We start from the raw sequence: 230,686 nt of genomic DNA, 5'->3' as shown, positions 1-230,686 counted from the left end.
ATATTTATTCACGGCGGTTATTGGCAATTTTGTAATAAAGACGACTTCGCTTTTATTGCCGAGGTGCCGTTGGCCCTGGGCTTTGATGTGGTGTTGCTGGAATATGCGTTGGCGCCGGTGGCGACACTGGACGATATTTGCCGGCAAATCGGCGCGGCGCTGGATGCCATTGAACTGCGGCTGGCCCCGCAAAAAAACGCGCCGATCTATTTGTGCGGCCATTCCGCTGGCGGGCATCTGGCCAGTTATTGGCAGCAGCATGCGGTTGTTGACGCGGTATTGCCCATCAGCGGTATTTTTGAGCTGGAACCGCTGTTAAGCACTTACGTAAACCGGCAATTGCAACTGACCCGGCGGCAAATCACACAGCTGAGCCCGGCGCGCCATATCCCTGAACAGCTAAAACCCACGACGCTGTTTTACGGCGCCGCCGAGCTGCCGGAACTGATGGGGCAGTCGCTTCATTATTACGCCGCATTGCGGGAGAAAAACCTGCCGGCTGAGCTGGTTGCCGTAGCGGGAGCCAATCATTACAACGTACTGGATGCGCTGTTCGCCGCTGACGGGGCGCTGATCCGCCAGTTAATCACCACGGGGACATAAGCCATGCGCAGCATCATTGATACCGGCCTGCCGGAGATTGGGCAACCCTTTTCCTGGGCCACCAAAGGCGGGGGTATGTTGTTCACCGCCCAGGGTCCGGTCAGGCCAGACGGCAGTATCGAAACCGGCGCGCCGGAAAGCCAGATTACCCTGACGTTCGATAATCTGGCGCAAACGCTGAAGGCGGCCAATAGCCACAGCGATAACGTATTGCAGGTGATTGTTTATCTCACCGATGTGAACGACGTTAAATTACTCGATGAGATTTATAAAGAATACTTTAATTATCCTTACCCCAATCGTTCAACCGTTATTGTCGATAAATTGGTGGTGCCGGGAATGAAAATAGAAATAACCGTCAGCGCCACGGCCTGAGTCGTATTTTATTATCGTCTTCACCTGCAAGTTCATTAAGTAATGAATTAAGGAATCGCTATGTTTAATCATATCGGCGCGTCTGCGCCCGATCCTGTTTGGCCTGCACCAAAATAATGTCGATTAGGTTACTGCCGCCATTCTGAACGTCACCCGCGCTGTGTAAACGAGGTAGGGCATTGCCATGAAAGAGATGAAAGGTTTTGACCAAATAGCCCGGCGGCAGGGCGGGTTGAAGCAGCAGCTCACCGCCGGGCAGATGTTGATGCTGGCGATAGGCGGTGCGATCGGCACCGGTCTGTTTCTCGGCAGCGCCTACGCCATACAAATGGCCGGCCCCAGCGTATTGCTGAGCTATTTTATCGGTGGCGTGGTGGCTTTATTGCTGATGGGATGCCTGGCGGAGATGACCTCCGAACACCCGACGCCCGGTTCTTTTGGCGACTACGCTGAGTTCTATATCAGCCCGCTGTTCGGTTTTTTGGTGCGCTATTCCTATTGGTCTTGCGTGGTGCTGGCGGTAGGCACCGAAGTCACCGCCATCGGCATGTACATGCAGTTCTGGTTCCCCGGCACGCCGATCTGGCCCTGGGTGCTGCTGTTTTCTGCGGCGGTGATCGCCATCAATGTGATTGGCGTCAAGTCGTTCGGCCAGGTGGAATACGCGCTGTCGACCATCAAGGTGGTGGCGATTGCGGCCTTTATCGCTATCGGCATCGGCATCCTGGCGTTTTCCGCCAACCCGGCCTTTGGGGTTAAAAACTTTACCGACAACGGCGGCTTCTTCCCCTTTGGCGTCAAAGGCATGTGGTTCGCGGTGATCGTCTCCATTTTCAGTTACCTGAGCATCGAGATGATCGCGGTGGCCGCCGGCGAGGCCAGGAACCCGGTGATTGCGGTCAAAACCGCCTTCAAGGGCACCATTTTGCGGCTGTTTATCTTTTACATGCTGTCGATTGCGCTGATGCTGGCGATCGTACCCTGGCGGCAGTCCGGTACCGGCGAAAGCCCGTTCCTGGTGGCGATGAACGTGATCCATCTGCCCGCCGCTGCCGGTATCTTCAACTTCATCGTGCTGGTGGCCGCGCTGTCGGCGATGAACAGCCAGCTGTACATCACCACCCGCATGATGTTTTCACTTTCCCGCGCCGGGCAGGCTCCCGCTGCGTTGGGCCACGTCAGCCAACGCGGCATACCGGTGAGCGCGCTGGCAATGTCGTGCATCGGCATTGTGGTGTCGATCGTGCTGAGCCTGGTTTATCCGGAGAAATCGTTCGCCGCCATGATGTCGATCTCGGTGTATGGCGCCTGCTTTACCTGGTTGATGATCTTTGTCACTCATCTGTTTTTCCGCCGCCAGCACCGCAAAACCCACCTGAAATTCCGCATGTGGGGCTTCCCGTACACCACGCTGGCGGGGGCCGGGTTGATGGCCGCGTTGCTGATCTCCACCGCGTTCACCGAGTTTTTCAAAATGACGCTGTGGTTTGGCATTCCGTTCACCTTGCTGCTGGTGGCGGTCTATTTTCTTTATAGCCGTCGCCAGCCCACGCCGGTCCGGGAGGAAACGACGGGTGCGGAGTAAACCGGTCTGCTGAAAATGTGTCTATGTGGCTCTGGCGACAAACCACTTTATCCGGAAAATCAATCCTCTTTGAAGCGTGTGGAGCCTTATTGGAATGGCGAGTCAGACAGCAAAAAACGGGGTTAACCTTGGCGTGGGGCAGGTGGGCGCCACGCGTTCGGCGCAGGGCTGGATCAACGGCTTTTTGGGCATGTTGATTTTCAGCGGTTCTTTGCCCGCCACCCGGGTGGCGGTACAGGCGTTTGATCCGATATTCCTGACGGCGATGAGGGCGACGATTGCAGCGTTGCTGGCCCTGAGCGCGCTGCTGTTGATGCGCCAGCGTTGGCCTCGGCGTGCTGATATCATCCCGCTGATTTTTGTCGCCGTCGGGGTGGTGATCGGTTTTCCGCTGCTGACGGCGTTAGCCTTGCAACACACCAGCTCGGCGCATTCGCTGGTTTACATCGGCCTGCTGCCGCTGGCGACGGCCTGTTTCGGCGTTTTGCGCGGCGGGGAGCGCCCGAGGGCGGCCTTCTGGGGCTTTTCGCTGGCAGGCGGTCTGTTGGTTGGCGCTTTCGCACTGAGCCAGGGTTCTGGCGGTTCCTGGGGCGGTGATGCGCTGATGGTGGTCGCGGTGCTGCTTTGCGGATTGGGCTATGCGGAAGGGGCGGTGCTGTCCCGCCGGCTTGGCGGCTGGCAGGTGATCTCCTGGGCGCTGGTGATCGCGTTGCCGTTGGCGGCGGCGGTCGCGGCCTGGAGGGCGCCCGCAACCTGGACAGGGGTGAGTGCCGGGGCCTGGTTCTCGCTGGGCTATATTTCGTTGTTCAGCATGTGGATAGGTTTTATTTTCTGGTATCGCGGCCTGGCGCAGGGCGGTATTGCCGCGGTGGGGCAACTGCAATTGCTGCAGCCGTTCTTTGGCCTGGCGTTGGCGGGGCTGGTGCTGCATGAAACCGTCCAGCCGGCGATGATTGCGGTGATGGCCGGCGTCGTGGTTTGCGTGTTCGGCGCCAAACGTTTTTCGCGCTAAAGCCGGCCAGGTCATGACCCATACCAAACGAGCGGGTTGACCCGATGTCAGCGTTATTTGGCCTTCGGGCTACTCACCTTCTTTTCAGGTGCTCCCTATACTGGCTCTCTACACAGCAGAATGCTTGATTACCGAGCAACCTGCATTCGACCTGTCGAGACGACCCCATTCGGAGCCGAAAGCATGAAACTGACCCAAATTCGCAACGCCACGCTGTTGCTTGAATACGCAGGTACCAAATTTCTGATTGACCCTATGCTGTCTGACAAACAGGCCTGGGACGGTTTTGCCGGTACGGCGCGTTCCCATCTGCGTAATCCTCTGGTGGCGCTGCCGCTATCGATTGATGCATTGCTGGATGTCGATGCCATCATAGTGACCCATACTCATCAGGATCACTGGGATGAAGCCGCACAGGAGAAAGTGGCAAAGGACAGCCTCATCCTGACTCAAAACGACAGCGATGCCGAATTGATCCGCTCTCAAGGCTTCAGTAATGTGCGCGTACTTGCAGACAGCAACGAGTTTGCCGGCATGACCATCATCAAAACCGGCGGTCAGCACGGAAGCGATGAGGCTTATGCCAATCCCGATATCGCTGCTCGGCTGGGTGATGCCTGTGGTCTGGTATTCAAACACGCCGATGAAAAAACGTTATATATTGCAGGCGATACCGTCTGGGTTAAGCCTTACGTGGACAGCCTGAGTGCCTGGAAGCCTGATGTGGTGGTGTTAAATGCCGGTTTTGCTCAGGTTGACGGTTTCGGCGCGATTATTATGGGTAAGGAAGATGTGCTGCGTACGCATGAACTTATGCCGCAGGCTATGATCCTGGCCTCCCACATGGAAGCCATTAACCACTGTATCCTCAGCCGTGATGAACTGCGCGAGTATACGATTGAAAAAGGTATTCAGGACAGCGTGCTGATCCCGGCAGACGGTGAAACCTGTACGTTCTGATAACATTCTCGGCCCGGTAACCGCGCAACGCCCTTTGGTGCTGAAAAAGGGGGTGGTGTGCCGGTAAACAAAATAGGCCGACGAGAAACGAGAACCTAATCTATGTCTGCACTTTCCGTCGCTGTCATTGCCACCCATGGCTTTAGCCCGTTCCATTTTTCGGTACCCTGCATTATTTTCGGTCAGGCAATGCCGGAAGCGGGGCTGTTTGATCTGCATATTTGTGCGGAGCATCCTGGCGTAGTGCATTCTGATATTGGGGTATCAATCAACGTCGGTGAAGGGCTGGAGGCGCTCGATTCGGCGGATATTGTCGTTGTTCCGTTCTGGAACCACCCGGAAAGCAAACCTTCCGAAGCCTTGCTTGCCTCTCTGGTAGCCGCGTGGCAGCGCGGTGCAGACGTTGTGGGGCTCTGTCTGGGAACCTACGTACTGGCCTACGCCGGGTTGCTGGATCATCGTCGTGCGGCAACCCACTGGGAATTTGAACGCGACTTTACCCGCCGTTTTCCCGCAGTACATCTGGATAGCAATGCGCTTTATACCCATGACGATCGTCTTATTACCTCGGCCGGCACCGCGGCGGGAATAGACTGTTGCCTGTACATAGTTCGTAAACATTACGGCAGCACGCTGGCTAACCGGGTGGCCAGACGCATGGTCACGCCTCCTTATCGCGAAGGGGGGCAGGCGCAGTATATTGAACGTTCGGTACCGGAAACCACGCGCGACAACAAAATCAACGAACTGCTGGACTATTTGCGTCGCAATCTCGATAAATCCCACGACCTCGATTCGCTGGCGGGGCTTGTCAGTATGAGCCGGCGTACCTTTACCCGCCATTTTATCAAAGCCACCGGTGTCTCCGTCGGTGAGTGGCTAAATGCCGAACGGTTGCATCGCAGTCAGGAACTGCTTGAAAGTACCGATCACAGCGTAGAGACCGTGGCGGAATTGTCGGGTTTTCAGTCCCCGGTTTCTTTCCGCCAGCGCTTCCGGTCGCGGTTCGATATTAGCCCCAGCGAATGGCGCCGGGCGTTTCGCGGTACACGAACAGAGAGATGAGTCAGTGGCAGGGTTGCATTAGCTTTCAATGCAGCCCTTTTAAGCCTGGTGCTCAGGAGGCCGCTATCGATACCAGTACCCGATTCAACTTTTGGGCGGCGCGGTGAATAGCCTCGTCGTCGTAACCCCCCAGCCCCAGGATCAAGCCGCTTTTTCCGCTGCCGGGGGCGTACATCGGCGACAGCGCGCTGACCGCCACCCCGGCCTCGGCGGCGCCGGCGGCCACCCGCAGGTCATCCAGCCCCGCTTTCAACCACAATACCCGATGCATCCCCTGGTCACTGGGGAGCAAGGCAGCCAGATGCGGCGAAATATGCGCGTTGACGGCGTCGGTCAGTACGCGCCGCTTTTCCGCATAGACGCCGCGCATTCTGCGGATATGGCGATCCAGATGCCCCTGCGCCATAAAGCTGGCCAGTACGTGCTGGTCGGCGGTGGGCGGGTGGCGGTCCATCAGTACTCGCGCACCGCAGAAGGCATCCCGCAGCGGTTCGGGGACAATGGCGTAACCCAGCCGTAATGACGGGAACAGGATTTTGCTGAAGGTGCCGAGGTAAATGACCCTGGCGGGATCCAACCCTTGCAGAGAGGGAAAAGGGTGACCGGCGTAGCGCATTTCACTGTCGTAATCGTCTTCGACAACCCAGGCTTTTTGCTCTTTCGCCCACGCCAGCAGCTCGAGCCTGCGCGACATGCTCATCGGCATGCACAGCGGGTACTGATGCGACGGGGTGACAAAAGCGGCCCTGGCCTGCGGCGCGATCTCCCTGCCTGCCGCCACGTCGATGCCTTGGTCATCGACAGGGACCCGCGCCATCTGCCGGTCCCGGAGCAGGTTGTCAAAGATAGCGGTAATACCGCGATAGGCGGGGTTCTCCACCCAGGCGGCATCGCCGGCGTCCAGCACTATTTGCGTGGCGAGATACAGCCCCTGCTGGGTGCCGGAGGTAATGATCACCTGTTCCGGCGTACAGAGCACCGAACGCGATTTTCGCACATATTCGCAGATCGCTTTGCGCAGCGGCAACGCGCCAAGAGGATCGCCATAGCCTGATGGCGCGCCAGGCCCCCGGGCGCGGATGCGGTTGCCGAGCCGTCGCCAGACGTCATCGGGGGCGGTATCATTGATCGGTACCGAGACGGTGAAAGGAACTGGCGGCAGGGGTGCGCGTTGGGTGGCAAATTGCGCCAGCGCCTGCGCCTGGGCGGTCAGGGGAATGTCGCAGGCCTGCGGGTTTTTGGCCGCCGGCGGGGTTTTGCGGTCGAGCGCCATAGCCACGCGGGTACCCGAGCCGGGCTGCGCTTCCAGAAACCCTTCGGCGGTGAGCTGCTCAAAGGCGGCCAGCACCGTTCCTCTGGCAAGTTGCAATGCGCCCGACAGGACCCGCGTTGAAGGCAACAGATCGCCCGCTTTCAGCTCGCCTTTATGAATGGCGGCCCGCAGCGCTTGGGCAAGCTGGACACTGAGCTGCCCCGCATGTCGGTCAAGTTCGCCGATGGCGGGGATATCAACGGTTTTGGCGGTTCTTGGCATGGATTCCGGTCCAGGAGCAAGTGGCGATACAGGGCATTAACTGTAAACCACTTTTGAGCGGAATGCGGTAGCGGGTCTCGTTTAAAGCCGGCTTTTCGGGATCAGGTGATCGCCAAAGCTCAGGCGCTGGCGGCCTGGCTCCACTTCGGTCAGCGGTTCGACCTCGTTCAGCGTGGATTTGCAGCGCAGCACCAGGTCATGATATTCACGCGTGCCGGTCACTTTCCACGCCAGTTCCTGTTCGGTCAGGTCACGCAGCACTCGCGCCGGGCTGCCGACCACCAGTTTATTGGCCTCAATCACCGCCGCCGCCTTCACGAAAGCCATTGCGCCGACGATGCTGTTCTCGCCAATCTCTGCGCCGTCCATGATTACCGCGTTCATGCCGACCATGGCGTTACGGCGGATGCGGCAACCGTGCAGGATTGCGCCGTGGCCGATGTGGCCGTCTTCCTCCACCACAGTGTCCTGCTGCGGAAAGCCGTGCATCACGCAGTTATCCTGAATGTTGGCGCCGTCGCAGATAACCAGCCGACCAAAATCGCCGCGCAGGCTGGCGTTCGGGCCGATGTAAACCTGCTTGCCGATAATCACGTCGCCAATCAGCACCGCCGTCGGGTGCACATAGCTGCTCGGGTCTATCACCGGCGTCAGGCCGTCAATCTGATACACGGGCATAGTTAAATCTCCTTGAGAGTATCGCGTGGCAGGCCGCCGAAGCGCCGGTAATAACCTGCAGCCGGGGTGGGCAGGGCTCCAATGGTGGTTTCTGCCAGCGCGCTGACATAGTCGGTTGCGGCGTGGTCTACCCGCTGATAAATATTGATGCACAAATTGCGGGCGATTTGCCCCTCCCACTGCGCCGGCAGCAGGGCGTCCGGCAACAGCGGATCTTTCAGCGCCACGCGTCGGAAGAAGTGGATCAATAATAGCTTAATCTGGAAGCAACGCTGGGGCGTCAACAGGGCGTCGTCGGCTTCGCGCAGCAGTTGCATCAGCGGGCGGAAAGAGACGATAAACTCGTGATAACCCGCAGCCACGTCAGCCAGCGACCAGCAGGTGGCTACCAGCCGTTGCAGGGTAGGTTCGGAACGGTTGTACGGGTAGTCGGCGCGGAAGTAGATAACCTGCTCGCCGGCATCAAGCTCGCCGAGCAGCGCCGTCACGTCGGTTTGCGCATGAGTGGGCGCCGCCATCAGGTTGTTGGCGATCTGGCCGAAACCCAGCCAGCCCAGCTCTTTTTTCAGCCGCGCTCGCTCGCTTTTGTCCGCGCTTTCCAGCAGCAGTAGATCCCACTTGCCGTCCCAGGCCGGCGGTTCGCTGAGATAGATTTTCGACTCGGCATGGCGGAACTGGCGCATGCCCTGGTCGGTCACCCGATAGAAGCTGCGGCGGCCGATTTTTTCCACCGCCAGCCAGCCCTCTTTTTGCAGACGAAATACCGAGGTGCGCACGAAGCGATCGCCGAAACCGAGCGCCTCCAGCAGCGCGCTCAGACTGCCGAGCCACACTTCGCCACCGCGATGGCTGAGCGCATCGCCATACAGGGAGATAATCAGTGAAGTGCCGCTGATCGGCTGGGCGTCTACAGCATGGCGGATAAACTCATCCAGTTTATGTTCCATATTTTTCCATGGGTTAGCCGTCGATGAGACACAACATTAACACAGATTATTGAGGCGTCATCCGTGACGCCGGCCGAATTAGCGGGGCCGCAGATCGACCACGCGCTGGGCCTTGCCTTCCGAACGCGGAATGTCGCCGCAGTTGGCGATGCTGACGTCGGTGCTGACGCCGATAATCGATTTGATGTGGTGGCGCAACTGGTGGCAGATATCGCAGCGCTGCTGGTGGCTGAGGCCAAGCGCCGATTCTTTCAGCTCAACGCGCACCGCCAGGGTATCCAGATGCCCGCTGCGGCTGACCTGCAGCTGGTAGTGCGGCGACAGCTGTTCGAACTGCATAATCTGCTCTTCGACCTGCGACGGGAACACGTTGACGCCGCGAATGATCAGCATGTCGTCCGAACGGCCGGTGATTTTCCCCATGCGCCGCATCCGGCGCGCATCGCCCGGCAGCAGGCGGGTGAGATCGCGGGTGCGGTAGCGGATCACCGGCAGCGCCTCTTTGGTCAGGGTGGTGAACACCAGTTCGCCGTGCTGGCCGTCCGGCAGGACTTCGCCGCTCTCCGGGCAGATGATCTCCGGCAGGAAGTGGTCCTCCCAGATGGTCGAACCGCCGCCGCTTTCGGCGCACTCCATCGCAACGCCCGGCCCCATCACTTCGGACAGGCCATAAATATCCAGCGCCTTGATGCCCAGCCGGGACTCAATCTCGTGGCGCAATGCCTCGGTCCAGGGTTCGGCACCGAATACCCCGAGGCGCAGCGAACAGCTGCGGGCATCGCCGCCCATTTTACGTTCCAGCTCGTCGATCAGCGTCAGGCAATAAGAAGGCGTCACCATGATGACATCGGGTTTGAAGTCGAGGATCAGCTGTGCCTGTCTTTCGGTTTGCCCGCCGGACACCGGGATCACCGTCGCCCCGAGCCGCTCCGCGCCGTAATGGGCGCCCAGACCGCCGGTGAACAGGCCGTAGCCGTAGGCCACATGCACCTTGTCTTTGGCGGTGGCACCGGCGGCACGCAGGCTGCGGGCGACGATATCGGCCCAGTTATCGATATCCCGTTGGGTATAACCGACCACCGTTGGCCTGCCGGTGGTGCCCGACGAGGCGTGAATGCGTACCACCTGTTCCATCGGAACGGCGAAGGTGTCGAACGGGTAGTTGTCGCGCAGATCCTGCTTGGTGGTGTAGGGGAAGCGCGCCAAATCGCTCAGCTGTTTGAGATCGTCGGGGTGCACACCGGCCCGATCGAACTTGCGTTTATACATAGGCACGTTGTCGTAGGCGTGATGCAGCGTCCATTTCAGGCGTTCCAGCTGCAGCACTTCTATCTCATCGCGCGAGGCGAACTCAATGGTGTCGAGTGGCCGTGTAAGGGTTGTCATAGTTAGCCTCGGAGAGTCATACCCGTTCAATGATCATGGCAATACCCTGGCCGACGCCGATGCACAGGGTGCAAAGCGCGTAGCGGCCGGAGCGCCGTTCCAGTTCAAACAGGGCGGCCAGCGCCAGACGCGCGCCGCTCATGCCCAGCGGATGCCCAAGGGCAATCGCGCCGCCGTTGGGGTTCACCTGTGGGGCGTCGTCAGGCAGGCCAAGCTGGCGCAGCACCGCCAGCGCCTGTGCGGCAAACGCTTCGTTCAGTTCGATAACATCCATTTGCGCCAGGCTCAGCCCGGCGATTTCCAGCACCTTGCGGGTGGCCGGCAGGGGGCCAATGCCCATCAGGCGCGGCTCAACGCCGCAGGTGGCGGTGGCGACAATGCGTGCGCGCGGCGTTAACCCCTGGCGAACGGCCATGGCTTCGGAGGCGACAATCAGTGCCGCTGCGCCATCATTCAAGCCGGAGGCGTTACCGGCAGTCACGGTACCGGGCTGGCGGAACGGGGTTTTCAGCGCCTGCAACTGTTCCAGCCGGGTATCGGCACGCGGGTGCTCGTCCTGGCTGAACAGCGTCATCGCGCCTTTTTTGCCGGGGAGGCTGACCGGTACGATCTCCTGTGCCAATATGCCCAATGCCTGCGCTCGGGCGGCGCGCTGCTGGCTGCGCCATGCAAAGGCGTCCTGATCGGCGCGGCTGATATCGAACTGCGCCGCGACGTTTTCGGCGGTTTCCGGCATGGAGTCAGTGCCGAACCCAGCCTGCATCTGCGGGTTGATAAAGCGCCAGCCCAGGGTGGTGTCATACAGCTGCGCCTGGCGGCTGAAGGCGCTGTCGGCCTTGCCCATCACCAGCGGTGCGCGGGTCATGGATTCCGCTCCGCCGGCCAGCACCAACCCGGCTTCGCCTGCCTTGATGCTGCGCGCCGCCATCGCCAGCGCGTCCAACCCCGAGCCGCACAGGCGGTTGACGGTGGTGCCGGAAACCGTGACCGGCACGCCCGCCAGCAGCGCCGCCATGCGCGCCAGATTGCGGTTGTCTTCCCCGGCCTGATTGGCGCAACCGAGGATCACGTCGTCCAGCAGTGACCAGTCCACCTGGGGATGGCGCTCCAGCAGGGCACGCAGCGGCAACGCGGCCAGATCGTCGGCACGTACCTGAGCCAATGCGCCGCCATAGCGGCCAATCGGCGTGCGGACGCCGTCGCAAATAAATGCCTGACTCATGGTTGCTCCTCTAAAATGCGGTGGCCGAGGCGGTGCGCGCGGCCGCGGAACCAGGCGACGGTTTTGCCCCCTTGGTTGACTATCTCTACGTCATACAGCCCGGTGGTTTTGCCCTGATGGCGCACCTCGGCGCTGGCGGTGAGACGATCGCCCGCCAGCGCCGGGCGGATAAAATCTATGCTGCAGCCGGACGCCACCGCCGCCAGCCCCTGGCTGTTGCAGGCATAGGCGAAGGCGGTATCGGCCAGGCTGAACAGCTGGCCGCCGTGGCAGGTTTGGTGGCCGTTAAGCATCTGCGGGCCGACGGTCATGCTGACCCTGGCGAAACCGGCGTCGACTTCATCTACCTGCATACCCATCGCCTGCGCGCAGGCATCTTGTTGAAACATCCGTTCGGCGCAGCGTTGCGCCAGCGCATGGGGCGTATCGGCGTTCATCATTCGGCTCCTGAAGAGAGGGATGCGTAGTGGCGCAGCAACGGCATTGGCCGGTAGCGTGGCTCGCCGTAGTAGCGATGCAGGTTTTCCAGCGTGGCGAGGATTTGCCGCCAGCCGAGCGCAGCACCCCATTCCAGCGGGCCGCGCGGGTAGTTGACGCCGCAGCGCAGGGCGCTATCGGTATCTTCGGCGCTGGCAACGCCTTTGTTCACCACGTCGAGTGCTTCGTTGGTCAGCATGGCGAGGGTCCGCATCACCAACAGGCCAGGGTAGTCCGGCAGTAAAATCACCTGCTTGCCGAGGGATTGCAGCAGGTGCACCACTTTATCGTTGTGTCGTGCGTCGTTTTGCGGAGCGCAACTGATGGCGACGCAGGGGGCTTGCGAATAGTTGGCGGACAGATCAAACAGCACCACGGGGGTTCCGGTTTCTTTGGCAACCTGGCTGGCTGTTTTACCATTGGTTAACATGAATGTAACTTCGTCGATCCGGGCAAAGGCGCTGGTCTGGCCAGGTTGTATGATCGCCTCCGCATTTTCCGTCAGCAATCCGGCCAAAAATGCCACGCCCGCTGGGTCGCCGTGCAGTTGGATGCTGCGTGGCGGCTCCACCTGTGAGAGGGGCAGGCAGACGGCGGTCGGCGACGCTGATTCGCCGTTATAACGATAAAAACCGCAGCCGCTTTTGCGGCCCAGTCGCCCGGCGGCCACCAGCTCTTGCTGTACCAGCGACGGCGTAAAGCGCGAATCCTGGAAAAATGCCTGGAACACCGACTCGGTGACGGCGTAATTGATATCCTGGCCAATCAGGTCGGTCAGTTGCAGCGGCCCCATGGCGAAACCGCCGGCATCGCGCATCACCGCATCCAGAGTGGCGACGTCGGCCACCTGTTCTTCCAGCGCACGCAGGGTTTCGGCGTAAAAAGGCCGCGCCACGCGGTTAACGATAAACCCTGGCGTGGAGCGGCACAGCACGCTCCGTTTGCCCCATTGCCGGGCCAGCGTTTGCAGGGTGGTGACGGTGTCGGCGCTGGTGTCCAGTCCGCTGACGATCTCCACCAGCTTCATCAGCGGTGCCGGGTTAAAGAAGTGCAGCCCGGCCAGGCGTTGCGGGTGCTGCAGTGCGCCGCCGATGGCGGTAATCGACAGCGACGAGGTATTGCTGGCGAACAGCGCGGCGGATGAGCACAGGGTTTCCAGCTCGCGAAACAGGCTTTGTTTGATCGCCAGTTTTTCTGCTACCGCTTCTATCACCAGTGCACTGTCGGCCAGTTGATTAAGCGTATCCACCGGCTGGATGCGGGCCAGCAATGCCTCGGTGGCATCGGCGTCGGCCTTGCCGGCCGCAACGCGCCGGCGCAACCGCATGCCCAGGGCGCTCAGTGCGTTTTGGGCAGCGGTTGCGGCGATATCAAACAGCTTTACCTGATGCCCGGCATGGGCCGCCACCTGAGCAATACCGATGCCCATGGTGCCCGCGCCAATCACCGCTACGGTTCCGTTGAAGTTCGGCAGGCTCATGATTATTTCCCGCTGAAATTAGGCGTGCGTTTGGCGAAGAAGGCGCTGACGCCTTCACGATAATCGTCGCTGCGGCCGCCGAGACGCTGAAGATCGCGCTCCAGATCGAGCTGTTGATCGAGGCTGTTGGTCGCCGAACTGTAGAGGGCTTTTTTAATCAGCCCCAGTCCGTAGGTTGGCTGGGTGGCCAGATGCCGCGCCAGCGTTTGGGTATGGTCGGCTAATTCGCCTGCGGCCACCACCTGCCAGATCATGCCCCATTCCAGCGCCTGCTGTGCGCTGACCTTGTCGCCCAGCAGCGCCATGCCCATGGCGCGGGCATGGCCCGCCAGACGCGGCAGGAACCAGCTGCCGCCGGAGTCCGGCACCAGCCCCAGGCGGCAGAATGACTGGATAAAGCTGGCGTTGTCGGCGGCGATCACGATATCGCAGGCCAGCGCCAGCGCGGCCCCGGCGCCCGCCGCCACGCCGTTGACGGCACAGACTATCGGTTTGGGCAATGCGGTCAGACGGCGGATCAACGGGTTATAAAAACGTTCGACCGACAGGCCGAGGTCCGGTGCCTGCTGTTCAACGCTGACGTTACGATCGTTGAGGTCTTGCCCGGCGCAAAAACCGCGTCCGGCCCCGGTGATCAGCAGGCAGCGCACCTCGTCGTCACGTTCGGCGCGGGTCAGCGCCTCGCTGAGCTGGTGGTGCATCTCGTCGTTAAAGCTGTTCAGCCGGTCCGGCCGGTTGAGGGTCAGGGTCAGCACCCCGGCATCGAGGTGGGTGAGAATCAATGCGTTATCCATAAATCAGCGCCCCTGATAGTTTGGCGTACGTTTTTCGAAGAAGGCGGCGATGCCTTCGCGACGATCGTCGGTGGCGGCCAGTGCGACAAACTGCTGGCGCTCAAAGGTCAGCCCCTGGCTGAGGCCGATTTCTTCCGCCTGTTTCAGCGCCTGCCTGGCGGCACGCAGCGCCAACGGGGCCTGTAAGCTGATGCGTTCGGCGATCTGTTGAGCGCGTTCCAGCGTCAGCGCGTCGACGCACACTTCACTGACCAGCCCGGCTTGCAGTGCGCGGGCGGCGTTGATGGCTTCACCGGTCAACACCATCTGGCAGGCCAGGGATTTCCCGACGCAGCGAATCAAGCGTTGAGTGCCGCCCGCTCCCGGCATCAGGCCGAGGGTGATTTCCGGCAAGCCAAAGCGGGCGCTTTCGCCGCAGATAATGATGTCGCAAGCCAGCGCCAGCTCGCAGCCGGCACCGAGCGCGTAGCCGTTCACCGCCGCCAGCAGCGGTTTACTGAACTGTGCCAACCGTTGCCACAGCAACGGGCGGCGATCCGTCAGTGCTGCGGGCAGGTCCTGCTGTTGCAGTTCCCGCAGATCGGCACCCGCAGCGAAGAAGCGCGCTGCACCGGCAATCACCACCGCGCCCACGCCTGGGTCGGCATCGGCCTGTTCCAGCCGATGCACCAGCTGTTCCAGGCAAGGAGTGCTCAGGGCGTTACGCGCTTCCGGGCGATGCAGCGTCAGGGTTACCACGCGCAGCCGCTGTTGCTGCAAGATCAAAGGGGTTTCCATTACCGGCTCCTATACGTCAAAGTCCAACACCACGCCGTCACCGCGCGGCCACGACTGGCAGCTCAATACGTAGCCCGCCGCCAACTGATCCGGCTCCAGGCTGTAGTTGACGCCCATTTCCACCTGGCCGGCTTTCAGCCGGCACTTGCAGGTGGCGCACACCCCGCCTTTGCAGGCGTAGGGCAGGTCAGCGCCCTGACGCAGCGCCGCGTCCAGAATGCTGTCGTCCTGTGCGCCAACCTCGATATTCAAACGGCGGCCATCGAGCAGGATCTCCACCCGGGTGGCGTTGCGGCTGCCGTCGTTGGGTGGGCGGGCGGCAATGCCGCTGGTGTTAAAGCGTTCGCTGTGAATATGCGCGGCCGGTACGCCGGCCTGTTCCAGCACGGTTTGCGCGTCGTCCATCATCGCCTCCGGTCCGCAGATAAAGGCGTGGTCGTAGTCGCGATAATCCAGCAGTGCGCCGCCGATAGCCGTCAGGCGTTCGCGATCGATACGGCCGCTGAGCAGCGGGCTGTCGAGGCTCTCCTGGCTGAACAGGTACAGCGGCTGGAAGCGCTGCGGATAGCGGTTTTTCAGGTCGCTCAACGCCTCTTTGAACATCACCGAGCGGCTGCTGCGGTTGCCGTAGATCAGCGTGAAGCGGCTGTTGGCTTCCAGTTGCAGCGTGGCCTTGATGATCGACAGCATCGGCGTGATGCCGGAACCGGCGGCAATCGCCAGATAGTTGCCGCAGTTTTCCGCCTGCGGCTGATAGCCGAAACGTCCCTGCGGCACCATGACCTCCAGCGCGTCGCCGACTTTCAGCATTTGGTTGACGAACGAGGAGAAACGGCCCCGATGTATCGCTTTGACGCCGATCTGCAGCAAGCCTTCCTGCGGGGCGCTGCAAATGGAATAACAACGGCGCAGTTCTTCGCCGTTGACCTGCGCCTTTAACGTCAGGTGCTGGCCGGGGGTATAGCGGTAATGGTTTTTCAAATCGTCGGGTACGCGTAGCGTAATGGCCACGGCGTCCGGCGTTTCGCGCTCGATGGCGGCGACGTTAAGGCGATGGAAGACCGTCATGGTGTTCTCCAATGGCAGGACGCAGCCTATATGCATTTGAAATAGTCGAACGGTTCCCGGCACTCGCAGCAGCGGTACAGTGCCTTGCAGGCGGTGGAGCCGAACTCGCTGATTTTTTCGCTGTGGGTGCTGCCGCAACGCGGGCAGGGCACCGGGCCGTGGATCTCGGGTTTATCGCAGGTGTGGCCCTGCGGCGGCGCGACACCGTACTCCCGCAACCGCGCACGCGCAGCCGCATTCATCCAGTCGGTGGTCCAGGCCGGGCTGAGGCGAATGGTCACCTTTACCGGGCTGAAACCGGCTTCGGTCAGCCGCTGCTTGATGGCGTCGAGCAGGAATTCGGTAGCGGGGCAGCCGGAGTAGGTCGGCGTAAAGGTAATGCGCCAGCCCGCGCCGTCCGGCTCGACATCGCGCACCATGCCCAGATCGGTGATCGACAGCACCGGCAGTTCCGGATCGCTGATCTGTTGCAGGCAGTGCCAGATTTGCGGGATCTCGGCGGCCTGCAGCCGGGTGATGTTCATGGCGTCCTCTTTACCAGTTGCTGTTGGGGTAGGCGCGCTGCAGAAACTGCATTTCTGCCAGCAGCGGGCCGAGATGTTCGCTGTGCCGCCCCTGTTTGCCGCCGTGGCGAAACGCCTGTTCCGCCGGCAACGTCAGGGTGGCCCGGTGCAGCGTGTCGTTCACCAGCGCCCGCCAGGGTGCCTCAAGTTGACGCGGATCGGCGGCGATACCCTGTTCCGCCAATTCGAGCTCGAGGTCATCGGCATGGAACAGTTCGGCGGTAAAGCGCCACAGGTTATCCAGCGCCTGCTGAATTTTTTGATGGCTGACTGCGTTGCCGTCGCCCAGGCGAATCACCCAGCCGCGGCTGAAGCGCAGGTGATAATCCGCCTCTTTCAGCGATTTGGCGGCGATGGCGGCCAGCTGTGGGTCACGGCTGCTGCTTAGCGCCTGATGCAACTGTACGTGGTAGGCGTCGAGCAAAAACTGCCGCACCAGGGTGTCGTTGAAACCGCCGTTCGGCTGTTCCGCCAGCAGCAGGTTATGGAATTCGCGCTCGTCGCGGCCAAAGGCCAGGCGATCTTCGCCGTATTGCGGCCCGGCCAGTTCGGCGGCATAGCCGAGAAAATGGCGCGCCTGCCCGAGCAGATCCAGGCCGATATTCGCCAGCGCCAGATCGATCTCCAGCTCCGGCGCGTGGCCACACCAGGCACACAGCCGCTGGGCGAGGATCAGCGGCGTATCGCTCTGACGCAGTACATAGGTGATTCGCGGATCGTTAAAGGTCATGGCCGCCTCTACATGTTCTTGATGCCGTCGGGAATGGTGTAGAACGTCGGGTGACGGTAGATCTTGTCATCGGACGGATCGAAGAACGCCCCGCGATCTTCCGGCTGCGAAGCGATCAGATGGCTGGATTGCACCACCCAGATTGAGCAGCCTTCGCTGCGCCGGGTATAGGCATCGCGAGCATTTTCCAGCGCCATTTGGTCATCGGCGGCGTGCAGGCTGCCGACATGGCGGTGTGCCAACCCTTGCTTGCTGCGAATAAACACTTCATACAGCGGCCATTCAGCGTGAGTCATTTTCGATTCCTTAATCTATGCGGCGGTGGCGGCGTTTTTCTTCGCGTGGGCCAACGCGCCTTCACGCACCCAGGCGCCGTCGTCCCAGGCGCGGCGTTTGGCTTGCAGGCGTTCGTGGTTGCATTGCCCGCGCCCTTTGATCACCTCGTACAACTCGCTCCAGTCGATAGCGCCGAAGCGGTAGTGACCGGCGGCTTCGTCCCAGGCCAAATCGGCATCGGGTGCGGTCATGCCCAGCGCTTCCAACTGCGGCACGGTATTGTCGACAAACTTCTGCCGCAGCTCGTCATTGCTGTGGCGTTTGATCTTCCACGCCATGCTCTGCGCACTGTGTGGCGAGTCGGTATCGCTCGGGCCGAACATCATCAGCACCGGCCACCAGAACCGGTTAATGGCGTCCTGCAGCATCGCTTTCTGCTGCTCGCTGCCGTTAGCCATCGCCATCGCCGCTTCGTAACCCTGGCGCTGGTGGAAGCTCTCTTCTTTGCAAATTTTCACCATTGCCCGCGCATAGGGGCCGTAAGAGGCGCGGCATAATGCCACCTGATTGACGATGGCTGCGCCGTCGACCAACCAGCCGATCACCCCGATATCGGCCCAGTTGAGCGTCGGGTAGTTGAAGATGGAGGAATACTTCATTTTGCCGTCGAGCATCTTTTGGTAGATCTCCTGACGCGAGCAGCCCAGAGTTTCGGCGGCGCTGTACAGGTACAGACCGTGTCCGGCTTCGTCCTGCACCTTGGCCAGCAACACCGCCTTGCGGCGCAGGGTCGGCGCCCGCGTCAGCCAGTTGGCTTCCGGCAGCATGCCGACCACTTCGGAATGGGCGTGTTGGCCAATCTGGCGGATCAGGTTTTGGCGATAGGCGTCAGGCATCCAGTCTTTGGCTTCGATGGCGGTATCCGCCGCAATCTTGTCGTCGAAGTGCTGCTGATGTTGCGCGTCAGTTATCATGCTTGCCTCTTGGTGATTCGTATTTTTCACATTAAACATAAAAATGTGAATCACGTTATTTCACCTTAAGGCTACAAACTGATAACAAAAAGATCAAACGGCCTTTGTATGGTTTTGCGATGCCACTCCCAAGTGATATTTATAATTTATTGTTTTTAATCATTTTATAAAAATAACCAAAGCCTGTTTTTCAACGTATTTGGCTTGTGCTTCCGTAATTCTGTTTGGTTTTTGTTAAATGTCGACCCGACAGAGACTGGACAATATGTGATACGCAATTAAGCTATCTAGTGTAAATTTATGAATTCCGGAGATGCACATGCAGCAGTTACACAGTTACCTTTCTGGCGGCTGGGTGTTCGGCCAGGGGCAAGCCCGCGAAATCCATCACGCCATTACCGGCGAACCGCTGTATCAGGTTTGTTCCGACGGCTTGCCGCTGGCCGCCAGCCTGGACTATGCGCGCAATAAAGGCGGCAGGGCGCTGGCGCAGATGACATTCCAGCAACGCGCTCAAATGATGAAGGCAGTGGCTAAACACCTGCTGGCGCACAAAGAGGCGTTGTATGAGATTTCATACCAGACCGGCGCCACGCGCAGCGACGGCTGGGTGGACATCGAGGGCGGTATCGCGACGCTGTTCGCCTATGCCGGCATGGCGGGACGTGAACTGCCGGACGATACCCTGTGGCCGGAGGACGAGCCGATTCCGTTATCCAAACAGGCGCAGTTCGCTGCTCGCCATGTACTGACCTCGCGACCGGGCGTGGCGCTGCATATCAATGCCTTTAACTTCCCCTGCTGGGGGATGCTGGAAAAACTGGCGCCGACCTGGCTGGCGGGTATGCCGGCCATCATTAAACCGGCTACCGCCACCGCGCAACTGACGCAGGCGACGGTCAGGCTGATTATCGACAGCGGGCTGGTGCCGGAGGGGGCTTTGCAGTTGGTGTGCGGCGGTATCGGCGACATGTTCGAACACCTGGATTATCAGGATGCGGTGACCTTCACCGGCTCGGCGCAGACCGGCCAACACCTGCGTGCACACCCGCGCCTGCTGGCAAAATCTATCGCTTTCACTATGGAGGCCGATTCGCTTAACTGCTGCGTGCTGGGGGAGGACGTCACGCCGCAAATGCCGGAGTTCGCGCTGTTTATCAAGGAGGTGTGCCGTGAAATGACCGCCAAGGCCGGGCAGAAATGCACCGCCATCCGGCGGATTATCGTGCCGGCGAAGCGGGTGGCTGAGGTGCAACAGGCGCTACTGCAGCGGCTGGCCGGGGTGACGGTGGGCGATCCCAAACTGGAGCAGGTGCGCATGGGGGCGCTGGTCAGCCGCGAGCAGCGCGATGATGTGCAGCAAAAGGTGGAATTCTTGTTGCACCACGGCTGCGAACCGCTGTGCGGCGCGGCGCTCGATAAGCTGGAGTTGGCCGGTGAAGGGGTGCAGAAAGGCGCGTTTTATCCGGCCACGCTGCTGTATTGCGCCGATCCGTTTTCGCATCAGGCGGTACATGGCACCGAGGCTTTCGGGCCGGTGGCGACGCTGATGCCGTATCAACAGACCGAACAGGCGATTGAGCTGGCGCTGCTGGGCCAGGGCAGCCTGGTGGGGTCGCTGGTCACCGCCGATGAGGCGCTGGCGACGCGCTTTATCCGCGCCACCGCCTGTGCTCATGGCCGCATGCTGATCCTGGATCGCCACGCAGCAACGGAATCTACCGGTCACGGTTCACCGCTGCCGGTGCTGATGCACGGCGGGCCGGGGCGCGCCGGCGGAGGCGAAGAGTTGGGGGGATTGCGTGCGGTGAAACACTATATGCAACGCACCGCCATCCAGGGTAGCCCGGCGATGTTGGCGGCTATTGGCCGTGAGTGGATGCGCGGGGCGACGGTGATTGAGGACCCGGTTCATCCGTTCCGCAAATACTTTGAACAGCTGCAATTGGGCGAAAGCCTGCTGACCGCCCGTCGTACCGTGACCGAAGCCGATATCGTTAACTTTGCCTGCCTGAGCGGCGATCATTTCTATGCCCATATGGACAAGATTGGCGCCGCCGAATCGCTGTTTGGCGAGCGGGTGGCGCACGGCTACTTTGTGGTTTCCGCCGCCGCCGGGTTGTTTGTCGACCCCGGTGTGGGTCCGGTGATCGCCAACTATGGCATGGAAAACCTGCGGTTTATCGAACCGGTGAAGATCGGCGATACGCTCCAGGTGCGCCTGACCTGCAAAAAGAAAATCCGCAAGCCGCAAAAAACCGCGGAGGATCGTCCGCATGGGGTGGTGGTGTGGGATGTTCAGGTGTTGAATCAGCATCAGCAGGCCGTTGCGTTGTACAGCATTTTGACTCTGGTGGCACGACAGGAGGGCGATATGGGGCCGGCAAGGTAGCCGCCGGCCCGTCATGGTTGCTAAAAACGGGTTAAACCGCCGCGCTGTTGCAGACGATGCGGTTTTTACCCTCTTTTTTGGCCTGATACAGCGCGCTGTCCGCCAGATTGATAAAACCAATTGGCGTGTCGTTGTACATATGCGGCACTTTGGCGCAGATGCCAATGCTGAGGGTAATCACGCCTTGCGGATTCCCCTGATGTGGAATCTTCAGTTCATGCACCGCCTGCATCACGCGTTCGGCGAAAATCAGTGCCCCCTGGGCGTCGGTGTCCGGCAGTATGATGCTCATTTCTTCGCCGCCGTAGCGGGCCATGATGTCATTGCTGCGGCTGGCCAGCCCTTTGAGCATTTGCCCGATCTGCTGCAAGCATTGGTCGCCGGCGACGTGGCCGTAGATATCGTTGTACTGCTTGAAATAGTCGATATCCAGCATCAGCAGCGCCACGCTGCGGTAGTTGCGCGCCGCGCGCGCCAGTTCGTTCTTTAAGGCGATATCAAACTGGCGGCGGTTGGCCAGCCCGGTCAGGCCGTCCAGCAGCGCCAGCTCTTCAAGCCGCAGGTTGATGCTGGTGAGTTGATCGCGGGTGCGCATCAGCTCGGCCTCGGTGCGCATGCTGTGGTTTATCTGCCGCATCAACACCAGCCCCAATGCCAGCAGAATGGCCAGCAGGATAGCCCCGCCGGCCACAAACAGCCCGGAATCGTTGCGCCAGTCGGCCAGCGCGTCTTCTTTCGACAGCCCGGCGGTGATCACCAGCGGATAGCGGTTGACCCTTGAATAGCCATAAATCCTTTCCACCTTGTCGTATAACGAGGTGATGGTGGCGTTACCGAATTCGGAATGCGGCAGAATTTCGCGGAACAAGACACCCTGAGAGATATTTTTACCGATCGAAGCGGCGGAATAAGGGCGGCGGTAGAGAATGGTGCCGTCTGCCAGCAGCAGGCTGAGCGCGGCGTCGCTGTTAAGCGCGAAGGTGTCGTAAAACTGGCGGAAATAATCGATGTACAGCGTCGCCAGCACCACGCCGGCAAAACTGCCGTCCGGGTTATTTAAACGGCGCGACACCGGAATGATCAAATCGCCGGTCGAACGGCTGCGCACCACTTTGCCGATGTAGATCGCATCGCTGTTGTGCTCAAGGTGGTATTTAAAATACTCGCGGTCAGCGTTGTTGGCGTTCTGTACGAACCTTCCGGAGGAGGTGACTATCCAGCTGCCGTGCGAATCATAAATAAACAGACCGTGCAACTGAGGCAGATTGCCGACCTGTCCTTGCATCAACTTTTGCAGCCGCAACTGTTGCGCCTGGCCCAACCCGTCGGTTTGAATGCGTTCGGCCAGATCGGACAGCGTACTGTCGACTTGCAAGAAAGTGTCATCGGCATGTTGCGCCAACGAGCGCGCCAGATTGGCGGACTCATATTCGGCGCTTTTCAGATCGCGCTGATGCGCATTCCAGATTTGCCAGACGTTAAACAGAATCAGCGTGGCGGCAACGATGATGACAAACACGCCAGCCTGAAATAATAACGGGGAATTTTTACCCTTGTGCGGCAGATCGGCATCCTGCGGTTGCTGCTGTGTCATGTCACCCTTTTATTATGCGATTTTTAAATAAAGTTAAGAACTATCTTACATCTTATTCGTTAATTCTGCTGACCACTACTCCCTTAAACAAGTTACCCTCGGCAGAGGTGACAATTTGCCAAAAAATGCCCGAAAATTAGAGGATCGCGAGTGTGTCTGACATCATCATCATTACTTTACTGACGTTGGCGGTGTATTACCCGGTGACGCTGGGCGTGTTGGCATTGATGATATTTTTTGCCTGGCGGCGGCGTAAATCGCCTTACTGGCGTTTGGGTGTGGTGCTGCTGACGGTGCTGTTTGCGTTGTTCGCCATGGCGGCCTACGACTGGCATCACTATAGCTGATTGCCGGAGGCGCGGTGTCCGCCAGAGGCCGTGGGCACCGCGACGGGGTGGGATTATTCAACGTTAATCATCCAATTGACGCCAAACTGGTCGGTGAGCATGCCAAACCCCTTGGCCCAAAAAGTGGGCCCATAAGGCAGGGTTACCTGTCCGCCCTGCGACAGCTTTTCAAACAGTTCACGTCCTTGTTCCACGTCGTTCGGATTGAGCGACAGGGAAAATCCTTTATGTGACGCGTCAGCGCCATCCTGCGGGCAGCCGTCGGAGGCCATCAGCGCGCTTTCGCCAATCAGCAACCGTGCATGCATGATGGATTCCGGATCGGCATCCTGAGGGCTACCCTGTTTTGCTTCCTCGGGCATCTCCTTGTAACGCATGATCATTTCAATTTTACCGCCCAGTTGCTGCGCGTAGAAATTCACCGCTTGTTCGCAATTACCGTTAAAAAATAAATAGGGTTGAATCAACATGACATTGACCTCGGTTATGGCCCGTCAGGCTATAAACCGGCCTGAGGGCGGGGGAAATAATTTCGCCTGGCAACTATTGCCACAGGTGACTTACAAGTGTAGTGCGAATCGTGGTGAATGCCCGGTGGGCGATCACGCTCTGGCGCTTTGGGGGGCGACCAAACGGATTGAGCGAAAAAGCGGGATGAGTCATCCCGAGTCGAACAGCTTATCTGAGCGGTCAGGCTTTCTATACTCAGGGCAGCTTTCACAAACGGAGCCATTGTCATGAGTAAGCAATCTTTGAATGGAAAAGTCGTATTGATCGCCGGCGGTGCGAAGAACCTGGGGGGAGGGGGACGCGCAACCCAATCTGGCGGCCACCGGCGATGAGCATTGCGCTGCTTTATCCCCATCGTCGACAGCGTTCGGCGCGTTTCACGGCGTTTGCCGAGTGGTTCAGCCGTTTAATCAAGCCGTTTTGCGAAAGCTGAGCGGGGCGCGACATTACATCAACAGCTGCGCGGCAGAGCCGTCCAAGAGGGCGGCAAAGGCATAGATGACGGCGAGTATCAGCACAAATGGCGTATTGTTCATTGCCTATCTCCAGCGGAAATATTCACTTCAAGTATAGCCCGCTGAAATGACAGCCAGATGAATTCGAACGTTTTTTGTACACGCAAATTCAGACAGACGGAAATGTGTAAACTGCTGATATTTGTCTATAGTAACAGTGTGAAGCTGCGTGTTTGTCGCGAATCACCCTGTATCGCGCTGCCGGTAACGGCAAGCATAGGGAAACATAGGTGTGAAAGTATCGGTCAGGGTTGGAGCAAGTGCGAAACTCGGTGTGAACTTTTCGGCTATGTTAACTTAAGGATATGAAATGTCAGTAGAAAATGACGTTAAAAACAATGTTGAACAGCTGTGTGACGGTGCAAAATCTGCCGCATGTGAAGTGCGGGCCGGTTTGAAAGACGTGGCCGGGCACTCCTGTTCTTACATTAAGGACAACCCCTGGGCTGGGGTTGGCGCCGGTGCCGTCGTGGGCCTGGTGATAGGATTTCTTTTAGGCAAAAAGTAAATAGGGAGAGTAAAAATGGGCATCATTTCCTGGATCATTTTTGGTTTAATCGCCGGTATCCTGGCTAAATGGATCATGCCGGGCAAGGACGGCGGTGGCTTTATCGTAACTGTTATCCTCGGGATCATCGGTGCGGTGATCGGCGGCTATATCAGTACCTTCTTCGGTATGGGTCGCGTAGATGGCTTTAATCTGGGCAGCTTCGTTGTCGCAGTAATCGGTGCCCTGGTGGTGCTTTTTGTCTACAGAAAGATCAGAAGCTAATCAGGTGCTGATCAACAGGGTCGCCGCGGCGACCCTTTTTCGTTAAATCATAGCGGTCGTGCGGCTTGAGCCGGCGGCGAGAAGGGGATGACCATGGGTCTGTTTGATAACGTATTGGGCAGTATTCTGGGTGGCGGCGCTAACGGCGGCAAAGGCATTGACTATGTCGCCATCATGCAATGGGTCCAGCAACAAGGTGGCCTGCAGGCGATTTTGGACAAGTTCCGCCAGGGGCAATTCGGCGATGTGGTCGGTTCGTGGCTGGGCAACGGCGAAAACCAGCAGATCAGCGGCGATCACGTTCAGCAGGTGCTGGGCAGCGATGCCATTAACCAATTGGCCGAAAAGCTGGGGATTGATCCGGCTCAGGCTTCCAGCACTATCGCGCAGTTCCTGCCGACGGTGACTGACGCTGCATCGCCAAATGGCGAAGTGCAGCAGGACAGCAACGAACTGGGCGACATGGTCGGTAAGCTGTTCAAATAATACTTATGCCCCCGGCATCGGGTCGGGGGCATTGTTTAACGTAATGCCTTCAATCTCCGTCAACGCCTCCAGCAAATAATCTACCCATGCCCGCACCTTGCCGGGAATAAACCGCGCCGCGGGATAGACGGCATGCAGCGCCATCGGTGGGTAGCGCCAGGCCGGCAGTACCTGCACCAGCGTGCCGGCGGCCAGTTGCCGGCCAATCAATGGCCGCTGCGCGCCGCCAATGCCCAATCCTGACTCGATGGCTGCCAGCAGTGAGAAAGTGTTGTTGGCACGAAATACCGGCCGCAGATTCACCATCTCGGCACCCTGAGGGCCGATGAGCGTCAGTGCATCGCCGTCGCGAAGGCCGCTGTAGCGAATGTGCGCATGGGTCGCCAGCGCTGCCGGTGTTTGCGGTGCGCCATGCGCCGCCAGATAAGCCGGCGAGGCCACGAGAATGCGCTGTAACTCCCCCAGCCGCCGCGCCACCGTGCCTGGTGCGCTCAGTTCGCCAAAACGAATCGCTACGTCAATGCCTTCGCCAATGACATCCGCCCGGCGATCGTCCAGCAAAAGCTCAATATTCAGCTCGGGATGACGCTGTTGAAAGGCGATCGCCAACGGCGTCAGGTGCTGCTGGCCGAACCCCGTTGGCGCGTGAATGCGTAAATTCCCTTGCAGCCGTTGGTTCAGACCATGCAGCGCTTCTTCCGCTTCGTTTACCGCCGCTAAAATCGGCTTGATTTGCCGGTAATAGCCACCGCCGGCATCGGTCAGGGAGACGGCGCGGGTGCTGCGAAACAGCAATTGTGTACCCAGTTGCTGTTCCAGCCCGGCGATTTGCTGGCTGACCGCCGGCTGCGTCAGCCCCAGATCGCGGGCGGCCGCCGAGAGGCTGCCCAGCTCCGCTACGCGGACGAAAGTCTTCATGGCGCTCAGTTTGTCCATCGATCCTCCATTTATAGAATTTACTTATAAGTGTTAGTTAAAAGTGGCGTCTACCGCAAGCTTTGCTAATCGATCACAGTAACTGCATCCATGATGAACGGGAGACACAACATGCAAAGCAGCAAACTGGCGCTGGTCGTCGGCGCTAACGGCGTTATCGGCCGTAAACTGATTGAGGAACTGGTCGCGCAGGGGTGGCAAGTGGTTGGCTTGTCGCGCCGCGGGGGCGTGGACCGGCCACAAGTGCGCTATCTGGCGGTTGATCTGCTGGATGCGCAGATGACGCGCGACGCACTGCAACCTCTGACGCAGGTCAGCCACATTTTCTATGCCGCCTATCAGGACGCGCCAGATTGGGCGGGGCTGGTGGCACCGAACCTGACGATGCTGGCGAACGTGGTGGAAGCGGTAGAGCCGGTGGCGCAAGGGCTGGAGCACATCAGCCTGATGCAGGGGTACAAGGTATACGGCGCGCATTTGGGGCCATTTAAAACCCCGGCGCGGGAAAGTGACGCCGGGCATATGCCGCCGGAGTTTAACGTGGATCAGCAAAACTACCTTGAGCGGTGCCAGCAGGGCAAACGCTGGCGCTGGAGCGCGATTCGGCCCAGCGTGGTCGGCGGGTTTTCGCTCGGCAATCCAATGAATCTGGCGCTGACCATTGCCGTTTATGCCTCAATCAGCAAAGCGTTGGGGCTGCCGCTGCGTTTTCCCGGCAAACCGGGCGCTTACCACAGTCTGTTGGAAATGACCGATGCCGGCCTGCTGGCGCGCGCTACGCTGTGGGCGGCGACGGAACCTGCAGCGGCCAATCAGGCCTTTAACATCAATAATGGCGATGTATTCCGCTGGAGCGAGATGTGGCCGAAAATTGCCGATTATTTTGGTCTGGAGACGGCGCCGCCGCTGCCTATGCCGCTGGAACAGATGATGGCGGACAAAGCCGCGTTGTGGCAGACCCTCGCGCAGCGGCATGACCTGGCGGTGACAGATTATCAGGCGGTGACCGGCTGGCGCTTTGCCGATTTTGTCTTCTCGTGGGACTACGACATGTTTGCCGATGGCAGCAAGGCGAGGCGTTTTGGCTTTACCCAATTTGTCGAGACCGAAGCGATGTTCTTTGCGCTGTTTGATGAATTCCGCCAGAGAAAGATTATTCCCTAGCGTCTGCCGCCCACTCGGACGTACCTACGCCGGGTGTTTGAAATATCACCCCGCAGTACCGACTGCGGGGTGTTGCACCTCAGAGGGTCAGCATAATCTTGCCGATATGCATGCTGGACTCCATCAAGGCATGCGCTTCGGCGGCCTGTTCCAACGGGAAAGTTTTGAAGATCTGCGGTTTTAACGCGCCGCGCTCCAGCAGCGGCCACACCTTCTGCTGCAAATCTGCGGCAATTCTCGCCTTGTCTTCCACGCTGCGCGAGCGCAGGGTAGAGCCGGTGTGGGTCAGACGCTTGAGCAGCAGCGGCATCAGGTTCAATTCCTTGACCACGCCATTCTGGGTGCCGATTTGCACAATGCGGCCATCCATCGCAGCTGCCTGATAGTTCTTCGCCACGTAATCTCCGGCGATCAGATCGACAATCACGTCTGCGCCCTTGCCGTTGGTAGCGCGTTTGGTTTGCTCGACGAAGTCTTCGTTGCGGTAGTTAATCGCCACATCGGCACCCAGCGCCAGGCTGGCCTGACGTTTTTCCTCGGAACCGACGGTGGTGATCACATGGGCGCAAAACGCTTTCGCCAGCAGGGTGGCGACAGTGCCAATGCCTGAAGTTCCGCCGTGGATCAGCACGGTTTCACCGGCCTTTAGATGCCCGCGCTGGAACACATTGACCCAGACGGTAAAGAAAGTTTCAGGGATATCTGCCGCCTCCGTCAGGCTCATGTTCTGGGGCACCGGCAGCGCATTGCTCTCATGCACTTTGCAGTATTCGGCATAGCCGCCGCCGGCAATCAGGGCGCACACGCGATCGCCTGGGGCATAATTTTGTACCCCAACGCCGGTAGCAACCACTTCGCCGGCTATTTCCAGACCGGGGATATCCGATGCGCCGGGTGGCGGCGCGTATTGGCCACGGCGTTGCATCACGTCAGGCCGGTTAACCCCGGCGGCGGCGACCTTCACCAAAATCTCACCCTGTTGCAGCGTCGGCAGTGGCCGTTCGGCGACAATCAGCACTTCCGGTTCGCCTGGCTGGCTGATTTCGATCGCTTTCATGGTATTGGGCAGTGGTGGGTATGCTGACATGGTCATTCTCCTCCGGTTGGAGTTCAGGTGCTGTGAACAGTGTAGATAAACGCCTGCTGTAATTCGTATTTTATCTTACAGAAATGCCGAAGGGAGAATGTGGATCATAGGGCGGTTTTCAGGGCGGGGAAGGGGGAGCCGCCGCAGGGCGGCGTGGTATCAGTCGTTTGGCGGGATGCGGAAACCTTTGAGTGAGACGATAAAGTGCTCTTTCCCTTTAGAGATCTTGGCGCCTTTATCGCACCACAAGCTGGCGAGCTGGAAAAAGTCGTCGCTGTCGATGTCGTAAGCCAGTTCTATTTTCTTGGCTGTGCCGTAACGGATCAGCTTTTCTGCTTCCTGATGGTTTGTTGCTTTAATGGTGGTCATAACGAAATCCTTGGTGTAAGCCAGTGCGGATAATCGTCGACCATGATATGGCTGTATTGTGACAATTTTGTGATGAAAAAATGACAGTGAAGGGTTATGCGGCCTGGAGCATAACCCGGGGGCTATGCTCCCACTGTTCTGTCAACGATCGTGAGGACGTATCAGCGTGCTTTTTTTCTGTGACTTAAAGTGTTTGTACAATGCATATCCTGCAATGCCGGCCAAAATCGCCAGTAAAGACATATATTCTGTCGCCATGAGATTAATCTCCGAGAAAGAGTGGCTAAGGAGCCGCTATTTGTGACAGTTATCACGTTATAGCGCAATAAGACCATTCTGTAACGCTGCAAATTATTGATATTTAGGCATAAAAAAAGCGCCTATAGGAAGGCGCATAAAAATTTACAACACAGCTTGTTATGTTCAGCACCAGGAGGAGTGGTGAACAGGGAGCCATTGTATGAACTCCGCACGGCGACAGATATAGGGATAACTCTTAAAGCGCAACTACCACTGATAGCCCATATTCAGGCTGTAATCGTCATCCTGATTGGTGGAGTAAGGATCAGACTGGCGGCGGCGGTCGGTTTTTTTCACCGGGCCGTTAAGCGCCGAATAGGGTTTGGCACGCGGACGGCTGCAACCGGGGTGATCGCATTCCATTTCAACGCGAAAACCGGTTTTGTCTTCTGACTCAGCCCAGACAACCGGCGGCTTGACCGTTTTGGCTGCCGGGCCAAGGGCGGTTTGCGGTACCGGCGCAGGGGCAAGGCTTGGCTCCGGCGCGGTATAAGATAAATCTAGCGCCTGGGCTGAGTGAGTGATCAGCATCAACAGGGCGGTGCAGCAGGATACTGCCAGCGTACGCTTTCTCGGCATGGTCGATCTCCCTTCATAATTACGCGTCGCAACTATAAAACAGCGCAACGAGAATGACTATCATTTATGGGGATGGGCGTCTTCTTTCGGGGCTGGTCTATAAAAAAACTCTCTTTATCAGACATCGGACCAGGGGCATTGATACTGTAAAAGACGAAATTGTGTTCAATCTCAACAAGGTGGCTACCTGGCTGCGGGAGAATTTTAAAGAAATTCAGGCTGCTTCAGGCTCCTGTTATCGGGTAAATACAGCCAATAACGCTGATAAATTAAACGGATGGGGTTAAATTCTGTGCGTTTAACCCCGTTTACACCAAGGGGCCGACAAAAAGAGTTGCTATTAAAGCGCTGTCATGAGTTAATGCTTCTCGGCCTGTGGTACAGACCTATTTATGCACGACATTTTGAGTAAAGTAGTTCAAATTTAAAGCGTTATCCTAGATAGCTCTTCTCTGACGAATTTCCTTTCTAGTGCCTCCATAAGTAACTGATGACCGGCTATATCATATGCCCATGGTGGCTTACATTTAATATTGAAGGAATTAGACATGTCTAACATGATCAAAGGTCAAGTGAAGTGGTTCAACGAGTCTAAAGGTTTTGGTTTCATCACTCCAGCAGACGGCAGCAAAGATGTGTTCGTACACTTCTCTGCTATCCAGGATCAAGGCTTCAAGACCCTGGCTGAAGGCCAGAACGTACAGTTCTCTATCGAGAACGGTGCTAAAGGTCCGTCAGCGGCTAACGTTACCGCTATCTAATCGGCTCCTGCTGATTAATAAAAACCCGCCAAGGCGGGTTTTTTTGTGCCTGTAATTTGCCTAAGACGAAAAAAAGCCCGCAAGTCTGCGGGCAAAAGTTCCTTGTTACTTCTTCATTTGCAGGCACCTCTCTGGGGGGAAGCACCTGTGAACAGACTATCCTTTGTGCCCTTAAGATTCTGCGGCCAAAACGTTAAGAAAGTGAAAAAATGGGGGCGCATTGGCCTGCTACGCTTTAGGAAAACGCTAAAATGGGTATGTCGCGGGTCGACCCGCTACGGCACAGTGTTTTTCACACCTCATTTTGTAATACACTGACTTCAATGATAAATGATGGGGGAAATATGAAAGTTAACGATCTGGTAACGGTAAAAACTGACGGTGAACTGCGACGTGAAGGGGTGATACTGGCGGTAGAAGAATTTAATGAAGGGATCATGTACCTGGTCGCTCTGGACGACTACCCTGCCGGCGTCTGGTTCTTCAACGAGATTGACAGCCGTGACGGCACCTTCGTTGAACTGCGACAGGTCAGATAAGCTATCGACAAACGGCCGATAACTTTCCAACGCATTAAGTTAATTCGCAAATTTTCGCAAAGTTATTATTTCGTAGGGGTAGGAATTTTCTATCTTTTACTACGGGAATACCCGCCGCGGCCGAGGATGTCGTCGCGAGCAGGTATTGGGGTTATATAAATGTTTTATATCCAGGATGCACGGAGAACAAAACATTTAAAACCAAATCTGAGCTGAATGTACGGTAAAGCTCTTTACCTAGCGGCTATTGACAAATATCCCACTGGTTAAGGTGTCGGTTAAACGGACAACATGGTAAATAATTTGCTTGTTGTGCGTTTTAATTTTTCTTTTGATATTTCCCTTGTGGGAAGAGACGGTCTTGGCTTTAATTTGCATCTGGTCGGATATCTGGATGGTTCCCTGACCCGACATCCACATGCGCAACATGTTCGATTCTGTTTGACTTAGCGTAACGGGCGTCTGGTCAAATGAGGTCTTTTCCGTGCGAGTGGCTTTTTTCTCAAGATAGTGACTAAGTAGCTGATTCATAGTCTCTGGCTTGATGGATTTTGACGAGATGATGACATTTTTACGAACATATAAATAATCGTCAAAATGTACGTTGGTGATAGCCATAAAGATGAAGAATAAGGTGTCCGGATGCAGTGAAATCACCCCTTTTATACGTTCTGTCGCATTGGCTTCGTGTATAAAGCAATCTTCGTTAATAAACACCAGGCTAGGTTTCAACTTGCTGCATTTTTCATGCAGATCGTCGATGTCGTTGATGGCATTAATTTGGCGTTTTTTTACTCCGTGTGCTGTCAGGTAGTCTGTTAAACCCAATCTTGTATAGCTGCATGAATCCATAATGATCGTTGGCATATCGCACCCCCACTTAAATCCGTTTTACCGCGGTAACAAAGAGAAAAAGCCTGAAGCCTAAAGGCAAAAAAAAGGAACAAAATTTCACATATAGCGAGTGTTCTATCAATAAATACGACGGCACTCAATGATATTTTCTTTCTAAACTAATTAATCATGTGAATCTATAAGTTTAGCTTAAGTCAGAACAATCTGCTAATCGATAATTTGGCTGGCAACAACGCTAACTTATGCTTGAACCGCGTGCCTACAGGCATCGTTATGATCGAATCTATGCATCATGTCACGAAATGAAATTTTTGATTGCTAGGAAAATTCTTAAAAAAAATTCATGTGTTGTTTTTTTAACATTTTTTAGCCTAATTATTCAGCGTGATGAATGTTGTAAAATCGTGATTTTTCAATAATTACTGTTATATATCAGTATGTTGGTCTTTTGTTTTTCATTTTTGGTAATGAGAATTCTTTCTTTTTTTATCAGTCATGATATCCAATAATCACATAGAGTTAACATGGAACCGGTTCTTTGTTAAGGAAACTGAAGATATAACAAAGAGTTGATGTGGCTATATGTGCTATTTCACAAAATGTGAGAAATGTCAGAGAGTGATTAATTGGTTTTTCTGAACTGTTTTCGTTCGTCATGGCCAATATGGCTTTGATGGAGGTGGGAGTTCTACACTATTCCAGGCCTGCGACCGGCCGCAATCAATCATGAAACGGGCGCCGCAAGGGCGCCCTTAAACACTGTGATTAAAACGCTTCAGGCAGGCAGTGCCGCAACGATTCCAGCGCCAGGCGGATATCTTCTTCTTCTGTCATCCAATTAACCAATGCGGCGCGGATCCCGGGTTGCCCGTTAAAGCGAGTGGGGGTACAACGTACGACGCCATGCCGATCGAGCCGGGCGATAAAGCGATCCCGCGCGGTTTCGGCATCCCCTTTAACGTTACTGAGAGCAAAGCACACCACGTTCAAATTGACCGGTGCCAGCAGATGAAAACCTTCGCTGGCATCCAACTCTGCGCCCAGTCGGCGTGCCAACCGGATATTACGATCGACCATGTCCTGCATGCCGCTGCGGCCATAGGCTTTCAGCGCCATCCATAGCGGCAGGGCGCGGAAACGCCGCGAGTTTTCCGGCGTCAGGTGCAGGTAGTCGTCCGGGCGCAACGTTGGCGCTTCCATATAGACCGAATGGTTCTGAAAAACCTGCATCTGCAGCGCCAAATGACGGGTGAATTGAATGGCGCTGTCGTAGGGCACATTCAACCATTTATGCGCATCAACGGTGATTGAATCCGCTTGTTCCCAGCCGGTTAACAATGGGGCATAGTCCGGTGAACAGGCGGCGACACCGCCAAAAGCGGCATCAACGTGCAACCAGAACGGGTAACGTTCGCGCAGTGCCAGCAGACGCGGCAGATCGTCGAAAGTCACGGTGTTGACCGTGCCGGCGCTGGCCAGCACGATGACAGGCGCGCCATTGCTGGCGGCCAGGTGCCGCTCCAGCGCGGCGGTGTCTATGGCTTCGGAATCCGGCAGGCTGTCGATGATTTTCAGCGCATCGCGGCCGATCCCAAGCATGCTGAGCGCCTTCACGCTGCTGGCATGGGCACTCGCCGACAGCACCTGAATGGGTCCTAATGCCGCGAGTCCTTGTTCGGCGACATCGATCCCACGCTGTTGCCCCAGCCACTGGCGGCCAATAGCGATGCCGACAAAGTTGGCCATGGTCGCCCCGCTGACAAAGCTGCCGCTAAATGCTTTCGGTAAACCCAGTAACGACTTCAATTGCTCAATAGTCGCCAGCTCAATCGCTGCGGCAACGGTGTCGTGGCTCAGCAGGCAGTTTTGGTCTATGGCACTAACCAGCCAATCCGCCGCCAGCGCAGCCGGGGTCGCACCGCCGGTGACAAAGCCAAAATAGCGTGGCCCGGCGCTGCCTGAAAGACCCTCGGCATAGCGCAACCAGAAATCTTCCAGCGTCGCCAAGGCGCCGTTGCCACTGTCCGCCAGTTGGTCGTCGCCCAATTGCAGCTGCTGGGCCTCAAGAGGAGGGTAAACCGGGCGCTGCTTCAACCCGGCCAGAAATTCGTCTGCCAACTGACGGGTCCGGTCGAGTATCTGTGGAAATTGGTCAAGATCCTGCTGTAAACGAGGGTGCATCTGTGGCTCCGGAGAGAAGAGGTTAAGGGTGACACCATAGACCATTTGCTTTAGTGCGAAAATCGATGAAAAATGACCCTTTTGGATAGCTGGACTAACCAATGTTCAATGAGCGTGTTCCCTTGCATACCCTGCCGACTTTTGTGATTGCCGCCAAACTGGAGAATTTGCGCGCCACCGCGCAGCAGGTGCATCTTACCCACGGCGCGGTCAGCCAACAGATCCAGCAGCTCGAACAGGCGATCGGCTGCGCGCTGTTTGAACGGCATGGGCGCGGGGTTCGTCTGAATGCCGCCGGCCACGAACTGCTGGCGGTGGCGGAACCGGCGCTGCAGGCGCTGCAACAGGGGATTGGCCGCGTCAGGCGCGTTGCGCAAAGCCACAGGTTGCGCATCAGCGTGCTGCCTTCCTTCGCACACTATTGGTTAATGCCGCGCCTGCCGGCTTTCCGCGAGGCCTGCGCCGGCATTGCGCTGGAAATTGACGCTTCGCTGGCGGTGCAAGATCTGGCGCGTAAAGGATTTGATGCGGCTATTCGGATTGGCGAGGGGCAATGGCCGAACTTGCAGGCACGGCGCATCGCTGCCGGGGATGTGGTGCCGGTGGCTACCCCAGAGTTGGCTCAGCAGTGGCAGGCGGCATTCGACAAGGGTTCACCGAACACGCCACTGTTGGAGCATGATGTTGCTCCCTGGCGCAGTTGGTTTGCGGCGCACCAAAGAGGGGAGTGCGGCCGGCAACTGGCGCTGTTCAATGACGCCGGTTTGCTGATCCGCGCCGCCGAGCAGGGGTTCGGCATTGCGCTGGTGAAAAGGCTGCTGGTGAGCGATGCCCTGGCGGAGGGCCGTTTGGTGGCGCTGGCCGAGGCAAAGCATCTGGATAAGGGCGATTTTTACCTGGTTTGGCCACAGACCGCCGGATTGACGCCGGCGGTCGAAGAGTTATTGCACTGGTTGCAGCGCCAGTTGGCCTGAGGTCATCGGCGAAGCCATTCCGGCTGGGAAGTGCCAAGAGCGGTGGCGGGCAGCGCCCAGAGCAGCGCGGTACCCTTCAAATGCAACGGGGCACCAAGACGTTGCGCTGCACCCCAGTGGGTCAACTCGGTTTCCGGGTTTTCATCGGCGGCGGTTACCGGCGCCAGCGGTTTTGACAGATGCCCCTGCGGATAAGGATTATCGAACAGCAACTGCGCGGTGCAGGCCAGGGAAAGCCGTGCACTGTAACCGGTGCCGCGCGCCAGCCGCTCGCGCATGCCATGCAGCACCGCCGTCGCCATCAGGTAACCGGTAGCGTGATCCAGCGCCTGTACCGGCAATGGCAGCGGCATGGCGGCGTTTTTCCACGTCATGCCCGAGGACGCCAGCCCGCAACTCATTTGCACCAGGCTATCGAAGCCGCGCCGCCCGCGCCACGGGCCGCTCCAGCCGTAAGCGTTCAGACAGACGTCGATCAACCCCGGCGACAGCGCGCGCCGTTGTTCCGCGCCATAGCCCAATTTTTCCAGCGCGCCGGCGCGGTAGCCATGAACGATGACATCGGCATTTTTCAGCAGATGCTCAAAGGTGTGGCGATCGTGAGCGTTATGCAGGTTCAGGCGTGCACAGCGTTTACCGAGGATCACTTCATGCTCGACGCCCGGCTCATCCCAACCGTAGGGATCGATACGCAATACGTCCGCGCCCAACCCGGCCAGAAAGCGGGTGGCGATCGGCCCGGCGATAATCCGCGTCAGATCCAGCACTCGCACGCCGTGCAGCGGTCTGGCGGCCGGCAGCACCCAGTCAGGCGGCGGGGCTTCCGGTTGCAGTGTTTGGTGGATTAACGGTTCCAGCGCGACGCTTTTGCCTTGAATATGCCGCCGCCATGCCTCGACCGGGCGCATTTCCGCCGCGCAGCCGCCGGCCTCGATCACCGCCTGTTCCAATTCGCTTTTTTGCCACTCCAGCACCTTTTGCGCCAGCGTGCCTTTATCCTGATGCGGCCCCAGTATCTGCTCCACCGCTGTACGGTGATGTGGCGCATTGGTATGCAGGCGGATCCAGCCGTCGCGCGTGGCATAGTCGCCGGCCAGCGCGTCCCAGGCGGCAGGCAGTTGCCACCCCAGCGGCCGCAAGGTCCAGCCGAACCACAGCGAAGCCAGCCGACGATCGACAAATACCGTCGGCATACCGCCTTTGCTTTGTTGCAACAGCCCGGCGCAGGCCAGGCCGGCAGCTCCCCAGCAAGCCGTAGCCAGTTCGGTCACCGGGAATGCGCTGGCCAGTTCGCCTTCACCGCTGACCGTCAATGGTGCCACTGGCGTGGCGCTGTGACCCAGGCTTTGCCAGATCTCTTCGAGTAGCTTTTGAGTAAGGGTAGGCATCAGTAAACTCCATCGTTGCCGATCGGGGGACTGAGCCTAGCGTAGTTCACCCCGGCCGGAGTTGCTATTGCATGGCGTTCAGGGGGGCGACCATCCGCCAGCTTGGCGTGCTTTGCAGGTCGGACAAGGCGGCAAAGCAGGGCGAGGCTGATGGCAAGGAGAAGCATGTTTATCGTTCGGGGATTATTGTCCTGTTGAGGCGCCAGTCTATAGATAATAGAGGTATTACCCAAAACCAATTCGGCAGATTGCGTTGCAGGTCAAATAAATGGCGTTATTCAGTTTAATTTCCGTTTAATAAATTCGCCTTTACATCATTACCCTGCGTCACTATACTCAGCCAAAATTTCAGTGAGGAAACAAAATTGGACAGTTTTAGTTGTAGCGATATAAATAAGGCAAGCTGACCAATCCTCTTCTGATTTGTTGCTTGCCGAAAACGGCGGGCAGCACCCCTCTCTTGTTATTCCGAGCTGTGCAAACCCGAATCTCATTGTTGTACCTGAGGCCCAATGGCATCAGGCGAATTGATTTGGACGTTATTATGGTAATTTGCAACCACAGTCTTTTCCCTCCAGGCACTGACGCGCTCGTTCGCTAATATATTATTGGCGCAATTTCGCGTGTGCTAAAAAGCACATGATTTTATCTCCTGCAGTTTATTAAGGGGACAGTCATGGCTATGACTCCTTTCGTTTTAAATTTATTACTGGCGATGAGCCTGGGCGCGGTTATTGGCGCCGAGCGGCAGTGGCGTCAGCGTATGGCCGGCCTGCGTACCAATGCGCTGGTGGCCACCGGTGCGGCGGTGTTTATTCTCAGTTCCATGTCCACCGATCCTTCCAGCGCCGGGCGGGTTGCCGCGCAAATTGTTTCCGGCATCGGCTTTCTGGGCGCCGGGGTGATCATGCGGGAAGGGCTGAACATCCGTGGCCTGAATACCGCCGCCACGCTGTGGTGCTCGGCGGCGATTGGTGTGCTGTGCGGCCTGGGGCAGTACTGGAATGCGGTACTGGCGACGCTGGTGATCCTGTGCGCGAATATTCTGTTGCGCGAAGCGGCCCAGCGCATCAATCTGCAACCGCAACAGCAGGCGATCGATCTGGAATTGTGTTATCGCATTCAGGTTACCTGCGGCGAACAAGATGAAATACTGGTACGCACCCTGATATTGCAGGCGCTGAATGGCGTGGCATTAAGATTGCAATCCTTGCGCAGCGCCGATATATCCCTCCCAGGTCAGCTTGAGGTTTGTGCGGAGATAACGGCCAATCCCGCAGCGCAAAAAGAAATTGAAGGTATTGTCTGCCGCGTCAGTCTGGAAAAAAGCGTTAGCGCCGTACGCTGGCGCGTGGTTTCTGAATTGCCGGTTTAATTTTTAATTCATATTCACTTTGTTTTGGTGATAAGGAGGTGGTATGGACGGTGACCCCATAATGTCAATTATTCGGCGTAATTGCCTGCAATTATAAACAGCGGTAATTACGCTAATTAAATAAATCCCATTCTGCGCCTATTCACCTGTTAATCAGGCGGGGTAACCCTGTGCGCAGAATAAGATAAGAGAATAGCGTTATGACCTATATCAATGACAACCTGCGCCGCCGCGATAAAAAAAAGGCACCTTACGCCATCGCGCAAGAGGCGAAAAATAGCCTCGACCAGACGCTGGCAAATTTAAAATGCAACCGCACCGGCCTGACCCAGGAGGATGCCGATGAACGCCTGGAGCAATTTGGCGTTAACCAGGTCGCCCATGAGAAAGCGCCGCACGCGCTGGTGCAACTGATTGGCGCGTTTAATAACCCGTTTATCTTTGTTCTGATGGTGCTGGCTGCGATCAGTTTCTTTACCGACTACTGGTTGCCTCTCCGGCGCGGTGAAGAAACCGATCTCATTGGCGTGATCATCATACTGGTGATGGTTGCACTCAGTGGGCTGCTGCGTTTCTGGCAGGAATACCGCACCAACAAGGCGGCGGAAACGCTGAAATCGATGGTGCGTACCACCGCAACGGTCTTGCGTCGCAGCAGCTTCAGCGCACAACCCTTGACGTTGGAAGTCCCCATCCGCGAACTGGTGCCGGGCGATATCATCCAGCTTTCCGCCGGGGACATGGTGCCGGCGGACGTGCGCCTGCTTGCCTCACGCGATCTGTTCATCAGCCAGGCGATCCTGACCGGGGAGGCGATCCCGATCGAGAAATACGATGCGATGGGCAACGTCAGCCAAAAATCGAGCGAGGAAGAAGTCTCCAGCGAGCATGCGCTGTTGGAGCTGCCGAACATCTGCCTGATGGGTACCAATGTTGCCAGCGGCACCGCCACGGCGGTTGTGGTGGCGACCGGAGGGCGCACCTATTTTGGTTCGCTGGCCAAGTCGATCGTCGGTTCCCGTTCGCAAACCGCCTTCGACCGTGGGGTGAACAGCGTCAGCTGGCTGCTGATCCGCTTTATGCTGGTGATGGTGCCGATTGTGTTGCTGATCAACGGCTTTACCAAAGGCGACTGGAGCGAAGCGGCGCTGTTTGCTTTGGCGGTGGCGGTGGGTTTGACGCCGGAGATGCTGCCGATGATCGTCAGCTCCAACCTGGCGAAGGGCGCAATCGCCATGTCGCGGCGCAAAGTGGTGGTCAAGCGCCTGAACGCCATTCAGAACTTCGGTGCGATGGACGTGCTCTGTACGGATAAAACCGGCACCCTGACCCAGGATCGCATTATCCTCGAACATCATCTGGACGCCGGCGGCACCAAAGACAATCAGGTGTTGCATCTGGCGTGGTTGAACAGCGCCCACCAAAGCGGCATGAAAAACCTGATGGATCAGGCGGTGATCCGCTTCGGGCGCGGCAAGCCGGGCATTGAGGCGCTGGGGCGTTTTAGCAAGGTGGATGAGCTGCCGTTCGATTTTGTGCGCCGCCGTTTGTCGATCGTGGTGGCGGATGAAAATGGTCAACAGCGGCTGATCTGCAAAGGGGCGGTGGAGGAGATGCTGGACATCGCCACCCACGTGCGTGAGGGGCAGCAGACGCTGGTGCTGGATGAGGCGCGGCGTGTAGCGCTGCAGGCGCTTGCCGCTCAGTATAATGAGGACGGGTTCCGCGTGCTGGTGCTGGCGACGCGGGAGCTGGGCGAGCGGAAAGCATCCTTGCCGCTGAGCGTGGCCGATGAGCGCGACATGGTGATTCAGGGCGTCCTGACCTTCCTCGACCCGCCAAAAGAGAGCGCGCAGGAAGCGATAGCCGCATTGCAGGAAAACGGCGTGACGGTGAAGGTGCTGACCGGCGATAACCCGGTGATCACCTGCAAGATTTGCCGCGATGTGGGGCTGGAGCCGGGCGAGCCGCTCTCCGGCCCGCAAATCGAACAGATGGACGATGAAACGCTGGCGCGCGAAGTGGAACAACGCACGGTCTTTACCAAACTGACGCCGCTGCAGAAATCGCGGGTGTTGAAGATGTTGCAGGCGAATGGCCATACCGTCGGGTTCCTCGGCGACGGCATTAACGATGCCCCGGCGCTGCGCGATGCGGACGTCGGTATCTCGGTGGATACCGGTACCGATATTGCCAAGGAGTCGGCGGATATCATTCTGCTGGAAAAAAACCTGATGGTGCTGGAAGAGGGAGTAATCAAAGGCCGGGAAACCTTCGGCAATATCATCAAATACCTGAACATGACTGCCAGCTCCAACTTCGGCAACGTGTTTTCGGTGCTGGTGGCCAGCGCGTTTATCCCGTTCTTGCCGATGCTGGCGATCCATCTGTTGATTCAGAACCTGATGTACGATATTTCCCAGTTGTCGCTGCCGTGGGACAAGATGGACAAAGAGTTCCTGCGCAAGCCGCGCAAGTGGGATGCGAAGAACATCGGCCGCTTTATGCTGTGGATTGGGCCAACCTCATCCATTTTTGATATCACCACTTATGCGCTGATGTGGTTCGTCTTCGCCGCCAACAGTGTCGAACATCAGGCATTGTTCCAGTCTGGCTGGTTTATTGAAGGGTTGCTGTCGCAAACGCTGGTGGTGCACATGCTGCGCACCCAGAAGATCCCGTTCATCCAAAGCACCGCCGCATTGCCGGTTCTGCTGACCACGGCGCTGGTCATGGCGTTGGGCATTTATCTGCCGTTCTCGCCGCTCGGTGCCTGGGTTGGGTTGCAGCCCTTGCCGTGGGAATACTTCCCGTGGCTGGCCGGCACGCTGGTCAGCTATTGCGTCGTGGCGCAGATGATGAAGCGTTTCTATATTCGCCGCTTTGGTGAGTGGCTGTAATTACCCTGACCGCCGGGCGCAATACCCGGCGGTTATAACAATTTTTTCACCAGCAGACCGAGCAAGATGGTCAGCGTAAAGGAAAACAGCGTACCGAGCAGTACATACTCGGTACGCATTTTGTCATCGCTCTGCCGCAGATCGCCAAAGCGAAAAATAGACTTTGCGGCCAGCAAAAAGCCGATCGCCGGAATTTGGCCGATCAACACAAACGTCAGGATCAGCGTTCTTTCCAGATAGCCAATCTGCTTGCCCGCGCGCAACAGCGAGTCGTTGTCGGCTTTGGCCGAGAGCGGCATTTGCGGTGTCCAGTGCGCCAGCAGTTGCCCAATCAGTACGCCCATCGGCATGTAAATCACTAAATACGCCAGCAACAGCAGCCCAAACTGCGCCCCGGTAACGGCGGTGCCAAGCGTGGCCAGCAGGCTGCGGGGTTCCGGCATCAGGCACAACCACAGCAAAACAATCACCGCCAGATGCAGGCATTGATCGAGCAGAAAACCGCCGGCCCGGCTGAGGCGAGCCAGGAGCGTGACTTTCAGCAGGTCGATAATATAGTGGCTGATGGCGATAACCGGCAAAGTAGCCAGCGCCCCGGCTGTGGAGAGCCCGCCATGCTGCAGACTGAAACCCGCCACTGCGCAGGCGGCCAGTACAGCGTGCAGCAAGGCGTGCAACAGCAGCAAAGGCGAGCGTGCGCGCCGGCGGGTTTTATCCTCCACCCAACTGAGTGGTTGCAGCGGGAAATCAGCCAGTAAATGGGCAATCAGCAACCAGGTCAGTAACGGCGCGTAGGTCAAATCCATATTCAGGTGATCCTGTTAATCGCGTGAATAAATCGCATGATCTCCTCATAGGCCGCTCGTTTTAGCGTTGCGGAGACCGTGGACGCGGCTTTATGCAGTTTCTCGGCCACCTCCAGGTTGGTGGCGGCAAACATCCTCGCCTGTACTATCTGCGCCTCGGCTTGCGACAGGCGACCAATCACATGATCTAACATCGGCAGCAGATCGCTGACAATGGTATTCGTCTCGGCATGGTCATTTTTCAGAGCCAGCCTGCAATTTTTCTCCAGGCTGTCCAGTGCGTGGCCGGAATTGACAAAGGCGCTGGCATAACCGGCTGCTTGCGCCTGGCCGTCACCCAGGCCCACAGCGATACGGGCATCCCACTGGCCGGCGTCCATCGCTTTGAGCGCGATGCGGATATACGCCGCCAGCAGCAGGCCGGATTGCGGTTCGGCCACCGCCTGGAAGCTGTCGCCGCGGAAAATCTCGAACCGCTGTATAAGCTTGGCCTGTTGCAGTCGGTTGAGCAGGGCATTTAGCCCGGTAATGTAATTTGCGGTGTCGAGCTGCCGCGAGTTGACCAGATCGCCGGTGATCACGCTGAGTTGTGTTTGCATGTTTTTCTCTGCTTTGAAGCGATAACTCACCGTTAAAATTCGCATCTAAATACGAATATGTCAATTATTCGCATCTGAATGCGAATTTTTGGTTTATTCGCTTCTACAGGCGAATTATTCGCGCAATTTAAGGGCGTTGGAGCAGCGTAATAAGGGGTTTTTCCCTCCGCGCCAGATAGACGCCGAGCAGGATCAGCCCAACCCCCAGGATCTGCGCGCCGGCGGAACCGCCGCTGTCGCGCAGGCGATCGATGACGACGCCCGCCAACATCTGGCCGCTGATAATCAGCAGTGCGGCGCGCAGCGTGCCAAGGCGCGGTAGCACATAACTGTTCAGCGCCACGAACAGCGCACCGATGACCCCGCCCAAATAGGCTCCCCACGGGGCATGACCAAGGGCGAGGCCATTGAACCCACCGCCCATCGCCAGCAGCAGGCTGAGGAACAAAAAACCGAGGATGTGATTGCACAGCGAGGCGTGGAAAGCGCCGCGGCTCAACGCCAGGCGGCCATTGACCGCACGGCTGATGCTGATGAGGACGCCATTGAACAGTGCGAGGAGTATCAGGGTTAGCATGGGGCTATCTCACAAAAATAAGCAGGGCGCAGCCGAAGAGGATCAGCAACGTGGCGATAATGTCGTTGGCGCGCAGGCGGCGTTTAATGACGCCAAACCAACCGCGGCTGTCGGAAAGCATGCCGAACAACACCTGGCCGGTAAGCATGAGCGCCAGGCTGCCGGAAAGCGCCAGCGGGCTATTGACGGTGATGGCGGCCACTACCACCGTCAGGGCGCCGGGAATGCCGCCCAAATAGGCCCAACGGGGGGCTGCCACAGCCGCCGCAGAGGAGAGGGGCGTACGGCGGAACGGCAGCAACTGCAACAACAACCAGGCGGCGATCGCGCCAACGCCATGAGCCACCCACGAAGCGAATAGCGGGCTGTTATAGCTCGCCAGCCCGCTGTTGACACTGATCATCAGGGCGAGCAAAGCACCGGCGGTTAACGCCAGCAAAGGATCGGAAAAACGTCCGCGTATCATCATCTCAGGTTCCATTTTTACTGTGGCGAGTAGCGTACATTGTTTTCGTTATCGCCATAATCCACTACACTGGAAACTCATTGTTGAGTAAAAGTTGACGATAAATGACCGATAACTTTGCGGCGATCCCGCTGTTTGTGGCGGTAGTGGAATGCGGCAGCTTTTCAGCGGCCGGCCAGCGGCTGGGTATTACCAAGTCTGCGGTAAGTAAACGCATTGCCCAGTTGGAAGGCTCGCTGGGCGTGCAGTTGCTGCATCGCACCACCCGCAGTCTGAGCCTGACCGAGGCGGGCGAGCAGTATTTCGGTTATGCCCGGAACGCCTGCGCGGTGGCGCAAGAAGGGGAAGACGCCATCACGCGTTTGCAGGGGCAGCCGCAGGGCATTTTGCGGCTCAGCGTGCCGATGGTGTTCGGCCGTTTGCATATTGCGCCGTTGATTCCGGTTTTTTTGACCGCCAGCCCGGAGGTGGAAATCAATATGATGATGGACGATAAGCTGGTCGATCTGGTGGAAGGGGGCTATGACCTGGCGATCCGCATTGGTCGGCTTGCCGATTCGAGCCTGATCGCCCGGCGCATCGCGCCCTGCTACAGCGTATTGTGCGCCGCACCGGCTTATCTGGCGCGCAGCGGCACGCCAAAGGATCTGGCGCAGTTGGCGCAGCATAACTGCCTGTTTTACAGCTACTATCGTGCGGGCAGCGAATGGCAGTTTCAGGGGCCGGAAGGGGGAGTGCGTTTTCAACCGCGAGGGAATTACCAGGTGAATAACAGTGAGGCGCTGCGCGAAGCCTTGCTCGCCGGCCTGGGGATTTGTCAGATGCCGACCTTTATCGTCGGTGAGGATCTTGCGCAGGGGCGATTGGTCGAACTGTTGCCGGATTACCGGCTGCCGGAACACGCGATTTATGCCGTGTACCCGGAACGCAAACACGTGCCGGCGAAGGTCACGGCCTTTGTCGATTTTCTGCTGGCGCAATTGGGTGGGGAACGGCCTTATTGGGACGTTCTGCGTGACTCATGAAAGCGCATTGCCATTCGGCCGGGAAGACGCACGCCTGTTTGGCATGCCACCGGCGAAGGCGGCGGTAGGGGTTAAAAGCTTTTGACCAACATTTCGCGCGGCTGCTCGGCGCCGTGCTTCAGCAAGTATTCAAAAGATCTTTCGCTGCTTTTCAACTGCTGCAGAAATTCTTGCGGCGACAGATCGTGTTTTTTGCCGCTCATATAAGCCAGCGCCAGCTCTTTTGCCTGATAGCGTGAGAAATTGTACATCGTGCCCCCGGTGAGAATAAGTGATGTTTTGTTAAGGCTGATTGTAGGGGAATAGCACGTAATGAACAGTCGCTTTGGCGTATGGAATCGATAGCTGAAACCTGTGTGGCCTCTTCGCCGTGGTGAGCCGTTTTAATGTTGCGGCTGCAACAGTTCGTGGCAGAGTTGTTTGATCACTTCCTCTTGCTGCAGGCCGTTATGTCGCAGGCGGCGTATGTGGTCCGCATCGTTCACCGCGATTTTGACGTAATGCTCAACATCGTCGAGCAGCGCGTTTTCTTCGCTATTTTGCACGCCGGGCCGCAGTGCGGCGAAGGTGGCCAGCATATGAGACGTCAGGCTGTAACGGCGCAGCGTGGCGGGATCCACATAGTCGGCGCCAAAGCCGTGGCGACAGGCGTTGATCTTGTTGTAGTTGGTAAAGGCGGCATATTCCGCAACCACCTTTTGCCTGTTATCCAACAGGTATCTGGCCAGCAGACGACAATAGCCGGCCAATGTCACCGCATGATGAATATGCAACGGCGTATCGCAGACCCTGATTTCCACCGTACCCAACTCCGGCTTTGGCCGCGCGTCCCAATAAATGTCCTTGATGCTTTCAATCACCCCTGCGCTGGTAAGCCTTTCATAATACAGGGTGAATTCGTCCCAATTATAGATTTGCTCAAGGCAGCCGTAGTTGGGGAAAGAATTTTGCGCGCTGAAGCGGGAACTGGCAAACAGGGTATCGACCCCCTGGTAGATCGGCGAAGAGGCGCTCAGGGCAATCAGATGGGGCAAATAGGGCGTCATGGCATGACACAGATACATAGCCTCATCACCGTCGTTGACGCCGATATGAATATGCTGGCCGAACACGCAGGCCAGTTTGGAAAGATAGCCAAAGCGGCTGGCCAGCAATTTGTAGCGTTCGGAGTCGGTAATGACCTGTTGACGCCAGTCGTTGCTCAGATGGCGGCCTCCACCGCAGACGTCGCAATCAATGCGCTGCGCTCCGGCGCGTATCTTCCCGGTCAGTTCGTTCAGCTCGGCCAGCAGTTCGCCAAGATTGGTATGCACCGAGCTGTTTAACTCCACCATCGATTTGGTCAGCTCGTGCTTGACGCGTTTTGGGTCGCCGATGTCTTCAACCAACCGATCGGCCTTGTGTGACAGATCGTAGTTTTCGTTATCCACCAGTTGCAGTTCTATCTCTGTGCCCAGGGTAAGCCTTTTCGAACGTTTGAAGGGTAGCGGCATTACACACCTCCAGATCTACGGCGGTGCATTCAGTATAGTGCGCCAGTGGGGTTTTAGCGTTTGCGGATACCGGGTGAAGCGGTCATTACATTTGATTATCCATATGTGTTGTTGACATCGCCCGGCTGCGGATTATGATGGCGGTGATCATTCGGAGAGAAATTTATGCCATCACTGACGCCGCTGAAACTGTTTAAAAATCTGTCGGACGACACCCGGCTGAACCTGGTGTTGTTGTTGCGCCAGGCGGGGGAACTGTGCGTGTGCGAACTGTCCGGCGCGTTAGGCGAATCGCAGCCAAAAATCTCCCGGCATCTCGCTATGCTGCGTGAAAGCGGCCTGTTGCTCGATCGTCGTGAAGGTAAGTGGATCTATTACCGGTTGTCGCCGCATATGCCGGCCTGGGCCGCGGCGATTATCGAGCAAGCCTGGCTCAGCCAGCAACAACGGTTCAGCGAACTGGCGCAGCAAACCGCAGCGGGTGGCCGGGCGCTCTGCCGGTAACGTTAAAAAATTTGTTTTTATATATTCGAAAAATCATATGTATTTATGGCGTAATGCGCCAGGGAGCGATGATGGTACTGGCTGGAGCAATTTTTATTCTGACGCTCATTTTGGTGATCTGGCAGCCAAAAGGGTTGGGTATTGGCTGGAGCGCTTCGCTCGGGGCGGTGCTGGCACTGCTGACCGGTGTAGTGCACCTCGGTGATATTCCCCTGGTTTGGCACATTGTCTGGAACGCCACGGCGACCTTTATCGCGGTGATCGTCATCAGTCTGCTGCTGGATGAATCCGGCTTCTTTGAGTGGGCGGCGTTGCACGTGGCGCGCTGGGGCAAGGGTAAAGGGCGCTGGTTGTTCACTTATATCGTGCTGTTGGGGGCGACCGTGGCGGCGCTGTTCGCCAACGATGGTGCGGCGCTGATCCTGACGCCGATTGTGATTGCGATGCTGCTGGCCCTGGGGTTCAGCTCTGGTGCCACGCTGGCGTTCGTCATGGCCGCGGGCTTTATTGCCGACACTGCCAGCCTGCCGCTGGTGGTTTCTAATCTGGTGAACATTGTCTCGGCAGATTTTTTCAAGCTGGGCTTTACTCAATATGCTGCGGTGATGGTGCCGGTGGACATTGCCGCCATCGTCGCGACGTTGGTGATGCTGCACCTGTATTTTCGCAAGGACATTCCGGTGAGCTATGACCTGACGCTGCTGCGGTCGCCGCGTGAGGCTATCCGCGATTTGCCGACCTTTAAAGCCGGTTGGGGCGTGCTGGCCTTGCTGCTGGTAGGGTTCTTTGGCCTGGAGCCGCTCGGCGTTCCGGTCAGCCTGGTCGCCGCCGTGGGTGCGCTGATCCTGCTGGCTGTGGCGAAAAGAGGCCATGCGATTGATACCGGTAAAGTATTGCGCGGCGCGCCCTGGCAGATCGTGGTGTTCTCGTTGGGCATGTACCTGGTGGTTTATGGGCTGCGCAACGCGGGGCTGACCGACTTGCTGTCCGGTATGCTGGATGGCCTGGCCGAACGGGGGTTGTGGGTGGCCACGTTCGGCACCGGATTCCTGACGGCGTTCCTGTCTTCGATCATGAACAACATGCCGACCGTGCTGGTGGGCGCGCTGTCGATCGACGGCAGCAACGCAGACGGCGTGATCAAGCAGGCGATGATTTACGCCAACGTAATAGGCAGCGATCTGGGGCCGAAAATTACGCCAATCGGCAGCCTGGCTACGTTGCTGTGGCTGCATGTGCTGTCGCAGAAAAATATCGTCATCACCTGGGGATATTACTTCCGGGTGGGGATAGTGATGACACTTCCGGTGTTGTTCGTTGCGTTGGCGGCTCTGGCCCTGCGCCTGTCGCTTTAGTGTTTACAAGAGAGAACCCCATGAGCCAGATAACCATTTACCATAACCCGGCCTGCGGCACTTCGCGCAATACGCTGGCACTGATCCGCAACAGCGGTGTGGAGCCTGCGGTGATTCTGTATCTGGAGACGCCGCCCAGCCGTGAGCAACTGGTCAAACTGATTGCCGATATGGGCATTGCCGCGCGTGAGTTGCTGCGCAAAAATGTCGAACCTTATCAACAATTGGGGCTGGCGGACGCGCAGTGGAGCGACGATAAACTGATCGACTTTATGCTGCAGCAGCCGATTTTGATTAACCGGCCGATCGTGGTGACGCCGTTGGGCACGCGGCTGTGCCGTCCGTCGGAAGCGGTGCTGGATATCCTGCCGGATCCCCAGCAAGGCGCGTTCAGCAAAGAAGACGGCGAGCCGGTGATTGATGCGCAGGGGCAACGAATCACGGGATAATGAACAAATCAGGCCCGCAGCGCGGGCCTGATTTGTCAAATGCTGCGTTGATTGACCCGCGCAGACAGTTCAGCCGCGCTTTCCTTCCTCTCGCTGTAGCGGTCGACCAGGTAATCGGCATTGCCCCGCGTCAGCAGGGTGAACTTCATCAGTTCCTCCATGACATCGACAATACGATCGTAGTAAGCGGAGGGTTTCATGCGGCCATCCTCTTCAAATTCCTGCCAGGCCTTGGCGACCGAAGACTGATTGGGGATAGTGAGCATCCGCATCCAGCGCCCTAAAATGCGCATTTGATTGACCGCGTTGAATGACTGCGAACCCCCGCTGACCTGCATCACCGCCAGGGTTTTTCCCTGTGATGGGCGTACCGCGCCGACGCTCAACGGGATCCAGTCGATTTGGCTCTTCATGATGCCGGTCATGGCACCGTGGCGTTCCGGAGAACACCACACCATGCCTTCCGACCACAACACCAGCTCACGCAGTTCCTGAACTTTGGGATGTGATTCCGGCGCGTCATCCGGCAGGGGCAAACCGGACGGGTTGAAAATACGCACTTCCGCGCCCATGGCAGCCAATAGGCGTGCGGCTTCTTCCGTTGCCAGGCGGCTGTAGGAGCGTTCACGTACCGAACCGTAAAGCATCAAAATACGCGGTGGGTGTGCCGGCGGCACCGACTGTAGCCTTTCATGGCTAATGGCGCGGTCAAACAGTAGCGGGTCAATCTGCGGCAGATCGGATAATTTATCGGTCATGATTCATTCTCTTGGTCAGGGGTCAGCAGCGCTGTGGTTGATCGGCGCAGCACTCTTCAATCAGGAAAGCGACGATACCCTTGAGTACGTCATATTGCGGCAGGCAAAACAGCGTGCGGCCTTCACGTTGCTGATGCACCAGACCGACGGAAACCAACGCGGCGATATGGTGGCTGAGCGTTGAGTTGGGGATATCCAGTCTTTTTTGCAGTTCGCCTACCGGCAGGCCACCATGACCCGCGCGAACCAGCTGTTTATAGATGCTCAATCGGGTGGGGTGACCCAGTTCTTTCAGGGCATCTGCGACGTCATTCAATTCCATTGGCGCACCTCTTTAAACTATATTTCCAGAATAATGGAAATATAATGCGTTCGTCGAGGTTTTTGTGCACTGAAAACGTTAGGGCCGACGTTATCGTCGGCCCTAATAATCCACAGTCATTCCTTATCAGTGAGGAAATCAACAACGCTTTGGCCGAACATCTCCGCGCAGGCCACGTTGGAGATATGCGAGGCCGGCAACACTTTTAATTTGGCGCACGGCGCATTGGCGACCAAAAATTCGGCGTCCGCCACGGTGGTGACCGGATCATGCTCCCCGGCGATGACCAGCATTGGCCGCGTCATCTGGCGGGTTTGGTCACGAAGGTCGGCCTGCGCCAGCGCGTCGCAGCAGGCGGCGTAACCGGCGGCATTGCCGGCTGCCAGCCCGTCGACCAGCGCCGCAACCCGCTGCGGCGATCGCTGCAAAAAGTCTTCGGTAAACCAACGGGAAGGGGAGGCGGCGGCGATGGCTGCCAACCCTTGGTTGCGCACTTGCTGCGCACGCTGCTGCCAGCCCTCGCTGCTGCCGATGCGTGCGGCGGTATTCGCTACCACCAGGCGATCGATGCGTTGCGGGTGGTAGCGGTTGAGCCACAACCCGGTCAGCCCACCCATCGAGATGCCGCAAAAGTGGGCGCTTGGCGCATCCAGCCTGTCGAGCAGGGCGATAACGTCGTTGCCGAGCGTTTCCAGCTGCAGCGGGGTTCTCGGCAGCGGCGTAGCACCGTGGCCGCGTTGGTTGTAATGCAACACGTGAAAGTGTTCATACCAGGTCGGCAACTGCGCCTGCCACATGTCGAAGGTGGTGCCGAGCGAGTTGGACAGGACCAACAGCGGCGCACCGGCACGGCCATCAAGACGATATTCAATGTCCATATTCATACCCGTTCGATGATCAGCGCAATACCTTGACCAACGCCGATACACATGGTGCACAACCCGTAACGGCCCCGGGTTTTCTGCAATTGCCAGGCGGCATTCATCACCAGCCTGCCGCCGGAAGCACCCAATGGATGGCCCAGCGCAATGGCGCCGCCGTTCGGATTCACCTGCGCGGCATCGTCCTTCAGCCCCAGTTCACGCGTCACGGCCAGCGCCTGTGCCGCAAAGGCTTCGTTAAGTTCGATAACGTCCATTTGATCGAGCGTCAGACCGGCAATCTTCAGCACCTTGCGCACCGCCTCCGCCGGGGCAAACCCCATAATTGCAGGCTCAATGCCGGTCACCGCGCTGGCGACGATACGAGCCATCGGTTGCAAGCCGTGGCGGGCCACCCCGCGTTCACCGGCCAGCAACAGTGCGCAGGCACCGTCGTTCAGCCCGGAGGCATTACCGGCAGTGACGGTACCTTGCGGATTAACTACCGGTTTCAACTTCGCCAGCGCGTCGAGCGTCGTGGCGCGCGGGTGTTCATCCTGGCGAAACAGCAGTGGGTCGCCTTTTTTCTGCGCCAGGCTGACTTCAATCAGTTGCCCGGCGAAAAAACCGCTTTCCTGGGCGCTAGCGGTACGCTGCTGGCTGCGCAGAGCGAAGGCATCCTGATCCTGGCGGCTGATGCCAAACTTCAGGGCCACGTTTTCGGCGGTTTGCGGCATAGAGTCCACGCCGTATTGCGCTTGCATCTGCGGGTTGATAAACCGCCAACCCATGGTGGTGTCTTCTATTTTCATCGCCCGGCTGAAGGCGCTTTCCGCTTTGCCCATCACAAACGGCGCCCGGGACATGCTTTCCACGCCGCCGGCAATCATCAACTCGCTTTCACCGGTTTTGATGGTGCGGGCCACCATCGCCACCGCATCCAGGCTGGATCCGCACAGACGGTTGAGGGTGCAACCGGGGATCTGCACCGGCAGGCCGGCCAGCAGCAACGCCATCCGCGCCACGTTGCGGTTATCTTCCCCGGCCTGATTGGCGCAACCGAACAGCACGTCGTCTACCGCGCCCCAGTCAAGCTGCGGGTGGCGCGCCTGCAACGCTTTCAGCGGCAGGGCGGCCAGATCGTCGGCGCGGACGGTGGCGAGACTGCCGTTCAGGCGGCCAAAAGGCGTACGGACGGCGTCACACAGATAAGCTGGATTCATGCGTTGGTTCTCCGTGCTGAAGGGCAAAGGTCAACTCGACCGGGGTGATTTCCTGTAATTGTTGCGGGGTCAGCCCGCCGAATATTTCGCGTACCACCAGGCCCTGAGGCGTGACGTCCATGACCGCCAGATCGCTGTAGATGCGATCAATGCAGCCGACGCCGGTCAGCGGATAGGTGCAATGGCGGACAATCTTGCATTCGCCTTTTTTAGTCAGGTGTTCGGTCATCACAAATACCTGACGTGCGCCAATCGCCAAATCCATCGCACCGCCGACCGCCGGTATCGCCCCTGGCGCACCGGTACTCCAGTTGGCCAAATCGCCCCGTTCGGAGACCTGATAGGCACCCAGTACGCAAATATCCAGGTGGCCGCCGCGCATCATGGCGAAGGAGTCGCCGTGATGGAAAAAGCAACCGCCTTTCAGCAGGGTGACCGGCTGTTTGCCGGCGTTGATCAGATCAGGATCTTCCTCTCCTTCGGCCGGTGCCGGCCCCATGCCGAGAATGCCGTTTTCGCTGTGCAGGAAGATTTCTTTGTCCGCCGGCAGGTAGTTGGCGATTTGCGTCGGGATGCCGATGCCCAGATTCACATAGGCGCCTTCCGGGATGTCGCGCGCAATGCGCTCGGCCAACTGCTGATGAGTGAGTTTTGACATAAATCCGTTCCTTAAGCCGACAGTTGCACGGCGCTTGCCGGGGTGGTCACCAGGCGTTGCACGAAGATCCCCGGCGTGATGACGGTTTCGGGATCCAGCTCGCCCAGCGGCACTAACTGATTGATTTCAGCAATGGTGCAATGAGCCGCCATCGCCATGATCGGCCCGAAGTTGCGCCCGGTTTTGTAATACAGCAGGTTGCCCCAGCGGTCGCCTTTTTCAGCCTTGATCAGGGCAAAATCGGCCTTCAGCGGCAGTTCAAACACATACTGGCGGCCGTCTATTTCACGGGTTTCCTTGCCTTCCGCCAGTTTGGTGCCGTAACCGGTCGGCGTGTAGAAGCCGCCGAGGCCGGCACCACCGGCCTGAATGCGGGCAGCCAGATTGCCCTGCGGGATCAGCTCCAACTCCAGTTCGCCGCGGCGATACAGATCGTCAAATACCCAGGAGTCGGACTGGCGCGGAAAAGAGCACACCACTTTGCGCACACAGCCGGCCTTCAGTAACGCCGCCAGGCCGAAATCCCCGTTGCCGGCGTTATTGCTGATCAGCGTCAGTTCGCGCGGGCGGTGGCGGATCAGCGCATCCAACAGGGCGCAGGGTTGGCCGGCAGGGCCAAAACCACCGACCATAATGGTGGCGCCATCCGGTATATCTGCGACGGCGGCGTCTGCGGACGCCACGTTTTTATCGATCATCTGCTACTCCTGAGTAGGCTGCGGTTATTCCAGCGTCATACGAGTGGTTCTAATCTACGTTAAATGATGAAAAATACAGCGACAAGTGCGAATATCAGCGTGTTGTGCGATTATCGAAGCATTGATGGTTTGGCTATTCGTTTTGTGATGCAGGTAACTAAATCGCTATTGGCGTTGTTCCGGTACTGCGGACGTATAAATTCAGATGTTATCGAAAGAAGGGGAGATCAGAATGGATGATGTTTCAGAGTTTGGCGGCGGGGAGCTGCGTCGGCTGCAGGAGATCGGCGATTTAAGCAACGATAGGTACAAGGGCGATCCCAACTTTATGGCGTCGCTGGCCAGAGGGTTAGAGGTGCTGCAGGCCTTCCAACCGCAGTATTCGCAGATGTCGGTTTCCGAGATCAGCCAGATTACCGGCATTCCGCGCGCTGCGGTGCGTCGTTGCCTCTACACTTTGCGGGCGCTGGGTTTCGTGCATTGCCCCGATGGCCGACATTACCGGCTGCTGCCGCGGGTGCTCACCATCGGCCATGCTTATCTTTCCTCTTCCGAGCTGGCGAAGGCGGCGCAGAACTCGCTGGATTACCTCAGCAAGCTGCTCAATGAATCCTGCTCGGTGGCGACGCTGGACGGCGACAACATATTGTATATCGCCCGCGCCTCGGTGAAGCGCATCATGACGATCGATCTGGGGCGCGGCAGCCGCTTGCCGGCCTACGCCACGTCAATGGGGCTGGTTTTGCTCAGTGCGCTGGACGAGGAACAACTGGAGGATTATCTGTCGCGGGTGCGGTTCGAACCGCTGACCGAGCACACCGTGACCAGCGCGGAACAGTTGCGTGAACAGTTGGCTAAAGTGCGCAGGCAGGGGTATGCCATCAACGATCAGCAGTTGGAGATTGGCCTGCGTTCGATCGCGGTGCCGATGCATTCGCGCAAGGGCGGCGGCGTGGTGGCGGCAATGAACGTGGGGGTCAATGCTTCGCAAATTTCCTCGGCGGAGCTGCGTGAACGGGTGCTGCCACAGCTGCAACGCGCGGCGATGGAGTTGGCGTTGCTGCTGTAGCCGCTAACGCGGTGGCCCACCTCAGTCGGGGCAATCTGGCTGAGGCAAGCCGCCGGGATTTCACCCGACGATCACGCAAATACCTGCACTCATTGCGGCTTGATGGCACCTTCATTGCCGGCAATTGGCACCACAAAACTGAAGCAACTGCCGTAGGTTTCCGCCATCTGCGCTTTCAGCGTGCCCCGATGGCGTTCAATAATGGTGTGGCTGATGGTCAACCCCATTCCCATTCCCTGCGCTTTTGTGGTGTAGAAAGAATCGAAAACCCGCTCCATTACGTCAGGATCCAGCCCGATTCCGTTGTCCGCGATACGCAACTCGACCGTTTTTTCATCGGAATTTAGCGTGGTTATCCTCAGCGTTCGCGTACGATCGCTCACTTCAGACAGAGCCTCGATCGCGTTCATCACCAGGTTAATCAATACCTGTTGAATCTGAACGCTATCGCCAAAGATGAAGCTGTCGACGGCCTTCAGTTCATAATCCACCGCCACGCGGCGCTGCTCGATTTCGCTGCGTGACAGGGTCATGATATGGCGGACAAGATAGTGCAGATCGATACGGGAAAAGACCGGTTCCTGCTTGCGCGTCAGGGTTTGCAGGCTGCGAATGATTTCGCCTGCGCGCTGGCCTTCCGCAATGATCTCCTCCAGCCCGGTACGAATATTGTCATGCCGGACAGGGTCGTGGTTCAGCCAGCGCAGGCTTGCTCCGGCGTTCGAGACAATCGACATCAAGGGTTGATTGATTTCGTGCGCAATGGATGAGGTCAACTGGCCGACGGTGGTCGCGCGGGAAACGCGGGCCAGCTCGGCCTGGGCGACCCTGACGGCGTCCTCCGTCTGCCGCTGGGCGGTGATGTCGGTGATGGTGCCGTAGTATTCATAGACCTCGGTGCCTACGCCGACCGGGTTACCGATGCCCAATATGTAGCGGCAAACGCCATCCGCGCTCATGATGCGAAACTCGGCCCGCAGGGGCAGCCCGTCTCTCACCCCGTCGGTGACGACGGTGCTGACTCGCGCATAGTCGTCCGGATGAACGAAGGTAAGAAACTCGGCCATGGAAATCATTTTCTGCTTCTCGGGCAGGCCGAGAATACGGGCATATTCTTCGGACATGAACATCAGGTCCTGCTCCAGCTCCCAACGCCAACTGCCGGTATGACTGATCTGTTCGCCCAGCATCAGCGAGGTCTGGCTTGCTCTTAGCTCTTTTTCCACCCGTCTGCGCTGGATGTTCTCCTCAAGCAATTCGGCATACAGCCTTGCGGTTTCGAGCGACACGGCGGCATGTGCGCCGAGCAGGTTAACCACTTTCGAATGCTCGGCGGTGAAGATTTCAGGCATTAAACGATTTTCGAGATACAACACGCCGACCAGCCGCGCCTGCTTGAACATCGGCACGCACAATACGGCAGCGCCGGAAGTCACGAGGTAAGGATCCTGCGAGAAGGGGCTGAACTCTTCCGGTTTTCCGGTGCGTATCTCTTGCCCGGTACGGATCACGGCCGACAGTACCGACAGCGGCATGTCGGTAGCCATCGGCACATCTTTTATAATCCGTACCCTGACGCCGTCGCTGCCGGTATAGGCACTTGCCTCGATTTCAGGAATGTTGTTATCCAATACGCGGATCAACAGGCCGCGTTGGGCGCCGGCACGTTCCAGCAGCATAGTCATCAGTATCTGAATAAGCCGTTCCAGATTGATCTCTTCAGACAGGGCACGCGAGGCTTTGATGACACTTTGCAGATCGCGGATTTCTTCATTCTGGGCAAAGGCGATGGTGTCGTAAGGCGTTGCCTGGCCGGGGGACACCAGATGGGGGTAAGCCTGTTTCAGCTGATTCACCTTGGCCTGCGCCCCTGTGCGCCCCCATGCCGCCATTGCGCCCCTAAAGTGGGCATCTGCGGCCGTATGATAGCCGCAACTGAGCGCGAAGCGCCCCGCGAGTTCATGAGCCAGCCCATTGCTGGGATTGAACCCCGAGTCCCGCGAGAGCCTCACCGCTTTTTCATACTGCTCGAGCGCAATGCTGTTCATGCCGTCAAGGCGGACAATCTCCGCATACACCAGGGCCTCTTTGTCGGCGAATGTACCTGGATTAATGCGCGCCCAAAGCGCGATTTTGTCGTAGTGTTTTTGCAGCCTGCGCCGGTGCTCGACGGAGAAGGTATCCGGCGTCAGTTGAGCGGTTAACGTCAGCGCGCTGTACAGATGCAAATCCAGCAGGTGGATATGCCCCGGCGCAGACCAGGCAAAGAATTCGGCCTGCGCCAGCGACTCTTCCGCCTGCGGGTATTCGCCGGCGACAAAATGCGTCATGCCCCGATATAGCCAGAACCAGAACATCATGGTGGACATTTGCTGCGGCGCCTGTTCCGGCGCGGTTGGCAGCAGTGAGTCGGGCAGCGCATCCATGCCGCCCCAATATCCGGGAGATACGGTGCGTAAATGCTCAACATAATGCTTTTGGATCAACATAATGCGTTCAACGTCCGGAAAATGGGATTTCCGCACGAAGGCCAGCCCCCGTTCGATGCTGATCAGCACGTTATCGAGATGATCGCCGCGGCTTAAAAAGTTAATGATCTGATGACAGGCGGCAAAAGAGGCGACGGTCAGATCGCCGTGCGTCACCGCCGCCGTGAAGCAGGCTTTGGCGCATTCGGTGGTGTAGGAGAGCGGCTGGGTCCAGACGCTCAACTGATCGAGCGGCAGCAGCGTCTTCGCTTCGTAAACGCTGTAACCGTGGCGCGTCACGAGTTCACGGGCCAGTACCGCGTATTTGAAGCCCAACCGATATTCGGCATAGCGGTGGCCAATCAGCACGCCAAACCAGCCCATCGCCGACGTTGATGCACCGGTAATGCCGTGTTCCAGCGTCAGATGCAGCATCTGGCACAGCAGCATGAAGTGCAGGCGTGGGCTGATGAAACTGGCGGACAGGCCGGCACGGGCCAGTAAACTCATCGCGGCTTCCGTTTCAGGATTGGCCATGAGCGGCAATTGGTTGAAAATCGCGGCCGGGCTCTCACCGATGCGGGCATGGAGCATTTTCCAGGCCGTCTCGCATTCCGCATCGTCGGGGTGCCGGTTAAGCGTAATGCCGGATACCGTCAGCCAGCTTAATGCGGTCTCCAGCGCCAGCGGGTTATCCGACTGGCGCATATGCACTTCCGCCAGCAAATTGGCTGCGGAGATTTTTTCCGCCAACCCGCCAGGCGAAGCCAGCAACCGGTCGCTCAAATGCCGCGCCGCGACCAGGTTACCCAGTAAAAACGCGCATTCGGCTTCTTCCAGCTCCAGCGCGAAATCGGGCGCATCATCAGACGCAGGGCCGCCGAGTGCACGGGCGGTCTGCAGATATCGCTGTGCGGAGAGGTAGTCGCCGGAACGCTTCGCACGGCGGGCTGCCAGCATGCTCAATTCGCGGAACATTTTGCGCTGTGGCGGCGGCTGTACGCAGTCAATGGCGGCGGATACATGGTGAATGGCGCGGAACAGCATCTCATTGCCCGCCGCCTGGCGTGAAGCTTCGGCCAGCAGGCTGGCCGTCGTGAGGTGCAGATGCCCCCGCTCGCCGGCATCCAGCAGGGCGAAGGCCGCTTCCTGCACGCGATCATGGGGGAACATATAGGTGTCGGCGGACAGGGTAATCAATTGGGCGGTAACCGCAGGGTGCAATTGATAGCGGATATCCGTATCTGAGAGATTCAGGACGCGGCTGATGGTGCCAAGCTCACCGCTGCTGCCCAGACAGGCCAGGCTGCCCAACAGCTTGCGGGTTTCTTCGGGCATTTTCTCCAGTTGCTGCAATACCAGCCCGACGACGTTTTCGGTGTAATGGCGTGCCTGAATGGTCGGCACGTCGTAATACCACTTGCCTTGATACTTGTTGTGCGTCACCAGGCCGTCATCGACGATACGTTTGAAAAACTCATGCACGAACAGCGGATTGCCGCCGGTTTTTTCATGTATCAGACGAGCCAGGTCGAGGGTGTCGGTCGAGCGCCGCTGGAAGACGTCGGCCAGCCAGCGAGCGACGGCTTTAACCGAGAGCGGCGCCGGTATGATGTCGATTTTACGTTGAGCCGCATCACGAAGCCGGCCCAGCGCCTCAGATACCGAAAGGTTGTCGGTTGAGGAGGGATCGCGCAGGGCAACCACCAACAGCAACGGCAGGGCATCGCTGTTTTTAAGCAGATATTCCAACACCTGCAAGCTGGCGGCATCGATCCAGTGAATATCGTCAATCAGCAACACCAGCGGACAACCGGGGGTGGCAAAGGTATTGACCAGGCTGACTATCATAAGATTAAAGCGGGCCCGGGCATCGGTCGACAGCGAGTCGGGGGCCTGCCGGGATTTTCTCTCCAGCAACAGGCCCAGTTCCGGCACCAGGTTAATGGCCAATCCCTCGTAACCGTCCAGCGTGCGCGCCAGGCGGGTTTTCCAGAGCGCGACATCTTCTGCCGGCAACCCCAGCAGCTTCAGGGTCAGCGCCCGGAAAGCGGAGGTCAGCACGCCATAAGGCAGCGACGACGAGAACTGGTCGACTTTACCCACGGCAAGCAGCGTACGCCGGTTCTTCAGCTCTTTTAACGCTGAGGCGATCAACGAGGATTTACCGATGCCCGAAGGCCCGCTGATGATCGCAAGCGTGTGGGTTCCGCTCTGATTAACCTTGTCGAACGCGGCGATAAGCTCGCGGCCCTGTGGATGGGGGGTGTACAACGTATCGGCGAGATGAAACTCAGGTGCGCGATCCTGCAACCCGGGAGGAAAGGGCAAGATGTCATTGTCACTGGTCAAGGTGGCCTGACAGCGGCGCAGGTCAGCGACCAGCCCGTCGACCGTCTGGTAACGGTTATCGGGCGATTTTGCCAACAGCCTCAGGACCAGGGTTGAAAGCATGGCCGGTACCTGTTCGCGCAGCAGATGAGGCGGACGTGGCTCTGAAGCGATATGGTGATGCGTCCATTCTTCCAGGCCGCCTTCGCTGAGGTCGAAGGGCAAAGAGCCGGTCAGCAGTTCATAAAAGACGATGCCAAGGCTATAGAGATCGCTGCGGCTGTCCACCGATCTTCGCGTGCGCGAGGTATGTTCGGGTGACATATAGGCGAGCGTGCCGCCAAAAAACGGCAGGCGGGTCTGTTTTAGCTCTTCCGCAGTGCCCGTCGTCAGACCAAACCCGGCAAGGCGGCATGAGGTATCGTTCTGGATAAAGATATTACCCGGCTTGATATCGCCGTGGATCAGGTTGTGCCTGTGCATTTGACGCAACGGAGCACATATCCGGATGGCAAGCTCCAGAAAGCTGGCAATGCAGGCCATCGGCTGCCCCGTGATGCGGGCCAGGGAGTCAAAGGCAAAAGACGGATAGACCAGAGCGTACCGGCCACGGTACTGCGTGCAGGCGGCGGGTTTCACCGCCCAGGCGTCAGACAGGTAGGGCCGCAGGATGAATTCATTTTTCAGCAGCCGGGTCGCGTCCGCTTCCGCCTCATCGCTGACCGCCGTGGCGAGGATGAAAGCCCCGCTCGAAAAAGGGTGCCGCCCGTTCATCCAGACGATGCAGCCCTCATGAACCAAGGGGGTAAAAATGACATCATCTTTAAATGCAAAAAACTGCCCATCCTGAAAATCAGGAAGGGCAGCCCGGTCTGGCGGTATCAGCGGGTCATTCATTCGGGTCTCTCGCAGGCAGCGGTCTTGTCATCAGGCGTTTTTATCGCCTTTCAATGCGTGTTGGATCAGGCCCAGGAGCGTATCGATGTCGATAGGCTTACGCAAAAAAGCAACGGCGCCGAGTTTAAGGGCAAACCGTTGCATATTCTCATCACCGTGGCCGGATATAAATATCACCGGTGGCGGCGTTGCGTAAGCCTTTATTTTTTCATAAAGCTCGAATCCACCCATTCCTTTTAGCTTGATGTCGATAATGACCAACGAAGCGTCTGACAGCGCGGTTTTTTCGTTTAAAAACGCCTCTGCGGATTCAAAGGCGCATGTCGTGTAACCGTCCGACTGCAGCAGGTTGATTAACCCGCTGCGGACAGAACGTTCATCATCGACAATGGCAATGCGCTGCGGCAGCATCATGCTGATATTCCTCTGACAAATCATTACTAAAGCGGAGGGTCCTCTGTTGTTGTCTGAGCCTTGACCGGTGGAGTTCCGCATATTTTGGGGACGCATTCATGGCGAAACCACGCCAGCGTCAGCGGCTGTCGGTTTATCAACCGCCGGGTGACCGGGATAATCTGTTCGCCGATCAGCATTCCCAACAGGCCCAGCAGGGCAATAACCGGCGGAGCCGGTGAATGAATATCCAACGCAGCATAGATAATACCGGCCAGAAGGCCGATTGCCAGCGAAACAAGCCATGCTTTCATATCATCAGTCCCCTTTCGCCGGGCAGGCTACAGTGGAAGAGGCCGCCATGCCGGGCTGTGCCTGACAACGCTGTGCGTTGGCGGTCTGTTCAGGTTGCAGCACCTGTCCCATCAAACTTTCTCCGGCCAGCATTCCCAGTAGCCCCACCAGCGCCAGTGCCGGGGGCGCGGGCGAGCGGGCCTTAAGCAGCCCATAGATCAGGCCAATAAGGACGCCGGCGGAAAGGGAAATCAATCCTGCGCTCATCATTATCTCCAGTGAAGAAGCCGGCCGGGCTTTGCGCCGGCCGGCTTCCCGCAGTTAGCGGGCGGCGACCGGTGCCAGAGTGCGGTGCTCGCTCTTCTGACGTGAAGGCGCTTTGTGCACCATGGTATAGGCATAATCCACGCCCATGCCGTAAGCGCCCGAATGCTCTTTCACGATATCCATCACCGCGTTGTAGGTCTCTTTGTGCGCCCAGTCACGTTGCCATTCCAGCATCACCTGCTGCCAGGTTACCGGGATCACGCCTGCCTGAATCATGCGCTGCATGGCATAATCGTGCGCTTCTTTAGAGGTGCCGCCTGACGCGTCGGCCACCATATAGATTTCATAGTCGCCTTCCAGCATGGCGCACAGGGCAAAGCTGTTGTTGCAGACTTCGGTCCACAGGCCGGCAACCACCACTTTTTTCTTGCCGTTGGCGGCCAGCGCGTCACGCACTTTCTGATCGTCCCACGAGTTCATCGAGGTCCGCTCGAGGATGTCCTTGCCTGGGAACACGTCCAGCAGTTCCGGGTAGGTATTACCTGAGAAGCTCTCGGTTTCAACGGTTGTGATGAGGGTTGGAATGTTGAATACCTTCGCGGCTTTCGCCAGGGCAACGGTGTTGTTTTTCAGCACCTGGCGGTCGATCGACTGCACGCCGAAAGCCATCTGAGGTTGGTGGTCGATAAAAATCATCTGACAGTTGGCAGGCGTAAGGACTTCGAGCTTAGAGGTTGTCATAAAAATACCCTTGGGATGAGGTTAAAAGTAACAAGGTCGTCACACCGTTGGCGCAGCGACAGAGCCGAAAGCTACCGGGTGGTAAACGCTATCAACGGATTGAATGTTAGGCTGGGGGCGGGGGCAAAACTATTATCTGTTGGTATAACTAACCTTTCGTATACCTATACTTTGGTATATCTATCCCTTTGTATAACTGGTCTTTTCCCATTCATATTCCATAATCCTTTCAATTCGCGCCGCTCTGAAGGGCCGCGCACCTTGTGTCCGGCGGCTTTCTGCCTGAACCGGACGTCTCAGAAAGGAGGATCTATGGTTTCGCTGGGCAAAGCTGATTTGATACTGGTTAACGGGCAGTTTCATACTGTCGATCGCGAAAATCCACTGGCGGAAGCCGTGGCGATCCGCGAGGGTAAATTCCTCCAGGTCGGTACCGTCGCCGAAGTGATGCAGCACCATTGCGAAGGTACGAAAGTGGTGGATCTTAAGGGACACACCGCGGTGCCGGGGCTTAATGACTCGCACCTCCACCTGATCCGCGGTGGCCTGAACTACAACCTCGAATTGCGCTGGGAAGGCGTGCCGTCACTGGCGGATGCCTTGCGGATGTTGAAAGATCAGGCGCTGCGCACGCCATCGCCACAATGGGTGCGCGTGGTGGGCGGCTGGACGGAGTTCCAGTTTGCCGAACGCCGCATGCCAACGCTGGATGAGATTAACGAAGCCGCGCCGGACACGCCGGTGTTTATTCTTCATCTTTACGATCGCGCGCTGCTCAATCGCGCCGCACTGAGAGTGGTGGGCTACACCAAAGATACGCCCAACCCCCCAGGCGGCGAAATTCAGCGCGACAGTAACGGCAACCCGACCGGCATGCTGATTGCGCGCCCTAACGCCATGATCCTCTATGCCACACTGGCCAAAGGGCCGAAGTTGCCGCTGGAACAGCAGGTGAACTCGACCCGTCAGTTCATGCGCGAACTGAACCGTCTGGGCCTGACCAGCGCCATCGATGCGGGCGGCGGCTTCCAAAACTATCCGGAAGACTATCAAGTGATCGCCGAGCTGCATGAGAAAAAGCAGATGACGTTGCGCATCGCTTACAACCTGTTTACCCAGCGGCCGGGGCATGAACTGGAAGATTTCGAAAAATGGACCGACATGCTGACGCCGGGCCAGGGCAGTGACTTCTTCCGCCATAATGGCGCAGGTGAAATGCTGGTGTTTTCCGCCGCGGACTTCGAAGACTTCCTGGAGCCGCGCCCGGATCTGGCGCCAGGCATGGAAGACGAGCTGGAGCGTGTCGTACGCCACCTGGTCGAGCATCGCTGGCCGTTCCGCCTGCATGCGACCTACAACGAATCCATCAGCCGCATGCTGGACGTGTTTGAAAAGGTCAACCGCGAGATCCCGTTCAATGGCCTGCACTGGTTCTTTGACCATGCAGAAACCGTGACCCAGAAAAACATCGATCGCATCAAGGAGCTTGGCGGCGGTATCGCGGTACAGCACCGCATGGCCTTCCAGGGCGAATACTTTGCCGAGCGTTACGGCATTGAGGCTACCCGCCACACGCCACCGGTGGCCCGCATGTTGGAAACCGGCGTGCCGGTGGGGCTGGGGACGGACGCGACCCGCGTGGCCAGCTACAACCCGTGGACAGCGCTTTACTGGCTGGTTTCCGGCCGCACCGTGGGCGGCATGCAGATGTATGACGCCAATGCGCGTCTGGATCGCGATACCGCGTTGATGCTGTGGACGCAGGGCAGCGCCTGGTTCTCCAGCGAACAGGGCAAAAAAGGGCAGATCAAAGCGGGCCAACTGGCGGACATGGCCGTGCTCAGCAAGGACTACTTCTGCGTGCCTGAAGAGGAGATCAAGGGCATCGAATCCGTGCTGACGGTGGTCGGTGGCGACATCGTTTATGCCGCAGGCGCGTTCGGGCCGCTGGCACCGCCGTCCATTCCGGTGCTGCCGGATTGGTCGCCAGTGGTGAAGGTGCCGGGTCACTATCGCAGCGCACCGCCGGTAGCGAACGCACGCGTCGGCATGATGTCACAGGCGCATCACTGCAGCGGCCCTTGTGGGGTGCACACCCACAATCATGATATTGCCCGCGGCTCCAGCGTACCCGTTGCAGATGACAATGCATTCTGGGGCACGCTCGGCTGCAGCTGCTTTGCGTTTTAATCCCATGAAAACGTCATCTGCATTTTTCATCGCGCCCCGGATCGATCTGGGGCTGTTCTTCCTGCGCCTGACCGGCAGCCTGCTCTTGCTGCATGTGCACGGTTTGCCGAAGGTGTTTAATTTCAGCGAAGAACTGACACGCATCGAAGATCCTTTTGGCCTCGGGCCTTACATGAGCCTGTTGCCCGCCATTTTGGCGGAAGTTGTCTGCCCGGTGTTCATTATTCTGGGGGTCGGTACGCGTATCGCCTGTCTGCCCATTATCGGCGTGCTGCTGGTGGCGATGCTGTTCGTGCATCCAGGTTGGTCCATCGCTGAAGGGCAGTTCGGCTGGCTGCTGCTGATCATCTTTACCACGCTGGCGATAACCGGGCCGGGTAAATGGCGTATCGGCGCAGGCAGGCTGCTGGAGAAGGCGTTATGACGCAGATTAATGATATCCACAGCGTCACAGCTGAAGCGCTGAAAGAAGTGCCGGCGGTGAATGCATCGCCGTGGCAACCGCTGCGCCAACGCGTGTTCCGCATGCTGTGGATAGCCACCGTCGTCTCCAATATCGGTTCATGGATGAACGATATTGGGGTGAACTGGACCATGCTGACGCTCAGTGCCGATCCGCTGTCCGTCGCCATGGTCCAGGTGGCCAGCAGCTTGCCGATGTTTCTGTTTGCGCTGCCTTCCGGGGTGATGGCGGATATTGTCGATCGCCGTAAATACCTGCTGTTTTCGCAGGTCTGGGTGTTTATCGCCGCGGCCGGGTTGACCCTCTTGTCGGTGACGGGCCACGTCACCCCAGGGGTGTTGCTGGTTGCGGCATTCCTGCTGAGCACCGGTGCGGCCATGAGTTCGCCGCCGTTCCAGGCCATCGTGCCTGATTTGGTCAGCAAAAATGAGATGGGGCCGGCCATTGCGCTCAATTCATTGGGTATCAATATCAGCCGCGCCATCGGCCCGGCATTGGGCGGGCTGATTCTTTCCTTCGCCGGCCCCTGGATGGTGTTTTTGCTCAACGCCATCTCGGTGCTGGGCGTGGCCTGGGTGCTCTACCGCTGGAAGGCGGAACCGAGCGTTCAGCGCCTGCCGCCCGAGCACTTTTTCTCCGCCGTACGCGCCGGGTTTCGCTATGTGCATGCCGCACCGGTTTTGCGCAATGTGCTGGTCCGCACGGTGGCCTTTTTCACGTTCGGCAGTGCGGGCTGGGCTTTGCTGCCGCTGGTCGCGCGGCGTGAACTTGGGCTTGGCCCGGGCGGTTACGGGATCATGCTGGCCTTTATCGGCGTAGGGGCGATCTTCGGTGCCGTGTTGCTGCCTCGCTTGCGTAAGTCCTTCAACCCGGATCGGCTGATGGTGCTGGCAAGCCTGATGTTTGCCGTCACGATGCTGGCGCTGGCGTTTGTCCGTAACGTCTGGTTGCTCAACGCGTTTGAATTTTTTACCGGCTTTTCCTGGATAGCGGTGCTGTCTACGCTGAATCTCGGCGCACAGCGCAGCGCGGCGAAATGGGTGAAAGCGCGCGCGTTGGCGGTGTATCTGACCGTCTTCTTTGGCTCCATGACCGCCGGCAGCGCCATTTGGGGGCAGTTGGCCTCGCATTATGGAATTCCTGTCTCGCTGTGCGTGGCCGCGTTGGGCATGATTTTGGCCAGCAGCACGGTTTACCGCTGGCGTCTGGACCAGGATCCCGACCTGAACCTGGACATCAGTACGGAACATGGCGCCACGCCAGAGCTGGATGTGCGTCATGACCGCGGGCCGGTGATGGTGAGCTATGAATATTTGGTTACCGCAGAGGATGCGCGCGCCTTCACGGTATGCATGCAGGACATGCGGCGCGTCAGGCGGCGCGGCGGTGCCATCAACTGGTCCGTGTATGAGGACATTCTTCAGCCCGGCGTTTTCGTCGAGACGTTTGTGGTCGGTTCCTGGATGGAGTACCTGCGCCAGCAGGAGCGTTACACCATCAATGACCAGAAAATACAAAACCGTATTTGCGCATTTCATCAGGGCGAAACACTGCCGCTGATCCGTTACCTGGTGGCGCCGGTTTAACCGGGTCCGTCAGTCTCTGAGTTTATTAAACACTGCCAAGGGGTCTGTTATGAGCACGATTAAAACGAACGACGGTACGCAGATTTACTACAAAGACTGGGGAAAGGGGAAGCCGGTGCTGTTCAGCCACGGCTGGCCGCTGGACGCGGATATGTGGGACAGCCAGCTGAACTTTCTGGCTGAACGCGGCTACCGTGCCATTGCGTTCGACCGCCGCGGTTTTGGCCGTTCAGATCAGCCCTGGACCGGCTATGACTACGACACTTTCGCATCGGACATCAATGAACTGATCACGCAGCTTGATCTGCAGGACGTCACGCTGGTGGGTTTCTCCATGGGCGGTGGCGACGTGGCCCGCTACATCGGCCGCTACGGCAGCGCGCGTGTGGCTGGCCTGGTGCTGTTAGGCGCGGTTACGCCGATGTTTGGCAAAAGCGAAACGCATCCGCAAGGCGTGGACTTGTCCGTTTTCGAAGGGATCCGCAGTGGGTTACGTAAAGATCGCGCCCAGTTCATCAGCGATTTCAACGTGCCCTTTTACGGCATCAATGCCGGCCAGACGATCTCTGAAGGCGTATTGACCCAGACACTGAACATTGCTCTGCTGGCATCATTGAAGGGGACCATTGAGTGCGTGACTGCGTTCTCGGAAACCGACTTCCGTGACGATATGCTGAAGATTGATGTGCCTACGCTGGTGATCCACGGTAGCAACGATCAAATCGTTCCGATTGATGTCACCGGTAAAGTGGCCGCCGAAACGATCCCTGGCGCTGAACTGAAGGTGTATGACAATGCGCCTCACGGCTTTGCCGTAACGCATCAGGACCGGTTAAACGACGACCTCCTGGCGTTCTTGCAGGCTCGCTAAGCAAAATGGCTCATGTGCAGGGAGCTCTGTATGCCTGCACATGAGCCGATTTGTCAGGATGCTTTGGACTTACTGAGATTCAACCGCTCGGCATCACGCACCAAATCCGCGAGAGAACGCACCTGCATTTTATCCATCACCCTGCGCCGATGTACCTTGACCGTAATTTCACTGACGCCCAGTTCTGCGGCAATCTGTTTATTCATCAAGCCTTTAATCGTCAGCTCCAGCACTTCCTGTTCGCGCGGTGTCAGCGTGAGGTGTCGCTGTTTCAGTTCGTAATGCTCGCGCAGCTGATCTGAATTCTCCGTTGCCAGATTGAGGGCTTCCTGAACCGCCTTCAGCAGATCCTCGGAAGCGACGGGTTTGGTCAAAAACTCATGCGCCCCGGCTTTCATCGCCTGCACCGACAGCGGGATGGTGCCGTAACCGGTAAGGAAGATTACCGGCATTTCCCGGCCGCTCGCTTTCAGCGCATCGGTTACCTCGAAACCGTCTCCGCTCGGCATGCGCATATCCAGAATGATACAGCCGGGAATGGCGGGAAAGGAGTGTGAAAGAAAGGCCTCTGCGCAGTCAAAATCAACGGCACTGTAGCCGGCAGAGCTTAACAGCCTGACAATAGATTGCCTGACCGAATGGTCATCATCGACGACATAAACGACATGTTCCATAGTTTGCCTCTGCAATTACGCCCTGAAACCGGGCATGTACCCAAGGGAACCCCACGCATCCCGCCGGTTCTTTGGCCGGCAAATGCTCTCATGCTACCCCCCTAATTAACCCGAATCGGATGTCAAAATGAAGACATCACGGAGGATAATCAGGCTGCTCTGCGCCCGCAGGCCATTCAGGCTGGTTACACCCCAATGTAAAAGATAAAGACTTGTAGTTTAGACGATGAACACAGAGCGATCATCCCGGCGCAGAAGCTCTGCTCATCGGTCAGCAGACCAGCTGAAATGATAGGCAAATCGAGAATAAATTGATCATTTCCTGTGAAAAATCATGTCATTATAGCTATAGCATATTCTTGCCGTAAAGGTGTTTGCTTATACCTGGAGCGAAAATGCAGATAAGCTGTCGGCCAGCCAGAACCGCTAAATTTCCCGCGGCATCAATCGGTTCCCGGAACCCTCAGGGAAACCACTTGAACGCTATAAACCTCATGGGTTACTGTATAAAAACACAGTTAAATAGAGTTGTTCATTATGCTGCTCATTTCCCCTTGCGAAGAAAATAAAACCACGCCGGCACTGCCGCTGTTTGCCGATCCCGTGGCTTGCGGTTTCCCTTCTCCGGCGCAGGATTATGTGGAGGCCCGGCTGGATATCGGCAAACTGCTGGTGCGGCACCCCAATGCCACTTACTTTGTGCGCGCCAGCGGCGATTCGATGGTCGACGGCAACATCAAGGATGGCGATCTGCTGATCGTCGACAGTTCACTGCGGGCGGAGCACGGGAACATTGTCATTGCCGCCATCGACGGCGAGTTCACGGTGAAGAAGCTGCAGCGCCATCCCGATCTGCGGCTGTTGCCGATGAACCCGGCCTATGCGCCGATCGTCTTCGGTGACGAAGATGCGCTGGAGATCTTCGGCGTGGTTACCTTTATTGTCTATGCTGCGCTGTGAGGGGGTGAACCCGCCAGGGGGTTGCGCGGGTAAGATTGGCGGTAGGGGGGACATCTTTGGTTACCCAGGCATCAAAGCCATATAACGCCTAACTCCGGGAGGCGTTTTTTGGCTGCTGAGCTGCCTCCCGGATGTGACTGCCGGCATCCTTGCCGGTTCAGGGAAAAACCGTCAGAAATGCCATACCACGCCGGCATTCATACCGTTATCCTGATAGTTCTGAGATAACAAACCGGTGTAGTTGAGGGAAACGGCAACCGATTTTGTGACGTTGATTTCTGCCCCCGCCTTCATCACCATACCGTCGCGTGAGGCTGCGACCGTGGCGGTATTGAAGGTGGCGTCAGTGCCGGCAAAGCGCAAGCCGACTTCGCGTTCGGTAGCGTTGTACTGATGCTGCCAACCCAGTTCACCACGCAGGGTGACGGCGCTGTCTTTACCGGTACTCCAGCGTTTGTCCGCGCGCATACCCAGGGTGGATAATGTTGCGCTGGTGCTCTGGCTGTCCGCTTTCAATGCGGCGGCACCGCCATTTTCCGTCATATCATCACTGCGGTAATTTACCCACGCCAGGTTGGCGAACGGCTCCAGATTGAACCAGGTATTGTCCAGACGGTAACCCGCCTCCGCGAAGATCTGGCCCGTTCCCGCGTTATAGCGCGCCTTGGCGTTATCGGACTGGCCGTAGTACCCGATACCCCGGGAGGTTTCAATCCGGTGCCAGGTATAGGCGGTACCTGCGCGCAGATTCAGGTTGTCATAGGTTTTGCCGGCATAGACGGCCAGATGATAGTTATCACTGTCGGCAGATGCGCCGTCTCCGTGCAACGAGGTGCGGGTGTAACCGGTGGCCAATCCCAGACGCCAACGATCGGCCAGTTCATTATCCGCACCGAGCAATACCCCAAAGGTGGAGTCGTGGAAACCCGTGGCATTATCATTGCCGCTGGCGTGCTCCCAGTTGCCCAGCAAACTGACCCATGCGCCGTCCTCGTCTTGTTTGATGTCGCTGCTGTCCGCTGCGCCCTGAGTCTGGCGCAAACGGCCGTTAAGCGTATCCCGAACATAACGGCTGTTATTCACCAGCGCGGAGGCGATATCCGCGTGTATCTGCCCGGACAATTGACGATAGGCTTGACGCGCCAGTTCGGCAGAAGGGGCTATCAACAAGCTTTGATACACGGGGTTATCAGCCGGTAAGCGTTCAATTGCCGTCGCGAGGTTACGTTGATTGGCCGTGACGGCGACATCCGCAAAACGGGTGGCGCTACGTTGTAAACCCAATGAGAGGCTAGTGGGCTGATAGGCCAGATCGGGGCTTAAAAACAGCCCGGCGTCGGCAGAGCCAAATTGCCCGGTAATACCTTGCGCGGCAGTGAGCAGGGTATAACGCTGTGCCAGGATATTGCCGGCGGAGGATGTCGAAGCCAGCAGGTTTTGCCCCGCTTGCGGCACCACCGCAATCTCGCCGCCGTTCAGTGTCGCCTGACCATTGACCTGCAGCAAATCGCTGTAGCCAGCCTCAATTTCAGCCAGATAACGGGAGCCATTCCCCAGTGTCAGATCGTTATCAATCGTCAAGGTACCGATAGAATTGCCGGGTGCCACCGAGCCCCCTTTATTGGCCGTCAGCGTGCCGATATGCCCACTGCCGCCTACCAGCCCACCGTCGCGCACCACAGTAGCGCCGGCGGCTTTACCGTTGGCGATAAAGAGCCCGTCAGTCGCGACATCGCTGGCTAACGTGCCGGTGTTGGCCAGTTGCAACACAGCGCCTTTGGCAATCCGCGTCTGGCCGGCATAGTCATTATTCCCGCTGAGCGTTTGGCTACCGCCCGCTATTGTCAGGCCGCCTTTATAGTGCGTTCCGTCAGGATTGCCGAGGTCAACGTCCGTGATACGGCCCGAGAAATTATCCTTGGCCTGGCTCAATACCAGCGTTCTGTCTCCCAGCGTGACCACGCCATTGCCGCTTAAGCTGCGGAGGGTGACGTTGTTCATGCTGTCTGGGACGCCCCACAGCGGATTGAAATTACCGTGTTCGGTGATGTCAAACCAACCGTTATTTTCCAGCGATGCGGAGCGGGCGAGGCTGCCGGGGCCGGTGAGGTATAACACCGCGCCTTTATTCACCCGGGTCACGCCGGTATAGGTGTTCATGCCGGTCATGTTGACCACCACATCCGGCATCAGCGTTAAGTCGCCGGCGCCGGAGATGGCGCCCGCCAACCCCAGATAACCTTTTCCTCCGTTAGGATCACCCGAGGGATCGCCGGCAGGGGCACTCATCAGATTTCCCATTTGCCTGGTCACGCGGTTAAGGTGCAATCCGCTGCCGTTGGCATCGGTAGAGAAATTATCGGCATTGACGACGAAAGGAGTAAACGCCGTAAGCTGATTTTGCAAATCATACATCACTGAATATTGAGCGAAAAAACCTAAACCCAACGTAATGTTCCAGGTCTCGGTATCACTGCTGTCGCGATCGATAACCAGGCGATCATCGCTGCCTCCCTGCAGAGTGATCCCGCTGCCGACTTTCTGTCCATTGGCGTCGACAGGCTGAAGCGTCAGGGCGGTCACCGATGTGTTGTTCTCTCCATCCTTGTCAAATTTCACGCCATGCTGTTCGAGGATGTCGCCGAATTTTTTGCTGTCTATCGTCGCGTGAGTGGGATTGCCGGTATCGAATAAAATTGCGCCGCTCAGCGCCTCTGCGGGAAGCTCAACGGTGCTCGACTGGCCATTGATATTGAGTGTGAAAGCGTATTTGAAGCGGCCTTCATGTTGCGATGACGCCGGTGCGCCAGAGTTGGGGAAATGGGTGATATCTCCCTCTTCGCGTTTAGGTGCCCAGGGGACCAGGGTATCAAACTGCGCCCGCAGGCTGGGCGTCAAATTGAGGATGGTACAAGGCGCGCAACCCGGTGAAAGCGTTGTTCCATTTTCATTGGCATTGTCATTACCGGCGACGATAAAACCGGTTTTCGTGATGGTGCTAAAGGGGCTGCCGCCATTGGGATTGCCTTTTGCATCCGTAAAAAGAAAATCCCCTACGCCAAAGGTGCCGTAGAAGTGTTTTTCTTCGGTCGGTTTTCCGGTGGTAATGTTTTTTTCCGCAGCTAAATCAATATAGTAAGTTTTGTCCCCTATGACCTTAAAAGGTTTTTGATTTGTTTGCTGGGGGTGGTCGAGCAACAGATGTTCAATCTGGCCAATGACGTAGCCTTTATTGTTGCTGTCGGGAGTCGCTACCGGTATCGGGGTGGCATCATCGGTGTAATAGGTCAGGTCCGTTATTTGCTTGCGTTGTAACCAATATCCACCCCAGCCATCGTTGCCATAGAGATATTCGTATGCCTGATTCACATTCGGCAAGCGAGAGGTATCTTGTTGCCCGAGAACGGTGTTGAACTGATCCGAACCCGTATCAAAGATATATTTTTGCGCGGGGCCGCCGTTGACGCCGACATTAATGGTTAGGCGGTCCTCTAAATGTCCAAGGGGAATGTTGATGGGCGCCGGTGCCGCCAGAGCATAAGGTACCGGATGTAAAAGCAATAGCGAACTGATCGCGAGTCTCAATGGTTTGATTTTTTTTATCATATCCATACCCCATATTTGCAATTGATTGAAAGTAAAAGGTAAGTGGGAAAGTTATTTCAAGGTTTATTGTGGAAATGCAGCCAGTCATTCTGAAAATGAAAATTGGCTTGATTTTATTATTTTGGCGGTGGTGTTGTAGGCTTGTGTTCATCGAATAACAATGGAATCGAAAAAACATTGCGCTAATTTATCGGGAACATGAATGCCACGCGTCCATTTTAATACATGGTTTTTTTCTTCTGGCGATGCATCACCGCCCCAAACATCGATAAATTCATTGTTTTTAAAGAATAGTACGCCAGGATCGGAGATGTCTGTTGCGGCAGAAATGGCAAGCCATTCGCTTTCGGCCAAAACCTGAGAGACTTCTATGGTGTTTAGCTTTATTTTTTGGGTAAGAGATTTTTGCACCAACGCTTGGTAGAAGCCCATGTTGTCAGTATTGATGTCTTTCTTTAAAGACCCGCAATCTTGAGCGGATATTGCCATTTTCGCCATGAAAAATAATGACAGGGTTAATGTTAATGCGCTTTTATTCATCTGAATGTCTCTGGCTTAATGCAGGGTGAATATGATTATAGATTATGATGATTAATTGAGTTTATTGGTTTTTAATTTGTTGATAATTATGATTAACGCATTGTTTTTGTGGTGGTTGCACCCGTTTTTCTTGCGACTCGGTGGGCAGTGTTCGGATAAATCCATTAGGGCTTAAAGGGCGAAATGGGTGGCGGCAGCGTATTCCGGACTGGGTTGCAGGGCTGGAGGCCGGTGTTACCTGAGGACGCTTTAAAAAGGCGTGTCGCCTATGGATGCTCAATCCTTAATTGCGCTTGTAATTAATTTTCAATGGGTTATGCAATCCAATCCTCGGTTTTATCTGAAGTGAACGCCTGCGACAGCGCATTCATAAATCATCTGCTAGGTTTAATGGAATTAAAAACTTCCATTTATCTCTGGATCTCAAGAGGGCAGTTTAGGGGGGGACTCCAAGACTCGTCTGGTGGGTTGCTAGCTATCTTATAATTAAAAACTATGGGTAGAGGTGATAGGCATGGTGCAGTTGGTAATGATTTTACTGGGGGTGGATTATTTGCGTAACCGCTGGCGAGGGTTGATGATTGCCGGTTGGTTAGGTGTGTTGGCTGGCTTAATCGTCTTCATCGATGCGTTGGATAACGCGATTTATTTCCCCTTGCATCCCTTTGCTTTCCTGCTGTTGGTCGAGGGCCTGGCAACCTTGACGGTCGCGCATACCGGCATCGGCGGGCAACGTACCTTGCGTTACGTAAAAGGAGGGGCATTTTCACTGGCCGCGTTATTGATCTTGAGCGGGCATCACCATGGTCATTTTATTCTATCGATGATTTTTGGCATTCTGTTTTTGACCGACGGGTTATTGCAAATCGCCTCGGCCAGCGTTGTGCGCTATAAAAACTGGAAGTTTGTGGTGGCCGGCGGCGTAATAGAAGTCATGTTGGCCATTTTCTTCTTTCAACCCTATCCGACCCATTATGTCGGCACCGTACCTTATTGTTTAGGTCTGGGGTTGATATTCGGCGGGTGGAATATGGTTATGCTGGCGATGCGCGTCAAAAAGCTGGAGGTCAACCCCGCGGTGTTGGGCAATACGGCCGCCGAGGAAGCCAGCAGTGCAGAAACGGCGCCGTTGGTCACTGAATGGGACGGCCCTCCTGCTGCCGATGAACCTGCACTGACCATACATGTCTGGACACCGGTGGGATCCTCGAAGAGTGCAGTAGTGCCTCATCCTGTCATTGATCGTTATATTGCTGCGGTGGATAAAAATGGGGTGATTTCCACCGGCCATGCTGCGCTGGAATCTCCGGAGGGCGTCTATATCAGCCTGTATCCGGCAGTCGATATCGACAGGTCGCCCGATCAATTTACCCGCTTGCTGCGGGCAACGGCAGATAATAATGTCGAAGGGCAATTTCAACCGGATTATGTGACTGAATCCGAAAAATGGTGTCCTTCAACCATGCAGGTGCGGATCAGGAACTACGATGCCGAACGTTTGAAACGCTTCTGGGAAATCTATCGGGAAGACAATACCTATAACCTTACGCATCGTAACTGCTCAAGCAGTGTGGCGCGGGGCCTTGAAGCGGCATTGGAAGGCGTGGTGGGCAAGATATGGGGGCAGCGTGGCCACTGGTGGGTGTTGAGTAAAATTCTCACGACGCCGGAGTTATGGGTGGCGGTACAAATACGTAAACGCGCAAAAACGATGGCCTGGACGCCAGGGCTGACGCTCGACTATGCACGTGCATTAAGCATGTTGGCGGATCCCCGGCCGGCCGGCTGGATAGCCACCATACGCCGTGCCCTAAAGAAAATGTTTTCTTTGCGCAAGCAATGGCGCGATGAAAAAGCGCAGGGCACGACAGCGCCAACCGCCAGCCACGAACCCTCAAATGACAAAGGCAAGTAGCTATTATGGCCATGTTTTCGTGGTTGACCTCACCAGCGGCAAGCAACGAACAAGACTGGGTGTTGGAATACGCCAGGCTACCGCAGGTGGAATGGGGAGAGCAGGGTAAAATTGTACTGCGCAATATTCGCAATTTCAGATATCAACCTACCCGCGACGATTATGTGCCCGATTGGTACGATGCTGATATCGATATCAGCCAGTTAAAAACGGTTGATGTGGTCTCCTCCTATTGGTCTGGCAAGGCTATTGCGCATCTGTTTTTGAGCTTCGGTTTCGAAGACGGTCGCCATTTGGCTGTCTCGATAGAAACGCGGCGTAGCCGCGACCAGCGATATTCGACCTGGCGCGGCTTTTTTAAACATTACATGTTGACCTATGTGCTTGCCGATGAACGGGACTTGATTGGCGTCAGAACCGATGTCCGCAAAGAGCGGGTTTATCTTTATCCCCTTCAGATTTCGCCAGACACGGCCCAGGCTCTTTTCCTGAGCTATTTGCAACGTATCGATCAACTGAGCCACCAACCCGAGTTTTATCACACGTTATTTAATAACTGCACGAGCAATATATTGCATCATGCTACTGCGGTTTCTGCCGACATTCGCTATAGCTGGAAAGTCTTGGTCAGCGGCTATGCCGATAAATATATCTATGAGCTTGGCTTATTGGATAATAGCCTGTCTTTTGAACGGTTGAAAAAACGATGCCTCATCAAAAGACCGGACAATGCCGTGATCAATGAGGATTTTTCGCGTTTGATTCGAGAGGGTATTGAGAGGGACAGTTGAATGGTTAATCCTCTCTGCCAGCTTCTTTTGCTCATTCGCATCTTCAGGTTCGCCTTAACTCATCACGTTGTCGTTCCAGTAAAGCGATAAAACGCAGAATTAGCGCATTCATACGCAGCAGAGCCACCGTCGGTTCAGCCGAAGCAGGGGGATGTTGTTCCAACTGTTGGCAAAGATTGACCCCGCTTTGGTAGCCCGCCAGCGCAAAGCTGCCTTTCTGCCGATGCAGCACCGCGGCGAATACGTCCGGCTGTGCGGTGGCTGCGAGCAGCCGTTGGCGGTCAGCGTCGCTGCTGCGTTGCAATTCGTCAATCAAGGTAGTTATGACCTGCGGCTGCCCGGCGGCCATCAATTGGATTTCCCGCATGTCCACACGAATGGCTTGTTGCTCCGACACTAAGGTGCGCAAATCCTGCTGGGTCAGCGGTTTGATCAGCACGGCGTCCATACCCGCCGCCAGACAGCGGTATTGCTCATCGTTAAACGCATTGGCGGTACAGCCGACGATCGGCAGATATCGACGGTAGCCTTGTTCTCGCTCTCTTTGCCATTGCGCCAGTTGATAACCGGTGAAAATCGGCATCTGACAATCGGTCAGCACCAAATCGAAGGGGGATTGCTCCAGCCATTGCAGCGCCTGGCGACCACTGTCACAGGTGGTGACCTGATGTCCGAGCTTTTCCAGTTGCAGTTTCATCACCGTCAGGTTTGCGGGCAAATCATCCACAACCAGCACCCGCAGCGAGTGTTCAACGAGGGGGGCGGTGAGCGTCTCTTGCGCCTCATCGTTTGCGGTGGTGCGAGGTAGCGTTAGCGTGAAAGAGAACCGTGAACCCTGCTGCGGCGTAGAGTCAATCCGCAACTCGCTGCCCATCAGTTGTACCAGCTGGGTACAAATCGCCAACCCGAGCCCCGTACTGGCCGGCGCGTTGGCATCAACCTGAGCATAGGGCTGCAAAATCTTCTGTTGCAGGGGCGGTGCGATACCGATGCCGCTGTCGCTGATACTGAACGTAAGATTGTCGTGATGGGGATCCTGTGGCTGTACATCGACCTGCAATGCCACAAAACCCCGTTCGGTATACTTGATGGCGTTGCTGAGCAAATTATTGAGAATTTGCGTCAGCTTGGCGCCATCCAGCAGATACTGATGCTGCCAGACGGCTTCGATATCGCTGTCCAGCCGCAGCGCTTTTTGCGCCGCCAGCGCGGCGTAGGTATCCAGCGCCTGCGTCAGCAAGGGATGCAGCTCTGTGGGGTGAGCCTGCAAGTGCATTTCACCGGCCTCAATCTTGGAAATATCCAACACGTCCCCGACAATTTGCAGCAACTGGCGTGAGGCTGCATAGGCTATCGGTAGCGACGTCCCGGCGGTTTCAGGGCGCTGGGTTTCCAACTCGAGGATACCGAGGATAGCGTTCATCGGTGAGCGAATTTCATGACTCATGCGTGCCAGGAAATGACTTTTTTCGCGACTGGCGTTGGTGGCCTGTTGCAAGGCATCGGCGAGATCGCGCTCCAGGCGTTTGCGCTCGCTGATGTCATACCAACCGAGCAGCAGCCCTTGCGGCGTCATACGGCTGTCACTGTAAGCCGCCAGCCATTGGGCTATTTCCCGTTGCGCTCCCTGTATCACCATTGCACGGTCGGAAAACTGCGGTTGCATATTGCCGATGGCCGCTATGCGCTCTTGTTGGCTGATGGCGGGGATAATCGGATTTCGCGCGGTAAATTGCTCCAGGGAATGCCCAATCACTTGCTGCTGCGTTAGCGTCAGTGACTTTAGCAAGGCCTGATTGCAATGGGTGATGTTACCGAGCGGATCACACACCAGCAGTGGCGTTGGGATACTGTTGAGCAGCGTTTGCCAGTATTTCAACGCATCGCGCAAACCGCGTTCGGCACGGCGGCGGCGGAAAATTTCAGTCGACAGGAAACCGATCAGGAACAGCGATAGCGCGGCGCTGACCGCCGTCAGCGGTTTGAACCAACGATCGCCGGCGGTACCGCTCGGTTGCATCGCACTTAGCGTTGAGTTCAACAGCCAGCGTTCATTGATCGATTGTGCAACGCCTGCGGGCAGGGCGTCGATGGCGTGATTAATACGCTGCAACAGCGCGTCCTGACCCGGTGCCAGCCACAGTGGCTGGTTGCTGACGATCGCCGGCAGTGGGCGTACGCTCAGCCTGCCGGGGTAAAGATTGCTGGCTAACAACGCCGCCTGTGTGGCATCGCAGACGATGCCTTGCGCGGCACCGGCATTCAGCAGCCGGATCGCTTCATGCAATGACGCCGCCTCAACGAGTTCCACGCCGGAGTAAGCCGCCAGTAATCCCGCCTGCGCCGGGCTGTGACGTAATATCAGCACCCGCTGATGACGCAGATCCAGCGACGCATCGTGCTGTAACGGCAACCGATCCTGGCGAACCACCAGCGCCCAGCGCTGTTGCAACAGCGGATGCGAAACCAGTATTCCCGGCGGTGGCGCTGAACTTTGCGGCGGCGGCAAGGCTACCTGGATACTTTGCGTATTCAACATCTGCGCCAATTGACTGTGGCTGGATGCGGCCTGTGGGGTGAAGTGCAACCCATTTTGAGCCGCAAGGGCGCTCAGCAAATCTGTCGCCGCACCCTGCAGTTGATGGTTCGCGTCAAAATCGCTGTAGGGCGGACGATCGTCGAGCAGACCGACGTGAATGTCCCCGGTTGCCCAGGCCCACGCAGGCAGCAGGGTGAGCAGCACCAGCCAAGGCCGTCTCATCTTCACAGCCCGGCTTCGCGCAAATAGGCGAACAAATCGACATCGGAGCTGACGCCGATTTTTAACATGGCGCTTTTCTTTTGTGCGCTGATGGTTTGTTTGGTTCGACTGAGCATGGCGGCGATATGGTTAACGCTGTGGCCCTGGGCCAACAGGCGCACGACCTCCAACTCGCGTGGGCTCATCGCCACTGTGGAGGGCGATGATACGGCGTTGCCCGGCGGTCGACGCCCCTGTTGTAACGCTTTCAAACAAGCGGTCAGCTCAGTGGTCAGGCTCTGCTTATTGATCACCGCTAACACGCCGGTAGCCAGAATGGAGTTGATCAGCCCGGGGTTGGTCATCACGGTAATGACTACAATCGGCAACTGCGGGTATTTGCGGCGTAGCGTGCTAATCAGCCGCAGACCGTCGGACTGCTGTTCACCCGGCATATTGAAATCAGTGAGCAGCACATCCGGCAATTTTTCCGCCAGTAAGGCCAACAGTTGATCCACCGTTTGCGCTTCACCGGTGATCGTAAAATTATCGCCAAAGGCCGTGGTCACCACGGTTCGCAGCCCAATCAGGAATACGGGGTGATCATCGGCTATTACCACGGTTTTTTGCACAAATGACTCCTCGGAGCAGGCAATGCAATCAGTATAGTGAATCCGCTTTCGCCAGTGCCAATACGCCGGCCACCCCTTGTTGCGGATGGTGCAACAAACGGCATTCGACATGATGATAATGTGCATCGGGCAGCAGCAGGCGTAATGAGCAATGTTGTGGTGTATTGCGTGATTCGCTTGCGGTGCGCAGCAATGTTTTCAGCACCTCGCGATCGTCGGGGTGAACATGCGCCAGCAGCAGAGTCAGATTGGCTAACTGACGTGGCGGCATGCCGAAAACGGCTTCGTGTGGCTGCCAATCCAACAGTTCAGCTTCCGCCGACAGGCGAAAAAAGGCTGGGTGGCGTGTTTGCAGCAACGCGTTCAGCAATAACTGCTGTTGTTGCGTTTGTTGGCGCCGGGAGCGATGTCGTTGTTCCCGCGTTGCCACTAACAAACCCAGTGAGATGATCATCAGCAAGTACAGTTGTGAAGCTTCGACCGCCTGCATGCCGGCCAACGCTGGGCGAAATGGGCCATAGCCGTAGAGAGTGGCCAGGCTAACCAGCAGCGTGAGCAGAATAAAGTACAGCGCCAGCGGCAACAGGGACAACAAAGCGGACAGCAACAGCGATAGCGCCAACACGGAATACAATAAAGCGTTATTCAACAGGTCGTTGCTTAACAGACTGGAAGGCAGAAAAAAAACGGCTATAACTAACGGAAAAACCCACGCTGCAATATAGGCTTGTTGACGGGAGGGCCATTGCCACTGGCCGGGATTCAAACGATAAATAATAAATAGCGGCGCGATCGCCAGGCAGCCGGTAGCATTGGAAATTCCCCAGCTGATGAAATGCGAAACCCGCGTCGGATAGCCGAGAGCTTTAAGAATTAAATCACTAAACAGACCGCCCACGGCGCTGGCAAGGTATACGCCGGCCAGCAAAAGCAACGTTTCTCCAGGATGCGACAAACCGTTTGAATAGCGGTGCAGCCCATTCCAGATTAACGCCAGCGGGCAAATGATCGCTAAATCGAGCAGGGCGAACGCCAGTGCAATATCCCAGGGACGATCGTGCAGCAGGCTGACCGAAAAATGCAGTACGCCTGCGCTGATCGCCCACATCGGCCACTGTGCCGGGGAGCGGGTGCACAACAGGCCCAGCAACAGGCCGGCCGGCAACCAAATGGTGCTGGACAGGCTCCAGGGATCGCGTGTTTCGAGACTGATGGTGGCGAGCAAGAAGTAAACCGCGACAAATATCAGCCAACGCAACAAGCCGTAACGACGTGAGATACGCCCGGCGTTCATATTTATCTCCCTTGTCGTCTTTGCGTAAAATGTTAACAACCTCCTCTAGGTTTAGCTACGAATCGCTTTTCTGACTAGTCAGATATTCGCTGTTCCAACGCTTCTTTATACTTCACTCCAGGTTACGGCATTGCGCCGAATCGTCAATTTCCATCACTTAATTACTGAGGTTTGTCAGCTATGAAAAACATTCAATTGTTCGGTGGCATCGTATTGGTATTTGCAGCAGCTATGGTGCTGTTTTTTTCTTTAAGTTCTGTTGGCCATAGCGCACGTATCGCCGAGCCGGTATTTGTGATGAAAGAAGGTACGGTGTTATTTTCCATGAATGATGGCATGCAGTAAAACCGCCAATTTGATGGCCAATATCAACATGCTCGTGGTTTATTGCAGCAGGTCGTGGGAGGAATTGCGTAATAGTATGCAGCCTATTAGCGGCGGCGATTATTTTCCTGAATGGCAGATAAGTTTGTTGCAGAGATTCTATTTCTTAAAGCCGCAGAATATAAAATTTAAACTTTGCACTTTTGCACGCCCACACCGGGCATACGATGTTGCCACCCGCGGGTGCCAGGTTGCCAGACAAATGATGACTTTAGCTGCCCTATCTGCTGTGCGCGGTCGATTATCTTCGTCGGGAATACGAAGCTCCTTCATTGCTGATTGGTCACAGCCTTGGCGGTTCGGCAATCCTCTTTATTGCAGGCAAAGTGCCTGAGGCCAGAGCGGTCGTAACCGAAGCGGATCATCTTCTGACGCATCCTCAGGATGCGGAATATGTTGCCGGGATTATCCTTGCCTGGAGTTCTGCTTACATTTAGAGGGCGCATAAGTCATTGCTCAACTTTCAGGATTTTTACCTGAAAGTTGAGACGCATTAATTAATTTAACTTTATCGATCGCTTATTTTTCTGGAAAAATTGAAGTCACTTCACGGGCGGTATCGGCCAAAAGCTCACCGTTTTTGTAACTCTCGCTCACTTCTCCGTTCTTGCCGATAGCTGTTTTAGGCCGTTCAATAAATTGCCCCAGCGGCGTAGCGTTCTCATCCAGAACCACCGCAAACGGAATTTTGACTTTATCGACACCAAAGTGTGCTTTAAAGATGGCTTCAGCCTTATCGCGCGTGACTATGCCCAGACGAATAGCCGGCGCTGACGCGGCAACGGCATGGATAACCGGCAGGTTTTTATGGCAGTCGGGGCACCACATTTCGGCCGCAACCAGAATGCTGTACGAACCCGGAAGCCGGGACAGCTTACTGATGACATCGTCAGGTAATGCCGCGTTGGCAAGCGCCTCAAAATGACGCAATGCCTTGCTGTCTTCTTCTGTTCCGCCGGCAACAAATTCGCTGTAATCCGATGCGGCATCAAGCAGTGTTTTGAAATCTTGCATGTGTTCTCCTTTGATAGTAACGGGCATTCGGCTTCACATAACTCTGGCAATGATAAAGGCCAATGGGATCTGTTTTGCAATTACTGTCGTCTTGACTGGGAGCGCCGTACCCTTTTGGTACCTGCTTCCCCCGTAGCGTTAGATATTGCCATTCTACCTCAGCCAAACGGGGCAGGAGAATTTGTTACTATGAGATAGAGGCGAGTGTTGCCCTTTAGCGAGTGACGGGAGGGGCGGTGGTTTGTGATATAAAGGCCCATAACGAGTACCTATTATAGGGAGATAAGAATGAACAAATGCATCCTCGCATTATCTGCGGTGCTTATCGGCTCGCAGGTTCAGGCTGCAACGCCTGCGGCGCTTCCCGCACCGGTCAAACAATTGGAAAAACAAGGTATTGAAATCATCAAACCCTTCACTGCGCCAGGTGGCGTTCAGGGATGGCTGGGCAAATATCAGGGAACGGGGGTGACAATTTATCTGACCCCGGATAAAAAACATGCCATATCAGGCTATATGTACGATGAGAATGGAAATAACCTGAGCGAAAAAGTCATAAAAGAGGAGATATACCTGCCGGCTGGCCGGGAGATGTGGAAAACGCTCTTAAAAGCGCCAGGCATCATGGAAGGCAGCGATAAGGCAAATTGCCAGGTTGTCGTGTTTGCCGATCCGTTTTGCCCTTACTGTAAAAAGTTCAGGCAGGAAGTGCAGCCCTATATCAAAGACAATAAAATCGCCATGAAAACGCAGTTGGTCGCTGTCATGCAGCCCGACAGCGGCCGTTATGCGGCGGCGATATTGTCTGCCGATAACCCCGCGCAGGTCTGGCAGGATTTCGAGCTGTCTGGCGGCAAAAACAAGCCGACACTTTTGGAAAAAACGCCACAGCCGATTTTTTCCCAGATCCAGTACAACCAGAAATTGATGGACGATCTGGGCGCCAACGGCACGCCGGCAATTTATTATCTGAACCACGCCAATATGCTGCAACAGATCGTCGGTCTGCCGGATAAAGATCAGATGGCCAATCTTGTGGCTTGTAAATAGTTCGCATGCCGTTTGCCGGGTGACCGCGGCTCAGGTCACCCGGTTTATTATCAGCCGTGTTGGCGCATAAAGCGTGAACGCCAGGGTTTCAACACCCAAAGGGCCAGTGCGGCGGTGATAAAATCAAAGGAAATCGCCATGCCAAAAACAACGTGCCATCCTTGCGTGTGCTGATAAAGCAATGCCGCCAACGGGCCGCCAAAAATAGAGCCGATCCCTTGCGACATGTACAGCCAGCCATAGTTGGCGGTGGCGTTTTGGCTGCCGAAGGTATCGGTTAATGTGGCAGGGAACAAAGAAAATATCTCCCCCCAACCAAAAAACACCACCCCAGAAAGCAAAACGAATAACAGTGGATCCTCACGGCACATCAGCCACAGCGTCATTGCGACACCTTCGAGCGCAAAGGCGATAAACATGGTTTTTTCCCGGCCATAGCGATCGGAAATGAAACCGAACAATGGGCGAGTCAGCCCATTGGTGAAGCGATCTAGGGTTAACGCCAGGGGCAGCGCCGCCAGGCCAAAGACCACCGCCTGGCTGATGCCAAAATCTTCCGCGAAAATAGCCATCTGTGACGTCACCATCAATCCGGAGGTGGACATCATTGCCATCATGACAAACATCAGCCAGAACAGAGGCTGACGCAGCATTTCTTTTGACGTGAACTGGCGTTTATTCTGCTCCAGCTTGGTATTGGCGGGTTGCGCAGTAATATTGACCGGCACTTTCAACCCTTGGCTGGCCAGGAAACCCACCAGGGCAAAGAGGCCGCCGAAGACCATCATGGTCTGCTCAAGGCCGTAGGTCCCCAGGGAGATACTGATGGGGAAGGTGGTTAAAATCGCCCCCATGCCATATCCGGCAGCCACGGCTCCGGCGGCAAAACCGCGCTGTTGCGGAAACCACTTAACCATCAGCCCAACTACGCCGATATACACAATGCCGGTACCCAGCCCGCCGAGGCAGCCATAAACCAGATAAAGCTCAGTCAGGTCGCTGACCTGGGATGAAATAATCCAGCTAAATCCCGAAAGCAGCGTACCTATGGAGATTAATATCCGTGGCCCAAAGCGATCGATAAGCTTGCCCTGAAAGGGCGAGAAGAACGTTTGCAATATGATGAGCAGCGAAAAGGTGACCTGTAACGCAGGCAGATCAACCCCCAGTTTGGCCGACAGCGATTTGGTCAATAATGTCCAGACATATTGCGGGCTGGAAATCGCCGCCATACAGATCAATCCCAAAAGGAGTTGTGTCCACCGTTGATTGCTTTTTTCTATTACTGACTCGCTGACCAGGGTCATTTAAATCTCCCAAGATATAAGTGTTGTGTCTGTCGGTATGTCAGTGTGAGCATTAAGCGTGCCAGAATAAAAAACAAATAATAAAGTTGTTATTTAACAATCTGATATGTTTTATTTTTTTAGATTAAAGATACGTTTAAATTAAATTTTGGTGGGATTGATGAATGATATTTCGCACGGGTATAGTGCAGATGAGCAACCTTAGTGCGGCATTAATTAATATAATCGATAGGTTAAGTATAAATATTCCTAAATAGGGGAAGGGAATAGCTAATGATGACGCTGTGATGTTATGCATGCCTTTATGATGAACTGCATGTTTAGGGGGAGTCTGTAGCGAAGCCTGCATACCAACCGGGCATTCATGTAGGGCGGAATGCGCTTTCGGCTCAGGGGGGGCCAGCCAGTCAAATTTCACAGAAAATGATTGCCTTAGCGATTAACACCGCATTCTGCCGGCAAAGTTGCTTGCAGGGCGGTGATTTTTGTTTATCATTAGCTGTATATATATACAGTTAAGTTATGCATTATGAAGACACATCAACCCTGTTGCCCAGAACCCGATGCGATCATGCCAAGCCTTTACTATGGAGCGGTCTGACGATGTTTGCCCTGGTCGATGTGAACAGCTTTTATGCTTCCTGCGAGACGGTTTTTCGGCCGGATCTGAAGGGGCGGCCGGTGATAGTGCTGTCCAATAACGATGGTTGCGTGATTGCCCGCAGTGCCGAGGCCAAGATGCTGGGCGTGCCGATGGGGGCGCCGTATTTCAAGATCAAGGAGGAGATGCGCCGCCGCAATGTGGCGGTGTTCTCTTCCAACTACGCACTGTATGCCGATATGTCCCACCGGGTGATGAGCATTCTGGACGAGATGGCGCCGGCGGTAGAAATCTATTCGCTGGACGAAGCCTTTCTGTGGCTGGATGGCGTTAACCGCTGTGCCGATCTGGCGCAGTTTGGTCGCCAGGTGCAACAAAGGATTTTACAGGAGACGCATTTGGCCGTCGGCGTGGGCATCGCGCCCAGCAAGACGCTGGCCAAGTTGGCCAATTACGCAGCCAAGCGTTGGCCAGGCACCCGGGGTGTGGTGGATCTTTCGGATCCTGTCCGCCAACGCAAGCTGCTGGCGTTGATACCGGTAGAGGAAGTGTGGGGCGTCGGCCGCCGACTGACCCGGCAACTGCGTGCGATGGGGATTGAAAACGCATTGCAACTGGCGGACTGCGACACCCGGCTGGTACGCAAAACCTTCAGCGTGGTGCTGGAACGCACGGTGCGTGAGTTGCGCGGGGAATCCTGCCTGCAATGGGAGGATGAGGCCGCAGCCAGAGAGCAGATCATCTGTTCACGCTCGTTCGGCCAGCGGTTGACCCATTATCCGCATATGCGGGAGGCGATTTGCAGCTATGCGGAGCGCGCGGCGGAAAAACTGCGGCAAGACGAACGCTACTGCCGCAGCGTGTCGGTCTTTATCAAGACCAGCCCGCATTCCGCAGGCGAGGGTTACTACAGCAATCTGGGTACCGCCCGGTTGCAAACGCCGAGCAACGACAGCCGCGATATTATCGCCATGGCGGTGCGTGCGCTGGAAAGCATCTGGCGGGAGGGGCACCGTTACCTGAAAGGCGGCGTAATACTGGGGGATTTCAGCGCAGGCGCCATGGCGCAAATTGACTTGTTCGACGACTGCCCGCCACGGCGCAACAGCGGCCAACTGATGGCGACGCTGGACAAGCTCAACCGGGAAGGGCGCGGCCGCATCTGGTTTGCCGGGCAGGGCATCGCCAAACCCTGGCAGATGAAACGCGAAATGCTATCGCCGGCCTATACCACTAAATTTAGCGATATTCTCAGGGTCAGGATGGGCTGAGTCCGGCCCAATACCGAGCAGGGGATTGAGTCTTAAACCAGATTTTAGTGGTTTTCTGCTATATGAATTTACTTTTTTCTTAAGAACTCATAGATCCTTAAGGATAAAGAAACAAAAAAGTAGCCGGTGGCGAGGGTAACCATAAATTTGGATAGGCCCGCGGGTGCGGAGAACCCCAGGCCAGAGGCCATCACTCCGGCACCACTAAGGAAAGGGGAGATGGAAAGTATAGCGAAAAATATAATTATGGGCCTGATGATTTTGTCCATATATAACTCTTTGTTAATTTATAAGGCGACAGGTGTTAACTGCCGCCTTTAATTAATGAATTCCCAGGTGCTTGCGTTGTTTCAATTAAAGATTGGCAGTTTAACTCTCTATAGGAGACTTGCCGAAAGTGAACCTGGCAAAAAATATAAAAATAATTTTTTAGAGGTAACCCTTACCAGGAACAACTGCCGCCAGCGCTTGACCCGCACTTGTTGCCGCCTTTGCCCATTCCTACGTTGCCGCCGCCTTTACTGGTGTCCTGGAAACATTTTCCGGTAATCGCACCGCCAATCAATCCAGCGGCCACACCGGGTAATCCACCAAATACGCCCAATGCCGCACCAACGCCCATCCCATTGATACAGTCTGCCGAGGTATTGTTGGCGTAGTAATTACCTGAACCACTCTTGTTGTTGGAACTACTTCTACCCTTATTTCTTCCGCCATTGTCGGTACGATCGCCGCCATTATTACCGCGGCCGCCGGCGATAGAGTCTAACCAAATCGCATCAACTGTTTCCATAACCAACTCCTTTTGAATATATGATTTATTTTAAAACAGGCCTCTGTAAGGTGATTAATTATTATCTCATCGTAATCGTCATATCAAGTGTTATTTTATTAAATTAAGTTGGCAGGCTATTTATATTATTGGTTAGGGTAAGTCTAAACGTTAATTAATACTCGTAAGGTTAATCGGTATAGTTAATCTGTAATGTTCGTGCTCGACTTGTTATTTATTTGCGTTGTTCGCGGCTCTCGCGCCCGCGTTCTGTGTCAGGCGTGATATCTCTCCCGTACCTTTAGCGATACGGGATTACCCCAGCCACGCCAAGACCGAGATCTGCGAGGCAACTCTCGTTTATAGTCCTTCGGGTGTGAGGGTTCTGTACTATTGTTTTCTCTTTGCAGCACGTTCCACGCCGCTTCCGGCCGTGGTACCGCGGAGAATACAGATGAACAAACGAGAATTAGAAAGCGCGATTGTCACCGATTTTTCCAAACGCATGAGCTACGGCGATTACCTGTGCCTGGACCAGTTGCTGGATTGCCAGCATCCGCTGTCCAACCCGCAGCATCATGATGAAATGTTGTTCGTGGTGCAGCACCAAACCTCTGAACTGTGGATGAAACTGATGCTGCACGAACTGCAGGCGGCGCGGGCGCTGGTGCAGCAGGACAAGCTCAGCCACTGTTTCAAGATCCTGGCCAGGGTCAAACAGATCCAGCGGCTGCTGTTTGAACAGTGGGCGGTGCTGGAAACCCTGACGCCGTCGGAGTATGTAGAGTTTCGCGACGTGCTGGGCAACTCGTCGGGTTTTCAATCCCATCAGTACCGTTCCATCGAGTTTTTGCTGGGCAACAAGAATGCGGCCATGCTGGCGGTGTTCAGTAATGATGCGGAAAAACATGCGGCGCTGAAGGCGATCCTCGAAGCCCCAAGCCTGTACGACGAATACCTGCTTTACCTGTCACGCCACGGCCTGCCGATCCCGCAGGAGTGTATCGACCGCGACTGGACGCAGCCGTACCAGCGCAACCCAAATCTGTTGCCGGCGTTCAAAGAGATCTACGACCATCCGCAAAAATACTGGGAAGCCTATGAAATGGCCGAGAAACTGGTGGATATAGAAGAAAGCTTCCACCTGTGGCGTTTCCGTCATATGAAGACGGTGGAGCGGATTATCGGCTTCAAATCGGGTACCGGCGGCTCCAGCGGCGTCAGCTTCCTGAAAAAGGCGCTGGATCTGACTTTCTTCCCCGAACTGCTGGATGTGCGCACCGAAATTGGTGCTTAGCGAATCGGTGCAGAAGATATAACCGCAGGCCCGACGCATTGACATATGCGGATAACATATTTCCATAATCATATTGTCGCGTTTAGGCTGATACCCTACGAATTTAAACACAGCATAAGGTGTGACGATGGAGAGAGTATTGGTGACCGGCATCGAGCCGTTTGACGGGGACGACGTAAACCCTTCATGGCAGGTTGCACAGGCTCTGGCGGGGGAACGCATCGCCGGCGCGGAGGTGGTGGTGCGCGAGCTTGCCTGTGTGTTGGGGCGGTCCAACCAACAGCTGATTGCGGCGATCGAAGAGCTGCATCCCGTGGCGGTGATCTGCCTGGGGTTGGCCGGCGGGCGCGGGGAGATCTCCGTTGAGCGGGTGGCCGTCAACCTGATCGACGCCCGCATTCCCGATAACGCCGGTAAACAGCCGATAGACGTGCCGGTGGTAGAGGGCGGGCCGGTCGGTTACTTCGCTACGCTGCCGGTGAAGGCGATTGTGCATCACCTGCGCCGGCAGGGTATTCCGGCGGCAGTGTCTCATACTGCCGGTACCTATAACTGCAACCAGCTTTTTTACGGGCTGAGCCACCATATTGCCAGTCATCATCTGGCGATAAAAGGTGGGTTTATTCACATTCCGTACAGCCATGAACTGGCGGTCAATCATCCGGGCAAGCCGAGCATGGCGTTGGCGACCATGATCGAAGCGGTGCGCAGCATCGTGCATACCACGTTGACGAATGAAGAGGATTTGGCGATCGGTGGCGGCGCGCTGCACTGAGGCCGTTGGATTGAAGTCATACCAGGGCGTAGCGGACCGCTGCGCCCTGGCTTTCGGTTACTCGTCGGCGACGCGGATCACCAGCTTGCCGAAGTTTTTGCCCTGCAACAGGCCGATAAGCGCCTGCGGCGCATTTTCCAGCCCGTCGACCATATCCTCGCGGAATTTGATTTTTCCCTGCCCGACCCATTCGCCCATTTGCTGCAGGAAGTCGCCATATTCTGAACCATAGTCATCGAAAATAATAAAGCCCTGCATGCGGATGCGCTTGCGCAAAATCAGCCCCTGCAGCATCGGCAGGCGATCCGGGCCGTCGGGCAAACCGGTAGCGTTATAGTGGGCGATAATGCCGCAGACCGGAATACGTGCTCTGGCGTTCAGCAGCGGCATCACCGCATCGAATACCGCACCGCCGACGTTCTCGTAATAAATGTCGATCCCCTGTGGGCAGGCTGCGGCCAGCTGTTCGGCAAAATCGGCAGCCCGGTGATCGACACAGGCGTCGAAGCCCAGTTCTTCCACCACATAGCGGCATTTTTCCGCACCGCCCGCCACGCCGACCACGCGGCAACCCTTCAGCCTGGCTACCTGGCCAACGACCGAGCCGACGGCACCGCTGGCTGCGGCAACCACCAGGGTTTCACCGGGTTGCGGCCGGCCGATATCCAGCAGGCCCATATAAGCGGTAAAGCCCGGCATGCCCAGGACCCCGAGCAGGCGGGAAGGCTGTGTTTGCTGCGCGCCGAGGTTATGCAAGCCGTTGCCGTCAGACAGCGCATAGTCCTGCCAGCCATCGTAGCCCAGCACCCAGTCACCGGGTTTAAAATCCGGGTGTTGCGATGTAACAACGCGCGACACCGTGCCGCCGACCATGACCTGGCCGATCTCCACCGGTGGGGCGTAAGAAGGGGCATCGCTCATACGGCCGCGCATATAGGGATCAAGCGACAGATAAACGGTGCGTAAAAGCACCTGGCCGGTGGCGGGTTGAGGTATATCCGTCGTTTCCAGGCGGAAATTGTCTGCGGTAGGTTCACCGTGCGGACGTGAGGCCAGCAGGATGCGGCGATTTTGCTGTTCAGATTGAGACATCAGGAACTCCTTATGCGGACAGAATCCTAAGTCTAGTCAATCATCGGTAAGGGGAAATGGCCTAATGTGCTTCGGCGTCCCTTAAATCGGCAGGGCCATCACAGAACCAAAAGCGAGTCATGAAGAATAAGGGCGGCGTAGCGGCGGTCTTGCCATCAAGCCGCCGGGTATCAGAGCGGGACGATCAGCACGTCGATATGGCTGGTATTGATAAAGCGCGCCGCAGAACAGGAGATCTTGTTCATCATGCTGTCGCTGTGGTTGCCGCAGATCACCAGATCAAACGGCTGGCGCTGGCGGGCATAGCTCAGACTGTCGCTCAGTTCACCATGAACGATCAGCGTCTCGGTGATGGGATAATCGGCTCGCAGCCGCAACTCCTCCATAAACAGCAGCGTCTCTTCTTCCATCAGTGCTCGCAGATCGCCCAACATCGGCCCGGCGAAGTTGTTGTACATTTCCGGATTGGCAATCGTGCTCAGCAGGGTGATTTTGCCGTTGGAGGGGCGCACGATGGAGACGGCTTTTTCAACCAGGCGGTGGCTGTCAGCCGCCACGGCAACAGTAACCAGAACGTTTTGATATCCCATCTTCCACCCCCGTTTCCCATACTTAGGGTAAAGAGTAGAGCCTGATGCATTTGATAAATGTGGTTTGTATCACGCGCGACAATAAATCGGAGATTATTGCCGTTATTTAGCAATAAAAGATAAAGGGGCGTTCGCGCGCAATGAAGGAAAATTAAAACACCTGCGCCCACAGCGTTTTTGGCACCTTGCCAAGATCGAACAATTTACCGGCAACCAACTCGGCGCGACGATGATCGGCTGCGCGGTACATGTTACTGATTTCAATATCATTATCAATGGAGTAGTTCAGCTTGTCGTACACTTTTTCCACGCTGTCCAGACTGGAGCACTTGCGGAACGTCATCAGGTAATCGAAGGTATCAGTCATGATTAAAATATAGCCTGTTAATAGTTGTAGCCGGACGAAGAAACATCACGCGGTCATGCAGGGGTGAGCCAAAAGCGTGATGTGCGACCTGAAAATTAATTTCAAATAAATAAATTGCAATAGGGTAATAATCGGCTGCGTTACCAGCGCCTTTACGCCAAGAATAATAATATGCCCACGCGGTATCGGCAATGCCATCCTGCCGCTAAAGACGTGAATTAAGGAAAGTCTCAGATTGCAGGGGGAGGGCGTAAAGGGGACAGGGAGCAACGCGCCCTGAGCAAACCGGGGGCAAATGCTGGGTTACCCCCCTATGGCGGGGATGTTTTGCGTCACGCTGCAATCTTTCGGCGGGTGGCTGTATCCATCTGAAACTTCCGCTGGGAATCTTCAATCCTCTCACCGCTGGCGATGGCGATATGACCGGCACTATATGCATGAGCTCTCCGACGGTAGTGAATGACGAAACGGATCAACCCGGTGAGCAAAAATAAAAACAAACTTGCGCTTTATTTTATAGGGTTGCCAAAAATACGTTGGGAATTTTTATTGACCAAGAGGCGTCTGTTGAGATTTAAGCTTTTCGCCAATGAAGAAAAAATGATTAAAGTTTTAATTATCGCTGCCGATAAAACGTATCGGGGGATTTTTTAATAAAAATAAACCCAGGCTTGTCGCTTTAACTCTGCTTATCGAGAAACATATCGTTACCTCTGTTTTCTTGTTCACAACCTAAGCGAGTCCTCGTTAACCTAATATCCCCATTCGCTGAAAATTAAAACAGGCAATCTGCCGTTTTTTAAGTCAAATCCGAAACCCAACACCCTTATAGTTTTCATGGGTTACTTTGTTGTTGTTGATAGTTTATTGTTAATTAAACGGTTATTTATACTGTGTTTATTGCCTGTAAGCAGATTTTTGTTCTGTTATTTTGGTTTGGTAATGCTTTTGTTCGAATTGATCTAAAAATGATATGTTTTTGGCTTATATACATTGTTTTTAAGACGTTTTTTTACTTATGGCGGCTTTTTGAGCAAAAACACGGGTGAAAAATGGCCGAATAAGCGGGGGTTTGGCTTAATTATTTTTTATTTTTGTGATCCGCATCACATTGTATTTAAAATTGCCTCTTACTTACATTGTGTGTGCTAATGGTTCGGGGGTAGAGTTGCGCTGCTTTAGGAATAATCTTATTAATTTTGTAAAAATAGTTTCATGGTGACTACACACTATCGAAGCAAAATGCTGTACATCCATACACGTTGGTTTACGCACGTATCAAATACTGAATGATGGTCCGAATTTAGAGATGTTGAAAAATTTATAACGGCCGTTATTCAGGGATTCATTTGCCAACTTCGGGAACAAACCCAGGTCACGGGCGATAAAAATTATCACCCAGCGTATGTTTTTAAACATAGTCTGTCGGGATGGGGAATATGGGTACGTCTGAATTACTTAAGCATATTTATGACATAAATTTGTCATATTTACTTTTAGCACAGCGTCTGATTAATGATGAAAAAGCATCGGCAATGTTCCGTCTGGGTATCGACGAAGCCATGGCCGACGCGCTCGCTCAACTCACGTTACCGCAAATGGTCAAACTGGCTGAGACTAACCAGTTGGTCTGTCACTTCCGTTTTAACGAAAGCCATACCATCGAGCGCCTGACGAAAGAGTCACGCGTGGACGATCTGCAGCAAATCCATACGGGCATTTTGCTATCAAGCCATTTACTGCAAGAACTATCGGATAAAAACGGTAGTGCGACGAAGAAAAGAGCCTGATGATGGTAGAGAAAAGTATTGTTCAGGAAGCCAAGGACATTCAGCTGGCTATGGAATTGATTACGCTGGGTGCGCGTTTGCAGATGCTGGAAAGCGAAACCCAGCTCAGCCGCGGGCGGTTGATCAAACTCTATAAGGAATTGCGCGGCAGCCCGCCGCCGAAGGGGATGTTGCCGTTCTCTACCGACTGGTTTATGACCTGGGAACAGAACATCCATTCGTCCATGTTTTACAACGCCTACAGTTTCTTGATGAAGAGCGGGCATTGCACCGGCGTTGAGGCGGTGATCAAAGCCTATCGTCTGTATCTGGAGCAGTGTCCGCACCAGCCGGGGGAGACGCCGCTGTTGGCGCTGACCCGCGCCTGGACGCTGGTGCGCTTCGTCGATAGCGGCATGTTGCAGCTCTCCGCCTGCAACTGCTGCGGCGGCACTTTCATCACCCACGCACACCAACCCTTGAACAGTTTTGTTTGCAGTTTATGCCAGCCTCCTTCCCGCGCAGTAAAAAGACGTAAACTTTCGCCGCAACTGGCCGATATTATTCCTCAACTGCTGGACGAGCAGGTTAAACGCGCAATTTGAGCCGGCGGCAGCGCCGGTTCAGCCAGATCTGAACAGACTTGTGAAACGCAGGGTTCGGCATACCGAACCCGCAGGCGCAGCCTGGCCTGCTGCGGCCTTGCGGCTCAAAAGCGCGCTTATCCCACCTTCCATCCACATTGTTAATTTAAGGAATGCGTGTGTTAGTTATTTTGGGTTATCTCGTGGTATTGGGTGCGGTCTTTGGCGGGTACCTGATTGTGGGGGGACATCTCGGTGCGCTTTATCAACCGGCGGAGTTTTTGATTATCGGCGGTGCAGGCATCGGCGCCTTTATCGTAGGTAACAACGGTAAGGCGATAAAATCCACCCTGCGCGCCATTCCCAAGCTGATGCGTCGTTCAAAGTACAGCAAGGATCTGTATATGGATCTGATGGCGCTGCTGTATCGGCTGCTGGCCAAATCCCGTCAGCAGGGCATGCTGTCCCTCGAGTTCGATATCGATAACCCGCAGGAAAGTGAAATTTTCTCTAATTATCCCCGCATCCTTGCCGATAACACCCTGGTGGAATTTATAACCGATTACTTACGGCTGATGGTGAGCGGCAACATGAATGCGTTTGAGATTGAAGCGCTGATGGATGAAGAGATCGAAACCTTCGAACAGGAAAGCGAGGTACCGGCAGGCAGCCTGGCGATGGTCGGCGACTCGTTGCCGGCGTTCGGCATTGTGGCGGCGGTAATGGGCGTGGTGCATGCGCTGGCCTCGGCCGATCGCCCGGCGGCCGAGTTGGGGGCGCTTATCGCCAACGCGATGGTCGGTACTTTCCTCGGCATTTTGCTGGCCTACGGTTTCATCTCGCCGCTGGCGACCCTGCTGCGGCAGAAAAGCGCGGAAAACGTCAAAATGATGCAGTGCATCAAGGTAACGCTGCTGTCGAGCCTGAACGGTTATGCACCGCAGATTGCGGTCGAATTCGGCCGTAAAACGCTGTACACCACCGAGCGACCGTCCTTCGTTGAGCTGGAAGAGCACGTGCGCCGGGTGAAAGCGCCGGTGCAGCAGGCGACGGAAGAAGAACAGGTATGAAGCAGAATCACCCGGTTGTGCTGGTCAGGAAACGCAAATCGCATCATGCGGCGCACCACGGTGGCTCCTGGAAGATTGCTTATGCTGACTTTATGACCGCCATGATGGCGTTCTTCCTGGTGATGTGGTTGTTGGCGATCGCCAGCCCGCAGGAGCTGACGCAAATCGCCGAATATTTTCGCACGCCGTTGAAGGTGGCGCTGACCACCGGCGACAAGAGCAGTTCGGAGAGCAGCCCGATCCCGGGGGGCGGGGATGATCCCACCCAGCAGGAGGGGCTGGTGAAAAAACAGATCGAGACGCTGGAGAAGCGCGACGAGGAACTGCGCCTCAACAAGCTGCGGGAAAAACTCGATGAGCTGATTGAGTCCGACCCGCGCCTGAAAGCGCTGCGCCCGCATCTGCTGATCAACATGATGGATGAAGGCTTGCGCATTCAGATCATCGATAGCCAGAACCGGCCCATGTTCAAAACCGGCAGCGCGCAGGTGGAAAGCTACATGCGCGACATCCTGCGGGCGATTGCGCCGATCCTGAATGACCTGCCGAATAAAATCAGCCTGTCTGGCCATACCGATGACATTCCCTATGCCACCGGCGAGCGCGGCTACAGCAACTGGGAGTTGTCAGCCGATCGTGCCAACGCCTCACGGCGCGAGCTGATCGCCGGTGGGCTGTCGGAGGGCAAAGTGCTGCGGGTGGTGGGCATGGCCGCGACCATGAGCCTGAAACAGCACGGCGCCGATGATGCCATCAACCGCCGCATCACCGTGCTGGTACTGAACAAGCAAACCCAGCAGGGCATTGAACACGAAAATGCCGAAAGCAACGCGATGGGCGTCGCCCGGCCGGTAGACCTGAAGCCTTTGGCACCGTCGGCGACGGCCCCGGCCACCCTTATCACTCCGGAGCAGCCGGTGGCTGTCCCTTCACCGACTAACAGCGACTCACAGCAGAGGTGACCCCGTGAGCATGGATATTAGCGCTTTTTATCAGACCTTTTTTGATGAAGCAGATGAGCTGCTGGCCGACATGGAGCAACACCTGCTGGAGCTGGATCCGCTGGCCCCGGACATTGAACCGCTGAACGCCATTTTCCGCGCAGCGCACTCGATCAAGGGCGGCGCGGCGACCTTCGGCTTTTCGGTGCTGCAGGAAACCACCCATCTGCTGGAGAACTTGCTGGACGGTGCGCGGCGTCAGGAGATGAGCCTGAGCACTGAAATTATCAACCTGTTTCTGGAAACCAAAGACATTATGCAGGAGCAACTGGACGCCTATAAAACGTCGCAAAAACCAGACGCCGACAGCTTTGAATATATCTGTCAGGCGTTGCGGCAGCTTGCGCTGGACGCACAGCAGCAGGATGCTCCCGCTGCGCTTGCGTTGACGGAAACTGCTGTCGCCGCGCCTTCGGCGATAGAAGGCGGGATGCGGGTTTGCCTTAGTGGCCTGAAGCCGAATGAAATCCCGCTGATGCTGGAAGAGTTGGGCAACCTGGGCGAGGTGAAAAATCCGCAGCAGACCGAAAGCAGCCTGGAAGCGACGCTGCTGACTTCCGCCAGCGAAGAGGATATCAGCGCGGTGTTGTGTTTCGTGCTGGAGCCGGAGCAAATCAGCTTCGCCACGCCGCCGCCGGCCGAGTTGCCGCCGGCAGCGCCGCAGCCCCTTGCCGTTCAGGCCGCAGAGCCGCCGGTAGCCAAACCGGTACCTGCGGCTGCCGAAGCGCCGAAGGTTCGCGCCAAGGCCGGCGAATCTACCAGCATCCGCGTGGCGGTGGAGAAAGTTGACCAATTGATCAACCTGGTGGGGGAACTGGTGATCACCCAGTCGATGCTGGCGCAGCGTTCCGGCAGCCTGGACCCGGTCAACCACGGCGATCTGCTCAACAGCATGAGCCAGCTGGAGCGTAACGCGCGCGATCTGCAAGAGTCGGTGATGTCGATCCGCATGATGCCGATGGAATACGTGTTCAGCCGTTTTCCGCGCCTGGTGCGCGATCTGGCCGGCAAGCTGAACAAGCAGGTGGAGCTGCAGTTGCAGGGCAGTTCTACCGAGCTGGACAAGAGCCTGATCGAACGCATTATCGATCCCCTGACGCACCTGGTGCGCAACAGCCTGGATCACGGCATTGAAGACCCGGCCACGCGCGTTGCTGCCGGTAAATCGGCAGTGGGTAATCTGGTTCTGTCGGCGGAGCATCAGGGCGGCAATATCTGCATTGAGGTGACCGACGACGGCGCCGGGCTGAACCGGGCAAAAATTCTCGCCAAGGCGGCGTCGCAGGGGTTGGCGGTCAGCGACAGCATGAGTGATGAAGAGGTCGGCATGCTGATCTTCGCACCGGGTTTTTCCACCGCAGAGCAGGTGACCGACGTGTCCGGCCGCGGTGTCGGCATGGACGTGGTGAAGCGAAATATTCAGGAAATGGGTGGGCATGTAGAAATCCATTCGCAGGCAGGCAAGGGCACCGCCATTCGCATTTTGCTGCCGTTGACGCTGGCGATCCTCGACGGTATGTCGGTCAAGGTGAACGATGAAGTGTTTATCCTGCCGCTCAACGCGGTAATGGAATCGTTGCAGCCGCAGGCCGAAGACCTGCATCCGTTGGCCGGTGGCGAACGGGTGTTGCAGGTGCGCGGCGAATATCTGCCGCTGGTGGAGCTGTTCCGGGTGTTCGAGGTGGCAGGCGCCAAAACCGACGCCACGCAGGGCATTGTGGTGATCCTGCAAAGCGCCGGCCGCCGCTATGCGTTGCTGGTGGATCAACTGATCGGCCAGCATCAGGTGGTGGTGAAGAACCTGGAAAGCAACTATCGCAAAGTGCCGGGGATCTCCGCCGCGACCATTCTGGGCGACGGCAGCGTGGCGCTGATTGTCGATGTGTCGGCGCTGCAAACGCTGAACCGCGAACAACGACTGACGGACGCGGCTGCATAATAATTAATCGATTGGTGTAGAGGTGAATGATATGGCAGGACTGGCAACCGTCAGCAAATTGGCTGGCGAAACGGTAGGGCAGGAATTCCTGATTTTTACCTTGGGCAATGAGGAATATGGCATCGATATCCTCAAGGTGCAGGAGATCCGCGGATACGATCAGGTTACGCGCATTGCCAATACGCCGGCCTTTATCAAGGGCGTTACCAACCTGCGTGGCGTGATTGTGCCGATTATCGATCTGCGGGTGAAATTTGCCCAGCAGGACGTGTCCTACGATGAAAACACCGTAGTGATCGTGCTGAACTTTGGCCTGCGGGTGGTGGGGATTGTGGTTGACGGCGTATCCGACGTGCTGTCGTTGACCACCGAACAGATCCGCCCGGCACCGGAATTCGCCGTAACGCTGGCCACCGAATACCTGACCGGCCTGGGATCGCTGGGCGATCGCATGCTGATTCTGGTGGATATCGAAAAGTTGCTGAGCAGCGAAGAGATGTCGCTGGTCGACAGCGTGGCGAAAAGCGCCTGATTCACTGTGAGACGGGTTCAGCATGCGGCAATTGCTCTGCGCCGCATGCTGCGCTCAAAAACGGGCAGCGCCTGGTGATGCACGTGGGCAGGGCTGCCAGACTAATCGATATCCTTCAATCGCAGCACGTATTTTTTCCAGACACGGCAGGTCACCAGCAAGTAGCCGGCAGCGAACAGCGCCGCAACCGTGGCACTACGCAACAGGCTGATCTGCGTCGTTGAGCTCAACAGGCTGCTCAGCAGATTGATGATCAAGAATCCTGCAAAGACCCACGCCGCCCGTTTGATTCGTCGACTCTCCATCTCGTTCTCACAAAGGCTTTCCGATGATGACAGGATGTTACGCCTGGCAGGCGCACGAACCAAGCCCTCGTTAGGGAGGCGTATGCTGCCCCCAACCAAAAATAGTTACCTCCTCGCATAAAGTTCTGCCCCCTCGCGCCGATAACTCTGTCAATCAACAGACTCCGGGCCTGTCCGCGCGGGCTTTCAACAAGGGAAAACATGTTTAATCGTATGAAGGTGGTCACCAGCCTGTTGCTGGTGCTGGTGTTATTTGGCGCCTTGCAGCTGGTTTCGGGCGGGCTCTTTTTCTCCTCACTGAAGAATGACAAGGAAAACTTCACCGTATTGCAGACCATTCGCCAGCAGCAGTCCGAGCTGAACGAAAGCTGGGTTAACCTGCTGCAAACCCGCAACACGCTGAATCGTGCGGGTATCCGCTACATGATGGACGCCAATAAAATTGGCAGCGGCGCCAGCGTTACCGAACTGCTGGCTGCGGCCAAGAACAACCTGGTGGTGGCGGAACAACATTATGCCGCCTATGACAAAATCCCTTTAAATCCTCGCCAGGATGCGCAGTCTGCCGAAAAACTCAAACAGCAATACGGCATTTTGCACGGCGCGTTGTCCGAGTTGGTCCAACTGCTGGGCGAAGGCAAGATCAACGCTTTCTTTGACCAGCCGACGCAAAGCTATCAGAACGGCTTTGAAGAGATCTACAACACCTACCTGGCGCAAAACGACAAGCTCTACCAAACCGCGGTGGAAGACAGCAACAATTCCTTCAGCTTCGCTGTCTGGACGCTGGTCGTGGTGTTGGTCGTGGTGCTGGCGGTGATCGTATTGGTATGGAGCGGCATTCACCACATTTTGGTGCGCCCGCTGAACCGCATGATCGAGCACATCAAAATGATTGCCGCCGGCGATCTGACCCAACCGATCGCCGTGACCAGCCGCAATGAAATGGGTGTGTTGGCTGCCAGCCTCAAACACATGCAGAGCGAACTGATCGAGACCGTCAGCGGCGTGCGTCAGGGGGCCGATGCCATCTACAGCGGTGCCTCCGAAATTGCCGCCGGCAATAACGATCTCTCTTCCCGTACCGAACAGCAAGCTGCCTCGCTGGAAGAAACTGCCGCCAGCATGGAACAGTTGACCGCCACGGTGAAACAGAACGCCGAAAACGCCCGTCAGGCCAGCCAACTGGCGCTGAGCGCCTCCGAAACCGCGCAGAAGGGCGGCAAAGTGGTGGCCAACGTGGTGCAGACCATGCACGACATTGCCGGCAGTTCGCAGAAAATTGCCGACATTACCGGCGTTATCGACGGCATTGCTTTCCAGACCAACATTCTGGCACTGAATGCGGCGGTAGAAGCGGCGCGCGCCGGCGAACAGGGCCGTGGTTTTGCCGTCGTAGCGGGCGAAGTGCGTAACCTGGCCCAGCGCAGCGCGCAGGCAGCGAAGGAAATCAAAGGCCTGATCGAAGACTCCGTCAGTCGCGTCGATATGGGCTCGGTACTGGTGGAAAGCGCCGGTGAAACCATGGGCGACATCGTCAACGCGGTCACCCGCGTCACCGACATCATGGGTGAAATCGCCTCGGCGTCCGACGAACAGAGCCGCGGTATCGATCAGGTCGGCCAGGCGGTGGCGGAAATGGACCGCGTCACCCAGCAAAACGCCTCGCTGGTCGAAGAATCCGCTTCTGCGGCGGCGGCATTGGAAGAGCAAGCCAGCATGCTGACCCAGTCGGTGGCGGTGTTCCGACTGAAAGCGGAAGGCAAGGACGAATTCAAAATGCCCGCCGGCAAAACGGTCGTTACCCCGGTAATCAATCATAAAAAAACGAACGCCAGCGATCTGCAGGATAACTGGGAAACGTTCTAACCGGCATTGGGCCTCCTCGCCCGTTCCGGAGGAGGCTTATTCCCCGTCGTAAGCTGGCCGTCGGCCGGCTGCAAGGAGGTTCACAGTGTTTAACCGAATCCGCGTCTCTACCAGCCTGTTTCTGTTGTTGATGACTTTTTGTGTTATGCAGTTGGCCACCAGCGGCTTGTCGTACACCGCTTTCCGTTCCGATCACTACAATCTCAACCTGATCACGCTCGGCAGCCAGCAGCGCGATGCCCTCAGCCTGAGCTGGGTCTCATTGTTGCAGGCCCGCAATACGCTGAACCGCGCCGGTACCCGCTCGGCGCTCAAGTTGCCGCAAGAGCAGGTGAATGCGCTGATGGGCAATGCGCGCAGTTCACTGCAGAAAGCCGATCTCTATTTCAACCAGTTCCTGGCGGTACCGCGCCACAGCGAGCAGGAACAGCAACTGACCGAAACCACCCAGGCCAGCTATGACCAGCTGCGCAGCGCGCTGCGTGAGCTGATTGGCTTCCTGGAGAACAACAATCTGCAGGCGTTTATGGACCAGCCGACGCAGAAAACCCAGGACCTGTTTGAGGCCGACTTTGTCCAGTATCTGCAACTGGTGAATGCCAACGTCGATGCGGCCAATGCCGCCAATCAGCAATCCTTCACTTTATCGGGGTGGCTGGTGGGCGGTGCGGTGCTGATGCTTATCCTGGTGACCGGCAGCGCCCTGTGGTGGCTGCGCAATATGCTGGTGCAACCGCTGAATATCATGCGCAGCCATTTTGACCGCATCGCCGGCGGCGATCTGGCTACGCCGATCCAGGTTTATGGCCGCAATGAGATCAGCCAGCTTTTCGCCAGCCTGCAGCGCATGCAGCAGTCGCTGATTGGCACCGTCGGCGCAGTGCGTGATGGCGCAGAATCCATTCTGATTGGCCTGCAGGAAATCTCCGAGGGTAACAACGATCTCTCTTCGCGCACCGAACAGCAGGCCGCCTCGCTGGAGGAAACCGCCGCCAGCATGGAGCAGTTGACCGCCACGGTGAAGCAGAATGCCGACAACGCACGCCAGGCCTCGCAACTGGCGCGTGATGCCTCCGCCACGGCAGCCAAGGGCGGCGAAATGGCCGGCGACGTGGTGACCACCATGCAGGATATCGCCAACAGTTCGCAGAAAATCGGCGCCATTACTAGCGTGATCGACGGCATTGCTTTCCAAACCAACATTCTGGCGCTGAACGCGGCGGTGGAAGCGGCGCGTGCCGGCGAACAAGGACGCGGTTTTGCGGTGGTGGCCGGCGAGGTACGCAATCTGGCCAGCCGCAGCGCGCAGGCGGCAAAAGAAATCAAAGGGTTGATCGACGAATCGGTCAGCCGCGTGAAACAGGGTTCGGTGCTGGTGGAAAGCTCCGGCGCCACCATGCAGGACATCGTGCGTTCGGTCACCCGGGTTACCGACATTATGGGCGAAATCGCCTCGGCGTCCGATGAACAGAGCCGCGGCATCGAGCAGGTCACGCAGGCGGTGACCCAAATGGATCAGGTGACCCAGCAGAACGCCGCGCTGGTGGAGGAAGCCGCTTCGGCGGCGGCCGCACTGGAAGATCAGGCGATAACCATGGCCGACGCAGTATCGGTATTCCGCCTGGCGGACGATAACTTCGCTGCGCCGGGCAACAATCAAGACGCAGTTTCACCCGTGGTAAAGGAAGCCTCAGATTGTCAAACCGCATAAGCAGCACGTTTTTTATGAGTAATAGGGCATGAAACAGGCGCCGTCGACCCCTAACCGGGATCCTGGATCCATGCTGACGCAGATGGCCCAGCGCCTGCCGCTGTTGGACGTGCATTTTCGGCGTATCAGCCAACTGATTTACCAGCGCGCCGGCATTGTGCTGGCGGAGCACAAGCGCGAGATGGTCTACAACCGCCTGGTGCGCCGTCTGCGGTTGCTGGGGCTGAACGACTTTGGCGATTACCTGGCGCTGCTGGAAAGCGATCCGAACAGCGCCGAATGGCAGGCGTTTATCAATGCGCTGACCACCAATCTGACGGCATTTTTCCGCGAAGCGCACCACTTCCCGATCCTGGCGGAGCATGCGCGCCAGCGGCCCAACGGCTATTGCGTGTGGAGCACGGCGGCATCGACCGGGGAAGAGCCGTATTCGATTGCCATCACCCTGAACGAAGTACTGGGGCAACGTGCCGGTGGTTGCCAGGTATGGGCCAGCGATATCGATACCCAGGTGCTGGAAAAGGCCGAAGCCGGCGTTTACCGCCACGAAGATCTGCGTACCCTGACGCCGGCGCAGATGCAGCGTTATTTTCTGCGTGGTACCGGGCCGCATCAGGGGTTGGTGCGGGTACGGCCGGAACTGGCGGCGCGGGTGAATTTCCAGTCGCTCAACCTGCTGGCGCCGGAATGGGCGCTGCCGGGGCAGTTTGACGCCATTTTTTGCCGCAATGTGATGATCTATTTCGATAAGGCGACGCAGGAGCGCATCCTGCGCCGCTTCGTGCCCTTGCTTAAACCGGGGGGCCTGATGTTTGCCGGTCACTCCGAGAATTTCAGCCAGATCAGCCGGGATTTCTACTTGCGTGGGCAGACCGTGTATGGCCTGACCAAGGAGAGGTAATGAGTAAAATCAGAGTATTGAGCGTAGACGATTCGGCCCTGATGCGGCAGTTGATGACCGAAATTGTGAACAGCCATCCCGATATGGAGATGGTAGCGGCCGCGCCGGATCCGCTGGTGGCGCGCGACATGATCAAAAAGTTTAATCCGCAGGTGCTGACGCTGGACGTCGAAATGCCGCGCATGGACGGCCTGGATTTCCTGGAAAAACTGATGCGCTTGCGGCCGATGCCGGTGGTGATGGTGTCGTCGCTGACAGGCCTTGGATCGGAAATCACCCTGCGCGCGCTGGAGCTGGGGGCGGTGGATTTCGTCACCAAACCGCAGTTGGGTATCCGCGAAGGCATGCTGGCTTACAGCGAACTGATTGCCGAGAAAATCCGTACGGCGGCCAAGGCGCGGCTGCCGCAACGTTCTAACGGCCCGGCACCGGCGATCCTTAGCCATACGCCGTTGCTGAGCAGCGAAAAGCTGATCGCCATCGGCGCCTCCACCGGCGGTACCGAAGCGATCCGTCAGGTGTTGCAACCGCTGCCTGCCACCAGCCCGGCTCTGTTGATCACCCAGCATATGCCGCCGGGTTTTACCCGTTCGTTTGCCGAACGGTTGAACAAGCTGTGCCAGATCACGGTGAAAGAAGCCGAGGACGGTGAGCGCGTGCTGCCGGGTCATGCCTATATCGCGCCGGGCGATCGCCATCTGGAACTGTCGCGCAGCGGCGCCAACTATCAGGTGAAGCTGAATGACGGCCCGCCGGTCAATCGCCATCGGCCTTCGGTGGATGTGCTGTTCCGCTCTGTCGCGCAGCACGCCGGGCGTAATGCGGTGGGCGTGATCCTGACCGGCATGGGCAATGACGGGGCGGCGGGCATGCTGGAAATGCACCGCGCCGGCGCTTATACCCTGGCGCAGAACGAGGCCAGCTGCGTGGTGTTCGGCATGCCGCGCGAGGCTATCGCCACCGGTGGGGTGAACGAAGTGGTGGAGCTGGATCGCATGAGCCAACGCATGCTGGCGCAGATTGCCGGTGGGCAGGCGCTACGCATTTGATTTTATATTGTCGCCTTACGGCGGCGGTTTTGCACAATTGAACGGTTAACACCTTGGGAGTGAACATGGCAGATAAGAACCTCAGATTTCTGGTGGTGGACGATTTCTCCACTATGCGTCGCATCGTCAGAAATTTGCTGAAAGAGTTGGGTTTCAACAATGTTGAAGAGGCTGAGGACGGCGCGGACGCGCTGAACAAGCTGCGTGCCGGCGGTTTCGATTTCGTGGTGTCTGACTGGAACATGCCGAATATGGACGGCCTCGAACTGCTGCAGACCATTCGCGCCGATGGCGCATTGGCGGCGATGCCGGTGCTGATGGTGACGGCGGAAGCCAAGAAAGAAAACATTATCGCGGCGGCGCAGGCCGGGGCCAGCGGTTACGTGGTGAAACCTTTCACGGCGGCGACGCTGGAAGAAAAGCTCAATAAGATCTTTGAAAAACTGGGCATGTAAGGAGAGGGTGATGAGAGACATTCCAATGCCTGCCAGCGATGCGGCGACTGCGGGAGAGATAATCTCCCGCATTGGTCAACTGACGCGCATGTTGCGCGACAGCATGCGTGAACTGGGGCTCGATCAGGCGATCGCCCAGGCGGCAGAGGCAATCCCGGATGCACGCGATCGGCTTGATTACGTGGTCACCATGACGGCGCAGGCGGCGGAACGGGCGTTGAACTGCGTGGAGGCGGCGCAGCCGCGCCAGGCGGAACTGGAGTCAGAGGCCAAAGCCCTCAAAGGGCGCTGGGACGACTGGTTTGCCGATCCGATCGAACTGGCCGATGCGCGCGCGCTGGTCACCGACACCCGCCAGTATCTGGACCAGGTGCCGGAGCATACGGCATTCACCAACGCCCAGTTGCTGGAAATCATGATGGCGCAGGACTTCCAGGATCTGACCGGCCAGGTGATTAAACGCATGATGGATGTGGTGCAGGAGATCGAAAAGCAGCTGCTGATGGTGCTGATGGAAAATATTCCTGAACAGCCGACGAAGGAGAAAAAACCGAACGACAGCCTGCTCAACGGCCCGCAGCTCGATCACAACGGCGCCGGCGTGATCGCCAACCAGGCGCAGGTAGATGACCTACTCGATAGCCTCGGTTTCTGATAAGGGTTGGGGCACGGCGCAGGTCGTGCCCAACTGACGGATCCTCTGCGCAATGGCTCGCAACGTCAAAAGTATATGGCATTGCTATATACACCAGGGCGGTTATAATTTAAGCCAATTCAGCGGGAGGAAATGATATGACTTTAGGATCAGTGTTTACCAATAATCGCACTCAGGCAGTGCGTTTACCGGCAGAGGTGCGTTTCCCTGACTCGGTATCCAGGGTCACCGTGCGTGTGGTTGGCAAAGAGCGCATTCTTTCTCCGGTGGAAAATACCTGGGACAGCTTCTTCTGTGCGGAAAACGACGCTAGCGAGGATTTTCTCACCGAAAGGGCCGAACAGCATCAGCCTGAGCGGGAAAGTTTCTGATGTTTAGCCATATGCTGGATACCAATATGGTTATCTATGTCATCAAGCGCCGGCCGTTTGAAGTGCTGGAGATGTTCAATCAGCACGCCGGCAACATGGTAATCTCATCGATCACTTACGCGGAGTTGATCCACGGGGTAGAAAAAAGTGCCCGGCCGGCCGCGAACTCGCGGGTGATTGACGACTTCGTTTCACGATTGGATATCCTCGATTACGGCCCCAAGGCCGCTGCGCATTACGGTAATATCCGCAGTGCACTTGAACGGCAGGGCACGCCTATTGGTGTCAACGACCTGCATATTGCCGGACACGCGCGCAGCGAAGGTTTGATTCTTGTTAGCAATAACATGCGTGAATTTGAACGTGTCGAAGGCCTGCGCCTCGAGAATTGGTTGTAAATCTTACCCTCCGGGTACTGCCCATCCCCCAAATAACCCGCCTTTTCCCCCGTTGTTCCATCAATGAAATCAGCATTTTTTTGGCATGCTGGCCGCAATTTTATTCCCCCCCGGCACAGGAAGCGCGCCCGTGGCTGAAGACAGCGATCTGGAAAAAAGCGAGGCCCCCACTGCCCACCGGATGGAAAAGGCGCGCGAGGAGGGCCAGATCCCGCGTTCGCGCGAGCTGACGTCGGTGTTGATGCTGGTCGCGGGGCTGTCGATCATCTGGGTTGCCGGCGGCAACATGGCGCAGCAACTGGCGGCGATGCTGACCCAAGGGCTGAATTTCGATCACGCGATGGTCAGCAACGACAAACAGATGCTGCGCCAACTGGGCATGCTGTTGCGGCAGGCGGTGTGGGCGTTGCTGCCGATCATGGCAGGGCTGGTGTTGGTGGCGCTCACCGCGCCGATGCTGCTGGGCGGCCTGTTGTTAAGCGGCAAATCGCTCAAGTTTGATGTAAAACGCATGAACCCGCTGTCGGGGCTGAAGAGAATATTTTCCAGCCAGGTGTTGGCGGAACTGCTTAAGGGCATTTTGAAGGCGACGCTGGTGGGGTGGATCACCGGGTTGTACCTGTGGCACAACTGGGCGGAGATGCTGCATCTGGTGACGCAACAGCCGCTCGATGCGCTTGGCAATGCGCTGCGCATGATCATTTTCTGCGGCTTGCTGGTGGTGCTCGGGCTAACACCAATGGTGGCGTTCGATGTGTTTTATCAACTGTGGAGCCATTTTAAAAAGCTGAAAATGACCAAACAGGACATCCGCGACGAGTTCAAGGATCAGGAAGGCGATCCGCACGTTAAAGGCCGCATCCGCCAGCAGCAGCGCGCTATTGCCCGACGGCGCATGATGGCCGACGTGCCGAAAGCCGACGTGATAGTCACCAACCCTACGCATTACGCCGTGGCGTTGCAGTATAACGACCAAAAAATGAGTGCGCCGAAAGTGCTGGCCAAAGGCGCCGGCGAAGTTGCGCTGCGGATTCGCGAACTGGGCGCGGAACACCGTATTCCGATGCTGGAAGCGCCGCCGCTGGCGCGTGCACTGTATCGGCACAGTGAGATTGGACAACACATCCCGGCCACCCTGTATGCCGTCGTGGCCGAAGTGCTGGCCTGGGTTTACCAACTGCGACGCTGGCGGCGCGAAGGCGGCCTGATCCCGAAAAAACCTGAACGTTTACCGGTGCCGGAAGCACTGGATTTTGCTGGAGAGAGTAACTCTAATGGCTAATTTAGCCGCCTTGCTTCGCTTGCCGGGCAGTTTTAAAGATACGCAGTGGCAGGTGCTGGCCGGCCCGATCCTGATCCTGATGATCCTGTCGATGATGGTGCTGCCGTTGCCGGCATTTATCCTCGATCTGTTATTCACCTTCAATATTGCCTTATCGATCATGGTATTGCTGGTAGCGATGTTTACCCAGCGCACGCTGGAATTCGCCGCCTTTCCTACCATATTGCTGTTCTCGACCCTGTTGCGCCTGTCGCTCAACGTGGCGTCGACGCGCATCATCCTGATGGAAGGACATACCGGCTCCGCCGCCGCCGGCCGCGTGGTGGAGGCTTTCGGCCACTTCCTGGTGGGCGGCAACTTCGCCATCGGCATCGTGGTGTTCATTATTTTGGTGTTGATCAACTTTATGGTCATCACCAAGGGTGCCGGGCGTATCGCCGAAGTGGGCGCGCGCTTTGTGCTGGACGGCATGCCCGGCAAGCAGATGGCGATCGACGCCGATCTCAACGCCGGTCTGATCGGTGAAGAAGAGGCGAAAAAACGCCGCTCCGAGGTAACGCAAGAGGCCGACTTCTACGGCTCGATGGACGGCGCCAGCAAGTTCGTACGCGGCGATGCGGTCGCCGGGCTGATGATCATGATACTGAACGTGGTCGGCGGCCTGCTGGTTGGGGTGATCCAGCACGGCATGGAACTGGGTACGGCGGCGGAAACTTACACCCTGCTGACTATCGGTGACGGCCTGGTGGCGCAGATCCCGGCGTTGGTGATTTCGACTGCCGCCGGCGTTATCGTGACCCGCGTGGCGACCGATCAGGACGTGGGCGAGCAGATGGTCGGCCAACTGTTCAACAACCCACGCGTGATGTTGCTCAGTGCCGCCGTGCTCGGCCTGCTGGGCCTGGTACCGGGGATGCCGAACCTGGTGTTCCTGCTGTTTACCGCTGCCCTGTTGGGGCTGGCCTGGTGGCTGCGCGGGCGCGATCAACAAGCGCCGAAGGTGCAGGAGGCACCCTTGGCGCAGGATAATCCGCAGGCGGTGGAGGCCAGTTGGTCAGACGTACAACTGGAAGATCCGCTGGGTATGGAGGTGGGTTACCGGCTGATCCCGATGGTGGATTTCCAGCAGAACGGCGAACTGCTCGGGCGCATTCGCAGCATCCGTAAAAAATTCGCCCAGGAGATGGGCTACCTGCCGCCGGTAGTGCACATTCGCGATAACCTCGAATTGCCGCCGGCCGGCTACCGCATCCTGATGAAGGGGGTAGAAATCGGCAGCGGTGAAGCGCAACCGGGGCGCTGGTTGGCGATTAACCCCGGCAATGCGGTGGGCGAATTGCCGGGGGATAAAACCGTCGATCCGGCCTTTGGGCTGGAAGCGGTATGGATTGACAGCGCGCTGCGTGAACAGGCGCAGATCCAGGGCTTTACCGTGGTGGAAGCCAGCACCGTGGTGGCGACCCATCTCAATCATTTGATTGGCCAGTTCGCCAGCGAGCTGTTTGGCCGGCAGGAAACCCAGCAGTTGCTGGATCGCGTAGCGCAGGATATACCGAAATTGACCGAAGATTTCGTACCGGGCGTGGTGTCGCTAACTACCTTGCATAAGGTATTGCAGAACCTGCTGGCGGAAAGGGTCTCGATCCGTGACATGCGCACCATTATCGAAACGCTGGCGGAGCATGCGCCGTCACAAACCGACCCCTACGAGCTGACCACCGTGGTGCGGGTTGCGTTGGGGCGGGCGATCACCCAGCAATGGTTCCCGGGCAACGGCGAAATTCAGGTCATTGGTCTGGACACCCAGCTCGAGCGCTTATTGTTACAGGCGTTGCAGGGCGGTGGCGGATTGGAACCGGGGCTGGCGGATCGCCTGCTGGATCAGGCCAAACAGGCGTTGCAGCGGCAAGAAATGCTCAGCGCGCCACCGGTGTTGTTGGTGAACCACGCGCTGCGGGCGTTGTTGGCGCGCTTCCTGCGCCGCAGCCTGCCGCAGATGGTGGTGCTGTCTAATCTGGAAATCAACGACGATCGCCAAATCCGCATGACGTCGACCATCGGAGCCGCATAGTGAAACACTGTTTGCCGTTGCTCTGCCTGTTGGTGCCGCTTGGCGCGCAGGCGGTGTCGGGATCCTGGGTGGCCGACGGCGTCGGTGCCACGCTGGAATATGGCGGCGTACGCGGCCAATCGACTGGCTTGCGCAGCCCTTACGCATTGCCGGACCCGAATGCGCGCATCACCAGCGTCAGTTGGCGCTACCGCTTGCTGGCCGCCGAACCGGCCGGGTTGCAAGTACAGCTCTGTACGCTGACTCGCTGTATTGCATTGGGCGGCGGCAGCGGCAGCAGCAATGGGCTGAACGGGGAACTGGCCAATGCCGAATTGCGCTTTGTTTATTACGTGCAGGCGCGCGGCGGGTTGAATCCACCGCTGCGGGTGATTGGCAATCAGGTGATTGTGAATTACCAGTGATGTATAAGCTGCGACGGCATCAGGGAACAGAGTGGGTACAGCCTAAGTAGCTGCGCCGAATAGTGTTACAGGTGGGGCCATGCAGAACGCCGACACGCCGTGAATCCATCATGGAGGCTCGTATCGCGCGTATATGCGCTCAACGGTCGGCTAATCTGCCATGACTCCCACCAACCTCAAGCTTAGGGTGTTGCGGTATTAAATGCAGCCTAGGCCAGAATCGCCAACCCGTTGCGATCGACCAGCGAGAGCAGTTTCATCGCGGCGGAGTTGGGAACGGCTTCGCCACGCTCCCATTTTTGCACCGCTTTTTTGCTGACGTTCAGATGCAAGGCAAATACCGGCTGGCTGACGTTTTCGCGCTCGCGCAGGGCGCGGATGTCCGCAGGGGTATATTGTTTGACCGGGCGTAAGCACAGCATGTCGAAGGTGCGCATAGTGCCAGCGTCGACAAATCCAGCCTGATACAGCTCCTGCACTTCTTGGTGGATTTCAGCAAGGATCTTGCTCATAGGTTAGTCTCCTCAACCTCTTGTCATTAACCAACTGATAAAGCCTGAAAGGGGAATAGTCCAGATAGAGCGCGGCAAGGCGTTTTAACCCCCGCAATTCATCACTGGAAATGTTGTCCATTTCATTTTTGGCAAAACCGCGCATGAAAAAAAGTCGATCCTCATCTCGAAAGGCAATCAGCACCCGGTAACCGCCGCGTTTACCACCACCCGCTCGTGCGACCCGTTTCTTATAAACGCAACTGCCCAAATTGGCATCGTACAATTGGCTTTGTATTTCTTGCGCCGCCTTGATCACCGTGGCGTCGCTAATGCGCTCACGAGTGGCAAATGCCTGAAACGTTTTGGTGAGGTAAATATCCGTCATCCACTCTCCCTGTGGAATCTATCCCCTTAACGGGTATAGATCAAGCGATTTTAAAACCAGCACAGGGTGGGGGAAGACACGGGAGAATGAAACGAGGCATGAAACAATATGCGCAGTATTACGCAAATAAAAACAGATAATCAGAAGAGAGGGAGATAGAAGCGCGAGCAGCCTCGCAGTTTGAAAACCTGCGCCCGGCCAAGCCGACGGGACGGGCGCATTGCCATTAATTAGACGCCGATTTTTCGCCCCAGCAGGCTACCGCTGCGCGACTGGCCATCCGGGCCATAAAGGGATTTGTTGTTCTTGCCGAGGATCGCCAGCGCCTGGGCATTATGGTCAAGCTGTTGATTGAGCAACAGGCCGTTATGCTGATTTTTCTCGCGCAACTTTTGGCTGAGCAACTGTACTTGTTGCCAGGCGTCGGCCAGACGCGGGTGAGCGGAATAGGGCGCCTGTTGCTTTTGCGCGCGCTCTCGTTCCAACCGTTGCTGTTCCAGGTAGTTGACCGTGGCCAGTAACTGGCTTTTGACGTCGGTAACGCGCTGCAACGCCACACCCGGCAATTGGCCGGAACAGAGCAAATGATGTTCTTCCGTCAGCACCCTATCCAGGGCATTCAGGGTTTCCAGCAAACTATCAAGCAGCTGCGCCAGGTTTTCCATTACGATTCATCACCTTCAGAGTGTCCCTAGATTTTCCACGTCGCAGCCGTAGGGGCAATGCAGCCCAGGTTGCATTGCCTGATTACGCCTTCGGCGGCCGGCTGCCGTTTGACAGCCATTGAGCATCGCTTTGCGCGTCTTGCAGCAGCGCATCGGCAATTTTGCCGGCATCCATTTTCAAGTCGCCGTTGCGGATTGCCTGCTTGATAGCGTCCACCCGGCTCATATCAATATCCTGAGTGCCCGGTTGCATCAGGCGCGCCTGCGCGTCGCTCAATTTTACCTGGGTGCCGCTGACGGCGCTTTCCGCCTGTGCGGCCTTGCGCGGCTGAAGCTGATTTTCTGCCGGTGTTTCACGCGGTTGCACCGTTGTCACGGGCTGCAGCCGCTGGGTGCGATCGATACTCATGGTCAATCTCCATCAATGCCGCGGCCCGACGGGCAGTGGCTGATATTTTTTGCGGCCCTGGCGGCCAGGTAATTACTGCTTATGTTTTTATTATCGGCAGGTTTTTATAAACCTTTATACCCGTCATTCTTGAAGCTGCATCTTTGTTGGCTGCATCCTCTCACCCCAGTCACATAGTTTGCTATGTTCCTGGGGACTCAAGGATTTGCCGCCGCGATGCAACTCCAATTATTTTGGGTATCCTTTTTATAAACTGATGCGGATCGTACCGTCATCATCGGCAATACCGCTGACGATTTGCCCGGAAGCCATGCGTACGCGGACGCTGTCCTGGGCGGCGGCGTTGTTCATGGCTTTGCCTGCGCCGCTGATGTTAAACCCGGTGCCCTGCGCCGTCACCTGTACCGGCTGGCCGGCCTTGATCACCCAGGCGCGGCGCAGCATGGCGAAGGTCAGGGGTTGGCCGGGGCTGATATTGCGCAGGCTTACCGCACCGATCGCCTTGCCCGCTTCGGTAAGCGTGCGCGGTGCCAGGGTATCGAGCCGGCCGCTTTTCAGCTTCACGTCAGCTGCCGTCAGCCGGGTGCCGGCGCCGATGCCGCGCGCCGACACCAGATAGTTGCCGATCACCTGAACCTGCGTTTGTATAAAACGCCGCTCCTGCCCACAACGCGCCGAAATGCTGATATTGCCCCAGCGGCGGGCATTCGGCGCGAGCGACAGCTGCGGAAATTCGCACTGTGGCCATTGGGCCGCCGGCGTACGCACCAACACCTTGACCTGCACCGGGCTGCCGCTGAACTGGCTGCTGACGAAGCTGTCGATCTGCGCCGCCAGATCGTCGGCACGTGCGTTCAGACTGCACAGCAGAGCGGCGAACAGCAGTATTTTACCTTTCATCTTCGCTTCCTCAAACGCCATCGGGTGCGGGTAAGTTTACCCGGACCGTGCGCAGGCTAAGCAGACAAATAGCGACGCATTTTGCCCCTATTCCCGCGATAGGCTGGCAGAAGGGGCGTTTATGCTGTCGGCTCCAAATTTTAACCTCGCGGAGGGAGCATGATCGACAAACTGGACGCTGCTCTGCGCTTTGGTCAGGAGGCGCTGAATCTGCGCGCCCAGCGGCAAGAAATTTTGGCCGCTAACATCGCCAACGCAGACACACCGGGTTATCAGGCGCGGGATATCGATTTCGCCGGCCAGTTGAACAAGGTGCTGGCACAGGGCCGCGCCAGCGGCAGCGGCATCGCGCTGAATATGACGTCTGCGCGCCACATTCCTGCGCAAAACATGCAGCCGCCGCAGCTCGATTTGCTGTTCCGCGTGCCGGACCAGCCAGCAATGGACGGCAATACGGTAGACATGGATCGCGAGCGTACCCATTTCGCCGATAACAGCCTGAAGTATCAGACCGACCTGACGCTGATCAACGGTCAGATCAAAGGGATGATGTCAGTGTTACAACAAGGATAAGGCGCATGTCGCTACTGAATATTTTCGATATCTCCGGCTCGGCGCTGTCCGCCCAGTCGCAGCGCATGAACGTCAGCGCCAGCAACATGGCTAACGCCGACAGCGTCACCGGCCCGGACGGCGAACCCTACCGCGCCAAACAGGTGGTGTTTGAGGTGGCTGCAGCCGCCGGGCAACCCACCGGCGGGGTGCGCGTATCGCAGGTGGTCGAGGATCCGGCGCCGGAACGTCTGGTGTATCAACCGGGTAATCCGCTGGCGGACGGCAAAGGCTATGTACGCATGCCGAACGTGGATGTGGTGAGCGAAATGGTCAATACCATTTCCGCCTCCCGCAGCTATCAGGCCAACGTCGAGGTGCTCAACACCACCAAGTCGATGATGATGAAAACCCTGACGCTGGGTCAATAACCGGAGCTTTGCATGGCCATTGCCGCAACCACCAATGAATCGCTGGATAACACCGTCACCGGCGTCAACGCCAAAAACAATACCAGCCAGGATCTGCAGAACAACTTCCTGACGCTGTTGGTGGCGCAGTTGAAAAACCAGGATCCGACCAACCCGATGCAGAACAATGAACTGACCACCCAGTTGGCGCAGATCAACACCGTTCAGGGCATCGAAAAACTCAATACCACGCTGGGGTCGATCTCCGGCCAGATCAACAGCAATCAGTCGTTGCAGGCGACCGCGCTGATCGGTCACGGCGTAATGGTGCCCGGCAGCAACATTCTGGTCGGCAGCAAAGACGGCAAGGTCAGCACCACGCCGTTTGGCCTGGAGCTGGAGCGTGCCGCCGATACGGTAACCGCCACCATCACCGACGCCACCGGCAAAGCGGTGCGCACCATCGATATCGGCGGGCTGACCGCCGGCGTGCACTCATTTACCTGGGACGGCTCCCTGTCTGACGGCACCACCGCACCCGACGGAGCCTACACCGTGGCGATCAACGCCAAGGGCAATGGCGAACAGCTGGTGGCGCGCAGCCTGCACTTTGGCATGGTCAACGGCGTTATCCGCGGTTCAGACGGCGCGAAGCTGGATCTGGGTCTGGCGGGCAGTGCGACGCTGGAAGACGTTCGGCAGATCCTTTAATTCGATTTTTTATTTCACTCATTGGGCGTTATCGGACGATAGCCTGCACATTATTCGGAGAATGACATGGCCTTTTCTCAGGCAGTAAGCGGCTTGAACGCAGCAGCAACCAACCTGGACGTGATCGGCAACAATATCGCGAACTCCGCCACGTCCGGCTTTAAGTCAGGCACCGTTTCCTTTGCCGATATGTTCGCCGGCTCGCAGGTCGGGTTAGGCGTCAAGGTGGCGGGGATCACTCAGAACTTCAAGGGCGGCACCACGACCGGCACCAGCCGTGCGCTGGACGTTGCCATTTCCGACAACGGTTTCTTCCGCATGCAGGACAAGGACGGCGGCATTTTCTACAGCCGCAACGGCCAGTTCAAGTTGGATGAAAACCGCAATCTGACCAACATGCAGGGCCTGCAATTGACCGGTTTCCCGGCGGCCGGCTCACCGCCGACCATTCAGCAGGGCGCCAACCCGGTGCCGTTGAGCATTCCCGAAGGAATGATGAACGCCAAGGCCACCACCTCGGGCACCATGGTCGCCAACCTGAAGTCCACCCATAAGGTACCGGATAACAAGACCTTCGCTCCCGCCAAGCAGGATTCCTACAACTACGTCAACTCGATCACCGCCTATGACTCGCTGGGTAATGTGCACAACATCAATGCCTACTTTGTGAAGACCTCCGACAACAACTGGCAGGTGTACACCCAGGAAGGCAACATTCCCGGTTCCCCGGTGACTGACGCAGGCACCATGGCGTTCGATACCAGCGGCAACCTGGTCAGCACCACCAGCAAACAGGGCACCGCCGGCGAATTCAGCATGCTGATCCCGATGTCCGCCACCAACGGCGCACCGGCGCAAAACTTTAGCCTGAGCTTTGCCAAGAGCATGCAACAGAGCGTCAGCAGCGACTCGGTCAGCAAGGTGTCGCAGGACGGTTATACCGCCGGCGAGTACACCAACTTCCAGATCAACAATGACGGTACCGTCGTGGGGATCTATTCCAACCAGCAAACCCAGTTGCTGGGTCAAATCGTACTGACCAACTTCTCCAACCCGGAAGGCTTGTCCTCGCAGGGCGATAACGTATGGCAGGAAACCGGCGCATCCGGCCAACCGCGCGTCGGGCTGGCGGGCAGCGGCGGTTTCGGCAAGCTGACCAGCGGTGCGCTGGAAGCCTCCAACGTCGATCTGAGCCAGGAGTTGGTGAACATGATCGTCGCACAGCGTAACTACCAGTCGAACGCCCAGACCATCAAAACGCAGGACTCCATCCTGCAGACGCTGGTCAGCCTGCGCTAATAGGATTGATTTATGGATCACGCGATTTATACCGCGATGGGCGCGGCGCGACAGACGCTGGAGCAGCAATCCGTCACCGCCAACAATCTGGCCAATGCGTCGACGCCGGGCTTTCGTGCTCAACTTTCGGCGTTGCGTGCCGTGCCGGTGGACGGGCCCAGCCTGCCGACGCGTACGCTGGTCACCGCCTCGACGCCGGGTGCCGACATGAGCCAGGGGGCGCTGAACTACACCGCTCGCCCGCTGGACGTAGCACTGCAACAGGACGGTTTTCTGGCGGTAAGCCTGCCGGACGGCGGCGAAGCCTACACCCGCAACGGCAATATCCAGATCTCGTCCGCCGGGCAGTTGACGGTGCAGGGCATGCCGCTGATGGGCGATGGCGGGCCGATTGAGGTGCCGCCGTCGGCAGAGATCACCATCGCCGCCGACGGCACTATCTCGGCGCTGAACGCCGGCGATCCGCCGAACACCATCGCCCAAATCGGCCGGCTGAAGCTGGTGAAGGCCGACGCGCGTGAGGTCATGCGCGGCGACGACGGGCTGTTCCGTCTGACGCCGGAAACCCAACAGCAACGCGGCAATCAATTGCAAAACGATCCGCTGGTGCGGGTGATGCCGGGCGTACTGGAGGGCAGCAATGTCAAACCGATGGAAACCATGGTCGACATGATCGCCAACGCCCGTCGCTTTGAAATGCAGATGAAGGTCATCCACAGTGTGGATGAAAATGAACAGCGCGCCAACTCGTTGTTATCACTGAGTTAAGCAGCAAGGAAATAACCCATGATCCCATCTTTATGGATTGCCAAAACCGGTCTGGACGCGCAGCAGACCAATATGGACGTGATCGCCAACAACCTGGCGAACGTCAGCACCAACGGCTTCAAACGCCAGCGAGCGGTATTTGAAGATCTGCTGTACCAGACCATGCGCCAGCCTGGCGCGCAGTCTTCCGAGCAGACTACGCTACCGTCCGGGTTGCAGATCGGCACCGGCGTGCGTCCGGTGGCGACCGAGCGCCTGCACAGCCAGGGCAACCTGTCGCAAACCAACAACAGCAAAGACGTGGCGATTAAAGGCCAGGGTTTCTTCCAGGTGATGTTGCCGGACGGCAGCCAGGCTTACACCCGCGACGGGTCGTTCCAGATCGACCAGAACGGCCAACTGGTGACCGCCAGCGGTTTCCAGGTGCAACCGGCGATCACCATTCCGGCCAACGCCCTGAGCATTACCGTCGGCCGTGACGGCATCGTCAGCGTTACCCAACAGGGCCAGACCGCCGCCCAGCAGGTAGGCCAGTTGACCCTGACCACCTTTATCAACGACAGCGGCCTGGAAAGCGTGGGCGAGAACCTGTACCAGGAAACCGAGAGTTCCGGCGCGCCGAACGAGAGCACGCCAGGGCTGAACGGCGCGGGCCTGCTTTATCAGGGTTACGTGGAAACCTCTAACGTCAACGTGGCGGAAGAGCTGGTCAACATGATCCAGACCCAGCGCGCCTACGAGATCAACAGCAAAGCGGTATCAACCTCCGATCAGATGCTGCAAAAACTGACGCAACTGTAATTGATGGGCGCCGTCGGTGCGCCCGTCACCCTATTTCGTGAAACAAAGGCGATACCCGTGGTAACCACATATCTGATGGCAAACGCGCCGCAGCAAGGAAAGCGCTGGCTGGCGGCAATGGCGATGCTGACGCTGAGCGGCTGCGCCTATATTCCGCATAAACCCTTGGTTGATGGCGCTACCACGGCGCAGCCCGCACCGGCGGGCGCTCCGGTGCCGAACGGATCGATTTTCCAGACGGTGCAGCCGATGAATTACGGCTATCAGCCGCTGTTTGAAGACCGCCGTCCGCGCAATATCGGCGATACCCTGACCATAGTGTTGCAGGAAAACGTCAGCGCCAGCAAAAGCTCCTCCGCCAACGCCAGTCGCAATGGCGCGAGCAAGTTCGGCGTCGCCACGTCACCGCGTTATCTCGACGGCCTGCTGGGCAACGCGCGCGCCGACATGGATATCTCCGGTGACAGCACCTTCGGCGGCAAGGGCGGGGCCAACGCCAACAATACCTTCAGCGGCACCATTACCGTCACGGTCAATCAGGTACTGGTCAACGGCAACCTGCACGTGGTGGGGGAAAAACAGATCGCCATCAATCAGGGTACCGAATTTATCCGTTTTTCCGGGGTGGTTAACCCGCGCACCATCAGCGGCAATAACTCGGTCACCTCCACCCAGGTGGCGGACGCGCGCATTGAATATGTCGGCAACGGCTATATCAACGAAGCGCAGACCATGGGGTGGTTGCAACGCTTCTTCTTAAATGTCTCACCGTTTTGAGTACAGGCTATTTTACTTGCCATTTTGAGGTTGGGCAGTGCTCGGGGTCGTCACGTACTGCGTGTACGCTCCGCCACCTGTGCGCTGTCCGCCCCCAAACTGCCTGCGACAATAACGCCTTGTGGGTAAGGCGAATGAGGTTCCAATGTTAAAGAAATTTCTAATGGCGCTGGTGATTTGTGCGCTGAGCCTGCCGGCGACGGCGGAACGCATCCGCGATCTGGTGACGGTACAGGGCGTGCGTGACAACGCCCTGATCGGTTACGGGTTGGTGGTGGGTCTGGACGGTTCCGGCGATCAGACCATGCAAACGCCGTTCACCACTCAGAGCCTGAGCAACATGCTGTCGCAACTGGGCATTACCGTACCGCCGGGCACCAATATGCAGCTGAAAAACGTGGCGGCGGTCATGGTCACCGCCAAGCTGCCGCCGTTCTCGCGCACCGGACAGAACATCGACGTGGTGGTCTCCTCGATGGGTAACGCCAAAAGCCTGCGCGGCGGTACCTTGCTGATGACGCCGCTGAAAGGCGTGGATAATCAGGTTTACGCGCTGGCGCAGGGCAACGTGCTGGTGGGCGGTGCAGGTGCGGCGGCGGGAGGCAGTAGCGTGCAGGTCAATCAGCTGGCGGGCGGGCGCATCAGCAACGGCGCCACCATTGAGCGCGAGTTGCCGACCACCTTCGGCAACGGCGGGGTGATTAACCTGCAACTGAATGACGAAGACTTTACGCTGGCGCAGCAGATCAGCGACGCCATCAACCGCCAACGCGGCGGCGGCACCGCCTCACCGCTGGATGCCCGCACCATTCAGGTGCTGGTGCCGCAGGGCAACAGCTCGCAGGTGCGTTTCCTGGCGGAGATTCAGAACATCAACGTCAGCGTCGGGGCGATTGACGCCAAGGTGATCATCAATTCACGCACCGGTTCGGTGGTGATGAACCGCGACGTGATCCTGGATTCCTGTGCGGTGGCGCAGGGCAACCTGTCGGTGGTGGTCGATCGGCAAAATACCGTCAGCCAGCCGAATACGCCGTTTGGCGGCGGGCAGACCGTGGTGACGCCCAATACCCAGATTTCGGTGCAGCAGCAGGGTGGTTCGCTGCAGAAGGTGAACGCCAGCGCCAATCTGAACAACGTGATCCGTGCGCTCAACGCGCTGGGCGCTACGCCGATCGATCTGATGTCGATCCTGCAGGCGATGCAAAGCGCCGGCTGTCTGCGTGCCAAACTGGAAATCATCTGATGGCCGGCGATCTGATGGCGATGTCGGGCGCCGCCTATGACGCCCAGGCGCTGAACGGCCTGAAACGCGACGCAGCGGCCGATCCTCAGGGTAACCTGAAACAGGTGGCACAGCAGGTCGAAGGCATGTTCGTGCAGATGATGCTGAAAAGCATGCGCGCCGCGCTACCGCAGGATGGTGTGCTGAGCAGCGATCAGTCGCGGCTTTACACTTCGATGTATGACCAGCAGATCGCCCAGCAGATGTCGCAGAAGGGGCTGGGGCTGGCCGATATGATGGTGAAACAGATGGCCAATGCCAACGCCGTTCCGAGCGAAACGGCGGGGATGTCGCCGATGGCGTTGGACAATGAAGTGTTGCAAACGCTGCCGAATCAGGCGCTGGAGCAGATGATCCGCCGTGCGGTGCCGAAGGCGCCGGCGGCCTCGCCGCTGTCGCTCAACAACGGCAATTTTGTCGCCCGTTTGTCGATCCCGGCGCGTGTCGCCAGCGAACAGAGCGGCATTCCGCATCAGCTGATTGTGGCGCAGGCGGCACTGGAATCCGGTTGGGGCCAGCGCGAGATCCCGACCGCCGACGGCTCGCCGAGCTACAACCTGTTCGGCATCAAGGCCGGCGGCAGTTGGGACGGCCCGGTGACCGAGATCACCACCACCGAGTTTGAGCAGGGGGCGGCGAAGAAGATCAAGGCGCGGTTCCGGGTTTATGGCTCTTACGTTGAGGCGATTGCCGACTACGTCAAGCTGCTGACCAATAACCCGCGCTACGCCGACGTGGCTGCCGCCCGCAGCCCGGAGCAGGCGGCGCATGCGCTGCAACAGGCCGGATATGCCACCGATCCGCAATACGCCAACAAGCTGGTCAGCGTGATCCAGCAGATGAAAAACGCCGGTGAACAGGTGGTGAAAGCCTATACCCACGACCTGAAGGAGCTGTTCTAAATCCCCTTCATTCTTGACGCCGTAGCTGCGTTGGCTGTGCAAGCGTGCCTGGCTACAACGCCAATTATTTTGGGGATTTCAGTAAATGAAAAACAAAAGAGCCAGGTCGGCTATTTCACACCTTAAGTTTCCCCCGTTTTTGCCGATAACAGAGACAGGCTGGGCGAACGGCCCGGCAGATTAATTGATTCCTGTGGGCCACCGGCACCGCAGCAAAAGGAACTTCTATGTCCAACAGCTTAATCAATACCGCCATGAGCGGGCTGAATGCGGCGCAGGTGGCGCTCAGCACCGTCAGTAACAACATTTCCAACTACAACGTGGCGGGCTATAACCGGCAGACCGCGATCCTGGCGCAAAACGGCGGCATGAGCACCATGAGCGGTTTTATCGGCAACGGCGTCACCGTCACCAGCGTTAACCGCGAATATAACCAGTTCATCACCAACCAACTGCGCGGCGCACAGAGCCAGGCGGGGGCGCAGAACGCCTATTTCGAAAAAATATCGCAGATTGACAATCTGCTGGCCAGCAAGACCAACACCTTGTCGACCAACATGCAGGATTTTTTCAGCAACCTGCAAAACCTGGTCAGCAATGCCGGCGATGACGCCGCGCGGCAAACGGTATTGGGCAAAGCCAATGGCCTGGTCAATCAGTTCAACAATACCGACAAATACCTGCGCGACATGGACAGCGGCGTGAATCAGCAGCTCAGCGACAGCGCGCAGCAGATCAACAGCTACAGCCAGCAGATTGCCAAACTGAACGAAGAGATCACCCGTTTGCGCGGCAGCGGCGGTGAGCCCAATGCGCTGCTGGACCAGCGTGATCAACTGGTTACCGACCTGAACAAAGTGGTGGGCGTGCAGGTGACCCAGCAGGACGGCGATGCCTACACTGTCTCCTTTGCCAACGGCCTGACGCTGGTGCAGGGCAACAATGCTTACCAGGTCGCGGCGGTGCCTACCAGCGGCGACCCATCCCGCCTGACTATGGGCTATGACCGCGGCAACGGCGCCAGCGAAATACCGGAAGGCCAAATCACCAGCGGCAGCGTCAGCGGCGTGTTGAAATTCCGCAGCGAATCGCTGGACAGCGCCCGCAACCAACTGGGGCAGCTCGCGTTGGCGATGGCAGACAGCTTTAACCAGCAACACCGTGCAGGGTTCGATCTCAACGGCGATGCCGGCACGGATTTCTTCAGCTTTGGCGGTCCCCGCGCAGTGGACAACAGCCGCAATACCGGCGATGCCGCGCTGTCGGTGTCCTACACCGATACCGGCAAGGTGAAGGCCAATGATTACCGGGTGGAGTTTGACGGCAGTAACTGGCAGGTGAGCCGCCTGCCGGACAACGTTAAAGTTAACGCCACGGCGGGTACTGACGCTGCCGGTAATCCGACGTTGAGTTTTGACGGCCTGAAAGTCGGTATTGACGGCACTGCGCAAAAGAATGACAGCTTTACCGTCAAGCCGGTCAGCGACGTGGCGGGCAGCCTGAAAGTCGCCATCACCGATTCCGCCAACATCGCTGCTGCCGGTAAAGATGACAGCGGCCGTGGCGACAATGAAAACGCCAAGAAGCTGCTTGATCTGCAAACCCAAAAATTGGTCGATGGCAAGGCTACCCTGAGCGGTGCTTACGCCAGCCTGGTCAGCAGCGTCGGCAATCAGACCGCGTCCGCCAAGGTGAGCGCCACCTCGCAGGGCAACATCGTCAAGCAGTTGGAAAACCAGCAGCAGTCGATTTCAGGCGTCAACCTTGACGAAGAATACGGCGAATTGCTGCGTTTCCAGCAATATTATCTGGCTAACGCGCAGGTCATTCAGACCGCCAGCTCGCTGTTCGATGCGCTGCTGAATATCCGTTGATTTTCACTTTAACCGGGGCCCTGGCGGCTCCGGTCGCTGATTTTGAGGAACCTGCACCATGCGCATGAGCACCAGCATGATGTACCAGCAAAACATGACCGGCATCACCGGTAACCAGTCGTTGTTTATGAAAGCGGCAGAACAGCTTTCCACCGGCAAAAAGGTCAGCAACCCGTCCGACGATCCGCTGGCGGCGTCGCAGGCGGTGATGCTGGCCCAGTCCCAGTCGGAAAATACCCAGTATGCGCTGGCGCGTACCTTTGCCCGCCAGAGCGTGTCGATGGAAGAGACGGTGCTGGCCGGCGCGACCAGTACCATCTCGGACATAAAAGCGCTGATCGTCAATGCCGGCGGCACCGAAAGCGACAACGATCGCGACTCGCTGGCTACCCAGTTGCAGGGGTTGAAAGACCAATTGCTTAACCAGGCCAACAGCACCGACGGCAATGGCCGCTTTATGTTTGGCGGTTTTGAGAATGATAAACCGCCGTTTGCGGACAACGGCGGTTCGGTCAGCTATGTGGGTGGCAACAAGGCGGTCGAGCAGAAAGTGGATGCCAACCGCACCATGACTGTCGGCCATACCGGCGATACGGTATTTATGTCGTTGACCAGCAACCCCAAGCCGGAGCCGGACGGCAGTGCACCGGTGTCCAACGTGTTTGAAAGCATCGATATCGCGCTGAAAGCCTTGAAAACCCCGCTCGACGGTGCGGACGACGCCACCAAACAGCAGGTCAACGATGCGCTGGCCAAAGCCAATCGGGGGCTGGACAACTCCTATAACAAGGTGCTCAGCGTGCGCGCCGAATTGGGTAACCAACTGCAGGAAATGGATACGTTGGACAACATCGGCAAGGATCGCGACATGATCAACCAAACGCAAATGAGTGCATTGGTGGATGCCGATCTGACCGAGTCGATTTCGAGCTACTTCATGCAGCAGGCGGCCTTGCAGGCATCGTACAAAACCTTCGGTGATATGCAGGGTATGTCGCTGTTCCAGATGAACCGCTAATTCCCGTCGTCTTTCAAGCCGCAGCGTTGTTGCCTGCACTAACCCACCCCAGTCACTTACTTAAGTAAGCTCCTGGGGATGAGTTAGCTGGGCGCCTAGCTGCAACTCGAAATCCATAGGGTATGACAATCACAAGTTCCGACTCATTTAACGCCCCTAGAATGCTGAAGATGAGTTCGCTGGGTGCCTGGCTGTGCTGTACAGGGATGTACGAATGCCGCGAGCGCATGGATGCGCCAGAGCGGCCAATTCGAAATTCATCGGGTAGGGTAATAACAAACACTCGTCGTGGATATATGGCGGGTACTTGGTTGGGTGTGCTTAGAGGACGTTATCGCTGTAACACTGCGGTGGGGAACTCTTGAAACCGGGCGCACCGTTTGGCATGTCACGCTTGCCCCCATTCACGTTGGCGTGACGTGCCTTTTTTTTCTCAGTTCACCATCCCACCTATTACTCTGGCCAACTGGTCGAAGAATTCACCGAACAGGTGCTCACAGAACGGCGCCAGCATCGGCATCATCATGCCGAGGGTCATAATGCCGATGGTCATGGTGACCGGGAAACCGATGACGAATACCGACAGCTGCGGCGTCATGCGGTTGAGCAGGCCGAGCGCCATGTTCAGCGTCAGCAGCAGGCAAATCAGCGGCAACGCCAGCATCATGCCGTTGATAAAAATCAGCGAACCCACCTGGGTCAATGCCAAAAAACCGTTGCCGTTCAGGGGGGCGGGCTGGATCGGCAGAGTATGAAAACTGTCCGCCAGCAAGGAGATCAGCCACAGGTGGCCGTCGAAGCTCAAGAACAGCAGCATGGCCAGCAAGTTGAGCAACCGTGCCAGCACCGGCGTATTCGGCCCGCCGCTGGGATCGAAGAAGGTGGCGAACGACAGGCCCATCTGCATGCCGATCACTTCGCCGGCCAGACGTATCGCCGCAAAGGCAAACTGCATGGTCAGCCCGAGCGCCACGCCAATCAGGATCTGCTGGGCCGCCAGCCACAAGCCGGCGGCGGAGAAAATGGGGACAGTGCTGGTGGGCAGTCCGGGGGCGATCAGGATGACGATCAGGCCGCCGAGGCCGATTTTCACTTTTTTGCCGATTTGTTTTTCGCTGAACACCGGAGCCGTGCTGATCAGCGCCAGAATGCGCAGCAGCGGCCAGAAGTATTGGCTGAGCCAAACGCCGAACTGTACGCTGTCAAAGGTGAGCATGGCTAACCAATCAGATTAGGCAGGTTGCTGAACAGCGTGCGCATATAGTCCAGCAGCAGGTTCAGCATCCAGGGGCCGGCGATCACGATGGTGGCGACCACCGCCAGAATTTTGGGAATGAACGACAGCGTCATTTCGTTGATCTGGGTGGCGGCCTGCAACAGGCTGACCACCAGGCCGCTGATAAGCGCGGCGAGCAGCAGCGGGGCGGCCAGGGCCAGCGCCACTTTCATCGCCTCGGTGCCCAGCGCCATGACCGATTCAGGTGTCATCATGTTTCCTTTGAGGCGGGTTACGAATAGAAACTCTGCGCCAGCGAGCCGAGCAGCAATTGCCAGCCGTCCACCAACACAAACAGCATCAGTTTGAACGGCAGCGAGATGGTGGCAGGCGGCACCATCATCATCCCCAGTGCCATCAGCACGCTGGCGACCACCAGATCGATAATCAGAAACGGAATAAACACCGTGAAGCCGATTTGGAACGCGGTTTTCAGCTCGCTGGTGACGTAAGCCGGCAGCAGAATGCGCATCGGCACCGCTTCCGGCCCGGCCAGCGGCGGTTGGTTGGCGAGCCTGGCGTACAGCGCCAGATCGGTTTCACGCGTCTGGCGCAGCATAAACTCGCGCAACGGCTGGGAACCTTTATCCAGCGCCGCGTCGAGGCTGATTTTGTCCTGGCTGAACGGCAGATAGGCGTCTTGGTAGACCTTGTCGAATACCGGCGACATGATGAAAAAGGTCAGGAATAGCGCCAGGCCGAGCATCACCTGATTCGGCGGTGCCGAGGGGGTGCCGAGCGCGTTGCGCAGCAGCCCGAGCACGATGATGATACGGGTGAAACTGGTCATCATCAGCAGCATGGCAGGCAGGAAGCTGAGTGACGTCAGCAGCACCAGCGTCTGCACCGGCAGCGACCAGCTTTGGCCGCCGTTGGCCAGCGGCTGGCTGATCAGGCCGGGTAACTGCGCCAACGCCGTCGGGCTGACGAGCAACAGGGTGGCAGCCGGCCAGAAAAGGGCCTTTCCGCCCCGGTAAAGCGAGGCGACGCAATGAACTATGGGTTTCATGCCGATTTTTCCGGACGTTTCAGAACTTTTTGCATCAACTGGCGAAAATCAGCCGGCGGCGCGGCGTCGGCTGCGTTGCTGTCCTGTGCGGGAACCGGCAGCTGGTGCAGCGGGGTGATTTGCTGTGCGGTCACGCCCAGCACCAGCAGGGTATTATCCACTTCAATCACCACCACCCGCTCGCGCTGCCCGACCTGGCAACTGGCGCGCAGGTTGAGCAGTTTGCTGTTGCGCGCCTGAGGGGCAAACCCCAGGCGGCGGAACAGCCAGCCGGCCAAGAGGATCAGCAGCAGGATACCGCCAAGCGCAGCGCTGACCTGCGTCAGCACCGAGCCGGCCGGCAGCGCCGGTGTGGCGGGTTGCAGTGTGCCCTGGCCGGGCACGGCGGAGCCTGGGTTCATCAACGGCTCAGGCGACGCATGCGTTCGGACGGGGTGATGATGTCGGTGATGCGTACACCGAACTTGTCGGCCACCACCACCACTTCGCCCTGGGCGATCAGATAGCCGTTGATCAGAATGTCCAGCGGTTCACCCGCCAGCCCGTCCAATGCGACTACCGATCCCTGCGACAGACGCAGCAGCTCTTTGATGGTCATTTTGGTGCGGCCCAACTCCACGGTCAGCTTGACCGGGATATCCAGGATCAGATCGATATCCTGCAGGCTACCGACGGCATCCTGCGCCTCCAGCGATTTGAACACCGCCTCGGTTGTTGACGTGTTGTCGGTCGCTTGCTGCTCGTTAAACGCATCAGCCCACAGATCGTCCACGGATTCCTTTCCTTCGCCAGACGGTTGCTTAGGATCACTCATTTGGGCTGTTCCTCACTCAGAGCATTCAAAATAGGGTTAATCAAATGTTCAACACGCAGGGCGTACTGCCCGTTTAACGTGCCGTATTGGCTGGTCAGAACCGGTACGCCATCCACGTGGGCGATCAGGCGTTCCGGTTTATCAATCGGTAATACGTCACCCGGCTGCAGCTTCAGGATTTTTGACAGCCGCATCGGGATATCGACGAAGTTGGCAATCAGCTCCAGCTCGGAATGTTGTACCTGTTTCACCAGCGTTTCACGCCAGTGGCTGTCTTCCTGCCGCGAATTTTCCAGCGGCGGGTTGGTCAGCAGTTCGCGCAGCGGTTCGATCATCGCGAACGGAATGCAGATGTTGAATTCACCGCTCAGCGCACCGATTTCCACCTGGAACGGGGTGGTGACCACGATGTCGTTCGGCGAGGTGGTGATATTGGTGAATTTCACCTGCATTTCGGCGCGCACGTATTCCACATTGATCTTGTAAATCGCGCTCCAGGCGTCGCCATAGGCATCCAGCGCCAGGCGCAGCATGCGTTTGATCACCCGCTGTTCGGTTGGCGTGAACTCGCGGCCTTCCACTTTGGTAGGAAAGCGGCCGTCGCCGCCGAACAGGTTATCGACGGCGATAAACACCAGGCTCGGCGCGAACACGAACAGCGCGGTGCCGCGCAGCGGGTTCAGGTGCACCAGATTGAGGTTGGTGGGCACCGGCAGGTTGCGGGCAAATTCGTGATACGGTTGGATCCGGATCGGGCCGACGGTAATGTCCGGGCTGCGGCGCAGCAGGTTGAACAACCCCATGCGGAACTGACGGGCAAAACGTTCATTGATGATTTCCAGCGCGTGCAGCCGTTCGCGCACCACTCGGCGCTGGGTGGTCGGATCGTACGGCTTGACCTCGCTCTCGTTGCTGACCACCGCTTCGGGTTCATCACCCGCGCTGTCGCCGTTGAGCAAGGCGTCGATCTCTGCCTGTGAAAGAATGCTGTCGCCCATAGTGATTACCGCAATATGAAGGCGGTGAACAGCACGTCGCTGATCACCTGCTTCGGTTGTCCCTTAACCAGCGGCGGGCTAAGCACGTCCTTAATCTGCGCCACCAGTTGCTGTTTCCCTTGTTCACTGCTCAATTGGCCCGCTTCCTGACGGGAAAGCAGCATCAGCAGGCGGCTGCGCACTTCCGGCAGAAAATCGTTCAACTGGCGGCGGGTGTTTTCATCCGGCAAGCGCAACGTCAGGCCGATATACAACACGCGATCGGGGTTGTTGTCCGGCGTAACCAGATTGACGGTAAACGTGTCCAACGGCATAAACACCGGCGCAGCCGGCGGCTGTGCTTTGGCGGCGGGCTGAGCGCCGTCTTGGTGGTGTTTCAGTTGCCACCAGCTGTAGCCTGCCGCGCCGCAGGCGGCGACGGTAATCAACACCAGCAGGATGACCAGAAGGGAGCGTTTCGGTGCTGCCGGTAGGGTGTTTTGAGACATAGCTAAATCAAATTCCTGTAGTGACATACCCTTCGTCTTTCAGGCCGCAGCGTTGTTGGCTGCTCGCACTCACCCCAGTCACTTACTTGAGTAAGCTCCTGGGGACTCATGCGCTGGCCGCCTAGCTGCGACTTGAAATCCATAGGGTATATATCCTTTATTTTTCAAGCTGCAACCTAAGGTCTCGTGGGTATGTAGCGCGTGTAAAAGCCGCACGCACGACATATTTACCCAAAATAATTGGAGTTGCATCGCGACGGCAAGTTTGTAAGTCCCCAGGAGCATAGGTAACTATGTGACTGGGGCGCGCAAACGCAGCCAACACAGATGCAGCTTCAAGTATGACGGGTAAAGGTATTATCGCGCCTATTCCAGTGTGCAATAGCCAGAATAGGCGGGGAAAAGCGTGTCAGCTTGGGCATTTGCCGCCGCTCAGGCGAAAATATCGACGCCGCTGACGGCGCGGGCCATCGCCTGCAATTGCGCTGGGGCGATGAGGGTTTCGGCGGCCGGATCGCGCTCACCGTGGCTATCGCGGTAAGTCGGCCGGCCCTGCTCATCGCCAGTTTGCTGCTGCGCCTGTTGCCACTGTGGCATGGAGTCGCCGCCAACGCTGCTTTGCCCCAGACTGATGCCGCTTTCCGCCAGGGCATGGCGCAGTTGCGGCATGGCGGCTTCCACGGCGGCACGTACCTGGCCGTGCGCGGAAGCGATGTGCAGCTGCGCCTGGTTATCGTCCATTTTGAGGGTGATTTGCAGTGCGCCCAACTCCTGCGGGTGCAGGCGCAGTTCGGCGCTTTGCTGGCCGTTGCGATGGAACATCAGCACCTGTTGGTTCAACGCCTGCTGCCACTCCGGGCTGCCAAGCTGGGCGTTTAATTGCGGTGTCGGCGGGGCGGTGACCAGGGAAACGTTCGGCGTTGTCGCCACGGTCGGGCTGGCGACCGGCGGCACCATCAGCTGATTGACCGGTGCCTGATGCTGGGTATCGGCGCTGAATTTCAGCGCTGTTGCATCCGGCTGGTCATGGGGGGCCGCGGTTGGCTGCGGGCCGTCGGCGCGTGCGTCAGGGGTCAGCGGTTTTTCGGTCACTGACGACGTGGCTTTTGGGGGCGGCGTCATCGGGATGCCTGCAGGATTGGACTGTGGGCCCAGCGCGGCGCTCAGCAGGGCGGCAGGGTGCGCCGGGTCCTGTTCGCCTTCAAGGTTTAGCCCCGTTGCGGCCGTGATCGGCGTGGCCGAGGTAACGGCCAGCGGCAGCATGGCGAACAGCGCCTGCAATGTAGCGGCATCGATTTCCCCGGCGGGGCGAAGGGCGGCCTCCGGTTTTTCATCCTGCGGTTTGTCATCGCCGACCGACACCGCCGGTGGCTGAATACCCTTCAACAAGGCAGGCGACAACAACCCATCGCGTTCGCCGAAGGCGGCCAGCAGTGGATTTTGCAGAGGGCGGCTCAGTGCCGTTGTGCTGTCATCTTCTGCTTCTGCGTTCAGTAATGTCGGCGGCAACTTGCCCTCATCTTTGTCGGCCGACAGTGTGCGTGCACCGAGCAGCAGGGCAAAGGCCGAGGACAGCGACGAGTCATCCAGCGACAACTGCGCTTCAGGCAGCACGCCGACGTCGCCAGGCGCTACGCCGCCCGGCACGGCATTCAGGTTCATGGGTGTAGATTCCTTTGTGAACTGCGTTGAGCGAACTCATCCATCAGTTTTTGATCCCGTTTGTTCTCCCTCTGCCGTTCCGCGCTTTGGGCGCGGGTATGCAGAGTGTCGAAGGCGTTCAGCCGTTGTTGTTTGTCCTGCCAGTGCTTCATCGCGTGGTCCACCTTCTGGCCCCACTGCATCAGTTGGTTGCGATGTTGTTCGATGGCCTGCTCCAGCGTGCCGATAAATTGCTGGTAGTTTTGCCAGTGCGAAGAGTCCATGCCGTCGCTCAACTGGTGATTCAGCTTCTGACGGTACTCGTCTTGATAATTGAGCAGCATGGAAAGCTGCTGCTCAGCCGCCTGTTGCGCTTTGCGCACCTGGCCCAACTGTTGCGTAGCCTGTTCCACCGCATCCTGCGCCAGATCGCGCAGGGTAATCAGAGGTGACTGTGGTTTCATCGGGTTCAGCCTTTTGTGACGTTAAGCGATCATCTGCTGTAGCTGTTGGCAGGCGTCGTCGTAACCGCTGCGTTCAAAAATGCCCTGTTGCAGATAGGCCTCCATCTGCGGATACAGCGTCATGGCCTTATCCAGCAGCGGATCGCTGCCCGCTACGTAAGCGCCGACGCTGATCAGATCGCGGTTACGCTGATAGCTGGCCAGCATCTGCTTGAAATTGCGTACCCGGCGATAGTGTTCGTCGTCGATAAGCGACGTCATGGCGCGGCTGATCGAGGCTTCGATGTCGATTGCCGGGTAATGGCCCGCTTCCGCCAGCCTGCGCGACAGCACCACGTGGCCATCGAGAATGGCGCGCGCCGAGTCGGCTATCGGGTCTTGCTGGTCATCGCCTTCGGTCAGTACCGTATAAAACGCGGTGATCGAACCCCCGCCGCTGATGCCGTTACCTGCACGCTCCACCAGCGCCGGCAATTTGGCGAACACGGAGGGCGGATAGCCTTTGGTAGCCGGCGGCTCGCCGATAGCCAGCGCGATCTCACGTTGCGCCATGGCGTAACGGGTGAGGGAATCCATAATCAGCAGCACGTGTTGGCCGCGATCGCGGAAGTCCTCGGCGATGCGTGTGGCGTAGGCTGCACCCTGCATGCGCAACAGCGGCGAGACGTCCGCCGGGGCGGCGATCACCACCGAGCGCGCTCGCCCTTCGGCACCGAGGATGTTCTCGATAAAGTCTTTGACCTCGCGGCCACGTTCGCCGATCAGACCGACGACAATCACGTCGGCCTGGGTATAACGCGCCATCATGCCTAACAAGACGCTTTTACCGACGCCGGATCCGGCAAACAGCCCCATGCGCTGGCCGCGCCCGACGGTCAGCAGGCCATTGATGGTGCGCACGCCGACGTCCAGTACCTGTTCGATCGGCGTACGTTGCAACGGGTTGAATGGGGCGGTAATCAGCGGTGCGCGATAGCCGGTTTCCGGTGCGGGCAGGCCGTCGAGCGGTTTGGCGCTACCGTCCAGCACCCGGCCCAGCAGCGCAGGGCCGAGCGGCAGTTGCTTGCCGGCGCTTTGCCCTTCCGGAGCAATGCGGGCGTAAACCCGGGCGCCGGGCACGATGCCTTCCACTTCTTCCAGCGGCATCAGGAACAACCGCTGGCCGTTAAAACCGACCACTTCGCTTTCCACTTCCTGCACGTCACCGCCGTTGTGACGTTCGATCAGGCAGGTGGCACCGATCGGCAATTGCAAACCGGTGGCTTCCAGCACCAGCCCGGTGGCGCGCGTCAGGCGGCCGTAGCGGCGGATCGCAGGCGTGCGAGCGATGCGTTTTTCCAGCGTATCCAACGAGGACAGCCAGCGGCCGAGGCGAGCGGTCATTACAGGTCTCCCGGTGCAGCCAGGCGGCAGAGTTCGTGCCAGCGCGTGGCCAGGCTGGCATCGAGATCGCCTTCTTCGGCGCTGACCTTGCAGCCGCCGGGGTGCAGTTGAGCGTCCGCCAACAGCCGCCAGCCGTGCAGGCTGAGCGTGGCGCCCAGCTGCTGTTCGATACGTTGATAGTCGTCCGGGTGCACGCGCAGCTGCGGTTTGCCGCTGAACATCGGCTCTTGTTGGATCAACTGCTGGATCTGCGTCAGCAGGGCGGTGCCGTCGCATACCGGCGGCTGGCCGAGCACTTGTTTGGCGGCGGTCAGCGCCAACTGCATCAGGCGCGAGGCGATCACGCTGTCGAGCGCATCCAGCGTGTGCTGAAACTCGGTTATCAACTGTTGCCAGTGCGCGGTCAGTGGCTGCTGCTGTTGCTGCGCTTCCAGCAGCCCTTGCTGGCGGCCCTCTTCCATACCGGCCTGGAGACCCGCTTCGTAACCTTTTTGCCGGCCGTCGGCATAGCCCAGCTGTTGGCCTTGCTGTTCCGCTTGCAGGCGCAGCTGGAGCAACTGCTGTTGCCGCTCGGCACTTTCGTCCAGCGGCAGGGCGTCGGTTTCAACCGGCGGCAAAGGCTCGATTGCCGGTTTGGGCTCCAGCAGATCGCTGAGTGACCAGGGTTGCCAGGGCAGGGTGTTAATGCGATCAGACATAGGTGTCCTCGCCACCGCCGATAATCATTTCGCCGCTCTCCGCCAAACGACGGACAATCAGCAGGATGGCTTTCTGTTCGTTCTCCACCTGCGACATGCGCATCGGCCCGCGGTTGGCCAAATCGTCGCGCAGAATGTCGGCGGCGCGTTGCGACATGTTTCTGAGGAACTTCTCGCGCAGCGGCTGTTCCGCGCCTTTGAGCGCGACCAGCAGCGATTCGCCTTCCACTTCCTGCAACAGGCGCTGGATACTGCGATCGTCGACTTCCACCAGATTTTCGAACAGGAACATCTCGTCGATGATCTTCTGCGCCAGCTCGCCGTCGTATTCGCGCATGGCGTCGATAACGGCTTCTTCCTGCTGAGTTTTCATCAGGTTGATAATCTCGGCTGCGGTACGTACGCCGCCCATTTTGCTGCGCTTGAGGTTCTGCCCGTCGAGCAGGTTGTTCAGCACCTCGGTCAGCTCCGCCAACGCCGCAGGCTGCACGCCGCCGAAGGTGGCGATGCGCAGCATCACGTCGTTGCGCAGGCGCTCGTCGAACAGTGCCAGAATGTCTGCCGCCTGGCCGCGCTTCAGGTGGACCAGGATGGTGGCGATGATCTGCGGATGTTCGTCGCGGATCAGATCGGCGGCGCTCATCGGCTCCATAAAGTTGAGGGTTTCCATGCCGGTGGTGGTCTCGCGCGATTCGAGAATGTCCTCCAGCAGGCTGGAGGCACGCTCTTCACCCAGGGCTTTGACCAGCACCGAACGCAGGTAGTCGCTGGCGTTGACGCTCAGCGCCGCGTATTGTTCGGCGTCGTCTTCGAACTCGCGCAGGACTTCGCTCAGCTGTTTGTGCGAGACCTGGCTCATGCTGGCCATGGTGCCGCTTAACTGCTGCACTTCACGCGAGGAGAGATGTTTGAACACCTCGGCGGCGCGATCTTCGCCCAACGTCATCAGCAGGATGGCGCTTTTTTCGGTTCCGGTCAGACTCATAATTCGTTACTCATCCATTGGCGGATTACCAGAGCGACCACGCGCGGGTCTTTATCAGCCAGATCGCGGATCCGCTGGCTCTGGACTTCTGCACTGACGCGCTGCTGCGATTTCCTGTGCTGCGCCAGCTCCTCATTGCTCGGTTTATTGCCGTCAACCGGCTTGGCCATCGGCGCGTTGGCGGCGGCAAGCGCGGCCTGTTGCACCGCCTGGCGATTTTGCAATTGCGGGCGTACCAGCTTGCGCCACAACAGCCAGGCCACCAGCAACACCAGCAGATAGCGGCCGGCGTCGAACAGGCGATCGATAAAGTTCTGGGTTTGCCAGAACGGCAGTTCGCCACCGGTGGCTTCGGTATCGGTAAACGGCGTGTTGACCACGTTCAGGGTATCGCCACGGCTGCTGGAGAAGCCCATCGATTCACGTACCAGCGATTCGATCTGCGTCAGTTGCTCTTTGCTCATCGGTAGCGGTTTGCCGTCTTTATCGACGCCGCGATAGTTGACCACCACCGCTACCGACAGCCGCTGTACCGTTCCGGCTTTCTGCTGGGTATGGCGGATGGTGCGATCGACCTCATAGTTGGTGGTTTCATCGCGACGGGTATTCTGCGGCCCGCTGCCGTTGGCCGCGGTACTGCGGGTGGTGGTGGCATTCGGTTTGGCACCGTTGGCGTTATTGCCGGCGGCGTTGGGCTTGGCGGTTTCGATCGGCGCGGTAGCCGGCGCGCTGGGTTGATTGGATAGCGCGCCCGGCACGCCGCCGACCTGCGGCCCGCCAAGCTGCTCGCTTTGGCTCATTTGCTGAGAGCGCACGGCGGCCTGATTCGGCAGTTGGTTTGGCTGGTATTCTTCGTCGGTTTGTTCGCGGGTGGCGAAATCGATCTGCGCGGTGACCTGGGCACGTACGTTATTGCTGCCGACCATCGGCGCCAGAATCGCTTCGATGCGGCGCTGGTAGCGGTTTTCCACTTCGTTGGCGTATTTCAGCTGCGCCGCATTCAGATCGCGGCCGGCGCCGTCAGACTGGGTCAGCAGGCGACCGGCCTGATCGACCACTGTGACGTTGCCCGGCGGCAAGCCGGCCACGCTGCTCGAGACCATATAAACGATAGCGTTGATCTGGCCGTCATCCAGCGCACGGCCGGGTTGCAGCGTCAGGGTGACGGAGGCGGAAGGGGATTTCTGCTCGCGGACAAACAGCGAAGGCTTTGGCAGCGCCAGATGTACGCGCGCGTTCTGTACCGGCCCCAGAGACTCGATGGTGCGCGATAGTTCGCCTTCCAGCGCCCGCTGATAGTTGATCTGCTCGCTAAACTGGCTGATGCCGAATTTTTCCTGATCCAGCAATTCGAATCCCACCGCACCGCCTTTCGGCAATCCCTGCTGCGCCAGGCGCAGGCGGGTTTCATGGACCTTATCGGCCGGTATCATCAACGCCGCGCCGTTCTCGGCAAAACGGTAGGGGATATTCATCTGCGTCAATTGGGTCACTATCGCACCGCCATCGCGATCGTTAAGATTGCTGTACAACACGCGGTAATCCGGGCTTTTCGCCCATAACAGCAACGCGACCACGATGGCGATTGCAGCGGAAGCGGCCACCAGCAGCGGAATTTTCGGGTTGGCGCGCAGGCGGTTCCACAAAGCTTGCAGGCCATTTTCGTGGTTTTCGGTGGCGGTTATTGAAGCACTCATTTTATGCCGTGTCCTTCAATGTCGCTCAGGATCCGGTGCAAGCCACGGCGTAGCTCCCTGCCAGGCTGATGGACGGTGTGGTTAGCGTTGTGTGGTGACAAAACAGACTCCCTGATACACGTATCTTCTAAATAGCGGCGCTCCCATTTCTGGGCGTGCCATTATTTGCCCTTAAGGGCGATTTCGATGGCCCGATAAGCCGGGTTTTTTGCAGTTAATTAGCCGCTTTAGGATAAAAAGGCTGTGGTAGGCTCCTCAGCATCAAAGTAGCGCCCGATGAAAACAGGTCCGGCAGCAGGGTCTTTATTGAGGTCACAATGGCAATTCAGGGGATTGAAGGGGTATTGCAGCAGTTGCAGGCCACGGCGATTCAAGCGGGGCAGATTAGCCAGGGTTCAGCGACGCAGGGCGTCAGCTTTGCCGGCGAGTTGAAAGCGGCTATCGGCAAGATCAGCGATACCCAGCAGGCGGCGCGCAAACAGGCGCAAGGCTTCGAGCTGGGGGCGCCGGGCGTCAGCCTGAACGACGTGATGGTCGATCTGCAAAAATCGTCCATCTCACTGCAAATGGGCGTGCAAGTGCGTAACAAGCTGGTTTCCGCCTATCAGGAAGTGATGAACATGGCGGTGTGATGGGTTGAGTTCTTTGAATTCGTGAACAAATTTCATGCCTGCCGAGAGTCTCGGGGCAAGACTGGGGCAAATGCCAATGCGGAAACATTTTAAATAGTGATTTAATTTTACTAATTAATTGATTTTAATGATTTTATTCCCCAGGGTTACCGTGCTAATTTTTCCCATTATGAATGGAATCTTATTGGTTTTGGCAGGTGAAAATGGAAAAAGGGAAGACGATGAAATCGCTTGAAAATGATATTGCCGTTGAACTGCTGGAAAGGAGCAAATTGTACTTTGAGTATCAAGAGACTCAATATGCAGCGGCTTTGGACAGGATACGAAAGCTGGAGGAAAAGGGACTTAAGGTTTTTGCATCTTTGAGCGTGATAGTTACTGCGTTTATCTTGATCGTCAGATTTACCGCGGCATTGCTGCTGAATCAGAAGTTTGCCGCACTTAACATGCTCACATGTATAGCTGGTTTTTTTTACCTTTCTTTGCCTTTGTAGCGCATGGAGCTTTGTTTTCAGAGCTGTCTTGCTAAAAGATATCCCCAAGTTGCCAACCAACCATCAGAAAATGGAAAGCGTTTTTCTGGATAACCCAAGAGATTCAACGTACGTAGGATTGGCAAAACAATACTCTAAGGCAACATTGAAGATCGAAGAAACGCATGGTGATAAGGCTAAACTGATCGGCTTATCATTCAGGGAGATGGCGTTTACGGCATGGAGCTTTTTGGTATTTGTTATACTTGTAGTAGCATTAGCTTTCTGTAACTCTGGAGGTTGAGATGACCGTGCGACATAAAAGCGTGCCCGTGGAGCATCCTGGGGAGGTGAGCATTGATAGTCAGGGTAAAGGATTCGCTCATACTTCTGCCGCCTCAATGGGATATATCGGCCGGCCGAGAGAAGCCGAAATCCCGGAGCTGGAAGTTAGCCTGGAAAGCCTTGATTCCCTCTTGAAGAGAGAACGGCAGGTTAAGGCCTGATTTGAAAACCCACCATCGGTGGGTTTTTTGCTTTTTAACGACAAAACCGAAAACCGAGCTGGGCAATCGCCTGAGTAAACGCATAAAAAACATGCTTTGTCTCAAATTGCTGAACTTATTGCTGGATTATAATCGTGCGAGTTTAAGGCATTTAAATTATCAGGTAATAAAAATGAGCAGCAAAAGTGAGAGCAGATGGCGATTGTTCAGTGTGTTAATAGTGATCGTTTTAGTTGGATTGATCACTGTATTAATTAAACAAAGTTAAAGCGTCGTTGGCCACTGTGCGTGGCCTTGCCGATTTATTTTCCCGAGAGCATCCGCATAGCGTCTTCTTCATACAGCAGACCCAGCAGCCATAGGCCGATCAGCAACACGGCAAGGGAAAACAGCCATTTTTCGTTGAGCATCGTTGATTCGCCTCTGGCGGTATTAAGGTTCGACGATGCTATCTTACCGGGCTGTTTTCCGCTAACGCCGGGTGCATAAACGGCGAGTTCATTGTGCAACGATTTAATTTGCAGGCGCGGGTATCACTCCGGCGCCTCCATAAGACTGAGGCGATAGGGTTGGATCGCGCCGGGCTCCATGATCCGCTGATGCCCGCGAATGGCGGTTGGCGCAAAGCCGAAACGTTTGCGGAAACGTTCGGCAAACCGCGAGGAACTTTCATATCCGACGTGTTGAGAGATGGCGGATATGGGCCAATCGGTAGATTGCAGCAGCGTCAGCGCGCTGCTCATACGCACGTCGATCATCAAATTGCGCAATGCGGTGTTTTCTAACGAAAGCTTGCGCCGCAGCACGACTTCGCTCATCGACAGACTTTCCGCCACCTTGGCCGCCGTCCAGATGTTATGCGGGTCGGTCGCCAGGCAGCGGCGTACTCGCTGCGTCAAATCCCGCGCCTCGTTATGAATAAAGCTGATGTTGAACTGCTTCAGCCAGAGCAGGATTTCCAGCATCTTGTGGCGGATGATGATAGGAGGGAAACGCTGTTTAAGCGCCAGCGCCAGGCTGGTGGTCTCAAAGCTGTGCATCAGCGCGCAGGGCAGGTTGCGTAAGGCCAACACCGCGTCGAACCGGGCCGGTGGGGCGGTTTCATCGGGAGTTTGCTGCAGGTGGAACAATAGCGGATCGCAGATAAGCAATTGACAACTGAATACGCCTTCATCGGAGAGGCCATTAATAATATCCACGGTTTGTCCTCCGTCGATAATCAACAGTTCTCCCGCATGGGCCACCACTTCATGCTGTTGCCAGCGCACGCGTTTGTGGCCTTGCTGTACCAGATACAGATGAGGTTGCTCAAAATAAACTGAAGGGAATAATAATTCAGTATGCTGAATGATGTGCGCAGAGGCACCAATCCCGGGACAAAGATTAATTGTACGTTCCATCGATATTCATTTCGCAGCCATTATCTGGGAATATCTTTACGCTTTGATGGGCGTTGGAGCAACATTTTTCCATCCGTTGTGAAGCACAACGACGTGTTTTATCTATCAAAAATCAATTTCCTGCTGAACAGAAAACGTCCGTGTCGGAGTGATATTTATCCGTATTCCAGGGGCGCTGCATGCTGCGCCCGCGTTAGCCGGGGCGAATATATTCACCCCAGCGGACCTGGTGAGAAATATAATGGTCGTGAATAATTCAAGTTTCATGGATTAATATCCTGACTTAATTAGGGAAAAATAGCGTATGGTGCTATTCATCCATAAGATGTCGTTATTATAGCCGGGTCACCTGATCTGCGGTTCTCCTAATAGCAGGGCGCGATCGTGAAACTGACCATAGGTGCTGTTGACCACGCTTTGGCGCGTCGATTGGCCAATCAATTCTTTCAACTGATCCATGCGGCGCTGCAACAGACGCTTCAGCTCATTTTCGTTGTCCAAGATTTGCTGCAACTTATTGCGCAACAATTCCTGCAGCGCCATTGATGGCCCCGCGTTGCCGGTAAAGTCGGCGGTTTTCTCAACCGCCTGAACGTAGGCCAGCTCCAGCTCGACCAGATCTTCCCATCTTTCCGTTTGCGCCAGTGCGATCATTTGGCTGCTCAGGGTATAAATTTGCTGATACGCGGCTAGCAGTTGCTGTTGACGTTCCATTAGACGGCGTCCTGCGAAGGGTGATAATTGGGACCAATCTGGCGCCAGGCGTCAGCAATGTTTTCCAGCAGCTTGACCACTTCGGCTATCGCCGCTTCGTCGTTATGCAAATTAGCCTGCAGCAGGCGACGCTTCATGTAGTCATACAGCGCGGCAAGATTATCGGCCATCTCACCGCCTTGCTGGTGGTCGAGGCCGCTTTTCAAACCGTTATCAATAATATTGATGGCTTTTGATATAGCCAGCCCTTTGCCGGCGATATCACCCTGATTCATCAGAATGCGTGCGCGTAACAGGGCGCTGAGCGCCCCGTCGAAAAGCATCACGATTAACTGGTGCGGGCTGGCACTCATTACGCCACTTTCCAAACTGACCTGGGCGTAGGCCTTAGTTCCGCTACGGTTATACATGCGATTTATTACCTGGTTAAAAAGTTCTTATTTGCTTGAGAACTGTTGGTTTAAATAATTACTGGTGCCATTAAGTTTGGACATCATGGTATCGAGTTGAACAAACTGTTGTTTATAGCGGTCGATGGTGCTCTGAATACTTTCCGTCACGCGGGTAATTTGCGTATTCAGGCGATCGAGATTGGTGTTGATGCTCTTGGTCGCATTCTCGAGCACGCCGCCGGCTTTAATATAATTTTGAATTTCATTGTGGATTTCGGTCGCCATGCCGGTATCCGTGCCATTGCCGGCAAAGAAATTCGCCACCTGGGCGGGTTTCTCATCGATGGCTTTTTTCAGTTTCTCGCTATCGAGCTCGAGCTTGCCGGTTTTCACATTGGTGGTGATCCCCAGATTGCCCAACCCCTTCAGCTCCGGGTTGTCCTGCGCCGAGCTGAGCGCGTTTTTGATTGAAGATTGAATACCGCGCAAGGTGTTATCGCCCAGCAGTGCGCCGTTTTTCGCCGACTGCTCTTCGCCGCTTTTCACCGGGGTAAATTTGGACAGCGAATTAAAGGTGTCCAGCAGCGAGTTATAGCTGTCGACCCAGCTTTTGATTTTATCGGCGGAGCCGGTTTTATCGTTGGTGATCACCAGATTTTGCGGTTCACCGGTCTTGGTCTTGGTTTTCAGATCGAGCGTCACCCCCTGCAGGGCATCGGCAATGGTGTTGGTGCTGCGTTGGATCTCCGTGCCGTTAACCTTGATTTTGGCATCCTGCGCGGGGACAGTCTGCTTCATTGCGCCGCTGGGGATGCTGGAGTCGTAGCTTAGAATGTCGTTCAGCGCAGCGTCATTATTGACCTTGACCGACAGTTTGTTGCTTTCGCCGGTGGCCGAGGAGCTTAACGCCAGCTGATATTGGTTATCGCCAACGCGCATGATGCTGGCGCTGACGCCCGCTTTTGCGCCGTTGATGGCATCGCGCATTTCCAGCAGCGAGGTTTGATCGTCACTCAAAGGGATATCAACGGTCTTGGGCGGATTGCCCTGGGTGATGCTGATGGTACGGCCGCTGGCGCCGGAGGTGCCGAGTTCGGTGGTCTGATCGCTGATATTTGCCTGAGTCGTCAGCGTTTGGGACTGCGCCAGCTGTTCAACTTCGACCACATAGTTGCCCGGTACCGCTTTGGCATTGGTGGTGATGGCGAACTGATCGTGGGTGCTGGCGGTGGTGTTATTAAAGAAATCCGGTTTGGCCAGGTCTTTGCTCAGCGTATCGAATTTCTCCAGCGAGCCTTTCAGGGTGCCGTAAGCGGTCAGCTTGGCGTTGTAGCTGGTCTGCTGGGTAGTGTAGGGCGTCAGACGTTGCTGCTCCGCTTTGGTCAACTTGTCCAGCAAGCCGTTGAGGTCGAGCCCTGAGCCGATGCCTAAGGAACTGATCGATGCCATTCGTAATTCTCCTTGATAATGACTTTATTCGCTTTACGCGTTTATCGGCCCAGTGGAGAAAAAGTTTACCGAAAAAATAAAAAACCGATGGCGCAATAGAAGAAGGAAAAACAGCGTTATTTATGCCATTGCCGGAAAGCGAAAAAAAAAGAAAAAATTTCTAAAGGTTGCAGGGGGAGGGCCGATACCTGATGGGACGGTGGTTGACGCCGTGGGCAACGAAGCCCGAACCTTTTAACCGTGATGCGAATATCGCAACTGATTCGTAAGGAAAGCATACAATGGCACAAGTAATTAACACCAACAGCCTGTCGCTGATGGCGCAGAACAACCTGAACAAATCTCAGTCTTCTCTGGGCACTGCGATCGAGCGTTTGTCTTCCGGCCTGCGTATCAACAGCGCGAAGGATGATGCCGCGGGTCAGGCGATCTCTAACCGCTTCACCGCTAACATCAAGGGCCTGACTCAGGCTTCCCGTAACGCTAACGACGGTATCTCTCTGGCACAGACCACCGAAGGCGCACTGAACGAAGTTAACGACAACCTGCAAAACATCCGTCGTCTGACCGTACAGTCCCAGAACGGTTCCAACTCTTCCAGCGACCTGCAGTCCATCCAGGACGAAATCACCCAACGTCTGTCGGAGATCAACCGTATCTCTGAACAAACTGATTTCAACGGCGTGAAAGTGCTGAGCGGCGACCAGAAACTGACCATCCAGGTGGGTGCCAACGATAACGAAACTATCGATATCGACCTGAAAAACATCAACTCTTCTACTCTGGGTCTGGACAAGTTCAGCGTTGCGACCTCCATCGATCCTACCAAAGTGGGTGGCGCGGCAACGACTGTACCAAACGGCAAAGATATCGCCATCACCAACACCACCAACAAGCAGGCTAACGGTGCTGCACCAGCCAGCTTTATCAAAGATGACGCGACCGGCGACGTTTACGCGGTAGGTACCGACGGCAAGAACTACCTGGCTACCGTCGACAAAACTTCCGGTGACATCACGGCGATCGCTGCGGCTGAAACCACCGGTTTGACCGGCACCAGCGCGACCACCACCGTTAAGCAGGAAGTGACTGCAACCGGCGCCGATGCGGCTAACCTGAAGTCTTATGACAGCGGCAAATCTTACGTTATCCAGGAAGGCACTGGCGCAACTGCCAAATACTTCAAAGCCAACGTAGACACTGCGGGTAAAGTCAGCAAAGGCGCAGAAATGAGCACCACGCCAACAACTGAAGATCCGCTGGCGGTGCTGGACAAAGCGCTGTCTCAGGTTGACTCGCTGCGTTCTTCCCTGGGTGCGGTACAGAACCGTTTCGATTCTGTTATCAACAACCTGAACAGCACCGTGAACAACCTGTCCGCTTCCCAGTCCCGTATTCAGGATGCCGACTACGCGACCGAAGTGTCCAACATGAGCCGTGCCAACATCCTGCAACAGGCCGGCACCTCTGTTCTGGCACAGGCTAACCAGTCTACCCAGAACGTGTTGACCCTGCTGCGTTAATCGACTCTCCGCGATTAACCTGTCGTAAAGAACCCCGCCTCGGCGGGGTTTTTTTATGGTCGCGCGCCCGGAAGTTAATGCATGGCGCAAATAAAGCCTGTTTTGTGCGACTGTTCAGCCGATTGGCATTTTGCCCCCTACGGATAATAGCGCTGACTCTCTTATCCGCAGGTTTTAGACATAGTGAGCGATCTGTATACCGCCGAAGGCGTGATGGACAAAAATTCTCTCTGGCTGCGCTATGTCCCGTTAGTGCGCCACGAGGCGTTGCGCCTGCAAGTCAGGTTGCCCGCCAGCGTGGAGCTTGACGATCTGCTGCAGGCGGGGGGAATCGGGTTGTTGAATGCCGTTGAGCGTTATGACGCCCTGCAGGGAACCGCCTTCACCACTTACGCGGTGCAGCGTATCCGTGGCGCAATGCTCGATGAGCTGCGCAGCCGCGACTGGGTGCCGCGCAGCGTGCGTCGCCATGCGCGAGAAGTTGCGCAGGTAATGCGGCAACTGGAACAACGGCTTGGCCGCCCGGCCAGTGAAGTGGAGGTCGCGCAGACGCTGAATATCCCACTGGATGAGTACCGTCAAATTCTGTTGGACACCAATAACAGCCAGCTTTTCTCCTACGACGAATGGCGCGAAGAGCATGGCGAAAGCGCAGAACCGCTGCTGGAAGGGCACGAAGAGACCAACCCGTTACATCATCTGCTGGAGGGCAACCTCCGCCAGCGGGTGATCGACGCTATCGAAGCGTTGCCGGAGCGCGAGAAAATGGTGCTGACGCTGTATTACCAGGAAGAGTTGAACCTCAAAGAGATCGGTGCCGTGCTGGACGTGGGGGAATCGCGCGTCAGTCAGCTGCACAGCCAGGCGATCAAGCGGCTACGCGCCCGTCTGGCGGCCGAAAACTGAGGCGAATCAACCCTTATTCTTCAACCTGATTACCGTTGCGATAACCGGACAGCTCTTATGCCAGGAATATTATTGAAAAAGCGGCCGCTGAGCCGTTATTTGAAAGATTACAAACACAGCCAAACCCATTGTTCTCAGTGCGGTAAGTTATTGGATCGCATGGCATTGGTGTTCCGAGGCAAGATCATCAACAAAGACGCCATTGCGCGCATGGACCAGCCGATTGACGATAATGTCTGGCTGAATGTGCAAAATGAGCTGGCCGCGTTATGCCGTTTTTGCAGTCAGATTTCCTGCAACAGCCACCCGAGCTATTTCGATATTATGGCCTTCAAACAGTATTTGTTTGAGCAAACCGAGATGAGCCACAGCACGATCCGCGAATACGTGGTGCGTCTGCGCAGGTTGGACGAAATGCTGGTGGCGCGCAACTATCCGGCGGACAAGTTTGCCAGCAGCCATAACCATCAGCGTATTATCGAAGATTTGCCCAGCGCCGCGCACAATAATTACCGCATTGCCCTGCGTAAATACGACCAATATATCGCCTGGCAGAAGAGTTACTGATCCCGTCTCCCCGGCGTGCCTGCCGGGGATTCACCCTGTCCCGCCTCATCAAAAAGAGTGATTAATCAGCTTGCATCTGATTAAATCTATGCTTTGGATGTTGATACCTGTTTCCTGGGGGGACGTTGTGAATCTGCAACAGCAACTGGCGCAATTCCCGCGCCTCGATTTAGTCGGCGCTGCTACACCGCTCGAAAAACTGTCTCGCCTTTCAGACTACCTTGGCCGTGAAATTTACATCAAACGTGACGACGTCACGCCGATGGCGATGGGTGGTAACAAGCTGAGAAAACTGGAATATCTTGCTGCCGAAGCTCTGCGGCAGGGGGCGGACACGCTGGTGACGGCCGGTGCTATCCAATCCAACCACGTACGCCAAACTGCGGCGGTAGCGGCCAAACTCGGCCTGCACTGCGTCGCATTGCTGGAAAATCCGATCGACACCCAGGCGGAAAATTACCTCACCAACGGCAACCGTCTGCTGCTCGGGCTGTTCAACGCCGAGGTAGTGATGTGCGAAGCGTTGCACGATCCGCAGCAGCAATTGGCCGAACTGGCGACGCGTCTCGAAGCGCAGGGTTTCCGGCCTTATGTGGTGCCGGTGGGCGGTTCCAATGCGTTGGGCGCGCTGGGTTATGTGCAGTGCGCACTGGAAATTGCCGAACAGAGCCGGCGTAGCGGCGTCGCTTTCAGCTCGGTGCTGGTGGCTTCCGGCAGTGCCGGCACGCACGCCGGGTTGGCGGTCGGCCTGCAGCAACTGTTGCCGGAGACGGAGCTGATTGGCGTTACGGTTTCGCGTAAAGTGATCGACCAATTACCCAAGGTTGAGCTGATTCAAAAAGCGCTGGCCTGCTCGTTAGGCATTGACGCTCTGGCACCGATCCAACTGTGGGACGAGTATTTTGCGCCGCAGTATGGCATGCCGAACGAAGAGGGCACGGCGGCGGTACAGCTGCTGGCGCAGCAGGAAGGGGTATTGCTGGATCCGGTCTATACCGGCAAAGCGATGGCCGGCCTGATCGATGGCATCGCCCAACAGCGTTTTTGCGATGATGGCCCGATATTGTTTATACACACCGGCGGTGCACCGGCGCTGTTTGCCTACCATCCGCAGGTGTGACGGCAGCTTGTTATTCCATTTTGAACTATATTTATAATGTTATATTCCTTTGTGCGACCAAACGCACTGGTAAAGTGCTGATATCAAAAAAGATAAACAACAGATGGGGTGTTTATGATCTTTTCCAAAGTTCGTCGTCAATTGCTGCTGGGCGTGATGAGCGTGGCGTTGACCGCCGGTTTAAGCGCACAAACCTATGCCGCCGACAACCTGCTCCAGCAGGTCAAGCAGCGCGGTACGCTGATTGTCGGGCTGGAAGGTACCTATCCGCCATTCAGCTTCCAGGGCGAAGACGGTAACCTGACCGGTTTCGAAGTGGAGTTCGCCAACGCGCTGGCGCAGCACCTCGGCGTAAAGGCCAAGCTGAACCCGACCAAATGGGACGGTATGTTGGCATCGCTGGAATCGAAACGCATCGATGTGGTGATCAACCAGGTGACGATCTCCGACGAGCGCAAGAAAAAGTATGATTTCTCAACGCCTTATACCGTGTCCGGTATTCAGGCGCTGGTGAAGAAGGGCAACGAAGGCACCATTGCCAAGCCGGAAGATCTGAAGGGCAAGAAGGTCGGCGTAGGCCTGGGCACCAACTACGAGCAATGGCTGCGTGAAAACGTGCAGGGCGTTGACGTGCGCACCTATGATGATGACCCTACCAAGTACCAGGATCTGCGCATTGGCCGTATCAACGCCATTCTGGTTGACCGTTTGGCGGCGTTGGATCTGGTGAAGAAAACCGGCGATACGCTGGCGGTAGCCGGCCCGGCGTTCTCTCGTCAGGCGTCCGGGGTTGCGGTGCGTAAAAACAACCCGGAACTGTTGGCAGCGATTGACCAGGCGATTGCCGAGATGCAAAAAGACGGCACGCTGGCGAAAATCTCCGAGAAATGGTTTGGCGCGGACGTAACTAAATAATGCACGAAAGTATTCAACTGGCGCTGGATTCAGCGCCATTTTTATTGAAGGGCGCGATACTTACCCTCCAGCTTAGTCTGGGGGGTATGGCGCTCGGTTTACTGCTGGGTTTTCTGTTGGCGCTGATGCGCCTTTCGCCATTATGGCCGCTGTCGTGGCTGTCGCGCATTTATGTGTCGCTGTTTCGCGGCACGCCATTGATCGCCCAGCTGTTCATGATTTATTACGGCCTGCCGCAGTTCGGCATCGAATTCGATCCCTTCCCGGCGGCGTTGATTGGCCTGTCGCTCAACACTGCGGCCTATACCTCGGAAACGCTGCGTGCGGCGATTTCGTCGATTGAAAAAGGGCAGTGGGAAGCCGCAGCCAGCATTGGCATGACGCGCTGGCAAACCTTGCGCCGGGTGATCCTGCCGCAGGCGGCGCGTACCGCTTTGCCGCCGCTCGGCAACAGTTTCATCGGCCTGGTGAAAGACACCTCGCTGGCGGCGACCATTCAGGTGCCGGAGCTGTTCCGTCAGGCGCAGCTGATCACCTCGCGTACGCTGGAAGTGTTTACCCTGTATCTGGCGGCATCGTTGATTTACTGGGTGATGGCGACCCTGCTTTCGGCACTGCAAAATCGCCTGGAAGCCCATGTTAACCGCCAGGATCAGGAGTAACGCATGAGTGCCATCGAAGTGAAACAACTGATCAAGCAGTTCAACGGCCAAAGGGTACTGCACGGGATCGATCTGGAGGTTAGCGCCGGTGAAGTAGTGGCGATTATCGGGCCAAGCGGCTCGGGGAAAACCACCTTGCTGCGCAGCATTAATCTGCTGGAGGTTCCGGATTCCGGCACCATTCGCGTCGGCGATATTCAGATCGACGGTTCAAAGTCGTTGAGCAAACAGAAGAAACAGGTGCGGGCGTTGCGCCAGCAGGTGGGCTTCGTGTTCCAAAACTTCAACTTGTTCCCGCACCGCTCGGTGCTGGAGAACATTATTGAAGGCCCGGTCATCGTTAAGGGGGAGAGCAAAGCCAGCGCCGAACAGCGTGCCCGCGCTCTGCTGGCCAAAGTCGGGCTGAGCGGTAAAGAATCCGCTTATCCACGCCGGCTTTCCGGCGGGCAGCAGCAACGTGTGGCCATTGCCCGCGCGCTGGCGATGCAGCCGGAAGTGATCCTGTTTGATGAACCCACCTCGGCGCTCGATCCCGAGCTGGTGGGCGAGGTGCTCAACACCATTCGCTCGTTGGCGGAAGAGAAGCGCACCATGGTGATCGTGACGCATGAAATGAGTTTTGCCCGCGACGTTGCCGACCGTGCCATTTTTATGGACCACGGGCGCATCGTTGAACAGGGGTCGGCCAAAGAGCTGTTTACCAACCCACAACACCAGCGTACTCAGCAATTCCTCGACAAGTTTTTGAATCAATGAGAAAGGGGGGCGTTTCGCCCCCTGACTCTCGACTAACCGGCTTTCAATAATTCGTTACGGGCGGCTGCGGCCAAAAAGGCGCTGCGGCTCCCATAGCCGGGATGCTGTTGCACCATTGAATCGATGCGGTTCAGCAAGCGGTGCGGCAGGGTGATATTTATACGTTCCGCCCGGCCATCGAACTTATCCATATTGATATCGACCAGCAGCCACTGCCCACCGTTCAGGGTGTCGCTTGCCTGTGCCAGATGCAAGGAAACGGCCTGTGGGCGCGGGATGGCCTGGTTGTCTTCGCTCAGCAGTTCGAAATGCGCATCCAGTGCGCTTTTGGCGTCTGCAAAGGCGAGATCGAGGGTATCGCCGGCAAAATAGCAGCCCGGCACATCGGGGAAGAAACCGCTGGCGCTGCCGTCGTGGTCTGAATGTACATAAGCAGGGTAGAACATAATTTCTCCTGTTAACTCATGGCACCGGGTCAGCACAACCCGGCATCTCTCATGATTTGGCGCAGCGTTCCCGGCTTCAGATCTTTACGCGGGTGTGGAACGGTGATCACCAGACGTGATCTCGGGTGTTTAAACTGATGGTGACTTCCCTTTATCCGCTCTAAAACCCAACCTTCCCGTTCTAACAGTCTGATCAGTTCTGCACTTTTCACGCGCTTATCATCCCTTTATGATACACACCATACACACTTCATGGCAACGAGATTAATACGCTAGCGTGCCGCTTTTGTGCAGACAATAAAAAACCCTGCACGGGTGCAGGGTTTGCGAGGGCGATAGCAGAGTGGATTACAAACGGCTGCAATCCCTCTTTAAAGGTTAACCGATGGTCATCAGGCTGGCGTTACCGCCGGCGGCGGCGGTGTTGACGCTGAGCGAACGTTCGATCAGCAGGCGTTCCAGCAGGATATTGGTTTCACCGTGGGCAAAGCCCTGCACCGAGACGATCGCGCCGCTGCGTTGGGCTATCTGCTCACACAGGGTACGCAACTGATCGGCATCACCGTGGTAAATGGCGGCATCGAACTCCACCTTATCCTGCTGCCAGTCCTTGCTGAAGCTGATTCGTGCCTGAACCGCGGCCGGCAGGCGGCGGTATAGCGTGCGCTGCAATTCGGCTTCCGGCCACAGTACGCTGCTGCCAACCGCCAGTACGGCTGCCAGTTGAGTCAACGCATCGGCCTCATTGTCCGCCAGGCACAGCACGCGCTCGCGCGGCAGCAGGGCGTAGGTGTTGCGTTCACCGGTCGGGCCCGGCAACGGTCGAACGGTGCCGCCCTGGCCCAGCTCGGCGTAACGCTGCGCCAACTGCACCAGATCGTTTTGTTTCTCGGCAACCGCCCACTGTTCGAGTGCCTGGTGGGCATTGAGCAGCAGCGGCCGCGCGGTGGCCTCCAGCGGGCGTTCATCGTCCTGGCGGTTCAGCGTGCGCTGGACCGCATCGTCCGGCCGGTTGGCCAGCAGGCGGTACAGATACAGCGGACCGCCGGCTTTCGGGCCGGTGCCGGACAGGCCTTCGCCACCGAAGGGTTGCACGCCGACGACCGCGCCAACCATGTTGCGGTTAACGTACAGGTTGCCCACTTTGGCGCGATCGGTGACGCGGGCGATGGTTTCATCGATGCGGGTGTGAATGCCCAGCGTCAGGCCATAGCCAGCGGCGTTGATCTGATCGACCAGCGACTCCAGATTGGCGCGCTGGAAGCGGACCACGTGCAGTACCGGGCCGAAGATCTCTTTTTGCAGCTCGTCGAAGCTGTCCAGTTCGATCAGCGTCGGCTTGATAAAGGTACCGCGGGACCACTCTTTCTCATCCTGCGCATTGCCTTTCGCCGCCTGATAGACCTTGCGGCCCTTGGCGCGCATCGCCTGGATATGGCGTTCGATGCCGGTTTTGGCTTCGGCGTCGATCACCGGGCCGATGTCGGTAGACAGGCGTTCCGGGTTACCCATACGGCATTCGGCCATCGCGCCGCGCAGCATTTGCAGCGTATGTTCCGCCACGTCTTCCTGGATGCACAGGATGCGCAGTGCGGAACAGCGCTGGCCGGCGCTGTCGAAGGCTGAAGCGACTACGTCCGTCACCACCTGTTCGGTCAGGGCGGAAGAGTCGACAATCATGGCGTTCAGGCCGCCGGTTTCGGCGATCAATGGCGTTGGGCGGCCCTGCGGATCCAGGCGGCCGGCGATGCTGCGTTGCAGGATACCGGCAACGTCGGTGGAACCGGTAAACATCACGCCGCGTACGCGGGCATCGTTGACCAGCACTGAGCCGACGCTCTCACCCTGGCCCGGCAGCAGTTGCAACACGCCCTGAGGAATACCGGCTTCCAGCAGAATGCGCACCGCTTGTGCGGCGATCAGCGGGGTTTGCTCTGCCGGTTTCGCCAGCACGCTGTTACCTGCCGCCAATGCCGCGGCAATCTGGCCGGTAAAGATCGCCAGCGGGAAGTTCCACGGGCTGATACAGACCACCGGCCCCAGCGGGCGATGGCTGTCGTTGGCGAAGTCATCGCGCACCTGGCCGGCGTAGTAATGCAGGAAATCGACCGCTTCGCGCACTTCGGCGATGGCGTTGTTAAAGGTTTTGCCCGCTTCGCGCACCAGAATGCCCAGCAGGCTTTGCAGTTGGCCTTCCATCAGTTCCGCGGCGCGCTCAAGAATGGCGGCACGTTCGGAAGGCGGGGTGGCAAACCAGATTGGGCCGGCGGCGGCGGCGGCATCGAGCGCCCGGCTGACTTCCGCTTCGGTGGCTTCACGCACGTAACCGACGATATCGCCCGGCTCGGCCGGGTTAATCACCGGCAGCTCCACGCCCTGATCCAGCTCGGCGTCGATAATCGGCTCTGCACGCCATGGCTGGGTGGCGCTGGTGAGCAGCGCGCTGGACAGCGAGGCCAGACGTTGTTCGTTGGACAGATCCAGGCCGCTGGAGTTGGTGCGCTTCTCGCCATACAGCTCACGCGGCAGCGGAATGCGCGGGTGCGGCAGGCCAATCTGGCCTTCGCTGGCGGCCAGGGCCTCGACTGCGGTGACCGGATCGGCAACCAGTTCGTCGAGCGGCAGCGTGGCGTCGGCAATACGGTTAACGAACGAGGTGTTGGCGCCGTTTTCCAGCAGGCGACGCACCAGATATGCCAGCAGCGTTTCATGGGTACCGACTGGCGCATAGATGCGGCAAGGGCGGTTCAGTTTGCCGTCGGCCACTTTGCCCACCACTTGCTCATACAGCGGTTCGCCCATGCCGTGCAGGCATTGGAACTCATACTGACCCGGATAATAGTTGTTGCCCGCCAGATGATAGATCGCGCTCAATGTGTGGGCGTTATGGGTGGCGAACTGCGGATAAATCAGATTCGGCACCGCCAGCAGTTTGCGGGCGCAGGCCAGGTAAGACACGTCGGTGTAGACCTTGCGGGTGTAAACCGGATAGCCTTCCAACCCGTCCATTTGGGCGCGTTTGATCTCGCTGTCCCAATAGGCACCTTTCACCAGGCGGATCATCAGGCGGCGGCGGCTGCGTTGTGCCATGTCGATAACCGCGTCGATGGCGAACGGGCAGCGTTTTTGATAAGCCTGGATCACGAAACCAATGCCATTCCAACCCGCCAACTGCGGCTCAAAGCACAGCTTCTCCAGCAGATCGAGCGAGATCTCCAGACGGTCGGCTTCTTCTGCGTCGATGTTAATGCCGATGTCATACTGCCGTGCCTGCAAGGTCAACGACAGCAGGCGCGGGTAAAGCTCTTCCATCACGCGCTCGTACTGCGCGCGGCTGTAACGCGGGTGCAGGGCGGATAGTTTGATCGAAATGCCCGGGCCTTCATAGATACCGCGGCCGTTAGAGGCTTTGCCGATGGCGTGGATCGCCTGCTGGTAGGACACCAGATAAGCCTGGGCGTCGGCTTCGGTCAGCGCGGCTTCACCCAACATGTCGTAGGAGTAGCGGAAGCCTTTGTCTTCAAGCTTGCGCGCGTTGGCCAGCGCTTCGGCGATGGTTTCGCCGGTAACGAACTGCTCGCCCATCAGGCGCATCGCCATATCCACGCCTTTGCGGATCAAGGGTTCGCCGCTTTTGCCGATGATGCGGTTCAGCGACAGGGACAGATTGGCTTCGTTATGGGTCGACACCAGCTTGCCGGTGAACAGCAGGCCCCAGGTTGCGGCGTTAACGAACAGCGACGGGCTGCGACCGAGGTGGGAATGCCAGTTGCCGTTGCTGATTTTGTCGCGGATCAGCGCATCGCGAGTTGGCTTGTCTGGAATGCGCAGCAGGGCTTCCGCCAGGCACATCAGCGCCACGCCTTCTTGTGAGGAGAGCGAGAACTCCTGCAGCAGACCTTGCACCATGCCGGCGCGGCCATTTGCACTCTTTTGGTTACGCAGCTTCTCGGCGATGTCATAAGCCATCTTATGGGTGGCTTTGGCAAGATCGGCAGGTAATCGCGCCTGTTCGAGCAACATCGGTACAGCTTCAGTCTCCGGGCGGCGATAAGCGGCGGTAATGGCGGCTCGGTTGACCGACTGCGGTAAAATTTGTTCTGCAAATTCAAGGAATGGCTGGTGGGACTCTTCCGGCGCTTGCGGCATAATGTCGTCCGCTTCGGCCTGGGCCGCAGCGGCAAGTGCTGGAATTTCAGGAATATCGGAACCGCTCTCGAGACGCTCGAGGTAATTGAAAATGGCCTGCTTGATGAGCCAGTGCGGCGTGCGATCGATACGCTGTGCCGCGTCTTTAATCCGGTCGCGTGTTGCCTCGTCGAGTTTCACGCCCATTGTGGTAGTGCCCATGCCAATCCAACTCCTGTGTTAAAGAACCTATCCCATCAGGCTATACAAACTACGGGCCACATAGGCTGTTGGGATAGGTTCGTGCGTTATGTGGTGTGAAGAATGCAGACAATATCCAGCATGTTGCAACTTTGTGCAACCTTGTTAAATCAGGCCGATGAGCGAAGTGTGAGTTCCATCGATTTTTTAACATCGGTAACCGGCACGATTCTTGCTGGTTCTCTGCCAAAGAGTACAGAGGTTGGCTGTATGAGTTCGTTATCCCCAGAAATATAAGGGGTAAATGCAGGGTTGCTGGAGGTGCAACTTGATTTGGGAGTGAGCGGTGCAACCGTAAAAGTGGTTAAATGTGACGCAGGGTAAACTTTGTGTAACTTTGTTGTTAAATGTCTTGTTGGATAACGAACAGGTCATCTAGGATAGCCGGCGGTCAGACAATTGCGGGAGGAAACTATTTTCACTCGCGGCCTGTTCGCCATTTCGCCTCGTTCCGGCGGATCGGCAAGTAGCAAATATCGCAATACAGCGCGAAATAATAATGAGAGTGGAGAATTTCATGACAATGAGCACACCTATGCTGGTGACCTTCCTGGTGTATATCTTCGGGATGGTGTTAATCGGCTTGCTTGCCTACCGGGCAACCAATAACTTCGACGACTATATTCTGGGCGGCCGCAGCCTGGGCAGCGTAGTGACTGCGCTCTCCGCAGGTGCATCGGATATGAGTGGCTGGTTGTTGATGGGCCTGCCGGGCGCCATTTTCCTGTCCGGCATCTCGGAAAGCTGGATTGCCATTGGCCTGACGATCGGCGCTTACCTCAACTGGAAGCTGGTAGCGGGGCGGCTGCGTGTGCATACCGAAGCCAATAATAACGCCCTGACGTTGCCGGACTATTTCACCAGCCGCTTTGAAGACAAGAGCAAGTTGCTGCGGGTGATCTCTGCCATTGTCATCCTGGTATTCTTCACCATTTACTGTGCATCCGGCATCGTGGCCGGTGCGCGCTTGTTTGAAAGCACCTTTGGCATGAGTTACGAAACGGCGCTGTGGGCCGGTGCGGCAGCCACCATTCTCTATACCTTTATCGGTGGATTCCTGGCGGTAAGCTGGACCGATACCGTGCAGGCCAGCCTGATGATTTTCGCGCTGATCCTGACGCCGGTGTTCGTGATCCTGGCGGTAGGCGGTATCGATACTTCAATGCTGGTGATTGAAGCGAAGAACCCGGCCAACATCGACATGCTGAAAGGCCTGAATTTTGTGGCTATCCTTTCGCTGCTGGGTTGGGGATTGGGTTACTTCGGCCAGCCGCACATCCTGGCGCGTTTCATGGCGGCAGATTCCCACCGCACCATACGCAGCGCACGCCGCATCAGTATGACCTGGATGATCCTGTGCCTGGCGGGCACCATTGCCGTAGGTTTCTTCGGTATTGCCTACTTCGCCAACAACCCGGATCAGGCGGGTAACGTGTCGCAAAACGGCGAGCGCGTGTTTATCGAGCTGGCGATGATTTTGTTCAACCCATGGGTGGCGGGCATTCTGCTGTCGGCGATCCTGGCGGCGGTGATGAGTACCCTGAGCTGCCAATTGCTGGTGTGTTCAAGCGCGATTACCGAAGACCTGTACAAGGCTTTCCTGCGTAAGGGCGCCAGCCAACGCGAGTTGGTGTGGGTCGGCCGCATCATGGTGCTGGTCGTGGCGCTGGTGGCGATCGCGTTGGCCGCCAACCCGGAAAACCGCGTACTGGGCCTGGTAAGCTATGCCTGGGCCGGCTTCGGCGCCGCCTTTGGCCCGGTAGTGCTGATCTCGGTGATGTGGTCACGCATGACCCGCAACGGCGCGTTGGCCGGCATGCTGGTAGGTGCTGCGACGGTGATTGTCTGGAAACACTTCGCCTGGTTGGATCTGTATGAAATCATCCCGGGCTTCCTGTTTGGCTGTATCGCCATTGTGGTGGTGAGCCTGATGGGCCGCCAACCTTCAGCCACCATGACCGAACGTTTCGACAAGGCCGAAGCTGAGTTCAAAACGGTTTAACCCGCTCGTACCACGAGTCTTAAAGGGCGCTTAATGCGCCCTTTGTCATTTTTCACTTTCTCGATTTTTGTCACCTGCCGGAAACACCTCGCGACATTTGATTAGAAAAAATCACCCTTGCTCCCCTTGTATTTCTTTTTGGCAGAATGATAATCACTATCGTTGTGTTTTACTTTTCTTTACATTGGCGCTGCGGCCATTCCCGGCGTGCGGACGCTTCGCGGCAGAAGCCTTTTTAGGGGTTATTACTCATGTTTGTTCCCTTCCTTATCATGTTCCGAGAGGGGCTGGAGGCTGCGCTGATCGTCAGCCTGATCGCCAGCTACCTGAAACGCACCCAGCGCGGTCAATGGCTCGGCGTGGTGTGGATAGGGGTGATTGTCGCCGCTGCCCTGTGCCTGGCGCTCGGCATCTTCATTAATGAAACCACTGGCGAATTCCCGCAGAAACAGCAGGAACTGTTCGAAGGCATCGTCGCGGTGATTGCGGTGCTGATCCTCACCTATATGGTGTTTTGGATGCGTAAGGTCTCCAAGTCGGTCAAGGTGCATCTGGAGGGCGCTATCGACAGCGCGCTCAATTCCGGCAAAGGACAGGGCTGGGCGCTGGTGGCGATGGTGTTCTTCGCCGTGGCCCGCGAAGGGCTGGAGTCGGTGTTTTTCCTGCTGGCGGCCTTCCAGCAGGACGTCGGTATTGAAGCGCCGATTGGCGCGGTGCTCGGCCTGGTCGCCGCCATCGTGCTCGGCATGGCTCTCTACTGGGGCGGCGTGAAGCTGCACCTGGCCAAATTTTTCAAATGGACCAGCCTGTTTATCCTGTTCGTTGCCGCCGGCCTGGCCGCCGGGGCGATCCGCGCTTTCCACGAAGCCGGGCTGTGGAACCATTTCCAGGATATCGCGTTTGATCTCAGCAACCATCTGTCCACCCATTCACTGTTTGGCACCCTGCTCGAAGGCATCTTCGGTTACCAGGAAGCGCCGACGGTGAGCGAAGTGGCGGTCTATTTCCTGTATCTGATCCCGGCGCTGATTTTCTTTTTCCTGCCGCAGCGTGCGGAACCGGCAGCGGTTTCGGCGCAACGTAAAATCAATCACTAATTTAATAGGGAATCTTGTATGTCTACTCCGTTATTCCGCCGCAAGGCGTTGCACGCAGCATTACTGGCTATCCCGGCGTTTGCGCTGAGCATCGATGCCCTGGCGGCGGACGTGCCGCAGGTGAAGATTACCGTTAACGACAAGCAGTGCGAGCCGATGCAACTGACCGTGCCGGCCGGCAAAACCCAGTTTGTGGTGCACAACACCAGCCAGAAAAACGTGGAATGGGAAATCCTGAAAGGGGTGATGGTGGTGGAAGAGCGCGAAAACATTGCACCGGGCTTCACCCAGAAGATGACCGCCAATCTGGAAGCGGGCGAGTACGATATGACCTGCGGGCTGCTCAGCAACCCGAAAGGCAAACTGACCGTTACGGCGGGTGCGGCTACCGATGGCAAACCTAGCGCGCTGGATCTGGTTGGGCCGATTGCCGAGTACAAGGTTTACGTCACTAAAGAAGTGGAAGGGCTGGTCAAGCAGACCAAGTTGTTCACCGACGCGGTCAAAGCCGGCGATGTCGCGCAAGCGCGCAAACTGTATGCGCCGACCCGCCAGCACTACGAGCGTATTGAGCCGATCGCCGAACTGTTCTCCGATCTGGACGGCAGCATTGACGCCCGCGAAGACGACTACGAGAAGAAAGCCGAAGATCCGAACTTCACCGGTTTCCACCGTCTGGAGAAAGCGCTGTTTGCCGACAACACCACCAAAGACATGAGCAAATACGCCGATCGCCTTTACAACGACACCGTTGAATTGCAAAAGCGCGTGAACGATCTGACTTTCCCGCCAAGCAAGGTGGTGGGGGGTGCGGCCGGCCTGATCGAGGAAGTGGCGGCGAGCAAAATCAGCGGTGAAGAAGACCGTTACAGCCGTACCGATCTGTGGGATTTCCAGGCCAACGTCGACGGTGCGCAAAAAATCGTTAACCTGCTGCGTCCGCTGCTGGTTAAAGCCAACAAACCCTTGCTTGACAAGATTGACGCCAACTTCAAAACCGTTGATGGCATTTTGGCAAAATACAAAACCAAAGACGGCTATGAGTCTTACGAGAAGCTGACCGACGCCGACCGTAACGCAATGAAAGGGCCGATCACTACCCTGGCGGAAGACCTGTCACAACTGCGTGGCGTATTGGGTCTGGATTGAGGCAAGCACTATGAGTAACAAGATCGGCCCGAACAACGGGCCGCATCCGCAATCAACAGGCGCGGCGTCACCGTCGCGCCGTCGTTTGCTGCAGGGTTTGGGGCTGGGTGTTCTGGCGCTGGGCAGCAGCCGTTTGACGCAGGCAACGGAGAAGGGCGCCGATGCGCCGGCGTCGCCGCAGGACGAGCGCTGGCAGAAACAGCCGTTCTATGGCATGCATCAGGGCGGGATCCTCACATCGCAGCAGGCGGCGATGATGCTGGTGGCCTTTGACGTGCTGGCAAGCAACAAGCAGGATCTGGAGCGTCTGTTCCGCTTGCTGACCAACCGCATTGCGTTTCTGACCAGCGGCGGCAAGGCGCCGGAGGTTGATCCCAAGCTGCCGCCGCTCGATTCGGGCATCATGGGGCCGGAGATTTATCCGGACAACCTGACCATCACCGTGTCGGTGGGGACTTCGCTGTTTGACGAACGTTTTGGCCTGCAGGCGCAGAAACCGCTGCGGCTGCAAAAGATGACGCGCTTTCCCAATGACTCGCTGGACGCCAGCCTGTGTCATGGCGATCTGGTGTTGCAAATTTGCGCCAACACCAATGAAACGGTTATCCACGCGCTGCGCGATATCATCAAGCATTCGCCGGACTTGCTCAGCGTGCGCTGGAAGCGGGAAGGCTTTATTTCCGCCCATGCCGCGCGCAGCAAAGGCAAAGAAACGCCGATCAACCTGCTGGGCTTTAAAGACGGCACCGCCAACCCGAAAACCGGCGACAAGCCGCTGATGGATCAGGTGGTGTGGGTGGCGGATAACGCCGGGGAACCTGCCTGGGCGGTAGGCGGCAGTTACCAGGCGCTGCGGATTATCCGTTTCCACGTCGAGTTCTGGGACCGTACGCCGTTGCAGGAACAACAAACCATCTTTGGCCGTGAAAAGCACAGTGGCGCACCGCTCGGCATGAAGCATGAGCACGACGAGCCGGACTACGCCAAAGATCCCGAGGGTAAAACCATCCCGATGGATGCGCACATCCGCCTGGCGAACCCACGCACTCCGCAGACCCAGAGCAATCTGTTATTGCGCCGTGGTTACAGCTATTCGATAGGCGTGTCCAATTCCGGCCAACTGGAAATGGGGCTGCTGTTCGTCTGTTATCAGGCCGATCTGGAGAAAGGCTTCCTGACGGTGCAAAAACGCCTGAACGGTGAGGCGCTGGAAGAGTACGTGAAGCCGATTGGCGGCGGGTACTTCTTTGCGCTACCGGGGGTGAAAGACGGCAATGATTATCTTGGCAGCGGTTTGCTGAAAGCCTAGTCAATATTCAATCTGGCGGGGTCATCCCGCCTTTTTTCATCGGCCCTCCGCACCGAACCGATCTTGATTTAAATATTCAGTGGCCTTGCGCAACTGGGACTCCGGGTTTTTAATTATGGCTAGTTGTTTTCATTTGTTTGTTAAAAGTATTAACATGCCAGCCATTTTGTTCCAGACGGTTCAGATTTCCCGATCCCTTTAACGGCATTCTCCTGATGAAAAACACCCGTAAAAACACGCTGGCGTCCGCCATCGTTATTCCTGCCTTATTGCCCCTGTCATTCTGCTATGCGCAGGACAAGGATGGCGAACAAACCATGGTGGTGACCGCCAAACGCAGCGGCCTTTCCGAACTGTCGACCCCCGCCGCTGTCAGCGTGGTGAACGGCGATCAAATCCGTGATGCCAAGCCTCAGATCAACCTGTCTGAAAGCCTGGGCAGCGTACCTGGCCTGCAAATTCAGAACCGCCAGAACTATGCGCAAGATTTGCAGCTATCGGTTCGGGGCTTTGGTTCTCGTTCTATGTATGGCGTGCGGGGCGTGCGGATTTATGTGGATGGCATTCCGGCCACCATGCCGGATGGGCAGGGGCAAACCTCCAATATTGACCTGAACTCGGTCGACAAGGTGGAAGTGCTGCGCGGGCCGTTTTCCGCGCTTTACGGCAATTCCTCCGGCGGTATGGTGAACGTGGAAACCGAAACCGGCCAACAGCCCAATCGCCTTGAGGCGAGCAGCTATTTTGGCAGCTACGGCACCTGGCGCTATGGGGTTAAAGCCAGCGGGGCAACCGGGGATGGCAGCCATGCCGGCGACGTTAACTACACCATTTCCGGCACCCGTTTTACCACTCAAGGGTTCCGCGACCACAGCGGCGCGCAAAAAAACCTCGGCAACGCCAAGCTGGGCGTGCGTATCGACGATGTCAGCACGCTAACGCTGCTGTTCAACAGCGTGGATATCAATGCCAACGACCCCGGCGGCCTGACGTCTGCCGAATGGCACGACAATCCACGCCAGGCACCGCGAGCCGATCAATACGATACGCGCAAAACCACCTCGCAGACCCAGGCCGGCTTGCACTATGAACGCCAGATGGGGGCTAATGATGACCTGAGTGTCATGATGTACGCCGGCGAGCGCGAAACCACCCAGTATCAGTCGATCCCGGTCGCGGTACAGCAGCGCAGCGCGCAGCACCCGGGCGGGGTGATTGACCTGACGCGTCATTATCAGGGGATTGATACGCGCTGGACCCACCGTGGCGAACTGGTGGCGGTGCCTTACACCCTGACCGGCGGTCTGGACTATGAAACCATGACCGAACAGCGTAAAGGGTATGAAAACTTTACCCAATCCAACGGCGTGACCGAGTTGGGCACCCAGGGCGCGCTGCGCCGCAACGAGCGCAACCTGATGTGGAATCTGGACCCTTATCTGCAAACTTCATGGAAGTTGACCCCGCAACTGACGCTGGATGCCGGGGCGCGTTACAGCACCGTCAATTTCGATTCCAACGATCACTATGTCACCGGCAGCAATGGCGATGACAGCGGCAGCGCCAGCTACCATCAGTGGTTGCCGGCCGGCTCCCTCAATTATGCCGTCAGCAGCGGCTGGAATCTGTACTTGTCCGCCGGCCGCGGTTTCGAGACCCCGACCATCAACGAGTTGTCCTATCGCCCCGGCGACCAAAGCGGGCTCAATTTCGGCCTGAAACCTTCAACCAGCGATACGGTGGAATTTGGCAGCAAAACGCGTATCGGCAACGGGTTGTTGACCGCCGCCGTTTTCCAGACCGACACCAAGAATGAAATCGTCGTCGATGAGAGCAGCAATGGCCGCACCAGCTACAAAAACGCCGGGCAGACCCGTCGGCGTGGGTTGGAGTTGGCGCTGGACCAGCAGTTTGCCTACGACTGGCGGCTGCAACTGGCCTGGACGCTGCTGGATGCGCGCTATCGCGATGACGTGTGCGGCGACAGCCAGTGCTCGGCGGATAATAAGGTGCCAAGCGGCAATCGCATGCCGGGCATTGCGCGCAATATGGGGTTCGCCTCCTTCGCCTGGGCCCCGCCTGAAGGCTGGTATGCCGGCGCTGAGGTGCGTTATATGAGCGACATTCAGGTGAATGATGAAAACACCGAACAGGCACCGTCCTATACCACTGTGGGGTTGAATACCGGCTACCGCTACCCGGTAGGGAACTGGATGCTTAACGTTTTCGGCCGCGTGGACAACCTGTTTGACCGCCAATACGTTGGCTCGGTCATCGTTAATGAAGGCAACGGCCGTTATTACGAACCGGCGCCGGGCAGGAACTGGGGTGGTGGCGTGAGCGTCTCTTACTCCTTCGAGTAAAGGCATTTTCGGCCCAGTGATGGGTGAGTAAACTGAGTCCTTCAGGGCGGGAGATTTCCCGCCTTTTTTATTAATGAAGTACAGCGCCAGGGGGAAGGCGTGCCGCTAACATTGCGGATAAAATCACGTTTTTGTTTGTGTAAAATTTAATCAGGAAACCAAAATGTCATCCGCCACTTTTAATCATAACTATTTGATCTGGCTGGGTGATAAAATTTCTCTGGAATGGCGTAAACAGCGTGATATAGTGTTCTGGCGTTATCTGAAAACAAAAAAGATTAAACTTTTTTACATTTTAGCAACGCGATAGGTTTGAATGTCATTATACTGTAATCATCTGGCGGTAGTTTTCACAAGGTGCACAGCGGAAGCTGTAAATAACACTGCGGGGATCGCTAATGGTAAAGTCCTTGGTTGGGCTGGAAAGAAAAAACAATACACCTTCTCTGATTTCTCGTTGTAACGAGGGTTCTCTCTCCGACTCTCTTTTCCTGGCAACTCCGCATTCCCGGCATGACAAATTCTTGTCACTTTTTACTCCACAATTAATTACGCAACCGCGTTCTTCCGTGAAAAAACGGTGCGCACCAACGCCCGCGTATTCACTTCGTCTATTGGCTTTTATTGGCTCTGAAGGAAGCCAAAACCTAATCCGTGTGTGAAACATAATCGCGCGGCCAGGCCGCTGCGGTAGGTGAAACAAACTGTAAGGTGCCACTATGAGACAAAAAGCAGTGATCAAAGCACGTCGTGAAGCGAAACGCGTTATTCGTCGTGACGCTCGTAGTCATCGCCAGCTGGAAGAAGAGTCCGTAACCTCGCTGGTACAAATGGGTGGAGTTGAGTCTATCGGCATGGCGCGAGACAAGCGCGATAGCTCTCCCATCGAGGCTAGAACCGAAGCTCAGGGTCATTACTTAATCGCCATAGATAAAAAGCAGTTGATATTTGCCACCGGCGAAGCCGGCTGCGGCAAAACATTCATCAGCGCCGCGAAGGCGGCAGAAGCCCTTATACATAAAGAAGTGGATCGGATTATTGTTACGCGTCCGGTTTTACAGGCGGATGAAGACCTCGGTTTCTTGCCCGGGGATATATCTGAGAAGTTCGCCCCTTATTTCCGCCCGGTGTATGACATTCTGGTGCGCCGCTTGGGATCGTCCTTTATGCAATACTGCCTGCGCCCGGAAATCGGCAAGGTAGAGATCGCGCCTTTCGCCTACATGCGCGGGCGTACCTTCGAAAATGCGGTCGTTATCCTGGATGAAGCCCAGAACGTCACCGCCAGCCAGATGAAGATGTTCCTGACCCGTTTGGGTGAGAACGTAACGGTAATCGTCAATGGTGACGTAACCCAGTGCGATTTACCGCGCGGCGTGAAGTCCGGCCTCAGCGATGCGATGGAGCGCTTCGAGGAGGATGAAATGATCGGTATCATCCGCTTTGATAAACAAGACTGCGTCCGCTCCGCCTTGTGCCAGCGCACGCTCAACGCCTACAGTTAACCTGCCTGCTACTACTACAAGGCCGCTTCGGCGGCCTTTTTCTTTATTCTGCCGCTAATCCCCGTCCGCCAATTCTGCATGTAAATTATTGTAGGTTTTTGTATGGATTTTAGTTGCATTAACGTTAATGATTAGTGGTGTTCCAAATGGCTGCCAGGCTTTATCTGGCAAACGGAAGTAGTTGCGTTGTGCGCCGCTTTGGCGCACAGGTGTTGGGCTTCTCACAGCGGTTCAGTCATGAAATATATTATTTTAATTTTATTTATTTTATGTGTGGTCTATATCCATTACCGCGGTCGGGTGCGTTATACCTTCTGGCGGCAACTTTCCGATCATTCCACCTTTACCGCGCCGCTAAACGTTTTTATGTATCTGTTCTCGCGCGCGCCGATAACGCCTTACCTGCAGCCGGAGCAGTTTCCCGAACTGGTGATATTGCGGGATAACTGGCAAACCATCCGCGATGAAGGGCAGCAGTTGATGGCGATCCAGCAAATTAAGGCTTCGGATCAATTCAACGATGCCGGTTTCAACTCGTTTTTCAAAACCGGCTGGAAGCGTTTCTATTTGAAATGGTATGAAGACAGCCATCCATCGGCGATGAGCCTGTGCCCACGGACCACCGCGCTGCTGCGCGGCCTGCCTTCGGTCAAGGCGGCGATGTTTGCCGAACTGCCGGACGGCAGCCGCCTGCCGCGCCACCGCGATCCGTACGCCGGTTCGCTGCGTTACCATTTGGGGTTGATTACGCCCAATGACGATCGCTGTTTTATTGAAGTCGACGGCGAACGTTACAGCTGGCGTGACGGTGAAGGGGTGATGTTTGATGAGACCTATCTGCATTACGCCGAAAACCAGAGCGGGCAAAACCGGTTGATTCTGTTTTGCGATATCGAGCGGCCGATGCGTTATCGCTGGGCGCAAAGCGTCAACCACTGGCTGGGGCGCAACCTGATGAGTGCGGCCACTGCGCCAAACGAAGAGGGCGATCGTACCGGCGGCGTTAACAAGCTGTTCAAGTATATTTATGCGGTGCGCAAAGTGGGGAAACGGTTAAAGGCGTGGAACCGTACCGGTTATTACATCATTAAATGGATTCTGTTTGGCGGGATCGCGGCGGGCATTTTCTTCGCGGTATAAATCCGGGCGGTGCAAGGCGGTATAAGAAGAGGGGCGCAGAGTGCGCCCCTCGGTCATTCAGGAAAAGATGGTCATCATGTAGGCGGCAAACAGCGCCAGGTGCGCGGTACCGTTCAGCACGTTGGTGCGGCCGGTGGAGAACGACAGTTGGCACAGCAGCAAGACTGTCAACATCACCACGATATGCGGTGTTTGCAGGCCGAAGATCAGCGTCTGGCCGGTGAGGGTGGCGATGATGGTTACCGCCGGCACCGTCAGGGAGATGGTCGCCAATACCGAACCGAAGAACAGGTTCATGGCACGCTGCACCTGATTGTTCAACACCGCCCGCAGGGCACCCAGACCTTCCGGCGACAGGATCAGCAGCGCCACCAGGAAACCGGTAAACTGCGCCGGGGCATTCACTTTGGTCAGCAAACCTTCCAGCGGGTTGGCGTTGAATTTGGTCACCGCGATCACTGCAATCAGGTGCACGACCAGCCAGGCCGCATGCCAGGCGCTGCTGTGTGAGGAAGGCTTGCCGTGGTGAGGGTCACCGTCGTCATCTTCATGCTCGTATACGAACAGGCTCTGGTGGGTTTTGGTCTGGATCACCAGGAACACGCCATACATCGCTGCGGAAATCACCGCGACCAACAGTGCCTGACCGGTGCTGAAGTTGCCGCCCGGCAATGCGCTCGGGAACACCAGAACGATTATCGCCAGCGGGAAAATGGCCATCAGATACTGTTTGATACCGCCAAGGTTGACGTACTGGGTGGCGAATTTGCGCCCACCGAGCAGCAACGCGACACCTACCAAGCCGGCAGTGACGATCATGATGATGGAATAAAGCGTATCGCGCATCAGCGCCGGGGCCGCGTCGCCGGTCGCCATCAGCGCTGAAATCAGGCTCACCTCGAGAATAACGACCGACAGGCTGAGGATCAGCGAGCCGTAGGGTTCCCCCAAACGATGAGCCAGCACGTCCGCATGCCGCACCACGCTAAAGGCGCTGCTGAGAATACCTATCAGGGCGATGATGTTAATGCCGACGATCAAGGGAAAGTTGCTGGTGTTGCCCCACAGATTCAGAACTACCAGGGCGGCGATCGGGAAAATCAGCGAGTACTCGGTGTGGCGGGATTTGGATCGGCCAGGATCGTGTTGCGACTTCATTTTGATGGTACTCCTTCTCAAACAGCGTGGACCCGTCATCGCTGACTGCCGCAGCACGGCAACTCGCGTATCCAGAATGTCTACCCGGCGCCTTTCAAGCTGCCGCATTGTTGGCCGCAGTTTGAAATCCATTGGGTATATTTATATTTAATAATAATAGGATACACCCTGTGTCTTGTGTCGGGTAATGATGTGATGTTGTTTTACTTGAAAAAGCAATTGCTTGCTTTGTGTGACAAGGTTAACAAAAAAACCGCAACGGATGCGGTTTTATTTACTTACTTTTACGTAGTGGGTTTGATTTTTTGCATCAATGGCGCGTAAATTGCAATTATTCTCGCATTACATGGTTAATAAAGGAGAAAATTCCCATTAGTCGTCAATGTTATCCATGATTTCATGCCGTTTATTATGATAACCCTCTTCATTTAACCCCTCACGCCAGTAAGGTACGGCATAAAGCTGATTACGGTCACATTGACGATCGCGGCGCAGGTAGCGGCGCAGCTCGACCACCAGGCGATCTTCACCCGCCAGCCAGAACTGGGTTGCGGCCTGCGGCAGGGGCAATGCGCAAAATTGGGTTATCAGCTCCGGCGTTTTCTCGGTGCCGCCGACAATCCAATTCAGCTCGACGCCGGCGGGTTTTTTCAGGCTGATAACATCGGCGGCAGTATCCACGCGGATAAAAGCATGGCCTTCACTGCTCGCCGGTAGTTGTTCCAGCAACGCGGCCAGCGCGGGTAAAGATGAAGGGTCTCCGGCCAGGCAGTAGAAATCGGCCGGTGGCAGCATCGGTTTGGGGCCGCCAGGGTTGCTGATGCCAATTTTATCGCCTGCTTTAGCCTGGCGCGCAAAGTTTACCGCCGGGCCGCTATGATCGTGAATGGCGAATTCGATGTCGATCTCGGCCAGTTCCGGGCGCACGGCGCGCACCGAATAGGTGCGGATAATCGGGCGTACCGCATCCGCTGCCCAAACCGGGCCGTTAGCGGTCAACGTTGGGAGGTCCGGTTGCCGTTGGCCTGCGAGCGGCAGGAAAACCTTGATGTGCGCGGCAGCGGCTTGTGCCGGGTAATGGCGCAGGTCTGGCGCGCTAAAGGTGATGCGACGCAGGTGCGGCGTAATGTCACGGACAGCGGCGACTTCAATCAGGTAAGGCGCGCGTGAGCGGGGGGCATCGGTATTCACGGTGATCTCCTTATGTTCGTTTGGCGCCGAGTATATCATGTCATTTGATAATGAGAATCGTTTGCTGATTGAGGTGGCCGTCGGTATTGACTAGGCTTATAAGCTCCTATGTCGTTACGGGAGAAAAGTTATGCCCTATAAAAGTAAGAGCGCCTTACCCGACAATGTGAAAAATGTGCTGCCGGATCATGCACAAGAGATCTATAAGGAAGCGTTTAACAGCGCCTGGGATCAATATCGTGATCCGGATGACCGTCGCGGCGATGGCAGCCGCGAAGAAACGGCGCACAAAATCGCCTGGGCGGCGGTGAAGCAGACCTATCGCAAAGGCGACGACGATCGTTGGCACAAAAAGTAACCTTAAATCCCGGCATAAGGTGCCGGGAAAATCACAATATCTGCATAGCTAAGCATGCAATTAATATTATTGCTCACGCGTACAAATACTTTTTCACTTTATCTACGTTTTGAAACTTGATTGCGGATTGAGAAAAGAATAAGGTCATTATTATCGTGGAGTGACTATTGAATTAATAAAATTCCGCATCCAATAAATAAAAATTCCAGAGTTCGCAGTGGCGAGGGAGTATGAGTAGCCTATTCCCAGGAGGTTGTTAAGGTGTTAACGCGAGATTTTCTGCAAAAGGCAGATTGCAAAACAGCATTCGGCACAATTGAGGAGTCGCTGTTACTGACATCAGAGCAGCGTGCGGCCTCGCTGAATTGCACTTTATCCCGTCGCCCGGATAACAGCCCGGTGTGGGTCTTCGGTTATGGCTCGCTGATGTGGAACCCGGTATTCGAATCCGAAGAGGTTCGTCCGGCTACGTTGCAGGGGTGGCACCGTGCGTTTTGCCTGCGGTTGACCGCCGGGCGCGGCACCTTGCATCAGCCAGGGCGCATGCTGGCGCTGAAAGAGGGCGGCCATACTACCGGGCTGGCGTTCCGCCTGCCGGAAGAGAAGCTACGCGAAGAGCTGGAACTGCTGTGGAAACGCGAAATGGTGACCGGCTGTTATCTGCCGACCTGGTGCGATCTCCAGCTTGCCGATGGTGAAGTGGTCACCGCGTTGGTATTCGTGATGAACCCGCAGCATCCCTTGTTTGAAGAGGACACCAGCCATCAGGTGATAGCGCCTTTGATCGCCAGTGCCAGCGGGCCGTTGGGCACCAACGCCCAATACCTGTTTGCACTGGATAACGAGCTGAAAAATCACGGCATGAAAGATGACTGCATCGGCGATTTGGTCAACTACGTGCAGCAGTGGCTGCAACAGAACACATCCGGCCCTATTGGCGGCGAAGCGACCGCCTGACCTCTCGGCCGAAACATCCTTTCCAAATGGGCTCTGCATGCAGGGCCCGTTTTTATATATATCCAATACCTATATTTAATAACTTTATTTCGCAGGAATATTTAATCCACAATTATTTAATGGTTTTGTATCTTGTTAATTTTAAAGGTGTTCATTATTTTATCTCGAAGAAACAGTTAATTCACGGCCGTGAAAAATCTACTTAGCATGAAAATGCATAAGTAAAGGTTATTTCTTATTTGTTCCCTCCCGCCAGACTCAGTATCACTGTCGTTAACAATATTGCTCGACAGGGGGAAGGGATGAACTTTCAACAACTAAAAATTATTCGTGAATCGGCGCGTTGCAACTACAACCTGACCGAGGTCGCCAACACGTTATTTACCTCGCAATCTGGGGTTAGCCGTCATATTCGTGAGCTGGAAGAAGAGCTGGGTATTGAGATATTTATCCGCCGCGGGAAGCGTTTATTGGGCATGACCGAACCGGGTAAAGAGTTGCTGGTAGTGGCGGAACGCATCCTGAATGACGCCAATAATATCCGCCGCCTGGCCGACGTATTCAGCAGCAACGACTCCGGCCAACTGCATATCGCCACCACCCACACTCAGGCACGTTACAGTCTGCCGGGGGTGATTAAAGAGTTCCGCGCGTTATATCCGCGGGTGAGAGTGGTGCTGAACCAGGGCAGCCCGGAGGAAATTGTCGGCATGCTGGCCTCCGGCGAAGCCGATATCGGTATTGCCAGCGAGCGGCTGATGAGCGATGAGTCCCTGGCGGCGTTTCCTTATTACCGCTGGCATCACACCATTTTGGTGCCGGAGGGGCATGAGTTGACGCGTCAGCCACAGGTCACGCTGGAGATGCTCAGCACGCTGCCGCTGATCACCTATCGGCAGGGCATCACCGGCCGTTCGAAGCTGGACGCCGCGTTCAAAGCGGCGGGGCTGACGCCGGACATTGCATTGAGCGCGCAGGATTCCGACGTGATTAAAACCTATGTCGAGTTGGGGCTGGGGGTTGGCGTATTGGCGGATATGTCGTACGAGAAAGAGCGTGACCACGGGCTGGTCAGCCTCAATGCCGAACACCTGTTCGAACCCAATACCGTGTGGCTGGGGTTGAAACGCAGCCAGTTACAACGTAACTATGCCTGGCGATTTATCCAGCTGTGTAACCCGACTCTGTCACTGACCGAAATCAAGGACAAGGTATTCTCCTCACAGTTGGATGCGGTGATCGATTACCAGATTTGATCCGGCGAGGAACATAAAAAGCCGGGCAGTTTGCCCGGCGACAGAGAAACCTAAAGCTGTTTTTTCAATAGCTTTCTAACCAGACGGCGTTTGCTTTTTTGCACCGGGCCAATGGCTTCCAACAAGGGAATTTCTTCAGGGCGGAGTGGATTAGCCAGTTGCCAGCGTATATGTTGCCGCATAATTTCGATCGCGATTTCTTTTTCTTCTTGAATTGATAGCGTTGGGTCGTTGAGGTCCTTCATGTCGCTCTCCTTTTTTGAACATTATTTGAGCACACCTTATCACGCAAGAACTTAACCTTGCATTTTTTTAAGGTGCCGTATGTTTTTTCTCAACGCGATGAAATCCGTTTTGCAATTCATGGTGCCGGGTATCACGATGAATGATGCCTGACGGGTATAAAACGAGAGCAACCGATCATTGAGTGCGTTACTGATCAGTATGTTGGGAAGCGTTTCAGATATCAGCCCCTGTGCACGCAGATTCACGCCATAAAAATAGAGGGCATGCAGGCAGTGTTGCAGCATCTTGCCGCTTAGCGGATGTTTAACCTCTCGTCCTGCAAAACTCTCCAATGCGACAAGCTCGATGACATTGCCCAATCTGTGGTAGTAACACAAGCAAAAGCCGGCACGCGTCAATGGCGCGGCAATCCATCTGAAAACAAAAGCAAAGTTTCCTGGTTCCAACTGTGCATTGTCATAAAATTTCAATAATGATCGCCAGTTCAGCGTGTGGCCGTTTTTTCTGCCTTTTTGCCAGCGACGATCTTGTTCGGTCAATAGGTTGATGAAAAGACCTGATTCGACCAGTACGATATTCATATCTTCAAGCGTCTGTTGCACCGCCTGATGATGCAAGTTTTGCTCGCCATCCGTTGGCGTATTATTTCCCATTTGATCATCCCTGGCCTTGACTAACCGCACGCTAATCGCAGGCAAGGGGCAACGCAACGCGTTGTTTTTTCAGATGCGCATCATCACGCAAGAGACGTCATTAGCGACAAAATTTGCGCACGCCATTGCGGGCAAGGTCGCAGAACTTAGCCTGCTTAATAATCAAAAGCTCATCTATAGATATAAAAAGAATATCTATAGTTATTTAAGTACCTTCGCCTGCCGAATGCACTCACATACACTCGCGAAATTACTATAAATTCCATCCGCTTGGAGAGTTTCTGATGAAAGCGTTCGTTCCTTCTTTGCTCTTTTTGGCCGTAGCGGCCAGTTTCAACACGCAGGCGGCGACCCCGGCGAATACGTTGGTGATTGCCCAGTCAATTGATGACGTTGTCAGCTTTGACCCTGCCCAGGGCTTTGAATTAACCACGGTACAATCGTTCAACAGCCTGTATCAGCGCCTGATCCAGTCGGACCCGCAGAACCCGATCGACCTCAAACCTACGCTGGCCGGCGAATGGCAGGCGGGCAGCGATAACCGCAGCCTGACCTTCAGCCTGCGGCCGGACGCCAAATTCTCCAGCGGCAACCCGCTGCGCCCGGAGGACGTGATCTTCTCGCTATCAAGGGTGGTGAAGCTGAACCTGGAGCCGTCGTTTATCCTCACCCAACTGGGTTGGAATGCCAAAAACGTCGACCAGCACTTGATCAAGGTTGACGACCATAAGGTGAAAATAAGCTGGAGCGAAAACGTCAGCCCGGCGTTCGTGCTCAGCCTACTGTCGGCGCCGGTGTCCTCGATTGTCGATGCCAAAGAAGCGCTGGCGCACCAGCAGGGCGATGATTTGGGGCATCAGTGGCTGAACAGCCATTCCGCCGGCAGCGGCCCGTATAAAATCCGCACCTATGTACCGCATGAAGTGGTGGTGCTGGATGCCAACCCTACCTCGCCGGAAGGCGCACCAACGCTGAAAACCGTCTTGATCAAGAACGTGCCGGATCCGGCTGCACGCCGTTTGCTGTTGGAGCAGGGCGACGCCGATATTGCACGTAACCTGGGCGCAGACCAGATGGCGGCGCTGAAAGACAAGCCGGGCGTAAAACCGCTGGCGATCCCGTATGCCTCACTCTACTTCCTGCAGTTCAACGCCAAGGCGTCGCCGGCGCTGGGCAATCCGGCGTTCTGGGAAGCGGCGCGTTGGCTGTTCGACTATAACGGCATCGCCAACGATCTGCTGAAAGGGCAGTTCCAGAACCACCAGGCCTTCCTGCCGGAAGGGTATCTGGGTGCGCTGAAGGAGCGGCCGTACAGTTTCAATCCGCAAAAAGCCAAAGAAATCCTGGCGAAGGCCGGCCTGAAAAACGTCAGCTTCAAGCTGGACGTCAACAACCAGCCGCCGTACCTGGATATCGCCCAGGCGTTGCAGGCCAGCTTCGCCCAGGGGGGCGTGAAGGTGGATCTGGTGCCGGGGCTAAGCGCGCAGGTATCCACCAAGGTCAAAACCCTGAACTATGACGCGGTCCTGACCTCGTGGGGGCCGGATTATTTTGACCCGAACACCAACGCCGCCGCCTTCGCCTATAATCCGGAAGACGGCAGCAAAACCCTGGCCTGGCGCGCCAACTGGCAAATTCCTGCTCTGAGTAAACTGACGCTGGCGGCCACGGCGGAGAATGACACCGCCAAACGGGTGGCGGATTACCAACAGTTGCAGAAGTCCGTTCAGCAAAGCTCGCCGTTTGTTATCGGTCTGCAAGCGCGCAGCCTGATCGCCGTGCGCGACAATCTGAAAGGCTACGTGCAGGGCATCAATCCTGACATGGTGTTCTACAGCAAGGTCAGCAAGTAATGGCAACCCGTTCTTCCTCTGCCGGGTTCGCCCGGCACAGCTGGCGCTGGGGCCGCAGGCTGTTGACCGGCGTGCTGTCCCTGGCGCTGACGCTGCTCGGCCTGTTGCTGTTCACCTTTATGCTCTCGCATCTGGCGCCGATCGACCCCACGTTGCAAATTGCCGGCGATCACGCCAGCGAAGCCACTTACGCCCAGGTGCGCCACGATTTGGGGCTGGATCAGCCGCTGCCGGTGCAGTTCTGGCGCTATCTGGTGCATCTGGCGCACGGCGATATGGGGATATCCCGCATCACCTCGCAGCCGGTGCTGAGCGATCTGCTGCGTACTTTCCCGGCGACGGTAGAGTTGGCCACCTGCGCCATTATCCTCGGCGCCCTCGGCGGCATTACGCTGGCGTTTCTGGCGGTGCTCAAACCGGGCAGCTGGCTGGATAACGCGGCGCGCCTGCTGTCGCTGATAGGCTACTCGGTACCGATCTTCTGGCTCAGCTTGCTGGGCCTGCTGCTGTTTTATGCCACGCTGCATTGGTCTGCAGGGCCGGGGCGGCTGGATGACATCTACCTTTACAGCATGGAGCCGCGCAGCGGATTTGTGCTGATCGATAGCTGGCTGTCCGGCGACCGCGAGATGTTTTACAACGCCATCAGCCACCTGTGGCTGCCGGTGGTGGCGCTGGCGCTGCTGTCGATGGCGGGCATCACCCGCCTGCTGCGCGCGGCGATGCTGGAAGAGTGCAACAAAGAGTACGTCACTCTGGCGCGATCCAAAGGCGCCAGCCGCGTGCGTATTCTGTTGCGCCACGTGTTTCCCAATGTGCTCGGTACGCTGATCACCGTTTTGTCGCTGTCCTACGCCAGCCTGCTCGAAGGCGCGGTACTGACCGAAACGGTGTTCGCCTGGCCGGGCGTCGGGCGTTATCTGACCACCGCGCTGTTTGCCGCCGATACGCCGGCCATTCTTGGCGCTACGCTGCTGATCGGCACCTGTTTCGTGGTGCTTAACGCACTGGCCGACGCGCTGACTTATTTAGTGGACCCGCGAACCCGATGAGCCAATACCTTTCCGAACATGAGCCCCAGGGCGCACCGGCTACCGGCTACCGCTCACGCCGTCGGCTGACGACGTTGACGATTGGCGCGACGCTGGTGGCGATCCTGATCCTTACCGCGCTGTTGGCCCCGTGGCTGGCACCCTTCGATCCCAACCTGCAACACATTGAGTTGCGCCTGCTGCCGCCTTCTTCCGGCCATTGGCTGGGCACCGACGGTTTTGGCCGCGACTTGCTGTCGCGGGTGATTTACGGCGCCCGCCCGACGCTGATTCTGGTGTCTCTGATCCTGCTGCTGACCATTCCTATTGGCCTGCTGGTGGGTATCAGCGCCGGTTACCTCGGCGGTTGGGCGGAGCGTATTTTGATGCGCGTGACCGACATTTTTCTGTCGCTGCCCAGCCTGGTGATTGCGTTGGCGTTTGTCGCGGTGCTTGGCCCAGGGTTGATGAACGGCGCGCTGGCGCTGGCGTTGACCAGTTGGCCCGCTTTCGCCCGTCAGGCGCGGGCGGAAACCCTGGCGTTGCGTCGCAGCGACTATCTGGCGGCGGCGCGCATGCAGGGCATCGGCGGTCTGCGGCTGATGGCCGGCCATATTTTGCCGCTGTGCCTGCCGAGCGCGGTAGTCCGCGCCGCGTTGAGCCTGGGCGGGATTATCCTGTCCGCCGCCGGCTTGGGTTTTCTCGGCATGGGCGTTGCGCCGCCGACCGCCGAATGGGGGTCAATGGTGGCCGAGGGCAGTAAAGTGATTTTCGATCAGTGGTGGGTTGCCGCCGTGCCGGGCGGGGCGATCCTGTTCGCCAGCCTGGCTTTTAACCTGCTGGGCGATGGCCTGCGCGATAAAATGGATCCTCGTCATGGGCATTGATAACCGCTTATTAATCGCCGACCGGCTGTCGGTGCTGTTGCCGGCGCCGCAGCCGGTTGCGCTGGTAAAAGAGATTTCTTTCAGCATGGGGCAGGAGCGGCTGGCGCTGGTCGGTGAATCCGGCTCCGGCAAATCCTTGACCGCCCGTGCGTTGATGGGGCTGTTGCCCCCGCCGTTGCAAGTGCGGGCGCAGCGCCTGACGTTGGGCGGGGACGAACTTACGCGGCTGAACGAGCGCCAGTGGAACCGGCTGCGTGGCACAAAAGTGGCGATGGTGATGCAGGATCCCAAGCATGCGCTGAACCCTACCCAGCCGATTGGCAAGCAGGTGGAGGAGCCGCTGTTGCTGCACACTAGCCTGGGCCGGGCCGAACGGCGGGAAAAGGTGCTGGACATGCTGGCGGCGGTAGGCTTGCCCGATCCGGCGGCGTTGCGTCAGCGCTACCCGCATCAGCTTTCCGGCGGCATGGGCCAGCGGGTGATGCTGGCGATTGCGCTGATTAACGATCCGCAACTGCTGATTGCCGATGAACCGACTTCCGCGCTGGATCACCAGATGCGCGATCAGGTATTGCAACTGATCGAAAATCTGGTGGAGCAGCGCAATATGGGGCTGATTCTGATTAGCCACGATTTGCAGCAGGTGGCGCACTACTGCGAACGGGTACTGGTGATGTACAAGGGCGAACTGCTGGATCAACTGCCCGCCGACCGGTTGGCCTCGGCCACGCATCCTTATACCCGCACGCTATGGTCGTGCCGGCCGAGCCGGGAAACCCACGGCAAACCCTTGCCGGTATTGGATCGCGCGCTGCTGGAGGCGCTGAAATGAGCCTGATTACTTTGGAAAACCTCAGCGTCAGCCACCGTCAGGGCTATGAATTGCGCAGGGTGGTGCATGACGTCAATCTGCATATCGAACAGGGCGAATGCTTCGGGCTGGTCGGCCCCTCAGGTTGCGGTAAATCCTCGCTGCTGTGGGTGCTGGCCGGGTTGAACGAGAACTGGAGCGGCGGTTTCCGGCTGCTGGGCCAGGATCTGAAGCCCGGCCGGCCGTTCACCGGCACGCTGCGGCGTGAGGTGCAGATGGTGTTTCAGGACCCTTATGCGTCGTTGCATCCCAGGCACCGGCTGTTGCGCACGTTGGCGGAGCCGTTGAAGTTGCTGAAAGAGCGCGATATCGAACAGAAAATCAGCGCCGGTTTTCGGCAGGTGGGGCTGGACCCGCGCTTGCTGGATCGCTATCCGCACCAGCTTTCCGGCGGCCAGCGCCAGCGGGTGGCGATAGTGCGGGCGCTGCTGCTAAAACCGAAATTGCTGCTGCTGGACGAGCCGACGTCGGCTCTGGACATGTCGGTACAGGCGGAAATCCTTAACCTGCTCAACGATTTGAAGCAAGCGGGCGATCTGACCATGATCCTGGTCAGCCACGACGCCGACGTAATCGACCACATGTGCGATCGCTCGGTGGCGATGGCGCACGGCCGGTTGGTAAGCTGAAGCCATACCCGCCGCTCTGCCGGTGGGTATATTCATCTGTGTAATAAATAAAGCAATTTATAGTCGTTCTTCTTATAAATTCGCCGCCCTACACTCGAAAAATAACGCATCCGCGTGATTCTGGAGAGTGCATCAATGAAACGCTTAATCCCAACGTTAGTGTTCAGCGCCCTGGCAGCCAGCCTGGGCGCGCAGGCCGCCACTCCGCAAGACACGCTGGTCGTGGTCAGCTCGCTGGAGGGGATTATCAGCCTGGATCCGGCCGAGAGTTTTGAAACCGTCAGCTCAGCCAACCTGGTCAATCTGTATCAGCGGCTGCTGGCACCCGATCGTGAAACGCCGGAAAAGCTGGCACCGGAACTGGCCAGCGGCTGGCAGGCGGGCGCGGACGGTCACAGCCTGATTTTTACCCTGCATGGCAATCAGCGCTTTGCCTCCGGCAATCCGGTACGGCCGGAAGACGTGATCTTCTCGTTGGTGCGCGCAGTGAAACTGAACAAGGCGCCGTCGTTTATTCTCGGCGAATTCGGCTGGACACCGGACAATGTCGAAAGCCAGTTGAAAAAACTCAGCGACAGCCAGTTGCAACTGAGCTGGCCGGCGAATATCGGCAGCGAACTGGCGTTGCGGTTGCTGACCGCACCGGTGGCGTCGGTCGTCGATGAGAAACTGTTGAGCGAACACAGCCAGGCGGGGGATTTCGGCAATGCCTGGCTGCGTTCTAACTCCGCCGGTGCCGGCCCTTACCGGGTCAGCAACTATGTGCCGCACGAGGCGCTGTTGTTCAGCCGTAACGATTACGCCCAGCCAAAAGCGCAGTTGAAAACGGTGCTGCTGAAGAACGTCAGCGACGCCGGCACGCGCCGCCTGCTGCTGCTGAAGGGCGACGCCGATGTGGCCTATGATTTGGGGGCCGATCAGTTCAACTCGTTGCGCAATGAAAAGGGCGTACGTATTGAGCAGCATGATTCGGCAAAGGTGTATTACCTTGGCTTCAATACCGGCAACCAACAGCAACCGGCGTTGGCTAATCCGGCGCTGTGGCAGGCGGCGCGCTGGCTGGTGGATTATCAATCCATCGCGAAAAATCTGCTGAAAGGGCAATACCGCGTTCATCAGGCTTTTCTGCCGGTCGGGCTGGACGGCGCCGTCTCGGACCAGCCGTTCAAACTTGACGTGGCAAAGGCCAGGCAGATCCTGCATGACGCCGGTATCGCTGAGGGCACGCGCATCGATTTGATCGTCATTAACCAACCACCTTATACCGATATCGCCCAGGCGCTGCAGGCCAGCTTCGCCAAGGCCGGTTTGCAGTTGGATATCCGCCCGGTGGTGGAGAGCGATCTGTGGGGCAAGATGCGTGGCCGCGATTTCCAGGCGATCTTCACCTATTGGGGCGCCGACTATCTGGACCCGAACACCAACGCCAGCGCCTTTGCTTACAACGTGCCAAACGGCCCGAAAACTCTGGCCTGGCGCACCCAGTGGACGATACCGGCGCTGAGTGCGGAAACCCGCGCGGCGGCGGCAGAAGGCGATGGGGTAAAACGCGCCGCGCGTTACGCAGCCTTGCAGCATGAAGTTCAGGCCAGCTCGCCGTACGTCGTCGCGCTGCAAGGGCAAACGCTGGTGGCGCTGCGCGACAACATTAAAGGCGCCACGCTGAACATCGCCAACAGCATGCTTTATCTGGATCGAGTGAGTAAGTAACGCTACGGCACGGCTTTTGCAGGATCTGCCTATTTACCGTAACGGGGATCCTGTCATGAGCCGTAATAGCGCTTTCCCGCCCAGCGCCGGCGATTTTCTGCTGGCGTCCAAACGCTGCGAAATCACCGTGTTGCAACAGCTGCTGCAGATGGGCCAGTTGGTTGGCCGGGTCAGCCAATTGATCCACGTACTCCAGCGCGAGCGCGGCACCGTCAATATTTATCTGTGTTCGCAGGGCGCGTTGTTCGGCGAACGGTTGGCAGGCAGAACGCAGGACGTGGAGCAGGCCGAACTGGCGGTGCAGCGGCAACTGGCGCAGTTGGACGCCGCCACGGCACCGCTGGCCAGCGCCAGCCGGCTGTTCAGCCGCATCGCCTGTGCGTTGCACAACCTCACCGCCTTGCCCGCGCTGCGTCGGCAGGTGCGGCAACAGCAGGTCTCTCAGCCTGCCGCCATGGATACCTTCAATAACATCATTCACAGCCTGCTGGCGCTGGTGTTCGAGGCGGCGGATGCCTGCGTCGAACCCGCCATGACGCGCGCGTTGATCGCCATGTTCAGCTTTATGCAGGGCAAGGAGCTGGCCGGGCAAGAGCGGGCAATCGGCGCTGCCGGTTTTGCCGCCATGCAGTTCAGCGAAGCCTCCCATCAACAGTTACTGATGCTGATCGAAGGGCAAGAGCGCTGTTTTCATACCTTCAGCGAGTTTGCCGATGAACAGTCGCTGGCCCAGTGGCGGCGTATACAGCAGCAGGATGACCGCGAGTTTGAACGCCTGCGTCGCATCGCCTGCACCCAATTGCAGTTGAGCGATCGCGCCGACACCAGCCTGCGCTGGTTCGAAATCACCAGTGCGCGCATCGATCTGATGAAACAGATTGAGGATCGGCTGGAAGAAGCGCTGATGGCCAGTTGCCGCCATAGCCTGGCCGAGGCCCGGCGCTCGCTGGAGGTAGATTACGTCGGTTACGTGCCGCAGCAGGCGAGAGAAAGCTACGCGGTGTTCGTGGCCACTCCGTTGGGGGAGGCGTCGCCGCTGATGGGGGACGGCATCAACCCGCGCCTGGGTCGTTCCATGATGGAGTTGATTCAGCAGCAGTCGCAGCGGTTGCAGGTGCTGTCAGAAGAGTTGGCGACGGCGCGCGCGACGCTGCATGAGCGCAAGCAAATCGAACGCGCCAAAGGGCTGTTGATCCGGCATCGCGGGTTGACCGAGGAGGAAGCCCATCGGCTGCTGCTCAAGATGGCCATGAACCAAAACAAGCGGCTGATTGAGATTGCCAATGCCATGCTGGCGGTGGCCGATATTTTACCGGCTACCGGGGATACTCCTTAAGGAGTATATGCACACAGTCAGTGCAGTTAATGCCTTGCCGTTGTGCAAACGATGCCCTGTGTACTCCCCATCGGCTGTAGGGAGCTAATATATTCACCCCGAATTATGCGGGCGCGGAGTGCAGCGTGCCTGTCTGGCAGGAGCTGGCTGGGGTTATCGACAGATTTGGCACGCAAGCTGCATTAACTGAAAGGTACTCCGGCCAATGGCGGTCGGATTGCCAACAAGAATATGGATAAAGGCGTCCTTTCAGCATGTTCACCCCAATGGTGGAATGTGCTGATGGGACGCCTTTTTTATTTTTATCGCCTGATTGAAGGACTTGCTGATGACGCACACCAAACACCCTGGGCTTGAGTTGACGCGCCGCCGCTTTTTGGCCGGCAGCGCGGCGCTGGGCGGCAGCATGTTGCTGCCTGGCCTGATGAATACGGCCTGGGCGGCAGGCTCTGACGCACCGGAGAAAAAAGAGATCCGCGTGGGCTTTATTCCGCTGACCGACTGCGCCTCGGTGGTGATGGCGGCGGTGAAAAAGTTTGACGAAAAATACGGCATCAAAATCATTCCCAGCAAAGAAGCCAGTTGGGCGGCGGTACGCGACAAGCTGCTGTCCGGCGAGCTGGATGCGGCGCACGTGCTGTACGGCATGGTTTATGGCCTGCAATTGGGCGTAGCCGGACCGCAGCACGACATGGCGGTGCTGATGACGCTCAACAACAACGGTCAGGCGATCACGCTATCCAACCAGTTAAAGGAGGCTGGCGTCACCGATGCGGCCGCGCTGAAAAAACACGTCGACGCCAGCGCCAAGGGCACTTACACCTTCGCCCAAACCTTCCCGACCGGTACCCACGCCATGTGGCTCTATTACTGGCTGGCGAACGCCGGCATTCATCCGTTTGACGACGTGCGCAATGTGGTGGTGCCGCCGCCGCAGATGGTGATGAACATGAAGATCGGCAACATGAGCGGTTTCTGCGTCGGGGAGCCGTGGAACCAGCGCGCCATCGCCGAAAACATCGGTTTTACCGCCGTCACCACCCAGGAAATCTGGCCCGATCATCCGGAAAAAGTGCTGGGTACCACGGGGAACTGGGTGGCGGCCAACCCGAACGGCGCCCGCGCGCTGACCGCCGCCGTGCTGGACGCCGCACGCTGGATAGACAGCTCCGACGCCAACCGCGAGGAGACCGCCCAGGTAGTGGCAGGGCGCGCCTACATCAATACCAAACCGGAAGTGATCACCGGCCGCATGCTGGGCCAATACCAAAACGGTCTGGGCAAATCCTGGCAGGACGCCCATGCGATGCGCTTTTTCCATGATGGCGAGGTGAGCTACCCGTATCTGTCGGACGGCATGTGGTTCCTGACCCAGCATCGTCGCTGGGGCCTGTTGAACGCCGAGCCGGACTACCTGGCCGTCGCGCAAAAAATCAACCGTACCGAGATCTACAAACAGGCGGCAAGCGCGGTGGGCGGGGTGAATCTTCCTGGCAGCGACATGCGCGCCAGCACGCTGTTTGACGGTAAACGTTGGGACGGCAGCAATCCGGCGGAATACGCCAACAGTTTCTCTTTAAAGCGCTGAGGTAACCGATGAAAAATCTCGCTGAACGTATTGATATTCCAACGCCGACCAGTGCGGAAATCGTGCCGCTGAAAATCCCGGCCACCGCGAAGCCGCAGCCCAAACCGCGCTGGAACTTGCCTTTGCAGAGCGTTTTTCGCCGTGCGGTGCCTGCGGCATTGGGGCTGGTGTTGACCCTGGTTATCTGGCAGATCGCCGCGCTCAACAGCAAGGGCTTTCCTACCCCCCTGGCGACCTGGCAAGCGGCGCTGACGCTGTTTGCCGATCCGTTTTATTCCGCCGGGCCGAACGATCAGGGTATCGGCTGGAACGTGCTGGCCTCGTTGCAGCGCGTAGCCACAGGTTTTGGGCTGGCGGCGTTGGTCGGTATTCCGGCCGGGTTCCTGCTGGGGCGCTTTGCCTTTCTGGCGAACATGCTTAACCCGATCATTTCGCTGCTGCGCCCGGTCAGCCCGCTGGCCTGGCTGCCGATTGGCCTGCTGCTGTTCCAGCGCGCGGAGCCGGCATCAACCTGGACCATTTTCATCTGCTCCATCTGGCCGATGATCCTCAACACCGCAGAAGGCGTCACGCGCATTCCGCAAGACTACCTCAACGTGGCGCGGGTACTGAAGCTGTCTGAGTGGACGGTGATGCGCAAAATCCTGTTCCCGGCGGTGCTGCCATATGTACTGACCGGCGTGCGCCTGTCCATCGGCATCGCCTGGTTGGTGATCGTGGCGGCGGAAATGCTGACCGGCGGCGTCGGGATCGGTTTTTGGATTTGGAATGAATGGAACAACCTCAACGTCGAAAACATCATCATCGCCATCATCGTGATCGGCGTAGTGGGGCTGCTGCTCGAGCAGGGGCTGATGTTACTGGCAAAACGTTTTAGCTATCAGAACCGTTAAGGAGCTCACCATGAAACCTATTATTCAGGTCCAGAACGTCAGCCAGCGCTTTGCCACCCCAAAGGGAGAGTTTATCGCGCTGGATCGGGTGAGTTTCGATATCCAGGCGGGGGAAACCGTCAGCCTGATCGGCCATTCCGGCTGCGGCAAGTCGACGCTGCTGAATTTGATCGCCGGGCTGACTGAGCCCAGCGACGGCGTGCTGCTGTGCGATAACCAGCAAATCACCGGGCCGGGGCCAGATCGCGGCGTGGTGTTCCAGAACCATTCGCTGCTGCCTTGGCTGACCACCTACGAAAACGTGGCGCTGGCGGTGCATCAGGTATTCCGGCGTGAAATGACGCGCGGCGAAATGCGCGAGTGGATCGAACACAACCTGGAATTGGTGCATATGAGCCACGCGCTGCACAAGCGGCCGCATGAAATCTCCGGCGGCATGAAGCAGCGCGTCGGCATCGCCCGTGCGCTGGCGATGAAGCCCAAAGTGCTGTTGATGGATGAACCCTTTGGCGCGCTGGACGCGTTGACCCGTGCCCATCTGCAGGATGCGGTGATGGAAATCCAGCAACGGCTGAACACCACCATCGTACTGATTACCCATGACGTCGATGAAGCGGTGCTGCTGTCCGATCGGGTAATGATGATGACCAACGGCCCGGCGGCCACCGTCGGTGAAATTCTTGAGGTGAAGCTGCCGCGTCCGCGTTCACGGGTGGCGCTGGCCGATGACCCGAATTATCACCATTACCGTCGTCAGGTGCTGAAGTTCCTCTACGAGAAGCACGCGAAAGCGGCATGAGAGCCGGATGATGGACAAAACCCAACTGGTAGTGATTGGCAACGGCATGGCCGGGATGCGGCTGGTGGAGACGCTCTGCCGGTTGGCACCCGCGCGTTATGCCATCACGGTGATTGGCGAGGAGCCGCGCGGCAACTACAACCGCATTCTGCTGTCGCCGGTGCTGGCGGGGGAAAAGGCGTTCAGCGAGACCCTGTTGCACGATCTTGACTGGTACCACCGGCACGGCGTGCGGCTGCTGGCCGGTGAACCGGCGCTGGCGGTGGATCGGCAGCAAAAACGGGTGATGACTGCCCGGCATGAGGTGCCTTATGACCTGCTGGTGTTCGCCACAGGTTCGCGTCCGCTGATGCCGCCACTGCCCGGCGTGACGCTGAACGGCATTTACGGTTTTCGCACACTGGACGACGTTGAAGCCATGCTTGGCCGTTGCCGGCCAGGGCGGCATGCGCTGGTGGTGGGGGGCGGCGTGTTGGGGATCGAGGCCGCCGCCGCGCTGACGCAGCGCGGCATGACCGCCACCGTGGTGCACCGAGGCACACACCTGATGGAGCGGCAACTGGATGACCGCGCCGGGCGAATGCTGCAACACAACCTGTTGCAGCGCGGTATCGAATGTCGGCTGGCCTGCGAAGTCAGCCGGTTCCACGGCACAGAGCAGGTGCACGCCGCCACGCTGAGTAATGGCGAGCAGCGCGATTGCGATCTGGTGGTGATCGCCGCCGGGGTGCGGCCCGAAATCAGCCTGGCGCAGGCCGCCGGGCTGGGTTGCGAGCGCGGCATTTTGATCGACGATCGGATGCAGACTGAGGACCCGGCGATCTTCGCCATCGGCGAATGCGCCCAGCTTGGCGACACCACCTTCGGCCTGGTGGCGCCCTGCTGGCAGCAGGCGGGGTTATTGGCGCAGCGGCTGAGCGGTGAGCCGGTGCCGGGCTACTTGCCGGCGCCGCTGCATACCCGCCTGAAGGTCAGCGGTATCGACATGTTCAGCGCCGGCGAAACGATCGCCGATGCGCAAACCGAGCTTCACCATGCCGAAGACCCGCAGGCGCAGCATTACCGCCGCCTGCTGGTGCGCGACGGCAGATTACAGGGCGTGTTGCTGTATGGCGACGCCCAGGACAGCCCTTTTTATCTGCAGCAGCTTGGTCAGCCGGTGAATCAGCCGGAGGCCCTGCTGTTTGGCAGTAGCGAACCCGAGGCGCCGCAGGCGTCTGACGAGAGGACATCTGATATGCATAAGCCCGTTTTGCTGGTTGCCGGACACGGCATGGTCGGTCATCACTTCCTGGAACAACTGGTCGCTCGCGAACTGCATCAGCAGTATCACATTGTGGTCTTTGGCGAAGAGCCGGTGGCGGCTTACGATCGGGTACACCTGTCGGAATTTTTCTCCGGCCGCAGCGCCGACTCGTTGTCGATGGTGGAAGCGGGCTTTTTCGAGCGTTCCGGTATTGAATTGCGGCTGGGGCAGGCGGTTTGCGCCATCGATCGCCAGCGCAAATGCGTGATCGACGCCGAGGGGCGCGAAACGGCCTACGACCACCTGGTGCTGGCAACCGGCTCTTATCCGTTTGTCCCGCCGATCCCTGGCAACGATCGCCCCGGCTGCCTGGTTTACCGCACGCTGGAAGATCTGGCGGCGATTGCCGAATGCGCCGCCAACGCCAGCGTGGGTGTGGTGGTCGGCGGCGGTCTGTTGGGGTTGGAGGCCGCCAATGCCTTGCAGCAGCTTGGGCTGAAAACCCACGTGGTGGAGTTTGCGCCGCGCCTGATGGGGGTACAACTGGATGACGGCGGCGCGGCGATGCTGCGTAAAAAGATTGAGGCGCTGGGCGTCAGCGTACACACCGGCAAGCAAACACAGGCGATTGTCGAAGGTTCGTTACACTGTCACAGCATGAATTTCGCCGACGGTGAAACCCTGGAAGCGGATTTGATTCTGTTTTCCGCCGGTATCCGGCCGCGTGACCAGCTTGCCCGCGCTGCCGAACTGGAGGTCGGGCCACGTGGCGGCATCGTGATTGACAGCCAGTGCCGCACCAGCGATGAGGCTATTTACGCCATCGGCGAATGCGCTTTATGGAACGGACAAATTTTCGGGCTGGTGGCTCCGGGGTATCAAATGGCGCGAACGCTGGCGGATCTGCTGGCCGGGCGGGAAAACCTGTTCTGCGGCGCAGACATGAGCACCAAGCTGAAACTGCTGGGCGTGGAGGTGGCGTCGATCGGGGATGCGCACGGTCATACGCCCGGCAGCCAAAGCTACAGCTGGGTCGACGGCCCGGCGCAAATGTATAAAAAACTGGTGGTTGATGCCGGCGGCAAGCGGCTGCTGGGGGCGGTATTGGTCGGCGACAGCAGTGAATACAGTACATTGCAGCAAATGATGCTCAATGATTTGCCGCTGCCTGCCGAGCCGGAAAGCCTGATTTTACCGGCTCGCGCGGGCGGCGCGCCAAAAGCGCTGGGCGTATCGGCGTTACCGGCCACGGCGCAGATTTGCTCTTGCCATAACGTCAGTAAAGGCGATATCAGCTGCGCGGTGGACCAGGGCTGCGGTGATTTGGCGGCGGTGAAAGCCTGCACCAAAGCCGGCACCGGCTGTGGCGGTTGCGCCGCGCTGGTGAAACAGGTGATGGAGCATGAGCTGCAGCAGCGCGGCGTGGTAGTGAAAAAGGACGTTTGCGAGCATTTTGCCTATTCGCGCCAGGAGCTGTATCACCTGGTGCGGGTTGGCAATATTCGCACCTTCGACGATCTGTTGGCCCGGCATGGCCACGGGCGCGGCTGCGAAGTTTGCAAACCGCTGGCGGGATCGATTCTGGCGTCGTGCTGGAACGAATACCTGCTGAAGCCGCAGCACCTGCCGTTGCAAGATACCAACGATCGTTTCTTCGCCAATATTCAAAAAGACGGCACCTATTCGGTGGTGCCGCGCGTGCCGGCCGGTGAAATTACCCCGGCAGGGTTGATCGCCATCGGCCAAATCGCCCAGCGCTATCAGCTGTATACCAAAATTACCGGTGGCCAGCGCGTCGACCTGTTTGGCGCCCGGCTGGAGCAACTGCCGGAAATCTGGCAGCAGTTGGTCGACGCCGGGTTTGAAACCGGCCATGCCTACGGCAAGTCGCTGCGTACGGTGAAATCCTGCGTCGGCTCGAGCTGGTGTCGTTATGGCGTGCAAGATTCTACCGCGCTGGCGATTGAGCTGGAGCATCGTTACAAGGGATTGCGATCGCCGCACAAAATCAAGATGGCGGTTTCCGGCTGCACGCGCGAGTGCGCAGAAGCGCAAAGCAAGGACGTTGGGGTGATCGCCACCGACAAAGGCTGGAACCTGTACCTGTGCGGCAACGGCGGCATGAAACCCCGTCATGCGGATTTGTTCGCCAGCGATCTCGACACCGCCACGCTGATCCGCATGGTCGATCGTTTCCTGATGTTCTATGTCCGCACCGCCGATCGCCTGCAACGCACCAGCACCTGGATGGATAACCTCGAGGGCGGGCTGGATTACCTGCGTGAGGTGGTGCTGGAGGATAGCCTGGGTATCGCCGCCGATCTGGAAAACGAAATGCAGGCGGTGGTCGGCAGCTACCAGTGCGAATGGCAGACCACGCTCGCCAGCCCGGATCGTCTTAAGCTGTTCCGCGCCTTTGTGAACAGCGATCGTCCGGACGAAGCCATTGTCTGGCAGCCGGAGCGCGGGCAGCGCCGCCCGGCTAGCGGAGGGGAACGCGGGCAGGTTATCGAAGTGCAACCGGCCCCGGCCGCAGGCGAGCAGTGGCTGGATGTCTGCGCGCTGGCGGATATCCCCGCCAACGCCGGCATTGCCGCACGTCTGGGGCAGCGGCAGATTGCGCTGTTCCATCTGCCGGACAGCGGCGTTTATGCGCTGGCGAATCAGGAGCCGGACAGTGACGCCAACGTGCTGGCGCGCGGGCTGCTGGGTGACGTAGCCGGCGTGCCTGTGGTGATCTCCCCGTTATACAAGCAGCGTTTCCGCCTGAGCGACGGCAGCTGCGTGGATAATGCGCAATCGGGTGTCACCGCCTGGCCGGTGCGGGTGACGGCGGGCAGAGTCTGGGTCTACAGCCAACCGCTGGCGGTGCAGGCCGCCATGCCGGAAACGACGGACGCTGCATCATGACCGCCGCGCACTGCACTACCTGTCCTTACTGCGGCGTTGGCTGCGGCGTCGCGGTCGAAAAAAGCAGCGACGGCGCGGTGGCAGTCAGTGGCGACGTCGCGCATCCGGCCAATCAGGGGAGATTGTGTGTGAAAGGCAGCGCGTTGGGAGAAACCCTGGATCTGACAGGCCGGTTGCTGCAACCGCAGGTTGACGGCCGAACGGTGGGCTGGGACGAGGCCTTGGATCAGGTGGCGCTGCGTTTTAGCCGCGTGATTGAACAGTATGGTCCGCAGGCGGTGGCGTTTTACGCTTCAGGCCAGTTGTTGACCGAAGATTACTACGTCGCCAATAAGCTGATGAAGGGCTTTATTGGCGCGGCCAATATCGACACCAACTCCCGGCTGTGCATGGCATCGGCGGTGGTGGGTTACAAGCGGGCGTTCGGCGGCGATGCGGTGCCTTGCTGCTATGAGGACATCGAGCAGGCGGATTTGGTGATCCTGACCGGCTCCAACACCGCCTGGGCGCATCCGGTGGTGTATCAGCGGCTGGTAAAAGCGCGCCGGGAGCGGCCGCAAATGCGTGTGGTGGTGATTGACCCGCGAGAGACGGCGACCTGCGATATTGCCGATCTGCACCTGCCGTTGCGTCCCGGCAGCGACGCCGCGCTGTTTACCGGTGCGCTGCGCTGGCTGGCGCAGCACGATGGTCTGGATAACGCCTTTTTACACCGGCACGCCAACGGCGTGGAGGAAACCCTGGCGGCGGTGGCCGACTGGGCGCCGGAGCGGGTAGCGGATTTTTGCGGGCTGCCGCTCAAAGACGTATTGGCATTTTTCAACCTGCTGAAAACATCGCGCGATTGGGTGACGCTGTATTCCATGGGCATCAACCAGTCTTCAAGCGGTGCGGATAAATGCAACGCAATCATTAACCTGCATCTGGCGGGCGGGCGCATTGGCCGGCCGGGCAGCGGTCCGTTTTCCATTACCGGCCAGCCGAATGCGATGGGCGGGCGCGAAGTGGGCGGGCTGGCCAATCAGTTGGCCGCGCATATGGGGTTCAGCGACGAGGACATCGACCGGGTGCAGCGTTTCTGGCAGTCGCCGGGCATTGCCCGGCAACCGGGCCTGAATGCGGTGGAGTTGTTCCAGGCGATGGCCGCCGGGCAGGTGAAGGCGGTGTGGATCATGGGCACCAATCCGGCGGTATCGCTGCCGGATGCGGATGCGGTGCGGCAGGCGCTGAAACAGTGTCCGCTGGTGGTGGTGTCGGAAGTGATGGCGGTGACCGATACCGCAGAACTGGCGCATATCCGCTTGCCGGCGCTGGCCTGGGGCGAAAAAGAGGGCAGCGTTACCAATTCCGAACGCTGCATATCCCGCCAGCGCGCGTTTTTGCCGCCGCCGGGAGAGGCGCGGGCCGACTGGTGGATCCTCAGCCAGGTGGCGCAGCGTATGGGTTATGGTGCGGCGTTCGGTTACCGGCACCCTTCGGAGATTTTCAGCGAACACGCCGCGCTGTCCGGCTTTGAAAATAACGGCACGCGCGCCTTCGATATCAGCTTGCTGGCGCCGTGGGATCGAGAGCGGTGGTTGCACATGACGCCCGTACAGTGGCCGGTGAATGCCCGGCACCCTGGCGGGTGTCGGCGCCTGTTCGGCGATGGCCGCTTTTTCCACGCGGACGGCAAAGCGCAACTGCTGCCGGTGACGCCGCGCCTGCCGCAAAATGCGGTATCGCCGCGTTATCCGTTGGTGCTGAACACCGGCCGTATTCGCGATCAGTGGCACACCATGACGCGCACCGGCAAAGCGGCGCGCCTGATGCGCCACCTCAGCGAGCCGTTCTGTGAAATGCATCCGCAGGATGCGGCCGAGTTGGGCATCGTCGATAACGCCCTGGTGCGGCTCAGTTCGCCCCACGGCTGGATGCTGGCGCGCGCCCAGTGTCATCCGGGGCAGCGACGCGGCAGCGTTTTCGCCCCGATGCACTGGAATGGCCAGTTTACCGCCCAGGGCCGGGTCGACAGCCTGATCCCGCCGGTAGTGGATGCTCATTCCGGCCAGCCGGAAAGCAAGCATGCGCCGGTGCGAGTCAGCCTCTGGCCGACGAACTGGCAGGCGGAGATTTTCCTGCGCGCCGAGGTGGCACCTCCGGTGGGCATTTACTGGAGCCGGGTGGCGCAGGACGGCCTGACCCACTACATCATGGCCGGGCAACGACCGGTCGAGGACTGGCAAGAGTGGCTGCTGCGGCATTTCCCGCTGGAAGGCCTGACGCTGCAAACCGCGCAGCTGGCCCAGCGTGGTTTGCATGTGATTGGTTGGCGTCAGGGCGAGGTACAACTGGCATTTTATGTTCGCCGGCAGGCTCCGCTGCTCGATCGACCGGCAATTCTGGGCGCTTTTGCACAACCGCCGGTCAGTGGGCCGCAACGGTTGGCGCTGCTGGCGGGGCGAGGGGCGACGGGGCAGCCGGCGGCCGGGGCGACGATTTGCAGCTGCTTCGGCGTGGGCGAGAACCGCATTATTGCGGCGATTCAGGGCGGTTGTCACAACGCCGGTGAACTGGGCGAGCGTCTGCAATGCGGCACCAACTGCGGTTCTTGTTTATCGGAGCTGAAAAAGTTGATTCAACGGCATGCGGCCCAACGGGTGGCATAGCGGAGGTGATGACATGAAGGTACTTGAAATGCTGATGTTGGCCGGCGATCGTCGCCAGCCGGTGCGCCGGGGTGAAGTGTGGCTGGTCGGTGCCGGGCCGGGGGATGCCGAACTGCTGACGTTGAAGGCGCTGCGGGTGATCCGGCAGGCGGACGTGGTGGTGTTTGATCGTCTGGTTTCCCCGGCGGTAATGGCGTTGCTGCCTGCGGAAGCGCTGCGTATCGACGTGGGTAAATCTCTGCGCTGTCACACCCTGGCGCAATCGGAGATCGAACAACTGCTGGTAGAGCTGGCGCAGGCCGGCAATCGGGTGGTGCGGCTGAAGGGCGGTGACCCTTTTATTTTTGGTCGCGGCGGCGAGGAGATGGCCTGGTTGCAACGTCATGGCGTGACCTGCCACGTGGTGCCGGGCATTACCGCCGCCAGCGGTTGTGCGGCGGCGAGCGGTATTCCGTTAACCCACAGGGATTACGCGCAGTCGGTGCGTTTTGTTACCGGCCACAGCCGTAACGGCGATGTGGATCTGGACTGGCCGGGATTGGTCAGTTCGGGGCAAACGCTGGTGTTTTATATGGGGCTGGCCTTGAGTGAAACCATCGCCGCGCAGTTGCTGCGCCATGGTATGCCGGCAGGGATGCCATTGGCGATCATTGAACGCGGCACCCAGCCGCAGCAGCGGGTATTGATTGGTACTCTGGGCGAACTGCCGGTGATGATAGCCCGGCAGCAGCCGGTTTCACCCAGCCTGCTGGTGATTGGTGAGGTGGTCAGCCTGTACCGCGCGGCGGCGGTTACTGCAGAGGCAGAGGCAGAGGCGGTCACCGCCTGAGCGGCTATTGGCCGAAGCGGCCGATAATCCCCGCGCCGCCCTTGGCGTGGCCTTGCAGTTTTGCCAGGAGTTGTTCGCGCGTTAACCCGGGGCCAAATGCATGGGGAGGGAGATCGGTGGCAATCAGCACGAAGGTATAGTGGTGCAACCCTGAACCGGCCGGTGGGCAAGGGCCGTGATAGACCCCGGTACCCGGCGAGTTTTTACCCCCGACAAAGCCTTTGCCCAGGGTGAGATCCCCCTCGGCGAAGCCGCTGGCCGAGACGGGAATGCCGTAGGCCACCAAATGGCTGACGCCAAGGCCGCTGCGTCCCTCGGGATCGGACAGCAGCAGGGCGAAACTCTGGGTGCCTGCGGGTGGGTTGCTCCAGTTCAGCGGCGGCGAAACGTTATCGCCAGTGCAACTGGCGTTGCCCGGCGTCGCGCCGGCATATTTCTGCGCCAGCATCCCGCCGTCCTGAAACACCGGTGAGGTGAGGGTAAAGGTGCCGGCCGCCTGTGCCGCGAATGACAGTGACCCCGTCAATAACGCCGCGCCGAGCGCGAGTGCGGATAAACCACGATCGTTCATATAACCTCCTGTGTTGATTTTGGCTCAGCCAAAGGATAGTGGTGCGGGCGGGGACTCGCCATAACAGTCGTACCGACAGCGGGCTATAACAGCGGAAAATGGCCCAGGCATACCTGCCGCCAGAGTGAAATAAGGTGAAATCAAGCGTTATACCCCGTTGACGGGGCTATTCCCCGCCGGCCGCCGATAGCAGCAACGGCCAGGCGGCAGCCGCCAGGTACAGGCCGAACGGCAGCGGGGCTTGCCAGCCGGGTTTGCGCAGCAGACCGGCAATGGCCACTGTGCATAATCCCGTCGCCGCTGCACCGGTGACCAGCATCGGCAGAGCGGGCCAGCCGACCCAGGCGCCTAATGCCGCCAACAGTTTAAAATCCCCTTGCCCGATGCCATCCCGTCGATGGCGGTGGCGATAGGCCGCATTGAGCAGCCACAGCGACAGATAACCGGCGACAGCCCCCGATACCGCCTCTGGCAGCGAAGTGAAATAGCCTTGTTGATTAACCAGCAACCCGGCCCATAGCAGCGGCTGCGTCAGGCGATCCGGCAACAAGCGGTACCGCCGGTCGATAAACGCCAGCGCAAGCAATACCGCAGCCACCGGCAGCAACATTAAGCGTTGCAGGAGCGGCATACCGAAAGGCAATGCCGCCAACCCGGCGCAGAGGGCAGCCCATATCACCCAGCGTGCCTGCCCGGATGGCGGTGGTATCTGGCTTGCCGATACGCAGCGAATCAGCCGCGTAGCTATGGCTGCCGCCAGCAGCAGAACCGGTATAAACAGGCAGCGATGCCAGAGATCGAATTGTGCGCCATCGAGCATAAAGCGTCCTTGCCGAGCTGAAATTAGCGTTCAAAATAACGGCAAAATGCGACTGATAGGGAAAAATGATGCCATCAATGACGGGGATTGCGAGCGTGGCTGCAAAGTGTTGTTCAACGGCAGGATGAATCGCAAAAAATTGCGCATTGCTGCATATAATCAATCTGTTATTGGTCGTGTTAATTTTTGTTTGCGGTTTTTTTCGGCGAAATTTCAGGTGAAATAAAGTGAATTCATGCCGTTTGGTGGGCCGGACGCGAGCATTTTTATAACCGATGACGTCGGGGGTGCAGGGGATAACATTATTGTTACGTTGTCACATAAATAACTGAGGTTTATCCGATTGTTTCTCATCGGGAATCCATTAGGCTTTGGTATTCATGATGCGCTTTGGCACCGGGCCCCCCGACAGAGGAATGAATGCCCTGTGCTATAGTTTGCGAAAGTCGAGTTGTCTGCCGTCTGGAGTGGCCGCAGCAAAAAAAGGTTGATGCGCCGTGCCCTCCGGATGTGGGGATGGCGACAGAGTAATGACTGACGTTATACAAAAAACACGTTACAGAGTGAAAAAAGCCGTTCATTTTCTCCCTCGCCTTACCGGCAGTTTACCGGCGGCGCTGCTGGTGTGGCCGCTCGCCTGGCTGTCCGGCACCTTGCCTGTTCAGGCTGAATCCCCTCCGGCACCCGCTACCGTCGCTCGCTCACCGGGCAATGATTTACCCGAACTTGGCGGCAACGCCCAGGACGACGCTGCGCGCGAGAAAGAGTGGGCCACCATGGCCAAACAACTGGGCGAGCGTAATTTGAATAACGTTTCCGGCCAGCAGGTGCGCACCCGTGCCGAGAACTATGTGTTGGGCCAGGCAAACGACGTTTTGCAGCAGCAAGCGCAGGAGTTGTTATCGCCGCTGGGCACCGCAAAACTGTCGCTGGTGGTGTCCAACCAGGGGGATTTTGCCGGCAGCAGCGGCCAGCTGTTCAGCCCGCTGTATGACGTAAACGGCTTGCTGACTTATAGCCAACTCAGTCTTTTGCAGCAAAACGACGGTTCGCTGGGCAATGTAGGGATTGGGCAACGCTGGGTCGCCGGGGATTGGCTGTTGGGGTACAACACGGTGCTCGACAGCGATTTTGAACGTCGGCACAATCGCGCCAGCGTGGGCGCGGAAGCCTGGGGCGATTTTCTGCGTTTTTCCGCCAACTATTACTATCCGCTGTCGGCGCTGGCGCAGCAAAAAAACGACGCGGTGTTCCTCAGTCGGCCGGCGAGCGGCTATGACGTTACCACTCAAGGGTACCTGCCGTTTTATCGCCAGATTGGCGGTTCTCTCAGCTACGAGCAGTACTGGGGGGAGAATGTCGATCTGTTCGGTAGCGGTAAAAAACAAAATGATCCGCGCGCCATGCAGTTTGGGGTGAATTACACGCCGGTGCCGCTGGTGACGGTGAAAGCGCTGCACAAAATGGGCGAAGGCGGGGTGAGCCAGGAGCAGGTTGAGCTGGCGTTGAGTTACCGGCTCGGCGTGCCGTTGGTGAAACAGATATCGCCGGAGTATGTTGCGCAGGCAAAGTCGCTGCGCGGTAGCCGCTATGACAATATCGAACGCAAAAATATCCCGGTGCTGGCGTTCCGGCAGCGCAAAACGTTGCAGGTGTTTTTGGCTACGCCGCCCTGGAGCCTGCGCGAAGGGGAGACGTTACCGCTGGTGCTTGAAATTAAAGCGGCCAACAAAATCGCCCGCGTCAGTTGGCAAGGGGATACCCAGGCTTTGAGCCTGACCCCCCCGCACAACGGTAACGATCCGCATGGCTGGAGCCTGATTGTACCAAAGTGGGATGCAGCCCCAGGCGCAAGCAACAGCTACCGTTTATCGGTCACGCTGGAGGACGATAAGCACCAATTGGTCACCTCCAACTGGATTGACCTGCAGGTGACGCCGCCGCTGACGCTGGCTGCCGGCGCCGACGAGGGGTTACCGCCGGCGAAAACCTTGCAAACGCCGGCAATACCGGCGCAGACCGGGCCATTGAACGGCGGCGATTAACCGTTTTTGCCCTGCAACACCCAGACGGCTGCTTCAACGCGCGATTTCAGCTTCATTTTTTTCAGCAGGTGTTTGACGTGTACCTTGACGGTACTCTCGGTGATGGTCAGCTTGCGGGCGATCATTTTGTTCGGCAGGCCCTGGGCGATCAGTTTCAGAATATCGCGTTCACGCGGCGTCAGCTGCTGGATATCGCGTTCGGCGCTCGGGCGGTTTTCACGCAGGCTGGCGGCCAGGATCGGCGTCAGGGCTTCGCTTAACACCATCTGGCCCGCTGCCGCCTGATGCATGGCCTTCAGCAGGTCTTCCGGCTCCATGTCTTTCAGCAGGTAGCCGTCGGCGCCGCGTTTCAGCGCGTTGACCACGTCATCCTCGTGATTTGAGACGCTAAACACCACGATGCGGCCGGAGAGCGCGGTCATGCGCAGGCGATCCAGCGTCTCCAGGCCGTTGATGCCAGGCATGTTCAGATCGAGCAGGATCAGGTCCGGGTCGTGCTCTTCAGCCAGCGATACGCCCTGTTCGCCATTGCCGGCTTCGGCAATCACCTGCAGGCGTGGATCCATGCCGATCAACTGCTTTACGCCGTTGCGCAGCATCGGATGGTCGTCAATCAGTAAAATGGTGGCGGCGGTTTCAGTCGTCATGGTTTCTCTCATTAATCAATGGCGTGGTTGTCCGGTTTGAATACCACCCGGACTTCGGTGCCGCCGTCGCTGCTGGGTAAAATCTCGCAGTGGCCGTGCAGGCTTTTGGCGCGATCGCGCATAATGATCAGGCCATAGTGATCGGGGCGAGCGGTCTCTTCCGGCAGCCCGCGCCCGTTATCGCAGACGCTCAGGGTAACTTCACCGCGTCGATTGACCACCTGAATGCTCACCCGGCTGGCCTGGGCATGTTTGTGAATGTTGCTTAACGCTTCGCGGGCAATCTGCAACAGGTGAATGGCCTGATAAGAAGGCACCGTGCGTGGCGTCAATTGGTAATCGAGATCGATGGCGACACCGAGCCGTTGGCTAAATTCCTGCACCGTCGACTGCAGCGCCGCCAGCAACCCCGGTTCGGTCAGCCGCAGGCGGAACGTGGTCAGCAGCTCGCGCAGTTGGCGGTAGGCGATGTTCAGCTCTTCGCGCATCTGTTGCACCAGCGCCAGGTTGGCGGGCGAGAGCTCCGCGCCCTGCATTTGCAGGCAACTGGTCTGCATTTTCAGACAGGACAGCGACTGGGCAATGGAGTCATGCAGCTCGCGCGCTATCGCCGCGCGTTCTTCCATCAGCATCAGCTGCTGCTGATGATCCACCTGGCGTTCAATCGCCAACACGCTGGTCAGCTGTTCTACCAGCGTGTTAATCAATTGGTGATGATCGTCATTTAGCGGCCGTTGCGGCGGGTGTTGTGCGACGATCACCCCGTAATCCCCCAACTTGTCGCTTAAACTCCAGCTCAGTGAAGGATGATGGGCGTGTTGTTGGCCCTCATCGTTCAGGCAGGCGCTGCAGACCGGGTTGGTGCAATATTCCGGCCGTAGCGGCAGGTTACCGCTCAGTTGCACAAATTGTTCCTGGCTGTTGTTTTCGTACAGGCGTACCTGAATGGCGCGCAGCGGCGTCAGGGTCTGCAACTGATTGAGTATCGGCGTCAGGCGGCTGCACAGCGGCTCATTGCCGTGCAACTGGCGGCTGGCTCGATAGAGAAAGCTCAGTACCTGATTTTTTTGTTGCAGATCGGCGGTTTTTTCCGCCACCCGTTGTTCCAGCCCGTTGTACATGGCGGAAAGCTCATCGGACATCCTGTTCAACGCGCCGCCGAGCGAGGCCATTTCATCCTGGTGGCCCCGTTGGGCAAAGCGCCGGCTGAAATCGCCGCGGCCCGCCGACAGCGCCATCGCTACCAATTGCCGCCACGGGTGCAGCAGGCGGTTGCGCAGGTAACAGATGGTACCGACCAGCAATAATAGCGTCAGAACGATAAACCCCGCCTGCACCAGCGTCACCATCAACAGCCGCCGTTCGGTCTGGCGGTCAATGCCGGAAACCAGCTTATCCAGCAGAGTGACGAAATGCGCAACCTGAGGGGCCGCATCGGCCGGCTGCCGGGCCTGACGCAATTGCGGCAGCAGGGTGAGCTGCCAATAATCATGCAGCGTCTGGAATTGTTCCGTCAGCGCTTCCTGTTCCACCGAGCGCTGAAGATCGGGGCTGTCTTGATCCTGATCCAGTTCGCGGACCAGGGCTTCGCTGTGTGCATTCAGCGGAACCTGCGACAGCAGGCGATAACTTTGCATACGCAAGGATCCGGCTTTGTTGATGGCATGCGCGTTGCCCTGAATGCTTTGCGACATCCAGGCGGAAATGCCCATGCCGGCAATGCCCAGGATGCCCAGCAGTATCATCAGTACGGCGACTTGGTTAACGATGGAAAGTGGAGCCAACAGGCGTTTCATGTTGCTTGGATCCCCGGCGGTAGAGCATGGCAACGGCTGGAAACCCGAGGGCGAAAGCAGGCGGTGCCAGCGAAGGCGGTAACGATTCAGCGTTATTTTTCCTCATACTTGCACATAACCCCATACCTCTAACTAAGTACCCATTAGTTTCCGTTCGCGACTGCTGGCGGGCGACAGGGGCTGGAGATTTATATCAACTCATTGATTCGTGGTTGTTTTAACTGGTATGGCAGTTTACTCATAAAGGGATGTCGGCACTTTTCCAGCGTATGACTACCTGCATCCGGGTTGATTTACATCAACTTTACTCGCGAGAGGGGCACCTAGGGTGTGCGGAGTTATCACCCTGTCTCTGAGGTTTTTATGTCGCAATCTGCAACGTCATCATCAAAAAAAACAGGTGCGGTTATTCAGAACTGGCAACCTGAGGACGCCGCGTTCTGGCAACAGCGTGGCCAGGCGATCGCCAGCCGCAATCTGTGGATTTCCATTCCTTGCCTGTTATTGGCTTTCTGCGTCTGGATGCTATTCAGCGCAGTTGCGGTCAATCTGAACAAGGTTGGCTTCAATTTCACCACCGATCAGCTTTTTTTACTCACCGCACTGCCTTCCGTTTCGGGCGCCATTCTGCGCGTGCCGTATTCGTTCGTGATCCCGATGTTCGGCGGCCGCCGCTGGACGGCAATCAGCACCTGTTTCCTGCTGGTGCCCTGCCTGTGGTTGGGGATGGCGGTTCAGGATACCTCCACGACCTACGGCATTTTTGTGATTATCTCTCTGCTGTGCGGTTTCGGCGGTGCCAACTTTGCCTCCAGTATGGCCAACATCAGCTTCTTCTTCCCGAAGGCCAGGCAGGGGGGCGCGTTAGGCTTGAATGGCGGGCTGGGCAATTTGGGCGTCAGCGTGATGCAATTGGTGGCTCCGCTGGCGATCTCCATCGCCATGTTCGGCGTATTTGGCGGTACCGGCCAGGCACAGCCGGACGGCAGCCAGCTGTGGCTGGAGAACGCCGCCTGGATCTGGCTGCCTTTCCTGCTGATCGCCACGTTGGCGGCCTGGTTCGGCATGAACGACCTGGCAGCGTCGAAGGCCTCGCTCAGCCAACAACTGCCGGTGCTCAAACGCGGCCATCTGTGGGTGCTGAGCCTGCTGTATCTTGCCACCTTCGGGTCTTTCATCGGTTTTTCCGCCGGCTTCGCCATGCTGTCGAAGACGCAGTTTCCGGACGTGGTGATCCTGCACTATGCTTTCTTCGGCCCGTTCCTCGGCGCCCTGGCGCGGCCGGTAGGCGGTGCGCTTTCCGATCGGTTTGGCGGTATTCGCGTCACGCTGATTAACTTTGTGTTGATGGCGGTGTTTGCCGCGCTGTTGTTCCTGACGTTACCAGGGGCGGGGCATGCGGGCTCATTCATGGCATTTTACGGCGTCTTTATGCTGTTGTTCCTTACTGCCGGTTTGGGCAGCGGTTCGACCTTCCAGATGATCGCCGTGATCTTCCGTAAAATTACCGTTGAGCGAGTTAAGGCTCGTGGCGGGAGCGACGAAAGCGCACAGCGTGAAGCGGTAACCGATTCTGCAGCGGCGCTGGGCTTCATCTCGGCAATTGGTGCCATTGGCGGTTTCTTTATTCCGAAAGCCTTTGGCACTTCCCTGGCGCTGACCGGTTCACCGGCGGGCGCGATGAAAATTTTCCTGGTGTTCTACGTGTTATGCGTGGCGATCACCTGGGCCGTGTACGGTCGTAAAAAAAACGCCTGATACTGTCGGTTCCTCCCCGGTAGGGGAGGGACTGTTTTTTGCTCTCGCCACGTAGTCTGTTTTTCCGCAGTGAAATTCCCCGCCTTTAGGTAATATTCTTATTTGCAGATGCTGAATTTTCCTTTGTTTATAGGTGCATCTCTCAATTCATGTTTGTTTATGAACAATATCCCGTGTTATTACGCTGGGTGCGTTCTCCATTTCCTTGTCGGAATTTTTACAGAAATAAAGCATGCCGGTGACATAGCCTGTTATGATTAATGACATGATCCTCCATTATTTTTCGGGAGTGGAGTGAAATTTAAAATATGTCTTTGTATTTGGTGCTATGTTTCAATGAATGATTAAATCAGATAACTCTCATTCTGTTTTTGCTGGCTTTTTGTAGGCTATCTGGCAATCGGATTAGGTAGAAAAGCAGGTGATACTTATCTGCCTGAAGGTGAAATTTCACAATTTCACTTAACCAACAAAGTGATAACATATATTAATTTTTTGTTTTAAATCAGTATTTTGGCTGGTTTTTGTTGCCGGTAACCATGATGAGAAACCATGTTACCAACAGGGAAAAAGTAACATTCAGAGAATCGAATTCTCGCTATTCGAGATGATGTAAAAAATGAAATCAGCAATTTTTTATAAAAATAAACATCTACTGAATGCAACCTGTTGAGTTTACATTTAATTTCTTGAACATTTTTTCATATTTCTATACAAAGTGTGCAGGACAGGCACGTTAAGGAAATTAAAAGTGAATCTTGATAAAAGAATAAAGATTAGGAATCTAGATGTTCTGACTCCCTCCAGGGAACAGTTTCGCCTGCGTTGGAAGGAGTATCAGATACTTTCACTTCTGGTCGCCAGATCCCCTGAACTGGTTAGTCGTACGGAAATTATAGAGAATATATGGAAAGGAACTTATTGTTCAGATTCGACGATAAATCAAACAATTAAATCTATTCGTCAAAAGATCGGTGATGTCGAACATACGCTTATCAGAACGATTCCGCGCCTGGGCTATAAGGTGGAAAACAAGGCTGCGTTTCACTTTATATCGGAGGAAGATGAATATGTCGCCGACGAAATATGGAACGTCCCCGGAGATATTAACGAAGAACTTCAAGCGGAAATTTCTGAAAATGGAAATAAAGATGATGAAATTAACGCGGAGACAATAGATACGCAGGAGGAAGAGATTGCGGCTTCCGCGCCTTCTACGGCTCCACCACCGCTGAAAAATACAACAATAAAAAATAAAACGCCTGCATTAGCGGGTTTTTTCTCCGTTCCCGCCGTCAGAGTGGTGAAGTACCTGTCGGTATTTGTGTCGTTGCTGATTATTTCACACTTTTCCTATGTGCTGGGGAACCAAACTCGTCCGCCGATTATCAATGATATACAAAACAATACCCGCGTTGTGCTTACTCTGACGCTGAACAACCCCCAGGCTGACAATCCGCAAACGCTGCTTTGCCTGTATCAGGGGGAAAGTCTGGCGCAGGCGACCATCGAGTGCGTCGATCCCAAGCAGGGGCAGTTGAAACATCCAGTGAAATACGAGGTTTCCGAGGTCAAGGGTAAAGGTAAGATTAATCTTATTCTCCCGAATAAAACCATGCAATATCAGGTCGCTTACGAAATTCAAAATTAGCCTGCGATGACATTTCATCTTTCCCCATAATTTTACATTCGGCAAATATTGTTATTTTATTATTTGTTATTTGAAAGCGTGGGCTGATTTGTCCAGTCTGGTTTCCATGATCTAACGCGTATTAAGCGTCTCGCCTCAAACCTGCGGCGGGAATTAATGGAAAACTTGGCTGAGTGACAAATTATGGATAAGCGTAAAGTAGCTATCATCGGCGGTTCCGGTTTTATCGGAACGCGTTTGGTTAAGCGCCTGAGTGCGCGTAACGATCTGACTTTGACGATCGTGGACAAGAAACAGAGCGAACATTTCCCGGAGCTCTATCAGTTTGGCGATGTAACCCAGCCGCAGACCTTGCTGCAGCCACTGGCGGGGTGTGATGCCGTGATTAATCTTGCGGCAGAGCATCAGGACAACGTTGACCCGATCTCGCTGTATTATCAGGTTAATGTGGATGGTGCCCGTAATGTTTGCATGACCGCTTCATCGCTGAATATCAAGCAGATTATCTTTACCTCATCCGTGGCGGTGTATGGTTTCGTCACCCAGGAAACCGGTGAAGAAGGGCGTTTTGACCCCTTTAACCATTACGGTAAATCCAAGCTGGAAGCGGAGTATGTCTACGAAGCCTGGCGCAAGGCCGACGGTGAGAATAAATTGACCATTATTCGCCCGACGGTGGTGTTCGGTGAAAATAATCGCGGCAATGTTTATAACCTGTTCCGTCAGATCGCCAGCGGTCGCTTCGTGATGATTGGCAGCGGCAATAATATGAAATCCATGGCTTACGTCGAGAATATTGCGGCGAGGCTGGAGCATGCACTTGACCAGCAGGCCAGTTATCAGGTCAGTAATTATGTTGATAAACCGGATTTCACCATGAACCAACTGGTCGACGTTATTTCGTCTTCCCTGGGCAGAGAGAATAAGACTATTCGCATTCCTTATATATTCGGGATCTGCGGTGCGACGGCATTGGATGTGGTGAGTAAAATAAGTCACCGTAAATTCCCGATTAGCCGGGTTAGGGTGCAAAAATTCTGCGCCAGAACGCAATTTAAAAGCAATGTGCAAAATGATTTCGAAGCGCCGATTGATCTTAATTTGGCAATCGAAAGAACTATTAAACATGAATTTTCCTAGAGATATATATCTCGCACGCTAACGTTTTTTATTTTTCGGATAAATCCGTACTTAACAGGATGAGCGGATGCTGACCTATATCCTGGGGATGTCAATTTTGTTTTTGTTAATAGCGCATTGGGAGCTGTAACTCAAGGGCGGTAGCGTGCTTATTCGCTGGAGGAACAATGTTATATCAACTGAGCATGATATTTATTTTGGCGGTGACGCTGGTGGTTATTGCCCGCCGTGCTGCGCTGGCGGTGGGATTAGTGGATAAACCCAATGCCCGCAAGCGTCATCAGGGCCATATACCGCTGGTTGGCGGTATCGCCATTACCCTCACCATTATGCTGGTGACGCTTTGGCAACCGGAATGGTTGCCGCACAGCAATATCTATCTGTTGTGCGTTACGGCGCTGGTGGTGTTGGGTGTGCTTGACGACCGTTTTGATCTGCCTGTGGCGCCGCGCGTCATTGTGCAGGGAGGGATCGCGCTGGCGATGATGCTGGCGGCAGGGATGCAACTTACTTCCTTTGGCTACTTGTGGGGCCATCAGGAGCTGATGCTGGGTTACGTCGCTTTACTGATCACGCCGTTGGCGGTATGGGGAGCGATCAACGCCTATAACATGGTTGACGGCATCGACGGTCAGCTTGGCGCGCTGTCCTGCGTCACCTTTACGGCCCTGGCCATTCTGTTTGGTCTGTCGGGGCAAGACGCACTGGCGATGTGGTGCCTGGGCCTGATTGCGGCATTGGCGGCCTATCTGTTGTTCAACCTCAGCATGTTTGGCGCGCGCAACAAGATTTTCATGGGCGATGCCGGCAGCATGGTGATCGGCTTCAGCGTGCTGTGGCTGCTGATTGTCGCCACCCAGGGCCAGGACGCCGTCATGCGGCCAGTGACCGCGCTGTGGTTGATCGCCATCCCGCTGATGGACATGGTGACGGTAATGGTGCGCCGATTGCTGCGCCGCCAGAGCCCGTTCAAGGCCGGTCGCGATCACCTGCATCACATCCTGATGCGGCGTGGCCTCAATGCGCGCCAGGCGCTGGGTATGAGCTGCATGCTGGCAGTGACGCTGGCCTGCGTCGGGATCTGCAGCGAAGTCCTGCAATTGCCGGAGCACCTGATGCTGATGGCTTTTGTACTCTGCTTCTTCGGTTATTTTGTCATGCTGCATGAGCCGCGTCAGGCGCCGATCTTTACCGATAACCCTACCGCCGATCGTTAATCCTCCCACGGGCCGCAACGGCGGCCCGTTTTTTCACGGTACTGTCATGAACCTTCATTTACCTCATTTGATGCCGCTGGTGCTGTCCACCGCGTTGCTTAGCGGCTGCACGACGTTTCCAGGTTCGCACCTGCCTACTCATGGGAAAGCCAAAGTCACCCAGCAGGATGAAGACTTCGATTTGGACAAGCAGGTCCAGGTGTATCGCGTAACGCCGATGCTGCTGGAAAAAATGCGCCGCGTGGAGCCGGTAGCCCGGCCAAACCCGGCGCTGGACCAGCGCCTGCAGAGCTACCAATATCGCATCGGCGTCGGCGACGTGCTGAACGTTACCGTTTGGGATCATCCGGAACTGACAACGCCTGCCGGGCAATACCGCAGCGCCAGCGATACCGGCAACTGGGTACATGCCGACGGGGCAATTTTCTACCCGTATATCGGTCGGGTGCAGGTGGTGGGAAAAACCGTCACCGAAGTACGCAATCAGATAGCCAACCGGCTGGCGCACTATGTGGAAAGCCCGCAGGTTGACGTCAGCATTGCCGCTTTCCGCTCGCAGAAAGTGTATGTGACAGGCGAAGTAAAAACCTCGGGGCAACAGGCGGTGACCAACGTCCCTCTGACCATTCTTGATGCGATCAATGCCGCCGGCGGCCTGACGGATAACGCCGACTGGCGCAACGTGGTGCTGACCCATCAGGGCAAGGAACAGCCGATTTCCCTGCAGGCGCTGATGCAGCGCGGCGATACCGGCCAGAACCAACTGCTGCAGCCGGGCGACATTCTGTATGTGCCGCGTAATGACGAGTTGAAAGTGTTTGTGATGGGTGAGGTCGGTAAGCAGGCGACGCTGAAAATGGATCGCAGCGGCATGACGCTGACGGAGGCCTTGGGTAGCTCCGAAGGCATCAGCCAGACGGTGGCCGACGCTACCGGCGTGTTCGTGATCCGCCCGAACGGCGGCAAACAGCCGCAGCGGCTGGCGTCGCTGTACCAGTTCGACCTGTCTGATGCCGCGGCGCTGGCGATGGGCACGGAATTCCAGCTGGAACCTTACGACGTGGTGTATGTCACCGCAGCGCCGATCGCGCGTTGGAACCGTTTGATAAGCCAACTGGTGCCGACGATTTCCAGCTTTAACGACCTCAGTGAGGCCACGTTGCGGGTGCGTAACTGGTAACCCCGCAACGCTGATTTAAGGAACACCGATGATGAAGAACAATGCAATGCCGATCGTGATGGCCGAGCAGGACGAAAAACTGGAATGGGAGCGTCTGATTGGCCCGCTGTGGGACAACCGCTGGCGTATTTTGCTGGTGACCGGCGTCGCCGGTGTTCTGGGTTGCGCCTATGCCCTGATGGCGACGCCGATCTATCAGGCGACCGCACTGGTGCAGGTAGAAAAGCAGCTTTCGGGCGATTCGCTGCTGCGTGAGACGCTGGACAACTCGATCGGGTCGGCTGGACAGAACTCGGCGACGCAGGATGAGGTTTCGCTGGCGAAATCGCGTTACGTGGTTGGAAAAACCGTAGACGATCTCGGTTTGACGGTGCAGATCAGCCCGGATTACTTCCCGTTGTTCGGCAAGGGGCTGGCTCGCCTGGGCGGCGAACCGCCACCGGTGCTGCGTATCTCCGGCATGAGGGTACCGGCTGCGATGCAGGGCCAGGAATTGACCCTGACCGTGCAGGATAAGCAGCGTTATAGCCTGAGCCATGAAGGCAAGAATCTGTTCAGCGGCATCGTCGGGCAACCGCTGAAGCAAGGCGCCTGGTCGATGAACGTCACTGCGCTGGAGGCATTGCCGGGCACCGAGTTTAGCGTGGTCAACGTGCCGCGCCAGAAAGCGGTGGACGATCTGCGCAACCAGCTTGACGTTGCCCCCGGCGGCAAGGAGAGCGGCATTATGACGTTCAGCCTGGCCGGTGAGGATCCGCTGCGCGCCGAAGCGGTGCTCAAGAGCATCACCGATAACTACCTGCAACAGAATGTGGATCGCAAAACCGAGGAAGCGCAGCGCATGCTGGCCTTTCTGAACGAACAATTGCCGCGTACCCAGACGTCGCTCAACAACGCCGAGAATCAGCTTAATCAGTTCCGCCAGCAGAACGATTCCGTGGATCTGACGCTGGAGGCCAAATCGGTGCTGGATACTCAGGTTCAGCTGGAAGCCCAGTTGAATGAGCTGACCTTCAAAGAGGCGGAAATTTCCAAGCTTTATACCCGTGCGCACCCGGCTTACCGTGCACTGCTGGAAAAACGCGCCACGCTGGAGAAGGAAAAGGCGCGGCTCGGCAAACAGGTACAAACGCTGCCGAAAACGCAGCAGGAAATTCTGCGTCTGACCCGTGATGTGCAGGTGGATCAGCAGGTATACATGCAACTGATGAACAAGCAGCAGGAATTGAGCATCAGCAAAGCGGGCACCGTGGGCAATATCCGCATTATCGATGAAGCGGAAAGCGGCCTGCGGCCGGTAAAACCGCAGAAAGCGATGATCGTGTTCTTCGCTCTGTTAATGGGGGGCGTGCTGTCGGCATCGGTGGTGGTGTTGCGCGCCGCGCTCCACCGTGGCATCAGCGACACCGAGGCGTTGGAAAAGCGCGGTATCAACGTGTATGCCACGGTGCCGCTGTCGCCCTGGCAGCAAAAGCGTAACCGCGCTCAACAGCTGCAACTGGTCAAAAGCGGCGGCGACATGTTGCCGATTCTGGCGAAGGAAGAGCCGGGGGATTTGTCCGTCGAAGCGATCCGCAGCCTGCGCACCAGTTTGCATTTCGCCATGATGGAGGCCAAAAACAACATCCTGATGGTCTCCGGCGCCAGCCCCGCCAGCGGTAAAAGCTTTACCAGCACCAATCTGGCGGTGGTGATCGCCGAAGCGGGCCAGCGGGTGTTGCTGATCGATGCAGACATGCGCAAAGGATTCCTGCACCGCTGGTTCAGCAACGGTGCCAAGGGCGGCTTGTCGGACATGCTGTCCGGGTTGATTGCACCAGACCAGTCGGTGAAGAAAACCGCTATCGCCAATCTGGATTTTGTGCCGCGTGGCCAGGTGCCGCCGAATCCGTCCGAACTGCTGATGCATCAGCGTTTTGCCGATTTCCTGCAGTGGGCGGGGCAGCACTACGATTTGGTGTTGATTGACACGCCGCCGGTGCTGGCGGTGACCGATGCCGCCATCGTGGGTCACCATGTCGGTACCGCACTGATGGTGGTGCGTTTTGAGGTCGATACCGCCCGGCAAATCGAAACCAGCATTCGTCGTTTCGAACAAAACGGCGTGGCAATTAAAGGGGTGATCCTGAATGGTATGGTGAAAAAAACCGCCACCGACGCCGGCTATTACGCCTTTGCTTATCCTAGCCACCAGGAAAAGGTTTAGTCGCGCATGAAAGCGATGCTGATGAATTCCCTGTGGCTGATGTTGGAACGGATATCGCTGAGCCTTTCGGGGATTTTCGTGTCGGTATACGTAGCGCGTTATCTGGGGCCGGCGCAATACGGCTTGATTAACTATCTGCTGTCGGTAATCGCCATTGCCGTACCGCTGGTGCAACTGGGTGCGGATGCGGTGCTGTTTAACCGCGTCGCCAGGCAGCGGCGCAGCGGCATCCGGCTGATGGTGGCCTCCATGCGTCTGCGGCGCCAGCTTTTTGCGCTGATCGCCGTGCCGCTGATGGCCTGGGCAGTGCTGACGCAGGATCGCACCAGCCAGATCATGATGTTGTTGATGCTCATCAGCGCGTATTTTTCCATTCAGGACGTCTACAAGATTTATTACGACGCCCTGTTGAAATCGAAGCTGAACACGCTGATCAACAACCTGGCTCTGTTGTTGTCAATCGTTCTGCGACTGGCGTTGGTGCATGCCAAACTGCCGCTGGAGTGGTTTGCCGTGCCGTACGTTTTTAGCAGCCTGATCCCGTACGCAGTACGCTGGGTGCTTTTTCGCCGCGAGCAGGGCGGTATGCGGACGATCAGTGGGCGTCACAAACGGCGCTACGACCGCTATCTGTTAAAGGTGGGTTTGCCGCTGGCGGTCTCCGGGCTGTCGATCGTCATCTACACGCGTATCGATCAGATCATGATCGGTAACGTTCTGGGCGAGCACAGCGTCGGGCTGTACAGCGCGGCGATTACTCTGAGCCAGGGCTGGATATTCGTGCCGATTGCGCTGATCACCTCGATGATGCCGGGCGTGGCGAATGCGCGAACGCTGGGTGAACAGGAAGGACGCATCCGGCTGCTGTATCTGGTGGTGTTGTTGCTGTCTATGCCGGTGATTTTGCTGTTGTCGTTGTTCCCCGGCCCGATCGTGGCGCTGATGTTTGGTGACAGCTATCGCGAAACCGCCACTATTTTGGCGCTGTGTTCGGTAACGTCGCTGTTCTCGGTGATGGGCACCGTGTCCTATCGGGCGATAGTGCTGTTTGGCGGCTATCGATTCATAGCGATAAAAATGCCGTTGGCCGCGTTGGCCAACGTGCTGATGAATCTGGTGTTGATACCGCATTACGGCTTGGTGGGCGCTGCGGTTTCAACCCTGATAACGGAGTTTATTTCATTCTTTGTACTTAACGGCTTCTTCAGGAGAGGACAAATTACGCGGTTGCAGGTGACCTGCTACCGTTGTTTACCTCAGTTAATAGGGAAGGTGCGAGAAATTTATGTTAAATAACCTGGTGAAGGGTTTTTACCGCAATATGCCCGATGCGCTATATCATCAGTTAAAATACGCCCTGTTTTTTCGGAAAATACCGCATCTGGCTCAGCCAATCGGGTATAGCGAAAAATTAATGCGCAGGAAGGTCTATCCTCTGGCGATATATACTCAACTGTCCGACAAGTATCGGGTACGCGATTATATTGAAAAGCTGTGGGGGAAAGAATACCTGATTGAGCTTTACGCGCACGGCAATGAGTTAACCGAGGAAATGTATCAGGCATTACCTGACGTCTTCGTGATTAAGGCAAACCATGGCAGCGGTTATAACAAACTGGTGTTCGATAAAAGCCAAACCAGCTTCAATGAGTTACGGGTGTTGACCAACAGCTGGCTACGGCAGAGTTTTTATCAGGTTTACCGCGAACGTCATTATAAGGATATTCCGCCGTGCATCATGGTCGAGAAAATGCTGCAGGAAGACGGGAAAACGCCGAATGACATCAAAATCCACTGCTTTAACCAGGGTGGGGATATTCGGTTTTTCATCCAGATTGATTACCAGCGTTTTATCGATCATCGGCGAGATTTTTTTGACGCCGACTGGAACCGCACCGAGATCCGCATGGGCGTGCCAAACAGCGAGGTGCCGATGGATAAACCGAGCAGGTTGGCGGAGATGCTGGTCCTGGCGCGCCAGGTGGCTGAGCAGTTCTCTTATGTGCGCGTGGATTTTTATCAGGTGAATGAGCGCATCTATTTTGGCGAGTTGACGTTTACCCCGGGAGCGGGATTACAAAAGCTGACGCCAGAAACCATTGAACAGGAGTGGGGCAGTTATTTTCAGGATTAATTAAATGACCGGTAGGCTGCGCGTATTTTAATCGCTGCAGGATGGGGGGGTAATAACCGGGCAAGGATATGCTGGGATAACAAACTATTCCGCTGGCATTACCGCTGTTTTGCCAGATGATAATATATTGTTGAGGTAGTAAATGGACTTATCAATTGTCATGCCCGCTTTTAATAATTCAGCCAGTCTGGCCGCTACATTAGTCCGTATGACGAACGCCTGTTCAGGGTTCGATTATGAAATTATTGTGGTTGATGATGCGTCAGAACCCGAAGAGCTGGAGAAAATGCGCAGCCTGTTGGCCGCCAACCGTCGTGCGCGCTTGCATGAAAATAAAGTGCGCAGTAATACGGCAGCGTCCTGTAATACCGGCTTTCTCTTGGCGCGTGCGGACGTGGTTTTCTTTCTGGAGCCGGAGGATTCCTTCAGCACCAATTATATTATTCGCCGTCTGAAACGCCACCAGGATACCCGGCTGGACATTATTTTCGGCAATTACAGTACGGTGAATGACAAGAATATCCGCAGTTACAGGTTTGATTACAAAGAAGGATCGACGGGCGCGGACTTTTTATTTCTCGATATGGGCGATATCCGCACCTCTGCCATCAGTCTGCGTAAAAAAGATGACCGGCGTTTTTTGTTTCCCGAGTTTCTTTACAAGTATCAGGACTGGGGATTTTTGGTCAATGCCACCAATCTGGGGGCCAGGGTGGCTTTTGACGAAGGGCGAGGGGTGTTCATCCGTTGCGGCGATGCCGAGACGGATCGCAGCCGGATGAACATCGACGCCAGCGAACAGTTTATTGATGCTTACCTGAACGCCAGTGGCCGTTATATCAGCGGGTTTGCCTGCAAGCACCTGCTGGATTCGCTCTACAGCGAGAATCTGCAGGCGTTCACCTATTACTCATCGCGCACGGAGCACCACGCCCTGAGCAGCAAGTTCAAGGCGATCAAACTGTACGGCGACTGCCTGGCCAAACTGGGGCTGTTTCCGTTAGGGGGGCGCCTGTTGCGCACAGCCCGTGAGGGATTTCGGAGATGACATGCAGCAACGGAAAGTAGCGATTGTGATTGAGAACATCGCCGAAAAAGGCGGTACCGAGCGGGTGGCCAGCAGCCTGGCCAACGCACTGTCGACGCGCCTGGGCCATCAGGTGGATCTGGTGTCCATCAGCGGGGATCGGGCGTTTTATCCGCTTGAACCCGAAGTGAGGTTGCGCTTTATGTCCGGCAGAACACTGCTGTGGCCCTGGCGACTGGCGCGGTTTCTGCGGCGCGGCCGCTATGACGTGATCGTCACCGTATCGATGGGCAAACTCTCGTCGATCATGGTGCCGTACCTGCGGTTGTTGTGCCCGCACAGCCGGCTGTTGCTGAGCGAGCACGTCAGCTTCCACCAGTATGCCTGGCCGATGAAGTGGCTGAAGGTGTTGGTCTACCGGCTGGGCGACCGCACCGTGCTGTTGACCAGGAAAGATCTGGCCACCATCAGCCGCTGGGTGCCCGAGCATAAATGCCGGGTGATCGAGAACGTTTCACCGTTCCCGATACAACCGCCGCAGCAGGAGCCGTTGCCGGTGGCGTTGGCGGTTGGGCGGCTGTGTTACCAGAAAGGCTTTGACCGCTTGATCGCGGCCTGGCAGCGGGCGGCGCCGCAAACGGCGGGCTGGCAGTTGCATATCGTTGGCGATGGCCCGGATCGCGCCGCATTGCAGCAGCAAATCGATGCCGCCGGCCTCGGCGAACAGGTGAAGTTGTTGCCGGCGACCCCGGACATCGCCAGCCATTATCGCCAGGCCGGGATGCTGTTGATGACGTCCCGCTATGAAGGCTTGCCGATGGTGCTGATTGAAGCGATGAGCTTTGGCCTGCCGCTGGTGGCGTTTGATTGTCAGACCGGCCCCGCCGAGCTGATTGACGATGGCGGCAACGGTTATCTGGTACCGGAAGGCGATCTCGACGCCTTTAGCCAGCGCACCCTGGCGTTGATCGCGGACGGCGAGCTGCGTAAACGCTTCTCGCTGCACTCGCTGGAGCGGGCGCAACAGTACATTCCCGAACGTATATATCCCCAATGGCAACAGCTTATGGCTGGAGGTTAAGATGGAAAAGGTGTCAGTAATCATGCCGGCATACAACGCAGGCGGTTTTATCAAAGAGTCGATCCTGGGCGTGTTGAACCAGACTTACCAGGATTATCATTTGTATGTGATCGACGACGCTTCGACGGACAACACGGCTGAAGTGGTTAAACCCTTCATTCACGATCGTCTGACCTATATTCGCAACAACACCAACCAGGGTGTGGCCGAAACCCGCAATATCGCCATTGAGGCGGCGCGCGGTGACTATATCGCCTTTTGCGACAGCGACGACGTCTGGCACGAAAACAAGCTGGCGCGCCAGGTCGGTATCCTGAAGACCAACCGTTACGACGTGGTGTGTTCGCACTATTACACCTTCGAAAATGATCCCGCGCAGGTGAAGAACTACCGTGGCGCCGGCGAGATCATCGCTTACAAGGACATGCTGAAAAGCAATTGGATCGGCAATCTGACCGGCATGTACAACCAGCGCCGGGTGGGCAAGGTCTACCAGAGCAAGGTGGGGCATGAGGATTACGTGATGTGGCTGTCGGTGCTGGAAAAAGCGCGCAACCATCTGGCGTATTGCATTCCCGAACCGCTGGCCTTTTACCGCCTTTCCGCCCAGTCGCTGTCCGGCAACAAAATCAAGGCGGCGGACTGGCAGTGGCAGATCTACCGCCGCCATCTGGGGCTTTCCTATCAGAAGTCCTGCTACCTGTTCTTCTCCTATTTATACAGCGCAGTGATGAAACGACAATGAACATCAACAAGCTCTCCTTCGCCTGCCTGTTGGCGGGCGCGGGGCTGGCCGCACCGGCCCAGGCAGCTCCCTGCGGCGACAACCTGTTGGCCAACTCCGGTTTTGAGCAGGGCGGTACGGGCTGGTCGCTGGCTTCCGCAGAGGTGGTGTCCGGTGGCCATACCGGCCAGGCCAGCCTGTTTTACCAGAATCACAACCCGGCCAACTATCACAACATGCTGCAGACGCTGTCGGTCAAAGCGGGCCAACAGCTGGCTTTCGGCACCTGGGTGCGCGGCGAGAACCTGAAGGGCAAGGGCGACAACCAGGGTGCCGGCGTATTTGTGGAAAGTTACGACGAGCAAGGGCGCTTTCTCGCGGGCAGCTACCCGCAGGGCGTGCTTGGCACCAGCGGCTGGCAACCGGTCACCGGCGACTTCAGGGTGCCGGCGCGGGCGGTAAAGGTGGTGCTGGGGGTTTATCTGCGTCGCGGTACGACCGGCAGCGCCTGGTTTGACGACGTTTACGTTTGCCGGCAGCCGGTTGCGCCGGCGCTCTACCAAATGCGCGCCGGCAATGGCGCGGCATCGAGTTTGATCGAAGTGGTGGATCCGCAACAGGTGCAAGTGGACAGCACGCTGGTCGACGGGAAAAGTGCCGCCGTGAAAAGCGACAGCCGCCGTTACCGCATCGAAGGGAAACAGCAGGTGGAGTTTGCGCTGCCTGCCGGCCTGGCCGCCGGAGAATACCGCCTGCAACAGCAGGTGACGGACGTGGCCACTCAGCGTAGCCAGCGCAGCGAGATGCCGATAAGCGTCGGTCGCCCGCAACCGAAAGTGGCGCTGGATGCGCAGGGGTATACCCTGAAACAGGGTAAGCGTTTCTTCCCGCTCGGCATTTACATGTACGGCGAAATGGCGACGGACGAACATCTGGCACGCATCCGCGATGCCGGTTTCAACACGTTGCTGAATTACAACTATGGCACCGTGGGCGATCCGAACCGTTATTTCAGCAAAACGCAGCAGTATGGCCTGCAGGTGATTTTCTCGCTGAAAGACCTGTATCCCGGCACCCGATTCGCACCGGAAACCAAAATGAGTTACCCGCAACTGACGGCGAGCTACGTCGAAAAGTTCAAACATGAACCTAACCTGCTGGCCTGGTACATCAACGATGAACTGGGGCCGGAGTATGTGCCGCAGATTGAAGAAAAACACCTGCAGGTGAAACGGCTGGATCCTGATCACCTGACGTTCCAGGTGCTGGACAAGACCGGTACGCTCAACGCTTATTTCAACAGTTCGGACGTGCTGGCCAGCGATCCTTACCCGGTCGGCAGAGATGCCGATCTGACGCGCACCCTGGAATACACCCGTATCACCAGCCAGGTGGCGCGTCAGGTCAAGGGTGCCTGGCTGGTGATGCAGATCATGGATCATGCCGCTTACGCACCCAAACGCAAACCGCGCCAGCCTACCGAGGCGGAGATGCGCAATCAGGCCTGGCTGGGCTTGATTGGCGGCGCGAAGGGCATCCTGTTTTATTCCTATACCGATTTGTTCTACAAGCGCCAACGCGGCGGCTTCAGCCAACAGGAGTTCGAGGCCATTTGGCGGGGCGTAGCCAGCGTGGCACAGCAGATTGTCAGCTTTAACCCCTACCTGCTGTCCGGCGAAAGCCTCTTGCTGCAGGGCAACAATACCGCCATCCCGGCGCGACTGTTTATCGACGGCGAGCGGGGCCTGGTGTTGATCGCCAACCCTTACTACCGGCCGATGTCGGCGCGCTTCGATCTGCCTGCGGGCTGGCAGGCGCAAGGGAAGGTGCAGATCGACGCGCAGCTGTCTTCGATGGGCAGCCTCGCGGTAGAAGTGCAACGTCAAACAGAAAAGAAAGGATAACCCAACATGAAAACCACCCTGAGCCTGATTATTCCGGTCTATAAGGTTGAGGCTTACATTGAGGCGTGCCTTTGCTCGGTGCTGCAACAGCTGCCTGATTGGGCGGAGGTGATCATTGTGGATGACGGTAGCCCGGACGATTCCATCGGTATTGCCGAAGAGGTGTTGTGCCGTTACCCGCAGCTGAAACCGCAGGTCAGTATCCTGCGGCAACCTAACCAGGGGCTGAGTGAGGCGCGCAACAGCGGCATTGCTCACGCCGAGGGGCAACATGTCGGTTTCCTGGATTCCGACGACGTGTTGCTGGAGGGCTATTTCAGCATTTTGGGCCGCCTGTTGGCGGATAACCCGCTGGCGGACATCGTGGCATTCAATGCCCAGCGATTTTCCGTGATGAACAACGGCAAAATCCAGCCGGACTGTACCCTGGCCGTCGTGCCCGGCAATGCCGCTCCGCAGGATCGCGACACGCATATGGCGCTGCTGGCGGACAGCTTTAATCGCAGCCTGTGGTTTGCCTGGGCGCGTATTTACCGCAAAACGTTATTCGACGAGTTGCGTTTCCCGCAGGGGCGCAATTTCGAGGATATTCAGTTAATCCCGCAGCTGTACCTGAAGGCGGAACGCATCGTGATGTGCGATACGCCGCTGGTGGGATACCGCGCCAACCCGAACGGCATTACGCGTGCACCAAAGCGGCGCGATCTGGATGACCTGGATTACGCGATCGACGGTGCCGACAGTGGGCGACGTCAGGGGACGGGGAATGGGCTGTATTCGATTCTTTATGTCACCACGCTGAAGGCGCGTTTGCTGGTGGGGCTGGATTTTTTCGGGCTGCGCGACGCGCTGCGGGAAACCGGCGAACTGAAACGCCGCTATTCCGGTTTGCGCGCAGAGGAACGCAAACTGTTGAGCCGCAAGAACCGGCTGTTCTATCGCAGTCCATTGGCTTATTACCTGATGGCCCGGCTCTATAGCCTGCGCGGATAGGCGCTGTCTTCACCCATTCCCGGATCGTGTAGGGGCGCCGCATGCTGCGCCCATGTTAAACGGGGCGAATGTATTCGCCCCCCACAGGCAGAAATATGACAATGGACATCAAAGTCAGCGTTATCATACCCACCTATGGCCGCAGCGAGCTGCTGGTGCGTGCCATTGACAGTGTGCTGGCGCAAACCCACCGTGCGCTGGAAATCATCGTGGTGGATGACAACCCGGAAGGCGATGTGCACCGCCTGGTGACCCGTGAACGCCTGGCCGGTTATATTGCCAAGGGGCAGATTATCTATTACCCGCGTCGGCATAACGGCGGCGGCGCGCTGGCGCGCAACAGCGGGATCCTGCGCTCAAGCGGAGAGTACATCACTTTTCTGGATGACGACGATTACTACCATCCACAGAAGATTGCCCACCAACTGGCGTTTATGCGCCAGGGTGATTATGACGTCAGCCTGTGCGATATGGACATTCTGAAGAACGGGCAGATTAATGCCGGGCATTATTACCGTGCCCGTTGCGACGGTCTGGAAGACTTTATGTTGGCCGGCGTAGCCTATACGCCGATGATCATGATGCGGCGCAGCACAGCGATTGCGGTGCGCGGCTTTTTCAACACCCCGCGCTACCAGGACCACATTTTCCTGTATCGGCTGCTGGCGGCCGGGGCGCGCATCGGCACATTGCATGAGCGCCTGGCGGTACACAATGACCATGACGGCGAACGCATCACCTCCAGCCCGAAAGGCATTATCGGTTATCGCAACAAAATGCAGTTCGAGCGGCGGCTGATGCCGCAGATATCGCCCCGGGCGCGCAAGGTCATGCATCTGCGCCATACCTGCATCGATTCGCGTATCATTACCGACCGCCAGAGCCGGCTGGCTGGCGTAGCCTGCGGCCTGAAGGGCATTATCTACGTAAACAGCGGCCTGATGGCCGGGGTCTACATGAAAAACATCATCCGTAACCTGTTTTTCCGCGGCGTTCCCTTCTGAAGGGCCCGGCGTGACCTGCGGTGAATGGCGAACCCATCCAGAGGAAGATTATGCGCTTTGAACGTTCTACGGTGATCGGCAGCGTGCTGTTGTTGACGGTGCCGGTATTTGCTTTGATACAGAGTATCGCCACGCTGCGTGCGGGAAAGAAAAACTCGATGGCCTATCTGCTGATAGCGCTCTGCTTTTTTTTCTTTTTCATCAAGATCCCGCCGTTGGCGGATCTCTATCGCCACTTTGCCAATTACGCGGCCATTACCTCGGCCACCACGCTGGCTGACGTGATCCAGGGTAAAGTGGACATTGTTCTTTATGCCAACTTTTACATTTTTAAAACGCTGGGCATTCCCTTTTTCGTCATTCCGGGGTTGTACACCGCGCTGTCGGTCTACTGTTATCTCAGCGCGCTGAATATTGTGATGCTGCACTCCGGCAAGACGTTTACCCCCCGGCAGTTTGTCCTGCTGCATGTGGCAGTGCTGTTTTTGATCAACCCGTTTATCATCGCCATGGGGCTGCGTTTTGGTTTTTCTATGGCGGTGATGACCCTGGCCATGACGCTGTTTTGCCATAAAAAAAATCAAACGCTCGCCCTCTGTTTGATGCTGTTTGCCATGCTGACCCACTTTTCCAGCATGCTGCTGGTCGGGGTTTTCCTGTGCAGCAGGCTGATGCGCCTGAACCGCCCGCTGACGGTGTTGTTCAGCGCCATTGCGCTGATGACCGCCAAGTTCGCGCTGCCGTTGATCCTGTCGCATATTACGATTTCCGGCATTGACAGTTACTCGGACGTCTATACTTCGGGCATGTATGCCGGCGACTATCTGACCAGCGGCAACGCCAACGGGATGATTAACTTTCTGATCATCCTGTTCCCGGCGCTGTTCCTCGGCGGCTATATGTTGGGTAACCCGATGAGTAACCAGACCGGGGATATCAAAAACGCCGCGGCCTGGCTGGTGATATTCGTTTTCCTGTGTTCCAGCTCGCTGCAGGCGGCGAGCCGCTATGCGAGTGCGGCGTCGGTGTTTCTGTTGTTTTACTACGTGGCTCATCAGGGCTCTTTCCTGCGCGGCAGGTTCAACTACTTCTTCCTGTGTTTCATGCTGATGGTCACCGGCTACAACTTCATCGAGAATATCTATGTTCCGCGCCGCCCCATCATGCTGGGGGAAATGTGGCAGTCGTTCTACAAAACGCCGCTGCTGAATCTGTTCTACGGTGAAGAAGAGTACGAACAGTATTTGCGCTTTATTAACCGCGACAGCGGCGAGTGGATAGGGCACGAAATGGATCTCGGTTAATGCCGACGGATGCGGGCGCTGCCCCGCATCCTACCCCCAAATACCCCAGCCCGGTCTGTCACTCCCCCCATCAAACGCAATCCCTCATTTTTTGTTTTTATTTTCAATAAATTACTCTTTCTCCCCCCGATGATACTTTAGGGGTAGTTATACCCATCCCTTCGCTTATCTCCCTCGATTCCCTTGATCGCAATCAATTTGCCGCCGTTCTGGCCTCAGTAGGCTGGCGGCTGATTGAGCAATTCTATTTTTTATAACGATAAAATATTAAAAGCCTTCAGGAGAACTCCGGATGAGCAAGTTTCTAGACCGCTTCCGCTATTTCAAGCAACTGGCGGAACCCTTTTCTGGCGATCATGGCCAAACGCTGGACACCAACCGCGACTGGGAAGATGGCTACCGCAGCCGCTGGCAGCACGACAAGATTGTGCGCTCGACCCACGGGGTAAACTGCACCGGTTCATGCAGTTGGAAGATTTACGTCAAAAACGGCCTGGTGACCTGGGAAACCCAGCAGACCGATTACCCGCGCACCCGCCCCGATCTGCCCAACCATGAACCGCGCGGTTGCCCACGCGGCGCCAGCTATTCCTGGTATCTGTACAGCGCCAACCGGCTGAAATACCCGCTGATGCGTAAACGCCTGATCGCACTGTGGCGTGAGGCGAAGGCGCTGCACAGCGATCCGGTCGACGCCTGGGGCTCTATCGTCTCCGACCCCGAAAAATCCAAGAGTTATAAGGTCGCCCGTGGCCGCGGCGGCTTTGTGCGCTCCAGTTGGCAGGAGGTGAACGAACTGATCGCCGCTTCCAACGTTTATACCGCCAAAACCTTTGGCCCGGACCGCATTATCGGTTTCTCGCCGATCCCTGCGATGTCGATGGTGTCCTATGCCGCCGGTGCCCGCTATCTGTCGCTGATTGGCGGCACCTGCCTGAGTTTCTACGACTGGTATTGCGACTTGCCGCCGGCTTCGCCGATGACCTGGGGCGAGCAGACCGACGTGCCGGAGTCCGCCGACTGGTACAACTCCTCTTATATTATCGCCTGGGGCTCCAACGTGCCGCAGACCCGCACCCCGGATGCCCATTTCTTCACCGAAGTGCGCTACAAAGGCACCAAAACCGTGGCGGTGACGCCGGACTATGCCGAAGTGGCCAAGCTGTGCGACCAATGGTTGAACCCGAAGCAGGGCACCGACAGCGCAATGGCGCTGGCGATGGGCCACGTGATGCTGAAAGAATTCCACCTGGATCGCGAGGTCGGCTATTTCCGCGACTATGTGCGCCGCTATACCGATATGCCGATGCTGGTGGTACTGGAGCCGCGTGAAGAGGGGTACTACGCTGCCGGCCGCCTGCTGCGAGCCGCCGATCTGGTGGACGGGCTGGGGCAGGAAAACAATCCGGAGTGGAAAACCGTCGCTATCGATCAACGCAGCGGCGAGCTGGTGGCGCCGCAAGGGTCAATAGGTTTCCGCTGGGGCGAGCAGGGCAAATGGAACCTGGAACAGCGCGAAGGCAAGGGCCGGCAGGAAGTGGAGCTGCAGCTCAGTCTGTTGGGTGCCCATGACGAGGTCGCCGAGGTGGGCTTCCCGTATTTTGGCGGCATAAAAGCCGAGGGTGAGCACTTCAATAGCGTGGCGCTGGATGAGATCCTGCTGCACAAGTTGCCGGTAAAACGCCTGCGTCTGGCGGACGGCAGCGAGGCGTTGGTCACCAGCGTCTACGATCTGACCCTGGCCAACTACGGGTTGGAACGCGGCCTGGGCGACGCCAACTGTGCCGCTAACTACGACGACGTCAAAGCTTACACGCCGGCCTGGGCCGAGCAGATCACCGGCGTGTCGCGCCACAACATTATCCGCATCGCCCGCGAGTTCGCCGACAACGCCGAGAAAACCCGTGGCCGCTCAATGATTATCGTCGGTGCCGGCGTCAACCACTGGTACCACATGGACATGACCTACCGCGGCCTGATCAACATGCTGATCTTCTGCGGTTGCGTTGGCCAAAGCGGTGGCGGCTGGGCGCACTATGTCGGCCAGGAAAAACTGCGGCCGCAAACCGGCTGGCTGCCGCTGGCGTTCGGTCTCGACTGGCAACGCCCGCCGCGCCACATGAACAGCACCTCGTTCTTCTATAACCACTCCAGCCAATGGCGGTATGAAACCGTCGCAACCGAAGAGCTGTTGTCGCCGCTGGCGGACAAGTCGCGCTTTGGCGGCAGCCTGATCGATCTCAACGTGCGTGCCGAGCGCATGGGTTGGCTGCCTTCCGCGCCGCAGTTGGGTGCCAACCCGCTGCATCTGGCGGCGCAGGCGAAAGCAGCAGGACAATCTCCCGTAGATTTCACCGTCGACGCCCTGAAGACGGGGCGACTTGGCTTCGCCGCCGAGCAGCCGGACAACCCGCAGAACTTCCCGCGTAACCTGTTCGTCTGGCGCTCCAACCTGTTGGGCTCCTCCGGCAAGGGCCATGAGTACATGCTCAAATACCTGCTGGGTACCGAAAACGGTATTCAGGGCAAGGATCTGGGCCAACAGGGCGGCGCCAAACCGCAGGAAGTGGAATGGCTGGATAACGGCGGTGAAGGCAAGCTGGATCTGGTGGTGACGCTCGATTTCCGCATGTCCAGCACCTGCCTTTACTCTGATATCGTGCTGCCGACCGCCACCTGGTACGAAAAAGACGACATGAATACCTCGGACATGCATCCCTTTATTCACCCGCTGTCGGCGGCGGTCGATCCGGCATGGGATTCCAGGAGCGACTGGGAGATCTACAAGGGCATCGCCAAAGCCTTCTCCGAGGTGTGCGTAGGGCATCTGGGCCAGGAAACCGACGTGGTGACGCTGCCTATCCAGCACGATTCCCCGGCAGAGCTGGCGCAACCTTATGGCGTGAAAGACTGGAAGAAGGGCGAATGCGAGCTGATCCCCGGTAAAACCGCGCCGCACATCATGGTGGTGGAGCGCGATTACCCGGCTACCTACGAACGTTTTACCTCGCTGGGGCCGTTGCTGGACAAGCTGGGTAACGGTGGCAAGGGCATCAACTGGAATACCCAGACCGAAGTCGATTTCCTGAAAAAGCTCAACTACGTGAAAACCGAAGGCCCGGCGGCGGGCCGACCGAAGATTGAAAGCGCGATCGACGCCGCTGAGGTGATTTTGTCGCTGGCACCGGAAACCAACGGGCAGGTGGCGGTCAAGGCGTGGGAAGCGCTGGGCAACATTACCGGCCGCGATCACCGCCATCTGGCGCTGAACAAGGAAGATGAAAAGATTCGCTTCCGCGATATCCAGGCCCAGCCGCGCAAAATCATCTCCAGCCCCACCTGGTCAGGGTTGGAAGATGAGCATGTGTCGTACAACGCCTGTTACACCAACGTGCATGAGTTGATCCCTTGGCGCACCCTCAGCGGTCGCCAGCAGTTGTATCAGGATCACGAATGGATGCGCGCCTTTGGCGAAAGCCTGCTGGTGTATCGTCCGCCGATCGATACCCGCGCCGCGCAGCCGCTGCTGAACCGGAAGCCAAACGGCAACAAAGAGAAGGCGCTGAATTTCCTGACGCCGCATCAGAAGTGGGGCATTCACTCGACCTACAGCGACAACCTGCTGATGCTGACCCTGTCGCGCGGCGGGCCGATTGTCTGGATGAGTGAAGACGACGCCCGGGATCTGGGCATCCAGGACAACGACTGGATCGAGGCCTTTAACGCCAACGGCGCGCTGACCGCGCGTGCGGTGGTCAGCCAGCGCATTCCGGCGGGCATGACCATGATGTACCACGCGCAGGAACGCATCGTGAACATTCCCGGTTCGGAAATCACCAGCCAACGCGGCGGCATCCACAACTCGGTGACCCGTGTATGCCCGAAACCGACTCACATGATCGGCGGTTATGCGCAACTGGCCTACGGTTTCAACTATTACGGCACCGTCGGCTCCAACCGCGACGAGTTCGTGGTGGTGCGTAAAATGAACCGGATCGACTGGTTAGACGGTGAAGGCAACGACGACTCGCAGGGCAGCCAGCAGGAGAAAGCAAAATGAAAATTCGTTCGCAAGTCGGCATGGTGCTGAACCTGGACAAATGCATCGGCTGCCACACCTGCTCGGTGACCTGCAAGAACGTCTGGACCAGCCGCGAGGGCATGGAATACGCCTGGTTCAACAACGTGGAAAGCAAGCCGGGCGTCGGCTATCCGCACGCCTGGGAAGATCAGGAAAAATGGAAGGGCGGTTGGATCCGCAAAATCAACGGCAAACTGGAACCGCGCATGGGCAGCCGCGTCGGCCTGCTGTCGAAGATTTTCGCCAACCCGGACGTGCCGGCGCTGGACGATTACTACGAGCCGTTCGACTACGACTACCAGAATCTGCATAGCGCGCCGCAGGGCAAGCATCAGCCGATCGCCCGGCCACGCTCGCTGATCACCGGCCAGCGCATGAAGAAGATCGAAAATGGCCCGAACTGGGAGGAGATCCTCGGCGGTGAATTCGAAAAACGCTCGCAGGACAAAAACTTCGACAACATGCAGAAGGCGATGTACGGGCAGTTCGAAAACACCTTCATGATGTATCTGCCGCGCCTGTGCGAGCACTGCCTCAACCCGGCTTGCGTCGCCACCTGCCCGAGCGGCGCGATCTATAAACGCGGCGAAGACGGCATTGTGCTGATCGATCAGGATAAATGCCGCGGCTGGCGCATGTGCCTGACCGGCTGCCCGTACAAGAAAATCTATTTCAACTGGAAGAGCGGCAAGTCCGAGAAGTGCATTTTCTGTTATCCGCGCATTGAGTCCGGCCAGCCGACAGTCTGTTCGGAAACCTGCGTCGGCCGTATCCGCTATCTGGGCGTGCTGCTGTATGACGCCGACCGCATTGAACAGGCGGCCGCGGCCGAAAATGAGCAAGACCTCTACCAGAGTCAACTGGATATCTTCCTCGATCCGCACGACCCGGCGGTGATTGCCCAGGCGCTGAAGGATGGCGTTCCGCAAGGGGTGATCGAGGCCGCCCAACAGTCGCCGGTATACAAAATGGCGATGGACTGGAAACTGGCGCTGCCGCTGCACCCGGAATACCGCACGCTGCCGATGGTGTGGTACGTGCCGCCGTTGTCGCCGATCCAGTCTGCCGCAGATGCCGGCGAGCTGGCGCACAGCGGCGTGTTGCCGGACGTGGAAAGCCTGCGTATCCCGGTGCAATATCTGGCGAACCTGCTGACTGCCGGCGACACCGGGCCGGTGTTGCTGGCGCTGAAACGCATGCTGGCGATGCGCCACTACAAACGGGCGGAAACCGTGGACGGCGTGGTGGACACCAGCGCGCTGGAGCAGGTAGGGCTGAGCGAGGCGCAGGCGCAGGAGATGTATCGCTATCTGGCGATCGCCAACTACGAGGACCGCTTCGTTATCCCGTCCAGCCACCGCGAACTGGCACGTGAAGCCTTCCCGGAAAGCAAAGGCTGCGGTTTCAGCTTTGGCGACGGTTGCCACGGCAGCGACGGTAAATTCAACCTGTTCAACAGCCGCCGCATCGACGCTATCGACGTGACACGGAAGACCGGCCGTCAGGAGGATATCTCATGATTAGCCTGAAAGTGATTGCCCGTCTGCTGGATTACCCGGAGCAGGCCTTGTTTGACCACCGGCAGGCGCTGATCGAGGCGTTGGAGCCGGCCAACGAGCTGGATTTGCACCGCAGTGCACAGCTGATTTTGTTTATTCGCCGCTTCTGCGCCCGCCCGTTGCTGGACGTGCAGGCCGAATATTGCGAGCTGTTCGATCGGGGCCGCGCCACCTCGCTGTTGCTGTTTGAACACGTGCACGGCGAGTCACGCGATCGCGGTCAGGCGATGGTCGATCTGATGGCGCAATACCGCACTGCCGGGCTGGAGATCGACAGCCGCGAGCTGCCGGATTTCCTGCCGCTGTATCTGGAGTATCTCGCCAGCCGCAGCCAGGCGCAGGCCGTTGAGGGGCTGCAGGACATCGCCCCGATTCTGGCGTTGCTGGGCGCCCGGTTGCAGCAGCGCGAAAGCCCGTATGCGGTGCTGTTTGATCTGTTGCTGACGCTGTCCGGCACCGGCGTCAATAGCGCCAGCCTGGAGAGCCAGGTAGCGGGTGAGGCCAGAGACGATACGCCGCAGGCGTTGGACGCGGTGTGGGAAGAGGAACAGATCAAGTTTTTGGGTGAGCAGGGCTGCGCTTCGGCACAGCAGACGGCGCACCAGCGGCGTTTTGCCGGCGCCGTGGCACCACAGTATCTGGATCTGACGCATGCGCTAACCGCAACCAAAGGACACTAATCATGCAATTTTTGAATCTGTTCTTCTTCGATATTTACCCCTATCTGGCGGGGGCGATTTTCCTGATCGGCAGCTGGCTGCGCTACGATTACGGGCAATACAGCTGGCGTGCCGGCTCCAGCCAGATGCTGGATAAAAAGGGCGTGCGTCTGGCCTCCAACCTGTTCCACATCGGTATTCTGGGCATCTTCGCCGGGCACTTTCTCGGTATGCTGACGCCGCACTGGATGTATGAGTCCTTCCTGCCTATCGATGTGAAGCAGAAATTGGCGATGATCGCCGGGGGGGCCTGTGGAGTGATGACGCTAATTGGCGGCGCATTGCTGCTGAAACGCCGTCTGACCAATCCGCGGGTGCGCGCCACCAGCAGCTTTGCCGATATCATGATCCTGACGTTGCTGGTGGTGCAGGTATGCCTCGGTCTGCTGACCATTCCGTTCTCCGCCCAGCATATGGACGGCAGCGAGATGATGAAACTGGTGGCCTGGGCGCAGGCGGTGGTGACTTTCCATGCCGGAGCTTCGCACTACCTGGCGGACGTTGCGCCGATCTTTAAACTGCATATGGTGCTGGGCATGACGTTGTTCGTGCTGTTCCCGTTCTGCCGCCTGGTACATATCTGGAGCGTGCCGGTGGAATACCTGACTCGCCGTTACCAACTGGTGCGCAACCGCCGCTAAGCATCGCAATGCCGCCGCTGGTCGCCAGTGGCGGTTTTTTGTCCGTATCAAAATCCCCCACTTTACCTGCACACTATAACAACAACCGATGGCCCCGGCTCAAGGGGCGTTTGGGGACTTAAAACAAAGGATGACCTGCAGCCGTCGTCATGCCGACAGCGTGTCACCTCTCAAAGTTATAGCCATCGGCGGATTATAGTGTTGCATTCTGCTGAGTTTGCGAAGCATTGCGCAGTTCGCTAATTGAACGATTTTTGTAGGTAAAGTAGACTTTATGCCACTGACAGGCAACCACAGGAGGTGGAGTATGCGTAGTTTGTCTATTCTGGCCTTCAGGGCATCTGCTGTACATGTACGTGATAATGGCCTGTTGACATGTTAATCTCTACCATAAGAACTTAGATATGCAATGGATAGAGGCTGCCATGAAAGAAATTACTTACACTCGACTCCGGGCTGATTTATCCCAGGTATTAGATGAAATTCGTGACGGAGAGACTTTTGTTGTTACTCAACGGGGAAAGGAGTCTATAGTGCTGGGACAGGGAAATAAAAAATTACCAACGTCTAATGTCAATAAACTGGACAGTAAGTTTCTTAAAGCGGCAATTCGTAATACTGTATCAGCAATGAGTACTAATACAGTGACTTCTTTAATTGCATCGAAAGAGCTCGAAGCCCTCGGGATAATGATGAAGGCTCAGGGTAAACTTGATCCTACTACTATCAGGGCTCTCCAGAAACAAGCTGAGTCTGCGGCAAAACTGAAACCTTCTAATCAGGTATCAATAAAAGATGCTGTGGCTGAGGTGAGAAAACGCCATGCTAAAACCATAAAGGATCTGGAGGATAAGTAATGGAAGATCTTATCTTTTTATCAGCTCAGGAGGTCATTGATATTCAACGTGAAACGTTGCCACAGGGAGCCGTAGTAGACATTGATAAACTAGAGGGAGCTTTGGGGCGGGTTGCTAATCACCATCACTACAAATTGTGTGATGATATATTTGAACTTGCAGCAGTGTATCTGATTTCCATAGCAAAAGCGCATGCATTTGCTGATGCAAATAAACGAACTGCGTTTATCACCTGCGCATCATTTCTACAGGCTAATGGGCAAGCATTAAGAGAGTCGTTCTTTCTTGTAAAACTAACCGTAATGGTTGCTGAAGACAGAGTGGATATTAATCAGGCCGCATTTTTGCTACGGCTTCTTGCAGATTATTATTATAAATCTGTTTTTGGTGATGATGATGATTTGCCTGCCGATGAGCGAGAGTGTCTGCTATATAATTTAACGGTATTCACAATTACTGCTGATATTGTTGGCGTTGGAGAGTTAATTGCTGTGGCAAATAGCTTAATGGATGACGCTGAATTAGATGAAATGGCAAACCAAATTGTTGCGGGCTACCGTAACCCTGAATAGAGATCTTCCCGATCTCATTATCATCGTCAAAATGACCACCAATCATTGGTAGTCATTTTGACTTGCATTATTAGTGATCAGTGCGACTTCATGCCCGCCGCGGTCATCAGCAGGCGGAACAGCGAGGCGACCAGGAACAACCCCAGTACGCTGGCGCTCCAGATGATCACCAGCCAGCCGACGCGTTTCCACCAGGGAGTGGATGCGGTTGCGGTTTTATCGTGCATACTTTCCTCCCTTATCAGTGATAGCCATGTTCATGGCTGACCTTGCCGCGGAACACGTAATAGCTCCAGAAGGTGTAAACCAAAATAATCGGGATGATAAACAGCGCGCCAACCAGCATAAAGCCAAGGCTTTGCGGCGGGGCGGCCGCGTCCCACAGAGTGATGGACGGCGGGATCAACAGCGGCCAGATGCTGATGCCCAATCCGCTCAGGCCGAGGAATACCAGCAGCAGGGTCAGCATAAACGGCGAATAGTGCGCGCCGCGTTTCACCCCGCGCTGGATGCCCCAGGCGCTGAGCAGCACCAGTACCGGCACCGGCAGCAGTACGAACAGGTTTGGCAGCGTAAACCAGCGGCCGGCGATCTCCGGGTGAGCAATCGGCGTCCAGATACTGACCGCCGCCAGCACCAGCAGCAGCGTCGCCAGCAACGGCGTCGCCAGCCGGTACATACGCGCCTGCAGGTCACCGGCGGTTTTCATCACCAGCCAGGTGCAACCCAGCAGCGCATAGGTCACTACCAATCCCAGCCCGCAAAACAGCGCGAACGGAGTCAGCCAGTCCAGCGCGCCGCCGGCATAGCTGCGACCGCTGACCGGAAAACCGTTGATGATGGAACCCACCACGACGCCCAGGCTGAAAGTGGCGAAGATCGAACCCCAGATAAACGCCTTGTCCCAGATGTGGCGCTTCTCTTCCGTCGCCTTGAAGCGGAACTCAAAGGCTACGCCGCGGAAGATCAGCCCGAACAGCATCAGCGTTAACGGGATAGCCAGCGCGTCGAGGATCACCGCGTAAGCCAGCGGGAAGGCGCCGAACAGCGCCGCGCCGCCCAACACCAACCAGGTTTCGTTGCCGTCCCACACCGGGGCGACGGTGTTCATCATCACATCGCGGTCACCGCTGTCCTTAACCCACGGGAACAGGATGCCGATACCCAAATCAAAGCCGTCCATTACCACGTACATCATGGTGCTGAACACGATGATCACAAACCAAATCAGCGGAAGATCGATGCCCATGCTCAGCTCCTGTCATCCAGAGTTTCTTTCACCGCAGACAGCGGACGCGCCGGTCGGCCTTCGGTGTCATCTTCTTTATGTTCATGCTGCTGCGGCCCTTTACGGATCAAGCGCATCATGTAGGAATACCCTACGCCGAACACCGAACAGTAAACGACGATAAACGCCAGCAGGCTAATGCTCATGTGCAGGTCGCCGTGCGCAGAAACGGCGTCCTTGGTGCGCAACAGGCCATACACCACCCACGGCTGTCGGCCGATTTCGGTGGTGAACCAGCCTGCCAGCAGTGCCAACAGCCCGGAAGGCCCCATCCACAGGATGAAATAGAGGAATGGCCGTGACTGGTATAACCCGCCGCGCCAGCGCAGCCACAGGCTCCATACCCCGGCGAGGATCATCAGCATGCCGAGCGCCACCATGATGCGGAACGTCCAGAACACCACGGTGGAGTTCGGGCGATCTTCCGGCGGGAAGGATTTCAGCGCCGGCACCTGCTCGGTCAGGCTATGGGTCAGGATCAGGCTACCGAGATAGGGCACTTCCAGCTTGAAACGCGTTTCTTCGCGCTGCATATCCGGCCAGCCGAACAGGATCAGCGGTGTGGCCTCGCCCGGCGGGTTTTCCCAGTGGCCTTCGATGGCGGCGATCTTCGCCGGTTGATGTTTCAGCGTATTCAGGCCGTGGGCATCGCCGATCATCGCCTGCACCGGCGCGACGATCAGCGCCATCCACATCGCCATCGACAGCATTTTGCGCATGGCCGGCGTATCACGCCCGCGCAGCAGGTGCCAGGCGGCGGACGCGCCGACAAAGAAGGCCGAGGACAGGAAAGCGGCGGTCGACATGTGCAGCAGGCGGTATGGGAATGACGGGTTAAAGATCACCTTAAGCCAGTCGACCGGCACCACCTGGCCGTTGATGATTTCGTGCCCCTGCGGGGTTTGCATCCAGCTATTGGAAGCCAGGATCCAGAAAGTGGAAATCAGCGTGCCAAGGGCTACCATGCAGGTAGCGAAGAAGTGCAGGCCAGGGCCGACGCGGTTCCAGCCGAACAGCATCACCCCCAGGAAACCGGCCTCAAGGAAGAAGGCGGTGAGCACTTCATAGGTCAGCAGCGGGCCGGTTATGCTGCCGGCGAACTCGGAGAAGAAGCTCCAGTTGGTGCCGAACTGGTAAGCCATCACCAGGCCGGAAACCACGCCCATGCCGAAGTTGACGGCGAAAATCTTGGACCAGAAATGGTACAGATCGCGGTAGGCTTCATTGTGCGTTTTCAGCCACATGCCTTCCAGCACGGCCAGATAACTGGCCAGACCGATGGTAATCGCAGGAAAAAGGATATGGAAAGACACGGTGAAGGCGAACTGTATTCTGGCAAGTTCCAGTGCATCAAGACCCAGCATGGCGCCTCCTTGGGTTGAACATAAAATAACCTCTTCAGTATAGCGGTAATTTTTCTGGTGAAAGCTTGGCGTTAAGTTAAGCACGGAGTACAGTGACTATAATAGTGACAGTTATTTCACTTTTTCATATAACAGTTAGGGCTTATGACCAGATACGAACAGCTTGCGCAACAGATTCGCGAACAAATTCAGAACCGGGTGTGGCGGGCGGGGGACAAGTTACCGTCGCTGCGCGAAAGCGGTAAACGCGCCGGTCTCAGTTTGATGACGGTGGTGCAGTCGTATCAATTGCTGGAAAGCCAGGGCTGGATCGTCGCGCGGCCGCAGTCAGGCTACTACGTGGCCGCGCGCCCACAGCCGCTGCCGCAGCCGGCGCGCGGCGAGAAGCTTGTGCTGAGCGAGCAGGTGGACATCAACACCTTTGTTTTCGACGTGCTGCAGGCGTGCAAAGATCCGGAGATCGTCCCCTTTGGCTCGGCGTTTCCCGACGCCACGCTGTTTGCCCAACCGAAGTTGGCGCGGGCGCTGAGCAGCGTGGCGCGCAAGTTCACACCGCACAGCTCGCTGGCCAACCTGCCGCCCGGCAACGATGCGTTACGGCGTAACATCGCCCAGCGTTATGCGTTGAGCGGCATGCAGGTGGCACCGGACGAGATAGTGATCACCGCCGGGGCAATGGAATCGCTAAGCCTCAGCCTGCAGGCGGTGACCCAACCGGGCGACTACGTGGCGATTGAGTCGCCGGCCTTTTACGGCGCGCTACAGGCGCTGGAGCGGCTGCGGCTAAAGGCGGTGGCGATCGCCACTCACCCGCAGGACGGCATAGATCTGGACGCGCTGGAGCAGGCGCTGGAGCAGTATCCGATCAAGGCCTGCTGGCTGATGACCCACTTCCAGAACCCGCTGGGCGCCACCATGCCGGACGAGAACAAGCAGCGGCTAGTGTCCTTGTTGCGTGAACGGCAGATCTCGTTGATTGAGGACGATGTTTACGGTGAGCTGTACTTCAGCGCCGAACGGCCGTTACCGGCCAAGGCGCTGGACAGCGGCGGCCAGATCCTGCACTGCTCGTCGTTTTCCAAATGCCTGGCGCCGGGGTTTCGCGTCGGCTGGGTGGCGGCCGGGCGCTACGCGCAGCAGATCCAACGGTTGCAGCTGATGAGCACCGTATCGACCAGCGTGCCGACCCAGATGGCGATTGCCGACTACCTGCTGCACGGTGGCTACGATACCCACCTGCGGCGTTTGCGGCGGTTGCTGGCCCAGCGCCAGAGCATGATGCGCCAGGCGATTGCCCACCATTTTCCGCCCACGGTGAAGGTCAGCCAGCCCGACGGCGGCTACTTTCTGTGGCTGGAACTGGATCCAGCGCTGTCGTCGATGGAGCTGTACCAGCGTGCGCTGGCGCTGGGGGTGAGCATCGCGCCGGGCAGAATGTTCACCACCGGCAATCATTTCAACCACTGCTTCCGCCTGAACGCCTCTTTTGACTGGAGCGACAGGCATGAGGCGGCGATCAAAACCTTAGCCAAACTTATCCGGCAGCTCGAACCGGCAGGCTGAACAGTGCCGAGCGGGTAAGCATCGCAATAGAAAAATTCATAATGCTTTTTTCGGCAATGGAATGCCGGTTTCGTTGTTAGACAGCCCTATGGCCGCCCATTACTCTGCGATAAATTTTGTCACATTTTATCAACGGGCAGACAAGGGGCAGTGAGTGAGCGGAATAAAAAACAAGATAAACAAACGGTTGCAAAAACGGCTGGCACCATTGGCGATAGCCTGTGCCCTGGGCCTGGCATTCAGCGCTCAGGCGGCCCCTCTGGCGGAAGGCATTACCCCGGCCACCGACGCCAACCAGGTGCCGGCGGCGGCCAAGCTGCGTAAAGACACCCTGGTGGCCGGCATTCTCGAGCCGCAGGGCAATTTTAACCCTTATCTGTTTACCAACGGCTGGGACGAGAACGTTACCGACGTGATATTCACCCGGCTGATTGGCCTGGACAGCCAGGGCAAACCTGTGGCGCGGCTGGCAGAATCCTGGCAGATCAGTCCGGACAACCGGGTGTATACCCTCAAGCTGCGCCCCAACCTGGTCTACAGCGACGGCTCGCCGATAAAGGCGGAAGATATCGCCTTCACCCTGACGCTGTTGCATGACCCGGCCTATGACGGCGATACCGACATTGCTCCGGCGCACATCCAGGGTGGGGCGGAGTATAAAAACGGTACCGCGCCGGGCATCAGCGGGCTGAAGGTTGTCGACGATCGCACTATTCAAATTACCACCACCCAGCCGGGGGCCACTACCTTGCAACTGATCGGCGGGCCGGTGTTGTCGAAAGCCTATTACGGCAAGGATTACCAGCGCGGCAAGCTGGAGAGCGTACGTGCACTGAACGGCAAGCCGTTGGGCAACGGCCCGTATATTTACGATAAATACGTGCCGGGACAGGAGATCCGTTTCCACGCCAACCCGAACTTCTACCTCGGCCCGCCAGCCGTGGCGCGCTTTATTTACCGCGTGACCAACCCGGCCACCAACTTCCAGCTGTTCCAGACCGGCGAAACCGACTACGACGCCTTCACCGCCAAGCCGGACGATATTGAACAGTTGAAGCTGCTCGGCTTTGCCAACATCAATCTGTATAGCTCCAGCGACTACAGCCGTATCGATTTCAACTTTAAGCGGCCGGCGTTGCAGGATGCGCGCGTGCGCCAGGCCTTAATCTACGGGCTTGATCGCCAAAAGCTGATTACCGTGGTGTATCAGGGGTACGGCACTGTGGCTAATCAGCCGATCTCTCCCGTTTCCTGGGCTTACGATCCGCAGGGTATTAATCCGTACGCCTACGACGTCAACAAAGCGAAGCAACTGCTGGATCAGGCCGGCTGGAAACCGGGCGCGGACGGCATTCGTCAAAAAGACGGCAAAAAGCTGGAGCTGACGCTGCTGGTGACCAAAAAGTTGCTGAATGACGCGCTGGTACCGATCGCCAAAGACAACTATCGGCAGATTGGCGTGCTGCTGAAGCCGCAGGTGCTGGATTTCAACGCCTTATTGGCGCAACGCAAGGCGGGCAATTATGACCTGGCGTCGCTCAGCACCAGTAGCCTGAACGACCCGCATGACGGAGTGCGCGATTACCTCAGCCAGGTGAGTGAAACCGGCTATAACAACCCGCAGGTGGACAAGCTGATCGGCCAGGCCAACGCTACGCTGGAGATCGGGCAACGCAAGCCGCTGTATCACCAGCTGTATCAGACGTTGGCCGAAGATCCGCCGGTGATCCTGCTGGGCAACCGCAAAATCCTCAGTGCCAGCAGCGCCCGCGTAACCGGTTTTAAACCGGACGTCTACAACGGCTTGACCGGCAGCCTGCCGGACGTAAAACGGGTTCAGTAACGGCGAGATACCGCCGCGCCATCCCGCGCGGCGGTGAGGGAAAACACCATGAGAAATTTTATCCTGCGCCGCCTGCTGCAAACCATTCCGATGATGCTGCTGGCATCACTGCTGATTTTCTTTATCTTCGCGCTGACCCCCGGCGACTTTATCGACGGCAACATCAACCTGACGCCGCAACGCGCCGCCGAACTGCGGGCGTTGTATGGGTTGGACCAGCCGCTGCTCATCCGCTATTGGCACTGGCTCGGCCAGTTGCTGCAAGGCAACCTCGGTTTTTCGCTGCAATATCAAATCCCGGTCAGCACGCTGCTGAATCAGTACATCTGGAACTCGTTCCTGCTGGCATCGGTGGCGCTGGTGCTGTACTGGGGCATTGCGCTGGCGGTGGGGGTGGCTTCGGCGATGAAACCCTATTCGCTGTTCGATCATCTGGTCACAGTGGCGGTGTTCGGCGCCATGTCATTTCCGACCTTTTTCCTCTGCCTGTTGTTGATTAAATGGTTCGCCGTCGATCTGCACTGGTTGCCGGCGGGCGGCATGCTGCGTACCGGCAGTGAGGCGACCGGGCTGGCGTGGGTGTTGGAAGTGGCGGCGCATCTGTTGTTGCCGGTACTGGCGCTGGTGATGCTGCAGGCAGGTACCCTGACGCGTTATTTCCGCGCCAGCATGCTGGACGTTATCCGGATGGACTATATCCGCACCGCGCGCGCCAAAGGGCTTAAAGAGAAAACGGTGATCGTCAAACATGCGCTGCGCAATGCGCTGTTGCCGATCATCACGCTGTTGGGGTTCGAGCTGCCGGCGCTGTTTTCCGGTGCGCTGATCACCGAAAAGATCTTCAACTGGCCGGGGGCGGGGCATATCCACATCGACTCGCTGGCCGCGCGCGACTATCCGGTGCTGATGGGCTTTACGCTGTTTCTGGCGGTGTTGACCATTTTGGGCAACCTGCTGGCGGACATTCTGTACGCCTATGCCGACCCACGCATTCGTTTGAGGTAAACATGTTGGCAACGCTGTTTTTTGGTCGCCGTCGCCGCTGGCGGCAGGCGCAACTCCCGGCGCTGGCGCAGTTGTCGCCGCCGCCGACCGCACAGGCCTGGCAACGCTTGCGGCGCCACCGGTTGGCGATGGCCTCGCTGTTGTTGCTGCTGATACTGGCAGTGCTGTGCATTTTTGGGCCGATGCTGTCGCCGTGGCAGGACGATGCCGGGGATGCGCTGAACATTAATCAGGCACCCAATGCCGCGCACTGGCTCGGTACCGATTTTCTCGGCCGCGATATTTACACCCGCCTGCTGCTGGCGGGGCGCATCTCGCTGACCATCGGCCTGGTGTCGATGCTGCTGTCGGTGACGCTCGGCTACCTGTTGGGGGCGTTATCCGGTTATCTGGGCGGCATCGTGGACAAGCTGATCATGCGTTTTGCCGATCTGCTGATGACCATCCCCAGCCTGCCGTTGCTGATCATTATGGGAGCGATGCTGTCCGAACTGGACGTTTCGCCGGATTACCGTATCTACATGGTAATGATCATGCTCAGCCTGTTGGGCTGGCCTTCGCTGGCGCGGCTGGTGCGCGGCCAGATCCTGTCGCTGCGCGAGCGTGATTTCATGCTGGCGACCGAAGTGTTGGGGCTATCCACCCGGCGGCGTATTTTTGGCCACCTGCTGCCGAATACCGTCCCGATCCTGGTGGTGGTGGCGACCATGGGGGTGGCCAATGCCATTCTCAGCGAATCGGCGCTCAGCTATCTGGGGCTGGGCGTGGTTCCTCCGACGCCGTCGTGGGGCAACATGATGGATGCCGCCAACAGCCTGATCGATTTTCAGCGTCGCCCCTGGTTGTGGATGCCGCCGGGTCTGGCGATTTTTATCACCGTAGTGGCGATTAATATTCTGGGTGACGGCCTGCGGGACGCGCTCGATCCGAAAATGAACGGGGTAAGACGATGAGCCAACCGCTGGTAGCCTTTAATCAACTGTCGGTGGCCTTCAACGGCGAACAGGGCCGAATACGGGCGGTGCAGCAGGTGAGTTTCGAATTGCACGCCGGGCAGACGCTGGGCGTGGTCGGCGAGTCCGGCTGTGGCAAAAGCGTCACCGCCCTGGCGATGATGGGGTTGTTGCCGCAGCCGCTGGCACAGATCGACGGCGGCGAGATTCATTTTGACGGCCAGGATTTGCTGAAACTGCGGCCACAGCAGATGGCCGATTTGCGCGGCAACCGCTTGGCGATGATCTTCCAGGAGCCGATGAGCGCGCTGAACCCGGTGCTGACCATTGGCGAGCAACTGGTGGAGCCGCTGATCCGCCACCGGGGGGCGGCGCCGAAGGCCGCCTGGCGGGAAGCGACGGCGTTGATTACGGAAGTGGGATTGGCGCGCGCTGAACAGTTGATGGCCAGCTACCCGCACCAGCTTTCCGGCGGCATGCTGCAACGCATCATGATCGCCATGGCCATCAGTTGCCGCCCGGCGCTGCTGATTGCCGACGAGCCGACCACGGCGCTCGACGTCACTGTGCAGGCGCAAATCCTGGCGCTGCTGCGCGAACAGGCGCAAAGGCACAATATGGCGATGATGCTGATCACCCACGATCTCGGGGTCATCGCTCAGATGGCCGACCGGTTGGTGGTGATGTACGCCGGGCGGATTGTCGAACAGGGCGCTACGCGAGAGGTGCTGGCTAATCCGCAACATCCTTATACCCAGGGGCTGATGGCATCGCGGCCGGTGGCCGGGCAGCGCCGCCGCCGATTGTATTCGATCCCCGGCCAGGTGCCCGATCTGGCCCGTTTGCCCGACCATTGCGCTTTTGCCGATCGTTGCTCGCAGGTGAGCGCACGCTGTCGTGACGGCATTCCGCCGCTGTACGGCCATGCGCAGCGCCAGTCCGCCTGCTTTCTGAACGCGGGAGGGCGCATTCATGTCGGCTGAATTACTGGTTGAAGTGAAAGGGCTGAAGAAATATTTCCCGCTGCGCGATGGCCTGTTCGGCCAAACTACCGGCCAGTTGCGGGCGGTGGATGACGTCAGCTTCAGCATTCGCAGGGGAACCATTTTCGGTTTGGTGGGTGAGTCCGGCAGCGGCAAAACCACCGTTGGCCGCACGTTGCTGGGGCTGCATGATAAAACCGCCGGCGAAGTGCTGTTTAACGGGCAGGCACTGGATGCGCTCGGTCCACGCCAACTGCGCGCCATGCGCCCGAAGATGCAACTGGTGTTTCAGGATCCCTACAGTTCGCTGAATCCGAGAATGCGCGTTGGCGATGCGATTGGCGAAGCCCTGCTGCAACACGGTCTGGCGACTAAAAGTGAATTGCGCGACCGGGTGATCGACACTATGGAGATCTGCGGGCTGTCGGCGCAGCATTACGGACGTTTTCCGCATGAGTTCTCCGGCGGCCAGCGGCAACGTATCGGCATTGCGCGTGCGGTGATCCTGCAGCCGGAGTTTATCGTCGCCGATGAGCCGATTTCGGCGCTCGACGTCTCGATTCAGGCGCAGATCATCAACCTGTTTTCCGATCTCCAGGAGCAGCAGGGCGTAACCTTTCTGTTTATTTCGCACGATCTCGGGGTGGTGGAACATCTGTGCCAGGACGTGGCGGTGATGTATCTCGGCCAGATTGTCGAGAGCGCCGATCGCGACAGCCTGTTTCGCCGGCCGCGCCACCCTTATACCCAGGCGTTACTGGCGTCGGTACCCAGCCTGGATCCGCTGCGGCAGCCGCAGGCAATGGCACGGGGGGAACTGCCCAACCCGGCTCAACCGCCGCAGGGCTGCCGTTTTCACCCCCGTTGCCCGCAGGCTACCGCTCAGTGTCGGCAATTGGCCCCCGCGTTGCGCACTGTGGCTGCCGGGCACCGGGTGGCCTGCCATTATGCCGATTAAGCCAGATAGTGTTTCAGCGCGCGCCCGGCCTGATGAATGGCCGAGTGCACTGCCGGCACGTGGGCTACCGGGTTCAGCAAACCATAATCGTGGATCAGCCCGTTATAACGGGTAGAAGTCACTTCTACCCCGGCGGCGTTCAGCAGGCGGGCATAGGCTTCGCCTTCGTCGCGCAGTACGTCCAGCTCGGCAGTCTGCACCAGCGCCGGCGGCAGGCCTTTCAACTGTTCCAGCGTGGCATTGAGCGGCGACGCGTAGATCTCTTTGCGCTGTGCCTTGTCGGTGGTGTAGTTGTCCCAGAACCATTTCATCATGTTGCGCGTCAGGAAGTGGCCTTCGGCGAACTGGTGATAGGAGTCGGTATCGAAGCTGGCGTGGGTCACCGGCCACAGCAGGATCTGGCTGCGCAGCGCCGGCGTGCCTTTTTCCTTGGCCATCAGGCTGACCACCGCTGCCATATTGCCGCCTACGCTGTTGCCGACTACCGCCAGCCGCGAACCGTCGACGTTGATTTTTTCGCCGTATTCGGCCACCCATTCGGTGGCGGCATAGGCCTGGTTGATGGCGGTGGGGTAATGCGCTTCCGGTGAAGGGGTGTAATTGACAAACACCGCCGCCGCGCCGGAACTGTGCACCAGATCGCGCACCAACCGTTCATGAGTAGGAAAGTCTCCCAACACCCAGCCCCCGCCGTGGAAGAACATGAATACCGGCAGCGCTTCTTTTACTCTGGCCGGCCGCACCAGATGCAGCAGGATGTCCTGTCCCTCAACGTGAATGGTCTTCTCGCTGATTTCGACTTCGTACAGCGGGACTTCAACGCTGCTTTGCGCCCCTTCCAGCACTTTACGCGCCTCCTTCGGCTTCATTTGCTCCATGGGTTTGCCGCCGCCGGCGTTTAACGCGTCCAGAAATACGCGAATATCCTTTTGTGCCGCCGGCTGGGTGGGATCAACAGTTTTTTTTGACATCATGGCTCCTCAAGCGCTGGGTGGTCGAAATCACAGTGTAGTTGCTGCTCAACAAATCGGTGATCTGGCGCACGAATGCGTCGCCGGGGAAAAGGTTTTCTGCCCGGCAGAGCCTTGACTGAGGCGGGTTGCTCGTCTTTGGTGCATTAGCCGCACTCTGATGGAGCAAAAGTGTGATCGGGCGCAAATCGGGCCAAATTATTTTTGCGAGCGCGATCAGAAATATTGAAGTTTTTTGCAATTGAATAGGATTTCGCGACCAATGATGATTTTTAGCCTTATTTTTTCAATTATTCATTACCAATGCATAATTATTGAATAAGTATGCATTGTAAGCCGTTGTTTTAACGTAAAAAAACGCGATATTCGCCAAAAATCCCGTTTTGGCACGATAGCTGCTCTACACTCTTTATCAAACGGCATGTATTTTAACTGCTCGTTAACATTTATTCCCCGTTCAGGGACCGGATACCCGGCAGAAATAGTGGAAAACCGATTTTATGTAACAGATTTGTTTCTGAATAGCCGGTTGGTGGCAGAGTTATCACCGGGCGAAAAGCGGATTCAACGACGCGGTTTTTTTGTTTTGTTGCGGAATATCCGGGCAGGAACGGCCCTTACAGTCAAAATTCAGCCTTTGCTGAGGTTATGAGGTCATTATGGAACAGCCAATCGCAGTTACCCGCCAGTCTTTCGACGACTGGATGGTCCCGGTTTATGCCCCCGCTGATTTTATTCTGGTTCGGGGAGAGGGTTCACAGGTCTGGGACCAACAAGGTAAGTCTTACATCGATTTTGCCGGCGGCATCGCGGTTAATGCGTTGGGACATGCGCATCCGGCGGTGAAGGCGGCGCTGGTGGAACAGGCGGGGAAACTGTGGCATCTGGGCAACGGCTACACCAATGAACCCGTGCTGCAGCTGGCGAAACAGCTGATTGACGCCACCTTTGCCGACAAGGTGTTTTTCTGCAACTCCGGGGCGGAAGCCAACGAAGCGGCATTGAAGCTGGCGCGTAAACGTGCGCTGG

215 protein-coding genes (2 of these 215 only partly in view) are annotated in these 230,686 nt (G+C 57.2%); 125 read left to right on the top strand and 90 right to left on the bottom strand.

The window, feature by feature from the left end; genetic code table 11:
* From D4100_RS10400 to D4100_RS10375, 6 genes are all read left to right on the top strand, one after another.
* Positions 1-603, top strand: the 3' portion of a protein-coding gene (locus D4100_RS10400) for an alpha/beta hydrolase (protein ID WP_119804277.1). The gene continues 192 nt to the left of window position 1, outside the view; only the last 603 of its 795 coding nucleotides appear in the window; its start codon lies beyond the left edge, outside the window; it ends in the stop codon at positions 601-603.
* Between the two features lie 3 nt (positions 604-606).
* A complete protein-coding gene (locus D4100_RS10395) occupies positions 607-978 on the top strand; it encodes a RidA family protein (protein ID WP_119804276.1) in 372 nt (123 codons plus the stop codon).
* Between the two features lie 184 nt (positions 979-1,162).
* Positions 1,163-2,563: an amino acid permease gene (locus tag D4100_RS10390; protein ID WP_119804275.1), complete on the top strand. Its 1,401-nt coding sequence runs from the start codon at positions 1,163-1,165 to the stop codon at positions 2,561-2,563.
* Between the two features lie 94 nt (positions 2,564-2,657).
* Positions 2,658-3,575: a DMT family transporter gene (locus D4100_RS10385; RefSeq protein WP_119804274.1), complete on the top strand. Its 918-nt coding sequence runs from the start codon at positions 2,658-2,660 to the stop codon at positions 3,573-3,575.
* A gap of 183 nt (positions 3,576-3,758) precedes the next feature.
* Entirely contained in the window at positions 3,759-4,535 is a 777-nt protein-coding gene (locus D4100_RS10380) for an MBL fold metallo-hydrolase (RefSeq protein WP_119804273.1), read from the top strand.
* Between the two features lie 102 nt (positions 4,536-4,637).
* Positions 4,638-5,600 (top strand): GlxA family transcriptional regulator, encoded by a 963-nt coding sequence (locus tag D4100_RS10375; protein ID WP_119804272.1) that lies wholly within the window; start codon positions 4,638-4,640, stop codon positions 5,598-5,600.
* Between the two features lie 52 nt (positions 5,601-5,652).
* Here the strand turns inward: D4100_RS10375 and pdxR are convergent, their stop codons facing one another.
* The 14 genes from pdxR to paaA form a co-directional block, all read right to left on the bottom strand.
* The gene (gene pdxR / locus D4100_RS10370; RefSeq protein WP_119804271.1) at positions 5,653-7,134 is read right to left on the bottom strand and encodes a MocR-like pyridoxine biosynthesis transcription factor PdxR; all 1,482 of its coding nucleotides are present in this window, start codon (positions 7,132-7,134) and stop codon (positions 5,653-5,655) included.
* A gap of 81 nt (positions 7,135-7,215) precedes the next feature.
* Positions 7,216-7,812 carry a phenylacetic acid degradation protein PaaY gene (gene paaY, locus D4100_RS10365; RefSeq protein ID WP_006319284.1) on the bottom strand — a complete coding sequence of 199 codons (597 nt, stop codon included), beginning with the start codon at positions 7,810-7,812 and terminating at the stop codon, positions 7,216-7,218.
* 2 nt (positions 7,813-7,814) lie between these two features.
* On the bottom strand, positions 7,815-8,759 hold the full coding sequence (gene paaX / locus D4100_RS10360) for a phenylacetic acid degradation operon negative regulatory protein PaaX (RefSeq protein WP_119804270.1): 945 nt from the start codon (positions 8,757-8,759) through the stop codon (positions 7,815-7,817).
* 78 nt (positions 8,760-8,837) lie between these two features.
* Complete coding sequence (gene paaK, locus D4100_RS10355; protein WP_043912511.1) at positions 8,838-10,145, bottom strand: phenylacetate--CoA ligase PaaK; 1,308 nt, start codon at positions 10,143-10,145, stop codon at positions 8,838-8,840.
* A 16-nt stretch (positions 10,146-10,161) separates the two neighbouring features.
* A complete protein-coding gene (gene pcaF / locus D4100_RS10350; protein ID WP_119804269.1) occupies positions 10,162-11,367 on the bottom strand; it encodes a 3-oxoadipyl-CoA thiolase in 1,206 nt (401 codons plus the stop codon).
* Complete coding sequence (gene paaI, locus D4100_RS10345; protein ID WP_119804268.1) at positions 11,364-11,804, bottom strand: hydroxyphenylacetyl-CoA thioesterase PaaI; 441 nt, start codon at positions 11,802-11,804, stop codon at positions 11,364-11,366. The genes pcaF (D4100_RS10350) and paaI overlap by 4 nt, the downstream gene beginning before the upstream one ends.
* Positions 11,804-13,324: a 3-hydroxyacyl-CoA dehydrogenase gene (locus D4100_RS10340; RefSeq protein ID WP_119804267.1), complete on the bottom strand. Its 1,521-nt coding sequence runs from the start codon at positions 13,322-13,324 to the stop codon at positions 11,804-11,806. Before D4100_RS10340 ends, paaI begins: the two co-directional genes overlap by 1 nt.
* A 2-nt stretch (positions 13,325-13,326) precedes the next feature.
* Positions 13,327-14,118 (bottom strand): 2-(1,2-epoxy-1,2-dihydrophenyl)acetyl-CoA isomerase PaaG, encoded by a 792-nt coding sequence (gene paaG, locus D4100_RS10335; protein ID WP_006319279.1) that lies wholly within the window; start codon positions 14,116-14,118, stop codon positions 13,327-13,329.
* A 3-nt stretch (positions 14,119-14,121) separates the two neighbouring features.
* Entirely contained in the window at positions 14,122-14,895 is a 774-nt protein-coding gene (paaF, locus tag D4100_RS10330) for a 2,3-dehydroadipyl-CoA hydratase PaaF (protein ID WP_119804266.1), read from the bottom strand.
* 9 nt (positions 14,896-14,904) lie between these two features.
* On the bottom strand, positions 14,905-15,963 hold the full coding sequence (paaE, locus tag D4100_RS10325) for a 1,2-phenylacetyl-CoA epoxidase subunit PaaE (RefSeq protein WP_043912509.1): 1,059 nt from the start codon (positions 15,961-15,963) through the stop codon (positions 14,905-14,907).
* A gap of 26 nt (positions 15,964-15,989) precedes the next feature.
* Positions 15,990-16,487: a 1,2-phenylacetyl-CoA epoxidase subunit PaaD gene (paaD, locus tag D4100_RS10320; RefSeq protein WP_119804265.1), complete on the bottom strand. Its 498-nt coding sequence runs from the start codon at positions 16,485-16,487 to the stop codon at positions 15,990-15,992.
* A gap of 10 nt (positions 16,488-16,497) precedes the next feature.
* Positions 16,498-17,256 carry a 1,2-phenylacetyl-CoA epoxidase subunit PaaC gene (gene paaC / locus D4100_RS10315; RefSeq protein WP_119804264.1) on the bottom strand — a complete coding sequence of 253 codons (759 nt, stop codon included), beginning with the start codon at positions 17,254-17,256 and terminating at the stop codon, positions 16,498-16,500.
* Positions 17,257-17,264: 8 nt separating this feature from the next.
* On the bottom strand, positions 17,265-17,552 hold the full coding sequence (paaB, locus tag D4100_RS10310) for a 1,2-phenylacetyl-CoA epoxidase subunit PaaB (RefSeq protein ID WP_004946321.1): 288 nt from the start codon (positions 17,550-17,552) through the stop codon (positions 17,265-17,267).
* 15 nt (positions 17,553-17,567) lie between these two features.
* Positions 17,568-18,506 (bottom strand): 1,2-phenylacetyl-CoA epoxidase subunit PaaA, encoded by a 939-nt coding sequence (gene paaA, locus D4100_RS10305; protein WP_244941657.1) that lies wholly within the window; start codon positions 18,504-18,506, stop codon positions 17,568-17,570.
* A 319-nt stretch (positions 18,507-18,825) separates the two neighbouring features.
* On the opposite strand from paaA, the gene paaZ reads away from it, so the two are divergent.
* Positions 18,826-20,898, top strand: coding sequence for a phenylacetic acid degradation bifunctional protein PaaZ (gene paaZ, locus D4100_RS10300; RefSeq protein WP_006319273.1), 2,073 nt, complete (start codon positions 18,826-18,828; stop codon positions 20,896-20,898).
* 31 nt (positions 20,899-20,929) lie between these two features.
* Here paaZ and D4100_RS10295 read toward each other — a convergent pair whose 3' ends face one another.
* Entirely contained in the window at positions 20,930-22,492 is a 1,563-nt protein-coding gene (locus D4100_RS10295; protein WP_006319272.1) for a sensor domain-containing diguanylate cyclase, read from the bottom strand.
* Positions 22,493-22,644: 152 nt separating this feature from the next.
* On the opposite strand from D4100_RS10295, the gene D4100_RS10290 reads away from it, so the two are divergent.
* Entirely contained in the window at positions 22,645-22,839 is a 195-nt protein-coding gene (locus D4100_RS10290) for a hypothetical protein (protein WP_006319271.1), read from the top strand.
* A gap of 53 nt (positions 22,840-22,892) precedes the next feature.
* Here D4100_RS10290 and D4100_RS10285 read toward each other — a convergent pair whose 3' ends face one another.
* On the bottom strand, positions 22,893-23,309 hold the full coding sequence (locus tag D4100_RS10285; protein ID WP_119804263.1) for a VOC family protein: 417 nt from the start codon (positions 23,307-23,309) through the stop codon (positions 22,893-22,895).
* A gap of 865 nt (positions 23,310-24,174) precedes the next feature.
* Here D4100_RS10285 and D4100_RS10275 point away from each other — a divergent pair.
* The 3 genes from D4100_RS10275 (at position 24,175) to D4100_RS10265 (ending at position 25,122) form a co-directional block, all read left to right on the top strand.
* Entirely contained in the window at positions 24,175-24,372 is a 198-nt protein-coding gene (locus D4100_RS10275; protein WP_119804262.1) for a glycine zipper domain-containing protein, read from the top strand.
* Between the two features lie 15 nt (positions 24,373-24,387).
* Positions 24,388-24,636, top strand: a complete 249-nt coding sequence (locus D4100_RS10270) for a GlsB/YeaQ/YmgE family stress response membrane protein (RefSeq protein WP_006319267.1) — start codon at positions 24,388-24,390, stop codon at positions 24,634-24,636.
* 93 nt (positions 24,637-24,729) lie between these two features.
* The gene (locus D4100_RS10265) at positions 24,730-25,122 is read left to right on the top strand and encodes a YidB family protein (protein WP_119804261.1); all 393 of its coding nucleotides are present in this window, start codon (positions 24,730-24,732) and stop codon (positions 25,120-25,122) included.
* 3 nt (positions 25,123-25,125) lie between these two features.
* Here D4100_RS10265 and D4100_RS10260 read toward each other — a convergent pair whose 3' ends face one another.
* Positions 25,126-26,058: a LysR family transcriptional regulator gene (locus tag D4100_RS10260; protein WP_119804260.1), complete on the bottom strand. Its 933-nt coding sequence runs from the start codon at positions 26,056-26,058 to the stop codon at positions 25,126-25,128.
* A gap of 111 nt (positions 26,059-26,169) precedes the next feature.
* Here D4100_RS10260 and D4100_RS10255 point away from each other — a divergent pair, with 111 nt between their 5' ends.
* Complete coding sequence (locus D4100_RS10255) at positions 26,170-27,222, top strand: SDR family oxidoreductase (protein ID WP_119804259.1); 1,053 nt, start codon at positions 26,170-26,172, stop codon at positions 27,220-27,222.
* A gap of 79 nt (positions 27,223-27,301) precedes the next feature.
* Here the strand turns inward: D4100_RS10255 and D4100_RS10250 are convergent, their stop codons facing one another.
* The 3 genes from D4100_RS10250 to D4100_RS10240 all read right to left on the bottom strand — a co-directional run bounded on the left by D4100_RS10250 (position 27,302) and on the right by D4100_RS10240 (position 29,557).
* On the bottom strand, positions 27,302-28,309 hold the full coding sequence (locus D4100_RS10250; RefSeq protein WP_119804258.1) for an NAD(P)H-quinone oxidoreductase: 1,008 nt from the start codon (positions 28,307-28,309) through the stop codon (positions 27,302-27,304).
* A gap of 159 nt (positions 28,310-28,468) precedes the next feature.
* Positions 28,469-28,678 carry a hypothetical protein gene (locus D4100_RS10245; RefSeq protein WP_006319262.1) on the bottom strand — a complete coding sequence of 70 codons (210 nt, stop codon included), beginning with the start codon at positions 28,676-28,678 and terminating at the stop codon, positions 28,469-28,471.
* A gap of 507 nt (positions 28,679-29,185) precedes the next feature.
* Positions 29,186-29,557: a hypothetical protein gene (locus D4100_RS10240; protein WP_119804257.1), complete on the bottom strand. Its 372-nt coding sequence runs from the start codon at positions 29,555-29,557 to the stop codon at positions 29,186-29,188.
* 53 nt (positions 29,558-29,610) lie between these two features.
* On the opposite strand from D4100_RS10240, the gene D4100_RS10235 reads away from it, so the two are divergent.
* The 3 genes from D4100_RS10235 (at position 29,611) to dsrB (ending at position 30,857) form a co-directional block, all read left to right on the top strand.
* Positions 29,611-29,844, top strand: coding sequence for a hypothetical protein (locus tag D4100_RS10235; RefSeq protein ID WP_119804256.1), 234 nt, complete (start codon positions 29,611-29,613; stop codon positions 29,842-29,844).
* A 261-nt stretch (positions 29,845-30,105) separates the two neighbouring features.
* Complete coding sequence (gene cspE / locus D4100_RS10230; RefSeq protein ID WP_004946278.1) at positions 30,106-30,318, top strand: transcription antiterminator/RNA stability regulator CspE; 213 nt, start codon at positions 30,106-30,108, stop codon at positions 30,316-30,318.
* 344 nt (positions 30,319-30,662) lie between these two features.
* On the top strand, positions 30,663-30,857 hold the full coding sequence (gene dsrB, locus D4100_RS10225; RefSeq protein WP_006319260.1) for a protein DsrB: 195 nt from the start codon (positions 30,663-30,665) through the stop codon (positions 30,855-30,857).
* A 237-nt stretch (positions 30,858-31,094) separates the two neighbouring features.
* Here dsrB and rcsA read toward each other — a convergent pair whose 3' ends face one another.
* Together rcsA and D4100_RS10215 are read right to left on the bottom strand one after the other, a co-directional pair.
* Positions 31,095-31,724, bottom strand: coding sequence for a transcriptional regulator RcsA (gene rcsA / locus D4100_RS10220; RefSeq protein ID WP_006319259.1), 630 nt, complete (start codon positions 31,722-31,724; stop codon positions 31,095-31,097).
* A gap of 753 nt (positions 31,725-32,477) precedes the next feature.
* Positions 32,478-33,893 carry a pyridoxal phosphate-dependent decarboxylase family protein gene (locus tag D4100_RS10215; RefSeq protein WP_006319258.1) on the bottom strand — a complete coding sequence of 472 codons (1,416 nt, stop codon included), beginning with the start codon at positions 33,891-33,893 and terminating at the stop codon, positions 32,478-32,480.
* A gap of 101 nt (positions 33,894-33,994) precedes the next feature.
* On the opposite strand from D4100_RS10215, the gene D4100_RS10210 reads away from it, so the two are divergent.
* The gene (locus D4100_RS10210; RefSeq protein WP_006319257.1) at positions 33,995-34,867 is read left to right on the top strand and encodes a LysR substrate-binding domain-containing protein; all 873 of its coding nucleotides are present in this window, start codon (positions 33,995-33,997) and stop codon (positions 34,865-34,867) included.
* Between the two features lie 2 nt (positions 34,868-34,869).
* Here the strand turns inward: D4100_RS10210 and D4100_RS10205 are convergent, their stop codons facing one another.
* Positions 34,870-36,255: a CoA transferase gene (locus D4100_RS10205; protein ID WP_119804255.1), complete on the bottom strand. Its 1,386-nt coding sequence runs from the start codon at positions 36,253-36,255 to the stop codon at positions 34,870-34,872.
* Positions 36,256-36,931: 676 nt separating this feature from the next.
* On the opposite strand from D4100_RS10205, the gene D4100_RS10195 reads away from it, so the two are divergent.
* On the top strand, positions 36,932-37,630 hold the full coding sequence (locus D4100_RS10195; RefSeq protein ID WP_006319255.1) for an MgtC family protein: 699 nt from the start codon (positions 36,932-36,934) through the stop codon (positions 37,628-37,630).
* A 200-nt stretch (positions 37,631-37,830) separates the two neighbouring features.
* Entirely contained in the window at positions 37,831-40,530 is a 2,700-nt protein-coding gene (mgtA, locus tag D4100_RS10190) for a magnesium-translocating P-type ATPase (protein WP_119804253.1), read from the top strand.
* A gap of 32 nt (positions 40,531-40,562) precedes the next feature.
* On the opposite strand, the gene D4100_RS10185 is transcribed toward mgtA, so the two are convergent.
* The 4 genes from D4100_RS10185 to D4100_RS10170 all read right to left on the bottom strand — a co-directional run bounded on the left by D4100_RS10185 (position 40,563) and on the right by D4100_RS10170 (position 42,981).
* Positions 40,563-41,336, bottom strand: a complete 774-nt coding sequence (locus D4100_RS10185; RefSeq protein WP_006319253.1) for a DUF3307 domain-containing protein — start codon at positions 41,334-41,336, stop codon at positions 40,563-40,565.
* A 2-nt stretch (positions 41,337-41,338) separates the two neighbouring features.
* Complete coding sequence (locus D4100_RS10180) at positions 41,339-41,935, bottom strand: hypothetical protein (protein ID WP_006319252.1); 597 nt, start codon at positions 41,933-41,935, stop codon at positions 41,339-41,341.
* 127 nt (positions 41,936-42,062) lie between these two features.
* Positions 42,063-42,512, bottom strand: coding sequence for a DMT family transporter (locus D4100_RS10175; RefSeq protein ID WP_006319251.1), 450 nt, complete (start codon positions 42,510-42,512; stop codon positions 42,063-42,065).
* A gap of 4 nt (positions 42,513-42,516) precedes the next feature.
* A complete protein-coding gene (locus D4100_RS10170) occupies positions 42,517-42,981 on the bottom strand; it encodes a DMT family transporter (RefSeq protein WP_119804252.1) in 465 nt (154 codons plus the stop codon).
* A gap of 101 nt (positions 42,982-43,082) precedes the next feature.
* Here D4100_RS10170 and D4100_RS10165 point away from each other — a divergent pair, with 101 nt between their 5' ends.
* A complete protein-coding gene (locus D4100_RS10165; protein ID WP_119804251.1) occupies positions 43,083-44,003 on the top strand; it encodes a LysR family transcriptional regulator in 921 nt (306 codons plus the stop codon).
* A gap of 71 nt (positions 44,004-44,074) precedes the next feature.
* Here D4100_RS10165 and D4100_RS10160 read toward each other — a convergent pair whose 3' ends face one another.
* Both D4100_RS10160 and D4100_RS10155 read right to left on the bottom strand, forming a co-directional pair.
* Positions 44,075-44,254, bottom strand: a complete 180-nt coding sequence (locus D4100_RS10160) for a hypothetical protein (protein ID WP_006319248.1) — start codon at positions 44,252-44,254, stop codon at positions 44,075-44,077.
* Positions 44,255-44,386: 132 nt separating this feature from the next.
* Entirely contained in the window at positions 44,387-45,496 is a 1,110-nt protein-coding gene (locus D4100_RS10155) for a YbdK family carboxylate-amine ligase (protein WP_119804250.1), read from the bottom strand.
* A 165-nt stretch (positions 45,497-45,661) separates the two neighbouring features.
* Between D4100_RS10155 and D4100_RS10150 the strand changes: the two genes are divergently transcribed.
* The 3 genes from D4100_RS10150 (at position 45,662) to arsC (ending at position 47,804) form a co-directional block, all read left to right on the top strand.
* Positions 45,662-46,000 (top strand): metalloregulator ArsR/SmtB family transcription factor, encoded by a 339-nt coding sequence (locus D4100_RS10150; RefSeq protein WP_119804249.1) that lies wholly within the window; start codon positions 45,662-45,664, stop codon positions 45,998-46,000.
* 71 nt (positions 46,001-46,071) lie between these two features.
* On the top strand, positions 46,072-47,355 hold the full coding sequence (locus D4100_RS10145; RefSeq protein WP_119804248.1) for an arsenic transporter: 1,284 nt from the start codon (positions 46,072-46,074) through the stop codon (positions 47,353-47,355).
* A 20-nt stretch (positions 47,356-47,375) separates the two neighbouring features.
* A complete protein-coding gene (arsC, locus tag D4100_RS10140; protein ID WP_119804247.1) occupies positions 47,376-47,804 on the top strand; it encodes a glutaredoxin-dependent arsenate reductase in 429 nt (142 codons plus the stop codon).
* 35 nt (positions 47,805-47,839) lie between these two features.
* Here arsC and arsH read toward each other — a convergent pair whose 3' ends face one another.
* From arsH to D4100_RS10110, 6 genes are all read right to left on the bottom strand, one after another.
* On the bottom strand, positions 47,840-48,562 hold the full coding sequence (gene arsH / locus D4100_RS10135; RefSeq protein WP_119804246.1) for an arsenical resistance protein ArsH: 723 nt from the start codon (positions 48,560-48,562) through the stop codon (positions 47,840-47,842).
* 22 nt (positions 48,563-48,584) lie between these two features.
* Positions 48,585-48,884: an ArsR/SmtB family transcription factor gene (locus D4100_RS10130; RefSeq protein ID WP_119804245.1), complete on the bottom strand. Its 300-nt coding sequence runs from the start codon at positions 48,882-48,884 to the stop codon at positions 48,585-48,587.
* Positions 48,885-49,000: 116 nt separating this feature from the next.
* The gene (gene pcaD, locus D4100_RS10125) at positions 49,001-49,768 is read right to left on the bottom strand and encodes a 3-oxoadipate enol-lactonase (protein ID WP_119804244.1); all 768 of its coding nucleotides are present in this window, start codon (positions 49,766-49,768) and stop codon (positions 49,001-49,003) included.
* Complete coding sequence (pcaF, locus tag D4100_RS10120) at positions 49,765-50,967, bottom strand: 3-oxoadipyl-CoA thiolase (RefSeq protein WP_006319240.1); 1,203 nt, start codon at positions 50,965-50,967, stop codon at positions 49,765-49,767. Before pcaF (D4100_RS10120) ends, pcaD begins: the two co-directional genes overlap by 4 nt.
* The gene (locus tag D4100_RS10115; RefSeq protein WP_006319239.1) at positions 50,945-51,625 is read right to left on the bottom strand and encodes a 3-oxoacid CoA-transferase subunit B; all 681 of its coding nucleotides are present in this window, start codon (positions 51,623-51,625) and stop codon (positions 50,945-50,947) included. The genes pcaF (D4100_RS10120) and D4100_RS10115 overlap by 23 nt, the downstream gene beginning before the upstream one ends.
* An 11-nt stretch (positions 51,626-51,636) precedes the next feature.
* Positions 51,637-52,323 (bottom strand): 3-oxoacid CoA-transferase subunit A, encoded by a 687-nt coding sequence (locus D4100_RS10110; protein ID WP_119804243.1) that lies wholly within the window; start codon positions 52,321-52,323, stop codon positions 51,637-51,639.
* A 232-nt stretch (positions 52,324-52,555) separates the two neighbouring features.
* Here D4100_RS10110 and D4100_RS10105 point away from each other — a divergent pair, with 232 nt between their 5' ends.
* Positions 52,556-53,392, top strand: coding sequence for an IclR family transcriptional regulator domain-containing protein (locus D4100_RS10105; protein ID WP_006319237.1), 837 nt, complete (start codon positions 52,556-52,558; stop codon positions 53,390-53,392).
* Positions 53,393-53,481: 89 nt separating this feature from the next.
* Here D4100_RS10105 and D4100_RS10100 read toward each other — a convergent pair whose 3' ends face one another.
* Genes D4100_RS10100 through D4100_RS10080 form a run of 5 tightly spaced genes read right to left on the bottom strand, consistent with a single transcriptional unit; the run spans position 53,482 to position 60,783 of the window.
* A complete protein-coding gene (locus D4100_RS10100) occupies positions 53,482-59,088 on the bottom strand; it encodes an ATP-binding sensor histidine kinase (RefSeq protein WP_119804242.1) in 5,607 nt (1,868 codons plus the stop codon).
* A 30-nt stretch (positions 59,089-59,118) separates the two neighbouring features.
* Positions 59,119-59,502, bottom strand: coding sequence for a response regulator transcription factor (locus tag D4100_RS10095; protein WP_006319235.1), 384 nt, complete (start codon positions 59,500-59,502; stop codon positions 59,119-59,121).
* Between the two features lie 26 nt (positions 59,503-59,528).
* The gene (locus tag D4100_RS10090) at positions 59,529-59,795 is read right to left on the bottom strand and encodes a DUF1427 family protein (protein ID WP_119804241.1); all 267 of its coding nucleotides are present in this window, start codon (positions 59,793-59,795) and stop codon (positions 59,529-59,531) included.
* Between the two features lie 4 nt (positions 59,796-59,799).
* A complete protein-coding gene (locus D4100_RS10085; protein WP_119804240.1) occupies positions 59,800-60,042 on the bottom strand; it encodes a DUF1427 family protein in 243 nt (80 codons plus the stop codon).
* A gap of 54 nt (positions 60,043-60,096) precedes the next feature.
* Entirely contained in the window at positions 60,097-60,783 is a 687-nt protein-coding gene (locus tag D4100_RS10080; RefSeq protein ID WP_004946197.1) for a hydrolase, read from the bottom strand.
* 312 nt (positions 60,784-61,095) lie between these two features.
* Here D4100_RS10080 and D4100_RS10075 point away from each other — a divergent pair, with 312 nt between their 5' ends.
* From D4100_RS10075 to D4100_RS10060, 4 genes are read left to right on the top strand one after another with little or no spacing between them, the layout of a single operon-like run.
* Entirely contained in the window at positions 61,096-62,973 is a 1,878-nt protein-coding gene (locus D4100_RS10075; protein ID WP_006319232.1) for an amidohydrolase, read from the top strand.
* A gap of 4 nt (positions 62,974-62,977) precedes the next feature.
* Positions 62,978-63,397, top strand: a complete 420-nt coding sequence (locus D4100_RS10070; protein WP_006319231.1) for a DoxX family protein — start codon at positions 62,978-62,980, stop codon at positions 63,395-63,397.
* The gene (locus tag D4100_RS10065) at positions 63,394-65,022 is read left to right on the top strand and encodes an MFS transporter (RefSeq protein WP_119804239.1); all 1,629 of its coding nucleotides are present in this window, start codon (positions 63,394-63,396) and stop codon (positions 65,020-65,022) included. The genes D4100_RS10070 and D4100_RS10065 overlap by 4 nt, the downstream gene beginning before the upstream one ends.
* Before the next feature lie 49 nt (positions 65,023-65,071).
* Positions 65,072-65,893 (top strand): alpha/beta fold hydrolase, encoded by an 822-nt coding sequence (locus D4100_RS10060; protein WP_119804238.1) that lies wholly within the window; start codon positions 65,072-65,074, stop codon positions 65,891-65,893.
* A 53-nt stretch (positions 65,894-65,946) separates the two neighbouring features.
* Here D4100_RS10060 and D4100_RS10055 read toward each other — a convergent pair whose 3' ends face one another.
* Positions 65,947-66,567 carry a response regulator transcription factor gene (locus tag D4100_RS10055; RefSeq protein WP_006319228.1) on the bottom strand — a complete coding sequence of 207 codons (621 nt, stop codon included), beginning with the start codon at positions 66,565-66,567 and terminating at the stop codon, positions 65,947-65,949.
* A 537-nt stretch (positions 66,568-67,104) separates the two neighbouring features.
* Here D4100_RS10055 and umuD point away from each other — a divergent pair.
* Positions 67,105-67,527: a translesion error-prone DNA polymerase V autoproteolytic subunit gene (gene umuD / locus D4100_RS10050; RefSeq protein WP_006319227.1), complete on the top strand. Its 423-nt coding sequence runs from the start codon at positions 67,105-67,107 to the stop codon at positions 67,525-67,527.
* Positions 67,528-67,698: 171 nt separating this feature from the next.
* On the opposite strand, the gene D4100_RS10045 is transcribed toward umuD, so the two are convergent.
* Together D4100_RS10045 and D4100_RS10040 are read right to left on the bottom strand one after the other, a co-directional pair.
* Entirely contained in the window at positions 67,699-71,133 is a 3,435-nt protein-coding gene (locus tag D4100_RS10045; RefSeq protein WP_158586342.1) for an autotransporter outer membrane beta-barrel domain-containing protein, read from the bottom strand.
* Between the two features lie 147 nt (positions 71,134-71,280).
* Positions 71,281-71,673, bottom strand: coding sequence for a hypothetical protein (locus D4100_RS10040; protein ID WP_119804236.1), 393 nt, complete (start codon positions 71,671-71,673; stop codon positions 71,281-71,283).
* Positions 71,674-72,187: 514 nt separating this feature from the next.
* Here D4100_RS10040 and D4100_RS10035 point away from each other — a divergent pair.
* Together D4100_RS10035 and D4100_RS10030 are read left to right on the top strand one after the other, a co-directional pair.
* The gene (locus D4100_RS10035) at positions 72,188-73,588 is read left to right on the top strand and encodes an HdeD family acid-resistance protein (RefSeq protein ID WP_119804235.1); all 1,401 of its coding nucleotides are present in this window, start codon (positions 72,188-72,190) and stop codon (positions 73,586-73,588) included.
* Between the two features lie 5 nt (positions 73,589-73,593).
* Positions 73,594-74,379: an Lnb N-terminal periplasmic domain-containing protein gene (locus D4100_RS10030; protein WP_119804234.1), complete on the top strand. Its 786-nt coding sequence runs from the start codon at positions 73,594-73,596 to the stop codon at positions 74,377-74,379.
* A 43-nt stretch (positions 74,380-74,422) separates the two neighbouring features.
* Here the strand turns inward: D4100_RS10030 and D4100_RS10025 are convergent, their stop codons facing one another.
* Genes D4100_RS10025 through D4100_RS10015 form a run of 3 tightly spaced genes read right to left on the bottom strand, consistent with a single transcriptional unit; the run spans position 74,423 to position 79,045 of the window.
* On the bottom strand, positions 74,423-77,140 hold the full coding sequence (locus tag D4100_RS10025) for an ATP-binding protein (RefSeq protein WP_244941656.1): 2,718 nt from the start codon (positions 77,138-77,140) through the stop codon (positions 74,423-74,425).
* 2 nt (positions 77,141-77,142) lie between these two features.
* On the bottom strand, positions 77,143-77,751 hold the full coding sequence (locus D4100_RS10020) for a response regulator (protein WP_199685683.1): 609 nt from the start codon (positions 77,749-77,751) through the stop codon (positions 77,143-77,145).
* Positions 77,752-77,779: 28 nt separating this feature from the next.
* The gene (locus D4100_RS10015) at positions 77,780-79,045 is read right to left on the bottom strand and encodes an MASE1 domain-containing protein (protein ID WP_119804231.1); all 1,266 of its coding nucleotides are present in this window, start codon (positions 79,043-79,045) and stop codon (positions 77,780-77,782) included.
* Between the two features lie 180 nt (positions 79,046-79,225).
* On the opposite strand from D4100_RS10015, the gene D4100_RS25680 reads away from it, so the two are divergent.
* Complete coding sequence (locus D4100_RS25680; RefSeq protein ID WP_158586341.1) at positions 79,226-79,390, top strand: hypothetical protein; 165 nt, start codon at positions 79,226-79,228, stop codon at positions 79,388-79,390.
* A gap of 558 nt (positions 79,391-79,948) precedes the next feature.
* Here the strand turns inward: D4100_RS25680 and D4100_RS10005 are convergent.
* Positions 79,949-80,443 carry a thioredoxin family protein gene (locus D4100_RS10005; RefSeq protein ID WP_119804230.1) on the bottom strand — a complete coding sequence of 165 codons (495 nt, stop codon included), beginning with the start codon at positions 80,441-80,443 and terminating at the stop codon, positions 79,949-79,951.
* Between the two features lie 288 nt (positions 80,444-80,731).
* Here D4100_RS10005 and dsbG point away from each other — a divergent pair, with 288 nt between their 5' ends.
* On the top strand, positions 80,732-81,493 hold the full coding sequence (gene dsbG, locus D4100_RS10000) for a thiol:disulfide interchange protein DsbG (RefSeq protein ID WP_119804229.1): 762 nt from the start codon (positions 80,732-80,734) through the stop codon (positions 81,491-81,493).
* A gap of 50 nt (positions 81,494-81,543) precedes the next feature.
* On the opposite strand, the gene oxlT is transcribed toward dsbG, so the two are convergent.
* A complete protein-coding gene (gene oxlT / locus D4100_RS09995) occupies positions 81,544-82,800 on the bottom strand; it encodes an oxalate/formate MFS antiporter (RefSeq protein WP_119804228.1) in 1,257 nt (418 codons plus the stop codon).
* Between the two features lie 603 nt (positions 82,801-83,403).
* Between oxlT and umuC the strand changes: the two genes are divergently transcribed.
* A complete protein-coding gene (gene umuC / locus D4100_RS09990) occupies positions 83,404-84,672 on the top strand; it encodes a translesion error-prone DNA polymerase V subunit UmuC (protein WP_119804227.1) in 1,269 nt (422 codons plus the stop codon).
* Between the two features lie 442 nt (positions 84,673-85,114).
* On the opposite strand, the gene D4100_RS09980 is transcribed toward umuC, so the two are convergent.
* A complete protein-coding gene (locus tag D4100_RS09980) occupies positions 85,115-85,465 on the bottom strand; it encodes a hypothetical protein (RefSeq protein WP_119804225.1) in 351 nt (116 codons plus the stop codon).
* Positions 85,466-85,898: 433 nt separating this feature from the next.
* Between D4100_RS09980 and kynA the strand changes: the two genes are divergently transcribed.
* Together kynA and pcp are read left to right on the top strand one after the other, a co-directional pair.
* Positions 85,899-86,741 (top strand): tryptophan 2,3-dioxygenase, encoded by an 843-nt coding sequence (gene kynA, locus D4100_RS09975; protein ID WP_006326156.1) that lies wholly within the window; start codon positions 85,899-85,901, stop codon positions 86,739-86,741.
* A 127-nt stretch (positions 86,742-86,868) separates the two neighbouring features.
* A complete protein-coding gene (gene pcp, locus D4100_RS09970; RefSeq protein WP_119804224.1) occupies positions 86,869-87,516 on the top strand; it encodes a pyroglutamyl-peptidase I in 648 nt (215 codons plus the stop codon).
* Between the two features lie 57 nt (positions 87,517-87,573).
* Here the strand turns inward: pcp and D4100_RS09965 are convergent, their stop codons facing one another.
* From D4100_RS09965 to ydgT, 3 genes are all read right to left on the bottom strand, one after another.
* Positions 87,574-88,608 (bottom strand): NADP-dependent oxidoreductase, encoded by a 1,035-nt coding sequence (locus D4100_RS09965; RefSeq protein WP_006319162.1) that lies wholly within the window; start codon positions 88,606-88,608, stop codon positions 87,574-87,576.
* 170 nt (positions 88,609-88,778) lie between these two features.
* A complete protein-coding gene (uspC, locus tag D4100_RS09960) occupies positions 88,779-89,198 on the bottom strand; it encodes a universal stress protein UspC (RefSeq protein WP_119804223.1) in 420 nt (139 codons plus the stop codon).
* Between the two features lie 151 nt (positions 89,199-89,349).
* Complete coding sequence (gene ydgT, locus D4100_RS09955; RefSeq protein ID WP_006319160.1) at positions 89,350-89,565, bottom strand: transcription modulator YdgT; 216 nt, start codon at positions 89,563-89,565, stop codon at positions 89,350-89,352.
* Between the two features lie 480 nt (positions 89,566-90,045).
* On the opposite strand from ydgT, the gene D4100_RS25675 reads away from it, so the two are divergent.
* From D4100_RS25675 to cheW, 7 genes are all read left to right on the top strand, one after another.
* A complete protein-coding gene (locus tag D4100_RS25675) occupies positions 90,046-90,219 on the top strand; it encodes a hypothetical protein (RefSeq protein WP_158586340.1) in 174 nt (57 codons plus the stop codon).
* Between the two features lie 785 nt (positions 90,220-91,004).
* Positions 91,005-91,355 (top strand): flagellar transcriptional regulator FlhD, encoded by a 351-nt coding sequence (flhD, locus tag D4100_RS09940; protein ID WP_006319158.1) that lies wholly within the window; start codon positions 91,005-91,007, stop codon positions 91,353-91,355.
* Entirely contained in the window at positions 91,355-91,939 is a 585-nt protein-coding gene (flhC, locus tag D4100_RS09935) for a flagellar transcriptional regulator FlhC (protein ID WP_158586339.1), read from the top strand. The genes flhD and flhC overlap by 1 nt, the downstream gene beginning before the upstream one ends.
* Positions 91,940-92,097: 158 nt before the next feature.
* Complete coding sequence (motA, locus tag D4100_RS09930) at positions 92,098-92,988, top strand: flagellar motor stator protein MotA (protein ID WP_119804219.1); 891 nt, start codon at positions 92,098-92,100, stop codon at positions 92,986-92,988.
* Positions 92,985-93,950 (top strand): flagellar motor protein MotB, encoded by a 966-nt coding sequence (motB, locus tag D4100_RS09925; RefSeq protein ID WP_006319152.1) that lies wholly within the window; start codon positions 92,985-92,987, stop codon positions 93,948-93,950. Before motA ends, motB begins: the two co-directional genes overlap by 4 nt.
* A gap of 4 nt (positions 93,951-93,954) precedes the next feature.
* Complete coding sequence (gene cheA, locus D4100_RS09920) at positions 93,955-95,928, top strand: chemotaxis protein CheA (protein ID WP_119804218.1); 1,974 nt, start codon at positions 93,955-93,957, stop codon at positions 95,926-95,928.
* Positions 95,929-95,959: 31 nt separating this feature from the next.
* Positions 95,960-96,460, top strand: a complete 501-nt coding sequence (gene cheW, locus D4100_RS09915; RefSeq protein ID WP_004946138.1) for a chemotaxis protein CheW — start codon at positions 95,960-95,962, stop codon at positions 96,458-96,460.
* 101 nt (positions 96,461-96,561) lie between these two features.
* Here cheW and D4100_RS09910 read toward each other — a convergent pair whose 3' ends face one another.
* Positions 96,562-96,765 (bottom strand): hypothetical protein, encoded by a 204-nt coding sequence (locus D4100_RS09910; protein ID WP_043912987.1) that lies wholly within the window; start codon positions 96,763-96,765, stop codon positions 96,562-96,564.
* 201 nt (positions 96,766-96,966) lie between these two features.
* Here D4100_RS09910 and tsr point away from each other — a divergent pair, with 201 nt between their 5' ends.
* The 11 genes from tsr to D4100_RS09855 all read left to right on the top strand — a co-directional run bounded on the left by tsr (position 96,967) and on the right by D4100_RS09855 (position 107,931).
* Positions 96,967-98,634 (top strand): methyl-accepting chemotaxis protein, encoded by a 1,668-nt coding sequence (gene tsr / locus D4100_RS09905; RefSeq protein ID WP_006321488.1) that lies wholly within the window; start codon positions 96,967-96,969, stop codon positions 98,632-98,634.
* Positions 98,635-98,719: 85 nt separating this feature from the next.
* Positions 98,720-100,345: a methyl-accepting chemotaxis protein gene (locus D4100_RS09900; protein ID WP_119804217.1), complete on the top strand. Its 1,626-nt coding sequence runs from the start codon at positions 98,720-98,722 to the stop codon at positions 100,343-100,345.
* Between the two features lie 28 nt (positions 100,346-100,373).
* The gene (cheR, locus tag D4100_RS09895) at positions 100,374-101,246 is read left to right on the top strand and encodes a protein-glutamate O-methyltransferase CheR (protein WP_006321486.1); all 873 of its coding nucleotides are present in this window, start codon (positions 100,374-100,376) and stop codon (positions 101,244-101,246) included.
* Complete coding sequence (locus D4100_RS09890) at positions 101,246-102,295, top strand: protein-glutamate methylesterase/protein-glutamine glutaminase (RefSeq protein WP_006321485.1); 1,050 nt, start codon at positions 101,246-101,248, stop codon at positions 102,293-102,295. Before cheR ends, D4100_RS09890 begins: the two co-directional genes overlap by 1 nt.
* 65 nt (positions 102,296-102,360) lie before the next feature.
* Positions 102,361-102,750 carry a chemotaxis response regulator CheY gene (cheY, locus tag D4100_RS09885; RefSeq protein WP_006326141.1) on the top strand — a complete coding sequence of 130 codons (390 nt, stop codon included), beginning with the start codon at positions 102,361-102,363 and terminating at the stop codon, positions 102,748-102,750.
* Positions 102,751-102,760: 10 nt separating this feature from the next.
* Positions 102,761-103,405, top strand: coding sequence for a protein phosphatase CheZ (cheZ, locus tag D4100_RS09880; protein ID WP_119804216.1), 645 nt, complete (start codon positions 102,761-102,763; stop codon positions 103,403-103,405).
* Between the two features lie 137 nt (positions 103,406-103,542).
* Positions 103,543-103,776, top strand: a complete 234-nt coding sequence (gene vapB, locus D4100_RS09875; protein WP_006321482.1) for a type II toxin-antitoxin system VapB family antitoxin — start codon at positions 103,543-103,545, stop codon at positions 103,774-103,776.
* Positions 103,776-104,174, top strand: coding sequence for a type II toxin-antitoxin system tRNA(fMet)-specific endonuclease VapC (gene vapC / locus D4100_RS09870; protein ID WP_006321481.1), 399 nt, complete (start codon positions 103,776-103,778; stop codon positions 104,172-104,174). The genes vapB and vapC overlap by 1 nt, the downstream gene beginning before the upstream one ends.
* 130 nt (positions 104,175-104,304) lie before the next feature.
* Positions 104,305-105,456, top strand: a complete 1,152-nt coding sequence (gene flhB, locus D4100_RS09865) for a flagellar biosynthesis protein FlhB (protein WP_119804215.1) — start codon at positions 104,305-104,307, stop codon at positions 105,454-105,456.
* Positions 105,449-107,527 carry a flagellar biosynthesis protein FlhA gene (gene flhA, locus D4100_RS09860; protein WP_006321478.1) on the top strand — a complete coding sequence of 693 codons (2,079 nt, stop codon included), beginning with the start codon at positions 105,449-105,451 and terminating at the stop codon, positions 107,525-107,527. The genes flhB and flhA overlap by 8 nt, the downstream gene beginning before the upstream one ends.
* Entirely contained in the window at positions 107,527-107,931 is a 405-nt protein-coding gene (locus D4100_RS09855) for a flagellar protein FlhE (protein WP_119804214.1), read from the top strand. Before flhA ends, D4100_RS09855 begins: the two co-directional genes overlap by 1 nt.
* Positions 107,932-108,140: 209 nt before the next feature.
* Here D4100_RS09855 and D4100_RS09850 read toward each other — a convergent pair whose 3' ends face one another.
* The 5 genes from D4100_RS09850 to flgA form a co-directional block, all read right to left on the bottom strand.
* On the bottom strand, positions 108,141-108,443 hold the full coding sequence (locus D4100_RS09850; protein ID WP_006321467.1) for a helix-turn-helix domain-containing protein: 303 nt from the start codon (positions 108,441-108,443) through the stop codon (positions 108,141-108,143).
* Entirely contained in the window at positions 108,424-108,810 is a 387-nt protein-coding gene (locus D4100_RS09845; protein ID WP_006321465.1) for a type II toxin-antitoxin system RelE/ParE family toxin, read from the bottom strand. Before D4100_RS09845 ends, D4100_RS09850 begins: the two co-directional genes overlap by 20 nt.
* Positions 108,811-109,040: 230 nt before the next feature.
* Positions 109,041-109,475: a flagella synthesis protein FlgN gene (locus D4100_RS09840; protein WP_006321463.1), complete on the bottom strand. Its 435-nt coding sequence runs from the start codon at positions 109,473-109,475 to the stop codon at positions 109,041-109,043.
* 82 nt (positions 109,476-109,557) lie between these two features.
* On the bottom strand, positions 109,558-109,884 hold the full coding sequence (gene flgM, locus D4100_RS09835; protein WP_006321451.1) for a flagellar biosynthesis anti-sigma factor FlgM: 327 nt from the start codon (positions 109,882-109,884) through the stop codon (positions 109,558-109,560).
* Positions 109,885-110,130: 246 nt separating this feature from the next.
* The gene (flgA, locus tag D4100_RS09830; RefSeq protein ID WP_119804213.1) at positions 110,131-110,784 is read right to left on the bottom strand and encodes a flagellar basal body P-ring formation chaperone FlgA; all 654 of its coding nucleotides are present in this window, start codon (positions 110,782-110,784) and stop codon (positions 110,131-110,133) included.
* A 159-nt stretch (positions 110,785-110,943) separates the two neighbouring features.
* On the opposite strand from flgA, the gene flgB reads away from it, so the two are divergent.
* From flgB to flgL, 11 genes are all read left to right on the top strand, one after another.
* Positions 110,944-111,357: a flagellar basal body rod protein FlgB gene (gene flgB, locus D4100_RS09825; RefSeq protein WP_006321447.1), complete on the top strand. Its 414-nt coding sequence runs from the start codon at positions 110,944-110,946 to the stop codon at positions 111,355-111,357.
* 5 nt (positions 111,358-111,362) lie between these two features.
* On the top strand, positions 111,363-111,767 hold the full coding sequence (flgC, locus tag D4100_RS09820; protein ID WP_006321446.1) for a flagellar basal body rod protein FlgC: 405 nt from the start codon (positions 111,363-111,365) through the stop codon (positions 111,765-111,767).
* Positions 111,768-111,779: 12 nt separating this feature from the next.
* Positions 111,780-112,457: a flagellar hook assembly protein FlgD gene (flgD, locus tag D4100_RS09815; RefSeq protein ID WP_006321445.1), complete on the top strand. Its 678-nt coding sequence runs from the start codon at positions 111,780-111,782 to the stop codon at positions 112,455-112,457.
* 66 nt (positions 112,458-112,523) lie between these two features.
* Positions 112,524-113,756: a flagellar hook protein FlgE gene (flgE, locus tag D4100_RS09810; protein ID WP_119804212.1), complete on the top strand. Its 1,233-nt coding sequence runs from the start codon at positions 112,524-112,526 to the stop codon at positions 113,754-113,756.
* 12 nt (positions 113,757-113,768) lie between these two features.
* Positions 113,769-114,524, top strand: a complete 756-nt coding sequence (locus D4100_RS09805; protein ID WP_119804211.1) for a flagellar basal body rod protein FlgF — start codon at positions 113,769-113,771, stop codon at positions 114,522-114,524.
* Positions 114,525-114,542: 18 nt separating this feature from the next.
* The gene (flgG, locus tag D4100_RS09800; protein WP_004946081.1) at positions 114,543-115,325 is read left to right on the top strand and encodes a flagellar basal-body rod protein FlgG; all 783 of its coding nucleotides are present in this window, start codon (positions 114,543-114,545) and stop codon (positions 115,323-115,325) included.
* Positions 115,326-115,400: 75 nt separating this feature from the next.
* The gene (gene flgH, locus D4100_RS09795; RefSeq protein WP_064799270.1) at positions 115,401-116,102 is read left to right on the top strand and encodes a flagellar basal body L-ring protein FlgH; all 702 of its coding nucleotides are present in this window, start codon (positions 115,401-115,403) and stop codon (positions 116,100-116,102) included.
* A gap of 145 nt (positions 116,103-116,247) precedes the next feature.
* On the top strand, positions 116,248-117,348 hold the full coding sequence (locus D4100_RS09790) for a flagellar basal body P-ring protein FlgI (RefSeq protein ID WP_064798955.1): 1,101 nt from the start codon (positions 116,248-116,250) through the stop codon (positions 117,346-117,348).
* Positions 117,348-118,289 carry a flagellar assembly peptidoglycan hydrolase FlgJ gene (flgJ, locus tag D4100_RS09785; RefSeq protein WP_119804210.1) on the top strand — a complete coding sequence of 314 codons (942 nt, stop codon included), beginning with the start codon at positions 117,348-117,350 and terminating at the stop codon, positions 118,287-118,289. The genes D4100_RS09790 and flgJ overlap by 1 nt, the downstream gene beginning before the upstream one ends.
* A 227-nt stretch (positions 118,290-118,516) precedes the next feature.
* Entirely contained in the window at positions 118,517-120,163 is a 1,647-nt protein-coding gene (flgK, locus tag D4100_RS09780; RefSeq protein WP_006321434.1) for a flagellar hook-associated protein FlgK, read from the top strand.
* Positions 120,164-120,221: 58 nt separating this feature from the next.
* A complete protein-coding gene (flgL, locus tag D4100_RS09775; RefSeq protein ID WP_006321432.1) occupies positions 120,222-121,181 on the top strand; it encodes a flagellar hook-associated protein FlgL in 960 nt (319 codons plus the stop codon).
* Positions 121,182-121,614: 433 nt separating this feature from the next.
* On the opposite strand, the gene fliR is transcribed toward flgL, so the two are convergent.
* The 13 genes from fliR to fliF all read right to left on the bottom strand — a co-directional run bounded on the left by fliR (position 121,615) and on the right by fliF (position 132,634).
* A complete protein-coding gene (gene fliR, locus D4100_RS09770; protein WP_119804209.1) occupies positions 121,615-122,397 on the bottom strand; it encodes a flagellar biosynthetic protein FliR in 783 nt (260 codons plus the stop codon).
* Between the two features lie 2 nt (positions 122,398-122,399).
* Entirely contained in the window at positions 122,400-122,669 is a 270-nt protein-coding gene (fliQ, locus tag D4100_RS09765) for a flagellar biosynthesis protein FliQ (RefSeq protein ID WP_006321429.1), read from the bottom strand.
* A 20-nt stretch (positions 122,670-122,689) separates the two neighbouring features.
* Positions 122,690-123,466 (bottom strand): flagellar type III secretion system pore protein FliP, encoded by a 777-nt coding sequence (gene fliP, locus D4100_RS09760; RefSeq protein WP_244941655.1) that lies wholly within the window; start codon positions 123,464-123,466, stop codon positions 122,690-122,692.
* Positions 123,463-123,867, bottom strand: a complete 405-nt coding sequence (fliO, locus tag D4100_RS09755; protein ID WP_119804208.1) for a flagellar biosynthetic protein FliO — start codon at positions 123,865-123,867, stop codon at positions 123,463-123,465. Before fliO ends, fliP begins: the two co-directional genes overlap by 4 nt.
* The gene (gene fliN / locus D4100_RS09750) at positions 123,867-124,280 is read right to left on the bottom strand and encodes a flagellar motor switch protein FliN (protein ID WP_006321426.1); all 414 of its coding nucleotides are present in this window, start codon (positions 124,278-124,280) and stop codon (positions 123,867-123,869) included. Before fliN ends, fliO begins: the two co-directional genes overlap by 1 nt.
* Positions 124,277-125,278 (bottom strand): flagellar motor switch protein FliM, encoded by a 1,002-nt coding sequence (fliM, locus tag D4100_RS09745; protein WP_006321424.1) that lies wholly within the window; start codon positions 125,276-125,278, stop codon positions 124,277-124,279. Before fliM ends, fliN begins: the two co-directional genes overlap by 4 nt.
* A gap of 5 nt (positions 125,279-125,283) precedes the next feature.
* A complete protein-coding gene (gene fliL, locus D4100_RS09740; RefSeq protein WP_119804207.1) occupies positions 125,284-125,766 on the bottom strand; it encodes a flagellar basal body-associated protein FliL in 483 nt (160 codons plus the stop codon).
* 432 nt (positions 125,767-126,198) lie between these two features.
* Positions 126,199-127,428 (bottom strand): flagellar hook-length control protein FliK, encoded by a 1,230-nt coding sequence (locus D4100_RS09735; protein WP_119804206.1) that lies wholly within the window; start codon positions 127,426-127,428, stop codon positions 126,199-126,201.
* Positions 127,425-127,871 carry a flagellar export protein FliJ gene (gene fliJ, locus D4100_RS09730; protein ID WP_006321412.1) on the bottom strand — a complete coding sequence of 149 codons (447 nt, stop codon included), beginning with the start codon at positions 127,869-127,871 and terminating at the stop codon, positions 127,425-127,427. The genes D4100_RS09735 and fliJ overlap by 4 nt, the downstream gene beginning before the upstream one ends.
* A 21-nt stretch (positions 127,872-127,892) precedes the next feature.
* Entirely contained in the window at positions 127,893-129,254 is a 1,362-nt protein-coding gene (gene fliI / locus D4100_RS09725) for a flagellar protein export ATPase FliI (protein WP_119804205.1), read from the bottom strand.
* On the bottom strand, positions 129,254-129,952 hold the full coding sequence (gene fliH / locus D4100_RS09720; RefSeq protein WP_119804204.1) for a flagellar assembly protein FliH: 699 nt from the start codon (positions 129,950-129,952) through the stop codon (positions 129,254-129,256). The genes fliI and fliH overlap by 1 nt, the downstream gene beginning before the upstream one ends.
* Positions 129,945-130,937, bottom strand: a complete 993-nt coding sequence (fliG, locus tag D4100_RS09715; RefSeq protein ID WP_006321409.1) for a flagellar motor switch protein FliG — start codon at positions 130,935-130,937, stop codon at positions 129,945-129,947. Before fliG ends, fliH begins: the two co-directional genes overlap by 8 nt.
* Complete coding sequence (gene fliF / locus D4100_RS09710; protein ID WP_119804203.1) at positions 130,934-132,634, bottom strand: flagellar basal-body MS-ring/collar protein FliF; 1,701 nt, start codon at positions 132,632-132,634, stop codon at positions 130,934-130,936. The genes fliG and fliF overlap by 4 nt, the downstream gene beginning before the upstream one ends.
* A 317-nt stretch (positions 132,635-132,951) precedes the next feature.
* Here fliF and fliE point away from each other — a divergent pair, with 317 nt between their 5' ends.
* The gene (gene fliE, locus D4100_RS09705) at positions 132,952-133,266 is read left to right on the top strand and encodes a flagellar hook-basal body complex protein FliE (RefSeq protein WP_119804202.1); all 315 of its coding nucleotides are present in this window, start codon (positions 132,952-132,954) and stop codon (positions 133,264-133,266) included.
* Between the two features lie 221 nt (positions 133,267-133,487).
* Positions 133,488-133,760 (top strand): hypothetical protein, encoded by a 273-nt coding sequence (locus D4100_RS09700; RefSeq protein ID WP_244941654.1) that lies wholly within the window; start codon positions 133,488-133,490, stop codon positions 133,758-133,760.
* 1,018 nt (positions 133,761-134,778) lie between these two features.
* On the opposite strand, the gene D4100_RS09680 is transcribed toward D4100_RS09700, so the two are convergent.
* The 4 genes from D4100_RS09680 to fliD all read right to left on the bottom strand — a co-directional run bounded on the left by D4100_RS09680 (position 134,779) and on the right by fliD (position 138,200).
* A complete protein-coding gene (locus D4100_RS09680) occupies positions 134,779-135,645 on the bottom strand; it encodes a helix-turn-helix transcriptional regulator (protein WP_119804198.1) in 867 nt (288 codons plus the stop codon).
* A 345-nt stretch (positions 135,646-135,990) separates the two neighbouring features.
* Positions 135,991-136,359, bottom strand: a complete 369-nt coding sequence (fliT, locus tag D4100_RS09675) for a flagella biosynthesis regulatory protein FliT (protein ID WP_006321394.1) — start codon at positions 136,357-136,359, stop codon at positions 135,991-135,993.
* A complete protein-coding gene (gene fliS, locus D4100_RS09670) occupies positions 136,359-136,769 on the bottom strand; it encodes a flagellar export chaperone FliS (RefSeq protein ID WP_006321393.1) in 411 nt (136 codons plus the stop codon). Before fliS ends, fliT begins: the two co-directional genes overlap by 1 nt.
* Positions 136,770-136,796: 27 nt before the next feature.
* Positions 136,797-138,200 carry a flagellar filament capping protein FliD gene (gene fliD / locus D4100_RS09665; protein WP_006321391.1) on the bottom strand — a complete coding sequence of 468 codons (1,404 nt, stop codon included), beginning with the start codon at positions 138,198-138,200 and terminating at the stop codon, positions 136,797-136,799.
* 281 nt (positions 138,201-138,481) lie between these two features.
* Between fliD and D4100_RS09655 the strand changes: the two genes are divergently transcribed.
* The 7 genes from D4100_RS09655 (at position 138,482) to tcyN (ending at position 144,649) form a co-directional block, all read left to right on the top strand.
* Positions 138,482-139,723: a FliC/FljB family flagellin gene (locus tag D4100_RS09655; RefSeq protein WP_006321389.1), complete on the top strand. Its 1,242-nt coding sequence runs from the start codon at positions 138,482-138,484 to the stop codon at positions 139,721-139,723.
* Positions 139,724-139,906: 183 nt separating this feature from the next.
* Positions 139,907-140,629 (top strand): RNA polymerase sigma factor FliA, encoded by a 723-nt coding sequence (locus tag D4100_RS09650; protein WP_006321387.1) that lies wholly within the window; start codon positions 139,907-139,909, stop codon positions 140,627-140,629.
* Positions 140,630-140,686: 57 nt separating this feature from the next.
* Complete coding sequence (gene fliZ, locus D4100_RS09645; protein WP_006321385.1) at positions 140,687-141,196, top strand: flagella biosynthesis regulatory protein FliZ; 510 nt, start codon at positions 140,687-140,689, stop codon at positions 141,194-141,196.
* A 127-nt stretch (positions 141,197-141,323) separates the two neighbouring features.
* A complete protein-coding gene (locus tag D4100_RS09640) occupies positions 141,324-142,316 on the top strand; it encodes a D-cysteine desulfhydrase (protein WP_006321383.1) in 993 nt (330 codons plus the stop codon).
* Positions 142,317-142,430: 114 nt separating this feature from the next.
* Positions 142,431-143,231, top strand: coding sequence for a cystine ABC transporter substrate-binding protein (gene tcyJ, locus D4100_RS09635; protein WP_006321382.1), 801 nt, complete (start codon positions 142,431-142,433; stop codon positions 143,229-143,231).
* Positions 143,231-143,893 carry a cystine ABC transporter permease gene (gene tcyL / locus D4100_RS09630; RefSeq protein WP_006321381.1) on the top strand — a complete coding sequence of 221 codons (663 nt, stop codon included), beginning with the start codon at positions 143,231-143,233 and terminating at the stop codon, positions 143,891-143,893. Before tcyJ ends, tcyL begins: the two co-directional genes overlap by 1 nt.
* 3 nt (positions 143,894-143,896) lie before the next feature.
* Positions 143,897-144,649, top strand: coding sequence for an L-cystine ABC transporter ATP-binding protein TcyN (gene tcyN, locus D4100_RS09625; protein ID WP_119804197.1), 753 nt, complete (start codon positions 143,897-143,899; stop codon positions 144,647-144,649).
* 32 nt (positions 144,650-144,681) lie between these two features.
* On the opposite strand, the gene D4100_RS09620 is transcribed toward tcyN, so the two are convergent.
* From D4100_RS09620 to putA, 3 genes are all read right to left on the bottom strand, one after another.
* Positions 144,682-145,095 carry a type II toxin-antitoxin system HicB family antitoxin gene (locus D4100_RS09620; protein ID WP_006321379.1) on the bottom strand — a complete coding sequence of 138 codons (414 nt, stop codon included), beginning with the start codon at positions 145,093-145,095 and terminating at the stop codon, positions 144,682-144,684.
* 29 nt (positions 145,096-145,124) lie between these two features.
* Positions 145,125-145,307, bottom strand: a complete 183-nt coding sequence (locus D4100_RS09615; RefSeq protein ID WP_006321377.1) for a type II toxin-antitoxin system HicA family toxin — start codon at positions 145,305-145,307, stop codon at positions 145,125-145,127.
* Positions 145,308-145,473: 166 nt separating this feature from the next.
* Positions 145,474-149,445, bottom strand: coding sequence for a trifunctional transcriptional regulator/proline dehydrogenase/L-glutamate gamma-semialdehyde dehydrogenase (gene putA, locus D4100_RS09610; protein WP_119804196.1), 3,972 nt, complete (start codon positions 149,443-149,445; stop codon positions 145,474-145,476).
* Between the two features lie 556 nt (positions 149,446-150,001).
* Between putA and putP the strand changes: the two genes are divergently transcribed.
* From putP to lpxO, 7 genes are all read left to right on the top strand, one after another.
* Complete coding sequence (putP, locus tag D4100_RS09605; RefSeq protein WP_119804195.1) at positions 150,002-151,486, top strand: sodium/proline symporter PutP; 1,485 nt, start codon at positions 150,002-150,004, stop codon at positions 151,484-151,486.
* A 251-nt stretch (positions 151,487-151,737) separates the two neighbouring features.
* Positions 151,738-152,583, top strand: coding sequence for an iron uptake transporter permease EfeU (gene efeU / locus D4100_RS09600; RefSeq protein WP_006321371.1), 846 nt, complete (start codon positions 151,738-151,740; stop codon positions 152,581-152,583).
* Between the two features lie 18 nt (positions 152,584-152,601).
* Positions 152,602-153,732 (top strand): iron uptake system protein EfeO, encoded by a 1,131-nt coding sequence (gene efeO, locus D4100_RS09595; RefSeq protein WP_006321369.1) that lies wholly within the window; start codon positions 152,602-152,604, stop codon positions 153,730-153,732.
* 10 nt (positions 153,733-153,742) lie between these two features.
* Positions 153,743-155,041, top strand: coding sequence for an iron uptake transporter deferrochelatase/peroxidase subunit (gene efeB, locus D4100_RS09590; protein WP_119804194.1), 1,299 nt, complete (start codon positions 153,743-153,745; stop codon positions 155,039-155,041).
* 215 nt (positions 155,042-155,256) lie between these two features.
* Complete coding sequence (pqqU, locus tag D4100_RS09585) at positions 155,257-157,404, top strand: TonB-dependent receptor PqqU (protein WP_119804193.1); 2,148 nt, start codon at positions 155,257-155,259, stop codon at positions 157,402-157,404.
* Positions 157,405-158,123: 719 nt separating this feature from the next.
* Positions 158,124-158,909 (top strand): phosphate starvation-inducible protein PhoH, encoded by a 786-nt coding sequence (gene phoH / locus D4100_RS09580; RefSeq protein ID WP_004945903.1) that lies wholly within the window; start codon positions 158,124-158,126, stop codon positions 158,907-158,909.
* 237 nt (positions 158,910-159,146) lie between these two features.
* Complete coding sequence (lpxO, locus tag D4100_RS09575; RefSeq protein WP_006321360.1) at positions 159,147-160,049, top strand: lipid A hydroxylase LpxO; 903 nt, start codon at positions 159,147-159,149, stop codon at positions 160,047-160,049.
* Between the two features lie 57 nt (positions 160,050-160,106).
* Here lpxO and chaA read toward each other — a convergent pair whose 3' ends face one another.
* Both chaA and D4100_RS09565 read right to left on the bottom strand, forming a co-directional pair.
* The gene (gene chaA, locus D4100_RS09570; protein ID WP_006321358.1) at positions 160,107-161,207 is read right to left on the bottom strand and encodes a sodium-potassium/proton antiporter ChaA; all 1,101 of its coding nucleotides are present in this window, start codon (positions 161,205-161,207) and stop codon (positions 160,107-160,109) included.
* 372 nt (positions 161,208-161,579) lie between these two features.
* Positions 161,580-162,398, bottom strand: a complete 819-nt coding sequence (locus D4100_RS09565; protein WP_006321356.1) for a siderophore-interacting protein — start codon at positions 162,396-162,398, stop codon at positions 161,580-161,582.
* Between the two features lie 130 nt (positions 162,399-162,528).
* Here D4100_RS09565 and chaB point away from each other — a divergent pair, with 130 nt between their 5' ends.
* From chaB to cbl, 3 genes are all read left to right on the top strand, one after another.
* Positions 162,529-162,756, top strand: coding sequence for a putative cation transport regulator ChaB (gene chaB, locus D4100_RS09560; RefSeq protein WP_006321354.1), 228 nt, complete (start codon positions 162,529-162,531; stop codon positions 162,754-162,756).
* A gap of 261 nt (positions 162,757-163,017) precedes the next feature.
* Positions 163,018-163,713, top strand: coding sequence for a gamma-glutamylcyclotransferase (locus D4100_RS09555; RefSeq protein WP_006321352.1), 696 nt, complete (start codon positions 163,018-163,020; stop codon positions 163,711-163,713).
* 302 nt (positions 163,714-164,015) lie between these two features.
* The gene (gene cbl, locus D4100_RS09550) at positions 164,016-164,969 is read left to right on the top strand and encodes an HTH-type transcriptional regulator Cbl (RefSeq protein ID WP_006321346.1); all 954 of its coding nucleotides are present in this window, start codon (positions 164,016-164,018) and stop codon (positions 164,967-164,969) included.
* A gap of 50 nt (positions 164,970-165,019) precedes the next feature.
* Here cbl and D4100_RS09545 read toward each other — a convergent pair whose 3' ends face one another.
* The gene (locus D4100_RS09545) at positions 165,020-165,214 is read right to left on the bottom strand and encodes a hypothetical protein (protein WP_006321345.1); all 195 of its coding nucleotides are present in this window, start codon (positions 165,212-165,214) and stop codon (positions 165,020-165,022) included.
* Positions 165,215-165,265: 51 nt separating this feature from the next.
* A complete protein-coding gene (locus tag D4100_RS09540) occupies positions 165,266-165,868 on the bottom strand; it encodes a hypothetical protein (protein ID WP_119804192.1) in 603 nt (200 codons plus the stop codon).
* Positions 165,869-166,152: 284 nt separating this feature from the next.
* Between D4100_RS09540 and D4100_RS09530 the strand changes: the two genes are divergently transcribed.
* The 13 genes from D4100_RS09530 to cobA all read left to right on the top strand — a co-directional run bounded on the left by D4100_RS09530 (position 166,153) and on the right by cobA (position 185,098).
* Complete coding sequence (locus tag D4100_RS09530) at positions 166,153-167,721, top strand: ABC transporter substrate-binding protein (protein WP_006321343.1); 1,569 nt, start codon at positions 166,153-166,155, stop codon at positions 167,719-167,721.
* A complete protein-coding gene (locus D4100_RS09525) occupies positions 167,721-168,773 on the top strand; it encodes an ABC transporter permease (protein ID WP_006321340.1) in 1,053 nt (350 codons plus the stop codon). The genes D4100_RS09530 and D4100_RS09525 overlap by 1 nt, the downstream gene beginning before the upstream one ends.
* A complete protein-coding gene (locus D4100_RS09520) occupies positions 168,770-169,639 on the top strand; it encodes an ABC transporter permease (protein WP_006321338.1) in 870 nt (289 codons plus the stop codon). Before D4100_RS09525 ends, D4100_RS09520 begins: the two co-directional genes overlap by 4 nt.
* The gene (locus D4100_RS09515) at positions 169,629-170,471 is read left to right on the top strand and encodes an ABC transporter ATP-binding protein (RefSeq protein WP_006321337.1); all 843 of its coding nucleotides are present in this window, start codon (positions 169,629-169,631) and stop codon (positions 170,469-170,471) included. Before D4100_RS09520 ends, D4100_RS09515 begins: the two co-directional genes overlap by 11 nt.
* Complete coding sequence (locus D4100_RS09510; RefSeq protein ID WP_006321336.1) at positions 170,468-171,139, top strand: ABC transporter ATP-binding protein; 672 nt, start codon at positions 170,468-170,470, stop codon at positions 171,137-171,139. Before D4100_RS09515 ends, D4100_RS09510 begins: the two co-directional genes overlap by 4 nt.
* 135 nt (positions 171,140-171,274) lie before the next feature.
* The gene (locus D4100_RS09505; RefSeq protein WP_119804190.1) at positions 171,275-172,849 is read left to right on the top strand and encodes an ABC transporter substrate-binding protein; all 1,575 of its coding nucleotides are present in this window, start codon (positions 171,275-171,277) and stop codon (positions 172,847-172,849) included.
* A 55-nt stretch (positions 172,850-172,904) separates the two neighbouring features.
* Positions 172,905-174,185: a nitrate regulatory protein gene (locus tag D4100_RS09500; RefSeq protein WP_119804189.1), complete on the top strand. Its 1,281-nt coding sequence runs from the start codon at positions 172,905-172,907 to the stop codon at positions 174,183-174,185.
* Between the two features lie 328 nt (positions 174,186-174,513).
* Positions 174,514-175,773, top strand: a complete 1,260-nt coding sequence (locus D4100_RS09495; protein WP_006321491.1) for a CmpA/NrtA family ABC transporter substrate-binding protein — start codon at positions 174,514-174,516, stop codon at positions 175,771-175,773.
* 8 nt (positions 175,774-175,781) lie between these two features.
* Positions 175,782-176,666: a nitrate ABC transporter permease gene (ntrB, locus tag D4100_RS09490; protein WP_006321492.1), complete on the top strand. Its 885-nt coding sequence runs from the start codon at positions 175,782-175,784 to the stop codon at positions 176,664-176,666.
* A gap of 10 nt (positions 176,667-176,676) precedes the next feature.
* Positions 176,677-177,465 carry an ABC transporter ATP-binding protein gene (locus D4100_RS09485; protein WP_119804188.1) on the top strand — a complete coding sequence of 263 codons (789 nt, stop codon included), beginning with the start codon at positions 176,677-176,679 and terminating at the stop codon, positions 177,463-177,465.
* Positions 177,466-177,475: 10 nt separating this feature from the next.
* On the top strand, positions 177,476-181,621 hold the full coding sequence (gene nirB, locus D4100_RS09480; RefSeq protein WP_199685689.1) for a nitrite reductase large subunit NirB: 4,146 nt from the start codon (positions 177,476-177,478) through the stop codon (positions 181,619-181,621).
* Positions 181,618-184,269: a nitrate reductase gene (locus tag D4100_RS09475; RefSeq protein WP_119804186.1), complete on the top strand. Its 2,652-nt coding sequence runs from the start codon at positions 181,618-181,620 to the stop codon at positions 184,267-184,269. Before nirB ends, D4100_RS09475 begins: the two co-directional genes overlap by 4 nt.
* A gap of 13 nt (positions 184,270-184,282) precedes the next feature.
* A complete protein-coding gene (gene cobA / locus D4100_RS09470; RefSeq protein ID WP_006321496.1) occupies positions 184,283-185,098 on the top strand; it encodes a uroporphyrinogen-III C-methyltransferase in 816 nt (271 codons plus the stop codon).
* Positions 185,099-185,102: 4 nt separating this feature from the next.
* Here cobA and D4100_RS09465 read toward each other — a convergent pair whose 3' ends face one another.
* Both D4100_RS09465 and D4100_RS09460 read right to left on the bottom strand, forming a co-directional pair.
* Positions 185,103-185,669, bottom strand: a complete 567-nt coding sequence (locus tag D4100_RS09465; protein WP_006321497.1) for a YbhB/YbcL family Raf kinase inhibitor-like protein — start codon at positions 185,667-185,669, stop codon at positions 185,103-185,105.
* Between the two features lie 166 nt (positions 185,670-185,835).
* The gene (locus D4100_RS09460) at positions 185,836-186,489 is read right to left on the bottom strand and encodes a prepilin peptidase (RefSeq protein ID WP_119804185.1); all 654 of its coding nucleotides are present in this window, start codon (positions 186,487-186,489) and stop codon (positions 185,836-185,838) included.
* Positions 186,490-187,019: 530 nt separating this feature from the next.
* Between D4100_RS09460 and D4100_RS09450 the strand changes: the two genes are divergently transcribed.
* Positions 187,020-188,534 carry a YchO/YchP family invasin gene (locus D4100_RS09450; protein ID WP_119804183.1) on the top strand — a complete coding sequence of 505 codons (1,515 nt, stop codon included), beginning with the start codon at positions 187,020-187,022 and terminating at the stop codon, positions 188,532-188,534.
* Here D4100_RS09450 and narL read toward each other — a convergent pair.
* Together narL and narX are read right to left on the bottom strand one after the other, a co-directional pair.
* Positions 188,531-189,181: a two-component system response regulator NarL gene (gene narL / locus D4100_RS09445; protein ID WP_006321500.1), complete on the bottom strand. Its 651-nt coding sequence runs from the start codon at positions 189,179-189,181 to the stop codon at positions 188,531-188,533. The genes D4100_RS09450 and narL overlap by 4 nt on opposite strands.
* Before the next feature lie 11 nt (positions 189,182-189,192).
* Positions 189,193-190,977: a nitrate/nitrite two-component system sensor histidine kinase NarX gene (gene narX / locus D4100_RS09440; RefSeq protein ID WP_119804182.1), complete on the bottom strand. Its 1,785-nt coding sequence runs from the start codon at positions 190,975-190,977 to the stop codon at positions 189,193-189,195.
* A 363-nt stretch (positions 190,978-191,340) separates the two neighbouring features.
* Here narX and D4100_RS09435 point away from each other — a divergent pair, with 363 nt between their 5' ends.
* The 21 genes from D4100_RS09435 to D4100_RS09335 all read left to right on the top strand — a co-directional run bounded on the left by D4100_RS09435 (position 191,341) and on the right by D4100_RS09335 (position 218,729).
* Positions 191,341-192,735 (top strand): NarK family nitrate/nitrite MFS transporter, encoded by a 1,395-nt coding sequence (locus tag D4100_RS09435; RefSeq protein ID WP_119804181.1) that lies wholly within the window; start codon positions 191,341-191,343, stop codon positions 192,733-192,735.
* 751 nt (positions 192,736-193,486) lie between these two features.
* Positions 193,487-194,386, top strand: coding sequence for a transcriptional regulator (locus D4100_RS09430; protein WP_006321503.1), 900 nt, complete (start codon positions 193,487-193,489; stop codon positions 194,384-194,386).
* 183 nt (positions 194,387-194,569) lie between these two features.
* A complete protein-coding gene (locus D4100_RS09425) occupies positions 194,570-195,526 on the top strand; it encodes an NAD-dependent epimerase/dehydratase family protein (RefSeq protein WP_119804180.1) in 957 nt (318 codons plus the stop codon).
* Positions 195,527-195,693: 167 nt separating this feature from the next.
* Complete coding sequence (gene wecA, locus D4100_RS09420) at positions 195,694-196,743, top strand: UDP-N-acetylglucosamine--undecaprenyl-phosphate N-acetylglucosaminephosphotransferase (protein WP_006321505.1); 1,050 nt, start codon at positions 195,694-195,696, stop codon at positions 196,741-196,743.
* A gap of 46 nt (positions 196,744-196,789) precedes the next feature.
* Entirely contained in the window at positions 196,790-197,923 is a 1,134-nt protein-coding gene (locus D4100_RS09415; protein WP_119804179.1) for a polysaccharide export protein, read from the top strand.
* Positions 197,924-197,951: 28 nt separating this feature from the next.
* On the top strand, positions 197,952-200,129 hold the full coding sequence (locus D4100_RS09410; RefSeq protein WP_119804178.1) for a polysaccharide biosynthesis tyrosine autokinase: 2,178 nt from the start codon (positions 197,952-197,954) through the stop codon (positions 200,127-200,129).
* 6 nt (positions 200,130-200,135) lie between these two features.
* Positions 200,136-201,425, top strand: a complete 1,290-nt coding sequence (locus D4100_RS09405; protein WP_119804177.1) for a flippase — start codon at positions 200,136-200,138, stop codon at positions 201,423-201,425.
* Complete coding sequence (locus tag D4100_RS09400; RefSeq protein WP_119804176.1) at positions 201,415-202,263, top strand: ATP-grasp fold amidoligase family protein; 849 nt, start codon at positions 201,415-201,417, stop codon at positions 202,261-202,263. The genes D4100_RS09405 and D4100_RS09400 overlap by 11 nt, the downstream gene beginning before the upstream one ends.
* 142 nt (positions 202,264-202,405) lie before the next feature.
* The gene (locus D4100_RS09395; protein ID WP_043913005.1) at positions 202,406-203,311 is read left to right on the top strand and encodes a glycosyltransferase family 2 protein; all 906 of its coding nucleotides are present in this window, start codon (positions 202,406-202,408) and stop codon (positions 203,309-203,311) included.
* A gap of 1 nt (position 203,312) precedes the next feature.
* A complete protein-coding gene (locus D4100_RS09390; RefSeq protein WP_119804175.1) occupies positions 203,313-204,371 on the top strand; it encodes a glycosyltransferase family 4 protein in 1,059 nt (352 codons plus the stop codon).
* Position 204,372: 1 nt separating this feature from the next.
* Positions 204,373-205,116 carry a glycosyltransferase family 2 protein gene (locus D4100_RS09385; protein ID WP_006321512.1) on the top strand — a complete coding sequence of 248 codons (744 nt, stop codon included), beginning with the start codon at positions 204,373-204,375 and terminating at the stop codon, positions 205,114-205,116.
* Positions 205,113-206,999 carry a carbohydrate binding domain-containing protein gene (locus D4100_RS09380; protein ID WP_119804174.1) on the top strand — a complete coding sequence of 629 codons (1,887 nt, stop codon included), beginning with the start codon at positions 205,113-205,115 and terminating at the stop codon, positions 206,997-206,999. Before D4100_RS09385 ends, D4100_RS09380 begins: the two co-directional genes overlap by 4 nt.
* A 6-nt stretch (positions 207,000-207,005) precedes the next feature.
* Positions 207,006-207,992 carry a glycosyltransferase family 2 protein gene (locus D4100_RS09375; RefSeq protein WP_119804173.1) on the top strand — a complete coding sequence of 329 codons (987 nt, stop codon included), beginning with the start codon at positions 207,006-207,008 and terminating at the stop codon, positions 207,990-207,992.
* Between the two features lie 95 nt (positions 207,993-208,087).
* Positions 208,088-208,996, top strand: a complete 909-nt coding sequence (locus D4100_RS09370) for a glycosyltransferase family 2 protein (RefSeq protein WP_244941653.1) — start codon at positions 208,088-208,090, stop codon at positions 208,994-208,996.
* 50 nt (positions 208,997-209,046) lie between these two features.
* Entirely contained in the window at positions 209,047-210,300 is a 1,254-nt protein-coding gene (locus D4100_RS09365; RefSeq protein WP_119804171.1) for an EpsG family protein, read from the top strand.
* 292 nt (positions 210,301-210,592) lie between these two features.
* Positions 210,593-214,360 (top strand): nitrate reductase subunit alpha, encoded by a 3,768-nt coding sequence (locus D4100_RS09360; protein WP_119804170.1) that lies wholly within the window; start codon positions 210,593-210,595, stop codon positions 214,358-214,360.
* A complete protein-coding gene (gene narH / locus D4100_RS09355; protein WP_119804169.1) occupies positions 214,357-215,901 on the top strand; it encodes a nitrate reductase subunit beta in 1,545 nt (514 codons plus the stop codon). Before D4100_RS09360 ends, narH begins: the two co-directional genes overlap by 4 nt.
* Positions 215,898-216,620: a nitrate reductase molybdenum cofactor assembly chaperone gene (gene narJ / locus D4100_RS09350; protein ID WP_119804168.1), complete on the top strand. Its 723-nt coding sequence runs from the start codon at positions 215,898-215,900 to the stop codon at positions 216,618-216,620. Before narH ends, narJ begins: the two co-directional genes overlap by 4 nt.
* A 2-nt stretch (positions 216,621-216,622) precedes the next feature.
* On the top strand, positions 216,623-217,300 hold the full coding sequence (gene narI, locus D4100_RS09345) for a respiratory nitrate reductase subunit gamma (protein WP_119804167.1): 678 nt from the start codon (positions 216,623-216,625) through the stop codon (positions 217,298-217,300).
* Between the two features lie 425 nt (positions 217,301-217,725).
* Complete coding sequence (locus D4100_RS09340) at positions 217,726-218,157, top strand: type II toxin-antitoxin system Phd/YefM family antitoxin (RefSeq protein WP_158586338.1); 432 nt, start codon at positions 217,726-217,728, stop codon at positions 218,155-218,157.
* Positions 218,157-218,729 (top strand): type II toxin-antitoxin system death-on-curing family toxin, encoded by a 573-nt coding sequence (locus D4100_RS09335; protein WP_119804165.1) that lies wholly within the window; start codon positions 218,157-218,159, stop codon positions 218,727-218,729. Before D4100_RS09340 ends, D4100_RS09335 begins: the two co-directional genes overlap by 1 nt.
* Positions 218,730-218,806: 77 nt before the next feature.
* On the opposite strand, the gene D4100_RS09330 is transcribed toward D4100_RS09335, so the two are convergent.
* Genes D4100_RS09330 through D4100_RS09320 form a run of 3 tightly spaced genes read right to left on the bottom strand, consistent with a single transcriptional unit; the run spans position 218,807 to position 221,381 of the window.
* A complete protein-coding gene (locus D4100_RS09330) occupies positions 218,807-218,956 on the bottom strand; it encodes a DUF2474 domain-containing protein (RefSeq protein ID WP_006321531.1) in 150 nt (49 codons plus the stop codon).
* Between the two features lie 14 nt (positions 218,957-218,970).
* Positions 218,971-219,978 (bottom strand): cytochrome d ubiquinol oxidase subunit II, encoded by a 1,008-nt coding sequence (cydB, locus tag D4100_RS09325; protein WP_119804164.1) that lies wholly within the window; start codon positions 219,976-219,978, stop codon positions 218,971-218,973.
* 2 nt (positions 219,979-219,980) lie between these two features.
* On the bottom strand, positions 219,981-221,381 hold the full coding sequence (locus D4100_RS09320; protein ID WP_006321533.1) for a cytochrome ubiquinol oxidase subunit I: 1,401 nt from the start codon (positions 221,379-221,381) through the stop codon (positions 219,981-219,983).
* 144 nt (positions 221,382-221,525) lie between these two features.
* On the opposite strand from D4100_RS09320, the gene D4100_RS09315 reads away from it, so the two are divergent.
* From D4100_RS09315 to D4100_RS09290, 6 genes are all read left to right on the top strand, one after another.
* Positions 221,526-222,944: an aminotransferase-like domain-containing protein gene (locus tag D4100_RS09315; RefSeq protein WP_119804163.1), complete on the top strand. Its 1,419-nt coding sequence runs from the start codon at positions 221,526-221,528 to the stop codon at positions 222,942-222,944.
* A 154-nt stretch (positions 222,945-223,098) separates the two neighbouring features.
* On the top strand, positions 223,099-224,787 hold the full coding sequence (locus tag D4100_RS09310; protein WP_119804162.1) for an ABC transporter substrate-binding protein: 1,689 nt from the start codon (positions 223,099-223,101) through the stop codon (positions 224,785-224,787).
* A 48-nt stretch (positions 224,788-224,835) separates the two neighbouring features.
* Positions 224,836-225,792 (top strand): ABC transporter permease, encoded by a 957-nt coding sequence (locus D4100_RS09305; RefSeq protein ID WP_006321561.1) that lies wholly within the window; start codon positions 224,836-224,838, stop codon positions 225,790-225,792.
* A gap of 2 nt (positions 225,793-225,794) precedes the next feature.
* On the top strand, positions 225,795-226,745 hold the full coding sequence (gene opp4C / locus D4100_RS09300; RefSeq protein ID WP_006321564.1) for an oligopeptide ABC transporter permease: 951 nt from the start codon (positions 225,795-225,797) through the stop codon (positions 226,743-226,745).
* A complete protein-coding gene (locus D4100_RS09295) occupies positions 226,742-227,728 on the top strand; it encodes an ABC transporter ATP-binding protein (protein WP_119804161.1) in 987 nt (328 codons plus the stop codon). The genes opp4C and D4100_RS09295 overlap by 4 nt, the downstream gene beginning before the upstream one ends.
* Positions 227,718-228,686, top strand: coding sequence for an ABC transporter ATP-binding protein (locus D4100_RS09290; RefSeq protein ID WP_119804160.1), 969 nt, complete (start codon positions 227,718-227,720; stop codon positions 228,684-228,686). Before D4100_RS09295 ends, D4100_RS09290 begins: the two co-directional genes overlap by 11 nt.
* Here D4100_RS09290 and D4100_RS09285 read toward each other — a convergent pair.
* Positions 228,683-229,657 (bottom strand): alpha/beta hydrolase, encoded by a 975-nt coding sequence (locus D4100_RS09285; RefSeq protein WP_119804159.1) that lies wholly within the window; start codon positions 229,655-229,657, stop codon positions 228,683-228,685. The genes D4100_RS09290 and D4100_RS09285 overlap by 4 nt on opposite strands.
* 659 nt (positions 229,658-230,316) lie before the next feature.
* On the opposite strand from D4100_RS09285, the gene D4100_RS09280 reads away from it, so the two are divergent.
* Positions 230,317-230,686: the beginning of an aspartate aminotransferase family protein gene (locus D4100_RS09280; protein WP_119804158.1), read on the top strand. Its footprint extends 845 nt past the window's final position; 370 of the gene's 1,215 nt are visible here — the first part of the coding sequence; its start codon is at positions 230,317-230,319; its stop codon lies off the right edge, out of view.

The sequence above is a fragment of the Serratia inhibens genome (genome assembly GCF_003591175.1).
Lineage (GTDB): Bacteria > Pseudomonadota > Gammaproteobacteria > Enterobacterales > Enterobacteriaceae > Serratia > Serratia inhibens.
The sequence above is the reverse complement of the archived record's forward strand: the minus strand, read 5'-3'. Positions and strand labels throughout refer to the sequence as shown.

Excerpts from the sequence above, each read along its gene's own strand:
- D4100_RS09335 (WP_119804165.1), top strand. The coding sequence starts at position 218,157 with ATGGAAGATCTTATCTTTTTATCAGCTCAGGAGGTCATTGATATTCAA.
- efeB (WP_119804194.1), top strand. The coding sequence starts at position 153,743 with ATGAGTAACAAGATCGGCCCGAACAACGGGCCGCATCCGCAATCAACA.
- vapC (WP_006321481.1), top strand. The coding sequence starts at position 103,776 with ATGTTTAGCCATATGCTGGATACCAATATGGTTATCTATGTCATCAAG.
- flhC (WP_158586339.1), top strand. The coding sequence starts at position 91,355 with ATGATGGTAGAGAAAAGTATTGTTCAGGAAGCCAAGGACATTCAGCTG.
- D4100_RS10340 (WP_119804267.1), bottom strand. The coding sequence starts at position 13,324 with ATGAGCCTGCCGAACTTCAACGGAACCGTAGCGGTGATTGGCGCGGGC.
- uspC (WP_119804223.1), bottom strand. The coding sequence starts at position 89,198 with ATGGGATATCAAAACGTTCTGGTTACTGTTGCCGTGGCGGCTGACAGC.
- mgtA (WP_119804253.1), top strand. The coding sequence starts at position 37,831 with ATGACCTATATCAATGACAACCTGCGCCGCCGCGATAAAAAAAAGGCA.
- D4100_RS09700 (WP_244941654.1), top strand. The coding sequence starts at position 133,488 with ATGAAATCGCTTGAAAATGATATTGCCGTTGAACTGCTGGAAAGGAGC.
- D4100_RS10055 (WP_006319228.1), bottom strand. The coding sequence starts at position 66,567 with ATGGAACATGTCGTTTATGTCGTCGATGATGACCATTCGGTCAGGCAA.
- D4100_RS09525 (WP_006321340.1), top strand. The coding sequence starts at position 167,721 with ATGGCAACCCGTTCTTCCTCTGCCGGGTTCGCCCGGCACAGCTGGCGC.
- cspE (WP_004946278.1), top strand. The coding sequence starts at position 30,106 with ATGTCTAACATGATCAAAGGTCAAGTGAAGTGGTTCAACGAGTCTAAA.
- D4100_RS09365 (WP_119804171.1), top strand. The coding sequence starts at position 209,047 with ATGCGCTTTGAACGTTCTACGGTGATCGGCAGCGTGCTGTTGTTGACG.
- pcaF (WP_006319240.1), bottom strand. The coding sequence starts at position 50,967 with ATGAATCCAGCTTATCTGTGTGACGCCGTCCGTACGCCTTTTGGCCGC.
- arsH (WP_119804246.1), bottom strand. The coding sequence starts at position 48,562 with ATGACCGATAAATTATCCGATCTGCCGCAGATTGACCCGCTACTGTTT.
- ntrB (WP_006321492.1), top strand. The coding sequence starts at position 175,782 with ATGAAAAATCTCGCTGAACGTATTGATATTCCAACGCCGACCAGTGCG.
- putA (WP_119804196.1), bottom strand. The coding sequence starts at position 149,445 with ATGGGCACTACCACAATGGGCGTGAAACTCGACGAGGCAACACGCGAC.
- cheR (WP_006321486.1), top strand. The coding sequence starts at position 100,374 with ATGAAACAGGCGCCGTCGACCCCTAACCGGGATCCTGGATCCATGCTG.
- D4100_RS10110 (WP_119804243.1), bottom strand. The coding sequence starts at position 52,323 with ATGATCGATAAAAACGTGGCGTCCGCAGACGCCGCCGTCGCAGATATA.
- D4100_RS10150 (WP_119804249.1), top strand. The coding sequence starts at position 45,662 with ATGCCATCACTGACGCCGCTGAAACTGTTTAAAAATCTGTCGGACGAC.
- D4100_RS10195 (WP_006319255.1), top strand. The coding sequence starts at position 36,932 with ATGGCTATGACTCCTTTCGTTTTAAATTTATTACTGGCGATGAGCCTG.
- tcyN (WP_119804197.1), top strand. The coding sequence starts at position 143,897 with ATGAGTGCCATCGAAGTGAAACAACTGATCAAGCAGTTCAACGGCCAA.
- D4100_RS10085 (WP_119804240.1), bottom strand. The coding sequence starts at position 60,042 with ATGAGCGCAGGATTGATTTCCCTTTCCGCCGGCGTCCTTATTGGCCTG.
- D4100_RS10090 (WP_119804241.1), bottom strand. The coding sequence starts at position 59,795 with ATGAAAGCATGGCTTGTTTCGCTGGCAATCGGCCTTCTGGCCGGTATT.
- D4100_RS10380 (WP_119804273.1), top strand. The coding sequence starts at position 3,759 with ATGAAACTGACCCAAATTCGCAACGCCACGCTGTTGCTTGAATACGCA.
- D4100_RS10060 (WP_119804238.1), top strand. The coding sequence starts at position 65,072 with ATGAGCACGATTAAAACGAACGACGGTACGCAGATTTACTACAAAGAC.
- D4100_RS10260 (WP_119804260.1), bottom strand. The coding sequence starts at position 26,058 with ATGGACAAACTGAGCGCCATGAAGACTTTCGTCCGCGTAGCGGAGCTG.
- fliJ (WP_006321412.1), bottom strand. The coding sequence starts at position 127,871 with ATGAAACCACAGTCACCTCTGATTACCCTGCGCGATCTGGCGCAGGAT.
- D4100_RS09620 (WP_006321379.1), bottom strand. The coding sequence starts at position 145,095 with ATGTTCTACCCTGCTTATGTACATTCAGACCACGACGGCAGCGCCAGC.
- D4100_RS10025 (WP_244941656.1), bottom strand. The coding sequence starts at position 77,140 with ATGAGACGGCCTTGGCTGGTGCTGCTCACCCTGCTGCCTGCGTGGGCC.
- paaG (WP_006319279.1), bottom strand. The coding sequence starts at position 14,118 with ATGGATAACGCATTGATTCTCACCCACCTCGATGCCGGGGTGCTGACC.
- flgB (WP_006321447.1), top strand. The coding sequence starts at position 110,944 with ATGATCGACAAACTGGACGCTGCTCTGCGCTTTGGTCAGGAGGCGCTG.
- fliG (WP_006321409.1), bottom strand. The coding sequence starts at position 130,937 with ATGAGTCTGACCGGAACCGAAAAAAGCGCCATCCTGCTGATGACGTTG.
- D4100_RS09845 (WP_006321465.1), bottom strand. The coding sequence starts at position 108,810 with ATGACGGATATTTACCTCACCAAAACGTTTCAGGCATTTGCCACTCGT.
- chaB (WP_006321354.1), top strand. The coding sequence starts at position 162,529 with ATGCCCTATAAAAGTAAGAGCGCCTTACCCGACAATGTGAAAAATGTG.
- flgA (WP_119804213.1), bottom strand. The coding sequence starts at position 110,784 with ATGAAAGGTAAAATACTGCTGTTCGCCGCTCTGCTGTGCAGTCTGAAC.
- D4100_RS09370 (WP_244941653.1), top strand. The coding sequence starts at position 208,088 with ATGACAATGGACATCAAAGTCAGCGTTATCATACCCACCTATGGCCGC.
- D4100_RS09540 (WP_119804192.1), bottom strand. The coding sequence starts at position 165,868 with ATGGGAAATAATACGCCAACGGATGGCGAGCAAAACTTGCATCATCAG.
- D4100_RS09410 (WP_119804178.1), top strand. The coding sequence starts at position 197,952 with ATGATGAAGAACAATGCAATGCCGATCGTGATGGCCGAGCAGGACGAA.
- D4100_RS09460 (WP_119804185.1), bottom strand. The coding sequence starts at position 186,489 with ATGCTCGATGGCGCACAATTCGATCTCTGGCATCGCTGCCTGTTTATA.
- D4100_RS10145 (WP_119804248.1), top strand. The coding sequence starts at position 46,072 with ATGGTACTGGCTGGAGCAATTTTTATTCTGACGCTCATTTTGGTGATC.
- D4100_RS10205 (WP_119804255.1), bottom strand. The coding sequence starts at position 36,255 with ATGCCTACCCTTACTCAAAAGCTACTCGAAGAGATCTGGCAAAGCCTG.
- fliT (WP_006321394.1), bottom strand. The coding sequence starts at position 136,359 with ATGGAACGTCAACAGCAACTGCTAGCCGCGTATCAGCAAATTTATACC.
- D4100_RS09295 (WP_119804161.1), top strand. The coding sequence starts at position 226,742 with ATGAGCCAACCGCTGGTAGCCTTTAATCAACTGTCGGTGGCCTTCAAC.
- umuC (WP_119804227.1), top strand. The coding sequence starts at position 83,404 with ATGTTTGCCCTGGTCGATGTGAACAGCTTTTATGCTTCCTGCGAGACG.
- D4100_RS10215 (WP_006319258.1), bottom strand. The coding sequence starts at position 33,893 with ATGCACCCTCGTTTACAGCAGGATCTTGACCAATTTCCACAGATACTC.
- D4100_RS10265 (WP_119804261.1), top strand. The coding sequence starts at position 24,730 with ATGGGTCTGTTTGATAACGTATTGGGCAGTATTCTGGGTGGCGGCGCT.
- D4100_RS09385 (WP_006321512.1), top strand. The coding sequence starts at position 204,373 with ATGGAAAAGGTGTCAGTAATCATGCCGGCATACAACGCAGGCGGTTTT.
- D4100_RS09680 (WP_119804198.1), bottom strand. The coding sequence starts at position 135,645 with ATGGAACGTACAATTAATCTTTGTCCCGGGATTGGTGCCTCTGCGCAC.
- efeO (WP_006321369.1), top strand. The coding sequence starts at position 152,602 with ATGTCTACTCCGTTATTCCGCCGCAAGGCGTTGCACGCAGCATTACTG.
- D4100_RS10065 (WP_119804239.1), top strand. The coding sequence starts at position 63,394 with ATGACGCAGATTAATGATATCCACAGCGTCACAGCTGAAGCGCTGAAA.
- flgL (WP_006321432.1), top strand. The coding sequence starts at position 120,222 with ATGCGCATGAGCACCAGCATGATGTACCAGCAAAACATGACCGGCATC.
- D4100_RS09315 (WP_119804163.1), top strand. The coding sequence starts at position 221,526 with ATGACCAGATACGAACAGCTTGCGCAACAGATTCGCGAACAAATTCAG.
- D4100_RS09450 (WP_119804183.1), top strand. The coding sequence starts at position 187,020 with ATGACTGACGTTATACAAAAAACACGTTACAGAGTGAAAAAAGCCGTT.
- D4100_RS10175 (WP_006319251.1), bottom strand. The coding sequence starts at position 42,512 with ATGCTAACCCTGATACTCCTCGCACTGTTCAATGGCGTCCTCATCAGC.
- D4100_RS09285 (WP_119804159.1), bottom strand. The coding sequence starts at position 229,657 with ATGTCAAAAAAAACTGTTGATCCCACCCAGCCGGCGGCACAAAAGGAT.
- D4100_RS09545 (WP_006321345.1), bottom strand. The coding sequence starts at position 165,214 with ATGAAGGACCTCAACGACCCAACGCTATCAATTCAAGAAGAAAAAGAA.
- flgJ (WP_119804210.1), top strand. The coding sequence starts at position 117,348 with ATGGCCGGCGATCTGATGGCGATGTCGGGCGCCGCCTATGACGCCCAG.
- D4100_RS10235 (WP_119804256.1), top strand. The coding sequence starts at position 29,611 with ATGACTATCATTTATGGGGATGGGCGTCTTCTTTCGGGGCTGGTCTAT.
- flhD (WP_006319158.1), top strand. The coding sequence starts at position 91,005 with ATGGGTACGTCTGAATTACTTAAGCATATTTATGACATAAATTTGTCA.
- cheY (WP_006326141.1), top strand. The coding sequence starts at position 102,361 with ATGGCAGATAAGAACCTCAGATTTCTGGTGGTGGACGATTTCTCCACT.
- D4100_RS10045 (WP_158586342.1), bottom strand. The coding sequence starts at position 71,133 with ATGATAAAAAAAATCAAACCATTGAGACTCGCGATCAGTTCGCTATTG.
- pcaD (WP_119804244.1), bottom strand. The coding sequence starts at position 49,768 with ATGAATATGGACATTGAATATCGTCTTGATGGCCGTGCCGGTGCGCCG.
- narX (WP_119804182.1), bottom strand. The coding sequence starts at position 190,977 with ATGAAACGCCTGTTGGCTCCACTTTCCATCGTTAACCAAGTCGCCGTA.
- flgC (WP_006321446.1), top strand. The coding sequence starts at position 111,363 with ATGTCGCTACTGAATATTTTCGATATCTCCGGCTCGGCGCTGTCCGCC.
- D4100_RS10170 (WP_119804252.1), bottom strand. The coding sequence starts at position 42,981 with ATGATGATACGCGGACGTTTTTCCGATCCTTTGCTGGCGTTAACCGCC.
- D4100_RS10040 (WP_119804236.1), bottom strand. The coding sequence starts at position 71,673 with ATGAATAAAAGCGCATTAACATTAACCCTGTCATTATTTTTCATGGCG.
- D4100_RS10210 (WP_006319257.1), top strand. The coding sequence starts at position 33,995 with ATGTTCAATGAGCGTGTTCCCTTGCATACCCTGCCGACTTTTGTGATT.
- D4100_RS10395 (WP_119804276.1), top strand. The coding sequence starts at position 607 with ATGCGCAGCATCATTGATACCGGCCTGCCGGAGATTGGGCAACCCTTT.
- cobA (WP_006321496.1), top strand. The coding sequence starts at position 184,283 with ATGAAGGTACTTGAAATGCTGATGTTGGCCGGCGATCGTCGCCAGCCG.
- D4100_RS09405 (WP_119804177.1), top strand. The coding sequence starts at position 200,136 with ATGAAAGCGATGCTGATGAATTCCCTGTGGCTGATGTTGGAACGGATA.
- D4100_RS10275 (WP_119804262.1), top strand. The coding sequence starts at position 24,175 with ATGTCAGTAGAAAATGACGTTAAAAACAATGTTGAACAGCTGTGTGAC.
- tcyJ (WP_006321382.1), top strand. The coding sequence starts at position 142,431 with ATGATCTTTTCCAAAGTTCGTCGTCAATTGCTGCTGGGCGTGATGAGC.
- fliZ (WP_006321385.1), top strand. The coding sequence starts at position 140,687 with ATGCCAGGAATATTATTGAAAAAGCGGCCGCTGAGCCGTTATTTGAAA.
- D4100_RS10035 (WP_119804235.1), top strand. The coding sequence starts at position 72,188 with ATGGTGCAGTTGGTAATGATTTTACTGGGGGTGGATTATTTGCGTAAC.
- vapB (WP_006321482.1), top strand. The coding sequence starts at position 103,543 with ATGACTTTAGGATCAGTGTTTACCAATAATCGCACTCAGGCAGTGCGT.
- D4100_RS10255 (WP_119804259.1), top strand. The coding sequence starts at position 26,170 with ATGCAAAGCAGCAAACTGGCGCTGGTCGTCGGCGCTAACGGCGTTATC.
- D4100_RS09520 (WP_006321338.1), top strand. The coding sequence starts at position 168,770 with ATGAGCCAATACCTTTCCGAACATGAGCCCCAGGGCGCACCGGCTACC.
- fliD (WP_006321391.1), bottom strand. The coding sequence starts at position 138,200 with ATGGCATCGATCAGTTCCTTAGGCATCGGCTCAGGGCTCGACCTCAAC.
- D4100_RS10030 (WP_119804234.1), top strand. The coding sequence starts at position 73,594 with ATGGCCATGTTTTCGTGGTTGACCTCACCAGCGGCAAGCAACGAACAA.
- D4100_RS09840 (WP_006321463.1), bottom strand. The coding sequence starts at position 109,475 with ATGGAAAACCTGGCGCAGCTGCTTGATAGTTTGCTGGAAACCCTGAAT.
- fliR (WP_119804209.1), bottom strand. The coding sequence starts at position 122,397 with ATGCTCACCTTTGACAGCGTACAGTTCGGCGTTTGGCTCAGCCAATAC.
- D4100_RS09395 (WP_043913005.1), top strand. The coding sequence starts at position 202,406 with ATGGACTTATCAATTGTCATGCCCGCTTTTAATAATTCAGCCAGTCTG.
- narJ (WP_119804168.1), top strand. The coding sequence starts at position 215,898 with ATGATTAGCCTGAAAGTGATTGCCCGTCTGCTGGATTACCCGGAGCAG.
- fliN (WP_006321426.1), bottom strand. The coding sequence starts at position 124,280 with ATGAGTGATCCTAAGCAACCGTCTGGCGAAGGAAAGGAATCCGTGGAC.
- D4100_RS09360 (WP_119804170.1), top strand. The coding sequence starts at position 210,593 with ATGAGCAAGTTTCTAGACCGCTTCCGCTATTTCAAGCAACTGGCGGAA.
- D4100_RS10115 (WP_006319239.1), bottom strand. The coding sequence starts at position 51,625 with ATGTCAAAACTCACTCATCAGCAGTTGGCCGAGCGCATTGCGCGCGAC.
- D4100_RS09465 (WP_006321497.1), bottom strand. The coding sequence starts at position 185,669 with ATGAACGATCGTGGTTTATCCGCACTCGCGCTCGGCGCGGCGTTATTG.
- paaI (WP_119804268.1), bottom strand. The coding sequence starts at position 11,804 with ATGAACGCCGATACGCCCCATGCGCTGGCGCAACGCTGCGCCGAACGG.
- opp4C (WP_006321564.1), top strand. The coding sequence starts at position 225,795 with ATGTTGGCAACGCTGTTTTTTGGTCGCCGTCGCCGCTGGCGGCAGGCG.
- D4100_RS10240 (WP_119804257.1), bottom strand. The coding sequence starts at position 29,557 with ATGCCGAGAAAGCGTACGCTGGCAGTATCCTGCTGCACCGCCCTGTTG.
- dsrB (WP_006319260.1), top strand. The coding sequence starts at position 30,663 with ATGAAAGTTAACGATCTGGTAACGGTAAAAACTGACGGTGAACTGCGA.
- putP (WP_119804195.1), top strand. The coding sequence starts at position 150,002 with ATGACAATGAGCACACCTATGCTGGTGACCTTCCTGGTGTATATCTTC.
- D4100_RS10390 (WP_119804275.1), top strand. The coding sequence starts at position 1,163 with ATGAAAGAGATGAAAGGTTTTGACCAAATAGCCCGGCGGCAGGGCGGG.
- D4100_RS09330 (WP_006321531.1), bottom strand. The coding sequence starts at position 218,956 with ATGCACGATAAAACCGCAACCGCATCCACTCCCTGGTGGAAACGCGTC.
- flgH (WP_064799270.1), top strand. The coding sequence starts at position 115,401 with ATGGCAAACGCGCCGCAGCAAGGAAAGCGCTGGCTGGCGGCAATGGCG.
- D4100_RS09400 (WP_119804176.1), top strand. The coding sequence starts at position 201,415 with ATGTTAAATAACCTGGTGAAGGGTTTTTACCGCAATATGCCCGATGCG.
- pdxR (WP_119804271.1), bottom strand. The coding sequence starts at position 7,134 with ATGCCAAGAACCGCCAAAACCGTTGATATCCCCGCCATCGGCGAACTT.
- D4100_RS09485 (WP_119804188.1), top strand. The coding sequence starts at position 176,677 with ATGAAACCTATTATTCAGGTCCAGAACGTCAGCCAGCGCTTTGCCACC.
- narH (WP_119804169.1), top strand. The coding sequence starts at position 214,357 with ATGAAAATTCGTTCGCAAGTCGGCATGGTGCTGAACCTGGACAAATGC.
- D4100_RS09980 (WP_119804225.1), bottom strand. The coding sequence starts at position 85,465 with ATGGAAACAGTTGATGCGATTTGGTTAGACTCTATCGCCGGCGGCCGC.
- D4100_RS10385 (WP_119804274.1), top strand. The coding sequence starts at position 2,658 with ATGGCGAGTCAGACAGCAAAAAACGGGGTTAACCTTGGCGTGGGGCAG.
- D4100_RS09735 (WP_119804206.1), bottom strand. The coding sequence starts at position 127,428 with ATGAACCTGAATGCCGTGCCGGGCGGCGTAGCGCCTGGCGACGTCGGC.
- nirB (WP_199685689.1), top strand. The coding sequence starts at position 177,476 with ATGGACAAAACCCAACTGGTAGTGATTGGCAACGGCATGGCCGGGATG.
- D4100_RS09475 (WP_119804186.1), top strand. The coding sequence starts at position 181,618 with ATGACCGCCGCGCACTGCACTACCTGTCCTTACTGCGGCGTTGGCTGC.
- paaF (WP_119804266.1), bottom strand. The coding sequence starts at position 14,895 with ATGGAAACCCCTTTGATCTTGCAGCAACAGCGGCTGCGCGTGGTAACC.
- phoH (WP_004945903.1), top strand. The coding sequence starts at position 158,124 with ATGAGACAAAAAGCAGTGATCAAAGCACGTCGTGAAGCGAAACGCGTT.
- D4100_RS09505 (WP_119804190.1), top strand. The coding sequence starts at position 171,275 with ATGAAACGCTTAATCCCAACGTTAGTGTTCAGCGCCCTGGCAGCCAGC.
- flgM (WP_006321451.1), bottom strand. The coding sequence starts at position 109,884 with ATGAGTATCGATCGCACCCAGCGGCTGCAGCCCGTGACAACGGTGCAA.
- D4100_RS25680 (WP_158586341.1), top strand. The coding sequence starts at position 79,226 with ATGAAAAACATTCAATTGTTCGGTGGCATCGTATTGGTATTTGCAGCA.
- D4100_RS10100 (WP_119804242.1), bottom strand. The coding sequence starts at position 59,088 with ATGAATGACCCGCTGATACCGCCAGACCGGGCTGCCCTTCCTGATTTT.
- fliH (WP_119804204.1), bottom strand. The coding sequence starts at position 129,952 with ATGTCTGATCGCATTAACACCCTGCCCTGGCAACCCTGGTCACTCAGC.
- D4100_RS09495 (WP_006321491.1), top strand. The coding sequence starts at position 174,514 with ATGACGCACACCAAACACCCTGGGCTTGAGTTGACGCGCCGCCGCTTT.
- pcaF (WP_119804269.1), bottom strand. The coding sequence starts at position 11,367 with ATGAGTCAGGCATTTATTTGCGACGGCGTCCGCACGCCGATTGGCCGC.
- flgG (WP_004946081.1), top strand. The coding sequence starts at position 114,543 with ATGATCCCATCTTTATGGATTGCCAAAACCGGTCTGGACGCGCAGCAG.
- D4100_RS09890 (WP_006321485.1), top strand. The coding sequence starts at position 101,246 with ATGAGTAAAATCAGAGTATTGAGCGTAGACGATTCGGCCCTGATGCGG.
- narL (WP_006321500.1), bottom strand. The coding sequence starts at position 189,181 with ATGACGACTGAAACCGCCGCCACCATTTTACTGATTGACGACCATCCG.
- D4100_RS09850 (WP_006321467.1), bottom strand. The coding sequence starts at position 108,443 with ATGAGCAAGATCCTTGCTGAAATCCACCAAGAAGTGCAGGAGCTGTAT.
- flgE (WP_119804212.1), top strand. The coding sequence starts at position 112,524 with ATGGCCTTTTCTCAGGCAGTAAGCGGCTTGAACGCAGCAGCAACCAAC.
- D4100_RS10375 (WP_119804272.1), top strand. The coding sequence starts at position 4,638 with ATGTCTGCACTTTCCGTCGCTGTCATTGCCACCCATGGCTTTAGCCCG.
- arsC (WP_119804247.1), top strand. The coding sequence starts at position 47,376 with ATGAGCCAGATAACCATTTACCATAACCCGGCCTGCGGCACTTCGCGC.
- paaE (WP_043912509.1), bottom strand. The coding sequence starts at position 15,963 with ATGACGGTCTTCCATCGCCTTAACGTCGCCGCCATCGAGCGCGAAACG.
- D4100_RS10165 (WP_119804251.1), top strand. The coding sequence starts at position 43,083 with ATGACCGATAACTTTGCGGCGATCCCGCTGTTTGTGGCGGTAGTGGAA.
- paaD (WP_119804265.1), bottom strand. The coding sequence starts at position 16,487 with ATGAACATCACCCGGCTGCAGGCCGCCGAGATCCCGCAAATCTGGCAC.
- D4100_RS09320 (WP_006321533.1), bottom strand. The coding sequence starts at position 221,381 with ATGCTGGGTCTTGATGCACTGGAACTTGCCAGAATACAGTTCGCCTTC.
- paaX (WP_119804270.1), bottom strand. The coding sequence starts at position 8,759 with ATGGAACATAAACTGGATGAGTTTATCCGCCATGCTGTAGACGCCCAG.
- paaK (WP_043912511.1), bottom strand. The coding sequence starts at position 10,145 with ATGACAACCCTTACACGGCCACTCGACACCATTGAGTTCGCCTCGCGC.
- D4100_RS10095 (WP_006319235.1), bottom strand. The coding sequence starts at position 59,502 with ATGATGCTGCCGCAGCGCATTGCCATTGTCGATGATGAACGTTCTGTC.
- D4100_RS09805 (WP_119804211.1), top strand. The coding sequence starts at position 113,769 with ATGGATCACGCGATTTATACCGCGATGGGCGCGGCGCGACAGACGCTG.
- fliL (WP_119804207.1), bottom strand. The coding sequence starts at position 125,766 with ATGTCTCAAAACACCCTACCGGCAGCACCGAAACGCTCCCTTCTGGTC.
- efeU (WP_006321371.1), top strand. The coding sequence starts at position 151,738 with ATGTTTGTTCCCTTCCTTATCATGTTCCGAGAGGGGCTGGAGGCTGCG.
- D4100_RS10160 (WP_006319248.1), bottom strand. The coding sequence starts at position 44,254 with ATGTACAATTTCTCACGCTATCAGGCAAAAGAGCTGGCGCTGGCTTAT.
- flhA (WP_006321478.1), top strand. The coding sequence starts at position 105,449 with ATGGCTAATTTAGCCGCCTTGCTTCGCTTGCCGGGCAGTTTTAAAGAT.
- fliF (WP_119804203.1), bottom strand. The coding sequence starts at position 132,634 with ATGAGTGCTTCAATAACCGCCACCGAAAACCACGAAAATGGCCTGCAA.
- fliI (WP_119804205.1), bottom strand. The coding sequence starts at position 129,254 with ATGACCGCTCGCCTCGGCCGCTGGCTGTCCTCGTTGGATACGCTGGAA.
- paaA (WP_244941657.1), bottom strand. The coding sequence starts at position 18,506 with ATGATAACTGACGCGCAACATCAGCAGCACTTCGACGACAAGATTGCG.
- D4100_RS10270 (WP_006319267.1), top strand. The coding sequence starts at position 24,388 with ATGGGCATCATTTCCTGGATCATTTTTGGTTTAATCGCCGGTATCCTG.
- cheW (WP_004946138.1), top strand. The coding sequence starts at position 95,960 with ATGGCAGGACTGGCAACCGTCAGCAAATTGGCTGGCGAAACGGTAGGG.
- D4100_RS10070 (WP_006319231.1), top strand. The coding sequence starts at position 62,978 with ATGAAAACGTCATCTGCATTTTTCATCGCGCCCCGGATCGATCTGGGG.
- D4100_RS09415 (WP_119804179.1), top strand. The coding sequence starts at position 196,790 with ATGAACCTTCATTTACCTCATTTGATGCCGCTGGTGCTGTCCACCGCG.
- kynA (WP_006326156.1), top strand. The coding sequence starts at position 85,899 with ATGAACAAACGAGAATTAGAAAGCGCGATTGTCACCGATTTTTCCAAA.
- D4100_RS09305 (WP_006321561.1), top strand. The coding sequence starts at position 224,836 with ATGAGAAATTTTATCCTGCGCCGCCTGCTGCAAACCATTCCGATGATG.
- D4100_RS10080 (WP_004946197.1), bottom strand. The coding sequence starts at position 60,783 with ATGACAACCTCTAAGCTCGAAGTCCTTACGCCTGCCAACTGTCAGATG.
- flgD (WP_006321445.1), top strand. The coding sequence starts at position 111,780 with ATGGCCATTGCCGCAACCACCAATGAATCGCTGGATAACACCGTCACC.
- D4100_RS09500 (WP_119804189.1), top strand. The coding sequence starts at position 172,905 with ATGAGCCGTAATAGCGCTTTCCCGCCCAGCGCCGGCGATTTTCTGCTG.
- pcp (WP_119804224.1), top strand. The coding sequence starts at position 86,869 with ATGGAGAGAGTATTGGTGACCGGCATCGAGCCGTTTGACGGGGACGAC.
- D4100_RS10180 (WP_006319252.1), bottom strand. The coding sequence starts at position 41,935 with ATGCAAACACAACTCAGCGTGATCACCGGCGATCTGGTCAACTCGCGG.
- tcyL (WP_006321381.1), top strand. The coding sequence starts at position 143,231 with ATGCACGAAAGTATTCAACTGGCGCTGGATTCAGCGCCATTTTTATTG.
- tsr (WP_006321488.1), top strand. The coding sequence starts at position 96,967 with ATGTTTAATCGTATGAAGGTGGTCACCAGCCTGTTGCTGGTGCTGGTG.
- umuD (WP_006319227.1), top strand. The coding sequence starts at position 67,105 with ATGCTGCTCATTTCCCCTTGCGAAGAAAATAAAACCACGCCGGCACTG.
- ydgT (WP_006319160.1), bottom strand. The coding sequence starts at position 89,565 with ATGACTGATACCTTCGATTACCTGATGACGTTCCGCAAGTGCTCCAGT.
- wecA (WP_006321505.1), top strand. The coding sequence starts at position 195,694 with ATGTTATATCAACTGAGCATGATATTTATTTTGGCGGTGACGCTGGTG.
- D4100_RS10245 (WP_006319262.1), bottom strand. The coding sequence starts at position 28,678 with ATGACCACCATTAAAGCAACAAACCATCAGGAAGCAGAAAAGCTGATC.
- D4100_RS10185 (WP_006319253.1), bottom strand. The coding sequence starts at position 41,336 with ATGGATTTGACCTACGCGCCGTTACTGACCTGGTTGCTGATTGCCCAT.
- D4100_RS09380 (WP_119804174.1), top strand. The coding sequence starts at position 205,113 with ATGAACATCAACAAGCTCTCCTTCGCCTGCCTGTTGGCGGGCGCGGGG.
- D4100_RS10295 (WP_006319272.1), bottom strand. The coding sequence starts at position 22,492 with ATGACACAGCAGCAACCGCAGGATGCCGATCTGCCGCACAAGGGTAAA.
- paaY (WP_006319284.1), bottom strand. The coding sequence starts at position 7,812 with ATGCCCGTGTATCAGATTGACGGCCTGACGCCGGTGATAGACCCGAGC.
- D4100_RS09510 (WP_006321336.1), top strand. The coding sequence starts at position 170,468 with ATGAGCCTGATTACTTTGGAAAACCTCAGCGTCAGCCACCGTCAGGGC.
- cheZ (WP_119804216.1), top strand. The coding sequence starts at position 102,761 with ATGAGAGACATTCCAATGCCTGCCAGCGATGCGGCGACTGCGGGAGAG.
- pqqU (WP_119804193.1), top strand. The coding sequence starts at position 155,257 with ATGAAAAACACCCGTAAAAACACGCTGGCGTCCGCCATCGTTATTCCT.
- D4100_RS10130 (WP_119804245.1), bottom strand. The coding sequence starts at position 48,884 with ATGGAATTGAATGACGTCGCAGATGCCCTGAAAGAACTGGGTCACCCC.
- D4100_RS10250 (WP_119804258.1), bottom strand. The coding sequence starts at position 28,309 with ATGTCAGCATACCCACCACTGCCCAATACCATGAAAGCGATCGAAATC.
- D4100_RS10285 (WP_119804263.1), bottom strand. The coding sequence starts at position 23,309 with ATGTTGATTCAACCCTATTTATTTTTTAACGGTAATTGCGAACAAGCG.
- D4100_RS09910 (WP_043912987.1), bottom strand. The coding sequence starts at position 96,765 with ATGGAGAGTCGACGAATCAAACGGGCGGCGTGGGTCTTTGCAGGATTC.
- dsbG (WP_119804229.1), top strand. The coding sequence starts at position 80,732 with ATGAACAAATGCATCCTCGCATTATCTGCGGTGCTTATCGGCTCGCAG.
- D4100_RS09965 (WP_006319162.1), bottom strand. The coding sequence starts at position 88,608 with ATGTCTCAATCTGAACAGCAAAATCGCCGCATCCTGCTGGCCTCACGT.
- fliO (WP_119804208.1), bottom strand. The coding sequence starts at position 123,867 with ATGAACCCAGGCTCCGCCGTGCCCGGCCAGGGCACACTGCAACCCGCC.
- D4100_RS09655 (WP_006321389.1), top strand. The coding sequence starts at position 138,482 with ATGGCACAAGTAATTAACACCAACAGCCTGTCGCTGATGGCGCAGAAC.
- fliM (WP_006321424.1), bottom strand. The coding sequence starts at position 125,278 with ATGGGCGACAGCATTCTTTCACAGGCAGAGATCGACGCCTTGCTCAAC.
- D4100_RS09515 (WP_006321337.1), top strand. The coding sequence starts at position 169,629 with ATGGGCATTGATAACCGCTTATTAATCGCCGACCGGCTGTCGGTGCTG.
- motB (WP_006319152.1), top strand. The coding sequence starts at position 92,985 with ATGAAGCAGAATCACCCGGTTGTGCTGGTCAGGAAACGCAAATCGCAT.
- paaB (WP_004946321.1), bottom strand. The coding sequence starts at position 17,552 with ATGACTCACGCTGAATGGCCGCTGTATGAAGTGTTTATTCGCAGCAAG.
- oxlT (WP_119804228.1), bottom strand. The coding sequence starts at position 82,800 with ATGACCCTGGTCAGCGAGTCAGTAATAGAAAAAAGCAATCAACGGTGG.
- cbl (WP_006321346.1), top strand. The coding sequence starts at position 164,016 with ATGAACTTTCAACAACTAAAAATTATTCGTGAATCGGCGCGTTGCAAC.
- lpxO (WP_006321360.1), top strand. The coding sequence starts at position 159,147 with ATGAAATATATTATTTTAATTTTATTTATTTTATGTGTGGTCTATATC.
- paaZ (WP_006319273.1), top strand. The coding sequence starts at position 18,826 with ATGCAGCAGTTACACAGTTACCTTTCTGGCGGCTGGGTGTTCGGCCAG.
- narI (WP_119804167.1), top strand. The coding sequence starts at position 216,623 with ATGCAATTTTTGAATCTGTTCTTCTTCGATATTTACCCCTATCTGGCG.
- D4100_RS10005 (WP_119804230.1), bottom strand. The coding sequence starts at position 80,443 with ATGCAAGATTTCAAAACACTGCTTGATGCCGCATCGGATTACAGCGAA.
- D4100_RS10075 (WP_006319232.1), top strand. The coding sequence starts at position 61,096 with ATGGTTTCGCTGGGCAAAGCTGATTTGATACTGGTTAACGGGCAGTTT.
- D4100_RS09290 (WP_119804160.1), top strand. The coding sequence starts at position 227,718 with ATGTCGGCTGAATTACTGGTTGAAGTGAAAGGGCTGAAGAAATATTTC.
- D4100_RS09435 (WP_119804181.1), top strand. The coding sequence starts at position 191,341 with ATGTCGCAATCTGCAACGTCATCATCAAAAAAAACAGGTGCGGTTATT.
- fliP (WP_244941655.1), bottom strand. The coding sequence starts at position 123,466 with ATGAAACCCATAGTTCATTGCGTCGCCTCGCTTTACCGGGGCGGAAAG.
- D4100_RS09790 (WP_064798955.1), top strand. The coding sequence starts at position 116,248 with ATGTTAAAGAAATTTCTAATGGCGCTGGTGATTTGTGCGCTGAGCCTG.
- flgK (WP_006321434.1), top strand. The coding sequence starts at position 118,517 with ATGTCCAACAGCTTAATCAATACCGCCATGAGCGGGCTGAATGCGGCG.
- D4100_RS09425 (WP_119804180.1), top strand. The coding sequence starts at position 194,570 with ATGGATAAGCGTAAAGTAGCTATCATCGGCGGTTCCGGTTTTATCGGA.
- D4100_RS09530 (WP_006321343.1), top strand. The coding sequence starts at position 166,153 with ATGAAAGCGTTCGTTCCTTCTTTGCTCTTTTTGGCCGTAGCGGCCAGT.
- D4100_RS10105 (WP_006319237.1), top strand. The coding sequence starts at position 52,556 with ATGGATGATGTTTCAGAGTTTGGCGGCGGGGAGCTGCGTCGGCTGCAG.
- D4100_RS09390 (WP_119804175.1), top strand. The coding sequence starts at position 203,313 with ATGCAGCAACGGAAAGTAGCGATTGTGATTGAGAACATCGCCGAAAAA.
- fliQ (WP_006321429.1), bottom strand. The coding sequence starts at position 122,669 with ATGACACCTGAATCGGTCATGGCGCTGGGCACCGAGGCGATGAAAGTG.
- D4100_RS09375 (WP_119804173.1), top strand. The coding sequence starts at position 207,006 with ATGAAAACCACCCTGAGCCTGATTATTCCGGTCTATAAGGTTGAGGCT.
- D4100_RS09340 (WP_158586338.1), top strand. The coding sequence starts at position 217,726 with ATGAAAGAAATTACTTACACTCGACTCCGGGCTGATTTATCCCAGGTA.
- cydB (WP_119804164.1), bottom strand. The coding sequence starts at position 219,978 with ATGGGCATCGATCTTCCGCTGATTTGGTTTGTGATCATCGTGTTCAGC.
- D4100_RS10155 (WP_119804250.1), bottom strand. The coding sequence starts at position 45,496 with ATGCCGCTACCCTTCAAACGTTCGAAAAGGCTTACCCTGGGCACAGAG.
- fliS (WP_006321393.1), bottom strand. The coding sequence starts at position 136,769 with ATGTATAACCGTAGCGGAACTAAGGCCTACGCCCAGGTCAGTTTGGAA.
- D4100_RS10015 (WP_119804231.1), bottom strand. The coding sequence starts at position 79,045 with ATGAACGCCGGGCGTATCTCACGTCGTTACGGCTTGTTGCGTTGGCTG.
- paaC (WP_119804264.1), bottom strand. The coding sequence starts at position 17,256 with ATGACCTTTAACGATCCGCGAATCACCTATGTACTGCGTCAGAGCGAT.
- rcsA (WP_006319259.1), bottom strand. The coding sequence starts at position 31,724 with ATGCCAACGATCATTATGGATTCATGCAGCTATACAAGATTGGGTTTA.
- chaA (WP_006321358.1), bottom strand. The coding sequence starts at position 161,207 with ATGAAGTCGCAACACGATCCTGGCCGATCCAAATCCCGCCACACCGAG.
- fliE (WP_119804202.1), top strand. The coding sequence starts at position 132,952 with ATGGCAATTCAGGGGATTGAAGGGGTATTGCAGCAGTTGCAGGCCACG.